The sequence below is a fragment of the Serinicoccus shuyuelongi genome, assembly GCF_045032955.1.
Lineage (GTDB): Bacteria > Actinomycetota > Actinomycetes > Actinomycetales > Dermatophilaceae > Ornithinicoccus.
Genome location: NZ_JBJFZU010000003.1, coordinates 228,160 through 405,712, shown reverse-complemented (window position 1 = coordinate 405,712; position 177,553 = coordinate 228,160). Strand labels below are relative to the sequence as shown.

160 protein-coding genes (1 of these 160 cut by a window edge) are annotated in these 177,553 nt (G+C 71.6%); 76 read left to right on the top strand and 84 right to left on the bottom strand.

The features are described 5' to 3' along the window. Nucleotides 1-419 precede the first annotated feature (419 nt). Nucleotides 420-1,781 carry a short-chain fatty acid transporter gene (locus ACI3EY_RS06275; protein WP_405039805.1) on the top strand — a complete coding sequence of 454 codons (1,362 nt, stop codon included), beginning with the start codon at nt 420-422 and terminating at the stop codon, nt 1,779-1,781. A 34-nt stretch (nt 1,782-1,815) separates the two neighbouring features. Here ACI3EY_RS06275 and nagB read toward each other — a convergent pair whose 3' ends face one another. From nagB to murQ, 3 genes are read right to left on the bottom strand one after another with little or no spacing between them, the layout of a single operon-like run. Then, on the bottom strand, nt 1,816-2,598 hold the full coding sequence (nagB, locus tag ACI3EY_RS06270) for a glucosamine-6-phosphate deaminase (RefSeq protein ID WP_405039804.1): 783 nt from the start codon (nt 2,596-2,598) through the stop codon (nt 1,816-1,818). After that, a complete protein-coding gene (locus ACI3EY_RS06265) occupies nt 2,598-3,806 on the bottom strand; it encodes an anhydro-N-acetylmuramic acid kinase (protein ID WP_405039803.1) in 1,209 nt (402 codons plus the stop codon). Before ACI3EY_RS06265 ends, nagB begins: the two co-directional genes overlap by 1 nt. Then, the gene (gene murQ / locus ACI3EY_RS06260; RefSeq protein ID WP_405039802.1) at nt 3,803-5,755 is read right to left on the bottom strand and encodes an N-acetylmuramic acid 6-phosphate etherase; all 1,953 of its coding nucleotides are present in this window, start codon (nt 5,753-5,755) and stop codon (nt 3,803-3,805) included. Before murQ ends, ACI3EY_RS06265 begins: the two co-directional genes overlap by 4 nt. A gap of 88 nt (nt 5,756-5,843) precedes the next feature. On the opposite strand from murQ, the gene ACI3EY_RS06255 reads away from it, so the two are divergent. The 9 genes from ACI3EY_RS06255 (at nt 5,844) to ctlX (ending at nt 15,741) form a co-directional block, all read left to right on the top strand. After that, nucleotides 5,844-7,499 (top strand): glycoside hydrolase family 10-like protein, encoded by a 1,656-nt coding sequence (locus tag ACI3EY_RS06255; RefSeq protein WP_405039801.1) that lies wholly within the window; start codon nt 5,844-5,846, stop codon nt 7,497-7,499. Then, nucleotides 7,496-8,278, top strand: coding sequence for a GntR family transcriptional regulator (locus tag ACI3EY_RS06250; protein WP_405039800.1), 783 nt, complete (start codon nt 7,496-7,498; stop codon nt 8,276-8,278). The genes ACI3EY_RS06255 and ACI3EY_RS06250 overlap by 4 nt, the downstream gene beginning before the upstream one ends. A gap of 16 nt (nt 8,279-8,294) precedes the next feature. After that, entirely contained in the window at nt 8,295-9,596 is a 1,302-nt protein-coding gene (locus ACI3EY_RS06245; protein WP_405038033.1) for a sugar ABC transporter substrate-binding protein, read from the top strand. Beyond that, nucleotides 9,593-10,498 (top strand): carbohydrate ABC transporter permease, encoded by a 906-nt coding sequence (locus ACI3EY_RS06240; RefSeq protein WP_405039799.1) that lies wholly within the window; start codon nt 9,593-9,595, stop codon nt 10,496-10,498. Before ACI3EY_RS06245 ends, ACI3EY_RS06240 begins: the two co-directional genes overlap by 4 nt. Before the next feature lie 8 nt (nt 10,499-10,506). Further along, nucleotides 10,507-11,316, top strand: a complete 810-nt coding sequence (locus tag ACI3EY_RS06235) for a carbohydrate ABC transporter permease (RefSeq protein ID WP_405038180.1) — start codon at nt 10,507-10,509, stop codon at nt 11,314-11,316. Between the two features lie 38 nt (nt 11,317-11,354). Further along, nucleotides 11,355-12,860 carry a glycoside hydrolase family 3 protein gene (locus ACI3EY_RS06230; protein ID WP_405039798.1) on the top strand — a complete coding sequence of 502 codons (1,506 nt, stop codon included), beginning with the start codon at nt 11,355-11,357 and terminating at the stop codon, nt 12,858-12,860. After that, nucleotides 12,857-13,999 carry an N-acetylglucosamine-6-phosphate deacetylase gene (locus ACI3EY_RS06225; protein ID WP_405039797.1) on the top strand — a complete coding sequence of 381 codons (1,143 nt, stop codon included), beginning with the start codon at nt 12,857-12,859 and terminating at the stop codon, nt 13,997-13,999. Before ACI3EY_RS06230 ends, ACI3EY_RS06225 begins: the two co-directional genes overlap by 4 nt. Before the next feature lie 10 nt (nt 14,000-14,009). Further along, on the top strand, nt 14,010-14,645 hold the full coding sequence (locus tag ACI3EY_RS06220) for an MSMEG_1061 family FMN-dependent PPOX-type flavoprotein (protein WP_405039796.1): 636 nt from the start codon (nt 14,010-14,012) through the stop codon (nt 14,643-14,645). Nucleotides 14,646-14,730: 85 nt separating this feature from the next. Next, nucleotides 14,731-15,741, top strand: coding sequence for a citrulline utilization hydrolase CtlX (gene ctlX, locus ACI3EY_RS06215; RefSeq protein WP_405039795.1), 1,011 nt, complete (start codon nt 14,731-14,733; stop codon nt 15,739-15,741). 42 nt (nt 15,742-15,783) lie between these two features. On the opposite strand, the gene ACI3EY_RS06210 is transcribed toward ctlX, so the two are convergent. From ACI3EY_RS06210 to ACI3EY_RS06160, 11 genes are all read right to left on the bottom strand, one after another. Continuing rightward, nucleotides 15,784-17,001, bottom strand: coding sequence for an amidohydrolase (locus ACI3EY_RS06210; RefSeq protein ID WP_405039794.1), 1,218 nt, complete (start codon nt 16,999-17,001; stop codon nt 15,784-15,786). A 59-nt stretch (nt 17,002-17,060) separates the two neighbouring features. After that, on the bottom strand, nt 17,061-17,885 hold the full coding sequence (locus ACI3EY_RS06205) for a hypothetical protein (protein WP_405039793.1): 825 nt from the start codon (nt 17,883-17,885) through the stop codon (nt 17,061-17,063). 21 nt (nt 17,886-17,906) lie between these two features. After that, nucleotides 17,907-19,220 (bottom strand): RNA polymerase sigma factor, encoded by a 1,314-nt coding sequence (locus ACI3EY_RS06200; RefSeq protein WP_405039792.1) that lies wholly within the window; start codon nt 19,218-19,220, stop codon nt 17,907-17,909. Nucleotides 19,221-19,223: 3 nt separating this feature from the next. Then, entirely contained in the window at nt 19,224-19,577 is a 354-nt protein-coding gene (locus tag ACI3EY_RS06195; RefSeq protein ID WP_405039791.1) for a YciI family protein, read from the bottom strand. Beyond that, nucleotides 19,574-20,674, bottom strand: coding sequence for an NAD-dependent epimerase/dehydratase family protein (locus ACI3EY_RS06190; RefSeq protein WP_405039790.1), 1,101 nt, complete (start codon nt 20,672-20,674; stop codon nt 19,574-19,576). The genes ACI3EY_RS06195 and ACI3EY_RS06190 overlap by 4 nt, the downstream gene beginning before the upstream one ends. A gap of 25 nt (nt 20,675-20,699) precedes the next feature. Beyond that, the gene (locus tag ACI3EY_RS06185; RefSeq protein WP_405039789.1) at nt 20,700-21,053 is read right to left on the bottom strand and encodes a 2-polyprenylphenol hydroxylase; all 354 of its coding nucleotides are present in this window, start codon (nt 21,051-21,053) and stop codon (nt 20,700-20,702) included. Continuing rightward, a complete protein-coding gene (locus ACI3EY_RS06180) occupies nt 21,050-22,021 on the bottom strand; it encodes a bile acid:sodium symporter family protein (RefSeq protein ID WP_405039788.1) in 972 nt (323 codons plus the stop codon). The genes ACI3EY_RS06185 and ACI3EY_RS06180 overlap by 4 nt, the downstream gene beginning before the upstream one ends. Continuing rightward, nucleotides 22,018-23,373, bottom strand: a complete 1,356-nt coding sequence (locus ACI3EY_RS06175; RefSeq protein WP_405039787.1) for a flavin-containing monooxygenase — start codon at nt 23,371-23,373, stop codon at nt 22,018-22,020. Before ACI3EY_RS06175 ends, ACI3EY_RS06180 begins: the two co-directional genes overlap by 4 nt. Beyond that, the gene (locus tag ACI3EY_RS06170) at nt 23,370-24,188 is read right to left on the bottom strand and encodes an SDR family NAD(P)-dependent oxidoreductase (protein ID WP_405039786.1); all 819 of its coding nucleotides are present in this window, start codon (nt 24,186-24,188) and stop codon (nt 23,370-23,372) included. Before ACI3EY_RS06170 ends, ACI3EY_RS06175 begins: the two co-directional genes overlap by 4 nt. A gap of 117 nt (nt 24,189-24,305) precedes the next feature. Further along, nucleotides 24,306-26,447: a DUF6351 family protein gene (locus ACI3EY_RS06165; RefSeq protein ID WP_405039785.1), complete on the bottom strand. Its 2,142-nt coding sequence runs from the start codon at nt 26,445-26,447 to the stop codon at nt 24,306-24,308. 101 nt (nt 26,448-26,548) lie between these two features. Next, nucleotides 26,549-26,992: a TY-Chap domain-containing protein gene (locus ACI3EY_RS06160; protein WP_405039784.1), complete on the bottom strand. Its 444-nt coding sequence runs from the start codon at nt 26,990-26,992 to the stop codon at nt 26,549-26,551. An 86-nt stretch (nt 26,993-27,078) separates the two neighbouring features. On the opposite strand from ACI3EY_RS06160, the gene ACI3EY_RS06155 reads away from it, so the two are divergent. Genes ACI3EY_RS06155 through ACI3EY_RS06130 form a run of 6 tightly spaced genes read left to right on the top strand, consistent with a single transcriptional unit; the run spans nt 27,079 to nt 30,896 of the window. Then, nucleotides 27,079-27,345: a hypothetical protein gene (locus ACI3EY_RS06155; RefSeq protein ID WP_405039783.1), complete on the top strand. Its 267-nt coding sequence runs from the start codon at nt 27,079-27,081 to the stop codon at nt 27,343-27,345. After that, complete coding sequence (locus ACI3EY_RS06150) at nt 27,345-28,703, top strand: hypothetical protein (RefSeq protein ID WP_405039782.1); 1,359 nt, start codon at nt 27,345-27,347, stop codon at nt 28,701-28,703. The genes ACI3EY_RS06155 and ACI3EY_RS06150 overlap by 1 nt, the downstream gene beginning before the upstream one ends. Nucleotides 28,704-28,721: 18 nt before the next feature. Further along, nucleotides 28,722-29,075 (top strand): hypothetical protein, encoded by a 354-nt coding sequence (locus tag ACI3EY_RS06145; RefSeq protein WP_405039781.1) that lies wholly within the window; start codon nt 28,722-28,724, stop codon nt 29,073-29,075. Further along, nucleotides 29,072-29,530, top strand: coding sequence for a DcrB/PsbP domain-containing protein (locus ACI3EY_RS06140; RefSeq protein ID WP_405039780.1), 459 nt, complete (start codon nt 29,072-29,074; stop codon nt 29,528-29,530). Before ACI3EY_RS06145 ends, ACI3EY_RS06140 begins: the two co-directional genes overlap by 4 nt. Next, nucleotides 29,527-30,300 (top strand): hypothetical protein, encoded by a 774-nt coding sequence (locus ACI3EY_RS06135; protein WP_405039779.1) that lies wholly within the window; start codon nt 29,527-29,529, stop codon nt 30,298-30,300. Before ACI3EY_RS06140 ends, ACI3EY_RS06135 begins: the two co-directional genes overlap by 4 nt. Nucleotides 30,301-30,335: 35 nt before the next feature. Beyond that, entirely contained in the window at nt 30,336-30,896 is a 561-nt protein-coding gene (locus tag ACI3EY_RS06130) for a hypothetical protein (protein ID WP_405039778.1), read from the top strand. A gap of 81 nt (nt 30,897-30,977) precedes the next feature. Here the strand turns inward: ACI3EY_RS06130 and ACI3EY_RS06125 are convergent, their stop codons facing one another. The 3 genes from ACI3EY_RS06125 to ACI3EY_RS06115 all read right to left on the bottom strand — a co-directional run bounded on the left by ACI3EY_RS06125 (nt 30,978) and on the right by ACI3EY_RS06115 (nt 32,905). Beyond that, nucleotides 30,978-31,436: an SRPBCC family protein gene (locus tag ACI3EY_RS06125; protein ID WP_405039777.1), complete on the bottom strand. Its 459-nt coding sequence runs from the start codon at nt 31,434-31,436 to the stop codon at nt 30,978-30,980. A 78-nt stretch (nt 31,437-31,514) separates the two neighbouring features. Next, entirely contained in the window at nt 31,515-31,856 is a 342-nt protein-coding gene (locus ACI3EY_RS06120; protein WP_405039776.1) for a DUF2200 domain-containing protein, read from the bottom strand. Further along, nucleotides 31,853-32,905 (bottom strand): LacI family DNA-binding transcriptional regulator, encoded by a 1,053-nt coding sequence (locus ACI3EY_RS06115; RefSeq protein ID WP_405039775.1) that lies wholly within the window; start codon nt 32,903-32,905, stop codon nt 31,853-31,855. Before ACI3EY_RS06115 ends, ACI3EY_RS06120 begins: the two co-directional genes overlap by 4 nt. Before the next feature lie 106 nt (nt 32,906-33,011). On the opposite strand from ACI3EY_RS06115, the gene ACI3EY_RS06110 reads away from it, so the two are divergent. Genes ACI3EY_RS06110 through ACI3EY_RS06075 form a run of 8 tightly spaced genes read left to right on the top strand, consistent with a single transcriptional unit; the run spans nt 33,012 to nt 40,994 of the window. Then, the gene (locus ACI3EY_RS06110; protein ID WP_405038007.1) at nt 33,012-34,259 is read left to right on the top strand and encodes an amino acid ABC transporter substrate-binding protein; all 1,248 of its coding nucleotides are present in this window, start codon (nt 33,012-33,014) and stop codon (nt 34,257-34,259) included. After that, on the top strand, nt 34,259-35,137 hold the full coding sequence (locus ACI3EY_RS06105; RefSeq protein ID WP_405038006.1) for a branched-chain amino acid ABC transporter permease: 879 nt from the start codon (nt 34,259-34,261) through the stop codon (nt 35,135-35,137). The genes ACI3EY_RS06110 and ACI3EY_RS06105 overlap by 1 nt, the downstream gene beginning before the upstream one ends. 16 nt (nt 35,138-35,153) lie before the next feature. Continuing rightward, entirely contained in the window at nt 35,154-36,245 is a 1,092-nt protein-coding gene (locus ACI3EY_RS06100) for a branched-chain amino acid ABC transporter permease (protein WP_405039774.1), read from the top strand. Nucleotides 36,246-36,247: 2 nt separating this feature from the next. After that, entirely contained in the window at nt 36,248-37,021 is a 774-nt protein-coding gene (locus ACI3EY_RS06095) for an ABC transporter ATP-binding protein (RefSeq protein ID WP_405038004.1), read from the top strand. Continuing rightward, entirely contained in the window at nt 37,011-37,835 is an 825-nt protein-coding gene (locus ACI3EY_RS06090) for an ABC transporter ATP-binding protein (protein WP_405039773.1), read from the top strand. Before ACI3EY_RS06095 ends, ACI3EY_RS06090 begins: the two co-directional genes overlap by 11 nt. Continuing rightward, on the top strand, nt 37,832-38,983 hold the full coding sequence (locus tag ACI3EY_RS06085) for a Gfo/Idh/MocA family protein (RefSeq protein WP_405038002.1): 1,152 nt from the start codon (nt 37,832-37,834) through the stop codon (nt 38,981-38,983). Before ACI3EY_RS06090 ends, ACI3EY_RS06085 begins: the two co-directional genes overlap by 4 nt. Continuing rightward, complete coding sequence (locus tag ACI3EY_RS06080; protein ID WP_405039772.1) at nt 38,980-40,137, top strand: dihydrodipicolinate synthase family protein; 1,158 nt, start codon at nt 38,980-38,982, stop codon at nt 40,135-40,137. The genes ACI3EY_RS06085 and ACI3EY_RS06080 overlap by 4 nt, the downstream gene beginning before the upstream one ends. Further along, on the top strand, nt 40,134-40,994 hold the full coding sequence (locus ACI3EY_RS06075; protein WP_405039771.1) for a sugar phosphate isomerase/epimerase family protein: 861 nt from the start codon (nt 40,134-40,136) through the stop codon (nt 40,992-40,994). The genes ACI3EY_RS06080 and ACI3EY_RS06075 overlap by 4 nt, the downstream gene beginning before the upstream one ends. A 106-nt stretch (nt 40,995-41,100) precedes the next feature. On the opposite strand, the gene ACI3EY_RS06070 is transcribed toward ACI3EY_RS06075, so the two are convergent. Beyond that, nucleotides 41,101-42,672 (bottom strand): FAD-binding oxidoreductase, encoded by a 1,572-nt coding sequence (locus ACI3EY_RS06070; RefSeq protein ID WP_405039770.1) that lies wholly within the window; start codon nt 42,670-42,672, stop codon nt 41,101-41,103. 249 nt (nt 42,673-42,921) lie between these two features. Here ACI3EY_RS06070 and ACI3EY_RS06065 point away from each other — a divergent pair, with 249 nt between their 5' ends. Then, nucleotides 42,922-43,122 carry a hypothetical protein gene (locus ACI3EY_RS06065; protein WP_405039769.1) on the top strand — a complete coding sequence of 67 codons (201 nt, stop codon included), beginning with the start codon at nt 42,922-42,924 and terminating at the stop codon, nt 43,120-43,122. Nucleotides 43,123-43,168: 46 nt separating this feature from the next. Here the strand turns inward: ACI3EY_RS06065 and ACI3EY_RS06060 are convergent, their stop codons facing one another. Continuing rightward, on the bottom strand, nt 43,169-43,801 hold the full coding sequence (locus tag ACI3EY_RS06060; protein WP_405039768.1) for a hypothetical protein: 633 nt from the start codon (nt 43,799-43,801) through the stop codon (nt 43,169-43,171). After that, a complete protein-coding gene (locus ACI3EY_RS06055) occupies nt 43,798-44,427 on the bottom strand; it encodes an SHOCT domain-containing protein (RefSeq protein ID WP_405039767.1) in 630 nt (209 codons plus the stop codon). The genes ACI3EY_RS06060 and ACI3EY_RS06055 overlap by 4 nt, the downstream gene beginning before the upstream one ends. A 59-nt stretch (nt 44,428-44,486) precedes the next feature. Here ACI3EY_RS06055 and ACI3EY_RS06050 point away from each other — a divergent pair, with 59 nt between their 5' ends. Then, nucleotides 44,487-45,221 carry a CDP-alcohol phosphatidyltransferase family protein gene (locus ACI3EY_RS06050; protein WP_405037995.1) on the top strand — a complete coding sequence of 245 codons (735 nt, stop codon included), beginning with the start codon at nt 44,487-44,489 and terminating at the stop codon, nt 45,219-45,221. A gap of 50 nt (nt 45,222-45,271) precedes the next feature. Here ACI3EY_RS06050 and ACI3EY_RS06045 read toward each other — a convergent pair whose 3' ends face one another. Then, nucleotides 45,272-46,651 (bottom strand): phage tail sheath family protein, encoded by a 1,380-nt coding sequence (locus tag ACI3EY_RS06045; protein WP_405039766.1) that lies wholly within the window; start codon nt 46,649-46,651, stop codon nt 45,272-45,274. Between the two features lie 68 nt (nt 46,652-46,719). Next, nucleotides 46,720-47,817, bottom strand: coding sequence for an alpha/beta fold hydrolase (locus tag ACI3EY_RS06040; RefSeq protein WP_405039765.1), 1,098 nt, complete (start codon nt 47,815-47,817; stop codon nt 46,720-46,722). A gap of 93 nt (nt 47,818-47,910) precedes the next feature. Between ACI3EY_RS06040 and ACI3EY_RS06035 the strand changes: the two genes are divergently transcribed. The 6 genes from ACI3EY_RS06035 to ACI3EY_RS06010 all read left to right on the top strand — a co-directional run bounded on the left by ACI3EY_RS06035 (nt 47,911) and on the right by ACI3EY_RS06010 (nt 52,101). Further along, nucleotides 47,911-48,444 (top strand): ArsR/SmtB family transcription factor, encoded by a 534-nt coding sequence (locus tag ACI3EY_RS06035; protein ID WP_405039764.1) that lies wholly within the window; start codon nt 47,911-47,913, stop codon nt 48,442-48,444. Continuing rightward, on the top strand, nt 48,441-49,307 hold the full coding sequence (locus tag ACI3EY_RS06030; RefSeq protein WP_405039763.1) for a M23 family metallopeptidase: 867 nt from the start codon (nt 48,441-48,443) through the stop codon (nt 49,305-49,307). Before ACI3EY_RS06035 ends, ACI3EY_RS06030 begins: the two co-directional genes overlap by 4 nt. A gap of 121 nt (nt 49,308-49,428) precedes the next feature. Then, nucleotides 49,429-49,668 carry a hypothetical protein gene (locus ACI3EY_RS06025; RefSeq protein ID WP_405039762.1) on the top strand — a complete coding sequence of 80 codons (240 nt, stop codon included), beginning with the start codon at nt 49,429-49,431 and terminating at the stop codon, nt 49,666-49,668. A 196-nt stretch (nt 49,669-49,864) separates the two neighbouring features. After that, nucleotides 49,865-50,845, top strand: coding sequence for a thermonuclease family protein (locus ACI3EY_RS06020; RefSeq protein ID WP_405039761.1), 981 nt, complete (start codon nt 49,865-49,867; stop codon nt 50,843-50,845). A gap of 355 nt (nt 50,846-51,200) precedes the next feature. Continuing rightward, a complete protein-coding gene (locus ACI3EY_RS06015; RefSeq protein ID WP_405039811.1) occupies nt 51,201-51,524 on the top strand; it encodes a Fic family protein in 324 nt (107 codons plus the stop codon). A gap of 151 nt (nt 51,525-51,675) precedes the next feature. Further along, complete coding sequence (locus ACI3EY_RS06010; RefSeq protein WP_405039760.1) at nt 51,676-52,101, top strand: hypothetical protein; 426 nt, start codon at nt 51,676-51,678, stop codon at nt 52,099-52,101. Here ACI3EY_RS06010 and ACI3EY_RS06005 read toward each other — a convergent pair. The 3 genes from ACI3EY_RS06005 to ACI3EY_RS05995 all read right to left on the bottom strand — a co-directional run bounded on the left by ACI3EY_RS06005 (nt 52,086) and on the right by ACI3EY_RS05995 (nt 54,222). After that, nucleotides 52,086-53,285: a N(5)-(carboxyethyl)ornithine synthase gene (locus ACI3EY_RS06005; protein WP_405039759.1), complete on the bottom strand. Its 1,200-nt coding sequence runs from the start codon at nt 53,283-53,285 to the stop codon at nt 52,086-52,088. The two genes, ACI3EY_RS06010 and ACI3EY_RS06005, sit on opposite strands and share 16 nt — an antisense overlap. 75 nt (nt 53,286-53,360) lie before the next feature. Continuing rightward, nucleotides 53,361-53,498 (bottom strand): hypothetical protein, encoded by a 138-nt coding sequence (locus ACI3EY_RS06000; RefSeq protein ID WP_405039758.1) that lies wholly within the window; start codon nt 53,496-53,498, stop codon nt 53,361-53,363. A 34-nt stretch (nt 53,499-53,532) separates the two neighbouring features. Then, nucleotides 53,533-54,222, bottom strand: coding sequence for a GntR family transcriptional regulator (locus tag ACI3EY_RS05995; RefSeq protein WP_405039757.1), 690 nt, complete (start codon nt 54,220-54,222; stop codon nt 53,533-53,535). A gap of 161 nt (nt 54,223-54,383) precedes the next feature. Here ACI3EY_RS05995 and ACI3EY_RS05990 point away from each other — a divergent pair, with 161 nt between their 5' ends. The 3 genes from ACI3EY_RS05990 to ACI3EY_RS05980 are packed head-to-tail and all read left to right on the top strand — an operon-like array spanning nt 54,384 to nt 57,114. Next, on the top strand, nt 54,384-55,337 hold the full coding sequence (locus ACI3EY_RS05990; RefSeq protein ID WP_405039756.1) for a VOC family protein: 954 nt from the start codon (nt 54,384-54,386) through the stop codon (nt 55,335-55,337). Then, nucleotides 55,334-56,017: an alpha/beta hydrolase gene (locus tag ACI3EY_RS05985; protein ID WP_405039755.1), complete on the top strand. Its 684-nt coding sequence runs from the start codon at nt 55,334-55,336 to the stop codon at nt 56,015-56,017. The genes ACI3EY_RS05990 and ACI3EY_RS05985 overlap by 4 nt, the downstream gene beginning before the upstream one ends. A gap of 35 nt (nt 56,018-56,052) precedes the next feature. Next, entirely contained in the window at nt 56,053-57,114 is a 1,062-nt protein-coding gene (locus tag ACI3EY_RS05980) for a maleylacetate reductase (RefSeq protein ID WP_405039754.1), read from the top strand. A 197-nt stretch (nt 57,115-57,311) separates the two neighbouring features. Here the strand turns inward: ACI3EY_RS05980 and ACI3EY_RS05975 are convergent, their stop codons facing one another. Further along, entirely contained in the window at nt 57,312-58,340 is a 1,029-nt protein-coding gene (locus tag ACI3EY_RS05975) for an LLM class flavin-dependent oxidoreductase (protein WP_405039753.1), read from the bottom strand. 635 nt (nt 58,341-58,975) lie between these two features. Between ACI3EY_RS05975 and ACI3EY_RS05970 the strand changes: the two genes are divergently transcribed. Then, nucleotides 58,976-62,557 carry an SIR2 family protein gene (locus tag ACI3EY_RS05970; protein ID WP_405039752.1) on the top strand — a complete coding sequence of 1,194 codons (3,582 nt, stop codon included), beginning with the start codon at nt 58,976-58,978 and terminating at the stop codon, nt 62,555-62,557. A gap of 41 nt (nt 62,558-62,598) precedes the next feature. Here ACI3EY_RS05970 and ACI3EY_RS05965 read toward each other — a convergent pair whose 3' ends face one another. The 4 genes from ACI3EY_RS05965 to ACI3EY_RS05950 form a co-directional block, all read right to left on the bottom strand. Further along, nucleotides 62,599-63,285 carry a hypothetical protein gene (locus ACI3EY_RS05965; RefSeq protein WP_405039751.1) on the bottom strand — a complete coding sequence of 229 codons (687 nt, stop codon included), beginning with the start codon at nt 63,283-63,285 and terminating at the stop codon, nt 62,599-62,601. A 418-nt stretch (nt 63,286-63,703) separates the two neighbouring features. Beyond that, the gene (locus tag ACI3EY_RS05960; protein WP_405039750.1) at nt 63,704-65,950 is read right to left on the bottom strand and encodes a hypothetical protein; all 2,247 of its coding nucleotides are present in this window, start codon (nt 65,948-65,950) and stop codon (nt 63,704-63,706) included. A gap of 168 nt (nt 65,951-66,118) precedes the next feature. Further along, nucleotides 66,119-67,981: a hypothetical protein gene (locus ACI3EY_RS05955; protein ID WP_405039749.1), complete on the bottom strand. Its 1,863-nt coding sequence runs from the start codon at nt 67,979-67,981 to the stop codon at nt 66,119-66,121. Between the two features lie 140 nt (nt 67,982-68,121). Next, complete coding sequence (locus ACI3EY_RS05950) at nt 68,122-69,348, bottom strand: hypothetical protein (protein WP_405039748.1); 1,227 nt, start codon at nt 69,346-69,348, stop codon at nt 68,122-68,124. Between the two features lie 405 nt (nt 69,349-69,753). Here ACI3EY_RS05950 and ACI3EY_RS05945 point away from each other — a divergent pair, with 405 nt between their 5' ends. From ACI3EY_RS05945 to ACI3EY_RS05930, 4 genes are all read left to right on the top strand, one after another. After that, the gene (locus ACI3EY_RS05945) at nt 69,754-71,628 is read left to right on the top strand and encodes a DNA/RNA helicase domain-containing protein (RefSeq protein WP_405039747.1); all 1,875 of its coding nucleotides are present in this window, start codon (nt 69,754-69,756) and stop codon (nt 71,626-71,628) included. Between the two features lie 218 nt (nt 71,629-71,846). Beyond that, nucleotides 71,847-74,543 carry a UvrD-helicase domain-containing protein gene (locus ACI3EY_RS05940; RefSeq protein ID WP_405039746.1) on the top strand — a complete coding sequence of 899 codons (2,697 nt, stop codon included), beginning with the start codon at nt 71,847-71,849 and terminating at the stop codon, nt 74,541-74,543. 12 nt (nt 74,544-74,555) lie between these two features. Then, nucleotides 74,556-75,482, top strand: a complete 927-nt coding sequence (locus tag ACI3EY_RS05935) for a nuclease-related domain-containing protein (protein WP_405039745.1) — start codon at nt 74,556-74,558, stop codon at nt 75,480-75,482. A gap of 78 nt (nt 75,483-75,560) precedes the next feature. Continuing rightward, nucleotides 75,561-76,886, top strand: a complete 1,326-nt coding sequence (locus ACI3EY_RS05930; protein ID WP_405039744.1) for an HNH endonuclease signature motif containing protein — start codon at nt 75,561-75,563, stop codon at nt 76,884-76,886. 136 nt (nt 76,887-77,022) lie between these two features. Here ACI3EY_RS05930 and ACI3EY_RS05925 read toward each other — a convergent pair whose 3' ends face one another. The 3 genes from ACI3EY_RS05925 to ACI3EY_RS05915 all read right to left on the bottom strand — a co-directional run bounded on the left by ACI3EY_RS05925 (nt 77,023) and on the right by ACI3EY_RS05915 (nt 79,221). Continuing rightward, the gene (locus ACI3EY_RS05925) at nt 77,023-77,349 is read right to left on the bottom strand and encodes a type II toxin-antitoxin system PemK/MazF family toxin (RefSeq protein WP_405039743.1); all 327 of its coding nucleotides are present in this window, start codon (nt 77,347-77,349) and stop codon (nt 77,023-77,025) included. A gap of 2 nt (nt 77,350-77,351) precedes the next feature. Continuing rightward, nucleotides 77,352-77,576 carry a type II toxin-antitoxin system VapB family antitoxin gene (locus ACI3EY_RS05920; protein WP_405039742.1) on the bottom strand — a complete coding sequence of 75 codons (225 nt, stop codon included), beginning with the start codon at nt 77,574-77,576 and terminating at the stop codon, nt 77,352-77,354. A 136-nt stretch (nt 77,577-77,712) separates the two neighbouring features. Beyond that, a complete protein-coding gene (locus ACI3EY_RS05915) occupies nt 77,713-79,221 on the bottom strand; it encodes a plasmid pRiA4b ORF-3 family protein (protein WP_405039741.1) in 1,509 nt (502 codons plus the stop codon). 94 nt (nt 79,222-79,315) lie between these two features. Here ACI3EY_RS05915 and ACI3EY_RS05910 point away from each other — a divergent pair, with 94 nt between their 5' ends. Together ACI3EY_RS05910 and ACI3EY_RS05905 are read left to right on the top strand one after the other, a co-directional pair. Beyond that, nucleotides 79,316-80,086: a cyclase family protein gene (locus ACI3EY_RS05910; protein WP_405037963.1), complete on the top strand. Its 771-nt coding sequence runs from the start codon at nt 79,316-79,318 to the stop codon at nt 80,084-80,086. A gap of 1 nt (nt 80,087) precedes the next feature. Next, entirely contained in the window at nt 80,088-81,728 is a 1,641-nt protein-coding gene (locus ACI3EY_RS05905) for a thiamine pyrophosphate-binding protein (RefSeq protein WP_405039740.1), read from the top strand. Between the two features lie 20 nt (nt 81,729-81,748). Here ACI3EY_RS05905 and ACI3EY_RS05900 read toward each other — a convergent pair whose 3' ends face one another. The 3 genes from ACI3EY_RS05900 to ACI3EY_RS05890 form a co-directional block, all read right to left on the bottom strand. Continuing rightward, nucleotides 81,749-82,825: a GNAT family N-acetyltransferase gene (locus ACI3EY_RS05900; protein ID WP_405039739.1), complete on the bottom strand. Its 1,077-nt coding sequence runs from the start codon at nt 82,823-82,825 to the stop codon at nt 81,749-81,751. Nucleotides 82,826-83,046: 221 nt separating this feature from the next. After that, nucleotides 83,047-83,526, bottom strand: a complete 480-nt coding sequence (locus ACI3EY_RS05895; protein ID WP_405037960.1) for an RDD family protein — start codon at nt 83,524-83,526, stop codon at nt 83,047-83,049. 352 nt (nt 83,527-83,878) lie between these two features. Then, nucleotides 83,879-84,343 carry an EVE domain-containing protein gene (locus ACI3EY_RS05890; protein ID WP_405039738.1) on the bottom strand — a complete coding sequence of 155 codons (465 nt, stop codon included), beginning with the start codon at nt 84,341-84,343 and terminating at the stop codon, nt 83,879-83,881. A gap of 247 nt (nt 84,344-84,590) precedes the next feature. On the opposite strand from ACI3EY_RS05890, the gene ACI3EY_RS05885 reads away from it, so the two are divergent. The 4 genes from ACI3EY_RS05885 (at nt 84,591) to ACI3EY_RS05870 (ending at nt 87,283) form a co-directional block, all read left to right on the top strand. Continuing rightward, entirely contained in the window at nt 84,591-85,538 is a 948-nt protein-coding gene (locus ACI3EY_RS05885; protein ID WP_405039737.1) for a hypothetical protein, read from the top strand. Then, the gene (locus ACI3EY_RS05880; RefSeq protein ID WP_405039736.1) at nt 85,535-85,996 is read left to right on the top strand and encodes a phage holin family protein; all 462 of its coding nucleotides are present in this window, start codon (nt 85,535-85,537) and stop codon (nt 85,994-85,996) included. The genes ACI3EY_RS05885 and ACI3EY_RS05880 overlap by 4 nt, the downstream gene beginning before the upstream one ends. Then, nucleotides 85,993-86,607, top strand: a complete 615-nt coding sequence (locus tag ACI3EY_RS05875; RefSeq protein WP_405039735.1) for a DUF3618 domain-containing protein — start codon at nt 85,993-85,995, stop codon at nt 86,605-86,607. Before ACI3EY_RS05880 ends, ACI3EY_RS05875 begins: the two co-directional genes overlap by 4 nt. Before the next feature lie 112 nt (nt 86,608-86,719). Beyond that, nucleotides 86,720-87,283 (top strand): DUF2231 domain-containing protein, encoded by a 564-nt coding sequence (locus ACI3EY_RS05870; protein WP_405037955.1) that lies wholly within the window; start codon nt 86,720-86,722, stop codon nt 87,281-87,283. Nucleotides 87,284-87,318: 35 nt separating this feature from the next. Here ACI3EY_RS05870 and ACI3EY_RS05865 read toward each other — a convergent pair whose 3' ends face one another. Beyond that, a complete protein-coding gene (locus ACI3EY_RS05865; protein ID WP_405039734.1) occupies nt 87,319-87,915 on the bottom strand; it encodes a dihydrofolate reductase family protein in 597 nt (198 codons plus the stop codon). A gap of 249 nt (nt 87,916-88,164) precedes the next feature. Between ACI3EY_RS05865 and ACI3EY_RS05860 the strand changes: the two genes are divergently transcribed. Then, nucleotides 88,165-89,211, top strand: a complete 1,047-nt coding sequence (locus ACI3EY_RS05860; protein ID WP_405037953.1) for a TerC/Alx family metal homeostasis membrane protein — start codon at nt 88,165-88,167, stop codon at nt 89,209-89,211. A gap of 174 nt (nt 89,212-89,385) precedes the next feature. Continuing rightward, nucleotides 89,386-90,387, top strand: a complete 1,002-nt coding sequence (locus ACI3EY_RS05855; RefSeq protein WP_405039733.1) for an SDR family NAD(P)-dependent oxidoreductase — start codon at nt 89,386-89,388, stop codon at nt 90,385-90,387. 36 nt (nt 90,388-90,423) lie between these two features. Here ACI3EY_RS05855 and ACI3EY_RS05850 read toward each other — a convergent pair whose 3' ends face one another. Then, nucleotides 90,424-91,605, bottom strand: coding sequence for a zinc-dependent alcohol dehydrogenase (locus ACI3EY_RS05850; RefSeq protein ID WP_405037951.1), 1,182 nt, complete (start codon nt 91,603-91,605; stop codon nt 90,424-90,426). A 169-nt stretch (nt 91,606-91,774) separates the two neighbouring features. Continuing rightward, entirely contained in the window at nt 91,775-92,173 is a 399-nt protein-coding gene (locus ACI3EY_RS05845) for a hypothetical protein (protein ID WP_405037950.1), read from the bottom strand. Nucleotides 92,174-92,263: 90 nt separating this feature from the next. Between ACI3EY_RS05845 and ACI3EY_RS05840 the strand changes: the two genes are divergently transcribed. Then, nucleotides 92,264-92,746 (top strand): SRPBCC family protein, encoded by a 483-nt coding sequence (locus ACI3EY_RS05840; protein WP_405037949.1) that lies wholly within the window; start codon nt 92,264-92,266, stop codon nt 92,744-92,746. A 40-nt stretch (nt 92,747-92,786) separates the two neighbouring features. Here the strand turns inward: ACI3EY_RS05840 and ACI3EY_RS05835 are convergent, their stop codons facing one another. Genes ACI3EY_RS05835 through ACI3EY_RS05815 form a run of 5 tightly spaced genes read right to left on the bottom strand, consistent with a single transcriptional unit; the run spans nt 92,787 to nt 98,155 of the window. Continuing rightward, complete coding sequence (locus ACI3EY_RS05835; protein ID WP_405037948.1) at nt 92,787-93,581, bottom strand: SDR family NAD(P)-dependent oxidoreductase; 795 nt, start codon at nt 93,579-93,581, stop codon at nt 92,787-92,789. Beyond that, nucleotides 93,578-94,513, bottom strand: coding sequence for a PCC domain-containing protein (locus ACI3EY_RS05830; RefSeq protein ID WP_405039732.1), 936 nt, complete (start codon nt 94,511-94,513; stop codon nt 93,578-93,580). Before ACI3EY_RS05830 ends, ACI3EY_RS05835 begins: the two co-directional genes overlap by 4 nt. After that, nucleotides 94,510-96,144, bottom strand: a complete 1,635-nt coding sequence (locus tag ACI3EY_RS05825) for an acyl-CoA synthetase (protein WP_405039731.1) — start codon at nt 96,142-96,144, stop codon at nt 94,510-94,512. Before ACI3EY_RS05825 ends, ACI3EY_RS05830 begins: the two co-directional genes overlap by 4 nt. Continuing rightward, nucleotides 96,141-97,313 carry an acetyl-CoA acetyltransferase gene (locus tag ACI3EY_RS05820; protein WP_405037945.1) on the bottom strand — a complete coding sequence of 391 codons (1,173 nt, stop codon included), beginning with the start codon at nt 97,311-97,313 and terminating at the stop codon, nt 96,141-96,143. Before ACI3EY_RS05820 ends, ACI3EY_RS05825 begins: the two co-directional genes overlap by 4 nt. Continuing rightward, nucleotides 97,310-98,155 carry an IclR family transcriptional regulator gene (locus tag ACI3EY_RS05815; RefSeq protein WP_405037944.1) on the bottom strand — a complete coding sequence of 282 codons (846 nt, stop codon included), beginning with the start codon at nt 98,153-98,155 and terminating at the stop codon, nt 97,310-97,312. Before ACI3EY_RS05815 ends, ACI3EY_RS05820 begins: the two co-directional genes overlap by 4 nt. A gap of 311 nt (nt 98,156-98,466) precedes the next feature. Between ACI3EY_RS05815 and ACI3EY_RS05810 the strand changes: the two genes are divergently transcribed. The 13 genes from ACI3EY_RS05810 (at nt 98,467) to ACI3EY_RS05750 (ending at nt 114,639) form a co-directional block, all read left to right on the top strand. Next, nucleotides 98,467-99,480 carry a DctP family TRAP transporter solute-binding subunit gene (locus tag ACI3EY_RS05810; protein WP_405039730.1) on the top strand — a complete coding sequence of 338 codons (1,014 nt, stop codon included), beginning with the start codon at nt 98,467-98,469 and terminating at the stop codon, nt 99,478-99,480. Between the two features lie 4 nt (nt 99,481-99,484). Further along, nucleotides 99,485-100,036 (top strand): TRAP transporter small permease, encoded by a 552-nt coding sequence (locus tag ACI3EY_RS05805; RefSeq protein WP_405039729.1) that lies wholly within the window; start codon nt 99,485-99,487, stop codon nt 100,034-100,036. Beyond that, complete coding sequence (locus ACI3EY_RS05800) at nt 100,033-101,493, top strand: TRAP transporter large permease (protein ID WP_405039728.1); 1,461 nt, start codon at nt 100,033-100,035, stop codon at nt 101,491-101,493. The genes ACI3EY_RS05805 and ACI3EY_RS05800 overlap by 4 nt, the downstream gene beginning before the upstream one ends. Nucleotide 101,494: 1 nt before the next feature. Beyond that, nucleotides 101,495-102,262 carry an SDR family NAD(P)-dependent oxidoreductase gene (locus ACI3EY_RS05795; protein ID WP_405037940.1) on the top strand — a complete coding sequence of 256 codons (768 nt, stop codon included), beginning with the start codon at nt 101,495-101,497 and terminating at the stop codon, nt 102,260-102,262. A 5-nt stretch (nt 102,263-102,267) separates the two neighbouring features. Then, on the top strand, nt 102,268-105,165 hold the full coding sequence (locus tag ACI3EY_RS05790) for an FAD-binding and (Fe-S)-binding domain-containing protein (protein WP_405039727.1): 2,898 nt from the start codon (nt 102,268-102,270) through the stop codon (nt 105,163-105,165). Next, nucleotides 105,162-106,133: a ribokinase gene (locus tag ACI3EY_RS05785; protein ID WP_405037938.1), complete on the top strand. Its 972-nt coding sequence runs from the start codon at nt 105,162-105,164 to the stop codon at nt 106,131-106,133. Before ACI3EY_RS05790 ends, ACI3EY_RS05785 begins: the two co-directional genes overlap by 4 nt. Nucleotides 106,134-106,345: 212 nt before the next feature. After that, nucleotides 106,346-107,311, top strand: a complete 966-nt coding sequence (locus tag ACI3EY_RS05780; protein WP_405039726.1) for a Bug family tripartite tricarboxylate transporter substrate binding protein — start codon at nt 106,346-106,348, stop codon at nt 107,309-107,311. A 2-nt stretch (nt 107,312-107,313) separates the two neighbouring features. Then, the gene (locus ACI3EY_RS05775) at nt 107,314-107,886 is read left to right on the top strand and encodes a tripartite tricarboxylate transporter TctB family protein (RefSeq protein WP_405039725.1); all 573 of its coding nucleotides are present in this window, start codon (nt 107,314-107,316) and stop codon (nt 107,884-107,886) included. Then, entirely contained in the window at nt 107,883-109,442 is a 1,560-nt protein-coding gene (locus ACI3EY_RS05770) for a tripartite tricarboxylate transporter permease (protein ID WP_405039724.1), read from the top strand. The genes ACI3EY_RS05775 and ACI3EY_RS05770 overlap by 4 nt, the downstream gene beginning before the upstream one ends. A gap of 1 nt (nt 109,443) precedes the next feature. Then, nucleotides 109,444-110,313, top strand: a complete 870-nt coding sequence (locus ACI3EY_RS05765; protein ID WP_405039723.1) for a dihydrodipicolinate synthase family protein — start codon at nt 109,444-109,446, stop codon at nt 110,311-110,313. Then, complete coding sequence (locus ACI3EY_RS05760; protein WP_405039722.1) at nt 110,313-111,311, top strand: LacI family DNA-binding transcriptional regulator; 999 nt, start codon at nt 110,313-110,315, stop codon at nt 111,309-111,311. The genes ACI3EY_RS05765 and ACI3EY_RS05760 overlap by 1 nt, the downstream gene beginning before the upstream one ends. Next, nucleotides 111,308-113,002 (top strand): FGGY-family carbohydrate kinase, encoded by a 1,695-nt coding sequence (locus ACI3EY_RS05755; protein WP_405039721.1) that lies wholly within the window; start codon nt 111,308-111,310, stop codon nt 113,000-113,002. Before ACI3EY_RS05760 ends, ACI3EY_RS05755 begins: the two co-directional genes overlap by 4 nt. Beyond that, on the top strand, nt 113,002-114,639 hold the full coding sequence (locus ACI3EY_RS05750; RefSeq protein WP_405039720.1) for a fucose isomerase: 1,638 nt from the start codon (nt 113,002-113,004) through the stop codon (nt 114,637-114,639). The genes ACI3EY_RS05755 and ACI3EY_RS05750 overlap by 1 nt, the downstream gene beginning before the upstream one ends. Before the next feature lie 52 nt (nt 114,640-114,691). Here ACI3EY_RS05750 and ACI3EY_RS05745 read toward each other — a convergent pair whose 3' ends face one another. The 12 genes from ACI3EY_RS05745 to ACI3EY_RS05690 form a co-directional block, all read right to left on the bottom strand. Further along, nucleotides 114,692-116,854 (bottom strand): hypothetical protein, encoded by a 2,163-nt coding sequence (locus ACI3EY_RS05745; protein ID WP_405039719.1) that lies wholly within the window; start codon nt 116,852-116,854, stop codon nt 114,692-114,694. A gap of 208 nt (nt 116,855-117,062) precedes the next feature. After that, a complete protein-coding gene (locus ACI3EY_RS05740; RefSeq protein ID WP_405039718.1) occupies nt 117,063-119,798 on the bottom strand; it encodes a DEAD/DEAH box helicase in 2,736 nt (911 codons plus the stop codon). Continuing rightward, on the bottom strand, nt 119,764-120,567 hold the full coding sequence (locus ACI3EY_RS05735) for a DeoR/GlpR family DNA-binding transcription regulator (protein WP_405039717.1): 804 nt from the start codon (nt 120,565-120,567) through the stop codon (nt 119,764-119,766). The genes ACI3EY_RS05740 and ACI3EY_RS05735 overlap by 35 nt, the downstream gene beginning before the upstream one ends. 11 nt (nt 120,568-120,578) lie before the next feature. Continuing rightward, nucleotides 120,579-121,628, bottom strand: a complete 1,050-nt coding sequence (pdxA, locus tag ACI3EY_RS05730) for a 4-hydroxythreonine-4-phosphate dehydrogenase PdxA (RefSeq protein ID WP_405037920.1) — start codon at nt 121,626-121,628, stop codon at nt 120,579-120,581. Nucleotides 121,629-121,731: 103 nt separating this feature from the next. After that, nucleotides 121,732-123,078, bottom strand: coding sequence for a four-carbon acid sugar kinase family protein (locus tag ACI3EY_RS05725; protein ID WP_405039716.1), 1,347 nt, complete (start codon nt 123,076-123,078; stop codon nt 121,732-121,734). Between the two features lie 4 nt (nt 123,079-123,082). Beyond that, nucleotides 123,083-124,597: a GntP family permease gene (locus ACI3EY_RS05720; RefSeq protein ID WP_405039810.1), complete on the bottom strand. Its 1,515-nt coding sequence runs from the start codon at nt 124,595-124,597 to the stop codon at nt 123,083-123,085. A 118-nt stretch (nt 124,598-124,715) separates the two neighbouring features. Next, the gene (locus ACI3EY_RS05715; RefSeq protein ID WP_405039715.1) at nt 124,716-126,146 is read right to left on the bottom strand and encodes a sulfatase family protein; all 1,431 of its coding nucleotides are present in this window, start codon (nt 126,144-126,146) and stop codon (nt 124,716-124,718) included. Nucleotides 126,147-126,171: 25 nt separating this feature from the next. Beyond that, nucleotides 126,172-127,683, bottom strand: a complete 1,512-nt coding sequence (locus ACI3EY_RS05710) for a sulfatase-like hydrolase/transferase (RefSeq protein WP_405039714.1) — start codon at nt 127,681-127,683, stop codon at nt 126,172-126,174. A gap of 6 nt (nt 127,684-127,689) precedes the next feature. After that, the gene (locus ACI3EY_RS05705; protein WP_405039713.1) at nt 127,690-128,724 is read right to left on the bottom strand and encodes an aliphatic sulfonate ABC transporter substrate-binding protein; all 1,035 of its coding nucleotides are present in this window, start codon (nt 128,722-128,724) and stop codon (nt 127,690-127,692) included. Between the two features lie 29 nt (nt 128,725-128,753). Then, on the bottom strand, nt 128,754-129,563 hold the full coding sequence (locus ACI3EY_RS05700) for an ABC transporter ATP-binding protein (RefSeq protein ID WP_405039712.1): 810 nt from the start codon (nt 129,561-129,563) through the stop codon (nt 128,754-128,756). Further along, nucleotides 129,560-130,402 (bottom strand): ABC transporter permease, encoded by an 843-nt coding sequence (locus ACI3EY_RS05695; RefSeq protein ID WP_405039711.1) that lies wholly within the window; start codon nt 130,400-130,402, stop codon nt 129,560-129,562. Before ACI3EY_RS05695 ends, ACI3EY_RS05700 begins: the two co-directional genes overlap by 4 nt. Beyond that, complete coding sequence (locus ACI3EY_RS05690; RefSeq protein WP_405039710.1) at nt 130,399-131,604, bottom strand: ROK family transcriptional regulator; 1,206 nt, start codon at nt 131,602-131,604, stop codon at nt 130,399-130,401. Before ACI3EY_RS05690 ends, ACI3EY_RS05695 begins: the two co-directional genes overlap by 4 nt. 164 nt (nt 131,605-131,768) lie before the next feature. Here ACI3EY_RS05690 and ACI3EY_RS05685 point away from each other — a divergent pair, with 164 nt between their 5' ends. After that, nucleotides 131,769-132,779, top strand: coding sequence for a formylglycine-generating enzyme family protein (locus tag ACI3EY_RS05685; protein ID WP_405039709.1), 1,011 nt, complete (start codon nt 131,769-131,771; stop codon nt 132,777-132,779). A 23-nt stretch (nt 132,780-132,802) separates the two neighbouring features. Then, a complete protein-coding gene (locus ACI3EY_RS05680; RefSeq protein WP_405039708.1) occupies nt 132,803-134,263 on the top strand; it encodes an SDR family NAD(P)-dependent oxidoreductase in 1,461 nt (486 codons plus the stop codon). 49 nt (nt 134,264-134,312) lie between these two features. Here the strand turns inward: ACI3EY_RS05680 and ACI3EY_RS05675 are convergent, their stop codons facing one another. Then, the gene (locus ACI3EY_RS05675) at nt 134,313-135,671 is read right to left on the bottom strand and encodes a tripartite tricarboxylate transporter permease (protein ID WP_405037909.1); all 1,359 of its coding nucleotides are present in this window, start codon (nt 135,669-135,671) and stop codon (nt 134,313-134,315) included. A 421-nt stretch (nt 135,672-136,092) separates the two neighbouring features. Between ACI3EY_RS05675 and ACI3EY_RS05670 the strand changes: the two genes are divergently transcribed. Next, nucleotides 136,093-137,871: a helix-turn-helix domain-containing protein gene (locus ACI3EY_RS05670; RefSeq protein WP_405039707.1), complete on the top strand. Its 1,779-nt coding sequence runs from the start codon at nt 136,093-136,095 to the stop codon at nt 137,869-137,871. 157 nt (nt 137,872-138,028) lie between these two features. Beyond that, nucleotides 138,029-139,300, top strand: a complete 1,272-nt coding sequence (locus ACI3EY_RS05665; RefSeq protein ID WP_405037906.1) for a hydroxymethylglutaryl-CoA reductase, degradative — start codon at nt 138,029-138,031, stop codon at nt 139,298-139,300. 13 nt (nt 139,301-139,313) lie between these two features. On the opposite strand, the gene ACI3EY_RS05660 is transcribed toward ACI3EY_RS05665, so the two are convergent. Continuing rightward, nucleotides 139,314-139,898: a TetR/AcrR family transcriptional regulator gene (locus ACI3EY_RS05660; protein WP_405039706.1), complete on the bottom strand. Its 585-nt coding sequence runs from the start codon at nt 139,896-139,898 to the stop codon at nt 139,314-139,316. Nucleotides 139,899-139,921: 23 nt separating this feature from the next. Here ACI3EY_RS05660 and ACI3EY_RS05655 point away from each other — a divergent pair, with 23 nt between their 5' ends. Then, nucleotides 139,922-141,007: an MFS transporter gene (locus ACI3EY_RS05655; protein WP_405039705.1), complete on the top strand. Its 1,086-nt coding sequence runs from the start codon at nt 139,922-139,924 to the stop codon at nt 141,005-141,007. Between the two features lie 6 nt (nt 141,008-141,013). Here ACI3EY_RS05655 and ACI3EY_RS05650 read toward each other — a convergent pair whose 3' ends face one another. The 17 genes from ACI3EY_RS05650 to ACI3EY_RS05570 form a co-directional block, all read right to left on the bottom strand. After that, complete coding sequence (locus tag ACI3EY_RS05650; RefSeq protein ID WP_405039704.1) at nt 141,014-141,700, bottom strand: HAD family hydrolase; 687 nt, start codon at nt 141,698-141,700, stop codon at nt 141,014-141,016. Next, nucleotides 141,697-142,959 carry an AGE family epimerase/isomerase gene (locus tag ACI3EY_RS05645; RefSeq protein WP_405039703.1) on the bottom strand — a complete coding sequence of 421 codons (1,263 nt, stop codon included), beginning with the start codon at nt 142,957-142,959 and terminating at the stop codon, nt 141,697-141,699. The genes ACI3EY_RS05650 and ACI3EY_RS05645 overlap by 4 nt, the downstream gene beginning before the upstream one ends. Further along, the gene (locus ACI3EY_RS05640) at nt 142,956-143,630 is read right to left on the bottom strand and encodes a nucleoside/nucleotide kinase family protein (protein WP_405039702.1); all 675 of its coding nucleotides are present in this window, start codon (nt 143,628-143,630) and stop codon (nt 142,956-142,958) included. The genes ACI3EY_RS05645 and ACI3EY_RS05640 overlap by 4 nt, the downstream gene beginning before the upstream one ends. Next, complete coding sequence (locus tag ACI3EY_RS05635; RefSeq protein WP_405039701.1) at nt 143,627-144,358, bottom strand: SDR family oxidoreductase; 732 nt, start codon at nt 144,356-144,358, stop codon at nt 143,627-143,629. The genes ACI3EY_RS05640 and ACI3EY_RS05635 overlap by 4 nt, the downstream gene beginning before the upstream one ends. After that, nucleotides 144,355-145,275, bottom strand: coding sequence for a hypothetical protein (locus tag ACI3EY_RS05630; protein WP_405037899.1), 921 nt, complete (start codon nt 145,273-145,275; stop codon nt 144,355-144,357). Before ACI3EY_RS05630 ends, ACI3EY_RS05635 begins: the two co-directional genes overlap by 4 nt. A gap of 58 nt (nt 145,276-145,333) precedes the next feature. Next, the gene (locus tag ACI3EY_RS05625; RefSeq protein WP_405039700.1) at nt 145,334-146,695 is read right to left on the bottom strand and encodes an FGGY family carbohydrate kinase; all 1,362 of its coding nucleotides are present in this window, start codon (nt 146,693-146,695) and stop codon (nt 145,334-145,336) included. Nucleotides 146,696-146,846: 151 nt separating this feature from the next. Further along, nucleotides 146,847-147,848 (bottom strand): ABC transporter substrate-binding protein, encoded by a 1,002-nt coding sequence (locus tag ACI3EY_RS05620; protein ID WP_405037897.1) that lies wholly within the window; start codon nt 147,846-147,848, stop codon nt 146,847-146,849. Continuing rightward, the gene (locus ACI3EY_RS05615) at nt 147,848-148,933 is read right to left on the bottom strand and encodes an ABC transporter permease (RefSeq protein WP_405039699.1); all 1,086 of its coding nucleotides are present in this window, start codon (nt 148,931-148,933) and stop codon (nt 147,848-147,850) included. The genes ACI3EY_RS05620 and ACI3EY_RS05615 overlap by 1 nt, the downstream gene beginning before the upstream one ends. Then, on the bottom strand, nt 148,930-149,697 hold the full coding sequence (locus ACI3EY_RS05610; RefSeq protein WP_405037895.1) for an ATP-binding cassette domain-containing protein: 768 nt from the start codon (nt 149,695-149,697) through the stop codon (nt 148,930-148,932). Before ACI3EY_RS05610 ends, ACI3EY_RS05615 begins: the two co-directional genes overlap by 4 nt. 73 nt (nt 149,698-149,770) lie before the next feature. Continuing rightward, nucleotides 149,771-150,829: a LacI family DNA-binding transcriptional regulator gene (locus ACI3EY_RS05605; protein ID WP_405039698.1), complete on the bottom strand. Its 1,059-nt coding sequence runs from the start codon at nt 150,827-150,829 to the stop codon at nt 149,771-149,773. Nucleotides 150,830-151,034: 205 nt separating this feature from the next. Beyond that, nucleotides 151,035-151,607, bottom strand: a complete 573-nt coding sequence (locus tag ACI3EY_RS05600; RefSeq protein WP_405037893.1) for a P-loop nucleotide/nucleoside kinase family protein — start codon at nt 151,605-151,607, stop codon at nt 151,035-151,037. 14 nt (nt 151,608-151,621) lie between these two features. Next, a complete protein-coding gene (locus ACI3EY_RS05595) occupies nt 151,622-153,469 on the bottom strand; it encodes a glycoside hydrolase family 2 protein (RefSeq protein ID WP_405039697.1) in 1,848 nt (615 codons plus the stop codon). Further along, nucleotides 153,466-154,398, bottom strand: coding sequence for a glycoside hydrolase family 43 protein (locus ACI3EY_RS05590; RefSeq protein WP_405039696.1), 933 nt, complete (start codon nt 154,396-154,398; stop codon nt 153,466-153,468). The genes ACI3EY_RS05595 and ACI3EY_RS05590 overlap by 4 nt, the downstream gene beginning before the upstream one ends. Nucleotides 154,399-154,520: 122 nt before the next feature. Beyond that, on the bottom strand, nt 154,521-156,794 hold the full coding sequence (locus ACI3EY_RS05585; RefSeq protein ID WP_405039695.1) for a glycoside hydrolase family 43 protein: 2,274 nt from the start codon (nt 156,792-156,794) through the stop codon (nt 154,521-154,523). 58 nt (nt 156,795-156,852) lie between these two features. After that, on the bottom strand, nt 156,853-157,680 hold the full coding sequence (locus ACI3EY_RS05580; RefSeq protein WP_405039694.1) for a carbohydrate ABC transporter permease: 828 nt from the start codon (nt 157,678-157,680) through the stop codon (nt 156,853-156,855). After that, nucleotides 157,677-158,696 carry a carbohydrate ABC transporter permease gene (locus tag ACI3EY_RS05575; protein WP_405039693.1) on the bottom strand — a complete coding sequence of 340 codons (1,020 nt, stop codon included), beginning with the start codon at nt 158,694-158,696 and terminating at the stop codon, nt 157,677-157,679. Before ACI3EY_RS05575 ends, ACI3EY_RS05580 begins: the two co-directional genes overlap by 4 nt. Then, nucleotides 158,696-160,048 (bottom strand): ABC transporter substrate-binding protein, encoded by a 1,353-nt coding sequence (locus ACI3EY_RS05570; RefSeq protein ID WP_405039692.1) that lies wholly within the window; start codon nt 160,046-160,048, stop codon nt 158,696-158,698. The genes ACI3EY_RS05575 and ACI3EY_RS05570 overlap by 1 nt, the downstream gene beginning before the upstream one ends. Before the next feature lie 181 nt (nt 160,049-160,229). On the opposite strand from ACI3EY_RS05570, the gene ACI3EY_RS05565 reads away from it, so the two are divergent. Beyond that, a complete protein-coding gene (locus ACI3EY_RS05565) occupies nt 160,230-161,243 on the top strand; it encodes a LacI family DNA-binding transcriptional regulator (protein ID WP_405039691.1) in 1,014 nt (337 codons plus the stop codon). A gap of 12 nt (nt 161,244-161,255) precedes the next feature. Here the strand turns inward: ACI3EY_RS05565 and ACI3EY_RS05560 are convergent, their stop codons facing one another. The 3 genes from ACI3EY_RS05560 to ACI3EY_RS05550 form a co-directional block, all read right to left on the bottom strand. Further along, a complete protein-coding gene (locus ACI3EY_RS05560; RefSeq protein WP_405039690.1) occupies nt 161,256-162,209 on the bottom strand; it encodes a diacylglycerol/lipid kinase family protein in 954 nt (317 codons plus the stop codon). An 85-nt stretch (nt 162,210-162,294) separates the two neighbouring features. Beyond that, the gene (locus ACI3EY_RS05555) at nt 162,295-162,939 is read right to left on the bottom strand and encodes a response regulator (RefSeq protein ID WP_405037884.1); all 645 of its coding nucleotides are present in this window, start codon (nt 162,937-162,939) and stop codon (nt 162,295-162,297) included. After that, entirely contained in the window at nt 162,936-164,039 is a 1,104-nt protein-coding gene (locus tag ACI3EY_RS05550; RefSeq protein WP_405039689.1) for a sensor histidine kinase, read from the bottom strand. The genes ACI3EY_RS05555 and ACI3EY_RS05550 overlap by 4 nt, the downstream gene beginning before the upstream one ends. 122 nt (nt 164,040-164,161) lie before the next feature. Here ACI3EY_RS05550 and ACI3EY_RS05545 point away from each other — a divergent pair, with 122 nt between their 5' ends. The 3 genes from ACI3EY_RS05545 to ACI3EY_RS05535 are packed head-to-tail and all read left to right on the top strand — an operon-like array spanning nt 164,162 to nt 166,294. After that, nucleotides 164,162-164,899 carry an ABC transporter ATP-binding protein gene (locus ACI3EY_RS05545; protein ID WP_405039688.1) on the top strand — a complete coding sequence of 246 codons (738 nt, stop codon included), beginning with the start codon at nt 164,162-164,164 and terminating at the stop codon, nt 164,897-164,899. Continuing rightward, on the top strand, nt 164,896-165,660 hold the full coding sequence (locus ACI3EY_RS05540) for an ABC transporter permease (RefSeq protein ID WP_405037881.1): 765 nt from the start codon (nt 164,896-164,898) through the stop codon (nt 165,658-165,660). Before ACI3EY_RS05545 ends, ACI3EY_RS05540 begins: the two co-directional genes overlap by 4 nt. Before the next feature lie 31 nt (nt 165,661-165,691). Beyond that, nucleotides 165,692-166,294: a DUF998 domain-containing protein gene (locus ACI3EY_RS05535; protein ID WP_405037880.1), complete on the top strand. Its 603-nt coding sequence runs from the start codon at nt 165,692-165,694 to the stop codon at nt 166,292-166,294. A gap of 157 nt (nt 166,295-166,451) precedes the next feature. On the opposite strand, the gene ACI3EY_RS05530 is transcribed toward ACI3EY_RS05535, so the two are convergent. After that, a complete protein-coding gene (locus ACI3EY_RS05530; RefSeq protein WP_405039687.1) occupies nt 166,452-167,579 on the bottom strand; it encodes a hypothetical protein in 1,128 nt (375 codons plus the stop codon). 826 nt (nt 167,580-168,405) lie between these two features. Here ACI3EY_RS05530 and ACI3EY_RS05525 point away from each other — a divergent pair. Both ACI3EY_RS05525 and ACI3EY_RS05520 read left to right on the top strand, forming a co-directional pair. Beyond that, on the top strand, nt 168,406-168,873 hold the full coding sequence (locus ACI3EY_RS05525; protein ID WP_405037876.1) for a PPOX class F420-dependent oxidoreductase: 468 nt from the start codon (nt 168,406-168,408) through the stop codon (nt 168,871-168,873). Next, nucleotides 168,873-170,099 (top strand): NAD(P)/FAD-dependent oxidoreductase, encoded by a 1,227-nt coding sequence (locus tag ACI3EY_RS05520; RefSeq protein ID WP_405039686.1) that lies wholly within the window; start codon nt 168,873-168,875, stop codon nt 170,097-170,099. Before ACI3EY_RS05525 ends, ACI3EY_RS05520 begins: the two co-directional genes overlap by 1 nt. A 9-nt stretch (nt 170,100-170,108) precedes the next feature. Here ACI3EY_RS05520 and ACI3EY_RS05515 read toward each other — a convergent pair whose 3' ends face one another. The 5 genes from ACI3EY_RS05515 to ACI3EY_RS05495 are packed head-to-tail and all read right to left on the bottom strand — an operon-like array spanning nt 170,109 to nt 174,608. Beyond that, the gene (locus tag ACI3EY_RS05515; RefSeq protein ID WP_405039685.1) at nt 170,109-170,387 is read right to left on the bottom strand and encodes a hypothetical protein; all 279 of its coding nucleotides are present in this window, start codon (nt 170,385-170,387) and stop codon (nt 170,109-170,111) included. Between the two features lie 9 nt (nt 170,388-170,396). Further along, nucleotides 170,397-171,710 carry a saccharopine dehydrogenase family protein gene (locus tag ACI3EY_RS05510; protein WP_405039684.1) on the bottom strand — a complete coding sequence of 438 codons (1,314 nt, stop codon included), beginning with the start codon at nt 171,708-171,710 and terminating at the stop codon, nt 170,397-170,399. Beyond that, nucleotides 171,707-173,206: a cryptochrome/photolyase family protein gene (locus ACI3EY_RS05505; RefSeq protein ID WP_405039683.1), complete on the bottom strand. Its 1,500-nt coding sequence runs from the start codon at nt 173,204-173,206 to the stop codon at nt 171,707-171,709. The genes ACI3EY_RS05510 and ACI3EY_RS05505 overlap by 4 nt, the downstream gene beginning before the upstream one ends. After that, on the bottom strand, nt 173,203-173,733 hold the full coding sequence (locus ACI3EY_RS05500; RefSeq protein WP_405039682.1) for a 2'-5' RNA ligase family protein: 531 nt from the start codon (nt 173,731-173,733) through the stop codon (nt 173,203-173,205). The genes ACI3EY_RS05505 and ACI3EY_RS05500 overlap by 4 nt, the downstream gene beginning before the upstream one ends. Then, nucleotides 173,730-174,608 carry an oxygenase MpaB family protein gene (locus ACI3EY_RS05495; RefSeq protein ID WP_405039681.1) on the bottom strand — a complete coding sequence of 293 codons (879 nt, stop codon included), beginning with the start codon at nt 174,606-174,608 and terminating at the stop codon, nt 173,730-173,732. The genes ACI3EY_RS05500 and ACI3EY_RS05495 overlap by 4 nt, the downstream gene beginning before the upstream one ends. Before the next feature lie 143 nt (nt 174,609-174,751). Here ACI3EY_RS05495 and ACI3EY_RS05490 point away from each other — a divergent pair, with 143 nt between their 5' ends. The 3 genes in view from ACI3EY_RS05490 to ACI3EY_RS05480 are tightly spaced (at most 22 nt apart) and all read left to right on the top strand, a layout consistent with a single transcriptional unit that may run on beyond the window. Further along, entirely contained in the window at nt 174,752-175,066 is a 315-nt protein-coding gene (locus ACI3EY_RS05490) for a hypothetical protein (RefSeq protein WP_405039680.1), read from the top strand. 13 nt (nt 175,067-175,079) lie between these two features. Next, complete coding sequence (locus ACI3EY_RS05485) at nt 175,080-177,035, top strand: hypothetical protein (RefSeq protein ID WP_405039679.1); 1,956 nt, start codon at nt 175,080-175,082, stop codon at nt 177,033-177,035. 22 nt (nt 177,036-177,057) lie between these two features. Then, nucleotides 177,058-177,553, top strand: partial view of a hypothetical protein gene (locus ACI3EY_RS05480; RefSeq protein WP_405039678.1) — the 5' portion only. Its footprint extends 44 nt past the window's final position; the window shows 496 of its 540 coding nt (coding positions 1-496); its start codon is at nt 177,058-177,060; its stop codon lies off the right edge, out of view.

The window sequence follows — 177,553 nt, the reverse complement described above, 5'->3', positions numbered from 1 at the left end:
ACGATCAACTACTGCACCTTGAATCAACTGCCGAGGCGGCGCCGAGCGTGCACATTCCCTTTGGTGCGCTGAACCAGGTTCCGGAAGCGACAGCGGAGTAACACACGCTCATCGGCGTGGGCGACCATCGAGAGCCTCTGCGACAACCGTCCTGTATTCGGCAGATCCGGTCTGTCACAACCTCGACGGACGCGCATGCTCGCGCCACCCTCCGAAGAGCACCCATCGAGCCCCCGGGGCCTCACGGGTCTCGACCTTGAGGTGCTGGTGAACCGTGCTGCCCGCAGACGCTCAGGCAATACCACCTCCAAGGGCTCACCCGGCCCCGCCCGACACCCCGACGGCATACCGGACGTCCGTCATCTTGACGGCTAGCGTCTGCTGGAGCCCCGCCACCCCCACGATTCGAGGTCGAGCCCATGAGTCAGCCCCAGACCCGCACCGGCGTCCAGCGAGCCATGGGCCCGTTGAACTCCGTCGTCGAGCGCTTCATCCCCTCGGCCCTGGTCTTCGCGATCGTGCTCACCGTGGTGGTGATGGCGGCCGCCCTGGCGTTGACTGACTCCGGGCCGGTCGACGTGGTGCAGGCCTGGGGTGACGGGCTGGCCGGCCTGCTGGCGTTCATGACGCAGATGGCGCTGATCCTGCTGCTCGGCTACATCCTCGCCAACACAGGACCGATCCGGGCCGGGTTGCGCCGGCTCGCGGCCATCCCCGGTGGCCGGGTGATGCCCTACGTCTTCGTCGCGCTCATCACCTGTGTCGCAGGCCTCTTCACCTGGGGCCTCGGCCTGGTCGTCGGGGCGCTGCTCGCCAAGGAGGTCGCGGCAGAGGGCCGCCGCCGCGGTGAGCCGCGGCACTTCCCCCTGCTGGTGGCCGCCGGCTACACCGGGATGGTCGTCTGGCACATGGGCTACTCGGGCTCGGCGCCGCTGGTCGCGGCCACCCCGGACAGCTTCGTCGGCGAGCAGCTCGGCCAGACCCTGCCGATCACCGAGACCACCTTCTCCACCTGGAACATGGTCACCACCGTGCTCGCGGTCGTCGTCGTCGCCGGCACGATCGCGCTGATGGCCCCGCGCAGCGGCGCCGGGATCGTCGAGATGCCCGAGCACAAGATGACCGACGACGAGATCCGCTACGACGTCACCACCCCCGCGGACCGGCTCGACGCCTCTCGGGTGATGACCCTGGTCCCCGGCCTGCTGCTGCTCGCCTACCTGGTCATCCACTTCAACGGCGGCGGCACCGTCACCCTGGACATCGTCAACTGGACCTTCCTGACCCTCTGCCTGCTGCTGGTGCGCAACCCGTTCGAGATCATCGAGCTCACCCAGCGGGCCGCCTCCAACGTCGGGGAGATCCTGCTGCAGTTCCCGCTGTATGCCGGGATCATGGGCATCATGGCCGGCACCGGCCTCATCGCGATCTTCTCCGAAGCGCTGGTCTCGATCTCCACGCCCGCGACGTTCGGGGTGCTGGCGTTCCTCTCCGCGGGCATCGTCAACTTCTTCGTGCCCTCCGGTGGCGGCCAGATCGCCGTCCAGGGGCCCGTCCTGCTGGAAGCTGCCCAGAGCTTGGGCGTCGACCCGGAGGTGGCGGTGATGGCGATCGCCTACGGCGACCAGTGGACCAACATGATCCAGCCGTTCTGGGCGCTGCCCCTGCTGGCCATCGCGGGCCTGAAGATCCGCGACATCCTCGGCTACACCACCGTCATCCTGCTCACCACCGGGGTGCTCTTCGCCGGCGCCCTGCTGGTGCTGGGCTCGGGCGTCTGACGCACCGGGCATCGCACCGGCCGCGTGGCCGACCTCAGAGGCCCTGCCACTCCGGCTTGTGCGCCCACGCCTCCCGGTAGTAGTCGGCCAGCTCGAGCCGGCTCGCCGCGGCCTCGTCCAGCAGCACGCTGACGTGCGGGTGCAGCTGCAGCACGGTCGCCGGCCACCGCGCCGAGACCGGCCCCTCGACCAGCTGCTGCACGGCCTCCGCCTTGCGCTCCCCCGCGGCCAGCAGCACCACGTGCCGGGCCCGGCCGATCGTGCCCAGGCCCTGGGTGAGGCAGTGCCGCGGCACCGCGTCAGGGTCGTCGTCGAAGAAGCGGGCGTTGTCGGTGCGGGTCACCGTGGTCAGCGTCTTGACCCGGGTCCGGCTGGTAAGGGAGGACCCGGGCTCGTTGAACGCGATGTGTCCGTCCGAGCCCAGCCCGAGCAGCTGCAGGTCCACTCCCCCGGCCGCCTCGATCGCCTCCTCGTAGGCGGCCGCGGCAGCGGGAAGGTCGCTCGCGCCGCCGTCCGGGCAGTGCACCTGCTCGGCCGGGATGCCGGCCGGGTCGGTCAGCACCCGGCGGATCTCGCTGCGGTAGCTGGCGGGGTGGTCGGCGGGCAGCCCCACGTACTCGTCCAGGGAGAACGTCCGGGTCCCGCTCAGGTCCAGCTCACCGGCACGTACCCGGGCGACCAGCTCGGCATACACCCCGCGGGGGCTGGAGCCGGTGGCGACGCCGAGCACGAACTCACGACCGGGCACGGCGGCGGCGATGGCGTCGGCGGCGAGCCGGGCCATCTCGTCCGGCCCGGGGCAGATGACGACCTCCATCAGCCGACCACCCGCATCGTCGTCGGCGCCGAGGTGGCCGGGTCGGGCATCCGCAGCGGCGTGTGACCGGGGGTGATCCGGCCCGCGGGCCTGCCTGCCACCGCCCCGGTCGCCGAGGGCGAGGTCCCGGGCAGCCCGTGCCAGGTGAGGAAGCCGAGCAGCGCGAACAGGCACGCCTCCTTGGCGTCCACCGGGATCCCGTGCTGCTCGCTGGTGCTGACGGTGGTGCCCGGCATCGCCCCCGCCAGCCCGCGCAGGAGGGTGCCGTTGCGGGCACCACCCCCGCTGGCCACCAGCTCGGTCGGCGCCGCGTCGGCCAGGGCGTCGGCGACGGTACGCACGGTCAGCTCGGTGAGCGTGGCGACCAGGTCGTCGTCGGCGACCGGGTGGTCGACCCGGGCGAGCGCCGCGTCGACGTAGCCGAGATGGAAGTGCTCCTTGCCGGTGGTCCGCGGCGGCGGCCGCCGGTAGTACGGGTCGTCCAGCAGGACCTCCAGCAGCTCCCGGTCCGGTATGCCGCGCGCCGCCCGCGCGCCGTCCGTGTCGTAGCGCTCAGCCCCGCCGCTGACCCGCGCCACCACGGCGTCGATCAGCGCGTTCGCCGGGCCGGTGTCGAAGGCGCTCAGCGAGCGCCACTCCTGCCCACCACCCCCCTGCCCCGAGGCCGGGCCGAGCACGCTGACGTTGGCGATCCCGCCCAGGTTGAGGGCGGCGACCGGACGCTCGTCCTGCACCCCGGCCAGCCACAGCCGGTCCCAGGTCCCGGCCAGCGGGGCACCCTGGCCCCCGGCGGCGACATCGGCGACCCGCAGGTCGGAGACCACCGGGGCGCCGGTCCGTTCGGCGATCCACGCCGGCTGGCCCAGCTGCAGGGTGCCCGCCACCCGCCCATCCACGACGTCGTGGAAGAGGGTCTGCCCGTGCGAGGAGACCAGGTCGGGGCGCCCACCCGCGAGCTCGGCCCCCACCCCGGCCACCGCGTCGGCGAAGGCCCGCCCGAGGCGGGTGTCCACCCGGCAGACCCGGGCGGCGTCCAGGGTGCCGCCCGCGATGACGGCGAGCACGTCGTCGCGCAGGTCATCGGCGAAGGGCACCTCGCCGCTGCCGAGCACCCGCACCGTCAGCTCCTCGCCGTGCAGGTCCATCTCCAGGGCTGCCAGGTCGATGCCGTCGACGCTGGTGCCGGAGCCGACCCCGACCACGATCATCGGGACACCTCCGTGGACGTGGCGGTGGTCAGCGCGCCGCGCACCGAGCCGTCACCCTGCTCCAGGGCGGCCCGGGCCTGCTCGGGTGAGGTGTCGGTGAGGACCATGACGATCGCCACCTTGGTGCTCCAGCCGGCGTCCTCGAGCGCCTGCTCCGCGTGGTCGGTCCCGCAGCCGGTGACCCGGGCCACCATCCGCACGGCCCGGTCCCGCAGCTTCACGTTGGAGGCCTGCATGTCGACCATGAACGGCCCGTGGGTCTTGCCGAGGCGCACCATCACCGCGGTGGACAGTGCCCCCAGCAGCAGCTTCTGCGCGGTGCCGGCCTTGAGCCTCGTGGAGCCACTGATCACCTCCGGGCCGGTGGGCACCTCGATGGCGTGGTCGACGCCTGCCGAGGCCTCGGCACCCGGGTTGTTGGACACGGCGACGGTCAGCGCACCCCGCGCACCCGCCTCCCGCAGGCCGGCGATGACGTAGGGGGTGCGGCCGGAGGCGCTGATCCCCACCACCGCGTCGTCCGGGCCGACCTGCTCGCGCTCGATCACCGCGGCACCGGAGTCCGCGTCGTCCTCGGCGCCCTCCCTGGCCAGCACCATCGCCTCGACCCCACCGGCCGGCAGGGCCTTCACCAGGTCGGCCGGGGTGCCGTAGGTGGGGGGCAGCTCGGAGGCGTCGACGAAGGCGAGCCGCCCGGGGGTGCCCGCACCCAGGTAGAACAACCGCCCACCGGCCCGTAGCCGTGCGGCGATGGCGTCGACGGCCGCCGCGACGTCGGGCGCCACCCGCAGCAGCGCCGGGGCGACGGTGGACTCGGCCTCCCACAGCTCGCGCAGCACCGCCTCGGTAGGCCGTTGGTCCAGGTCGAGCAGGTCCTCACGCACCCCCTCGGTCCCGAGCCGGCCGATCCCGGACGTCACGTCCGCGGCAGCCTCCGGTGCGGCATGCGAGCCGTCGACGGCACTGTGCGACGCGGCGACGGACGCGCGGGGAGCGCCGCGGACCACGGTCACGGTGTCCTCCCCCGCCAGCGCGGGCGGCAGCTCCCCGTCCCACGCGGCCCGTCCCAGCATCAGCGCCCCGGCCAACGAGTCCCCGGCCGGCGTCACCACCGTCCCTTCCCCGAGCGCGTCCGCGAAGGGCACGGTCAGCAGGTCCCCCACCGCGGCGAGCCCTCCGGCCAGGCACACCGGCAGCGACGGGTCGAGCGCGTCCCGGCAGGCCCGCCCGGTGGCGGCCAGGGTGACCCCGGCCTGCTGCCAGATGCCCATCGCCTCGACGTCCCCGCCGCGGGCCAGGTCGGCGACGTCGGGGGCGAAGGAGGCGATCAGCCTGGACGGGTGGTCGGCCGAGTGCACCACCGCGGGCAGCCCTGCCAGGTCGCCGAAGCGCCCCTGCGCGGCCTGTGCCAGCGCGGCCGAGCCGCCGCGTCCCTCCCGGTGCGCCAGGGCGGCGCGCAGACCGGCGCGGCCCACGGCATACCCGCTGCCGTCGTCGCCGAGCAGGAAGCCCCAGCCGTCGTGCACCGCGGTCCGTCCGTGCGCGTCGGCGGCCAGTGCCACCGCTCCGGTGCCGGCGGCGACCACCACACCCGGTCCCCCGCCGAAGGCCCCGGCGTGCGTGGTGGTGACGTCCCCGGCGAGCACCACCAGGTCCGCCCAGTCCTGCCGCAACCGTGCCGCGAGCTCCTCGCGGCGGGCGCTGGCGGCGTGGTAGCCGACCAGCCCGATCGAGAGCACGTCGACGCGCATCCCGGGAGTGAGCCCGGCGTCGTCGGCGGCGGCGCGCAGCGCGCGGCATACCTGCTCCACACCGTCGGCGGCGGCGAGACCGACCGCACCCGGCCCCTCCCCGTGCCGCTGCCCCTGGGCACTCGTCAGCAGCAGTCGGCACCCGGTCTTGCCCAGGTCCACCGCAAGGGTCGTCGTCGCGTCGTTCGGCCCGGTCATCGTTGACATCACCCGGGCAGTATGCCAATCTCTGGACCGTTGGTCTAGCACCGTTGGTCTACAAGCTCTGACAAGGACGTGAGAGAACGTGTCCCAGCCCCACCGCACCCGGTCCCGCACCCGCCGCCGCGCCTACGCGCTCGGTGCGCCGCTCGCCCTGGCCCTCGCCACCTCGACGCTGCTGCCCGCCGCGTCGGCGACCCCGGCCGTCACCGCCGGACCCGGCGGCGGACCGCACCAGGGCTGCGAGATCAGCACCGGCGCGCCGCTGCACGAGATGCGCGGCACCTGGATCGCCAGCGTCGCGAACATCGACTGGCCCTCCCGCCCCGGCCTCAGCCCGGAGGAGGCGCAGGCCGAGCTGCGCGACTGGTACGACTCCGCCGTCGACGACGGCCTGAACAGCGTCTTCGTGCAGGTCCGTCCCACCGCCGACACCTTCTGGCCCTCCGAGCTGGAGCCGAGCAGCCACTGGATCACCGGGGAGCAGGGCGCCGACTTCGGCGGCTGGGACCCGATGCAGTTCGCCGTCGAGGAGGCGCACTCCCGCGGCCTGGACTTCCACGCGTGGTTCAACCCCTACCGCGTGTCCCAGACCAGCACCGACCCCGCCACCCTCTCCCCCGAGCACCCGGCCCGGCTGAACCCGGACTGGGTCCTGCCCTACGGCGGCAAGCTCTACTACGACCCGGGCGTCCCCGCGGTCCGCGAGCACACCATCGCGGTGATGATGGAGGCGGTCGAGCGCTACGACATCGACGGCGTCCACTTCGACGACTACTTCTACCCCTACCCGGTGGCCGGCGAGGAGTTCCCCGACGACGAGAGCTTCGCCCGCTACGGCGGGGACTTCGAGGACCGCGGCGACTGGCGCCGGGACAACATCAACCTGCTCGTCGAGGAGTTCTCGGAGCAGATCGCCGAGGCCAAGCCGGAGGTCAGCTTCGGCGTCAGCCCGTTCGCGGTGTGGCGCAACGCCGGCACCGACCCCGAGGGCTCGGACACCACCGCCGGTGCGCAGACCTACGACGACCTCTACGCCGACACCCGGCTCTGGGTGCAGGAGGAGTGGATGGACTACGTCCTCCCCCAGGTGTACTGGTCCATCGGCTTCGAGCCGGCCGCCTACGAGGTACTGGTGCCGTGGTGGAGCGAGACCGTGGAGGGCACCGACGTCGCCCTGTGGATCGGCCAGGCCACCTACAAGGTCGGCACCTCCACCCAGTCCCCGGAGTGGGCCGACCCGCAGGAGATGGTCCGCCACCTCGATCTCAACGAGGAGTACCCGCAGGTCACCGGCGACGTCTGGTTCTCCGCCAAGGACGTGGTGGCCAACCGCCTCGGCCACTGGGACCTGCTGCAGGAGGCCCACTACGACACCCCCGCGCTGCCGCCCGCGCTGCAGGCCGGGGCCGGCGACCCGGTCCGCGCACCGCACGGGATCAGCACCCGCCCGACCGCCGAGGGCACCCAGGTCCGCTGGCACCAGAAGGGCGAGGACGCCGGGTATGCCGTCTACCGGGTGGAGGGCGAGCGCACCGGTCCCGGCAAGGGCAAGGGCAAGGGCCGACCGGTCGACCCCTGCGACGCCGTCTCCGCGGACAACCTCGTCGCCGTGCTCGGCACCGGCGCCACCAGCTGGACCGACCCCGAGCCCAGCGGCAAGGACGTCAGCTACGTGGTGACCACCCTGGCCGACGACAACACCCAGTCCCAGCCCTCCCGGCCGGTGCGTGGTCGATGACCATCGAGGAGGTCGCCCCGACCACGGCCCGCCCTGAGCCGCCGGCCATCCGGGCCGGCAAGCAGGAGCAGGTGCGGGAGCAGCTCGCGGACCTCATCTCGCCGATGAGCCCTGGCGAGCCGCTGCCCGCCGAGCGGGACCTGGCCGCCCACCTCGGGGTGGCCAGGATGACCCTGCGCCGGGCGGTGGAGGCGCTGGTGGCGGACCACCGGCTGATCCGCCGCCCGGGGGCCGGCACCTTCGTGGCGCCGGCCCGGGTGGACCAGCGCCTCTCGGCGACCTCCTTCTCCACCGACATGCGCTCCCGGGGCCTGGTCCCCGGGGCCCGCACCGTGCAGGCCCGTGCGCAGCCGGCCGGCATGGTGATGGCCTCGGTGCTCGGCATCGAGCCGATGGCCTCGGTGCTGCACGTGCGCCGGGTCCGCACCGCCGACGGGGAGCCGATGGCGCTGGAGGACCTGCACGTCCCGGCCGAGCTGGTCCCCGGCCTGTCCGGCGCGGACCTGCAGGACGCCTCCTTCTACGACCTGCTCGAGTCGCGCTACGCGCTGTCCATCACCGCGGCCACCCAGACCATCGAGCCGCACCAGGTCACCGCCGAGGAGGCCGAGCAGCTCGAGGCCGCCGAGGGCGACCTTGCCTTCCTCTTCGAACGCACCTCCCGGGTCGCCGACGGAAGAGTGGCCGAGTTCGTCCGCTCCGTCTACCGCGGCGACCGCTACCGCATCCTCGTCGACATCTTCCCGACCAGCACCGGCGACCGCCGGGCACCCCTCTGAAAGGACACCACCACCCATGCCACACGCATCCCGCACCACCCGTCTGCTGGCGCTGGCCACCCTCACCACGTTCACCCTGGCCGCCTGCGGCGGCGGTTCTGACGACTCCTCCTCCGGCGGTGGTGACGTCGACGCCTCTGGAGAGACCCTGAGCGTCTGGATCATGGAGGGCACCAACCCGGACGCCACCCCCTTCTTCGAGGACGTCAGCGCGGCCTTCGAGGAGGAGACCGGCGCCACGCTGGACATCCAGTTCATCCCGTGGGCCTCGGCGCACGACCAGTTCGTCAACTCGATCGCCGGCGGCACCGGCCCGGACGTCGCGGAGGTCGGCACCACCTGGACCCCCGAGTTCGGTGACGCCGGCGCACTGATGGACCTCAGCGGCCAGATGGAGGAGGCCGGCCTGAGCGACGCCTACGTGGACAGCGTGATGGAGTCCGGCACCTACGACGGCGCCGTCTACGGCGCCCCCTGGTATGCCGGTGTCCGGTCGCTGATCTACCGCGCCGACCTCTTCGAGGAGAACGGCATCGAGCCGCCCACCACCTGGGACGAGCTGGCGGACGCCGGTGACGCCCTCAAGGAGGCCGACCCGGACCTGATCCCCTTCCCGATCCCCAACTCCACGCACACCACCAGCCCGTTCATCTGGGGTGCCGGCGGCGAGATCGCGGTGCAGGAGGGCGACACCTGGACCTCCGGCCTGGACTCCCCCGAGTCGGTCGAGGGCCTGGCCTACCTGGAGTCCCTGGTGGAGGAGCACGAGCTGTCCACCCCGGCCGCGAGCACCTGGAACGAGGCCGACACCCGCGACGCCTTCGCCCGCGGCGAGGCCGGGATGATCATCAGCGGCTCCTGGACCCCGATGTCGATCGTCGAGGCCAACGCCGACCTCGAGGGCAAGCTCGGCGTGGTGCCGATCCCCGGTCAGGACGGCGGGATGGCGCCCTCCTTCGCGGGCGGCTCGCACCTGTCGGTCTTCGAGACCGCCGAGAACCAGGACCTGGCGTGGACCTTCGTGGAGATGATGACCACCGGTGACTTCGCCGCCCAGTGGGGTGAGCAGACCGGCTACTTCCCGGCCACCGAGGACCTGCTCACCCAGCTCGAGGAGGCCGACGACCCGCTGGTCGGTCCGTTCGCCACGCAGATGCGTGACGGCAGCGCCACCCTGCCGGTGACCCCGATGTGGGGCCAGGTCGAGGGCGCCCAGACCATCCCCGCGATGATGGAGTCCATCCTCGGCGGCGGGGCCGACGCGGAGGGCGCAGCCCAGACCGCGGCGGAGGAGATGAACGGCATCTTCGACTCGTGAGCTCACCAGCACTGGGGTCGGCGCGGAGGCCGTGGTGGCTTCTCGCGCCGACCCTGGCCGTCATCGGGATCCTCCTGCTGTGGCCGATGGTCCGCGTCGTCACCCTGTCCTTCCAGGACTTCGGGCTGCGCGAGCTCGTCCGCGGGGAGGCCGAGTTCGTCGGCCTCAGCAACTACACCTCCGTCCTGACCGACTCGCGCCTGTGGCTCGTGGCGCTGCCCAACACCGTCGTCTTCGCGCTCGCCTGCGTCGTGCTCACCGTCGTGGTGGGCACCCTGGTCGCGCTGCTGCTGCACCGGCTGCCCGCGGGCTGGCGGACCGTGGTGCTGATGTCGGTGATGGCCGCCTGGGCGGTGCCGGCCGTGACCGGCACCTACGTCTGGGTCTACCTCTTCGACGCCCGCGCCGGCTTCCTCACCGGGCTCCTCGCGCAGGCGGGGCTGGTGGACCTGGCCACCCAGAACCTGTTCACCGAGCGCGGCTGGTTCTACGCCATCGCCACCCTCAACGTGGTGCACCACGGCTTCCCGTTCGTGGCCGTCACCGTGCTGGCCGGGCTGATGACGATCCCCACCGAGCTCCCCGAGGCGGCGATGATCGACGGCGCCAACGCCTGGCAGCGGTTCCGGCACGTGACCGTGCCGCTGCTCAAGCCGGTCTTCGCGATCGTCACCATCCTGTCCACGATCTGGGACTTCAAGGTGTTCACCCAGATCTACCTGATGCCCGGCGGGGACGGCTCCAACCGTGACGTGCTCAACCTCGGGACCTGGTCCTACATCACCGCCATGTCGCAGAACCAGTTCGGGCTCGGTGCCGCGATCGCGGTGCTGCTGACCCTGCTGCTGCTGGGCATCACCGCCCTGTACCTGCGCACCCTGTTCAAGGAGGAGGAGCTGTGAGCCGCCTGATGAGCAGGTCCGGGTTGGTGGTCGCCTCGCTGGCCGTCGTCGTCTTCAGCCTGTTCCCGGTGTTCGTGATGCTCTCCACCGCGGTGGACGAGGACGCGAACGCGGGCGGTCGGGGGATCATCCCCGGCGGGCTGACGCTGGAGCACTTCACCCGGGTGCTGACCGAGACCCGGTTCCCCGACTACCTGGTGAACAGCCTCATCGTGGCGGGGGTGACGGTGGTCGCGAGCGGACTGCTGGCGCTGTTCGCCGCGGTCGCGGTGGCCCGCTTCAAGTTCTCCGGGCGCACCAAGATCCTGATGATGATCCTCATCGTGCAGATGGTGCCGATGGAGGCCCTGGTCATCCCGCTGTTCCTGCAGGCCAGGAACCTCGGGCTGCTCAACAGCCTGCTGGGCCTGTCGGTGATCTACATCGCCTTCAGCCTGTCGTTCGCGATCTGGACGTTGCGCGGCTTCGTGGCGGCGGTCCCCGTCGAGCTGGAGGAGGCGGCCTACCTGGACGGGTGCTCGTGGTGGCAGATGTTCTGGAAGGTGCTCTTCCCGCTGGTCGCACCAGGCCTGGTCGCGGTCAGCGTGTTCAGCTTCATCCTGGCCTGGAACGAGTTCATCTTCGCGCTCACGTTCATGGCCGACGACGACATGTACACCGCCGCCGTCGGGCTGCGGACGTTCTTCACCCGCTCCGGCACCGACTGGGGCGCGGTGATGGCGGCGAGCTCGATCATCACGGTCCCGGTGCTGATCTTCTTCGTGGCGGTCCAGTCGCGGCTCTCGCAGGGTCTGATGGCAGGGGCGACGAAGGGATGAGTGAGATGAACAGTGCGGATGTGACGGACGTGACGGGTGTGACGGAGGATGACGCCGACCTGCGGGCTGACGCCCTGGCGGTGCTCGCCCCCGGCTTCGTCGGGACGCAGGTGCCGGGCTGGGCGGGTGAGCTGCTGGAGCAGGGCCTGGGCGGGCTGTGGCTGTTCGGCCACAACGTCCAGGACGAGGCGCAGGTATGCGCCCTCACCGCCGCGGTGCACGCGGCCCGGCCCGAGGCGCTGGTCTGCGCCGACGAGGAGGGCGGGACCGTCACCCGGGTGCACCACCGGGACGGCTCCCCCTGGCCCGGCGCGTGGGCGCTCGGGGTGGTCGACGACGTCGGCACCACCCGGGCGGTGGCCCAGGGCCTGGGCGTGCAGCTGCACGCCGCGGGGGTGGACCTGGCAGCGGCGCCGGTGGCGGACGTCAACAGCGAGCCGGACAACCCGGTGATCGGGGCCCGCTCGTTCGGCGCCGACCCGGCCCTGGTGTCGCGGCACGTGCGGGCCACCGTCGAGGGGCTGCGTGAGGGCGGTGTGCTCTCCTGCGCCAAGCATTTCCCGGGGCACGGCTCGACCCGGGTCGACTCACACCTGGACCTGCCGGTGCTGGACGTGGACGCCGACCTGCTCGCCACCCGTGAGCTGGTGCCCTTCGCCGAGGCGGTCCGGGCCGGGGTCGACGTCGTCATGACCGGGCACCTGGTGGTGCCCGAGCACGGCGAGCTGCCCGCCACCCTCAACTCCTCGGTGCTGAACCTGCTGCGGGACGACCTCGGCTTCGACGGGGTGATCTGCACCGACGCGCTGGACATGGCGGCGGTGGCCCGCACCTACGGGCGTGAGCGCAGCGCGGTGCTGGCGCTGGCCGCCGGGGTGGACCTGCTGTGCGTGGGCAACCCCGCCTTCCCCGGTGACTACGACGCCGAGGAGGACACCCGCGGGCTCGTCGAGGCCGTGCTGGCTGCGGTCCGCGACGAGCAGCTGCCCCGGCAGCGGCTGCACCAGGCGGCGGAACGGGTGCGTGCGCTGGGGACACGGCAGGCCGCGAACCGGGCTGATCCGAGGAGTGGTGTCGGTGCCCGTGCCGGCTCCGGCGTCGGTGCCCGTGCCGAGGAGGCCGACGCGAGCCGGGTCGGCCGTGACGCCGCGGCGCTCGCGGTCACCGTGACCGGACCGGTGCCCACCCTCGACGCACCCGTGGTGGTCGCGCTCAGCCGCACCATGAACATCGCCAGCGGCGCCCGCGCCCAGGTGGTGGTGGACACCCTCGCCGCCCGGACCGGTGGCACGGTGGCCGAGCTGGGCGAGGTGGGCGGGCAGACCGGGTCGATGGACCCGCTGCTGCTCGTCAGCGACGACCAGAGCGACCTGCACGACCCGGATCTGCAGGCCCTGGTCCGCCGGTGCGCGGTGCTGGTGCACACCGGTGTGCGGGACCTGCCCGCGGACCTGCACCCGGCCTGCCTGGTCCGCACCTTCGGCGGAGGCCTGGCCAGCGCGCTGGCGGCGGCCGACGCCCTCACCGCACGACCGGTCACGTGAGCGGGCTGCTGGTCGCCGCGGATCGGGCACTGCTCGCGGACGGGTCGCTCTCCCCCGGCTGGGTGGAGGTCGCGGACGGGCTGGTGCTCGCCACCGGTCGTGGCAAGCCGCCCCGCACCCCGGACCGGCGGGTCGCCGTGATGACCCCGGGCCTGGTGGACATCCACTGCCACGGCGGGGGTGGGCATACCTTTGCCACCACCGACCCGCAGGAGGCGCGGGCCGCGGCCGACGCGCACCACCGGGCGGGCACCACCACGGTGCTCGCCTCCCTGGTCAGCGACACCCACGAGACGCTGCGCGAACAGGTGCGCACGCTCGCGCCGCTGGTCCGCGAGGGGGTGCTCGGCGGCATCCACCTGGAGGGCCCCTGGCTCAGCCCGCTGCACCACGGCGCGCACGACCCCGGGGTGCTCCGCGACCCGGACGCCGGTGAGCTGCAGGACCTGCTCGCCGCCGGTGACGGCACCGTCCGGATGGTGACGCTCGCGCCCGAACGGCCCGGCGGGCTGGACGCGGTGCGGCTGCTGGCCGAGGCCGGGGTGGTCGTCGCGGTCGGGCACACCGACGTGGACGGGGACCAGCTGCGGACGGCGGTCGACGCCGGCGCCCGGGTGGTGACCCACCTGTGCAACGCGATGCGCCCGATCCACCACCGACGCCCCGGCCCGGTGGTGACGGCGCTGGCCGACGAACGGCTGGCGGTCGAGCTCATCGTGGACGGGGTGCACGTGCACGACGAGGTGGTCGCCCTGATCGCCCGCAGCGCCCGCTCCCGGTTGCTGCTGGTGAGCGATGCGATGGCCGCCGCCTGCGCCCCGGACGGGCGCTACCAGCTCGGCGCGATGGCCGTCGACGTCGTCGACGGGGTGGCCCGGACCACCGACTCCGGTCGGATCGCCGGCAGCACCCTCACCCTGGACCGCGCGGTGCGCGGCACCACCGCCACCGGGGTCGACACGCTCGCCGCCCTCACCGCCGCCACCGCCTCCCCGGCCAGGACCCTGGGGCTGACCGCCGGGGTCCTGCGGCCGGGCGCCCCCGCGGACCTGGTCGGGCTGGACGCGGACCTGCACGTGCGGTGGGTGCTGCGGGGCGGGGTCGGGGCCGGACCTGGGACGACGTGCAGCACCTCCTAGGGTGAGACGCATGGACCTCGCCGCGCTGCCCACCATCGCCGACGAGAGCGAGCTGAGGGCGCTGATCGGTGAACCGCTGCCCGCCGTGCGGGACAAGGTGCAGCCCGGCCTGGAGGACGCCGACCGCGAGTTCCTGGCCGCCTCCACGCTGTGCTTCGTGGCGACCCGTGGTCCGGACGGCGGTGACGTCTCGCCCAAGGGCGACCCGCCCGGCTTCGCGGTCGTCCTGGACGAGCGGACCATCGCCCTCCCGGAGCGCTCCGGCAACAACCGCCTCGACGGGTTCCGCAACCTGCTGCACGACCCGCACGTGGCGCTGATCTTCCTCATCCCCGGGCTCGGGCACACCCTGCGCGTCAACGGACGGGCCAGGCTCGTCACCGACGGGCCCTTCTTCGACCGGATGGAGCACCGGGGGCACCGCCCGCTGCTCGCGATGGTGGTGGAGATCGACGAGGTCTTCAACCACTGCCCCAAGGCCTTCCTGCGCTCCGGGGCCTGGAAGCCGGCCCGCTGGGACACCACCGCGGTCCGCGACTACGCCGCGCTGGCGCAGACCAAGTGGCGCCGCGAGGACCCGCCCGAGCAGATCGCGGCGGAGTACGAGCCCGCGGAGTACGCCAAGGGCCTCTACCCCTCGACCTGAGGCTCTCCGGGCTCACCCGCAGGGGTGACCCGGTCGCGACCGGCACGTCTTGGGCCGTGCCCTCCGGATGCCCTACATTCGCTGCGTGAGTGCCCAAGCCCCGTCCGCCGTCATCCTGATCCGCGCCGAGAAGTTCGTGCCCAACCCGGCGACCGCCGCCGACAACGCCTTCCAGCACGACGCACCGCAGGGACAGACCGCGGAGGCCACCGCCGCCGCCGCGCTGGCGGAGATGGACGCGGTCGCGGCGGCGCTGCGGGCGGCCGGGGTGACGGTGCACGTCTTCGCCGACGAGGACCACACCCGACCGGACAGCGTCTTCCCCAACAACTGGCTGTCCACCCACCCCGGCGGCTACGTCGCCGTCTACCCGATGTATGCCTCCAACCGCCGGCACGAGCGGCGCGGCGACATCCTGGAGATGCTCAAGTCCACCTACCGGCTGCAGACCATCGTCGACTACTCCGGGCTGGAGCCGGACGGGATCTTCCTCGAGGGGACCGGGGCGATGGTCCTCGACCACGTCTCCCGGGTCGCCTACACCGCGGTCAGCCACCGCGCGGACACGCTGGTGCTGGAGCGCTTCTGCAGCGACTTCAACTACGAGCCGATGGCCTTCCACGCGGTCGACGCCGGCGGGGTGCCGGTCTACCACACCAACGTCATCGCCTGCATCGGCACCGAGGTCGCGCTGATCGCGCTCGACATGATCCCTGACGAGCAGCGCCGACGGGAGGTGCGCGAGCGGCTGGAGGTCACCGGCCGGGAGGTGGTGGCGCTCAGCGAGACGCAGGTGCGGGAGTTCGCGGGCAACGCCGTCGAGCTGTGCGGCCGCACCCCCGAGGGCCGCAAGCGCTACGTGATGGCGATGTCCGGCCGCGCCCGGCGCAGCCTCACCGGTCCGCAGATCACCACCATCGAGCGCTCCTGCGAGATCATCTCGGTCGACATCCCGACCATCGAGCTCGCCGGCGGGTCCGTCCGCTGCATGATCGCCGGGGTACACCTCGACCCCCGCAGCACCAGGGCACCGGAACCCACCGAGACCGCCGAGGCGATCGACGAGGCACCGGTCAGCGCCGACGGGCAGGTCTGAGCAGGAAGGCCCCTCGGCCACGGGCTCCGGGCGAGGAACCGCTCAGCGGCGCAGCCGGGCCAGCAGCACCTCGTAGGCCGCGGTCGTCCCGGTGCTGAGCGTCGGCTCCAGGACCGGCGCGAAGAACGGCGAGTGGTTGGTCGGCGTGGGGGTGTCCGCGTCGACAACCTCGGCGGGCATACCCCCGAAGAACCAGTAGACGCCGGGGACGCCGAGGGCGTCCGGCAGCGCACCGAAGTCCTCGCTGCCCATCACCGCCGGCTTGGTCACCACCTGGTCCTCGCCGAGCAGCCCGCGCAGCACGCCGGTGACCTGCTCGGTCTCCGCCGGGTCGTTGACCAGCAGCGGGAAGGTGTAGAGCTCCTCGATCTCCGGCTCCGGGGCACCGCTGGCCATCGCCTCCGCCAGGATCACCCGGCGCAGCGCGACGAGCAGGTCCTCGCGCACGTCGGGGTCGAGGTTGCGCATGTTGACGGTGAACTCCGCGGTCGGCGGGATGATGTTCTCCTTGAGACCGGCGTGGAAGGTCGCGACCGTGATCACCGCGGCCTGCTGCGGCGGCACCTCCCGGCTGATCAGGCTCTGCAGCCGGACCACCATGTGCGCGCCCAGCAGCACCGGGTCGATGGTGTTCTCCGGCTGTGAGCCGTGCCCACCGCGACCGTGCACGGTGACCTTCCAGGCGTCGGAGAAGGACATCGCGGTGCCGCTGGAGATGTCGATGGTGCCGGTGCGACCGGGCCACACGTGCTGGCCGTAGATCACCTCGGGGTGCGGGGCCCTGTCCCACAGCCCGTCCTCGAGCATCGCGGCGGCGCCCGCGGCCGTCTCCTCCCCCGGCTGGAAGAGGAAGACCACGGTGCCGGACCAGGCGTCGGTGTCCCGGGCGAGCAGCGTCGCGGCACCGATCGCGGCGGTGATGTGGGTGTCGTGGCCGCACGCGTGCATCACCGGCACCTCGGTGCCGTCGGGCAGCACCCCGCGAGCGGTGGAGGCGTAGTCCAGCCCGGTCGACTCCAGCAGCGGCAGCGCGTCCGTGTCCGCGCGGAAGCCGACCACCGGGCCGTCCCCGTTGCGCAGCACGGCCACCACGCCGCTGCCCCCGCAGCGGAACACGTCATACCCCAGATCGCCCATCCGCTCCTCGATGAGGGCGGCGGTGGCGTGCTCCTGCATGGAGAGCTCAGGGTGCTGGTGCAGGTGGCGGTAGAGGTCGTGCAAGGACGCCTGCAGGTCCGGGTGCTGGTCGAGGAGGCTCATCGCGTCAGCGTGCCACACGGGTGCCTGACCTGCACCGCGTCCCCTGTGGGCCCCGCACGTCACGGCCGGTCTCCTCCCCGGGGCCAGCCGTCATGCCCGTCGTCGTGCCCGCCGTCGTCGTAACCGTCGTCGTGGCCACCCTCGGGCGCGGGCGGCAGGTCCCGGCGCAGCGGCCCGGCGCCCTCGAGGTCCTCCAGCGTCATCCGTGCCCTGTCCAGCTCCTCGGTGTCGGCCCGGGCGGCCTCCAGCTCGGCCAGCGCCACCGCGATCCGCCGCTGCCGGTCGGAGCCCGCCTCGGCCAGGGTGCTCACCGTGGAGCCGGTCGCCGCCGCGAACTGCTGGGCCTGACCCAGCTGGTCCCCGGGCAGACCGAGCACGTGCTCCCACCCGCCGTCCGCGACGACGAGCCGGACCTGCCGCTCGTCCTCCGGCACCATCCGGGGGCGGTTCTCCTCGTCGAGCACGCTGCGCCAGCGGATCTCACCGACCACCTCCACCCTGGCCCGGGTGCCGTCGGTGAGCCAGTGCCGGCGGTCCCCGACGACGAGGGTGAGCCGTCCCAGCCGCCAGCCGGCGAGGGTCATCACCGGCAGGTCGAGCCCGGCCCCGTCGAACCGGTGCTCCGCCGCCCGCAGCGCCCGGGCGTGCGCCGCCTCGGCGTGCTGCAGCTCCTCCCTGGCCGCGGCCACCGCCTCGGTGTGCCGCCTGCTGGCGAAGGAGGCCGACGGCGGGATGTCCTGGGGCACGTCGGCCGATGGCTGCGGGCGCGGCAGCGACGGTGCGGCAGCACCACCGTCATCGGCACCGCGTGGAGGGCGTGCTGCTGCCCGTAGCGCCAGCAGCACACCGACGACGAGCAGGGCGAGCAGGATCACGCGCAGCATCGAGGCACCTCCACCGCGAGACTAGCCCCGGTCGAGCGCCGCACGCCGGGCCAGCAGGTGGTCGCGCTCGGCGTCGTTGCGGCAGAGGGCGATCGCCTCGTCGAAGGCGGCCCGTGCGGAGTCGTGCTCGCCGGCCCGGGCCAGCAGCTGGGCACGGACCGCCGCCGGCCGGTGGCTGCCCGGCAGCTCGATCCCCTGCAGCGCCGCCAGCCCCGCCCGGGGTCCGTGCGCCTCGGCCACCGCGACGGCCCGGGCCAGGGACGCGGCCGGCGAGGGGTCGACCTCGAGCAGCCGGTCGTAGTACGTCACCACCCGGTCCCACCGGGTGGAGCCCGGGTCGGCGGCGAGCGCGTGCTCCCGGGCGATGAACGCCTGCAGCAGGTAGGCCGCCGCCTGCCGTGGCACCGGCTCCTGCAGCGGGGCCGAGCCGAGCAGTGCCGTCGCCTCGTCGATCTCGTCGTGATGCCAGCGGGCCCGGTCCTGGTCGGGCAGCAGCACCAGTTCCCCGGCGGCGTCGGTGCGTGCGTCCCGGCGCGAGTGCTGCAGCAGCATCAGGGCGAGCAGCGCGGTCAACGTCGGGTCCTGCGGTCGCAGGCCGCGCACGGTCCGGGTCAGCCGCAGCGCTTCGCCCGCCAGCTCGACCCGGACCGGGTCCGGGCCGCTGCCCGGGGCATACCCGGCGGTGAACGCGAGGTAGGCGGTGACCGCCACCCCGGAGAGCCGCTCGGCCAGGGTGCTCGCGTCGGGGACGGTGAACGGGATGCCGGCGGTGACGACCTTCTTCTTGGCCCGGGTGATCCTGGCCGCCATGGTGGTCTCCGGCACCAGGAAGAGCCGGGCCACGTCGTGGGTGCTGACGCCGAGTACCAGCCGCAGGGTCAGCGCCGCGGCGGCCTCCGGCGCCAGGGCGGGGTGGGTGCACAGGAGGACGAGGCGGAGCAGATCATCCTCGACCAGGTCGCCGGGGTCCGCCATCGTGGGCCGGTGGGACCGGTCCAGGTCGGTGGCCAGCAGCTGGTGCCTGCGCCCGGCCATCGTCTCGGACCGCAGCCGGTCCAGCACCCGTCGCTGGGCCGCCCGGTGCAGCCACCCGGCGGGGTTGTCGGGGACCCCGTCGTGAGGCCAGGTCCGGGCCGCGGCCTCGACGGCGTCGCCGAGCGCGTCCTCGACGAGGTCCAGGCGGCGGAAGCGCGCGAGGAGCAGGGCGACCAGGCGTCCCCACTCCTCGCGCACCACCCGTGCCACCGCGGCGTCAGCGGGATGAGCGGCGTCGGCGGGGTGGTCGGCGTCAGTAGGTCCGCCGTCGGCGGGTCTGCCGTCGATCCGTCCCGGCACGGCTCAGGAGGGGTCGATCACCGGGGAGATCTGCAGGTCGTAGGCGGGCAGCAGGGTGGTCAGCTCCAGCACCACGTCCAGGTCGGGCGCCTCCAGCAGGTAGAACCCGCCGAGCTGCTCGACCGCCTCGGCGAAGGGACCGTCGGTGACCGTGCGCTCCCCTCCCCTCGTGCGGGTCGTGGTGGCCGTGTCGGCCGATCCCAGGGCCTCACCGGCCAGGATGGCGACCCCGTCCCGTTCCGCGCAGGCCGCACCGAACGCCTCGAACTGCCCGAACACGGACTCCTTCTGCTCGTCGGTGTGCTCCGACCACGCGGGCACCTCGCCGTCGGCCATCAGCAGGACCAGGTACTTCATCTCGTTCTCCTTCGTCTCGGCGACCCGCCGAATGCGGTCCGCTCACCCCTGTGACGAACGGGACCGGCCGGGATCGACACCTCGCCCGGGTCGTCCTGGCGCGTCCCGCCCGGGCGGGACGCGGCATACCGGTCCAGCACCTCCCGGGTCGGCGTCACGGTGACCCCGAGCGTGGCCAGCCGGGAGGCGTCCAGCACCGGCCGGTGCGCCAGGAACACCGTCTGCTCGGGACCGTACGGGGTGAGGCGGAGCCTCTTCCCGACCCGCAGCACCGCGCGCAGCACCGGCTCGGGCACCGCCAGGGTCCGCCGCCCGAGGGCCCGGGCGATCTCGGGGACGGTGACACTGCCCTCGCCGGCCACGTTGAAGACCCCGGTCACCGGGCTGCTCACCGCGGCCCGCACCACCCGCACCACGTCCTCGTCCCAGACCAGCACGAACGGCGAGTCGTGGCCGGCGATGCGCAGGATGAACCGGCCCTGCCACAGCCGGGTGATCTGGTTGTCGACCCGCTCCCCCAGGATGGTGCCGATCCGCAGCACCACCTGCTCCAGCGCCGGGGTGCGCTCGCGCTCCACGGCCAGCATCTCCTCCACCTGCCGCTTGTGGTCGGCGTACGCGAACTCGGGGTTGCCCCGCAGCGAGTGGTCTTCGGTCAGCGGGACCGGGTTGTCGGCGTGGTAGCCGTACGCGGCGCCGCTGGAGGACACCACGATGCGGCGCACCCCGTGCTCGCGGCAGGCGTCCAGGACGTGCCGGGTGCCGTCCACGTCGACGGCCCGCTCGAGCGCCCGGTCGGAGTCCTTGCCCGGGGTGACGACGGACGCGAGGTGCACCACCACGTCCGGTCGGTGCTCGGCCACGACCCGGGACACGGTATGCCGGTCCCGCACGTCCATCCGCACGTGCCGGACACTGCCGGTCGCCGTGCCCGTGCCGCTGGCGGCCGGCTCGCGAGACGCGGCCGGGGGCGCCGGGTCCCGCAGGTCGGCACTGATCACGTGGTGTCCCTCGGAAGCGAGCCCGGGCACCACCGAGCTGCCGAGGAAACCGGACCCGCCGGTGACCAGCACCGTCAGGGGCGTGCCGCTGCTCATGTCGGCACGATAGCCGTCGGCACCCTCAGGCACCTGGGTCCTTGCCGTCGCTGTCCTTGTCGTCGCTGTGCTCGTCGTCGCTGTCCTCGTCGAGCCGGTCCAACTCGGCGAGCGCCTCCTGCCAGCGGTGCTCTTTCGCCTCGGCGTCCTGCTCCCACCAGGGGGTGCCGCGCTCCCCCAGCCCGTGCTTGGCCAGCGAGACCCGGTGCCGCGCGGGCGCCGGGTCCTCCCCGTCCTTGCGCAGGGCGCGCACCGCCGAGCGGCCCCGGCCCAGGTGGGAGAGCAGCCGGGCGGCGGCCTCCTCGGGCAGGTCCGGGTCCTGGCGTCGCCAGCGTCGGCCGTTGACGACCAGCCAGCGCGCGTCCTCGTCCGCGCTCACCCGTCTGCCCCCGCCGGTCCCGCCGACCCCATCGCCCCCGTCGCCCCAGTCGTCGCCGGGGACGACGGTGCTCCCCTGGACCGGCGCCGCCACAGCGTCGCCACGAGCAGCCCGGCGACCATGTCCCAGATCCCCCACCAGGCCGCGACCAGGGCCATCCCGCCGAGGCCGTCGAAGAAGCTGAAGACCAGCAGCAGCCCCAGCCCGGCGTTGCGGATGCCCACCTCGAAGGTGCAGGCCTTGACCGACGCCGACGGCAGCCGCGCGGCCCGGCCGATGGCATACCCCAGCAGCAGGGCGAGCGCGTCGTGGACCAGGACGGCGACGACGACCAGGCCGATGTGCGCGGTGAAGATGGCCCAGTTGTTCGCGACCCCGACGACGATGATCGCGCCCAGGCCGAGGACGGCGACCGGCCCGACCACCCGTCGGGCCTTCGCGGCGATGCCCGGGAACCGGTGCGCGACCGCGATGCCGACGACGAACGGGATCCCGATCACCACCAGCACCTCCCCCAGCATCGACGCCGGGCTGAGCGAGATCTCCTGCAGCAGCGCTGAGCCGGTCGGGTGCAGGGACCCCCAGAAGGCCATGTTCAGTGGCATCAGCACGATCGCCAGCACGTTGCCGACCGCGGTCATCGACACCGACAGCGCCACGTCTCCCCCGGCCCGGTGGGTGAGGATGTTGGAGACGTTCCCCGGCGGGCAGCAGGCGACCAGGATCAGCCCGAGCGCCAGCGACCCGCGCAGGTCCAGCGCCAGGGTGAGCAGGAAGGTGATCCCGGGCAGCAGCAGGAACTGGGCGACGACGACCACCAGGATCGCCCACGGCCGGCGGACCGCCCGCGCGAAGTCGGAGACCCGGGTGTCCAGCGCCACCCCCAGCAGGATGAGCCCGAGGACGATCCGCAGCGTGGTCAGCGAGCCCTCGTCGAAGGCGATCCGGATGTCGTCGACGTCGGTCACGAGGCCCCTCCCAGCTCGGCGACCTGCGCGCGCACCGCGCGCCGGTAGGCGTCCTTGTTGACGTAGTAGGCCATCCGGTCCAGCCCGAGGTAGTCGTAGCCGCCGGTCAGGTCCGGCCAGGTGGACCGGTCCCGTGCCGCTGCCCGGAGGGTCGCCGCCCGCTGCGGGGCGCGCTCCCGCGCGGCGAGGTATGCCGCGACCAGCTCGGCCTGCTCGTAGCGTCCCTGCCAGCCGATCCCGGCGGCCTCCACCATGCCGACGACGAAGAGCCCCTCGACGTCCGGGCTGACGATCTGCAGGTACAGCTCGGGGGCTGCCCGCTCCGGGGGCCAGGCCAGCAGCGAGGAGTCCAGGAAGGGGTAGTGCAGCCGGTAGCCGGTGGCCAGGACGACCGTGTCGTACGCGTGCCGGCTGCCGTCCCGGAAGACGACCCCGTCACCGTCGAGGCGTTCCACGTCCGGGCGCACGGTGGCGTCCCCGTGGCCCAGGTGGTGCAGCACCAGCGAGTTGACGATCGGGTGCGACTCGTAGAGCTTGTGGTCCGGCTCCGGGAAGCCGAAGCGGGTGGGGTCGCCGGTGAACATCCGCAGCAGCCGCGAGTCCAGCGCCTGCTTGAGCCTGGCCGGCAGCGGGCGCCCCTGGTTGAGGGTGTCGGCCGGGCGGCCGAAGACGTACTTGGGCACGAAGTGGTATCCGCGCCGGACGCTGAGGTCGACGGCGGCGGCGTGGTGCACCGCGTCCACCACGATGTCGCAGCCGGAGTTGCCCGCACCCACCACCAGCACCCGCCGCCCGGCCAGCACCTCCGGGTGCTTGTAGTCCGCTGTGTGCAGGATCTCGCCGTCGAAGTGACCGGGCAGCCGGGGCCGGTTCGGCTCGGAGAGGGTGCCGTTGGCGACGACTACCCCGGCGTGCTCGGTCCGGGTGGTGGCGCCGTCGGGGCCGGTGGCGGTCACCAGCCAGCGCTGCTCGGTGCCGCCATCGCCGCCGCTGTTGCTGCCGCCCACCGGCTCCACCGCCACCACCTCGGTGCCGAAGCGGTAGTGCTCGCGCAGCCCGAAGCGGTCGGCGTAGGAGCGGAAGTAGGCCAGCAGGTGGGTGTGCGAGGGGTAGTCGGGGGTGCCCGGCGGCATCGGGTGCTCGGTGAACTCGGTGGTGGTGCGGGAGGAGATGAGGTGGGCGGAGGCATACACGGTGCTGCGCGGTCCGTCGATGTCCCACAGCCCCCCCACGTCGTGGCTGAGCTCGTAGCCGGTCCAGGGCAGTCCCTGGCGTTGCAGCGCCCTGGCCGTGGCCAGCCCGGAGGGGCCGGCGCCGATGACGGCGTGGGTGAGGTGGTCGGCGGGGCTCATGCGGGTGGTGTCTCCTGGGGGTGGGAGCTCGGGCGGGTGTTCGAACGAGTGCTCAGGCGGCGGGTCATCAGGCGGGCGTAGGTGCGGGGCGCGAGGCGGTGCGCGTGCCAGGCGAGGCGGGCGGTGCGCCCGACGAGGACCCGGTCGCGGCGGTGGGTGACCGAATCGACGACGGCCTCGGCCACCTGCCGGGGGCTGACCCGGGTGCCGGTGGTGGACCGGTCGCGGCTTCCTGCGGCGGTGGCCAGGGCGGTGGTGACGAAGGTCGGGTGGACCATTGCGACGTGCACGCCGTCGGCGGCGAGCTCGGGGCGCAGCGCCTCCATCAGCCCGGTGACCGCATGCTTGGCGGCGACGTAGGCGGGGCGGCCCACGACCGGCGCGAAGCCGGCGACCGAGCCGATCGTCACGACGGCGCCGGCGGCGGAGCGCAGGTGCGGCAGGGCGGCCAGGGTGACGGCGAGGGCACCGAGGTGGTTGACCTCGAGGACCTGACGGTGGGTGGCCAGGTCGTGGTCCTCGATGCTGCCGATGGCCGAGATCCCGGCGTTGTTGACGAGCACGTCCAGCCGGCCGTGGGTGGCGACCACCTGCTGCACCGTGGCCCGGACCTGGGCCTCGTCGGTGAGGTCGCAGGCGAGGATCCCGTCGGTGCCTGACCCGGCACCGCCCGTGTCCGGCAGGTCGAGGCCCACGACGGTGGCCCCGCGGGCCGCGAAGGCGGCGGTCGTGGCCGAGCCGATGCTGCCGCGGGCACCGGTGACCAGCACGACGGTGTCGCGCAGGTCAGCGGGGGTGCGTGTCGTCCTTGTCACGGTGCAGGCAGGGTAGCGCCATCCATGCGCGGACGGGCATACCCATCCCTGTGCAGGAACGGTGTGACACATCCGTCGTCAGGGCGACGGATGTGTCACACCGTTTCCGCACCAGCCTCAGAAGCGCAGCCAGGTCCCGGCCAGGTCCTGCTGCTCCACCCCGGGCACCGTGTAGTCGCAGACGCCCTCGGCGAAGACCTCGCCCAGACGCGTCCACTGGGCATCGCTCATCGCCGGGTAGTCCTCACGCCGCGGCTCGGTGGTCCGGCAGTCGATGACGTCCGCGCGCACCGACTCCCCGGCCACCTCGCGGGGGAAGCTGGCCGAGGGGTAGAGCTCCTCGCAGGTGCCCTCGGGGTCCCGGTCCAGCGTCTCGGCGACGAAGGTCGGGGATTCCTCCCGGGTCTGGCAGCCCTCGACCAGGGCCGCCGGGCGGGCCTGACCGATCTCGTCCAGCGTGGGTCGCTCGCCCTCGAGATCCAGCCCGCTGAGCCAGGCGTCCATCTGGGTGAAGCCGTGCTGCAGCAGCGGGCTGCCGGTGCTGAACAGGCCGTACCGGTCGTCCTCGAGCAGGCTGACGTGGTTGACCACCGAGCCGTTGGCCTCGCGCAGCCGCTCCCGCATCGAGTTGGTGTGGTAACGGACGTGGATGTCGCCGTTGGCGGCGTCGTCGAAGTACGCGCGGTAGTCGATGATCGGGGTGCTCGCCAGGCCACCGCCACCGTTGGTCAGCCGCCCCGTCCGGTATGCCGCCGCGACCGCGGGCAGGTCCGCCTCGCTCCGCGCCTCCTGGAAGCCGCCGTCCTGGTCGAAGCCACCGACGCCTTCGTTGAGGTCGAGGAACTGGTCGACGGTGATGGTGCCGTCCTGCAGCGCGCCCAACCCGTACTGGATGCCGCCGTTGTCCAGCGGCCGGAGTGCGAACCCGGTCTCCGGGTCCGTGCCGTAGACGTTGACCGTGTGGTCGTAGACGTCGCAGCGGGCACCCCCGGGGTTGGTGTCCGGGTCGTAGCGCAACTCCTCGGGGAGCACGGCGGGGCAGAACACCCGGGGGTCGATGCGCTGGGCGCCGCCGGCGACGTTGCTCATCGTGGCCAGCGTCTGGAACCCGGTGACCTGGCGCTGCTGCTCCTCGGTCCACCCCGTCGCACCGGAGAAGTAGTTGTCCAGCAGCCGGGCGTCGGTGATGAAGTTGACGGTGCCGAAGCCGACCTCGGGGAAGGAGCAGCCGACGACGATGCCGTCGAAGATGCCGGGGTAGTTGTCCGCGGCCTGGTGCGCCTGGTAGCTGCCGCCGGAGCAGCCGAAGCCGATGGTGAACTCGTCCGGACCGTAGGTCTGGATGAACGCCTCCTTCGTCATCTGGGCCGTCTCGGAGGTGAGCAGGTCCGAGCAGTTCTGCCCGAAGACGTTGAGGCTGGAGGAGGTGAGGGCATACCCCTGGCCGAGCATCCAGGCGTCGGTGACCCCGCCGGTGGTGTTGCCCTGCCGGAACCAGCCGCCGGCACAGCCGCCGCCCAGGGTGTAGACGACCTTGCCGTTCCACCCCTGGCCGCGCTGCGCCGGGGACGGCTCGGGCTCGGTCAGCGGGTCGTGCAGGGTCGTGTGCTGGTAGATGCCGCGGTTCGCGGTGCCGGTCTCCATCCGCACGATGAAGGGCACCTCGACCCCCTGGGTGGTGGTCGTCGTCGCCAGGTCCTCCGGATAGGCGGCGGCATCGGCCGGCCACGCCTGGTAGGTGTCCGCGGTGGTCCGGTAGAAGTAGTCGACCCGGTCCTGCGTCGAGCAGTTCTCGTCCAGCGGCTCACCGAGCGTGCCGCCGACCACCGGCAGGGTGAACAGGTCGGTCTCGCAGATGAAGGGCTCCTCGTGCGGCCCGGAGAACAGCGGCCCCTCGTCCGGGTGGTTGACCACGGTGAGCGAGTCGCCGGCGCGACCGTTGCCCGGGGGCCGGGCGGTGATGGTGTTCTCGCCGAGCTCCATCCCCTCCACCACACCGATCAGCACCCGTCGCTGCTCGTCCCAGGTGAAGGCGTCGCGCACGTCGGTGCCGTCGAGGTCGATCCGCACCCGGTGCTGAGGCACGTTGCGGGGCACCGACACCTCGACCAGCGCGTCCCCGGCGGTGACCAGGTCGGGGGCGCTGGAGACGGTGGACACCTCCAGCCCCGAGGGCTTGGGTGCGGGGGGTGCCGCGGTGGCCTGGGTCCCCATCATCAGCAGGGCCGCCAGGGCGGCGGAACCGGTCGCCAGCTTCATCGCTGTGTCCTTCCGTGGAGGGCTTTCCTGGCAACGTAACACCGGATCCGGGCCCTCGACGGGGTTCTGGGTCAAGATTTCGTAAGCGTTTACATCTGGGCTTACGCCACCCGGTCCCAGCGCCAGCGGGCGTCCGGGACACCCGTCCCCAGGGCCTGCAACGCCCCCACGAACATGTCCGCGCAGGAGCGCGGATCCTGCACCGAGCCCCAGTAGACGTGGTTCTCCGAGGAGGCGCCCTCCAGCTGCCGACCGGGGTCGGACCACCCCAGGGAGAGCAGCGCCGCGGTCCGTTCGGGCGAGACGTCCGCATACGCGGCGGAGACGCACTCGCACAGCAGGTCGGTCCCCAGCCGGGAGGCCTGGACGTAGCGCCCGACCGGTGAGGCGCCGGACCGGGCGGACCGGCCGAACCACCGGCGGCGGGCGGGCCGGCCGCTCGAGCGCGGCGGCGCGGACAGCACGAGCGACTGACCGTCGTCGAGCGCGGTGAGCTCGTCGACCAGGCGGGTGCGGACGTCGTCCCAACGGGCGGAGGTGCTCATACCGCCAGGGTGCCACGGCTTGGGTTCGGCGCGGCGGGCCACTATCCTCGACGACTGTTCGTCACGGGAGGGAGTGGGGAGAGGACATGGGCGGCTTCGTCGGAGGGGACCCGCAGGCGATGGGCGAGAGCGCCCGCGCGCTGCACCGCACCGGGGGCCGGGTCGAGGACATCGGTCGCGGGCTCACCGAGGTGCAGGGCTCGGCCGCGGGGTATGCCGACCTGTCCACCGCGATCCGCCGGCTGGGGGCCGCGGTCGGGACCGCGGTGGAGGACACCGGGACCCAGACCACGATCGCGGCCGGGCTGGCGGACGCCGCGGCGCAGGACATCGACTCGGCCGGGGGCAACTGATGGTCGCCGGGTTCTCGCTGCCGCAGGGCGACCCCGAGCTGCTGGGTGCCCTGGCCACCACCTTCGGCACGGCCTCCACCGACCTGACCACCGAGCAGGGCAACGTCGAGACCGGCGTGGCCGGCGCGCTCGAGACCTGGCAGGCCACCCGGTCCCAGGAGTTCGAGGACGCCGGGCGCGGCATCGCCGGGACCCTGGGTGGTGCCTCCGGGGTCGTCGACGCGGCGCAGGGGCAGCTCAGCGGGTATGCCCGTCGGCTGCAGACCGCCCGCGAGGACATCGAGGACCTGGAGATCCGTGCCCAGCAGGAGCTGGACCGGATGGACGGGGTCGACGCCGACGACGAGGACCACGACACCGTCCAGGGGCAGGTCGACACCGAGGTCGCCCGGTTGCGGCAGCAGGCGCAGGAGATCCGGGACGAGGTGGAGCGGGACGCGACCGCCACCGCGGGTGCGCTGGACGCGGGCTCCGAGATCCTGGTGCCCGGCGCCGGTGAGCTCACCCCGGACCAGGTCGCCCAGCGGGTGCACGGGAGCACGGGGGTGTCCGGCACCAGCACCCCGCTGGCCGAGGGGACGTTGAGCACCGAGAGCGCGTGGGAGGCGCTGGAGTCGGTGTCGCAGCCGGCGGAGAGCCTGACCGACAGCGCCCTGGACTCGTGGCTCGGCTTCCGGCCCCCGGTCGGCGAGGGGTCGGTCAGCATGACGCTGTTCACCCTGGGCCAGGTCCAGTTCGGCGCCTCGACGGTGGCCAGCTGGATGGCCGACCACCGCTACTCCCACTTCCGGCCGATCGACGCCGCCGGGCGGGTGGTCTCCCCGAACATGGGCTTCTGGCAGCGGCTGCGGCACGGGGCCGGCCGGTTTCCCACGGCCCAGGGCCTGAGCCCGTGGCAGCGGGTCCGCGGCTTCGACCCACGCGGCCACTTCAGCGCCCGCCCCTGGCACGGCGGCAACGCCTCGCGCTGGAGCACCGCCGGTCGGTGGCTGGGCCGCGGCGGCACCGTCTTCACGGCCGCCACCTCGGGATGGAACGAGTGGAACGAGAGCTCGAACTACCCGACCGACAAGCGGGTGGGCCGCACCGTCACCGTGTCCGCGGCGACGACCGGCGGGGCGATGCTCGGGGCCAAGGGCGGCGCCTGGGCCGGCGGCGCGATCGGGACCGCGATCATGCCCGGGGTGGGCACCGTCATCGGGGCCGGTCTGGGTGCGCTGATCGGCGGTTTCGTGGGCTCGCAGGCCGGCGCCTGGGTGGGCGACCAGCTCAAGGACATCGGCGGCGACATCGCCGACGGCGTCTCGGACGCCTGGGACAGCGCCGGGGACTTCGTCGACGACATCACCCCCTGGTGAGCCGTGGGGTCCACCGTGGTGAGCGTGATCGGTCTGGTGCTGGGCGTCGTGCTGCTCGGGCTGGCGCTCTGGGAGCGCCTCGGCCGTGGCGAGCAGGCTCGGGCCTGGCTGCGAGGCCCGAGCGAGGCGGGGGTCCGCGGTGCGCTCTTCGTGCTGCCGGGCCTGGGCATGCTGAGCCTGCTCGTCGGGCTGTCGCCGTGGATGGGCGACGTCCCGGCGCTGGGCTTCCTCGCCCTGGTGCTGGCACCGCTGGGGCTGTGGCTGGTCTTCGGCTGGGGGGCGCTGTCCCTCCCCTACCCCCGGTGGTCGGTGCCCCGCTGGTCACGCGAGAGCATCGCCCGACGGTTCGACAAGGAGAGGTGGATGCGGTGAAGGTGACCCACGAGGTGTCGGGAGCGACGTTCGAGGCGCCCGACGACTGGCAGGTGGAGGGCACCGGGCACGACGAGGTGCTGCTCGTGCTGGAGCCCGGGCCGGTCGAGGGCGGCGTCCGGGCGAACCTGGTGCTCACCGCGGTCGACACCGGCGGACGCTCGTTCCGGGACTGGCAGAACGTCACCGAGGCGCAGCTGCCGAGCGAGCTGGCGGACTACCTGGTGCTGGACCTGCACGCGTTCGAGATCGACGGTCGGCCCGGGGGCAGCCGGCTGGCGCACCATGTGGACGGCCAGGGTCGCGCCCTGGTGATGGAGCAGGTCTTCACCGAGGTCGACGGCCTCGGGCTGACCCTGACGGCGACCGTCGACGCGCTTCGCTACCCGGTGGTCGCCGACGAGATGGCGGCCTGCTGCGCCAGCCTGCGGGTGCCGGCGGGGGTCAGGCGATGACGCTGCGACGAGAGGGTGAGGCGCTGGTGGTGGACAGGGCCACCTGGGCCGCTCTGGCGGGGGCCGAGCAGGTCGACCCGCAGCTGACGGCGGTCGCTGCCGCGGTGCCCGGCGGCGAGCAGGCGCTGGAGGCCGGTCGGGACCCCCTGGTCGTCGTGCAGGTGCAGACGGCGACCCCCGGTGGGGTGTTCACCCACGAGGCGTGGGTGGACGAGGACGCCACCGCCGTGCTGCTCGACCTGGGGCGCGGCGAGGACCGCCGGCTGCTGGTGCTGCCGCCGGACCACCTGGCCGCGTCGCTGGCCCGGATGGTCGGCCTGGCGCCACGGGCGCACGCACCCGCCGACCGGGAGGCACGAGCGGTGCAGGAGTCCGAGCTGGAGGCGTGGTTCGGGGCAGCCTCCCCCGGTGGTGACGCACCGACCGGGCGGGCCGGTGCCGCGCTGGGTGCGGACCGGGCCTGGCGCCTGGTCGCCGCCGCGGTCGGCTCGGACGCGGCGCCCCTGATGCTGGCCGCCGTGGACGGCCGGGACAGCGGACTCTGGGTCGTGGATGTGGGCGAGGACGTGGACGGCGACGATGGCGCTACGCCGGGCTCCGCCGAGGCCACCGCTGCCGGCGGTCTGCGGCTGGTGCCCACCACCCCCACCCAGGTATGGCGTGAGCTCGCCGGGGTGCTGCCCGCCCTGGTCCCGCCGGAGGAGGCGGTCACGACCAAGGGCGCCAAGGACACCCTGGGTGGCTCGCCGCCGCGCGTGGACGGTAGCTGACGCCGAAGGCACCTACGCTCTGGCATGCTCGGCGCATGGGACACAGCGTGGGCATGGTGCACATCGACGACGTCCGGATGTCGCAACTGGGGGTCCTCGACCTCCATCCGTCGGGGGAGACGATCTCGGGCGACGAGGCGCTGTCGTCGGGAAACCCAGGCAGGGCGGCCCGCCAGACTCCTCGAGGACTGCTGATCCTGGACGCGACGATGGTGCTCGCCTCCGAGGACGAGTCCATCTCGGCGGCGCTGGACCGGCGCGTGGTGACGGTGCTGCTCAGCAGCACCGCCGACACCTTCTCGTTCGCCGTCTCAGCCCCCGGTGCCGCACGCCGGCACATCGTGGACAGTCAGGGTGAGCGAGTCGTCGAGGTGGGGACCACCCTGCCCGAGGAGGACGGCACCTCCCCGCTCGTCGAGGCCTCCACGCTGACCCTGCTGGAGCGGCTGACCGGGGTCGCCGTGGACGACGACCTGCTCTGGGGACGCTTCGACGTCCTCACCGACGCACCGGTGACGGGACCGGACGTGCCGCTGACGGGACCGGACGAGGGCAGGGCGCGCACAGGCTTCCTGGCTCGGCTGTTCGGACGCTGAGGGAGGGCGCAGCGCCCGCCCCCGCCGACGACGCAGCGCCCGCCCCCTGGCGGGGACGGGCGCTGCGACTGTCTCCGGGGATCAGTCGCGGGGGACGTCGCCCTCCCAGCCGCCGGTCGGCATACCGCGCGACTCGATGAACTCCTTGAAGCGGCGGGCGTCGCCCTTGACCCGGCGGTCGTCGACGCCGAGCAGCGCGCCGGCCTTCTCGGCGAGGCCCTCCGGCGCCCAGTCCATCTGGATCGTGACGCGGGTCGTGGTGTCGCTGAGCTTGTGGAAGGTGACGACGCCGGCCTGCTTCAGGTCACCGTCGACGGTCGTCCACGCCACCCGCTCCTCGGGGTGCTGCTCGCTGATCTCGGTGTCGAACTCACGCGTGACACCGCCGACCTCGACCTTCCAGTGGCTGCGGGTGTCGGTGACCTGCGTCACCGACTCCACGCCCTCCATGAACTCGGGGAACGACTCGAACTGGGTCCACTGGTCGTACGCCACCTTGATCGGGACGTCGACGTCGACGGACTCTGTCACCTGGCTCATGCCAAACCTCCTGCGGTTGTGGGGTCAGGCTCCACGGAACACCAGATCCGCCGCGTCCGCACGGTCAAGCGACGCCCCTCAGGAGCGGAGCACCTTCTCCATCGGCCTGCCCTTGGCCAGCTCGTCGACCAGCTTGTCCAAGTAGCGGATCCGGCGCATCAGCGGGTCCTCGACCTCCTGGACCTTCACCCCGCACACGGAGCCGGTGATCAGCGAGACGCCCGGGTTGAGGTCCGCCGCGGCGAAGAAGTCCTCGAAGGTGGTCCCGGCCTCCAGGTGCCGGGACAGCTCGGCCTCGTCGACGCCGGTCAGCCACTCGATCACCTGGTGCAGCTCGTCCTTGGTGCGCCCCTTGCGCTCCAGCTTGGTGACGTAGTGCGGGTAGACCGAGGCGACGCTGGCGGTGAAGATCCGGCTCATGCGGGTGAGCGTAGTGCGCCGCCAGCCCGCGGCGGAGCGGTCGAGTCCCGGACCACCAGCTCGTGCGCGGCCCGGCGCCGCCGCCGACGGGTGGCCGGCGGCGCCAGCGCGAGCTGCAGCGCCTGGCGCCCCATCTCGGCCATCGGCAGCCGGATCGTGGTCAGGCTGGGCGCCAGGTCGCCGGCGACCGCCACGTCGTCGAAGCCGGTGACCGAGATCTCGTCCGGGACGACGACCCCGCGGGCGCGCAGGACCGAGAGCGCACCGATCGCCATGTCGTCGTTCATCGCGATCACCGCGCTCAGGTCCGGCGCCTCCTCGAGCAGCCGGGCGATCGCCTCCTTGCCGCCCTCCCGGGTGAACGGGGCCTCGACCAGCGGCGTGGTCTCCAGCGACAACCCGGCCCGCTGCAGGGCCCTGCCGATCCCCACCAACCGGTCCGCCACCGTCGTCAGCTCGCGGGAGCCGGTGACCACGCCGATCCGCCGGTGCCCGAGGCCCAGCAGGTGGGCGGTGATGGTCTCCCCGCCCTCGATGTTGTCCGGCTGGACGGTGTCGGCCCGCAACGGGTGCCGGCCGATGACGGCCACCCGGCCGCCGTTCTCCTGGAAACGCTGCAGGGCCAGCGCCACCCCGGACTCCTGCGAGGGGTCCACGAAGCCGGAGCCGGCGACGATGATGGCGCCCACCCGGTTGGCCATCAGCATCTGGATCTGTGCCAGCTCGGCCTCGGGGTCGCGCCCGCTGTGGCAGATCTGCACGGTCAGCCCCCGGGCACCGGCCACGCTGAGCACCCCGCTGGCGATCTCGGAGAAGTAGGGGTCCCCGATCTCGTGCACCACCAGGCCCACCACCGAGCTCGGGCTGCCGGCCAGCGACCGGGCGTGCACGTTCGCGACATACCCGAGGTCGGTGGCGATCTGGCGCACCCGCTTCGCGAGCTGTGCGCTCACCCCGGGCGACCCGGACATCGCCCGTGAGGCGGTCGCGATCGAGATCCCGGCTTCCTGCGCCACGTCCTTGAGGCGCGGGCTGCGCGTGCTCACCATGAATTCTCCCCGCATCGTTGCTCGGCTCTTGCCTCATCCTAGGTCAGCACCTATTGTCTACGGAAGCGGTTACGCAAACGCTTACGTTCAACGAGGAGCGAGGGTCATGACAACAAGCATTCGCCGATGGGCGGTCGCCACGACCGCAGTCGTAGGTCTCACGGTCACGGGCTGTGGGATCGATGATCCGTCCGCGGGAGGTGACGGCTCAGGGGCCTCCGGCGAGGAGGAGGACGGACCCATCCAGATCGGCATCTCGCTGCCGCTGACCGGAGACTTCTCCGAGCCTGGCAAGGGCGTGCAGCGCGGCTACGAGGCCTGGGCCGCCTACGTGAACGAGAACGGCGGCCTGCTGGACCGCCAGGTCGAGCTGACCATCCTGGACGACCAGTCCAACGCGGACCGGGTCGCCTCCGACTACGAGAAGCTCATCAACCAGGACGGCGTGGACCTCGTCTTCGGTCCGTTCTCCACCCGTCTGGTGGTGCCCGCCGCGCAGGTCGCGCTGGACTACGGCTTCCTCTTCGTCGAGCCCGCGGGCGCGGCCGAGGAGGTCTTCACCCAGGGCTTCACCAACCTCTTCTACGCGGCCCCTGCGGTCGCCGAGGACCACTACAACTACCTGGCCGACTACATCGAGGCGATGCCCGAGGGCGAGCGCCCGGAGACGGCCGCCTTCGCGGCGATGGACGACCCCTTCGCCCAGGGCACGGCCTACGGCCTGAAGGCCCGGCTCGAGGAGATGGGCGTCGAGACCGTGGTGGACGAGGTCTACCCGCCGAACACCACCGACTTCTCCTCGATCGCCGCCAAGATCGCCTCCAGCGACGCGGACATCGTGGTCGGCGGCTCGCAGTACCAGGACGCGGTCAACCTGATCATCTCGCTGCAGCAGCTGGACTACCAGCCGGACATGGCGGCCTTCTCCACGGCGCCCACCAACCCCGAGTTCGCCGCCGCGATCGGTGACCAGACCGAGGGCATCATGGCCCCGACCGGGTTCACCCCCGAGGCGACGTACGAGACCACGCAGGAGTTCGTGGAGTACTTCACCGAGGAGAACGGCTCCGAGCCGAACGAGGACGAGGCCAACGCCTGGACCACCGGTCAGGTCGTCGCCGCCGCGGTCGAGGGTGTCGGCTGCGCCGACCCGAGCCCGGAGTGCCAGCAGCAGCTCATCGACTGGCTGCGCGACAACGAGGTGCAGACGGTCGTCGGTCCGCTGACCTGGGACGCGGAGGGCCGCCCGCAGGGTGCCCACCTGGTCCAGCAGTACGTCGACGGGGAGATCCAGATCGTGCTGCCCGAGGAGGCCGCCGAGGCTGACCTGATCTTCCCCAAGCCGGAGTGGTGATGGCGCTCCTCCTCCAGAGCCTCATCCTCGGCATCCTGCTCGGCGGGCTGTACGCGCTGCTCGCCTCCGGTCTCACCCTGTACTTCGGGGTCATGCGGGTGGTGATGATCGCCCACTCGGCGTTCCTCATCCTCGCCGCCTACCTGGCGTGGTGGTTCACCTCGACCACGGGCATCGACCCGCTGGTCTCGCTGATCGGCACCGTCCCGCTGTTCTTCGTGCTGGGCGTGCTGATGCAGCGGGTGCTGCTCTCCCGGTTGAAGCCGGCCACCCTGACGATGATGTCGGTGCTGCTCACCTTCGCGGTGGCGCTGACCATCGAGGGCACGATCGGCTTCGTCTTCACCGGCACCCAGCGGCGCATCCAGCTGCCCTACTCGGGCTCGAGCCTCGAGTTCTTCGGTGCCCAGATCGCGGTCGTCAAGCTGATCGCCTTCGTGCTCGCCGCGGTGTCGCTGACGGTCCTCTACCTGGTCCTCAAGAAGACCCGCTTCGGGCAGGCCCTGCGGGCCACGATCCAGAACAAGGAGGCCGCCGAGCTGGTCGGGATCGACACCCGCAAGGTCGCCGGCTACGGGTTCGGGGTCGGCCTGGCCACCGCCGCCATCGGCGGCACGGCACTGGCCCTGGACGCCACCATCTACCCCTCGCTGCACTGGCACTGGATCGGCCCGCTGATGGCCATCATCGTGGTCGGCGGCCTGGGCAGCATCCCGGGTGCCGCCGCCGCGGCGATGATCCTCGGCGTCAGCCAGTCGCTGCTGCAGATCCCGATGGGCACGACCTGGGCACAGACCATCTTCTACGTGGTGCTCTTCGCCACCCTCGTCTTCCGCCCGCACGGGTTCTTTGGAGGTCGCCTTGCGCAACGCTTCTGACACCATCATCCGGACCGTGCAGGTCGTCGCGGTGCTCGGCGCCGCGCTCGGGGTGATCCTCTTCCCGATGACCGGTCCCGGCCCCTTCATCCTGTCGGTCGGCGTGGTCATCCTCAGCTACGCCTGCATGGCCACCGGCTGGAACTTCGTCGGCGGGTTCACCGGCTACATGTCGCTGGGGCACGCCGCCTACACCGGCCTGGGCGGGTATGTCGTCGCGCTGCTCATCCTGCGCGCCGACGTCCCGTCGTGGCCGGCCCTGTTCCTGGGCGCCCTGCTCGTCGCGGCGTTCGCGGTGCCGATCGGGTTCGCCTCGCTGCGGGTCCGCGGTGCCTCCTTCGTCATCGTCTCCATCGCCCTGGTGCTGATCCTGCTGCTGGTCTTCCAGAGCTGGTCGGACGTCACCGGCGGCTCCAACGGGCTGCGGGTGCCCCGGCCGTTCGGCCCCGAGGTGCTCCGCCCCGAGCAGCACGAGCGGTTCTACTACCTGCACGTCGCGCTGCTGGTCGTCATGCTCCTCGCCTGGTGGGCCATCGACCGCTCCCGGTTCGGGGCCGGTCTGAAGGCCATCCGCGAGGACGAGGACAAGGCGCAGAGCCTGGGCGTCCCGACCTTCGGCTACAAGCTGGCGGTGTACGTCATCTCGGCGTTCTTCACCGCCCTCGCCGGTGGCATGTACGCCCTGTGGTTCGGCTTCCTGGACCCGATCTTCCAGTTCTCGATCCTCATCGGCTCCTACATGGTGCTGATGTCCCTGCTGGGCGGGATCCGGTCGCTGTTCGGGCCGGCGCTGGGCGCGTTCATCGTCGGCTACGCCCTGGAGTTCTTCAAGGCGGAGTTCGGCGACACCCAGTTCCACCTGGTCGCCCTGGGCCTGCTGCTCGGGATCGTGGTGCTCTTCATGCCCGAAGGCATCCTGCCCACCCTCGGCCAGCTGCTGAACCGGCTGCGTCCCGACGCGACCTCCATCCGGGAGCAGAGCGCCGAGGAGCTGGCCGACAAGAACAAGGCGGGCACCGGCATACCCGGGACGTCATCGGACGACGGGACGCACGATTCATCCGACGCCGAGGCGTCGCTCACCGGAACCTCCGGGAGGAAGGAATGAGCGTGGACACGAGCACGACGCGGGAGGGTTCCACCCCCGAGCACGAGATCGGCCTGTCGGTGCGCGGCCTGGCCAAGGCCTACGGCGGCGTGCAGGCTGTCGCCGGCGCCGACGTGGACTTCCACCACGGCCGGATCAACGCCCTGATCGGGCCGAACGGGTCCGGCAAGACGACGTTCTTCAACTGCGTCACCGGGATGATCAAGGCCGACTCCGGCACCGTCACCTACCGGGGCAAGGACGTCACCGGCAAGGCCTCCCACCAGATCGCGAGGGCCGGGATCGGCCGCAGCTTCCAGCTGTGCCGGATCTTCCCCCGGATGAGCGTGCTGGACAACGTGCTGGCCGGGGTGCGCCCCCGCGGCATCGGCCAGCTGCTGGGCTCGGGCCGCCGGCCGGAGGACGTCGAGAAGGCACGGGAGCTGATGGCCCGGGTCGGCATCGACCACCTGGAGCGCTCCGAGGCCCGGGACATCTCCTACGGCCAGCAGAAGCTGCTGGAGCTGGCCGGGGTGCTGATGACCGACCCCGAGACGATCATGCTGGACGAGCCCGCGGGCGGGGTGAACCCTTCGCTCATCGAGCGCATCAGCTCGCTGATCATCGAGCTGAACAAGGAGGGACGCACCTTCATCGTCGTCGAGCACAACATGGACCTGGTGATGCGGCTCAGCGACCACGTCATCGTCTTCGACCGCGGTGCGGCGATCGCCGCCGGACCACCCTCGCTCGTGCAGAGCGACCCTGCCGTCCTGGAGGCATACCTTGGCGTCTGAATTCCTTCTCGAGCTGAACGACGTCGAGGCCGGCTACGGCCGCGCCGCCCTGGTGCTGCGCGGGCTGACCGTGCAGGTGCCACCGGCGCAGATCGTCTGCCTGGTCGGCCCCAACGGCGCCGGCAAGTCCACCGTGCTCAAGGTGGCCAGCGGCATGCTGGCGCCCCGGGCCGGGAAGGTCGTCGTGGACGGCCAGGACGTCACCGGGCAGGGGCCCCAGCAGATGCTGCGGGCAGGTCTGTCGCACGTCCTGCAGGGGCACAGCGTCTTCCGTGAGATGACCGTCGGCGAGAACATCTCGCTCGGTGCGTTCACGGTCAAGGACCACTCCCGGACCCAGGAGCGGCTGGAGTTCGTCAAGTCGCTCTTCCCGCTGGTGGCCGACCGCTGGGACGCCCTCGCGGGGGCCCTCTCCGGTGGGCAGCAGAAGCAGGTCGAGTTCGCCCGCTCGCTGATGGTCGACCCCAAGGTGGTGCTGCTGGACGAGCCCTCGATGGGCCTGGACCCCAAGGCCACCGCGGTCGTCTTCGAGCAGGTCGTGCGGATGCGCGACGCCGGCACCGCGGTGCTCCTGGTGGAGCAGAACGCCCGCCGGGCGCTGGAGTCCGCGGACATCGGCCTCGTCCTCGACCTCGGTCGCGTGCACATCAAGGGCCCGGCCCGGCAGCTGCTGGACGACCCCAAGCTCGGCGAGCTCTACCTCGGCGGACGCCCGCAGGAGGCGGCGGCCACGGCCGCACCGGCCTCGACCGCACCCGCCTCCCCCACCTCGGGTGGCACCGCCTCCCCCACGACCGAAGGACACGCAGGATGACCACGCACACCGTCCGTATCTTGATGAACGGCGTCACCGGCCGGATGGGCTACCGCCAGCACCTGGTCCGGTCGATCCTGGCGATCCGCGACGACGGCGGCGTCCAGCTGCCCAACGGGGACCGGATCCAGGTGGAGCCGGTGCTGCTCGGGCGTAACCTCGAAAAGCTCGAGAAGTTGGCCCGTACGCACGACATCGCCGAGTACGGCACCGACCTCGACGCCGCGCTGGCCGACGAGAGCGCGACCGTCTACTTCGACGCCGCCACCACCCAGGCCCGCAAGGGCGCGATCCTGTCGGCGATCGCCGCCGGGAAGCACATCTACACCGAGAAGCCGATCGCGGAGTCCGTCGCGGACGGTATGGACCTGGTCCGGGCCGCGGAGGACGCGGGGGTGACCACCGGGGTCGTGCACGACAAGCTGTACCTGCCGGGGCTGCTGAAGCTGCGCTCGCTCATCGACTCCGGCTTCTTCGGGCGGATCCTGTCGGTGCGCGGCGAGTTCGGCTACTGGGTGTTCGAGGGCGACCTCACCCCCACCCAGCGGCCCAGCTGGAACTACCGCTCCGAGGACGGCGGCGGCATGGTGCTCGACATGTTCTGCCACTGGAACTACGTGATGGAGGGGCTGTTCGGTGCCGTCGAGGCGGTCACCGCCAAGGCCGTCACCCACATCCCGCAGCGCTGGGACGAGAACGGTGAGCCCTTCCAGGCGACCGCCGACGACGCGGCCTACGGCATCTTCGAGCTGGAGGGCGACATCATCGCCCAGGTCAACAGCTCGTGGGCGGTCCGGGTGGACCGCAAGGAGCTGGTGGAGTTCCAGGTGGACGGCACCCACGGGTCCGCCGTCGCCGGGCTCTTCGGCTGCCGGGTGCAGCCGCGGGTGGTCACCCCTCGCCCGGTCTGGAACCCCGACCTGCCCACCGACCAGGACTTCCGGTCGCAGTGGACCGAGGTGCCGGACACCGAGGAGCACGGCAACGGTTTCCGGGCGCAGTGGGAGCGTTTCCTCATCGACCTGCACGAGGGCCGCAAGCACCCCTACGACTTCGCGTCCGGAGTGCGCGGGCTGGAGCTGGTCGAGGCGGGCCTGCGCTCCTCCGCCGAGGGGCGGCGGGTGCCGATCACCGAGGTCCGCGCATGAGCACGGTCAGCCTGCCGCAGGCCGACGGTTCCTGGCGGGACGTCACCCTGCAGCCGGCCCGGGAGTGGGAGAAGCACCCCGGCGGGTTCTCCACCCGGATCGCCTTCGCCGCCGCGCACGTGGTGGCCGACCCGTGGCAGGAGAACGGGCCCGGGCAGCCGGCCGCCATCGACTGGGACTCCACCCTGGCGTTCCGTCAGCACCTCTTCGACTTCGGCTTCGGGGTCGCGGAGGCGATGGACACCGCGCAGCGCAACATGGGCCTGGACTGGCCGGCGATCCAGGAGCTGGTCAGCCGCAGCGCCACGCAGGCGCAGGCTGCCGGTGCCCGGATCGCCTCCGGTGCCGGCACCGACCACGTCGCCCGCTGCGCGGACCTGGAGGCCGTCACGGAGGCATACCTGGAGCAGGTCGCCTTCGTGGAGGGCACCGGGTCCCAGGTGATCGTGATGGCGAGCCGGCACCTGGCGGCGGTCGCGCGCAGCGCCGAGGACTATCTGCAGGTGTACGACCGGGTGCTCAGCCAGGTCAGCGCGCCGGTGGTCCTGCACTGGCTGGGTCCGATGTTCGACCAGCAGCTGCTCGGGTACTGGGGCAGCGAGGACATCCCCACCGCCACCGCGACGTTCCTCGAGCTGGTCGGGCGGCACGCCGACCGGATCGACGGGGTCAAGGTGTCGCTGCTGTCCGCCGAGCACGAGGTCTCGCTGCGGGCGGCCCTGCCCGAGGGGGTGCGCCTCTACACCGGGGACGACTACAACTACCCCGAGCTCATCCGCGGCGACGGCGAACGGCACAGCGACGCGCTGCTCGGCGCGTTCGCAGCGATCACCCCGGCGGCGTCCGCGGCGCTGGCCGCGCTGGACGCCGGTGACCTGGACGCCTACGAGGCGGAGATGGCGCCGACGGTACCGCTGTCGCGGCTGGTGTTCGCACCGCCGACCTGGTTCTACAAGACCGGGATCGCGTTCCTGTCCTGGTTGTCCGGGCACCAGAGCGGCTTCACCATGGTCGGCGGGCTGCAGTCCGCCCGCCCGGTGACCCACCTGGCGGAGGTGTTCGCCCTGGCCAACGAGGCGCGGCTGCTGCCCGACCCGGAGCTGGCGGCGTCCCGGATGGACCTGGTGCTGCGCGGGGCCGGGGTGTCCCGGTGAGCGCCGTATCGGTGGCCACCGACCTGCGGCTGGCGCGGCTGTCGCTGAACCAGCGCACCTGCGCCGAGTGGACCCTGCGCGAGGCGATCGACGGCTGCGTCAGCGCCGGGCTGAGCAGCCTCGGGGTCTGGCGGGAACCGGTCGCCGACGTCGGCCTCGAGACCGCCCGGCGGTGGGTCGAGGAGTCCGGTCTGCGGGTGTCCTCTGTGTGCCGCGGCGGGTTCCTCACGATGCCGGAGGGGTCTGCTCGGCAGGAGTCGTTGGACTCCAACCGGGCCGCGATCGAGGAGACCGCCACCCTGGGCGCACCGACCCTGGTGCTGGTCCCCGGCGGGCTGCCCGAGGGTGACCGGGACATCGACGCCGCGCGGGGCAGGTTCCTGGACGGGGTTGCGACCCTGGTGCCCGACGCGGAGGCCGCGGGGGTGGTGCTGGCGATCGAGCCGATGCACCCGATCTTCGCGGCGGACCGGGGCGTGGTTTCCACCCTGGAGCAGGCGCTGGACATGGCCGAGCAGTTCCCGGCGTCCGCGGTGGGTGTCGTGGTCGACACCTTCCACCTGTGGTGGGAGCCGGGCGTGGAGCAGCAGATCGCCCGCGCCGGCGACCGGATCGCCAGCTACCAGATCAGCGACTGGATCACTCCCCTGCCGCCGGACGCGCTGCTCAGCCGCGGCATGGTCGGCGACGGGCACATCGACTTCGAGGCGTTCACCCGCTGGGTGGCGAGGACCGGGTATGCCGGCGACGTCGAGGTGGAGATCTTCAACGCCGACGTCTGGGCGACGCCCGGGGCCGAGGTGGTGGCCACCATGTCGGAGCGCTACCTGGAGCGGGTCCAGCCCTGGCTCGGGTGATCGATGCCTGAGCGGGGCGTCCCTGCTCCGGGCATACCTGTGCAAGAACGGTGTGACACACCCGTCGCCACGGTGACGGATGTGTCGCACCGTTCTTGCACATCCGTCAGGCGAAGCGTGCTGAGAAGCTGTTCTGGAAGCGCATACCCGGGTCGTACCGTCGCTTGACGGCGAAGAACTCGTCCAGCCGCGGGTATGCCTGCGCCACCTGCTCCCGGGTGTAGTGCTGCTGGTAGGGCAGGTAGAAGGTGCCGCCCCGGGCCAGGGAGGCCGTCACCAGGGCTCTGGTCAGATCGGCCATGTCCGCGTTTCCCGCGTCGCTGACGCCCTGGCTCAGGTAGAGCACGACCGAGAACCTCTCCCCCTGGGCGTAGTCGAGCACGACGTCCTCGGCGTGGACCGACCGGACCGAGGCGCTCATCAGCCGGGCGTCGTGCCGGGCGAGCTCGTCGCGCAGGTCGTCGAGGAACGGGACGAGCTGGTCGTGCGGGAGGAAGTACTCGTGCAGGACGTCGGTGTACTGCGGCAGCCGGTTCTGAAGGAAGCCCAGGCTCTCGAACATGGCCTGGTTCCGCCCGACCATGCACGCCTCGGCCTCGCGCAGCGCCTCGTTGCGCGACTGCTGACAGCCGCGGACGTGCGGCAGCACGTCACGCTGTGCCCACCACTTCACCCGTTGCCCCGTGTCGCCGATCCGAGCCAGGTTGAAGACGAGACGGCTGGCCCGGTCCGAGGCACGCTCCCGCAGCGGAGGCACGGGCTCAGGCGACTCCACCCGCGCGTAGCTGTAGACGATCGCCTCCTGCAGCAGACTGCCGGGCGCGGTGGACAGGTGTGTGTAGGTCAGCCGGACGTCGTCGTCGCCTGCTACCCGCGAGGCGAAGACCTCCGGGAAGTCCTGGACGGTGACCACCTGTTGACGGAGCTCGAGCATCTCGCTGTCGACCAGCTCGAGCTCGACGTCCAGGATCACCCCGAACAGTCCGTAGCCGCCGACGACCGCCTGGAAGAGCTCTGGCCGCTCGTCCGGACCGACCCGGTGCACGGTGCCGTCGGCCAGCATCACCCGCATCGAACGGATGGTGGAGGAGAGGCTTCCGGCTCGGAAGTCGAGGCCGTGCGCGTTGGCGGAGACCGTCCCGCCGACGCTGAGCACGTCGATGCCGGGCATCGTCATCACCGACAGTCCGACCGGGTGGACCGCCTCCAGGACCTGGTGCCAGGTCGCGCCCGCCTGCACGGTCGCGGTCCGCGCATCCTCGTCGACCGTGATCCCGTCCAGACCGCGCATATCCACCACCAGACCTCCGGGGTGGGAGGCCTGACCCCCCATGGCGTGCTGGGTGCCGCCCACCGAGACCGACAGGTCCTGCTCCTGCGCGTAGGCCAGCGCGGTGCGGACGCCGGCCTCGTCCACCGGACGGACCACCCCGAAGACCTCCGTCCGGGTCAGGCAGCTCGCGTCGGAGACGACACCGCCCTCCTGGTCCAACCCCCCGGGGTATGCCGCGGCGTCCACACTGGCCAGTGCGGGCGAGGGCGTCGTCCCGGTCGCTGCTGGTGCGTGGGCAACGATGCACTCCTTGGCCTCCAGCGGCTCTCCCGACCATAGGACGAGCTGTGGCCCACCGACGACGAGCACCAGCAGAAGAGCGCCCCCGACATACAGCCGTTGCACCCGTCGAGTGCCACGTCGGCGGTGTGCTCCCGGTCGACGGCGAGAGGGTCGACGTCGAGAAGACCCTGTGTCCCGGGCCATCTAGCTGCTCGCCTTGACGGTCCTGGAGTGCATGCGCCATTGAAGCATCGCGGGCCCGGATCCCGGGAGCATCACGGGGGTCGCAGCCCTGCGGGTCGTTCGAGTTGCAGGCCGAGAGGGCCTCGATAGCGTCGAGCACACACGACCCATCCCGACGAAGGGCGCATCATGCAGATCGACAAGTCACAGATCATCGAGTTCCTGAAGTCCCGCGGCGACCAGGACAAGGCACGTCAGGCGGACAGCGAGATGCCCGAGCAGGTGGACACCGAGAAGGACGCCGGCCTGCTCGAGCAGTACGGCCTCGACCCGAAGGATCTGATGAACAACCTGGGCGGTGGGGGCGGCCTCGGTGGCGTCCTGAGCTAGGACGTCGGGGCGTCCGGCGCAGCAGGGCTCCGTGCCGGGTGCGCCGTCAGACCGGCTCTGCCCGGAACCGGGTGCGTGATCCGCGCACTCCGTCGAAGCGGTGACGGACGGCGGTGATCCGGTATGCCCGACCGTCCACCCAGGAGGCGACCCCGGCGAGGACGACCGTCCCGCCGACGGTCAGGCCGGGAACGGTGACGGCTTCGGCGGAGACTCCGTTGCCGAGGCCGGGTCGGGGCCCGCCTCCGGTGACAGCGCCGACCGCCTCGGTGCGCACGCCGGCGGCGATCAGCCCCTGGCCGAGCTGTAGGGGGATCGCGGTCGAGGACCGGTGCGCCGGGGGTGCGGGCTGCACCTCCCGCGCGTCGTGCGCCTCGAGGATCAGCATCGGTGGGCCGCCTTCCGGGCACAGCACGGAAACCGCGTCCACGGGTCCCTCGAACTCCCACCCGGCGGTGTCGGGCCCGGACGAGGTGGCGAGGGTGACGCGCAGGGACGAGCCGATGAATGCGTCTGCGCCGGACGGGTGGACGTGCCCCTCCGGGCTGTGTCTGAGCTCCACCCGCAGGCGGACCGGGCGTCCCCCTCGGTCGCGGACGACGACGCGAGTCAGGTCACGGGCGACCAGGGCCGGGTCGACACCGTCGACCGTGACGAGGGGGACGGTCGGGGGCGTCATGGCCACTCGGCGATCAGCTTCTGCTTGGCGGCGGCGAACTCGTCGTCGTCGAGCGCGCCACGCTCGTGCAGGTCTGCCAGAGCGCTGAGCTGGGCGACCAGCGGGTGCTGCGGCGGCACCCCGCCGGCCGGCGGGGTGAGAGGCAGGTGGCCCTGAGGCCCGTCCTGCACCGTCTCCACGCCCGGGCGCCGGGCGGACGGGGTGGGGATGAGCGGCATACCGGCGGAACCGTCCTGGGCAAGGATCTCCTCGAGCTTGTTGAAGGTCTCCTTGCCGTAGTCCAGGGTCCCGAGACCGACCGGCCCGTCCGGGGTGACGGCAACGACGGCACCGGTGGAGAACACCTTGTGCCGTTCGATGGTCACCTCGGTGACCTGGCTCCGGTCGAGGTCGTCGACCACGGGCATACCGACCGAGACGTCACCCAGGGTGAGCAGCCGCCGGTCGGTGACGACCAGGGCGGAGACGCTGCGGCGGATCCGGTAGGCGATGAACAGTCCCTGGACGGTCTCCCCCGGCAGCAGCTTGCGGCGCAGCGCGAGCCGGATGTCCTTGAGCATGCCCTTGCGGACCTTCGGGTCGCGGTAGGCCGACTCCTCCCCCGGCAGACCGACGATCTCCTTCATACGTTCCTCCCTGGATGTCCAACCGGGTTCACGGTACCCGGCCCACTAGGGTCGAGGTCATGAGTTCTTTGTCCGCCAGCGCGCCCCCACGCCTGGCGGCGGTGGCTGTCCACGTCTACACCGCCCTGGGCGCCGTGCTCGCGCTGCTCATGGTCCACTTCTCCTACGCCGGTGAGGTCGAGCTGGTCCTCTGGCTCTTCCTCGCCGCGATGGTCGTCGACGGCACCGACGGCTTCCTCGCCCGGCACTTCCGCGTCAAGGAGCTGGTGCCCGGCTTCGACGGGGCGCTGCTGGACAACATCATCGACTACATCACGTATGCCTTCGCGCCGATGGTGCTGCTGTGGAGCGCGGGCTTCCTGCCCGGAGGCTGGCTCGGCGGAGTCGTCGCCTCGGTCCCGCTGCTGGCGTCGTGCTACCAGTTCTGCCGCAGCGACGCCAAGACCGAGGACCACTTCTTCCTCGGCTTCCCGAGCTACTGGAACATCGCCGCTTTCTACCTGGTGGTGCTGAGCGCCGGGGTGGCGGTCACCACGACCGTGCTGCTGGTGCTCACGGTGATGGTCTTCGTCCCCATCAAGTACGTGTACCCGTCCCGCACCGAGATCGCCTGGTGGCCGACGATGACGCTGACGACGCTGTGGCTCGTCCTGTATGCCGTGATCCTGGCGCAGTACCCGTCGCCGAGCGTGTGGCTGATCGTCGTGTCCGGCGGGTATGTCGTCTACTACGCGGCCCTGAGCCTGCACCTGACGCTGACCCGCCGGCAGAGCACCGAGGTCGCATCTGCCTGAGGTGTGGCCTCCCGGGCAAGCCGTCGACGTCCGCTACGCCGCCGGACAGCTCAGCCCTGACCGTCGGAGGGCCAACGGCGCCACCGCACCGGAATCCCCCGCTCCTTCGCCATCCGCTCGACGAGCCGAGCGGTCTCCTGACCGGCATACCGGTCGTGCGTGTCACGCACCTCGGTGCGCTTCCCGAACACCGCATCCGCCTCGTCGAACTCGAGCACCAGCCCGCTCCCCTCGGCACGGTCGAACACTCGCGAGAGGTTCTTCTCGGTCTCGCCGATGTACCGCGAGACCACCTGGCCCAGGTCCACCGCGAGCACCGGTGTCGTGCCGGTCTTCGGCTGCGAGGACGGACGAGCCTGGAACCGCAGCGTGTGCGCGTCGTACTCGCCGGCCCGCACCGGAGCCACCCACAGGGACAGCACCACCTGCCCTGCGCGCACGTCGGCCTCGGTCATCGTCTCCCCCTGCCCGCACCGGACACCGTAGGCCTCCTCCACCCGCACGCCGGCGAGCGCCCCCTGCAGCCACAGCCGGTGCAGGAAGTCCTCGGTCAGCTGCCGGACCCGCGTCCACAGCACCTCCGCGCTCGGCTCGTCCCGCACGAACCCGAGCCCGACACTCACCGAGGTCAGCACGTGGTCGGTGAGCCGCCGCACCGACAGGTACCGCGCGGCGGGGTCACCGTTCTGTGCCCCGGCAACCAGGCGCGCGCCCCACACCAGACTCCCCCGGCCGGGGAACTCGCGCAGCACGTTGACCCCGGCCCCGGTCAGCTCCTCGGCACCGCGGGCGTCGATCGCCTCGGTGAGCGCGTCGACCCCGTGCAGCCCGACCCCGGCGGGCGCCTTCCAGACCCCGCGCTCGGCGTCGGTGCGGGCGATCACCCCGGCGACCGCCCCGCCCGGTGGCACGCTCACTCCGTCGACGACTATCCACGGGTGGTATGCCGCCGCCCGCTCCCGGTGCTCACCCACCCGCTCGACCGTGGCACGGACGTCCTGGGTCCAGGGCCCGGGCCGCAGGTCGAGCACCAGCACCGCCCGGTATGCCGCGCACCGCGCGAGCGCGACCCCCACCTGCTCGGCGTGGGCGGCGGTGACGCCGGGCAGCACCAGCACGGTGACGCCGGAGCCGTCCAGGGCGTGCACTCCACCAGGACCGTCGGCCGGCACCAGCTGCGCAGGGTCAGGTCCGGCGGCACGGACGACGACGGCCTGCCGACCCCCGTTGGCGAAGAACAGGTCGACGGAATGCCCGAGCGGGCGGTCCGCGTCGAGGCTGGGCCCGAAGGTCGCGTGGTAGGCGGCGGCGCTGGTGACCGTCACCGGGGTGTCGACCGGCCCTGTGTCCGCCGCACCGACGAAGCCGGTGACCGCGGTGGGGAGCGGCTCGATCGGGGCACCGGCGGCGCTGGGTGCGGGAGGGGGCATACCCCGGAGAGCGGGCACCGCCCGCCCAGATACGTCAGACCTCGCTGTACGTCAGACCACGGTGTACGTCAGACCTCCATGGCGAGCAGCTCCCTCAGGTGGCCGTCCAGCTCGGCGAGGTAGGACTCCTCGAACCCGAAGAGCCCGAAGTGGCCGGCGACCGAGTGCAGGGTGCGCAGCTCGCTGCCGGGCACGAGCTCCTGCTCGCGGGCGCAGTCGCGCGGCGGGAAGAACATGTCCTCGTCGATCGGCAGCACGAAGGTCTTCGCGGTGATCCGCCCGAGGGCGGCCGCGAGGTCACCGCCGGTGTGCCGGGCGACGTCGCCACGCTGCCACTTCCATCCCATGCTCAGCAGCGCGTTCGGGTCCATCGCGGCGAACGTGGGCCGCAGGAACCGGTCGCGGAACTCCTCGAAGGTGTCCCAGGTGACATCCGGCAGCTCGATCCCCCGCCAGAACTCGGAGCGCCAGAACTCGGTGGACAGCCCCATGACCGCCCAGATGTCGGCGTGCCGGCGCAGCCCCTCGCCGACGTCGGCCGGCGAGGCGTAGTCGCCGCCGTTCCAGCCGGGATCGGAGGTGATGGCGTCCATGAGCGTCTGGGTGAAGAGGACATCGTGCGGGGTGTTCTGCGCGGTGCCGGCGATCATCGCCGCCCGCTGCACCTTCTCCGGGAACCGGACCGCCCACTCCCAGGTCTGCTGGGCGCCCATCGAGCCGCCGACGACGAGGGCGAGCCGGTCGATGCCGAAGACCTCCCGCAGCAGCTGCTCCTGGGCGCGGACGTCGTCACCGATGCGCACGTGCGGGAAGGCCGCCATGGCGATGTCGCCGTCGGCGGTGTGCGGAGAGGTCGAGAGCCCGTTGCCGATCTGGTTGACGACGACGATGAAGAAGTGCGAGGGGTCCAGCGCCCGGCCCTCGCCGATGTACGTCAGCTCCCAGGTCTGGTGGGTGCCGGAGAACCAGGTCGGGATGAGGATCGCGTTGTCCTTGGCCTCGTTGAGCTCGCCGTAGGTGGCGACCGCCAGCTGGAGGTCCGGTATGACGCCGCCCTCCTCGAGCTCGAACCGGCCGAGGCCGTGGAGCTCGTAGGCGCCCTGCACCTCGGGTGTGTAGAAGGGGTTGTCGATCGGCATGGCGGACTCCTCGTCGAGTGCGGTCACGGTGGTCGTGAGCCTAGTGGCGCCGGGCCCTGCGTGGGAGGGCTCGCAGGGCGAGAGTTGTCTACGGTCTCACTATTCCGTAATATCGTGATCATGAACGATGACCGCATGGCCGCCCTGGAGGACAGGGTCGCTGCGCTCGAGCAGCGCCTCACCGGCCACGACGCCCCCGACACGGCAGCCGCCGCTGATCCCCCCGTGCCGTCGACCGGACCCACGCTCGATCCCGACGTGTTCTGGGCCCTGCTGGGCCTCGAGGCCCGGGTGCCTGCCCCCGGCGCGGTAATGATCGTCGGCTCGGTCGACACGCCAGCGGGCCAGAGTGCCCGCTGGCAGCTGGGCGCCGGCACCCAGGACCTGCTCGACGACGACTGGGGCGACATCGCGGATCGGCTGGCGGCCCTGGGCCACCCGGTCAGGCTCCGCCTCCTGCACCAGGTGCTGCACGGCACCAGCACCCCGCGGGAGCTCACCGAGGTGGAGGGCATCGGCTCCAGCGGACAGGTCTACCACCACCTGCGCCAGCTGACCGCAGCCGGCTGGCTGCGCAACCGGGGCAGCCACTACGAGGTACCCGTCGAGAGCGTCGTCCCCCTGCTCACCACCCTCCTGGGGGGTCGGCGATGAGACGCCGGCTCGCGGGCCTGATGACCTGGTGGGCCCGGCTGTTCATCGTCTCGCTCGTTGCGGTGATCGCGCTGGACCTGCCGGGGTGGTCCTTCGCGGTACCGCCCGTGTTCTACGCCCTGAGCCTGGTCCGCCCGCCGCGCCCGGAGAACCCGGAGCCGCGGTGGGTGGAGGCGCCCGTGCGGGGACGCTGGATCGCGGTGAACAGCCCCGCCGACAAGGTACCCAGCCACGGGATCCACGCCTACGGCCAGACCTATGCCATCGACATCCTCCACCCGGCGCCGACCGACGCCCACACCTCGCTCGGCTGGACGGGCGGGCTGCGGAACCCTTCCGGCTTCTCCTGCTTCGGTGAGCCGGTGTATGCCGTCGCCGCCGGCACCGTGGTCCGCGCGAGCGACGGCCTGCGGGACCAGCGCTCGCGCAGCAGCTGGCCGGCGGTCATCTGGATGCTCACCGTCGAGGGGTTGCTGCGGGAGCTGGCGGGGCCGCGGTTCATCCTCGGCAACCACCTGGTGCTCGACCACGGCGACGGGACCTTCAGCGCCTACGCCCACCTGCGCCGCGGCTCGATCGCGGTCACGCCCGGTGAGCGGGTCGAGGCCGGGCAGCAGGTGGCCGCGCTGGGCAACACCGGCAACACCTCGGAGCCGCACCTGCACGTGCAGCTGATGGACCGGGCCAGGGTGAATGCGGCCGCGGGGCTGCCGTTCCGGTGGCGGGACGTCCAGATCGAGCCTGCTGGGGTGGACAAGGCAGAGGGTGCAGATTCCGCCGGGGCGGGTGCCGTGGTGACCGAGGGGCTCCCCGGAAAGGGGCAGGTCTTCACTGCGGACCATGCCTGTGCAGGAACGGTGTGACACATCCGTCGCCAGGGCCACGGATGTGTCACACCGTTCCTGCACAAACGTCACGCGTGAGAGGGCGATCCCCAGGCTGGCGGACAATGCTGCTCCGGTCAGTCGTGGATACCGTGGGTCCATGGCCGATCAGGTGAAGGGGCGCTCCCCGGGGTCGGGATGGCTCTGGTGGCTCGGCGTGCTGCTGGTCGGCGGTGGCACGATCGCAGTGCTGGTGCTCGCCTCGACACGGGACCTGGGCGGGAGACCGGTGACGATCGCCGCCGCCGCAGTCATGGTCGCGATCGCACTGCGGGTCATCCGGCGGATGGTCTTCCAGCGACGTTCCGCGCAGCGGCGACGACCCGACCTCCGCCCGTAATGCGAGGGGTGAATCCGGGCGGCCCTTCACCGGCATTCACCGAGGACGAAAGAAATGATGTACGGTCCGCTCAGCACGCTGTTTGTTGAAGCGTTCACGACAAGAGTCGGAACCGTGCGTCGCCCTGCCGGAAAAATGGGCGTGAAGTCAGGGGAACTACATGCTCCGCAAAGCCGTCATCGGGCTGCTGGCTGTCGTGGGGGTGATCGTCGGCGGGTTCATCGTCCTCACGATCGCCGCAATCGCCTTCATCGGGATCGACGACTCCGAGCCCGTCGCGCAGGCAGCTCCGGCTGCGACGACAGCTGCACGCGAGCCGGCTGCTGAGCCGGTGCCCGATGACTCGTCGGAGACGTCGGCCGACGACATCGCTGCTGCCGAGGCGGAGCAGGCTCGGGCGGAGAAGGCCCAGGCCGACGAGGATGCGCGCGTCGCCGCGGAGAAGGCAGCGGAGGAAGCGGCTGCAGCCGAGGCTGCGGAGCGAGAGGCTGCCGCAAAGAAGGCTGCCGAGGAAGAGGCGGCGGCTAAAGCCGCCGAGGAGAAGGAAGCAGCAGAGAAGGCCGCGGCCGCTGCCGAGAAGGAAGCAGCGGAGAAGGCCGCGGCCGAGACCCTGACGGTCGTCTCCATCGTGGACGGAGACACCGTGGACGTGTCGAACGGGGCTCGCATCCGGATCGCCGGTATCGACACCCCGGAGCGGGGCGAGTGCGGGTATGACGAGGCAGGCGCCCGGATGATGGAGCTCGCCCGGGACCGCGAGGCGGTGCTCGTGAAGGCCGGCGCGGACAGCATCGACCGCTACGGGCGACTGATCCGCTACCTCGACGTCGACGGACGTGACGTGGGTCTGACGCTCATCCAGGAAGGTCTGGCGATCGCCCGGTACGACTCGCGCGACGGCTACGGCTGGCACGACCGCGAGGCGGAGTATGTGGCCGCCGACGCCGCGAGCCCGCAGGCATACTCCTGCGAGGCCCAGCCCGAGCCCGTGGCCCCCCAGCCCGTCGCACCTCAGCCCGTCACGCCTGAGCCCCCGGTCGACGCCGGCACCGACCCGCAGTTCGGCACCTGCAAGGAGGCCATCGCCAACGGCTACGGGCCCTACGTCGCGGGCGTGAACCCGGAGTACGACTGGTACCGCGACGCCGACAGCGACGGGGTCGTCTGCGAGAGGTGATCACCGGACGGGCACTTCTTACCACTTGTACCCATACGTGGTAAGACGATCCATGGATGTCTCGCCGTCCGGACGGAGCGGCAACCGTGGCACCCAGGGGCGGGTGCTGTCGGCCTGACCAGACGCGAGCGAGCGGCTGCGCTCAAGGGCAGGTATGACGACGCTGTCGTTCCTTCCGTCTCGCACCTGACCCCTGCCTTGTCTGCCGAAGTCGAGGACTCCGCTGCGGAGGTGGCGCGTTTCGACGCGACCATGGGCGCGGACGTCCTGCTGTTCGCGCCGCGGCGAGTCGATCGCCTCGTCCGACATCGAGCACATCACCGCATCGGCTCGCACCATCGCACTCGCCGAGGTGATGCAGGGCTACACCCGGCATCCTGGCGGAGTGCTGCGAGAGGAGCCGGTGTGGATCGGAGGCTTCGCCTCCACCCCCGTCGGTGCGCACCACGTGGCCCCGCACCACACGCACCTGATGCCGCTCCTTGATGATCTGACCGCCTTCGCCCGGCGGAGCGACCTCCCGCGCATGACGCAGATCGCGGTGACCCACGCCCAGTTCGAGACCATCCACCCGTTCACCGACGGCAACGGCCGCACCGGACGCGCCCTGGTCCACGTCATGGTGCGGGAGAACAGACTGGTCCAGCACGGGCTCCTACCGGTGTCGGCGGGAAACTGACCGACGCCGTCGACGACTTCGCGGTGCGAGCGGGTCGCCGGAGGTATTGACCACGAGCCACGCCGACGTCGACGTCACGTTGCCGTCCTGAAGGCCTTGCCAGGGTCTACTCTCAGCGCAGGTGAGGGACACCGGGGACAGGGGACACATCATGAGCATGACGACGTACCGCGGCGCGTGCCCGGAGTGCGGTCAGACGATGCCACTCACGGAGAGCCGACAGCTGTGCGACCACGTGGTCAAGGGCGCGGTCTGCCCGGGCAGCGGTGTCGTCGTCGAGGCCGTCGAGGGTTCCGGACCGTCCGACGGGGTCCCCGCGGCAGCTGTCCTGGTCAGCGTCGGCTTGGGTCTGTATCTCGGCTCATTCTTGGTGGCAGGACTGGCGCTGCCGTCCGACCCTGCGTTCTACGGTGAAGAGACTGGCCCCCCGTGGGCCGTCATCGGCCTGATGCTGCAGATCACCAGCATCATCATGCTGTCGTGCGGCGTCTACTCCTTGTGCAGGATCGCGGAGATGGCCATGCAGATCCGCCTCCGGACCCAGCCTCCGGTCCCCCAGGCCTACCCCACGGACTGACGAGGGTGCGGGTATGCATCCGCACGTCCCTGGAACGCCAGGATGGCGGGGTTGCGGATCACCCCGTCCTGGATCTCGATGGCCCGGTCGATCGTCGCTTCGGCCGCCCATGCCTCCGGACCCATCAGCACCGTGCGCAGGTGCGGGAGCAGCGCCGCGCTGACCTCCCAGGTCGCCGAGTTCCACAGGTGGGACGGCGTGTGGTCGACCGCGTAGTAGGTGATGTTGTCGCCCACGACGAAGGTGGGCTCGTCGAAGGTCGTCGGCTTCGCCCAGCTTAACCCCATGCCCTCGTCGCAGGACACGTCGACGACCAGGCTCCCCGGACGGAACAGCGCCAGGTCCTCCTCGGTGAGGAAGGTCCACGGTGCGTCGGTGTCCTGGAGCACGCAGTTGACGACGACGTCGTTGTCGGCGAGGTAGGGCGCCAGCGGCACCGGGCCCTCGGTAGTCACGACGGTCGTCAGGGCCGGGTCCTCGTCCTGGTCGAGGTGGACGATGTCGACCGAGTGGATGGGTGAGGCGACCGCGGCAACCTTGCGCTGGGTGAGGACCCGCACGTCGGTGACCCCCAGCGCGGTCAACCCCGTGACCGCGCCACGCGCTGTGGCACCGAAGCCGATGACCACCGCCCGACGCTTCGGGCCGTAGCTCCCGGTCGTGCCGATGAGCTCGAGGGCGTGCAGCACGGAGCAGTAGCCGGCCAGCTCGTTGTTCTTGTGGAAGACGTGCAGCAGGAAGCTGCCGCTGCGCGACCAGTGGTTCATCGCCTCGAAGGCGATCAGGGTCTGGTGCCGGTCGACGGCCTGCTGGGTGAGCTCAGTGTCCTGGACGCAGTGCGGCCACCCCCACACGATCTGCCCGTCCCGCAGCTCAGCGAGGTCCTCGGCCTGCACCTTGGGCAGGAGGATGACGTCGCACTCCGCGATCAGCTCGGCCCGGGACCGGACGCCCCCGACGTGGGTGGCGAGCTCCTCGTCGGACATCCCGAATCGGAGGCCGTATCCCTGCTCCATGAAGAGCCGCGCGCGCAGGTCGGCTTCGATCCGGTGCAGGTGCTCGGGGTGGATCGGTAGCCGGTGCTCGTTCTCCTTGCGGGAGTGCGCCATCACCCCCACGGAGAGGAGGTCCTCCGATCCTGCCGTTCGGTATGCCGGTGCGGTGGACGGAGACGGGTGCGGCATGACGTGCCCTTTGATGGCGAGACCTGAACGGTCCCGGTCCTTCGGAGGGTACGCCCCGGGCCTGCACCGACGAGTTCAGCGCGAGGACTGCCCGGGCCCGTCACGTCGGCGTCGCGCTGCTGCGACGGCTCGACGGGCCGCAAGCCAGCGCACGAGGAGGAACATGGGGATGGCCACGGCGACGACCAGCAGGAGCGTCCAGAGCTCGTCCACGGGTCCTCCTTCCTGGTGTACCGAATGTGCGACCTCAGTCGGGACGCGGCAGGGTGCGCAGCGTGGCCGCAGCTGCGAAGGCGATGTGCTCCCGCATCAGGGCGGCTGCGCGCGGACCGTCACACTCGATGATCGCCTGGGTCACCGCCCGCAGCTCGCGGACCGCCGTCGCGCCGCGACCGGACTCGGACAGGCTGGAAACGCACAGGACCCGCACCCGCGCCTGGACCGTCCCCAGCTCCTCGCGCAGCACGGTGCTCGCCGCACCGGCGAACAAGGCCTCGTAGAAGGCATCACGGACCCGCATCACCTCCGAGGCCGGAAGCCCGGCCTCGACCGCGCCCTCGAGCGCGTCCAGGGCCTCCTCCAGCTGCTGGACATCAGCGACGGCGGCGCGCTCGACGAAGCACTCGACGAGCAACCCCTCGATCGCGGCGCGCAACCGGTAGAGGTCCCTCGCCTCGTCACTGTCGATGGCCCGCACCACGGCTCCACGCCGCGGCTGGATCTGGACAAGCCCCTCGGCAGCGAGCTGGCGAAGCGTCTCGCGCACGGTCGCCCGCGACACCTCGAAGCGGTCGATGAGGTCACGCTCGATGAGGCGCTGCCCCGGCGCCAGCTGATGGTCGAGGATCTGCCGGCTCAGCTCCTGGTGGACCCGCTCCGACCGGGACGTCGGCGCGGCCTCGGTCGTGACCTCCCGGTGCGTGGTGGCTGCAGTCATGCGCGCGAGCCTAGCGCCCAACCCCGGACGACGTGGTCACAAACCGGACAAGAACGCCATACAGCCAAACTATTGTCCGACAAGACGGCGAGTGCTAGCGTCCGAAGACCGACGATCGGCTCGGTCACCGCTCTGGGTGCACATCAAAGGAGATTCGCCCCATGACGTACATCAACGGCTCCCACCACGTCACGCTCTCGGTCGCCGGCGCCCAGGAGGACGTCGACTTCCACACCAAGATTCTCGGCATGCGCTTCATCAAGAAGACCGTGCTGTACGACGGCTCGAAGCCCGTCTACCACCTCTACTACTCCAACGCGAACGGCGACCCGTCCTCGGTGATCACCACGTTCCCGTGGAAGCAGGCCAACCTGTACGGCAGCCGGGGCACCAACCAGGCCCGCGAGGTGCTGCTCGCCGTGCCCCACGGCTCGCTCGACTGGTGGGCGAAACGGCTCGCCGACCACGAGGTGGACAGCACCTCGGTCGAGGTCTTCGGCGCCCGTCGGCTCGAATTCGCGCATCCGTCCGGCATCGAGTATCAGCTCATCGAGAGTGACGACGACCCCCGCGTCGGCCACGAGGCCGCGGGGGTGACCCGCGAGCACGCGGTCCACGGCATCCACGGCATCGGCATCCACGTCTACGACCAAGACCGCTCGGTCGACTTCGGCCAGGAGGCGTTCTTCCTGGCCGGTGACGTTGAGGAGCAGGGTGACCTGGCCCGGTTCCGGGTCGGCGACGCCAAGCACGGCAACTGGGTCGAGCTGCGCGGCAACCGCACCGACGACCAGGGCACCTGGCGGTTCGGTGCGGGCACCTACCACCACTTCGCCTGGAACCTCGGCTCGCTGGAGAACCAGGAGCAGGTCAAGTTCGAGATCGAGGGCGCCGGGTACACCGACATCTCCGAGCTGAAGGACCGCACCTACTTCAAGTCCCACTACGTCCGGATGCCCGGTGGCGCCCTGTTCGAGCTGGCCGTCACCCACAACGAGGGCGGCTGGGACTGTGACGAGTCCCCCGAGGAGCTCGGCCAGGCCTTCATGCTGCCGCCCCAGTTCGAGTCCGAGCGCAGCAGCATCATGTCTCAGCTCGAACCGATCGAGGTGTGACCAGCCCCGCTACCCCAGCACGACCGCGCGCCGGGGAGAATCCTCACCTGGCAGCGGGCGCGGAGTGCTGGGGCGAGGAGGACGCGCCGGTCGCGGTGCTCGCGGTGCACGGACGCACCCAGTCCCCCGCCGACATGCGTGCCCTCGCGGAGCGCCTCGACGTCAACGGTCTTCGGTGGCTCGCGCCGGCCGCAGCCGGGCAGAGCTGGTACCCGTACGGCTTCATGGAAGAGCGACCGGACGACGACCCGTGGCTCGCCTGGTCGCTCGAGGCGGTCGACGCGCACCTCGGCCGCCTAGCGGCCGCGCGATACCCGCCAGACAAGGTGGTGCTGCTCGGGTTCTCCCAGGGGGCCTGCCTGCTGGCGCACTGGGCACTCCTGCACCCCGACAGGTATGCCGGCCTCGTCCTCCTCACCGGTGGGTACGTCGGGACCGAGCACGAGGAGGTCTCCTTCTCAGGTGATTTCGGTGGGACGCCAGCACTGCTGGCCGGGTGCGAGGCCGACCCCTGGGTGCCCCGCACCCGGATGGCGCAGACCGGGGACTGGCTGCGAGGTATGGGCGCTCAGCTCACCTCGCTCATCGAACCGGGCGCCGAGCACCAGATCACCACGACGGCGACGGAGCTCACCGCCCGGCTGCTGCGGCATACCGTCAGTGACACCGCACGCCCATGACCGCACCGCGGGTGCAGCCCGAGGGAGAAGATCGTATGGAGATCAGGTTCAACCACACCACCCTGGGTCAGCGGGTGCTCTTCGGCGCCGGAGCGGCCGCGACGAACATCGCCGCGGCCCTGCATGACCTGGGGTCTTCACGGCCGCTGCTCGTGGGAGGCGGTCACGCTGCTGAGGTCGTGGACCAGATCTGCGAGCAGTTCGCCGTCGTGGGCCGCATCCGTGAGGTCGTCCAGCACGTGCCGGCGGAGCGGGCCCGGGATGCGGTCGCCCTGGCCCAGGAGGTGGACGCGGACTCGGTCGTCGCCATCGGCGGCGGTTCGGCCACCGGGCTCGCCAAGATCATCGCCCGCGACACCGGGCTGCCGGTCGTCGCGGTGCCCACCACCTTCTCGGGGTCGGAGGCGACCGACATCTGGGGGATGACCGAGGACGAGCGCAAGACCACCGGGACCGACCCCCGGGTGCTGCCCAGAGTCGTGGTCTACGACGCAACCCTGACCCAGGGTCTGCCGACCGACCTCGCGGTCCACTCCGGCCTGAACGCCCTGGCCCACGCCGTGGACAGCCTGTGGGCCCCGCACGCCGACCCCATCAACCGGGCCATGGCCGGCGAGGGGATGCGCGCGCTGGTCCCGGGGCTGCGTGGCCTCCGGGCCGGCACGGAGGGCCTGGAGGCTCACGAGCGGGTGCTCTACGGCACCTACCTCTCGGGGGTCGCCCTGGCCTCGGCGGGGGCCGGGATGCACCACAAGATCTGCCACGTCCTGGGCGGGACGTTCAACCTGCCCCATGCCCCGACCCATGCGGTGGTGCTGCCCTACGTCGCTGCCTACAACAGCGAAGCGGACCCGGACTCCGAGGCCCGCATCGCCGAGGCCTTCGGGACCCCCCACGCTGCCTCGGGGTTGTGGGACCTCGCCCGAGAGGTGGGTGCGCCCGGCTCGCTCGGCGAGATCGGCCTCACCGAGGACGACGTGGATCTTGCCGCCGAGCTGGCGACAGCGGCGATTCCAGACTCCAACCCTCGGCCGGTGAGCCAGGAGAGCGTGGCGGCGCTCCTCCGGGCTGCGCTGCGGGGTGACGCCGTCCGGTGATGAAAAACGCCCCGACACGAGCACACAGCGTGGCGCCGGGGTGTGAGCGGCCTGCGTCACTTGCGGCGGAAGGACGCAGGTCCGGAGCGTGTGCGGTGTGCCTTGCCTTGCGGATGTGGCGTGCGCCAGATCGGATGACTGCTGACGTCGAGGTGGTGTGCGGGTTCAGCCACCCGGGGTAGGGCTCGGCCGGGTCGTCAGAGGCCGACGGCCCGCGGCGCGACCTCAGTGCCGAGCAACTCGATGCCGCGGAGCAGGTCGTCGTGGGCCAGGCGCGGGTTGGTCATCTGCAGCGAGACTCGATCAACGCCCCCGAGCTGGTCCGCGACGCGGCCGAGCTTGGTGACGATCTCATCTGGGTCGCCAAGGAAGAACGCACCGTCTGGTCCGCTGGTGGCGTCGAACTGCACCCGATTCGGCGGCGCGAAGCCACGCTCGCGGGAGGCCGAGGTAAACATCTCGTGCCAGCCCGGATAGATCGTGTCGGCGGCATGGCGGCGGCTCTCGCCGACATAGCCGAACACGTGGAGGCCGACCTGCAGGCTCTCGGGCGCGTGACCCGCCTGCGCGCCCGCCCGGCGATAGAGGTCGACGAGCGGGGCGAAGCGGCGCGGCTCGCCGCCGATGATCGCGACCATCAGTGGGAGGCCGAGCAGGCCGGCGCGCACGAACGACTCGGGCGTCCCACCAACCCCGATCCAGATCGGGAGCGGGTCCTGCACTGGTCGCGGGTAGACGCCTTGACCGGTGAGCGGGGCGCGGTGCTGCCCGGACCAGGTCACCTGCGGTGACTCCCGGATCCGCAGGAGCAGGTCGAGCTTTTCGGCGAACAGCGAATCATAGTCGGCCAGATCGAGACCGAAGAGCGGGAATGACTCGGTGAACGAGCCCCGGCCGACCACCAGGTCGATTCGGCCTCCGGAGATTAGGTCGAGTGTCGCGAACTGCTGAAACACCCGCACCGGGTCCGCGGCGCTGAGCACCGCCACCGCGCTGCCGAGTCGGATGGACGTCGTACGCGCGGCGGCTGCAGCGATGATCACCGGCGGTGCGGAGTCGTAGTACTCCTCCCGGTGGTGCTCGCCGATGCCGAAGGAGTAAAGCCCGGAACGGTCGGCGAGCTCGATCTCCTCGAGGAGGTGGGCCATCCTCTCCGCGGGGCCGACGACATGACCGGTGGAGGGGTCGGTGACCCGGGAGACGAAGCTGTCGACGCCGACCTGCACGAGAACCTCCGAGGCTGGGTGGTGGATGCCAGCGCAACGCCCCCCGCGCCCCAGCCATTCCGCCCTACGTCGACGCGGCACCCCACCAGACACAGCGGGGTCGGTGCTTGCACCCCAAGCGACCGCGGATACCAGGCACACGCGGCGAAATGACACACCACGCATCCGAGCAGGACCGCGTTCGTACGGACGGCTGTGTTGCTCGCGTGGAGGCACGTTCAGCCGAGCGACGCGCTTCTTTGGATCGAGACAGCTCGTGCCTTCTCGTCGGACAGTCCGTTGTCGCGGCTCGCGTCGCACTTTTGCGCGGGCGAGTGCATGCCCGGCGACCCAGCGCTGGTGCAGGAGGAAAGTCAGTTCGAGATGGCGGTTCAACCAAGACCGACCTCAGGCGCCTCGTCGTAGGTGCCGCCTACGGCTCGGAAGGCCAGCAGGGCTCCGAGGCAGGTCGCGGAACCACCGAGACTGAGGCGGCTGACGCAGACGAAACGATCACCTAGCGTCTCTTTTGCGGTGCAACGACGAACTGACTGCCAGGTCGCCCTGCATCCGGTCTGACAATGCCGTACTGCGGTTCCGAGAGGATCCAGGCCAAGGTCAGTCCATGGTCCTCGTCTTCTCGCTAGATTGCCCGCATGTGGTTTCGCGAAGTCGAGGTGCCGGACGAACTGGTCGAAGCAGCGACGGAGGGTAATCTCGTGCTCTTCGTTGGCGCCGGGGCATCCCTCGACGAGCCGTCAGGCCTTCCTGATTTCTCCAATCTGGTGCGCGACGTTGGGACGCGCGCCAACAGGGTGCCAACGGATCGTCACCTGGATCGCCCCGATGTGTTCTTGGGCGACCTCGCGGATCTCCAGATCGAAGTTCACGCACTCGTCGCGAGCGCGATCAACAAGCCCGGTAGCCAGTCGAACCGCCTCCATCAAGCCATTATCGACCTGGCCTGGGTACACCCCAACCCCCGAGTAGTCACCACCAACTACGACTTGCACCTCGAACGAGCCAGCCGCAGCAAGGGACTGGACGTCGACGTCTATCGCGCGCCCGCGCTACCGGTCGGCGACGACTTCACCGGCATCGTCCACCTGCACGGTGCACTGGACCAACCCTCTCGCAAACTGGTGGTTACCGACGAAGACTTCGGCCACGCCTACCTGCGCGAGGCATATGCAGCGCGATTCCTTGACCGCATGTTCTCAGCTTTCTCCGTAGCTTTCATCGGTTACAGCCATGGCGACATCGTCATGCAGTACCTGGCGCGCTCCCTTAGCCGCGAAGGACGACGATTCGTCTTCACGCATGAGGCCGACAGCCGCGAGTGGCGGCGACTCGGGCTTCTACCTGTCAGGTACCCGGTGGACGGCCCGTCCCACTTGGCGCTTGTCGACGGGCTCGAGCGTTGGGCCGAACTCACCGCATGGGGACGACTCGCTCATCGTCGCCGAATCGCCGAACTGGTCAGCAATGGCCCACCCACCATTCCCGAGGAGGTCTCGTATCTCGAGGATGCTCTCGGTCACCCGGAACGGGTCCTCTACTTCACTGAACGGGCTCGCGGGTCCGACTGGTTGCTGTGGGCTGCGAACCGCCCCGAGTTCAACCGGCTGTTCCACCCGGCAGCTTGCTCCGATGACGACCGGACGGTCTCGCAAGCGCTGACACGCTGGGTGGTCGACCACTACGCGATGGACGAGAGAGAATCACCTACCGCCCTTCGCCTCCTTCGCAACTGTCCGTGGAGTCCCAGCATGTGGGACACCCTGGCGCACCGGCTGTTCGCCCAAGAACAACGCGTACCGGACTGGCAGGTGCCCTGGCTCATCCTCGTCCTGCATCGCTCTCCCGCCGAGCACAGCAGTCTGCTCGACATGCTCCTCTGCAAAGCATCATGGCAGGAACGCCCCGAGCTCGCGCTCATGCTGCTGGAGCACCGCACGCGGCCATTTCCCCGGCCTGGTGTGGACGTCGGGCCGTCCGACGACGCGCCTCGGTTCGAGGTTGTATTCGCCGGCGACGACCATTGGCTCGATGAAGCATGGAAGAAGGTGTTCATCCCCCTGCTTCCCCAGCACGCGCCTGAACTGCTCGACCTGGCGGTCCGTCAACTGCGGGACGCCCACCGGCTTGGTGGGGCGCTCCAGCCCGGATTTGACGGGCTTACGTTCGGACGATCAGCAATCGAGCCCCATTCACAGGACGACTTCCGTGACGCAGCCGACGTGCTGATCGATATCGCACGCGACAGCCTCGAACACCTGCTCCACACCTCGCCCCGAGAGACTGCTGCGATGGTCGAACGGCTCGCTCGCGCGAAGGAGCCCCTGCTCCGCCGCCTCGCCGTGCACGCGTGGCGCCTGCGTGGAGACCGGACCCCCGACGACAAACTGCGATGGATCCTCGAGGAGGACTCGCTCTACGACCTCGACCTCCAACACGAGGTCTACATGCTATTGGAGGACTCCCTCGCATCTGCCTCGGACAACGTGGTGACCGCCGTGCTGGATCACGCGAAGGCGGGGCCGCAGGACAGCGCGGAACACTCGCCCTACGTCCCCTACAACCTGCTGGCCTGGCTCAACAGGGTTCTACCGGAGAGCGGCGCGATTGCCGAAGAATTCACCAAGTTGCAGGAGGAGAATCCTGAGTTTGCCCCTCGCGAGCATCCAGATCTGAACGTAACTATGACGTCGGGGTTCGTGGAGAACGCGGAACCGTTTACCCGCGACGAGCTTCATGAACTCATCGCGTCGAGCCCGGCCGAGGCGTACGCAGCCATCCGGTCCTACACCACGGCCGACGCGTTCCGGTTCACCGGCCCGACCTGGACTGGAACCCTGAACGCTCTAAGAGGATGCGTGACCCATTACCCAGGCGACGGCATACGGCTTGCAGACTTACTGGCGCCGGATGACAACGACGTCCGTGACACCCTCGTTCGTGCCTGGAGTTCGGCTAGCTTGTCAAGCACACCGGAGCAAGCGGACGGTGTGGAAGCGGGCGAGACGAAACGACTGCAGAGCCACGGCGTCACGCCGCTGGATGTACTCAAAGTTATCGGGTCGTGGCCGATGCATACAGCGAGGTCCGCGGTCGCCAACATGTTCGCGCGTGGCGGCACCGCGGACCAGCCGACAGCATGGCACACGCTGATACCGGCGCGCCGTCTCGCCTCTCACCTCTGGCCCACAACGGAGGTCAGCGGCAACGTCGTCGACAGCGAGGACCACTACCTAGAGGCAATCAATCATCCAGCAGGCAACCTTGCCCAGTTCTGGTTGAATGTGGTTGCCTACGACTGGCGCGACAACACCGACACCTGGCTGGGCATACCCGACGATCTCCAGGCCGAGCTCGACCGGATGGTCCACGATCAGTCCCGCAACGGATTACTGGCTCGTGTCCTGCTGACAACGAGACTTCGCTTCTTCAACGGGGCGGACCCTGCCTGGGCGACGTCCCGACTCTTTCCGCTGTTCACGTGGGACCGGGACACGACTGATCCCTCCGAGGTCCGCGGGATCTGGCGGTCGTTCGTGCAGTTCGGCCAGTACGACGACCAGATCCTCGCCGACGGCCTCTTGGACTCAATGTTGGCGACGATGCGCCGCGCGAACGACCTCGACAATGATGAAGCGATCGCTCAACTCGGGCGCCAACTCGCCACCATCGCCCTAAAGTCCTCGCTCGACCCGACAGGTTGGGTGTCGACGCTCACGACCGACGCGCCCAACGTCCTTAAACTGGCTTGGATCCGGTCAGTCGGCCAACAACTGCGCAAGATGGACCCGAAGGACGCCTCAGCCCAGTGGACACGCTGGATCAGGGAGTACTGGACCCGGCGGATCGACTCCCTACCCCGACCACTGAACAAAGCCGAAGCCTCTGCCATGGCTTTGTGGGTGCTGGGACTGCCCCACGAGCGTCTGGAGGCGGTCGAACTCCTGGAACGCACCGACGCCGGACTAGTGAAGGACGACCGGGTCCTGATGCACCTCACCGGCTCTCGCCACGAGCACCAAGATCTGACCTGCGACCCCACCACCTGGGCGCGCTACGTGGTTCACCTTCTCCGTGGGACCACTGATCCACCTTGGGCACTCGACCACTACCTACGCGAGATCGTCGGCGGTCTCCGGCCGGCGGTGCCTTCGCCGCTGTTCGCGGAACTTATCGATGAGGCCATGCGTTTGGGCTGCACCGACGCGGAAGAATGGTGAATAGCCCATTCTGGGCGGCGCTGACGCCATCGCCGGGGTACCTAGACGCCAGCGATGTAGGCGGTGAGGAAGTGGACGCCGTGGCGGTCGAGGTTGCCGCGGGCTCGGTCGTAGTGCTCGGTGGTTCTGGGGTCAGCGTGCCGGGCGAGGATCGGTGCGTCGCGAAGTGGTACGCCTGGCGTCCAGGGCGTTGGTGATGGCGGTGTGCCGTAGCGAGTGGGGGCTGATGTGCCGGGGGATCTGCGCGACCTTCGCGACGCGTCGCACCATCCGACAGACATCACGCCGGTCGATGGGTCGCCCGATAGCGGGCGCAGCAACAACGGGCCGGTGATGCGCTCACCGCGGCAGGCTTCCTGGACCCGCAGCACGGGAACGGTCAGCGGCATCGTGGCGGGCTTGTTGCCCTTGTCGACCAGGTGCAGCACCCGGTGGCCCCTCAGTACGTCGCTGTAGTCCTCAATCCCCACCGCTGCAGCCTCCGAGGCGCGGAGGGCGTTGATCCCGAGTAGGTTGGCCAACGCGCCGTGGTGAACGGTGCTCGACTGGGCTACCTGGAGGAAGCGGATCAACTCCAGCCGGTCCAGACCCTGAGTGCGGGACTCGTCCCAGTGGACTTTCGGGGCCGTCACCATCACGGCCGGGTCGGCTGTGATGGTGCCGTCGATGTGGGAGAACCGGAAGTATCCGCGGACGGCGTGCATCATCGTGTTGACCGAGGAGTCCATCAGGCCGGCGTCCCCGAGGTGGCGGATGTAGAGCTCGACGTGTGCTCGTTGTACCCGACTAGTGGGTCGAACCCGTTGGTCTCACACCAGGTGAACCAGCGGCCCAGTTGTGTCCGGCACAGGGCGTGAGTCGCTCCGGAGTACCGGGCCGGGAACGAGACCGCCGCAAGCTGTGCGGCGCCCATAGAGGACGGCCTGAACGGCAGTGCCACCGTAGTGGACATGGTCGCCTCCCGCGGCGACCTGGATCCGGGCCCAGTCGGTGCCCGCCGCCAGCGCGACGAGGCGCGACGAAGTTGTCGACGCCCACGACGCTACGCCGACCCCAGAACTCCGTCCGGTCGCGGCGGAATGACGTACCTCGCGGCCCACGGCCCGGTTTTTGCCCGGTGCCGACAACTGGCCTGTGCGTGGCGGGTCAGGGGTTGCCGGTGATCGGGGTCTTGCGGCGCGACCAGCTGCTGGGCACTGGCAGGTTGTCGTTGATGACGAGGGTCACGACGACGCTGGGGGAGCGCGGGTCGGCCATCCCGTGCTGCTGAGGGCCGAGGACGAACAGGTAGTTCTCCGGGGTGCCAATGGGCAGGACCTTCCGGCTCATGTCGAGGACCACGAGGATGGAGAGACGTGCGCCGTCGGCGGCGGCGTACTGCGTGGGCTGGCCGATGTACTTGGTGGCGGACTCAGGTGTCACGGGCTGGTCGCGGGCGACCTTCAGCTCGGCGGTGATGCCGTCGTGGCGGGTGTCGAGGTACCCGTGGCCGAGTGCGGTGCCGCGTTCGACTCGTCCCTCAAGGGTCGGGTCGGCAAGGAGGGCGGCGTGCAGGTCGTCGTGGAACTGGAGTTCTCTCACGTACTGGCCGCGGCGGTACTTCTTGTTCCAAGTAATGGCCAGCCCCGCGCGGGAGATGGCGTTGAGGAGCCGGGCGAAGGGCTGGAGCTGGTTGTGGGGGTAGCCGGCAGCGGCGAGGTTCTCGTAGATGCTGAGGAGGTGCTCGTCGAACACCTCGTACTGGGTGGTGGCATCCCGGGCCGCATCGTAGGGGCGGACACGGAACTCACGGTGGCCGGCGATGTCGAGCGGCTGGGCGTTCGGGTTTCCGTGCTCGTCGGTGCCGCGCCAGGTGAGGCGCACGAGTACCGGGGGTGCGTGCTGGGTGGTGGGGACGGCGTACCGCACGTGGAGGCTGCCAGTTCCTTCGTAGGTGTCCGGGTCGCCGGTGTGCTGGTGGCGCTGCCAGGTGAGCGCGGGCCGCTGGAGCTCGGTGTCGTTCAGTGTGCTGATGAGCTCGGCGTCCAGGCGCTCTACCCACGCTGGCCACGGGTCGGTCTGTACTTGCAGGGTCAGGGTGTGGGTGAGGGCGGGGTCGACGATGGCGGGTCCGGTGAGGAGCGTGTCGTCGATCGAGACCAGGGCGACCGCGACTGTCAGACTGTCTGGCTCGGGTTCGGCCAGCGGCGTCCATGGCCGGACACTGTGCTGTCGTTCGGGTGAGCGGATGAACAGCAACGGCGCCGGGAGGCCGGCTGCTGCGGTAAGAACCGTCCCCAGGTCGAGGGGTGCGGCCGGGTCGGGATCTGCCGCGAGGACGGCACGTAGATCTCGAACGCGGGGGAGGAGCGGGTCGTCGTCACGGTAGGTGGTCAGGTCGATGGCGGCGGCGGCGCGGCGTGCTGCTGCGGTTCGGTGCGCAGTGGCCCGGGTGATGTCGGCGTTCAGGTCGGCGGCTTCGGCGTCAAGGAAATGCGCGACAGCGTCGAGCAGGCGTGCGGTGATGACGAGGCCGTCATGGGTTGCGGTGCCGGTCGACTTGCCGCCACGTTCCAAGTCAGCGACGAGGTCACGCAGCCGCTGCGCGCGGGCCGTGGACCTCTCGGCCGGGTCGCTTAGTTCGGTCGACCGGTCCGCGGCCTCTTCGACGGGGGCGTGTGTCAAGCCCACGGTGATCTCGGTGGGGGTCGGAAGGTCGAGCAAGGTGCAGATGATGGCCGCTCGCACCGCGGCGGCCTTCGCGAAGGGCCGCAGCCACCGCAGTTGGTCCTCGGTGCAACCCAGGCAATTGCCGATGGCAGCGCCGACCTCATTTACGGCGGCGCGCACTTCCGCGTCATCCGGCACGTCCAATTCCAGGGTCACGTGGAGGCGCCCGACCGCGGCCGCGAGCGAGACGAGGGAACGTTGCGCGCTGCGGGACGGTTCGTCCGGGAGACGAGTCAGCGCGTCCTTAAGCAGCGCAACGACATCGGTCCGACGTTCGGCTCGGGCGAGGACCTCGGCGTACTCCATCGACCCGTAGTGCGACTCCGGTGAATGTCCCGCACCGACGTTAATGATGTCCGCCGCAGGCAGCCCGAGGAGGCCTGCGCCGCAGTCGAGGAGGCCGTTGAGCGCCACCTCGGCCTCGTCGCGCTGCCGGAGCCCGTAGGTGTTCCTGGGTGCGAGCGCCAGCCACAACGCCGCGAGTTCGGAGGTGACCCGTGCATCCGGCTGCCACGGCTGCTCGGTCACCTTGGTGGCCTGATGCCACTCGAGCTCCGGGATACGAGCCAGGGCCTTCTTCTCAAGTGCGGCGAGTGCGTCGAGGTCCGGCACGTGGTGCCGAAGCGCTGAGATCGAAGTCAGGAACGTCTCTAGGTGCTCGGAGACATTGATGTTCTCCATCACCGTCGCAGCGTGCATCGCCAACCGCAGTCGAGACTCCTCGTCCGGCCACGGGAGCCGGCACGCGGCCGCGAGGACCGCTTCGATCATGACGACGTACGCGTCCGAGACCAGCGCTGGGAGCAGACCGGCAACTGTTGACGGGAGCGCGTGGGTTCCACCGATGGTGGTCTAGGCCGTCAGCGCTGCGGACCGCGGGCCGGCTTCGGCATCGACCAGGTAGGTGTGCAAGGTCGGCAGGATGGACTGCAGCACCCTGGGCTGGTTTCCGTAACGGCGACCAACCTCGCCCAGCGTGGCCAGGAGCGGGCACACGACGTCGGCCCCCAGGTCGCTGTCGCGCTCGTTGGTGATGAGCGCCGTGATGGTTTGGCACACGGCCAACGGGTCGGTCGATGATGCGGACTCGACCGCGCTCGATAAGCGTCGGGCCGACTGGTACAGGCTGTTCTTGCGCGACCACGCCTCCATTCCCGCAAGCGGGTCCGGTGGTGCGGTCGAGGTGAGCACAGTCGGCTTGTCGGTGAGCCGGTGCCGGGTCAGCGTGACGAAGGCACCCAGGGTTGCGTCCAGGTGCGTGGCTAGGACGTCGCCGTGCCAGCGGCCCATCCGCTCAATGGACTCGGCTGCCGAGAACGTCGCCTCGTGGCCCCACGATTCATCGGTGCGGGCGAGGACGAACGCGAACGCCGCGTCGGTAACCGCTTTGGCTTCCTCGGGCGTGGTCACCGGATCGTGGGCCTGACGATGGACATGCTCGGTGTCGACCATGTCTAGGGCATACCGCACGGAACCGACGAGACCGTCCCGGGTCTCTTTCGACGCGTGCCGGCCTGCATTCTCCAGCAGTCGGGCGATCCGGACGGGTGCCGCAATGAACATCCGTGCGAGTGCCCGTTCCGCGGTGCCGACCGTGCCCGGGTCGTAGCTGTCCTCCGGTGGAACGCCGAGGGAGACGGCCAGGTTCGGCAACAGGTGGACGGCCAGCTCGAGGTGGGTGCTCGCAAGACGCTCAATCGCGCCAGCGGCGGCTCGCCGGTCGAAGTCGGAGACGCGTCGCGGCAGGTGCGCTGGGCTCACAATGATGCCCGTCACCGTGGGCCGCGGCAGCATCCCGCCCAGCCGTGCGACGAGCTTGTCCGGGCACAGGTCCGCGACGACCCGCAACGGTCCTGGGTCATTCGCCTGCACCACCGGCACCGGTCCGGAGAAGTGATGATCACTGAGTGTCTTCGACCCCGCCAATGCCACGACTGCCCAGACAACCGCACGATCGAGCCTCGCCGCGTCCACGAGTTCCGGGTGGTCGGTCAGGCAGCGCCCTGCTTCCAGTGACGGGAACCCCCGCAACGCTTCCAACGCAGCCGCCACCAGGCGCCCGGCGAGCTCGGGGCGCCGCGCTGTCAGGTGCCGCAACGGTTCCAACAGTTCCGCTAGACCGACGCTCTCGACCGCATCGAACAGTTCGTCGATGATCCGCTGATCGAATCGGTCCGCCGCACGACCAGCGACAGTCGTCAGGCGGCGCCGTGCCGCTGCAGTCGCGTCGGAAGCCGCTTCAACGGCCGGATCCGGATCGAGAACGTCAAGGTCGTCCAGGATGCCGGTGATGGCCGGGTCCGCGGTCGCCCGCAAACTCCGTCGGCGCTCCACCCGCCCGGCTCGCGCAAGACCCCGGACTCGCAGCTCCTCAGCCCGCTCTGCTTCCTCGGCCTGGGCCTGCTCTTGACGTTCCTGAGCCGCAGTCTCGAGGTTCGGCAGGCGGCCAGTCGGGTCGCGCATGTCGCAGCCTACGCAGTGCTCGCCGTAGAACCCGAACGCAACGTGGTCCAACTGCATACCGGATGTGTTCCCGATCGCGACTGGGCACTCCACCCGCCGCGAGTTCAACGGAAGCCCGGACATCTCCTCGAGCATCCCGCGGCCGCCGGACTGTACGAACCGCATATGCCGGCAGTGGTTCGCAGCGAGCCCCATGATGCGTGCGTTCTCGCGCCCCAGGTCGAACTGCCTGGCGAACTCTGCCTCGTCCAACCTTCCACCTTCGCTCGTTTGTCACCACCGACAAGAACAGTCTGACGCACCCCACCGACACGGTTGCGACCTGCGATCTCGCTGTCAGCCAGGGGCTGGTTGCTGGTGGAGCACCAGAGCGCCCGAACCCGTGCAACGGTCTAGTCGGGACTGGCTCTTTCGGATTGGGCTCGGGCCCCGTCGCTGCGAACTGCGGTGACCAGCTCGCTCAGCGTCGTAAAAACCGTCTGCGGACGTTTGAGCGCGCGCTGGGCGTCTCGGAGTTGTGTGCCGGTGTGTGTCTCAGCGCACACGTAGTTGGCGTACCCGGCGGCGGTAGACAGGTGGAACATGTCGAGCAGGTCGTTGCGGCCCCACTTGCTCATGTGGTCAATGAACCGGCGGATGAAGAGCTCGGACACTAGGCCAACCATGCGCGATTCAGCGAACAGGCGTGCCAACTCGCCGTCGCTGAACGTCGGGAAGTCTGCGGCGTTCGACAGACGCCGGTACGCCGCGGTGTAGTAGCCGATGTTCTCGTTCCAGTAGCGACGCCTGGCGAGCCGACGACGCTGCTCTTTCGGCAGGTGCTCCGCATGGATCTGCGCAGTGATGGCGGTGTGGTGGGTGACCCACTTCGTGAGTGGGTTCTTCGGCATCTGCTCCGGCTCGATGAGCACATCGAGGATGACGCTCGGCATGGTCAGCATCGCCATGAACTTGTCCAAATCCGAGGTCCCATCAGTGATGCCCAACGGGGTGTCCTTGCCGAAGAGGGCGCCGGGCTCGGTCACGATGGGGTGCAGGACGGGCGCGTTCTCCATCAGGCCTAGGTGCCGTCGGATGGACAGCTCGACCTCGTGCTGCCACAGGTCCAGCGGGTTCCGGATTTGCCACCCGCCAGCCAAATGAGCCATGGCTACGCCCACCTCGTAGCGTCGGTCGCCGTACAAACCAGCGGTCTCGAGAAGGTGTCCCGTTGATAGCGGCAGGACGATGCCGCCGTCGTTGGCGAGTCGGATGAGGTCTTGAGCTGCGCGGAGCTCGTCAGGATCTTTCACACGGGCCGGGTCGTGCAGAACGTCGGCAACGGTCCTCCACCGGTTCTGGTCGAGGTAGACAGACGGCCTGCCGTTGAGCGGGGGAGGGGAAGCGGGGTTGAACCCTTCGGTGAGGATGAGGTCGTTCCTGGTCGTGGTCGACCAGATCCACCACTTCTCCCAGTCAAACGTGGCCGTCGCTACCTGGGAATCCTGCCGCTGGTGTCTAGATTCGAGTTTGTCGTCGAGGATCTGTCCGTCCTGGCAAACGATTCGGATGGACCCGTTCTGGTAGTCGACGTGCCAGTACTTGTACAGGTCAGCGGAGATAACCAACGATTCGTCCATCAGCGCAGGCTAGCCGCGGTCAACCGACCGCTGCAGATGGGTCAGCTTGGCAGCGGGGGTCGTGCTCTAGAACAGCGATTCACTTTGTTGCTCCAGGCGCGTCAATCTGGGCGGAATGACGCCCGGCAGGAGCCCTCTCGGAGGCAATCTGGACATCGGCAGATGTCTTGATGTCACGACGATGCCCGTCTGCACCAGATCGGCCCGGGCAGATGGTCGCGTCGTGTTGCTCCTCCGGCGGCCGAGGTCGCAGCGATTGATCCTCCGTCGCGACGCGCGAGCCGACCTGCACACACGCGGGGCAGGGATCGCTCTACACTCGCAGCGTCATACGCGGCCCGACGGGCTTCCTCACGGACACGCCCCCACCCGCACGAGTTTCGTGCTGCCTGGGGAGTCCTGTCCGTGTTCCTGCTTCGATCGTCCGCGCAGGGACTGTCCGTCTCCGAGGCCCACCTCGCCCAGCACATCGCGGAACAGATGGCCATCACCACCGGCCGGTCGGCCTCACCCTCCGAGCGCCGCTCGTGGGAGCGCAGCCTCCCCCGGCTGCGCGCCGACCTCCTCGACGCCGGTCTCGGCGACGTCGAGATGCTCGTGGAGTATCAGCTACCGCTCACCAGCAAGCGCGCCGACGTCGTCCTCGCCGGGCAGCACCCGCAGACCGGGCGCGCGTCATACCTCGTGGTCGAGCTCAAGCAGTGGAGCGAGGCGGAGCGGTTCGAGGACAGCGACGTCCTCGTGCGGATCGACAGCTACGGCAACCACCCGGTGCTGCACCCGCTGGAGCAGGTGCGGGGCTACTGCGACTACCTCACCGACTTCGTCGTCGCGCTGTGCGAGGACGAGCACGAGCTCGCCGGCACGGCATACCTGCACAACGCGACCAACCTGGGCATCGCAGACCTGCGTGACATGGCCACCCCCGACGCCGGGCGTCCGGCACGGATGTTCAGCGGACAGGACCGCAGCCAGTTCCTCGACTACCTGAGGAGCCGGTTCGCGCCCGGGGTGGCGGGCGCCGAGTATGCCGACCGACTGCTGAACAGCCGCGTCGCGCCCTCCAAGCAGCTTCTTGCCCTGGCGGCCGACGAGGTGCAGCGGCGAGAGCAGTTCGTCCTGCTCGACGAGCAGCGCGACGCCTACGAACTGGTGCTGCACGCCATGGAGAAGGCGCGGCGCGGGACCACGAAAACAGCTGTCGTCGTCATCGGGGGGCCCGGTAGCGGCAAGAGCGTGATCGCACTGTCCCTGATGGGCGAGCTGTCCCGGCAGGGGCGCGGGGTCATGCACGCGACGGGGTCGCAGTCGTTCACCAAGACGCTGCGCAAGGTGGCCGGCGCGCGGGCACCGCGAGTGCGCAAACTGTTCGGCTACTTCAACGCCTTCATGGCGGCGGAGCCGAACGAGCTGGAGTGCCTGATCCTCGACGAGGCGCACCGCATCCGGGAGACGTCCGAGTCCCGTTTCACCCGCAAGGAGCACCGGACCGGGCGGCCGCAGCTCGACGAGCTGCTCAGCGCTGCGCGGGTGCCGGTCTTCCTGCTCGACCAGAACCAGGTGGTGCGGCCTGGCGAGATGGGCACAGTGGAAGCGATCACCGGGTATGCCGAGTCGCTCGGCATGGACGTCCACGAGATCGACCTCGACGGCCAGTTCCGCTGCGGCGGGTCGGCGTTGTACGTCGAGTGGGTCGAGCGGCTGCTCGGGCTGGCCCCCGGCGGGCCCTTCGCCTGGGAGGGTGACGGGAGCTTCGATCTGCACGTCGTGGACTCCCCCGACGAGCTCGAGCACGTGTTGGCCGTGCGTCAGGACGATGGCTACACCGCGCGGATGGCGGCGGGCTACTGCTGGCCGTGGTCGGACCCTGAGCCGGACGGGACGCTCGTGCCGGACGTGCGGATCGGTGACTGGTCGCGGCCGTGGAACCTCAAGGGTGATCGCTCGGTCGGCGGCGCGCCCGCTGCCGCGCTGTGGGCGACGGACCCGGCCGGCTTCGGGCAGGTGGGGTGCATCTACACCGCGCAGGGCTTCGAGTACGACCACGCCGGGATCATCATCGGGCCCGACCTCGTCTGGCGAGACGGTCACTGGCGCTCGGTGCGTGAAGGCAACCGGGACCCGGCCCTGCGCAACCGCACGAAGGTGTCGGACCACGACTTCGACCGGCTCGTGCGCAACGTGTACAAGGTGCTACTGACGCGCGGCATGCAGAGCGCCTGGGTCTACTCCCCCGACCGGCAGACCCGCGAATTCCTGCGGGGGCTCGTCCGGAGATAGCGGCGAACAGCCCGCAGAGGGAGTTGCTTGGCGCGGTATTGCCCCGCCAACAAACGCTTTCTTTGGGTGGCGGCACCATGGTGAGGCCCAAGGAAAAGAATTCTGCTAATGTCCCGGGCTGGGCCGACAAGGGCCGCAAGAATGTGCCCGTGCGGGTCGGCGGCACATAGGGGATAAGGGGCCGTGGGCACCCACCCTGGACAACGAGGGGGTGACCCGTGGCGGTACCCGTCATGTGGCGCGGCACCACGCCGCACGGCGAGGACTGGGTCCTCGCCCGTCGCGACGAAGGGTTCACCCTTCGGCACGGACCCGACGAGATCCACATCCCCGCCTCCGGGGCCGACCGCATCTCGGTGACCCGCCGATGGTGGCGGACCACCGTGAACATCGCCGGGGTGCCGGAGCGAGCCGGCGTCCTGCACGGCCTGTCCGGCGACGAGGGCCGACGCCTCGAGGAGGCCGTGCAGGAGGCACTGTCCGGATCCCTCGCTGCCTGGACCGAGAGGCTCTCGACCGCGATCGAGACGTCGCGTCGAGACCTCCGGTGGATCACCGAGGACGAGGTCACCGCACTGCTCTCCACCCGTCCAAGCATCGCCGACGGAGAGCCAGCCGTCGTCGGCCATGCGTCGGGAGCCGAGCCCCTCTGGCTGACCGAGGAGGGCACGCGTCGGTGGGTGCGGACGGTCAACGACGAGGTCGCCGTGGCGGTCATCCAGTCGCGTAGGTCGTTCTTCGACACGGTGGAGAGCAGCCCGCTGACCGACGAGCAGGCGCGCGCGGTCGTCACCTACGACAACCGTGTCAACGTCATCGCTGCTGCCGGATCGGGCAAGACCTCGGTCATGGTGGCCCGGGCCGCGTATGCCGTCTCCCGCGAGCTGGCGAAGCCCGAGGAGATCGTGCTCCTCGCCTTCAACAAGGACGCCGCCACCGAGCTGCAGACGCGCATCCAGCGCCGGTTCACGGCAGCCGGCCTTCCCGCCCAGGGGGTCGAAGCCACCACCTTCCACGCCTTCGGGCTCAAGATCATCGGCCAGGCCACCGGACGCAAGCCGACGGTGGCGCCGTGGCTGACGAACAACGACGAGCTCGGCATACTGTCGCAGATTGTGGCCGAGCTGAAGGCCGCTGATCCCCGGTTCAGACACGCCTGGGACTGGTTCCGGCTGCTGCTCTTCACCCGGCCGGAGGAGGACTTCGCCGAGCCATCTGCTCCCGACGCCTGGGACCCGGTTCGGCGCGCGGCGGGCTACCGCGCGATGGACGGAACCAGCGTCAAGAGCGAGGGAGAGCGCTGGGTCGCGAACTTCCTCTACCTTCACGGCGTCACCTACGAGTACGAACGCCCCTACCCGCACGACACCGCCGACGCAGAGCACCGGCAGTACCACCCCGACTTCTACTACCCCGACATCGACGTCTGGCACGAGCACTGGGGTCTCGACGCGAACGGGAACCCCCACCCCGGATGGACCGACTACCTCGAGGGTGTCGCGTGGAAGCGACAGCTGCATCGGGAGCACGGCACGACGCTGGTGGAGACCACGTGGGCCGAGGTGATGGAGGGCGACGGCCTGTCGCGTCTCGAGAAGGAACTGGTCGGGCACGGCATACGCCTGGACTGGGACCCCGACCGACCGCCGGTGCGAGGCGTCAAGGTCGTCACGGACGCGGACATGCTCCGCCTCGTGCGGACCTTCATGCTGCACGTCAAGGCGAACTCGTTGGACAGGCAGGAGGTGGAGCGACGCCTGGGTGCCGGCCGCGTGCGGAACCGGAGGCGAGCCAGCATCTTCCTGGACCTCTACTGGCCGATCCATGACACCTGGCAGGCCCGGTTGGCGGCCGGCGGCTTCGTGGACTTCGAGGACATGCTCGTGCAGGCCGCCGACCACCTCGAGTCGGGCAGGTATGTCAGCCCCTACCGGCTGGTCATGGTCGACGAGCTCCAGGACGCCAGCCAGGCCCGCGCCCGACTCACCCGGGCGCTCGTCGCGCAGCCCGGCCGCCACCTGCTGGCCGTCGGGGACGACTGGCAGTCCATCAACCGCTTCGCCGGCGCCGACCTGAGCGTGGTGACGGGTTTCCACGACCAGTTCGGTCCCGGCCCCACGGTCCACCTGACCAAGACCTTCCGGTGCCACCAGTCCATCACCGACACCGCGGCGCACTTCGTCAGGAAGAACCCCGATCAGGTGCGCAAGACCGTCGTGTCGGTGCACGACCGGCCGGTCGACCCGGCCGGCCACGAGGGGGTGCAGCTGCGCACGGTGCCGAGCGCCGCCGAGGTCCCCCGGGCGATCGGCGACTTCCTCACCCAGCTGCGCGACGCCATACGCGAGGGCGCCATCGCCGCCGACTCGGTGAGCGTCGACGTCCTCGGGCGCTACCACCAGGACCGCGGCCTCATGCCGCGGGTGGCCCCGCCGGGCATCCACTTGGCGTTCCGCACCATCCACTCCGCCAAGGGGCTCGAGGCCGACTACGTCGTCATCCCAAACCTGTCGGCGGGGTCCTACGCCTTCCCCAGCCGGATCGCGGACGACTCGGTCCTGGCGCTCGCCATGACCGGTGGCGATGCCTACCCGCACGCCGAGGAGCGCCGGCTCTTCTACGTGGCACTCACCAGGGCACGCCGCGGCGTGCTGCTCATCAGCCCCGAGCACAACCCCTCCCCCTTCGTGACCGAGCTGGTCCAGGACGGCCTCGTGCGAGACGTCGGCCCACGTCCGGTGGCCACCCCCTGCCCCGGATGCCGGGTCGGCGTGCTCCGTCCACGGTCCGGTCGGACCGGCCACTTCTGGGGCTGCAGCACCTTCCCGGCGTGCACGTACACGTGCAACACCGTGCCCCTCCCGGGGGAGCGACCGAGCAAGACCATGTCCACCGCCCGTCGGCCACCTTTCTGAAGGCGGAGCATCGTGACACAGACAGAGTCCCCCAGTGCCGGCCCTCGCGAGATGCGGCTGCGGTATGCCGGTCGGTGCCGCGAGTGCGCCACCGAGCTTCCACGTGGCTCGCGTGCGTCCTACGACCCGGGCACGAAGACGGTCTGCTGCCTGGGCTGCCCGGTCCCTGCCACCGCAGACCTAGCGCCGCCGGGCGACGACACAGCAGCCGGCGAGACGGTGCACGCGGAGACCGGGCATACGCCTGCACCGGCGCCGCCACCGGCAGAGGAGCCGATCGCAGACGAGAAGTCGCCGGGCGTCGCCGGCTCCTCCGCCCGTCGTGAGCACGAGCGCCGCGTCGCCAAGCGGGAGGAACGGATCCGGAGCAAGCACCCCAGGCTCGGTGGGCTCATCCTCGCTCTCTCCGACGACCCGCAGACCACCAAGGCCTGGGCGACCGGCGCGGTCGGTGAGGAGCGCCTGGGTCGCCGGCTCGACGCCGCGGCCGGTCCCCTGGTGCGGGTGCTGCACGACCGAGGCATACCGAGGAGCCGCGCCAACCTCGACCATCTGGTGGTGTGCGCCAGCGGGGTCTTCGTCGTGGACGCGAAGCGCTACCAGGGTCGGCCGCACCGCGTCGTCGAGGGTGGCCTCTTCACGCCCCGCACCGAGAAGCTGCTCGTCGGCCGCCGCGACTGCACCCGGCTCGTGGACGCCGGCCTGAAGCAGGCGGACCTCGTGCGGGGAGCACTGGCTGACGAGACCGTCGGGGTGCGCAGCGTGCTCTGCTTCGTCGAGGCCGACTGGCCTCTCTTCGGCGGTGATTTCGTGCTCCGCGACGTCACGGTGACCTGGCCGAAGAAGCTGGCGGCCACGATCGCGCGGCCTGGTCCCCTGACCGAGGAACGGATCACCGCCATCCATCAGAGACTGGCTGTCGCCTTCCCTCCGGCCTGACGGGCGCTCCAGCGACGTCCTGCGCGATGGCAGTCGGGGGCGGGGGGTCTGTCAGAGGCGGATCGTACACTTGTTCGCATGAAGGGACGTTGGGGGAACGAGGCGACGGGCGGTCATGCCGACGGCGCAGTGGCCGTCGTGACCGAGCTCGCAGACGCCCTGGGGCGGTCCGTGACGGCACTCGCCTCGCCAGCTCTGCTGCAGGAGCACCAGCTGGGTGACGTGCTGGGGGCGCTCGACCAGGTGGCTGCCCGAACGCACGCGTTGCTCGTCGCGGTGGCGCGGGAGGGCCTGGGCCGGGGGTTGCACCAGGAGGCCGGTTTCTCCGACGTCGACTGGGTCCGACTGGTATGCCCCGGGCTGGCCTCACGGACCGCGATCGAGATCGCGATGGTGGCGCGCGCCGCCCAGCAGCGGGTGCACGCGCCGTTGGCGGACGCCGTCCAGGACGGGTCCGTGCCGGTGCACCGCGCGGCGCAGGTCCTGCGGGCACTGACAAGGATCCGGTCCGGCCTGGGCGAGAGCGAGTATGCCCAGGCCACCGAGCTCCTGACCGTCGCCGCGGCGCGGGTGGAGTTCGACGACAAGGACCTGACGAGGATCACCGCCAAGCTCGTGGCGACCTGCCTGTCCGAGAAGGAGCAGGTAGCCCGGGCCGAGGCCAGGCACGAGCTGCGCGACGTGCACGAGTCGTCCTTGGCGGACGGTTCGCTGCGCCGGTTCGTCCTGACCGTGGGCAGCGAGGTCGACTACGAGGCGATCCGGGCCGTGCTCATGTCGCCGTTGGCCGCGCCGGCACCGCGGGATGACGGCGTCCAGGGCGGGGCCTCGGATGGCGGTGCCTGGAGAGAGGGCACCCGGGACGACGGTCTGACTGTTGCCGAGCTGGACATGCGCACGGCGGGCCAGCGCCGGTACGACGCCTTCATGACGGTCTTCCGCCGCGGTGTCGCGGGCACAGAGGGGCAGCCCACGACCCCGAAGGCGCAGGTCATGGTGACCATCGGGCTCGAGGAGCTACGCGGTGCCCTCGGAGGTGCTGGACACACAGTGCACGACGGCACGGTGCCGGCCCACCAGGTGCGCCAGCTGGCCTGCGAGGCCGACATCATCCCGGCGGTGCTGGGAGAGTCGGGTGAGATCCTGGACCTCGGGCGCGCCAAGAGGCTCGTCACCCCGGGTCAGCGGCGCGCGCTGGCGCACCGCGACGGCGGGTGCACCTTCCCCGGCTGCCACGTGCCCGCCACCTGGTGCGACGCGCACCACGTGGTGCACTGGGCCCGCGGCGGCCGTTCCCACCTCGGCAACTACGCGCTGCTGTGCTCCCGGCACCACACCTGGGTGCACCAGCACGACGCCAGCGCCGAGGTCGAGGCGACCGGGGTGCGATGGAGACTGCGATGATCCCGCCCCGGACCCGGCCCTGCGCGGGCCGGGCCGCTGGCCTGCGCCCCGTCGGAGACACCGGACGCCGACGGGCTCCACGTGCGTCACGGCGAGTTCGTCTCTGCCGATCTCGCCATGCGTCGCGACCCGAATGTCAGGATGAGCAGTCGGCCGCGACGCCGAGCGCAGCGCATACCCGCCGCATCGCTGCGTCGCTGAGGCGTCCGAGCCGACGGGTCAGCACCGCGACCGGGAGATCCGTCAGCGCGTCGAGCTGCGCTGCGCAGAAGAGATGGACCGGTTCCTCATCCGGCTCCAGCAGCACCTCACTCGGGAGTCCCCGGATGACCGTGCTGCAGGGTGCCACGAGCGCCCGCCGACGGCCAGCGATTGCGGCGTCCCGGCCGACGACCACGACGGGCCTGGCTCCGGCATCGTCGAGGTCCGCCCACCACAGCTCGCCCCTGGTCGGCAGTTCCATGGTCAGCGTCTCGTCGCCGCGTCGAGGAAGGTCGTGAGGTCGCCCCACTCATCCGGCGCCTCCACCGGGGTCTCGCGGTAGGCCCGCGCGTAGGCTTCGTCGACCTCGGCAGCGCGATGGTTCCGGAGCAGCGCCTGTAGCGCCTCCTCCACCAAGGAGGCGTCCGTGCCGCCCGAACGGATTTCACGTGCACGCGCCAGCAGTTCCGCATCCACCGTCGTGCTCACTCTTACCCTCGCCATGCCACAAGAGTGCCACAATAGTGGCACGTTTGTGGGACGCCTGTGGCACGGCACATGATTCTGTGCGGTACTCGAGCGTGCATTCACGCCGGCCAACCGCTACGCGACCGGTCCCCAGTGGTCAGACCGCCGGCCAGAGCGCGGCACGCGCCAGCGCGACCGCCCGATAGTCGTGTCTGCCTGCAGTCCGGCCCAAGGACCGTTCCCCCGCTGCCAGCCGCAGGGCAAACCGGACGGGCCGCACCCACTCCTGGCAGTGCCGGCTGTCGACCCCATGGGGGCCAGTCCGAAGTCCGCAGGAGGTCATGATGCCGGCGATCCGCTCCAGGTGCTCCCAGTCAGGCCGCCCGGTAGCGGCGGTGAATAAGGCGAACAGCACCATGGAGGCCTCCACGAAAGTGTCACGGTGGTGCAGCAGCCGCGCGGTGATCACCCCGACATACTCCTCGTCGCTGCTCAGGCCACGGGCGAGTCGTGTCCTCACCAGGTTCCCCTTGTGCTTGCGCAACAGGCCGAGCTCCTGACACGTCGCCCGCAACTGCGCAACCGGTGGGGTCAGGTCCTCCCGGTTGCCTTTGCCGATCCAGCCGTCGTCCATCCCCAGGTCGCGGAAGGTGCCTTCGACGTAGGCCGGCTTCATCCAGCCTGCTGCGGTGAGCGGGATCCCCTCGTCCCCAGCGAGGCCGACCAGGTAGCGGTAGGGGCGGGCGATCGCCGCGAGGTCTTCCGAGGTCAACTGGGCCGTGATGTCGGTGCGCGCCTGTGTGGACAGCTCGGCGAGCTCGGACACCACTGCCGGTGTCGCAAGGTCCAGCAGCGACTCCAACGCCTCAGGTAGACCCACCTTGCTCGGGTCTGCTGCGGGCAACATGCTGAGCAGCTCGTCGCCGGACAGCCCGACCAAGGACAACCGGGCCGCCACGTCGTCGAGGTCGAGGTCCTTCGGGTCCCAGTCCGGGGGCAACCAGGCACGCTGGTCCTCGTCCAGACCTGCCAGTCGCGGGTCGGTGAGGTAGGCCTCGACGAGTTCGTTGTGCCCGTCGGGGCCGCCGCAGTCCTCCAGTGGCCCCGCCATCCGCCCACCGACGCACACAGCCGGAGCGGAGTCCGGATCCAACCGGGCGGTGGATTCCAGCCGCAAGGTATGGGTCCAGCCATCGCCGAAGTCGTAGGTGTAGAACAGCCGGTCCCCCGGTGAGCGCAGCACCTGATCCAGCCGCACCTCGGACTCCAGCACGCCTTCCTCCCCCTCCTGGATGTCCATCTCGGTGACGAAGTGGGGGCCACGCCAGATCTGCTTGGTCGGCCCGGGCCAGAAACGGTGCAGGTGATAGTCCTGCCAACCGAAGGCCGCTTGGAGGTTCGCGTGCACCTCGTCGAGCATGAGGTCACTGTGCAGGACCAGGCGTCGCCACGCTGCCGGTCGGGTGCCGTCGATATCCACGCGGACGGTCAGCGCTACCGGTTCAGGCAGCGGCTCCGGCACCGCAGGGGGAGCAGGTGTCGGCGGGTTCGGCACGGCCCTACCCAGCCCACCGCCGAGAATGCCCGTCAGCATTCCTTGAAGCTCCGCGGGAGAAAGCCCCGCAGCCCACTGTCGGATCTCGTTCAGCTGATCGTCGTCAGTCACCGAAGGAGGGTATGCCGGGCGTCGCCGGCCTCGCCAGATCGCGACACGCCCCTCCCCTAGGCTGGAACTCCGCCCGCACCCTCCCGGAGGCCCCATGTCCATCCTCGCCCAGCTCGCGGACGCGCTCCGCGACGGCAGCATCGAGGTCGTCGACCTCACCGCCCCGCTGACCTCGCAGACCCCGCTCCTGGAGCTCCCGCCGCAGTTCGGGCAGACTGCGCCGTTCCAGCTCGAGGAGATCAGCCGCTACGACGACCGCGGTCCGGGCTGGTACTGGAACAACTTCCGTACCGGCGAGCACACCGGCACCCACTTCGACGCGCCACTGCACTGGGTCACCGGCCGGGACCTGGACGACATCTCCTCGGTGCCGGTGGGGATGTTCGTGCGTCCCGCGGCGGTCCTCGACGTCACCGCTCAGGTGGAGGCGGACCCCGACTTCCTCATCGAGCGCGAGCACGTCGACGCCTGGGTCGCCGAGCACGGTGAGCTGCCCTCCGGCGGCTGGCTGTTGTGCCGCACCGGCTGGTCGACCCGCACCACCCAGCAGGACATGATCAACAACACCGACACCGGGCCGACCAGCCCGGGCATGTCGGTCGAGTGCGCCCGGTGGATCGCCGAGGAGACCGACCTCATCGGGATCGGCGTGGAGACCGTCGGCACCGACGCCGGCGCCGCGCACTCCTTCGACCCGGCCTTCCCCTGCCACTCGCTGCTGCTCGGCGCGAACAAGTACGGCCTCGCCCAGCTGCAGAACCTGGACAAGCTTCCGCCCACCGGTGCCATGGTGGTCGCTCCGCCGCTGAAGATCGTCGACGGCTCCGGCTCCCCGGTGCGCGTGCTGGCCCTGGTCGAGCGCTGACGTGCTCGTAGCCGAGGCCGTCGGCCGGGCCCTGGTCGCCTGCGGCGTCGACCACGTCTTCGGGGTCGTCGGCTCGGGCAACTTCCACGTCACCACCGCGATGGTCGACGCGGGAGCACGCTTCGTCGCGACCCGGCACGAGGGCGGGGGCGCCACCGCCGCGGACGGGTATGCCCGCACCGCCGGTCGTCCGGCCGCGCTCACCGTGCACCAGGGGTGCGGTTTCACCAACGCCCTGACCGGCATCACCGAGGCGGCGAAGAGCCGCACCCCACTGGTCGTGGTGGCCGCTGAGGCGCGAGAGCCGCGGTCCAACTTCTTCGTGGACCAGGAGTCGATCGCCCGGTCGATCGGGGCGGTGCCGCACCGGGTCACCTCCGCCGCCGAGGCCGTCGCCCAGACCGTCGCGGCCGTCGTTGAGGCGGTCCACGGCCGACGCACCGTCGTCCTCAACCTGCCGCTGCCCGTGCAGGCCGAGGAGGTCGCCGACGACGCGCTCGACGGCGTCACGCTCCCACCGGCACCCGCTCCCCCGACGCCGTCCGGAGACGACGTGGACCGGCTCGCCGCCGCCCTCTCGGCCGCCGAAAGACCGGTCTTCGTGGTCGGCCGTGGCGGCCGGTCCGCCGAGGCCCGGGACGCCGTCCGGGTCCTGGCCGAGCGCTCCGGTGCGCTGCTGGCCACCTCGGCCGTGGCCAAGGGCCTCTTCGCCGGCGACCCGTGGCAGCTGGACGTCTCCGGCGGCTTCTCCCCCCCGCTCACCGCCGAGCTGGTGCAGGACGCCGACCTCATCGTCGGGTGGGGGTGCGCCCTCAACATGTGGACGATGCGCCACGGCCGGCTCATCGGCGAGAGCACCACCGTCGTCCAGGTCGACGACACCGCCGATGCCCTCGGTGCCCACCGCGAGCTCACGCTCGGGGTTCTCGGCGACGTGGCGCTGACCGCACGCGCGGTGACCGAGACGCTCGGGGCGCCGCGGACGGCATACCGGACCCCGGAGGTGCGGGACAGGCTCGAGCGGGAGCTGCGCTGGCGCGACGTGCCGTTCGACGACGACAGCGCCGACGGTCGCATCGACCCGCGGACGCTGAGCATCGCGCTGGACGACCTGCTCCCGGAGCAACGGGTGCTGGCCGTCGACTCCGGCAACTTCATGGGCTACCCGAGCATGTTCCTGCAGGTCCCCGACGAGCAGGGCTTCTGCTTCACCCAGGCCTTCCAGTCCGTCGGGCTGGGCCTCGCGACCGCGATCGGCGCGGCCCTCGCCCGCCCGGACAGGCTGCCGGTGGCCGCCCTGGGTGACGGCGGCGCCCTGATGGGCGCCAGCGAGCTCGAGACGGTCGTCCGCCTGGGGCTGCCGATGCTCGTCGTGGTCTACGACGACGAGGGCTACGGCGCCGAGGTGCACCACTTCGGGCCGGGCGGGCACGACCTGTCGACCGTGCGCTTCCCGGCCACCGACATCGCCGCCATCGGACGCGGCTACGGGATGGAGGCGGTCACCGTCACCTCACCCGAGGACCTGCAGCCCGTCCGGGACTGGGTCGCGTCCGGGCCGACCGGACCGATGCTGGTGCACGCCAGGGTGACCGGCGACGAGCCGTCCTGGTGGCTCGAGGAGGCGTTCCGCGGGCACTGACCGGCTGCCGTCGCCTGCGCTCACCCTCCGGTGACCCGCGCGATCTCTGCCGGCGCCAGGGCGCTGTGCGGAAGGGCCAGTCCCACTCCCCAGCGCACGGGCGGCAGGGCTGCGACGAAGCGGAGCTCCGTGGGGTCGCTGTCGAACAGGGCGCGCTTGACGCCGTTGACGGTGGGCCCGAGGTGCACCGTCCGGCACCCGAGGTCGCGGGCGAGGGTCATCGACTCCAGGAGGACGTTCTCGTAGGCGTGGACGGTGCCACCCGTGGGCCGGGTGAACGCCCCGGATAGCAACGAGAGGGTATGCCCGCTGTGCCACCACGAGTGGTAGCCGACGGGCACGCCGTCCATCTCGGCCACGACGTGCCAGGCGGCCGGGGAGTCGAGGGCGCTGTGGGCGCGGACCATCTGCGGGTACAGCTCCACGAACGGAGGGTTGAGGGGCCGCGGCACGTCGTACGCCGGGAGCAGCTCCTCACGGAGATCGTCGGGCAGGGCTCCCTGGATGAGGCGCAGCGTCCCGCCACGGTTGCTGAACCTCCGCACCTTGCGGGCCAGGTTCCGGTGCTGCTCCAGCAGCGGCGCCTGGCCTGACCCCTGGAGGGACACCAGGGACACCGTGCTGACCCCGAGCCCGCGCGTGCTGCGCGAAGAGCGTGGTGGCCGTTCGGTCCGGGACTCGACCACGACACCCAGCAGCTGGTGGCCACGCAACCAGCGCAGGGCCTGGTCACGGAACTCGCCCCGATCCACCCCGTGGACCACCAGCCCGGGACTGGCGTGGCCGTCGGTGCCGAGGGACGTGCGTTCCCAGTACCAGATCGAGGGCAACCGGCGCACGGCCGACCGGGCGAGACGGGGCATACCGAAACTCGGTCCGGCGTCGCGGCAGAGGAAGACGACCGCGGCCCCGCGCAGGTCACCGTCGGCGCTGAACCCGCGCAGCACCATCGGTCGGGTCCACCGACTGCTCACCCCGACCGTCGCCGAGAGGACGTCCAGGAGCGAGGGGTCGGACCCCTGTCGCACGAGGTCCTCGGCCAGCAGCTCGCGTTCCGGCTGGGTGAAGGGCGTCGGGGTCAGCGTGAAGTCCCACATCGACGTCGTCCTTTCGCTCCCTGCCGTGGCAGGCGCAGGCGCTTGACGTTCTTCGGCGACTCGGGTGGGAAATGCCTCACGTTGAGTCGACTGGACACCGACCGGCTCGACCCGTGCTCACGACGCAGGGTCCACCCGACAATCTAGCGCCACGCACTGCCCCTCCGCAGGGTTCTCGGCGCCGAAGCGTGCACCTCCGGCTGCCCGCTCTCGCCATCCCGTCAGGGCTGGAAGATGCCCTTGCCGAGCTTGGCCTTGGGATGACCGGCGATGACCGATGCACTGACGATCTTGTCGTGCAGGGCCTGGTTCTTCTGACCCCAGAGCGGCCAGAGAACCGACAGCACGAGGAAGAGGCCACCCGTCATGGTGCCCAGCACGCCGAGGACGAGCGCACGCACCACTCCCACCGGACCGCCCAGCGTCGAGCCGTCGACGTCGCGGACGAGCTTGAGCCCCATCAACGCCTTCCCCGGGGACTGGCCCTTGCTGCCGTTCAGCCACGCGATGTAGCCGATCAGGCCGAGCCAGACGAACCCACCGAACGTGCTCAAGGTGTCCGAGAATCCGGTGAGCGTGCTGACCGTCAGCAGCGCGGCCAGGGCGATGCCCCAGTCGACCATGCCGGCTCCGACGCGCTCGCCCCAGTCGGCATATCGGAAGCGTGCCGGCGGCGGGGTCGGAGGCAGCAGGTCCGGCATACGGTCTTCCGGCTGGCCCCACTGGCCCTGCTGCGGGGGCGCATAGGCCGGCAGCGGTGGTGGCGTGTGGAAGGGCGCCGGGTCGACCGGTCCACCGGCGTGGGGGTGCCAGGCCGGCCCTGGTGCGGAGCCCGACGCACCATACGGCCGCTCAGGTGATGTGGTCATCGTGATGTCCTTCAGTCGCGTCAGGTCGTGAAGCCTTCAACGACTCCCCAGAATCAAAGTATAGGGGAAAGGGATGCTTCTGAGAAGGGCGAGGAATCGTTTTCTCGATCTCTACACGCCAATTCGGGATCGGCACGAATGCCATCCCTCCAGCAGGGCACTCTTCTGCCGTCGCCCGTCACGGTCACTGCCGCAGGTCGGCGAGCCGCTGCGTCCAGCCGGCTCGCTCCAGGTCCTCCGGCGCCAGGTATGCCGCGAGCGCCAGCGTCTCGATCGGCGTGAGGTGCAGCGGGTTGGCTGCCCTTCCGAGCCGGATCAGCTCGCACCCGAGCAGGTCCGGGTCGTCCTTGAGCACCTGCCGGGCGACCGGCTGCTGCAGGGGCACCGCGGCGTAGCGCACCACCGGCTTGTCGACACCGGGTGCGGGTTCGACCGGGTGGGTGACCCGACCCAGCTCGACGACGCCAGGGGTCTTCTGGCCACCGAGGTAGCGGACGATCAGGTCATCGGGCTCGATCAGGTCCTTGCGGTAGGTGCGCGCCAGGCACCACTCCTGGGGTCGCGCCTCGGACGGCACGGACGTCGACGCCGCCGACCCGGCGTTGCCCCGGACGACCCAGCACCCGACGTCCTGGCGTGTGATCGGCATACACCCTCCTGCGTTCCTGGGACCAGCTGTCCGCGCAGGCTATCCGGACAGACGGGCCCCTCTCCGCCCCGTGGCCTCACCCCTAGGGGGTGTCGTTACCGCTTGCGGCACCTACCCAGGCGTGATTACGTCGTAAACAGCACGCTTCCCGTCGTCCGTCCACCTCCACCCCCGTCCGGTCGACCAGCGCGTGACGTCGGCTGGCTCAGTGCTCGCGGAGGGACGACACCATCGAGAGGATGTCCCCATGACCAACCCCTACACCCCGCCCGAGCGCGACACGGAGCCGTTGCGCGACTCGCACCCGTCGCTCGACCCGGTCCCGGACACCCGCTCCGAGGACGAGGTCTTCGACCAGACCCTGCCCCCCGCCCACGAGGAAGACGACCTGATCCTGGGCGCACCCGCGGACGACCACCTCGCTGACGACCACCTCGCTGGCGACCACCTCGCGGACGACGACCGGTCCAGCCGCAGCGAGCAGGCCACCCAGGAGGCCGGCAAGGTCGCCGGCGACGCGAAGGAGGGTGGCCAGCGGGTCGCCCACTCCGTCACGGAGGAGGTGGGCCACGTCGCCTCCACCATGGGTGACCAGGCCCGCAGCCTCCTCGACCAGACCCGTTCGGAGCTGAGCAGCCAGGCCGGCACCCAGCAGCAGAAGGTCACCGAGGGCATCCGCACGCTCGGCGACGACCTGCAGTCCCTGGCCGACGGGTCCCCGCAGGAGGGGATGGCCCTCGACCTGGCGCGTCAGGCCGCGGAGCGCACCCAGGGCGTCGCGTCCTGGCTGGAGAGCCGCGAGCCGGCCGACCTGCTCACCGAGGTCCAGGGCTTCGCCCGCCGCCGCCCCGGCACCTTCATCGCCATCGCGGCCGGCGTCGGTCTGCTGGCCGGGCGGTTCACCCGCGGCCTGACGCAGGACAAGGACAGCTCCTCCCCCACCTCACCCGCGCAGGGTGCCACCGGTGGCCAGGGCTTCGCCGACTCCCAGGACGTCACCGGCGGTCACGGTCTGGCCGGTGGCACGACCCCCGACGCCGGCTACGCCCGGCCGGTGGCAACGGCACCGGTCGCCTCCACGCCGGCGGCCGCGCCTGATCCTGAGCCGTATGCCGACACCACCGGCCACGACAGCATCCCCGTGGCGGGTCGCGACCCGTTCCTGCCCGGGACCACCGGACCGGGGCAGCGATGACCCACCCCCTCGACCACCCGGCGGCCCCGCCCCCCGGTGGCACACCGGCAGGGCAGCACGAGGAGCCCAGGGGACACTCGCTGTCGACCCTCGGGGAGACCATCGGCCACATCAGCCAGGACCTGTCCGACCTCATCCGGCAGGAGACCATGCTCGCCAAGGCGGAGCTGTCCGCCTCTGCCAAGCGGGGCGGCAAGGGTGCGGGTCTGCTGGGCGGGGCCGGGGTGGCGGGGCACTTCGTGCTTCTCTTCCTCTCCCTGGCCCTCTGGTGGGGTCTGGGCGACCTGATCGGTCTGGGCTGGTCCGCGCTCGTGGTGGCCGTCCTCTGGGCGGTCGTCGCGGCCGTGCTGGCCGTGCTCGGACGCAAGGAGCTGAAAGACATCCAGGGGATGCCTCAGACGGTGGACACCGTCCAGGAGATCCCGGACGCACTCAAGGGAAACGAGGACCACCGATGAGCACCCAGGACCCGGACCAGATCCGCGCCGAGATCGAGCAGACCAGGCGCAGCCTGAGCCACCACGTGAACGACCTGGGCGAGACCGTCTCGCCCGGCAACGTGGCACAACGACAGAAGGACAAGGTCGCCGCCAAGGCGTCCCACCTCAAGGACCGCGTGATGGGGTCCGTCACCGACGCGAAGGACTCCGCCATGGACACCGCCCACTCCCTCGGTTCCTCCGGACAGGGCGCCGCCGGCCAGGCGGGCACCGCCGTGCAGGACCTGCCCGGCCGGGCCCGCCAGCAGACCAGGGGCAACCCCCTGGCCGTCGGCCTGATCGCGCTCGGCGCCGGCTGGCTGGTCGGTTCCTTGATGCCCGCCACCGAGCAGGAGCAGGACGCCGCCCAGCACCTCAAGGACCGCGCCCAGCCCCTGGTCGACAAGGCCAAGGAGGCCGGTCAGGACGTCGCCGAGCAGCTCAAGGAGCCGGCGCAGCACGCGGCCCAGGAGGTCAAGGACAGCGCACAGCACTCTGCCGAGACCGTCAAGAACGAGGCGCAGGGCACCGCCCAGGAGGTCAAGGACAGCGCACAGCAGTCCCAGGACGAGCTGCGCACCTCCGGCTGAGCATCTGACCCATGCCCCACAGGCGGCCCGGTCCCGCCTCGGCGGTGCCGGGCCGTCCGCATGGTGGCCGGTTCGACATGACGTCCGGGCCGGACAGGACGACGATGGGGCGATGAGCCCCACGCACCGGCCGCCCGCCCCCGTCCGTTGGACCCTGCGCCTGGAGGACACCGCCAGCCTCGACGGCCCGGTCCAGGCGATCGAGCCCAAGATCACCGAGCTCTTCGGCACCGGACTGCGCGGCGCAGCCCTGCGCGGCGAGTGGCTGGGCCACGCGCTGCACCCGCTGCTCACCGACGTCACCATGGGGTCCTGGACCTCCGCCACCGTCCTCGACCTCGTCGGCGGCGCCGGCACCCAGAAGGCCGCCCAGCGCCTGGTCGCCACCGGGCTCCTCACCGCCGGCCCCACCGCCTGGACCGGCTGGGCCGAGTGGTCGGCCACCGGTCCTCGGGAGAAGCGGGTCGGGCTGGTGCACGCCGCCAGCAACGGGGTCGCGGTCGGCGCGTATGCCGCGTCCTGGATCGCTCGGCGCCAGGGTCACCACCGCCTCGGTGCGGTGCTCGCCCTCGGCGGCGCAGGAGCCTCCGGCGTCGGGGCATACCTGGGCGGCCATCTGGCCACCGCCCGCGACGTCGGTAGCCACCACCCGGCCTTCGACGACGCGACGGTCTAGGCACCGGCACCGCCACCCTCGGGGCCCGGCTGCTCTCAGCGGCGCACCGGGAAGCTCAGGTGCAGCACCCGCTCGCCCTGGATGACCACGTCGGGGTCCTCGAGCAGGTGCCGGGAGTCCACCGACCCGAAGAAGCGCCTCCCGGACCCGAAGACCACCGGCACCACGTCCATCGCCACCCGGTCCACCAGGCCGAAGGTGAGCGCCTGGCCGCCGACCTCCCCGGCACAGACCGCGACCACCCGGTCCCCGGCCCGCCGCCTCGCTTCGTCGACGGCGGCGCCGACGTCGGTGAAGAACGGCACGTCCGCCTCCGGGTGCCACCCCCGCGGCTTGGGGCGGTGGGCGACCACGAGCAGGTGCTCCCCGGCCGGCGGTTCCGCCTCCCACCCGTTCGTCAGGTCGAACAGGCGTCGTCCCTGGATCGTCGCCGCGGTCCGCTCCCACACCCCGCGGACGTAGTCGGCAGAGCGGCGGCCCACCCGGAAGCGGGCGTGCCGCTGCTCCCCCTCCTCCCCCACCAGGGGCGTGTCGCCGTTGAAGTACCAGTCGAAGAGCGGGCCGACGTCGTCGCGCTCGTCAGCGATGAAGCCGTCCAGGGACACCACTGCATGCATGATCACGGTTGCCATGAGGGGACCGACCTCGCTGCCGCCCCGAACTCATCGGCAGCCTCACCGGCCGCGCGCACGAGTCGCTGACCAGGCGCCGTCCCCGCTTGACCGACCGCCCACCCCTCCTTACCCTGAACCTCACGAGGGGAGTACTTCCCAAAGTCGTTGCCGGTCACTACGCGCGGTCCTATACCGCGCTCGGCACGCGCCCCACCCGGGGTGAAGGAGACCTCGCACCCCCGAAGGCTGCGAGGTCCCATCGTGCCCGTGCTGTCCCAATCCGTCCCCGACCCGTCCGAGCTGCACACGATCGCCGATCTCAACCTCTGGCTGATCACCGTCGGTGGCATCCTTGCCCTGCTGGCGCTGGACTTCCTCATCACCCGCCGTCCGCACGCCGTCTCCATGAAGGAGGCGCTGGGCTGGTCCGCGTTCTACATCGCGCTGCCGCTCACCTTCGGCCTCTACGTGTGGAACGTGCACGGCCACCAGATCGGGCTGGAGTACTACACCGGGTACCTGGTCGAGAAGTCCCTCTCGGTCGACAACCTCTTCATCTTCATCCTCATCCTGACGACCTTCGCCGTCCCGCGTGAGCTGCAGCAGCGGGTGCTGCTCTTCGGCATCATCGGCGCGCTGGTCCTGCGCACCATCTTCATCGCGCTCGGCGCCGTGCTCATCTCCCAGTTCGCCGCGATCTTCCTGGTCTTCGGCGCGATCCTGCTCTTCACCGCCTGGGGCGTGCTCAAGGATGCCCGCAGCGACACGCACACCGACGTGAACGAGCTCAAGGCCGTCAAGATCGTCCGCCGCTTCTGGCCGATCACCGACGACTACCAGGGCACCAAGCTCAGCGTCCGCGAGCAGGGCAAGCGCGCGCTGACCCCGCTGGGCCTGGTGATGCTGGCGATCCTGGGCACCGACGTGGTCTTCGCCGTCGACTCGGTCCCGGCCGTCTACGGCATCACCGGCGACCCCTACCTGGTCTTCGTCACCAACGCCTTCGCGCTGCTGGGTCTGCGCGCGCTCTACTTCGTGCTCGAGGGGGCACTCGGCAAGCTGCGCTACCTCGGCTACGGGCTGGCGCTCATCCTGGCCTTCATCGGCGTCAAGCTGGTCCTGCACTGGGCGCACGGCGTCTGGGAGGGCGTGCCCACGGTCCCGACCCTGGTCTCCCTGGTCGTCATCGTCGTGGTGCTCGTCGTCACCGCGGTCGCGAGCATCGTCGCCGAGAAGCGCGACCCGACCACCGAGGACCCCGAGGACACCGACGCGATCAACCAGACCACGGTCAGCCCCACCGACGATCGGTAGGGCTCTCCGGGTCGGGTCCCGGTCATCCCACCGGCACCACGCGTCACGCACTGACCGGAAAGTCCGGATCTGCGCAAGACATATCTTGCGCGGATCCGGACTTGTCGCGCAGATGGCGGGCAGGGCCCGTCGTTCCCGGTCGCGGGGCAGGGGGTGTGTGCATACCGTCGAGAGATGGACACCACCGATCGCCCCGTCGCCCTGGTCGCCGGCGCCTCCCGCGGGCTGGGCCTGCTCATCGCCACCGACCTTGCCGCCCGCGGCCACGACGTGGCGATCTGCGCGCGCGACCTGGAGGAGACGCAGCAGGGCGCCGAACTGGCCCGGCAGCGGGCCCGGGCCACCACCGGGCCCCGGGCCGGTCGGGTGCTGGCGCTGCGCTGCGACGTGTCCGACCGGGACGCCGTCGCGGGCATGGTCGAGCAGGTCGAGCAGGAGCTGGGCCCGATCGAGGTGCTGCTGCACGTCGCCGGCGTCATCCAGGTCGGGCCTGCCGAGGCGATGGCCTTCGAGCACTTCGACGAGGCGATCGGCACCATGCTCACCGGTGCGGTCAACACCGTCTGGTCGGTGCTGCCCGGTATGCGCGAGCGTGACCGCGGCAGGATCGGCGTGGTCACCAGCATCGGCGGCGTCGTCGCCCCGCCTCACCTGCTCCCCTACGCCACCGCCAAGTTCGGCGCGGTCGGCTTCACCCAGGGCCTGGCCGCCGAGCTGGCCGGCACCGGGGTGAGCGCCACCTGCATCGTCCCGGGGCTGATGCGCACCGGGTCCCACGAGAACGCCATGTTCACCGGGGACCGGGCCGCCGAGTATGCCTGGTTCGCCCCGGCGGCGTCCCTGCCGCTGCTGTCCATGGACGCGCGGCGCGCGGCCCGGAAGATGGTCGACGGCGTCCTCGCCGGCAGGCCGATGGTCACCCTCACCCCCCTCGCCGCCGTCGGCTCCCGGGTGCACGGACTGATGCCGGCCACCACCATCCGGGTGATGGGCCTGACCACCCGCCTGCTGCCGGGCACCCCCGCCTCCGGGGACACGACGACTTCGGTGCGGGGCAGCGCCGCCGCCGACCGGCTCGGTTCCGCGGCCTCCGCCGTCGTCGACCGGCTCACCGTGCTGGGCAGCCGGGCCGCGGCCCGGCTGAACCAGCGCGACCCCGGCGCGACGCTCCGCTGAGCGCCAGCCGGGGCCGCGAGGGGGACGTGCTCGCACTCAGGGGGTCATGACCACCTTGAGGCAGCCGTCGGCCTTGTCGTTGAAGGTCTTGTACATCTCCGGAGCCTCATCCAGCGACACCCGGTGGGTGGCCAGGCCCTCGAGGTCCAGCACGTCGGCCTCCTGGGAGACCAGCGCGTTCAGCTCGTCGGTCCAGCGGCGCACGTGGCACTGGCCCATCCGCAGCTGGACGCCCTTGTCGAAGAGCTCCATCATCGGCATCGGGTCGGCCATCCCGCCGTAGACGCCGCTGATCGAGACGGTGCCGCCGCGGCGCACCGCGTCGATCGAACCGTGCAGCGCCGCGAGCCGGTCGACACCCGCGGTCTCGATCGCCTTGCGGGCGATCGGGCCGGGCAGCCGCTTCGCGACGGAGACCGCGGCCCCCAGCACCGGGCTGCCGTGCGCCTCCATGCCCACCGCGTCCAGCACGCCGTCGGCGCCGCGGCCGTCGGTGACGTCCCGGACCGCCTGGCCGACGTCCTTCATCTCGGTGAGGTCGACGATCTCGGCGCCGTGGCGGCGGGCCGCCTCGAGGCGCTCGGGCACCAGGTCGACCCCGATCACGCGCAGACCCTTGTGCTTGGCCACCCGCACCGCGAGCTGGCCGACCGGGCCCAGACCCATCACGGCGAGCGTCCCGCCGTCCGGCACGGCGGCATACTCCACGCCCTGCCAGGCGGTGGGCAGGATGTCGGAGAGGTAGAGCACCCGCTCGTCGGCGAGGCCGTGGTCCACCTTGACCGGGCCGAAGTCGGCGTGCGGGACGCGCACCATCTCGGCCTGCCCGCCGGGGACCGCGCCGTAGAGGCTGCTGAACCCGAAGAGGCTCGCCCCGGTGCCCTGGTCCACGTTCTGGGTGGTCTCGCACTGGGCGAAGAGGCCGCGGCTGCACATCCAGCAGTGCCCGCAGCTGATGTTGAAGGGGACGACGACGCGGTCGCCGACGGCGAGGTTCTGGACGCCGCTGCCGACCTGCTCGACGATGCCCATGAACTCGTGGCCGAGGACGTCGCCCTGGGTCATGTACGCCCCGAGGACGTTGTAGAGGTGGAGGTCGGAGCCGCAGATGGCGGTCGAGGTGACCCGCACGACCGCGTCGGTGGGGTCCTGCAGGACGGGGTCGGGGACCTCGGTCACGGCGACGTCGGTCAGGCCTTGCCAGGTAAGTGCACGCATTCCTTCACGCTAGGTGCCACGTGCCCGGTATGCAGGGTGAGCAGCCGCACCGCGGTGGGTGACCGCGGTGGGTAGAGGTTGCCTGACGACCGCTAGCCACCGCGGTGCGTGCATTCACCGCGGTGACAAGAGGTTGCCCTGGCGACCGTTAGCCACCGCGGTGGCGGGCTCAGTGGGCCAGCACCCCGGCCGGCAGAGCGTCGGCGAAGTCACGTACTGAGCCGCCCAGGGCGTCCAGCTCCTCGGCGCTGAGCAGCAGCACGTCCCGGCCGTCGGCATACCGGCCCAGGACCAGCGGCAGGGTGAGCCCGACCAGGGCTTCGGCCTCCGCGTCGCTCAGCTCGTTGCGGTGCACCACCCGGATCGGCACCCGGGCCCGCTCCAGCAGCGCGTCCCAGGACTCCTTGCGGCGCACCGGCGAGTGGGTGACGTCGCACAGGCCGCAGTGCGCCCGGCCCAGCACCTTGCCGACCACGTAGGCCGCCTCGCCGCGCCAGCCTCCGTCCGCGTTGTAGACACCCAGCACCTCGACGAGCTCACCGCCGACCGACCCACCGCCACCAGCCATGGGCCCAGTGTGGCGCACCCGGCGCGCTCCCCGACGGACCGACACCGCACAGGTCGTTTCGGCCCTCTCGCCGTCTGCGACGATCGAGGTATGAGCTCTCTCACGCACGCCGAGTCGGTCACCGTCCACGCCACCCCGGAGGCCCTGTACGACCTGGTCTCCGACGTGACCCGGACCGGCGAGTGGAGCCCCATCTGCACCGGCTGCTGGTGGGACGAGGGCGCCACCGGCCAGGTCGGCGACTGGTTCACCGGCCGCAACGAGGTCCCCGGGCGCACCTGGGAGACCCGCAGCGAGGTGGTGGTGGCCGAGCGTGGCACAGAGTTCGCCTTCGTCGTCGGCGGCTCCTACGTCCGCTGGGGGTATGCCCTCGCCCCGGTCGAGGGCGGCACCCGGCTCACCGAGTCGTGGGAGTTCCTGCCCGCCGGACTCGCGATGTTCCGGGAGAAGTACGGCGACGACGCGGACCGGGAGATCGAGGCCCGGACCCGCGCCGCGCACGAGGGCATCCCCGCCACGCTGGCCGCGATCACCCGCATCGCCGAGCGGGACGGCGACGTAACGGACGCCTGACCGAGCGACCGCCCGCGCGCCTGACCAGACCAACCCCTGGTCAGACCGCGCGCATCGTCAGTCCGCCGTCCACCGGCAGGCACACGCCGTTGACGTAGGCCGCGTCGTCGGACGCCAGGAAGAGCGCCGCGTTGGCCACGTCCCAGGGTGTGCCCATCCGGCCCGGCGGGCAGGCGGCGTGCCGCACCGCGAGCAGCTCCTCGATGGTGTCCGCCTGCGAGGACAGCTGCGCCCGCACCAGCGGGGTGTCGATCAGCCCGGGCGCCACCGAGTTCGCCCGCACCCCGTGCGCCGCGTTCTGCAGCGCGATCGAGACGGTCAGCTGGTTCACCGCGGCCTTGGCCGCCATGTACGCCGGGTAGTCGTAGCCGACGTCGCGCAGCGCGGCCACCGAGGAGATGTTGACGATCGACCCGCCGCCGCGCTCGATCATCGAGGGCAGCACGTGCTTGGCGCTCAGCAGCACCGACTCCACGTTCACCGCGAACGCCGTCCGCCACCGCTCCAGGGTGATCTCGGTGGGCCCGCCGAGGAAGGTGACGCCCACGTTGTTGTGCAGCACGTCCACCGGGCCCAGGGTCGCCACCGTCTCCTCGGTGGCGGCCACGATCTGCGCCTCGTCGGTGACGTCGGCCCGTAGCGCCACCGCCCGGCCGCCCTCGTCGGCGATCATCGCCGCGGTGACCTTCGCCGCCTCCAGCGAGATGTCGACGCACGCCACCGCGCCGCCCTCCCGGGCATACGTGATCGCGGCGGCCTGTCCGTTGCTGACCCCCTCCCCCACCGACCCGGCCCCGAAGACCAGCACCACCTTGTCCTGCACCCGACCGGTCATCGGAGCACCTCCTCGACGTAGAGCTCGAAGGTCACGGCCACCGGGTTCTCGCCCCGGCGGATGACCCCGTTGTGCACCTCTCCGTGGATGTCCACGAGGGTGCCCTGCAACGTGATGCGCGGCTCGTCACCGGTGCCGTCCAGGCCGCCGATGAGCTGGGTGAACTCCACCGCCGGCCAGTCGACCTCGACGATGTCGCCGTCCTCCCCGACCAGCCGCGCCCCGACCGTGCTGCCGAGGCTGGCGCGCACCCGGGCCCGGGTGAAGCCGGCCTCCGCGCACACCTGCGCCACCGCGTCGTCCAGGTGGATCCCGGGCAGCACCCGCGAGATGACGGCCCGCGGGGCGCCCTCCGGCACCGGCGCCGTCACCGGGTCCACCGGGCGCGGCGCAAAGGCCGGCATCCCCGTCTCCGGGTCGTCGGCGCTGAGCTGCTCGGCCCCGGGCAGCGCCCGCAGCACCACCTCGATCGGCACGTCCCCGACCCGGGCCCCGGGCAGCAGGTGGCCGCCGCGCAGGTTGCCCCGCTGGTCCAGCCAGGTGGCATGGGTATGCGTGTACCGCTCGCCGTACCGGTACCCGACGGTCGCGGAGCCGCTGAGCACCATGGCCGGACCGGCGGCGACCTGAGGCTCGCTGAACGAGACCGGGTCACCCTCCTGGGCGCCGAGCGCCGGGAAGACGTAGGGCAGGTGGGAGAACGTCCCGGTGCCCAGCTCCACGCTCGCCGCGAGCGCCCCGGTGGGCTCCAGCAGCGCCCACAGCGCGTCGGTGATCAACTCACCGGACGCCAGCTCCTCGCGCACCACGACCACCGGGCTGGGCACCGAGATGATCCGTTCGCTGCCCGCCGGCCCCCGGTGGACCAGCTGCTCGCCGGCCCGTCCGCGGGCGGTCTGCTCGTTCTGCCCCAGGGTGTCCGCGGCGTTCACGACGACGTGCCCCCGTCGCGGGTGACCAGCAGGTCCCGGATGGCCCGCTTGACGATCTTGCCGTAGCCGGACTTCGGCATCTCCTCCCACACCACGAACCGCTTGGGCACCTTGTAGCGCGCCATCATCGGCTCCAGGTAGGCCCGCAGCTCGGCCTCGTCCACCCTGCCCCCGTTGGCGGGGACGCAGACGGCGACACCGACCTCGCCCCACCTGGCGTCCGGCATACCGAGGACCGCGCACTCGCCCACCGAGGGGTGGGTGAGCAGCTTCTCCTCGATCTCCCGGGGGTAGATGTTGGACCCGCCGCTGATGAACATGTCGGATGCCCGGCCGGTGACGTAGAGGAAGCCCTCGCCGTCCACCATGCCCAGGTCACCGGTGCGGAACCAGCCGTCCCGGAAGGCCTCGGCGTTCGCGGTGTCGTTGTTGAGGTATCCGGCGAAGACCGCCGGGCCGGCCACGCAGATCTCGCCCTGCTCACCGGTGGGCAGGGCCCGACCCTGCTCGTCCTGGATGCTGACCTCCATCCCGGTGCGCGGATAGCCGCAGGTGCCGAACTCGACGCCCTCCGGCGAGGGCCGCCCGTGCAGGTGCGGGGGCAGCACGGTGATGTTGCCGGTCACCTCGCCGAGCCCGTAGTACTGCACCAGCACCTCGCCCAACGCCTGCCGGGCACGGTCCCGGTCGGCCATGTACATCGGGGCCCCGGCGTAGATGACGTAGCGCAGCGAGGAGTGGTCGTAGCGGTCCACCTCGGGCGCCTCGGCGAGCGCCTTGAGGATGGTGGGGACGGTGAACATGTTGGTCACCCGCTCCCGCTCCACCAGCGACCACAGCTCGTCGGTGTCCATGCTGGCCGAGACCGGCAGCACCGTCTTCGCGGCGCGCGCCACCTGGGTGGCGTGGTGGATCCCGGCACCGTGCGACAGCGGGGCCACCACCAGGTGCGCGTCCTCCTCGGTGGTCCCTGGCATCAGGTCGCACAGGTGGTTGGTGACCACGAAACCCATCTGGTCGTGGGTCAGCACCGCGGCCTTGGGCCGACCGCTGGTGCCGGAGGTGAAGAAGTACCACGCGTGGTCCCCGGGCAGCAGGTGCACCGGCTCGGGCGTGGTCGAGGTCGCGTCCCCGCCACCGCCGGCCGAGGGTATGCCGCTGATCGCGCCCTCCTGCCCGTCCGGCGCCCCGATCCACCAGGTCCCGCAGGTCAGCGACCCCTCACCGGCGATGGCGGCCGCGTGCTCGGGGTAGTCGACGTGGCAGACCAGGGCGGTCGGTCGGCACAGGTCCGCCAGCCCGGCGACCTCGTGCGCGGTGAGCCGGTAGTTGGTCGGCGCGAAGACCGCACCGATCCGCCAGGTGGCGTACATGACCTGGATCAGCTCGACGTGGTTCGGCGAGTGCACCATCACCACGTCGCCGCGGCCGACGCCCCGGCGGTGCAGGTCGGCGCACAGGTCGTCGACCAGCGCGTCCAGCTGCGCCCAGGTGATCCGCCGCTCCCCCTGGACGACCGCGTCCCGGTCGGCGAACCGGACGGCGTTGTGCCGCAGCGGCTGCGCCAGGCTGACGGCCCGGGTCCGGGGGCTCAGGGCCGGGGTGGGGCTGAGCGTGTCGAACCCGCTCACCTGACCCGCTCCAGCACCGAGAAGTAGTTGGCTACGGCGGCGCCGCCCATGTTGAACACCCCGGCCACGTCGGCACCCTCGACCTGCATGTCCCCGGCGTCGCCGGTGAGCTGCATCGCGGCCATGATGTGCTGGCTGACGCCGGTGGCCCCGATCGGGTGCCCCTTGGACTTCAGCCCGCCCGAGGGGTTGACCGGCAGGTCGCCGCCGCGGGCGACCCGGCCGCTCTCGATCGCGGTCGCGCCCTTGCCCGGCTCGGCGAGGCCGAAGGCCTCGTACTCCAGCAGCTCGGCGATGGTGAAGCAGTCGTGCGTCTCCAGCAGCGCCAGGTCCTCCAGGGTGGTGCCGGCCTCGGCCATCGCGGCGGTGAAGGCGGCCCGGGCCCCGGCGAACTCCAGCACGTCACCACGTCGGCTCAGCGGCAGGTGATCGTTGGCGTGCGAGCGCCCGCGGAAGCCGACGGCGCGGGGCGCGGCCCCGGCCAGGTCGGCGGCGGTGATCACCATCGCGGCGGCCCCGTCGGAGACCATCGAGCAGTCGGTGCGCCGTAGCGGCCCGGCGACCTGCGGGTTCTTCTCCGAGACGGTGTTGCAGAAGTCGAAGCCGAGGTCGCGGCGCATGTGCGCGTAGGGGTTGTGCACCCCGTTGGCGTGGTTCTTCGCGGCGATCCGGGCCAGGGTGTCGCTGTGGTCGCCGTAGCGCTCCATGTACTGCCCGGCGATCTGGCCGAAGATGGCGGCGAAGCTGCCGGCGGACTCCTCCTCCACCCGGTAGGAGGCGTGCAGCAGCGCGTCGTTGACGATCTGCGGGCTGCTGGCGGTCATCTTCTCCGCGCCCGCGACCAGCGCCACCTTCCCGCGGCCGGACTGGACGAAGTCGAGCGCGGCATACAGCGCGGCGGAGCCGGTGGCGCAGGCGTTCTCCAGCCGGACGGCGGGCACGCGGCCCAGCCCGGGCTGGCCCACGCCGACCAGGCCGGCCTCGAAGCCCTGGGTCGAGAAGCCGGCGTTGAAGACGCCGACGAAGACGCCGTCCAGGTCCGAGCTGTCGACCTGGGCGTGCTCCAGGGCCGCGGACGAGACGCTGGCCAGCAGCGACTCGACGTCGGGCTCCTGGGACTTGCCGAACGGGGTGTGGGCCCATCCGGTGATCACCGGTGATGCGGTCACGTGGTCCTCCTAGGGGTCTGACGCGAGGGCAGGCCTGTGCTGTCCTCGTCGTCGCTATGGGTGAGTGCGGCCTCGATGAGCGAGGCCTCCTTCTTCATGACCGTCACGAGCTCGTCGCGACGGTCGCCGGTCAGTCGTGCCTCGATGCTGGCGATCGAGAGGGCGGCCACCGGTCCCCGGCCGGGCACCTGCAGCACCACGCCGATGGCCCAGGAGCCGGGGGCGACGAGCCCCTCGTTGAGGGCATACCCCTGCTCCCGGCTGCGCTGCAGCACCGAGCGCAGCAGCTCCGGGGAGATCCGCGGGTAGCGGCGGGTCATGATCTCCTCGTTGACCTCGACGACGTGCGCGACCTCTGCGTCGTCCAGGGCCGCGAGGATGGCCAGGCTGCCGGCACCGACCCCGAGCGGGTGCCGGTCCCCGACGGCCAGGGCGTTGTTGCGGATCTCCCCGTAGCCCTCCTCGCGGCGGGCGCAGATCGAGAACGACCCCTGCCGGACCGTGAGGAAGGTGGTGTCCTCGGAGAGCTCGGCGAGGCGCAGCATGCTCGGCACCGCGGTCCGGATGAGGGGGTCGGTCCGCTCCCCGGCGAGCTCGCCGAGGATCTGGGACTGCAGCCCCAGCCGGTACCGGCCGGAGGGCTCGAGCCGCTCGACGTAGCCCATCTGGGTCAGCGTCGCGACGACCCGGTGGACGCTGGCCTTGGGCCGGCGGCTGGTGTGCGCGAGCTCGGCCAGGGTGACCCCGTCCGGGCGGTCGCGGGCCATCACGCCGAGCAGGTTCAGCAGGGTCAGCGCGCGGTGGATGCTCTGCGTCCCCGACCCGGCGGGGGACTCCTCCATAGCCTGAGCGACGTTCCAGGTTGCGGAACGTCTCAACATCTGGCCCCGGTCCCGGATCCGATCCAACGGATCGTCGATCGCATCATTGCGCATAACGGCAGTATGCAGACGTGACCAGCGGAGGTAAAGTCGCGTCTCGCATCGTGGAACGGCAATGTCGATGATCACGTGATGGAACGTTGACACAGCGTCCACCGAGCACGCACGATCGATCCCAGGACACGACGGTGTGCCCCTGAAGCGTCTCCGTCGGTGCCGACCCCATGGCGCGGGTGCAACGACCGCGCCCCGACCCTGTAGGAGACCGCATCGTGAAGCAGACCAAGACCTACGCCCTGTCGCTGGCGCTCAGCGCCGGACTCGTCCTGACCGCGTGCGGTGGAGGCGGCGGCGCGAGCGCCGACGGCGACACCTACGACTGGGACTTCACCATCACCACCGGCAACACCTCGACCTGGAACGATGGCGCCGAGCTGTTCGCCGAGCAGGTCGAGGAGGGCTCGGACGGACGCATCTCCGTCAACATCTTCCCCAACGAGCAGCTCTCCAACGGCGACACCGTCGCCGGCCTGGAGCAGCTGATGAGCGGCGAGAAGGACCTGTCCTTCAACTCCACCATCATCTACGCCAGCATCGACCCGAAGTTCGGCGCGGTGAACGCGCCCTTCCTCTACACCGACCTGGAGCAGGCGCGGGCCACCCTGGAGGACACCGGGATCGACGCCTACACCGAGGCCGCCGCCGAGCGCGGCGTGCAGCTGCTGGCGATGGGCGAGAGCGGCTTCCGCCAGCTCACCAACTCGACCCGCCCGGTGCGCACCCCCGACGACCTGAACGGTCTCAAGGTCCGGATCCCGGGCATCGGCCTCTTCGACGACATCTACCAGGAGATGGGTGCGAACCCGACCACGATGAGCTTCTCGGAGGTCTTCACCTCCCTGCAGCAGGGCACCATCGACGGCCAGGAGAACCCGATCGACATCATCTACACCTCCGGCCTCGAAGAGGTGCAGGACAACCTGACGATGTGGAACTACGTCTACGACCCGCTGATCCTGGGCATGAACAAGGAGGTCTTCGACTCCCTGTCCGAGGAGGACCAGGAGCTGGTGACCGCCGCGGCGCAGGAGGCCGCCGAGCTGCAGATCGCCAACAACCGGGAGAACGAGGCCGGCCAGCTCGAGGAGCTCAAGGGCGAGATGGACGTGGTCGAGCTCACCGAGGAGGAGTCCACCGCCTTCCGCGACCAGATGACCCCGGTCTACGACGACTACCAGGACGTCTGGGGCGAGGACCTCGTCGAGGCCGTCACCCCAGACGAGTGAGCCGATGACCACCCTCGACAAGGTGCTGAGCACCGTGGAGAACGGGCTGGCCGCAGCCGCGTTCGCGGTGATCACGGTGGTCGCGTTCATCAACGTGGTCAGCCGCTACTTCCTCAACGCGTCGTTGGCCTTCACCACCGAGATCACCGTCAACGTCGCGGTCTGGATGACGTTGATCGGTGCGGCCATCGGGGTCCGTGAGGGTGCCCACCTCGGCTTCTCGCTGCTGCACGACCGGATGCGGGGCCGGGGTCGGCAGGTGCTGACCGTGCTGATCGGGGTGGCGATGGTGGTCTTCTTCCTCATCCTCGGCTGGTACGGCTGGGACCAGACCTCCTCGCAGCTGTCCAGCGGTCGTACGACGCCGGCCATGCAGATCCCGCAGTGGCTGTTCAGCCTGGCGCTGCCGGTCGGCTCGGCGCTGGGCATCGTCCGCACCGTGCACGTGACCGTGCGCGACCTGCGCGACCCGAACCCCACCGACCCGGCCGGCGACCGGACCGTCGACGGCAGCCGCCGCACCGACGGCACCCGTGAGACGGAGGCCCCCGCATGATCGAGCTCATCCTCTTCGGCTCGTTCTTCCTGCTGCTCTTCATCGGGGTGCCGGTGGCCTTCTCCCTCGGCCTGGCCGCGATCACCACCCTGGTCTACACCGCCGGCATCGGCCAGCTCTCGGTGATCCCGAGCGTCATCTACGCCTCGCTGTCGTCCGAGACGCTGCTGGCCATCCCGTTCTTCATCCTGGCCGGCGCGATCATGGAGTATGCCGGGATCAGTGCCCGGCTCATCGACTTCGCCGACGCCTGCGTGGGCCGGTTCAAGAACGGCCTGGCGATGGTCGTGGTGATCTCCGCGTTCTTCTTCTCGGCCATCTCCGGCTCCGGGCCGGCGACGGTCGCGGCCATCGGCAGCATCCTCATCCCGGCGCTGATCCGCCGCGGGTACGCCAAGCGGCACGCGGCCTCGATGGTCGCCGCCGCCGGCTCGATGGGCATCGTGGTGCCGCCGAGCATCGCCTTCATCGTCTTCGCGGTGGTCGTCTCCGACTTCCAGCGGGTGTCGATCGGGCGGCTGTTCATCGCCGGCATCGTGCCCGGTCTGATGATGGCCGTCGCGCTCATCGTCGCGGCGTCGCTGGTGCCCCGGATGATGCCGGCCGCGGGCCGCGAACCGGCCCTCGCCGGTGCCGCCGGTGCCACCGGGACACGCGCCGCGGACGACGCGGCGACCGTGTCCTCCGGCAGCGGCCCCGGCCACGGCAGCTCGGCCCACCTGGCCCCGGCCGCCGACCACCGCTCCGAGGTCGAGCAGGAGGTCGGCGAGCACGTCGGCGACGGGCGAGCCGGCACCCACTGGTTCCGCTCCTTCCTGCACGCCGTGCCGGGCCTGCTGGTGCCGGTCATCATCCTGGGCGGCATCTACGGCGGCATCTTCACCCCGACCGAGTCGGCCGTGGTCGCCTCGACGTACGCGCTCTTCGTCGGGCTGGTCGTCTACCGCGAGATCAGCATCCTCAAGCTGCCGACCGTCTTCACCGTCGCCGCCGTGCAGTCCTCGGTGGTCATGCTCATCGTCGGCTCGGCCTCGGTCTTCGCCTACGTGATCACCGCCAACCAGGTCGCCTCCACGGTCGCCGACGCCCTGCTCTCGATCACCGAGAACAGGTTCCTCATCCTGCTCATCGTGCTGCTCATGCTGCTGGTGGTCGGGATGTTCATCGACGCGGTGTCCGCGCTCTACCTCTTCGTGCCGCTGCTCGCCCCGGTCCTGCTCGAGGTCGGGGTGGACGTCACCACGATCGGCGTGCTGATGGTCGTCAACCTGGCGGTCGGCATGATCACCCCGCCGGTCGGGGTCAACCTGTTCGTCGCGGCCGGGATCGCCAAGACCTCCTTGGGCGACGTGATCCGCGGGTCGGTGCCGTTCCTGGTCGCGGTGATGATCGTGCTGTTCCTGGTGACCTACCTGCCGATCCTGTCCAACTGGCTTCCCGACCTCCTGGGGGTATGACATGACCGATCTCTTCGACCTCACCGGCGCGGTGGCGCTGGTCACCGGCGCCGCACGCGGCATCGGTGCCGCGATCTGCGAGCAGCTGGCCGCCCGCGGCGCGCACGTGGTCGCCGTCGACGTGGCCGATCCGGCGGACACGGTCGCGGCGCTGCGCGCGGCATACCCGGACAGCACCGTGCAGGGGCTGAGCGTGGACGTGCGCGAGCGCACCCAGGTGGAGGGTGCCGTGGCGCAGGTGCTGGAGCGTTTCGGCCGGCTCGACGTGCTGGTCAACAACGCCGGCACCGCCAGCCGCAGCGGACTGCCCGGGATCACCGACGAGGAGTGGTTCCGCGACATCGACACCAACCTGCGCGGCACCTTCCTCTTCTGCCAGAGCGCGCAGCCGGCGATGCAGGCGCAGGGCTCGGGACGGATGATCAACATCAGCTCGATCAGCGGGATCATGGGCGGTCCGTCCTCCGGCGGCGAGGACGAGGGCCGCTCCGGCCCTGCCTACGCGGCCTCCAAGGGCGGCATCATCGCCCTGACGAAGTGGCTCGCCAAGGAGCTGGGGACCCAGGGCATCACCGTGAACTCGGTCGCCCCCGGGCCGATCGCCACCCCGCTCACGGAGACCGTCAGCTACGACTTCAGCCAGCAGGTGCTGCCCCGGATGGGACGCCCCGAGGAGATCGGTGCAGCGGTGGCCTACCTGGCCTCCCCCGGTGCCGGCTACGTGACCGGGCAGGTGCTGCGGGTCTGCGGCGGCGCCGCACTAGGCTGACCGGCGTGCCGCGGACGACCCTGGAGATCCCCTGGAGCCGGCTGGAGGGCTCCCTCGCCACGGAGCTGGGGGCGGGCACCGTCAGCCGGCGCCCGCTGGACCTGCACGCGCTGGCGCACGACGCCTCGCACTACCTGCTGACCCCGGAGCTGCTGGTCCGCCCCACCTCGACCGACCAGGTGGCCGCGGTGATGGCCGCCTGCGACCGGGTCGGCGCGCCGATCACCTTCCGCTCCGGCGGCACCAGCCTGTCCGGGCAGGCGATCACCGACGCGGTGCTGGTCGACACCCGCCGCCACTTCACCGACGTGCAGGTCCTGGACGGCGGGGCGCGGGTCCTGGTCCAGCCGGGGGTGACGGTGCGCGCGGTGAACGCCCGGCTCGCGCCCTACCACCGCAAGCTCGGGCCGGACCCGGCCAGCGAGGGCGCCTGCACGCTCGGCGGCGTCATCGCCAACAACTCCAGCGGTATGCACTGCGGCACCGAGCTCAACACCTACGCCACCCTGGAGTCGATGACCTTCGTGCTGCCCTCGGGCACCGTCATCGACTCGGGCGCCCCGGACGCCGAGGCCGAGCTGGCGGCCCGGGAGCCGGAGCTGGTGGCCGGGCTGCTGGCGCTGCGCCGCCGGGTGCTCGCCGACCCGGCCTCGGTGGCCACCATCGAGCGGCTGTTCTCGATGAAGAACACCATGGGTTACGGGATCAACGCGCTCCTCGACTTCGAGCGGCCGCTGGACATGCTGGTGCACCTGATGGTCGGCAGCGAGGGCACCCTCGGGTTCGTCGCCTCCGCCGTGCTGGCGACCGTCCCGGTGCACCCGGAGGTCGCCACCGGGCTGCTCGTCTTCGACACCATCGGCGAGGCCACCGGCTCGGTGCCCGCGCTGGCCGGCACCGACGTCGCGACCGCCGAGCTGCTCGACGCTGCCTCGCTGCGGGTGGCCCAGCAGGACCCTCGGTGCCCACCGCAGATCGCGGCGCTCGGCGTGGACGAGCACGCCGCGCTGCTGGTCGAGTGGCAGGGCGGCACCGGCGACGAGCTGGACGCCGCGCTGGCGGCGGCGGCCCCCACCCTGGACATGCTGCCGCTGACCGCCCCGGCCCGGCTCACCCGGGACACCGGTCAGCGGGCCGGGCTGTGGAAGGTCCGCAAGGGCCTCTTCTCGGCGGTGGCCGGTGCGCGGCCGGCGGGCACCAACGCCCTGCTGGAGGACGTCGTCGTCGGCGTCGACGTGCTCGGCGAGACCTGCGTGGCGCTCACCGAGCTGTTCGCCGCGCACGACTACCAGGACTCGGTGATCTTCGGGCACGCCCGCGACGGCAACGTCCACTTCATGCTCAACGAGCGCTTCGACGACCCGGCCTCGATGCGCCGCTACGAGGCCTTCACCGAGGACATGGTCGACCTGGTCCTGGGCCGCGGCGGTTCGCTCAAGGCCGAGCACGGCACCGGCCGGATCATGGCCCCCTTCGTGCGCCGGCAGTACGGGGACGAGCTCTACGCCGTCATGTGGGATGTGAAGCGGCTCATCGACCCGCGCGGGCTGCTCAACCCGGCGGCGGTCCTCTCGGACGAGCCGACGTCATACCTGCAGGACCTCAAACCCTCCCCCCGGGTCGAGGAGGAGGTCGACCGGTGCGTGGAGTGCGGCTACTGCGAGCCGGTCTGCCCGTCGAAGGACCTGACCCTCACCCCGCGGCAGCGGATCGTGGTGCGCCGCGACATCCAGACCGCGCGGGAGGCCGGCGACCACGCCCTCGCCGACTCCCTGGAACGGGACTACGACTACGACGGCAACCAGACCTGCGCCGTGGACGGCATGTGCCAGAGCGCCTGCCCGGTCCTCATCGACACCGGCGACCTGACCCGCCGGCTGCGCCGCGAGTCCGCGGGGCGGGTCGTGGACGCCGCCTGGGCCGGGGCGGCCCGGGCCTGGGGCACCGTCGGCCCGCTCGGCGGGCTGGCGCTGAGCACCGCGAAGCTGCTGCCCTCGGGTCTCCCGGTCGCCGCCACCCGGGTGGTGCGGGCAGTGGCCGGCACCGACACCGTGCCGCTCTACGACGGCCGGCTGCCCGGGGGCGGCACCCGGCGCCAGGAGCTGGACCCGGACTCCCCCGCGGCGGTGCTCTTCAGCACCTGCATCGGCGAGATGTTCGGCACCGAGCCCGGCGGGCACACCGGTGACCTCGGCTCCGGGGCCGCCGGCGCCCTGGTGGACCTGTGCGTGCGCGCGGACGTGCCGCTGCGCACCCCCGAGGGGCTCGGTGGCCTGTGCTGCGGGACCCCGTGGAAGTCCAAGGGCATGAGCACCGGGTATGCCGTGATGGCGACCCGCGTGGTCCGTGCCCTGCGCCGGGCCACCGAGGGGGGCAGGCTGCCGGTCGTGGTGGAGGCCTCCTCGTGCGTCGAGGGCCTGGTGGTGATGCTCGCCGAGCGGGCACCGGAGCTGCGGGTGGTGGACGCCGTCGACTTCGTCCGGGAGACTGTGCTGCCGCGGCTCACCGTGCGGCGCAGCGACCGCACCCTGGTGGTGCACCCGACCTGCTCCTCGGAGCGCGCTGGGAGCACCGAGGCCCTGGTGGCGCTCGCCCGGGCGGTGTCCAGCGACGTGGTGGTGCCGGTGTCCTGGGGCTGCTGCGCGTTCGCCGGTGACCGCGGGCTGCTGCACCCCGAGCTCACCGCCTCGGCCACCGCGGCGGAGGCGGCGGAGGTCGCGGGTATCGTCGCCCGGGTGACGCCTCCCCGTGCTGAGACCGCTTCCCCGCGCACCGCCGAGAACCGCACAGACGAACCCGGCTTCGTGTCCTCCAACCGCACCTGCGAGATCGGGATGACCCGGGCTACCGGCCAGCCGTACCGGCACGTGCTGGAGCTGCTCGCGGAGGCGAGCCGGGCATGACCGGCCGGCTGCTGGTCGTCGGGTCCACCAACGTCGACCTCTTCGCGCACGTCGAGCGCCACCCCGCCCCGGGCGAGACGCTGCTCGGCACCGGCGGGGAACGCTCCCCCGGTGGCAAGGGCGCGAACCAGGCGCTCGCCGCCGCGCTCCAGGGGGCGCACGTGAGCTTCGTCGGGGCCGTCGGCGAGGACCCCGACGCCGACGTGGCGCTGGCGTCGTTGCGGGCTGCCGGGGTGGACCTGACGCAGGTGGGCGCGCTGCCGCAGGTGCGCACCGGGCTGGCCGTCATCACCGTCAGTGCGGACGGGGAGAACACCATCGTCGTCATCCCCGGCGCCAACGCCGAGGTGGGGCCGGAACAGGTCCGGGACGCGGTCGCCGCGATGGCGGCCGAGGACCTGCTGCTGCTCCAGGGCGAGCTGCGCCGAGAGACCACCGAGGCGGCCGTACGGGCGGCTGCCGAGCGGGGCATACGGACGATCTTCAACGTCGCCCCCTGGTCCAGCGTCGACGTCGACGTGCTCACCCTGGCCGACCCGGTGGTGGTGAACGAGCACGAGGCCGCGCTGGCCGCCGGGGAGCTGGGGCTGGGCCCGGAGGTCGCCGCCGGGCCGCCCGGTGCGCTCGCCACCGCACTGCTCGGGGCCGGGATGCGCTCGGTGGTCATCACCCTCGGCGGGGCCGGTGCGGTGGTGGCCCGCCGTGCGGGAGCGACCTCGAGCGGGGCCGCTGGGGCGGCAGAGGCGGCCGACGACCTCCCGCGACCGACCTCGCACCCGAGCCCGCAGGTGTCCGTGGTCGACACCACCGGCGCCGGTGACGCCTTCACCGGGGCCCTCGCGGCGCGGCTGCTGCAGGGTGACGACCTGCCGGAGGCGGTCAGCCATGCGGTGCGGGTCGGCGCCTACGCCGTGCAGCACCATGGCGCCCAGCCGTCCTACCCCGACCAGGGCGCCGTCCTCCCCTGACCCGGGCCTCCCCATACTCGACCGAGCGTCGCCTGTGGTTGCTGCAGGGCCCACGCGCTGCGCCCGGTGGGGCGCTGTTGACAGACCGGGCAAGGTCGGCATACCGTGACGTGCAATCGATTACATCGCTTCGGTGACCCCGTGTTCACTTGCATGTAATCGATTGCACTCGATCCCGGACATCCCGCCCGGTCTCACAAAGGAGTCTGACCATGTCCCTTTCCCGTATGCCCCGCACCCTCGGGGTCGGCGCCGCCCTCATCGCGCTCACCGCTGCCGGGTGCACCCCGGCCGACGACGGCGAGGGCGACGCGGCCGACTACCCCACCGACGACATCCGGCTGATCATCCAGGCCGACCCGGGCGGTGGCTCGGACCTGTCCAGCCGCGCGCTGGCCACCGAGCTCGAGGACATCCTCGGCGTCAGCGTGATCCCGGAGAACATGCCCGGCGCCTCCGGCGCCATCGCCATGGAGTACGTCGCCGACCAGGAGGCCGACGGCACCGTCATCGGCTTCGGCCCGGTGGAGATCGCCATGCTCAACACCACCCAGGGCGCCGACGTGATGCCCGAGAACTACACCTTCGTCGGTCAGATCATGCTGGCCCCCGGGGTCATCAGCGTCGCGGCCGACTCCGAGTACGAGACGCTGCAGGACCTGGTCGACGCCGCCACCGCCGGCGAGGTCAGCGTCGCCAACTCCGGCGCCGGCTCGATCTGGGAGGCGGCCACCCTCGGGATGAACGACGCCGTCGGCACCCAGTTCGCCCCGGTCGCCTACGACGGCGGGGCCACCGCCGTCTCGGCCGCCGCCTCCGGCGAGGTCGAGGCCGCGGTCTCCGGTGCCGGTGAGGCGCTCGCCCAGGGCGACGCCGTCCGGGTCCTCGGCGTCATGCACGACGAGCGGCACCGCGACCTGCCCGACGTGCCCACCGTCGAGGAGGAGGTCGGCACCGCCGTCGAGTTCGGCGGCTGGGGCGGCATCTACACCCAGGGCGAGGTGGACGAGGAGATCGCCGCCACCCTCGAGGAGGCCGTCGCCGAGGCCGTCGAGACCGAGTCCTACCAGGACTTCCAGGAGAACGCCGGCAACCTCGTCGTCTACCGCGACTCCGAGGAGTTCGGCTCGTTCGTCAACGACGAGTTCGACACCTTCCAGGGCCTGCTGGGCGACTGAGCATGAGCAGCGAGCACGTCGCCGTGGACGCGAGGGCGGTGGACGGCACAGAGATGGTCGGGGAACAGCCCGGACCGGACGACACCCCGCCGGCGCCCTCGCGCGCCATGGAGATCGCCGTGGCGGTCGCCGGGGCGGTCCTCATGGGCACGGCGCTCGTGCTCGCCCAGCAGATCGAGCTCCGGCGGGAGGCGGGGCCCGGGCAGATCGACGCCCGGTTCTGGCCCACCCTCCTCGCCGGAGCCGGTCTGGCCGCCGCCCTCGGACGCCTCGTCATCGTCCTGCTCCGGGCCGCCGACCCGCGGGACGACCTGGAGCGGATCCGCTCGGGGGGCCCGCTGCAGCTGGGCCTGACGCTGGTGCTGACGATCGCCTTCATCGCGGTGTGGGAGCTGCGCGAGGTGGTGCTGCTCGGCTACGAGCTGCGCGTCTTCCCGTATGCCAGTGCCCTGCTGCTCGCGGCCCTCGCCTGGCTCTACGGGGCCAGGACCTGGCAGTCGCTGCTGCTCTTCCCGGTGCTCACCGCCGCCCTGACCTACGGCCTGTTCGGGGTCCTGCTGAGGATCCCCCTGTGAACGCCGTCGCCGAGGGGCTCACCGCGCTGCTCAGCCTCGAGGTCGCCACCTCGATGCTCATCGGCCTCTTCCTGGGCCTGCTGGTCGGCGCCTTCCCCGGGGTCACCGCCACCATGGCGGTCGCGCTCGCGGCCGGCTTCACGCTGACCATGGACCCGGTGCCCGGGCTGGCGGTGCTGCTCACCATCTACGTCGCCGCCAACTTCGGCGACCGGATCCCCGCCATCCTCATCAACACCCCGGGCACCCCGGCCTCCATCGCCACCACCTTCGACGGCTACCCGATGGCCAAGAAGGGAGAGGCGGGGCTGGCCCTGACGATGTCCGCGCTGGTCTCGGCGCTGGCGATCCTGGTCAGCATGGTGCTCTTCGTCGTCGCCGCCATCCCGGTGGCGACGGTGGCCCGCAACTACTTCCGCTCCCCCGAGCTGTTCGCGCTGGTCATCTTCGGCCTCACCGTGATGATCGGGGTGTCCAGCCGGTCCATGCTCAAGGGCGTCCTGGCCGGTGCCTTCGGGCTGCTGCTCGGCACCGTAGGGCTCTACAGCGCGACCGGTGACAGCCGCTTCACCTTCGGCAACATCAACCTCGCTCAGGACGGCTTCAGCTTCATCGCGGTCATCATCGGCCTCTTCGGCGTCGCCGAGCTCTTCGACCAGATGCTCACCGCGCACGAGCACAAGGTGAAGCCGATCTCGTCGCTGGGCCGCTGGTGGCCCAACAGGGCCGAGATCCGCCGTTCGGCCAAGCCGTTCGGGATCGGTGCCGGGGTCGGCACCGCGGTCGGCCTGGTGCCCGCCGCGGGCGGCGACATCGCCGGGCTGATCGGCTGGGACCGCGCCCGCCGCGCGTCCACGACAGGCGACACCTTCGGCAAGGGCAACATCGAGGGCGTGGTCGCCTCGGACACCGCCTCCAGCGCGACCCTCGGCGGTTCGCTGACCACCACCATGGCGCTCGGCATCCCGGGTGACTCGGTGATGGCCGTGATGATCGGCTCGATGCTGATATGGGGCCTGCAGCCCGGTCCGCGACTGTTCACCGAGCAGCCCGACCTGTTGGTCAGCATCGCGGCGATCATGGTGCTGGCCACCCTGATCTCGCTGGTCGCGAGCCTGGCCCGGCTGCGCGGCATGGTCAAGCTGCTGGACACGCCCAACCACATCCTGTGGCCGACCATCCTCATCTTCTGCGTGGTCGGCACCTTCGCCACCAGCAACAACGTCTTCACCGTCGGCACCATGCTGCTGTTCGGGCTGATCGGGCTGGTGTTCAAGCGGGTCGGCATCCCCGCCGGACCGGTCGTCCTCGGCCTGATCCTGGGCCCGATCGCCGAGGAGAACCTGGCCCGCACCCTGGTGCTGTCCGGGAACCGCTCGTTCTTCGAGGTGTGGAGCCCGATCTCGCTCGGCCTGCTGCTGATGGCCGTGCTCTCCCTGCTCTGGCCGGTGCTGCGCTCGCTGCTCGCCCGGCGCCGCGGACGGACCTCACCCGTCGATGCGACCTCACCCACGGATCACACCTCCTCTTCCGACGCCCCGTCCCGAAAGGACTGACATGACGCGCCCCAGCATCATCACCGCCACCCCGACCGCCTTCCACCCCGACGGGTCGCTGGACCTCGAGGGCTCGCGCGCCATCCTCGAGCACATCGGTCGCTCCGGGAACGAGGGCGCCTTCATCCTGGGCACCACGGGCGAGTTCGCGGCGCTCACCGTCGCCGAGCGCGGCCAGGTCGTGGAGGCCGCGATGGAGATCCTCGCCGACCGGATGCGCGTCATCGTGCACGTCGGCGCGCCCAGTGTCTTCGAGGTGCTGCAGCTGGTCGAGCAGGCCCGGGCCGCCGGGGCCACCGAGATCGCCCTGCTCACCCCGTACTACCTGCCCGCCACCGACGCCGCGATGCTCGACTTCTTCAGCACCGTGGACGCGGCCTCGGAGGGCCTGGACATCTTCGTGTATGCCTACGCCCGGCGCAGCGGCAACAGCGTCTCCACCGAGCTGATGGCCCGGTTGGCGCAGCTCCCGAACGTGGTCGGCGCGAAGGTGAGCGAGGAGCCGCTGGAGCAGCTCCAGGCATACCGGGGCGCGGTGCCGGACGACTTCCAGATCTACACCGGCGCGGACCGGGACATCCTGGCCGTCGCCGGGGTCGGCGCCCAGGGCGTCGTGTCCGGGGTCTCCTCGGTGCTGCCCAAGCCGTTCCGGGCGGCAGCCGCCGCGGCCGACGGTGACGACGCCGACGCGCGGGCGCGGGCCCAGGCGGACGTCGACGAGGCCTGCGACGTCATCGCCGGCGACATCGCCCGGATGAAGGAGGCCTACCGGGTGCTCGGCGTCACCGACACCTCCACCCGGATGGCGATCGAGGCACCGGACGCCGCGACCCGCCAGCTGATCGAGGATGCCGTCCGACGGCTCGGCTGATGGCCACGATGGCCCAGGTGGCGACCCTGGCCGGGGTCTCGACCGCCACCGTCTCCCGCGCGCTGAGCGGCAAACCGGTCTCCGAGGAGGTGGCCGAGGCGGTCCGGCTCGCCGCTGCCGAGCTCGACTACACGATGGACCGGACGGCACGCTCGCTGCGCCGCCGCTACAGCGACGTGCTGGCCCTGGTGGTCCCGGACGTGGAGAACCCGTTCTTCACCGCGGTGGCCCGGGGGGTGGAGGACGTCACCCGGGAGGCCGGGCTGTCGCTGGTGCTGTGCAACAGCGACGACGACCCCGCCAAGGAGGCGCGCTACGTCGAGGTCGCCTCGCAGGAGCAGATGGCCGGGCTCATCCTGGCACCAGCCGGGCCGGAGCCGCGGCTGGATCCGCTGCTGCGCAAGGGCCGCACGATCGTGGTCATCGACCGCCTGGTGGACGCCCCGCTGGACCACGTGGTGCTCGACAACCACGCGCTGGGCCGGATCGCGACCGAGCACCTGCTCGCCCAGGGTCACCGCCGGGTCGCCTGCATCACCGGCCCGCACGAGACCAGCACCGCGCGGGACCGCGCCGACGGCTGGGCCCACGCCCTGAGCGCGGCCGGCTGCACGCCGGACCCGGAGCTGCTGCGCTACGCCACCTACCGGGTCGACGGGGGGCGGACCGCGATGCTCGAGCTGCTGGACCTGCCCGAGCCGCCGGACGCCGTGGTGGCCACCAACAACATGGTCGGGGTAGGGCTGCTGCGAGCACTGTCCGCAGGAGCCGGACGGGGCGCGCCGCAGGTCTCCGTGATCGGTGACCTGCCGTTCATCACCTCGGACGTCCCCGGCGCGGTGACGATGTCGCTGCGCCCCCGGGAGATGGGGGTCCGGGCCGCGCAGATGTTCGTCGAGCGCCTGCAGGGCATGACGGGCGAGCCCCGCCGGGTGGTGCTGGACCCGACGACGCCCGAACCGTTGACCCGCCTGCTGACCGGAGGAGACGCCCGATGACCGCAGGAGACATCCCGACGGACGACACGGCGACGGGGGTTCCCTGCTACCTCGGGGTGGACATCGGCACCTCGAGCAGCAAGGGGGTGCTCGTCTCCCCCGACGGCGAGGTGCTGCGCAGCGCGGTACGCGAGCACCGGGTCTCGCGACCCGCACCGGGCCAGGTGGAGATGGACGGGGAGCTCTGGTGGGAGGAGTTCCGGCAGATCGCCGAGGAGCTCACCGGGGACGCGCCGCAGGGGCCCGGGTATGCCCGGGGGGACGCCCCGACCGCCGGGTCGTCGACGCCGGGTGACCTCGTCGTGCTGGGGGTGGGGGTCAGCGGGATGGGCCCGTGCGTGCTGCTCACCGACGAGGACGACGTACCGGTGCGCCCGGCGATCCTCTACGGCGTCGACACCCGGGCCGGTGAGCAGATCATCTCGCTGCACGAGCAGCTGGGCGGGCCGGAGGTCGTGATGGAGGGCTCGGGCAGCGTCCTGACCACCCAGGCGGTGGGCCCGAAGCTGCGCTGGGTCGCCGAGCACGAGCCGGAGGCCTGGGCCCGGGCGCGGCGGCTGTTCATGCCCGCGTCCTGGTTGGCCTACCGGCTGACCGGCGAGTACGTGCTGGACCGGCACTCGGCGAGCCAGTGCACCCCGCTGCTGGACCGGCATACCCAGGAGTGGCACGCGGACTGGGCGCCCCTGGTCGCCGAGCACCTGGAGCTGCCGCCGCTGCGCTGGCCCGCCGAGCAGGTCGGCACCATGAGGGAGCCGGTGGCGGGGATCCCGGCGGGGACACCCGTGGTCGCCGGCACCATCGACGCCTGGACCGAGGCGCTGAGCGTCGGCGCCCAGCAGCCGGGCGACCTGATGCTGATGTACGGGACCACCCTCTTCCTCATCGCCACCGGCACCGCGCCGGTGGCCTCACCGGTGATGTGGGGCACCACCGGCGCGCTGCCCGGGACCTTCAACCTGGCCGGCGGGATGGCCACCTCGGGGGCGCTGACCGCCTGGGTGCGCGAGCTCGCCGGGGACGTGCCCTACGAGACGCTGCTGGCCGAGGCCGCGCTCTCCCCTGCCGGTGCGCACGGGCTGCTGGCGCTGCCTTACTTCGCCGGTGAACGCACCCCTGTGCAGGACCCGGACGCCCGGGGCGTGCTGGCCGGGCTGACCCTGTCGCACACCCGCGGCGACCTCTACCGGGCGATGCTGGAGGCCACCGCCTTCGGGGTCCGGCACAACGTCGAGGCGCTGCGCGAGGCCGGGGTCCCGATCGACCGGGTGGTCGCCGTCGGCGGCGGCACCCAGGGCGGGCTGTGGACCCAGATCGTCAGCGACGTCACCGGGTTGGAGCAGGTCGTGCGCCGCACCAGCATCGGCGCCAGCTACGGCGCCGCCTGGTTGGCCGCGACCGCGGTGGCTAGCGGCAGCGGCAGCGGCAGCGGCAGCGGTGACAGTGACGGCGACGGCGACGACAGCGGCGGCGCACCCGACATCACCGCGTGGAACCCCACCGAGGTCGTCGTCCGGCACGACCCGAGCACGCGGGAGACCTACGACCGGCTCTACGCCGCCTACCGGGACCTCTACCCCGCGACCCGCGAGATCGCGCACACCCTCGCCGACCTGCAGCGCAGCACCCCCCTTCCCAGCAGCGATCCGAACTCCACCCCCCTTCCGAGCACCACCGACAGGAGACCTTGATGAGCACCTACCTGATGCCGACGCCGGCGACCGTTCCCACCGCTCCCGAGCGGACGGCATACCTCGTGGCCAGCGGCGACCTGCGCGAGTCCGCGAACGTCGCCGGCTGGCCGACCCAGGTGCAGCTCGAGCAGTACCTGGCCGACGCGCTCACCGAGCAGGGCTGGACCGTGCAGCGCGCTCACCCGGTGGATCCTGGGACCGGGCACGGCTTCATCTCCAGCCAGCGGATGGGTCTGGAAGTCTTCGCCGGGATCCCGCGGACCGCGCCGTTGATCGTGGCCGAGGCCATCTGGCAGTACAGCCACCACGTGCTGGCCGGGCTGCGCACGCACGAGGGGCCGATCCTGACGGTGGCGAACTTCGCCGGTCAGTGGCCGGGACTGGTGGGGCTGCTGGGGCTGAACGCCGGGCTGACGAAGATGGGCAAGGACTACTCGACGATCTGGACGGTCGACGGGACCGACGCGTGGTTCCGGGACGGGGTGGCCATCTGGCTGCGCACCGGGACGATCGAGCACGACGCCAGCCACGTTCGCGACCTGCCCGAGCTGCCCGCCTCCGCCGAGCGTGACCTCGGGGTGGCCCTGGCCGAGCAGCTGCTGCACGAGAAGGCGATCATCGGCGTCTTCGACGAGGGCTGCATGGGGATGTACAACGGGATCATCGACGACGAGATCCTCAACCCGATCGGGATCTACAAGGAGCGGCTCAGCCAGAGCGCCCTGTGGGCGGAGATGAACAGGGTTCCCGAGGAGGAGGCGGCCGCGGTGGGAAGCTGGCTGACCGAGGCGGGGATGACCTTCCGGACCGGCACCGACCCGGACACCGAGCTCACCGAGGAGCAGCTGACCTGGCAGTACAAGATGTATGTCGCGGCGCTGCGGATCAGCGACGACTTCGGGCTGGACGCCGTGGGCATCCAGTACCAGCAGGGGCTCAAGGACCTCTCGCCCGCGTCCGACCTGGCTGAGGGCATCCTCAACAACGTGGCGCGGCCGCCGGTCACCAGCCGTGACGGCTCGCGGGTGCTCTACGAGGGTGCGCCGCTGCCGCACTTCAACGAGGTCGACGAGGGTGCCGCCATCGACGCGCTGGTGACGAACCGGGTGTGGACCGCGATGGGCCTGGACCCGGCGACCACGCTGCACGACGTGCGCTGGGGACAGGAGTGGGAGGACCAGTTCGTCTGGGTCTACGAGATCTCCGGCTCGGTCCCCCCCTCGCACTTCGCCGACGGGTATGCCGGTGCCGAGGGCTGGCGCCAGGGCAACGTCTTCTTCCCCGCCGGTGGCGCGACGATCAACGGGGTCAGCAAGCCGGGCGAGCTGGTCTGGTCGCGGGTCTACCTGGTGGCGGGTGAGCTGCACGTGGACATCGGCCGGGCCTCCGTGGTCGAGCTGCCGGAGGAGGAGACGCAGCGCCGCAAGGACGCGACGAACCCGGAGTGGCCGATCGCGCACGTCGTGCACCACGGCGTGGACCGCGACCAGTTCATGGCCCGGCACAAGGCCAACCACGTCCAGATCGCGTATGCCGATGGCGCCGAGAGCGCGGACCGCGCCCTGGTCGCCAAGGCGGCGCTGTTCGAGCGGCTGGGACTGGCCGTGCACCTGTGCGGAGAGGTTGCCGTCTGAGGCACGGGTGACGAGCGGCGGCCCCGGGACGCCCGGGGCCGCCGGACCAGTGTCAGAAGGGTGGGGGTTCGTCGCGCCAGGCCTGGTGTCGAGTGTCGTCGGCGCTGCCGGTGGTGTCTCGTCCGGTGAAGGGGTCGGTCCAGTGCTCGGCTCCGAGGATGGTCTCGGGGGTGTGCTGGACGAAGTGTTCGGGGGTGGGGGTGCCGGGGTGGGCTCCCGTGGTGCGGCGGCGGTCGCGGGTGTGGGTATGGCGCAGCTGGATGGACCTGTGGGCGTCGGTGATGGGGCCGATGAGGTCGGTGTCGCTGTCGGGGTCGTCGTCGCGTGCCTCGAGGGGCGCGCCCCGTTGGCGGGCGGCGAGAGCGGCGTAGACGAGCAGGGAGGCGAGGTGTCGTCGGGCATCCGCGCTGAGGGGGCGCCCGGGGCGTGGTCTGGTGTCTTTTTCGACCTGCGGATCCTCGTGCAGGTCGACACTCTCGGTGTCGCCGTCCACGGTGTGGGTGGTGCCTGTGGTGAGGTATTGGGTGTAGTCGTGGGCGCGGGTGCGGTAGGTGCGGTCGAAGAAGGAGGTCCAGGTCACGTGCCGGGTGGTATCGATCTGGGCGTGCCAGAACTTCTGCGTCTTCATCGCGTGGAACACGGTGTCCAGGCCTTGCAGGTTCGCTTCGGTGGTGGCCCCGCCGAGCAGGTATTCGTGGACGTGGTCGAGCTGGCCGTCTCTGACGGGCAGGGTTTGGCCGGGGGCTCGGGAGAGCAGGTCCGCTGCGGCGACCTGGGTGCGCATCGCCGTGTCGGGGGTGTACCGGGCGATGCTTCGTTCCAGGCAGCGCCCGTCGGCGGGGTCGGTGAGCACCCGGTGCAACGTGGTCCCCGGCGCCAGCACCATCTGTCTCATCTGCCCGGTGGTGAAGAACCTCGGGAACCTGCCCACTAACCGACCGACCCCCGGGATGACGTCTGCGCCCGGATCGGGTGGTGTGGGTGGATCTGATGGCAAGGGTGAAGTCGACCGGCGCTGCTGGAGCGGATCGAATGCCATGGTGCTCGGATGTACCGCTTCATCGGCTATGGCTGGGACGGCGAGTCCTGTTCGGCCTGTGCAGCGACAGCAAGGCACCGACACGGCTGCGGTGTTGGTCGTGGCATCCCAGGGGATGACGACCTGTAGGTCGTAGGTCGGGGTGCCGGAGATGATCTGGGCCAGGGACGCGATCTCCTCCGGTGTGATGAGCCCGCTCAGGTCATCGTCCGTATCCAGCCCATAGTCGTCGCCGAGGTCACCGTGCGAGCCGTCGCCGTGAGGGCGCGGATGGTGGGCGAGGTCGGGCAGGGGCAGGGTGCCGTGCAGGAGCAGGGCACGGGCGATGTCGGAGCGTAGCTGTGACTCGGTGCGCCCGTCCCCGGCCAGGCGTGCCCGACGGGCCAGGACATGAAGGCGGTCCACGCACGCGGCGGTCGAGGCGGCGTCGCCGGTGATGATGACCTGGCCGGTGCCGTCATCATCGATGACCCCGTACGCGCACCTCGCCTGATGCACCTGCGCCCGGTGGGCGGCGTCTGCGGCGGGGTCGCGTCCCTGGGCGCGGGTCACCTCTCGTTCGAGGGCTTCGACGTACACCTTGGCCGGCCACGGCTGCCTGCTGATCCCACCACCACCAGCACCGTCTGCGGTGTCGTCCGGGCTGGTGGTGGTGAGGCGTTCGACGGCGACCTTGTCCGCCGTGGTGTCGGTCGCGAACAACGCTGTCGCGACGTCCGCGGCGTGCTCGTGCGGCAGTGACCCGGCGCGGCGCCAGAAGTGCTCGACCTGCCCCCACGTGACGACGCCCGCGACCAGACCTTCCCGCACCGGGCCGGACACGGCTTTCGGTGCCAGCGCGACCGCGACGAGTTGGCGGGCACGCCACCTGCCCATCCCCGTCAACGCCGCGACCTCGGTCGCCGCCACCGACTTGCACCTCGCCCGCCACCGCTCCCTGCCCGTGGGCGACAGCTCCCCCGGCTCACCGACCCCAGCCCGGGCCAGCAGGTCCTCACCCGTGCGCGCCGCGAGCTGCGCGATCACGTCCACCCGCACCGCGTCCACCACCCCACCCAACCGGTGCAACGCCTCCAACACCTCCAGGCACTCACCGGCGCCCATCCCCCGCACCCCCGACTGCAGGGTGCCCACCCGCTCCAGAAGCGTTGCCAGGTCGCCATGGTCCTGACCCACCCCAGCACCAGGCCCGTGACCTCCGGGCCTGCCCGGCCCTTCCTCGATCGGCTGCGTCGCCATCGCATGTCACCCCCCTGGGCTTCTCGATACCATCATTCTAGTACATGTGTTCGAACCCCGCGTCGGCGACACGCCGCCTGTGGACAACCGCCCGCACCCTCACCGCGCCGCGGCACTCAGCACTCGACGTGCTCCGCCCGACCGCTCAGGGAGCGCCGAGCAGCCGCTCCTGCTCGGCCGCCAGCACACGCCGGACCAGGTCCGCCTCGCTGAGGTCGTAGGCCTCCGGCGCGTTCTGCGCGGTCTCGCTGACCCTCGCGAAGCTGTCGAAGGTCCGGCTCTTCCCGGACAGCAGCTCGACGAGCCGCTCGTCGACGCTGTCCTCGGCCAGCAGCCGGTGCACCTGCACCGACTCCAGCTGGCCCATCCTGCGCGCCCGGGCGATCGCCTGCCACTCGGTGGTCGGCTTCAGCTGCGGCTCGCAGAGGACCACCACCGAGGCGGCCTGGATGTTGAGTCCCACCCCCACCGCCTGAATCTGGGCGACGAGCACCGAGCCGCCGCCGTCCGCCGTGCGCGAGAACTCGTCGACGACGCGCTGCCTCTCGTCCGGCGCCACCGACCCGGTGAGCGGGCCGAAGACCCTCCCCGGGAGCATGGCGGCGACCTGCTCGAGCACGTCACGGAAGTACGAGAACACCAGCACCCGGCGGCCGTTCTCCTCGGCCTCCTCGACGATCTCGATCAGCCGTTCCCCCTTCGCCGAGGCGGCTCCGGCCCGGAACGCGGCCTGGCGCATCGCCATGAACCGCCCCTGCTCCACCGCCTCCCGGTAGGCGGCCCGGTCCACGTCGGTGAACTCCAGCCACTCCTGCACCTCAACCAGGTCCGGCAGCTCCACCAGGACGTCCTCGGTGTTGCGTCGCAGGTATACCGGCGCCACCCGGGCCCGGAACTCGACCGGTCCGAGGTGGTCCCGGAGTCCGTCGCCGTCGCCGCCGTCGCCGTCGCGGCCGCCACCCCCGAGCAGGTCCGGACGCAGGTACCCCACGAGCGTCGCGAACTCGGACACCCTGTTCTCCATCGGCGTCCCGGTGAGCAGCATCACGTGCTCGGTGCGCCGGACCAGGGCGGCGACCCGCCGCGAGCGCCCCGCCCCGGGGTTCTTGACGTAGTGGGCCTCGTCGACGACCAGCGCGTCGACCTCGAAGCCGTCCAGCTCGTCCCACAGGCCGGCCAGCGTGCTGTAGCTGGTGACCGCCACACCACCCTCCGCACGCCAGCGCCCGAGCTCCTCCTCCCGGTCCGCGCCGTGCAGCCGCCGCGGGGCCAGCGCGGTCTTGTCCGCGATCTCCCGCACCCAGCTGCTGATCACCGCCGCCGGACAGACGACCAGGAACCACCTGCCCCCGTCGCTCACCCGGTGCGCCAGCACGGCGAGCGCCTCGACGGTCTTGCCCAGCCCCATCTCGTCGCCGATGATCACCTTGCGCTGGACCAGCGCGAACCGGGCCGCGAACGCCTGGTAGCCGCGCAGCGAGACGCGCAGGTGGGTGGCGTCCAGCTCCTGCTCGCGCACCGCCTCGACCACGTCGTCCGGGACGTCGCCGTAGGTGCCGGTCTCCTCGATCAGCCCCAGCTCGGACAGCAACGAGAAGTAGACGGCGGGCCGGTCGAGGAAGTCCGCCCACGGGTCGGTCCCGGTGGCCCCCTCCATCTCCGCCGCGAGCTGGTCCGCCGCACCGAGCACCTCGTCGCGCAACCGGAGCAGCTCGGGCGCGGTCGCCTCCGGTGTGTCGCCGACGACCGCCAGGTGGGTGGTCCGGGTGGCCCCGGTGCGCACCGCAGCAGCGACGGCCTCCAGCGCCTGGGCACGGGCGACGACGTCGCCCGCACGCGCCGCCTGTCTCAGCACCTCCCAGGTATGCAGCGCCCTCAGCAGGGCGGCGACCTCCGGGAAGCGCCGGTGCGGGTCGGGCCGGACGACCGCGTCCTGCAGCGCGAGCGTCCGGAGCGCCTGTGCGGCACCGAGCATCCGGCGGGCGGTGACCGCCCCGACCCCGGGCAGGCCCGTCAGGTCCCCGGACCGGTCAAGGACCTGCCCCACCGTGGTGATCCCGGCCTCCCGCAGCGCACCGATCCGCAGCCGCTCCCCGGTGGCCTCCCGGAGCCGGTCCACGGGCATACCGGAGAGGAGCAGGTCCGCGGCGGCGCCGCGCACCGCGTCACCGGCCCCGACCGCCGCGTCCCTCGCCTGCTGCGCCCGGATGATGACGGTGCCGACCGCCCGGACCTTGGCCAGGTCACCGGCCGCGCCGTCGGGCAGGGCCACGACCCGTTCGTGCGCGACGGTGCGGTGCGGGTGGTCGCGGGTAGCCCCCGTGAGCAGCGGGCGCAGCCCGACCGCCGGGTCCAGGGCGGAGGTCAGGGCGAGCGGCAGCGCGGGCTCCCTCCCCTGCGCGTCGAGGCGCTCCAGCCACGCGTCCGTCGCCGGGGACGCCCATTCCCGCTCGTCCCGCAGCAGGAGGTCGGCCGCGGCCCGGGCCTCGTCCCGGCGGGCGGGGAGGGTGAGGAACCGGCGCACGCCCAGCAGGGCCCGCGCACGCCGCAGCAGACCCGGGACCTCCTCGTCCAGGAAACTCAGCAGCTCCTCACCCTCGGTCGTGACCGGGGTCAGCGCCCGGTCGGCGGCCAGCTCCCCCAGCGGCACGGCGTCGTCGTCGCCGAGCGCCAGCACCTGCCAGCCGGGCTCACCGGGCGGCCGCACCCGAACAACCCGCCGACCCAGCGCGTCCGCCGCCCGTCGTGCCTGCCCCCGGGTGGCCGCCCGGTGCGCCCGTACCCGTGCGGCCACCGGGGCGAGCCGCTCCCCCGCCGCCGCGGCTGCCCGGAGCCGCTCCCGCGCCTCACGGTCCATCGAGGAGTCGATCCTGGTCGGCACCCGCCGGGAGCACCTCGACCCCGGCCTGCCGGTAGGGGTCGAGCCGCTCAGGCCCGGTCTCGTCGGTCACCAGGGTCCATCCGGTGGTCAGTGCACCCCAGGCGGGCACCGTGGAGGCACCGAGCTTGTCCGCGTGGGCGAGCACCACCGTGCGCCGGGCCTGGCGGGCGACGGCCTCCTTGGTCGCCGCCTCCTCCAGGGTGGGCTCGCCCACCCCCCGGGTCGGATGGACGGCGTCGCAGCCCAGGAAGGCGACGTCCACCGCGAGCCGTTCCATCACGAACAGGGCGATGGACCCGCTCGTGCCGTGGCTGCCGGCGGAGACCCGACCGCCCACCACGACCGTCTCGATGTCGAGCTCGGCCAACCGCAGTGCGATCTCCAGCCCACGGGTGACGACCGTGAGCCCCTGGTGCTCCCGGAGCCGTTCCACGAGCTGCGCGCAGGTGGACCCGGCGTCCACGAAGACCGTCGCGCCGTCCCGCACCAGGGCCGCGGCGGCCGCGCCGATCCGTGCCTTGGCAGCCACCTCCTGGGTCATCCGCTCGGCGAGGGCGACCTCCCGGAAGGGGGCCGCCGGCCGCGCACCCCCGTAGGTGCGCGCGACCAGCCCCTCGTCCTCGAGGCGTGCCAGGTCACGGCGCACCGTCGACTCCGACACCTCCGTGCGGGCGGCGAGGTCCTCGACCCGCACCACCCCGGCCCGGAGCAGGTGCAGCAACTGCTCGTGACGCTGGTGGGTGCTCACCCACCGTGCCGGCTCCGCCATCCGGTCCCCCTTCAGCCGGGGAGGTACTCGGCCCGGATCCCGGCGACGAACGGGGCATACTCCACCGCCGCGAGATAGGCCGAACGCATCGTGCCATGGTCGGCCTGGCCACTCCCCGCGATGTCGAAGGCGGTGCCGTGGTCCACCGAGGTGCGCAGGATCGGCAACCCCACGGTCACCGAGATGGTGCCGTCGAAGTCGTAGGTCTTGGCGGCGATGTGGCCCTGGTCGTGGTACTGCGAGAGCACCCCGTCGTAGCGGCCGATGAGGCCGTGGTGGAAGACCGAGTCGGCCGGGATGGGGCCGCTGACGGACATCCCGGCGGCGTTGACCTGCTCCACGGCGGGCCGCAGGATCTCGATCTCCTCGTCGCCGAAGGCGCCGTTCTCGCCGCCGTGCGGGTTGATCGCGGCGGTCGCCAGCCGGGGCTCGTCCACCCCGAAGACCTGCAGCGCGCGGTGCGCCCTGCGGATGGACTCGACCTGGGTCTCGACGGTGATCGCGTCCAGCGCCTTGCGCAGCGACATGTGCCGGGTGGCGAAGAAGACCCGCAGGTGGTGGCCGCCGTGCTCGTCGTTGCGGACGACGAACATGGTGTCCTGCTTCGTGACGCCGGTGAGCTCGCCGAGCATCTCGGTATGCCCGAGGTGCTCGCTGCCCGCGGCCCAGACCGCCTCCTTGTTGATGGGTCCGGTGACGATGCCCGCGACCTGCTGCTCGAGGGCCGCCCTGGTGGCCACCTCGATCGCGGTCACCGCGGCGCGGCCGGCGCGCTCGTCGACAGCGCCCCACTCGACGGGTCGGTCGCCGAGCACCCCCGTGTCGAGGACGTCGATCACGCCGGCACCGGCGGACGGGGTGTCCCAGCCGGTCACGGTGCGCACCTCGACGTCGAGACCGAGGGCCTGCACCGCCCGGTCCAGCGCGACGCGGTCGCCGACGGCGATCCCGTGGTGGTCGTCGGACCCGGCGAACTCGGCGAGGGTGGCGGCGGTGATCTCGGGGCCGATGCCCGCGGGGTCACCGAGGGTCAGGGCCAGTACGGGGGCGGGAGCGGTCATCTCGGTCATCTCCTTCCGGCCCAGGGGCCGGCTCGGTGGGTGTGCGGGTATGTCTGTGCGTCGGGGGATGTCTGGGCGTTCGGGTATGCGTGGTCAAGGCTTCTCACAGCGGCTCCCGGGAGGCGGCGCTGCGGACCGAGCGGGCGCGGGCCCGGGCGAGGACGTCCAGCCGGTCCAGGCACGCGATGGTGGTGCGGTCGTCACCGATGAGACCACCCTTGGTGACCACCGGCATACCCGCCCAGGGTCCGGAGACGACCTCGCCGGCGACCGCCAGCGGGACCACCTCGCCCTCCACCTCGATGCCCTGGCCGTCGAGCTCGCGCAGCACCGCGGCGGTCACGTCGCCGCCGGTGGTGAAGAGGCCGTCGACGCTCACCTCCTGCAGCACCCGCCGGGTGCACCGCCCCAGCGCGGCGGGCAGCTCCGCCTCCTCGCCGTCCTGCAGCGTCCGCAGGTCGGTGTCGTCCAGCACGGTGGCCAGCACGACGATCTCGTCGGGTCCGGCGGCCTGCACAGCCTCGACGACCCGCGGCACGGTGGCGTCGACGTCGGGCACCGCAGAGTCCGGACGCAGCACCGGCGCGACCGTGCGGCAGGGGCGTTCGGCGACCAGCCGGGCCAGCTGTCGACGGGTCAGCTCGGTGGCGGACCCGGAGACCACCAGCCGCGGCTGGGTGGGCGCCGAGGACCCCAGGCCGAGGGCCCTGGCCAGTGCCAGGGCGCCCGGGCCCGCGTCCACCGAGATCCACCGCACGGAGACGCCCTCCGACCTCCCCTCGCCGGCACCGGTCGCCTGGAGCGCGGCCGCCGCGACCCGGTCCAGATGCTCCTCGGTGAGCGCGTCCGCGACCACGACGTCCACGCCGTCGCGGACCAGCCGGGCGATCTCGGCGACCAGGTCCTCTGTGGCGCCGGTGACCAGGCGCAGCGGGACGGAGCCCACCACCAGGTCGCTCCCCCGGCGCAGCACCTGCGCGACGTCCGAGGTGTCCACCGGCGCGCGCGGGTCGTGGGCAAGCTCGGTGTGCTCGAGGAGCTCCCCGCGCAGGAGCTGGTGCCCGTCGACGGTCACCCGCTCGGCGGCCGGGTGCGCGACCTGGCACAGGGCGACGACCGGTCCCTCGGCCAGCTCCCGCGCCTGGACCAGCATGGCCTCGGTCGCCGGTCCCAGGTTGCCCCGCAGGGTGGTGTCGACACGGGTGCTGAGCAGCTCCACCGGCCACCCGGCCCGGACCGCCCTGCGCACCCTCTCCCGGACCGTGTCCGGGGGTAGGTGGCGGGAGTCGGTGGTCACCACGATCGTGTCGAAGCGGGGGTGGAACTCGGCGATCGTGCCCCACTGCGCGTGCTGGCCCAGGGTGACCGCCCGCAGGCCCTCCCGGGCGAAGCCGGCCGCGCAGGCGTTGGCCCCGGTGAGGTCGTCCGCGACGACGAGGACGCGCGCCACGGCCTCAGCCCATGATCAGGTTGAGGATGACCAGCAGCGGGATCGAGGCCGCCCAGACGGCCGTCGTGATGCCGGACCAGCCCTTCAGCGCCGCGGTGCCCTCGAGCCCGGTGAAGCGGGTGACGACCCAGAAGTAGGAGTCGTTGAAGTAGCTCAGCACCATCGACCCGGCGGTGCAGGCCAGGACGGCGACGACCGGATCGATGCCGAGGGTGCCCACGATCGGCGCGGTCACCGAGGCGGCCGTGATCATCGCGACGGTGCCGGACCCCTGGGCGATCCGGACCACCGTGGCGATGACGAAGGGCACCAGGAAGGCCGGGAGCGCGGTCGCGGCGACGGCCTCGGCGAGCGCGTCGCCGACCCCGGAGTCCCGCAGCACCTGACCGAAGGCCCCGCCGGCGCCGGTGATCAGCAGGATCAGGCCGGCGGAGGCGGCCGCGTCGGCGAACCAGCCCTGGACCTTGGTGCGCGGCGTCCACCGGGGCAGCAGCACGTAGACCGCGAGGATGGTGCCGACCAGCAGGGCGACCACCGGGTTGCCGACGAAGGCGAAGGGGACGGCCCAGTCGCTGGGGGTGTAGTCACCGGCCAGGGCGCCCTGGTTCTGCCGGTCGACGGCCGCGGTGACGGTGTTGAGGATGATCAGCACCAGCGGGACCAGCAGCGGCAGCGAGCCGAGCAGGGCACCGACCCGGTGCGGCTTCGCGCCCGCCGGGGGCTCGCCCAGGTCGTATGCCGACGCGGCGTCGGTCTCGACCTCGCCATCGGTGTCGGTGTCGGTGTCGGTGTCGGTGCCTGTGTGGCTGTCGGCACCGGCGCTGCCTGCGCCACCCGAGGAGTGCGGCACGGCGGCCCGACGACCGTCCGGGTAGACCAGGTCACGCACCGCTGGGACGATCTCGTCCTCGAGCTTCGGCCCGATCCAGCGCGCGTAGACCACGACGACGGGTAGCAGCAGGACGGTGAACGCGAGTCCGGTGACGATGACGAGGCCGAGGTCGGCGCCGAGCAGGCCGGTCGCGGCCAGCGGTCCTGGCGTCGGCGGGACGAGGTGGTGGGTGAGCGTCATACCGCAGCCCAGGGCCAGGGCCAGGGTGACGTAGCCACCCCGCTTGACCCTCGCGATGGAGCGGGCGAGCGGGTTCATGATGACGTAGCCGGAGTCGCAGAAGACGGGCACCGAGACCAGGGCCCCGACGCTGCCCATCGCCCAGTCCTCACGGCCCTTGCCGAAGGCGCCCAGGAAGGCCCGGGCCAGGGCGTCGGCGGCACCGGAGACCTCGAGGATCTTGCCGATCGCGACACCGAGGCCGATGACGATCCCGATGCTGCCCAGGGTCGAGCCGAACCCGTTGGTGATCGAGGTGACGATCCCGTTCAGGGGCTGCCCGGCGACGACGCCGGTGACCAGGCCCGCCAGCAGCAGGCCGACGAAGGCGTCCAGCCGGGTGCGCAGCACCACGACGACGATGACCGCGATCCCCAGGAAGAGCGCCAGGAGGAGCTGTAGGTCCATGTGCATGTTCCTCACCGTGACGACCGGGCGTCGTTGCCCGGCACCCCGGCAGTCTGTCAGCAGAGACTGCGCAGATCAAGCATGAGTTGCGTGTTTCAGTCACCACCTGCTGGTGTGGTCACGAGGAGGCTTCCGACGGGTGCGGCACGTCGCCGAGCCTCTCCTGCTCGGCCCGCATCCGCTCGGCCAGGTCCGCGCGAACCGCGGCATACCGCGGGTCGTGAGCCACGTTGTTCAGCTCTGCGGGGTCCTCCAGCAGGTCGTAGAGCTCCCACTCGCCGGGATAGGTGAACGCGCCCGTGCCCGGTAGCCCGAGACCGTCGTTGTAGTAGTAGATGAGCTTGTGACGCTCGGTCCGGTAGCCGTAGTGGGCTGGAGCCTGGTGGAAGGCGTCGTCGTGCTCCCAGTACCGGTAGTACATCCCCGTCGCGGGCGGCTCCTCCGGTTCCCCGTCGGTCAGATCGGCCCAGAAGCTCCTGCCCTGCATCCGTGCAGGACTCGGGACCCCGGCGGCCTCCAGCAGGCTCTGGGCGACGTCCACGTTGGTGACGATCCCCTCGTGCACCGTTCCCGGCGCGATGCGACGCGGATAGCTCAGCACCATCGGCATACGCAGCGACTCCTCGAACATGAACCGCTTGTCGAACCACCCGTGCTCACCGAGGAAGAAGCCCTGGTCGGAGGCATACATCAGCAGGGTGTCGTCGACGTCACCGCGCTCCGTGAGCCAGTCGATCACCCGACCCACGTTCTCGTCCACGGCCTCGACGCAGCGCAGGTAGTCCTCCATGAAGCGCTGGTACTTCCACAGCGCCGACTCCTCGTAGCCGAGGCCCTCGGGTGGGGACTCCTTCAGGTCGTCGAGGTTGAGGTTGTCGGCCAGGCGCAGCCGTGCCCGTCGCACCGACGAGGACCGGGTCGCGTAGTCGTCGGTGAACGTCTCGGGCACCGGGACGGCACCCGAGTAGAGACCGGCGTGCCGAGGGTGCGGCTGCCACGGGCGGTGCGGCGCCTTGTGCCAGATCAGCACGCACCACGGCTCCTCACCCTCCTGGGCATCCGCCCACTGCATCGCCATCTCGGTGATCCGGTCCGTGGCATACCCCTCGACCACGTGCTCACCCTCGGCGGAGAGGAACAGCGGGTCCCAGTACTCACCCTGCCCACCGCTGCCGATCAGGATGTCCCAGTAGTCGAAACCCTGGGGGATGCTGCGCTCCCCTTCGCCCATGTGCCACTTGCCCACCATCGCGGTGCGGTAACCGGCCGCCTTGAGCTCGGAGATGAACGTCGGCTGGCCGGCATCGAGCGGGGTGACCAGCGTGGTCACCCCGTTGATGTGGCTGTAGGTCCCGGTCAGGATCGATGCCCGCGAGGGTGAGCACAGCGCGTTGGTCGCGAAACAGCTCTCGAAGCGCACCCCGCGTTCAGCGATCTCATCGATCCGTGGCGTCCTGTTCACCAGCGATCCGTACGTGCTGATCGCCTGCGACGCGTGGTCGTCGGTCAGGATGATGACGATGTTCGGTCTGCGGGGGGCCTCACTCATGGCTGCACCTCCTGGATCGGCACCTTCACACGGATGACCCCTCGCCGCGATAGCTCGTCTCGTCCAACCCTGACTGGGTGGGGTCGTAGTCGACCTCACCGACGTCGTACATCGTCGTCATCCAGTGGTAGAAGTTGTCCCCCCGCTCACGCAGCAGTCCGTACAACCGCTGCAGCATCTGTCGACGCACCACGTCCATCTCGGCGGACTCGTAGAGGTTGACCATCTCGTCCGGATCCTCGAGCAGGTCGTAGAGCTCGTTCACCGAGTCCGGGTTGACGACGAGCTTGTGCCGGTCGTTGCGGAGCATCCGTTGCGGGTAGGGGAAATGATGCCCGTGGAACTCGCACACGATGTCCTCCGCCCACTCCGGCTGCTCCTCGCCCCGGACCATCGGGAGAAGGCTGCGTGAGTCCACGGCCTGGCTCTGGTCGATGCCTGCCAGGTCGAGGATGGTCGCGGTGGCGTCCAGCAGGCTGACGAACTCCGTCCGCACCTGGCCCCGGGGAGCACCCGGCACCCGGATGATGCCCGGGGTCCGATAGATGTCCTCGTACATCGCCGGGCCCTTGTCGTGCAGCCGGTGCGAGCCGGTGAACTCGCCGTGGTCACAGGTGAAGAACACGGCCGTCTCGTCGCTGAGGCCCAGCCGCTCCATCGCCTCCATCACCCGGCCGATCTGCTCGTCGATCAGGGTGACGTAGCCCCAGTAGACGGCGATCAGCTTGCGGGTGACCTCGATCGGCATCGTGTCGAACGTCCAGTGCGCGCTGTAGTTGCGTTGCACGGGCGGCTTGCCCTCGAACGTCTCCGAGATCGACGCCGGCAGCTCGACCAGCTCCGGGTCGAACATGTCGAAGTACGCGTCGGGCACGATGTACGGCAGGTGCGGTCCGAAGAAGCTCAGCTCGAGGAAGAAGGGCGTGCCGTCCTGCTCGCCCTCGAGCGCATACCTCTCCAGCAGCTCGATGGCGCGGGTGGCGAGGTAGTACTCGAAGGTCGCCTCCACCGGCTGGTGCAGCCGGGCGGCCAGCAGGTTGCCCGGTCCGCCGTTGGGCAGGGTGCCACGGACGCGGTCGCTGATCTCGTACGGCGGGAGGTCCCGTTCGCGCAGGAACGCGAGGTAGTCCTCGTTGTCCACGGGGTTGTGCCACCCCGGCAGGTCGGGCCCGTCGAACCCGAAGTCGGCGGCCTTCCGCTCCGTGCCCGCGTGCCACTTGCCCACCAGGCCGGTGTTGTAGCCCTGCTCCCGCAGCGCCTCGACGAAGGTGAACGTCCCCTCGGCAAGATCCTCGAGGTACCCCACGTTCCGCTCGTGGTTGGCGAGCACCCGGTGACGGAAGGGAGCCTGACCGGTCAGCAGGCTGGCCCGCGCCGGGGTGCAGATCGCCGTCGGTGTGTACCAGCGGTCGAAACGGGTGCCGGTGCGGGCCAGCTCGTCCAGCACCGGCGTGGAGGCCACCTCGTTGCCGTAGGCACCGAGGGTGTCCGCCCGGTGCTGGTCGGTCATCAGGAAGAGGATGTTCCTCGGCGTCATGGGTGCCTACTCACCGGCCCCGACGAAGAGGTCACCGGTGTAGAAGTCAGCGGGGTCCGCCTCGGTCTCCAGCATGCCTGCACCCACGAAGTAGTCGCTCATCCCCGTGAGCCAGGTGTCGACCGTCCCGTCCTCGGTGAGCGTGTCGAGCTCCTCCAACGAGAGGATCTGGACGTTCCCGGCATCCGCCTCGACCTGCGCGGCATCGATCGTCAGGAAGTCGGCGGTGAGCTGGATCGCCTCGTCGGTGCTCTCGGCACGGAACTCGATGGCTTCGCGGATCACCTTGAGCACCCTGTCGACCTTCTCCTCCTCGTCCTCGACCACGGCGTTGCCGGCGACGAACGCCGTGGGGAAGGCGACGGTGGCCTCGAAGTCGCTGTTCTCGGCAAGGGTCACCAGGTCAGGGACCTGCTCCTCGACCGTCGACAGGGCCGGGTACCAGAAGCCTGCACCGTCGACCTGCTGGGACGAGAGCGCCGCGACGATGGAGGAAGGCTCCATCGGGACGGCTTCGATGTCGTCCTTGGTCATGCCCGCCTCCTCCAGGGCAAGGGTCAGGATCATGTCACCGGACGTGCCCTCCGGGAAGGCCACGGTCTTGCCCCGGAGGTCCTCGACCGAGGTGATGCCCGGCTGGGCCACGACGCGGTCGGCCTGACCGAGGGTGTTGATGGCGATCACCTTGGCCTGCCCCGAGGCGGGCAGCCACATGGCTCCCGGGCCGATGTAGCCGAAGTCGAGGTCCCCGGTGCCGAGGGCCTGGATCTGCAGGGGCCCGTTCGTGAACGACGTCGTGGTCACCTCGATGCCGTACTTGGCCCACAACCCCTGGTCCTCGGCGATGGCGAGCAGGCTGGTGCCGTTGAAGTCGGGGATGTACCCGAAGTTGACGTCGATCACCTCTTCGTATCCCTCCTCGGCCGCACCTGCACCATCGGCCGAGTCGTCGCCGCCCCCGGAACAGCCCGCGGCCAGCAAGGCGACGGCGACTCCCGCGGCGACGGTGCGTAGGCGCTGTGTGGTCTTCGTCGATCCCATGCGCGTTCCTCTTTCCTTGATCCGGCGCCTCATGACGCCGGGCCGGCGACGGTGCCGGGCTTCTGGTGGTACACGGAGTGCCATACGCGGTTGCGCAGCTCCCCGAACTCCGGGCTGAGCCGCACGTCCTCTGCGCGTGGATACGGGATGTCGACGTCGATCACGTCGTAGATCCGCCCTGGCCGGGCGGCCATGACGACCACCCGGTTGGCGAGGAACACGGCTTCGTCGACGTCGTGGGTGATGAACATCACCGTGCGCTTCTCGGTGTTCCAGGTCTCCAGCAGCTGTTCCTGGAGCTTGACGCGGGTGAGCGCGTCCAGGGCACCGAAGGGCTCGTCCATCAGCAGGATGGAGGGGTCGACCGCGTAGGCGCGGGCGATCGCGCACCGCTGCTTCATGCCTCCGGAGAGCATCTTGGGCAGGGCGTCGGCGAACTGCTCGAGTCCGACCATCCGGATGAAGTAGTCGACCCTCTCCCGCCGTTCCGGGTTGGGGACGCCTGCCACCTTCAGACCGAACTCGACGTTCTTGCGCACGGTCAGCCACGGGAACAGGGCGTACTGCTGGAAGATCACGCCGCGATCCGGGCCGGGGCCCGAGACCTCCTTCCCGTTCACCAGGGCGTGCCCGGACGTCGGGGTCTCGAGTCCGGCCAGGATGTTCATCAGGGTGGACTTGCCGCAGCCCGAGGGGCCGACGACCGTCACGAACTCGTTGTCCGCGATGTCGAGGGACACCTTCTCCAGCGCGACGAACTCCTCGTTCTTGAGCTGGAACGTCTTGCGGACGTCCTGGACCGAGATCTTCGCGGTCGTGGTGGAGGGTGTGGTGGTCATCGTCGCTCCTGCCATCCGGTGAGTTTCGACTCGGCGAGCAGGAGCAGTCGGTCCATGACCAGACCCAGGATCCCGATCATCGCGATGCCGACGAAGATGGTGGAGATGTCGTAGTACAGCTGCGCCTGCTGCATGCGGTACCCGAGTCCGGCCTGGGCCGCGAGGAGCTCGGCCGCGACGAGCGTGGCCCACGAGGACCCGAGGCCGACCCGCATCCCCACCAGGATGAACGGGGTCGAGGCCGGCACGACGACCTTGGGGAAGATCGTCCTGTCCTTGGCCCCCAGCACGCGTGCGGCGTTGATCAGCGTCCGGTCCACGCTCACCACCCCCTGGTAGGTGGAGATCACGCAGGCGAGGAAGGCAGCCAGGAAGATCACGAAGATCTTGGGGACCTCGCCGATCCCGAGGAGCACCAGGACCAGGGGCAGCAGCGCCAACGGCGGGATCGTCCGGAAGAACTGGATCCACGGCTCGAGCAGACCCCTGGCCACGGTGTACCAGCCCATCAGGAACCCGACCGGGATGGCGGCGAGCGAGCCGAGGACGAAGCCGGTCAGCACCCGGCCCAGGCTCGCCAGGATGTCCTCCTGAAGGGTGCCGGCCTGCCACAGGGCGATCGCCGTCTCGGCGACCTCCGGCGGTGTCGGGAACTGGAATCCGTACAACGCCAGCAGCCACCAGATCCCGATCCCGCCCACGATCGAGACGAGGGTGAGGACGCGGAGCAGATGATGCTGGGCAAGGCGTTTGCGGCGGCGCTGCGGGCGCGGACCTTCGGTGGTCGCCTCGGGCGTCTCGACCGCGGGGAGGCCACCTGATGCTGGTGGTGCCGTCACTGCACACTCCTTCGTCGCGACGGGTCTGCACGCTCTGCCGGGGGCAGATCCGGGTATCCGGCCAGGAGCGGGGACTGGTGGAAGACGGCGGCGACAGCGCCGAAGGCACCGTCGCTGTCACGCAGCTGGGCGGCGCGCACGACCTGGGGCTGGTCCGAGGGGACGGAGTAGAGCTCGTAGCGCAGGGTCGCCGCAGCCTGGTCGACGATCACCGGGGCGACGTGAGCGATGTCGCCACCGATGACCACCTCCTCAGGGTTGAGCACCATGGCCGCTGCTCCCAGGGCCCGGCCTATCGCGGCACCCACCTCGCGCAGCACCGCATCCACGGCGGGCTCACCCCTCTGCACGGCACGGGCCAGGTCGTCGAGATCATCGACGTGCGACCCGGCATCTCGGCACGCCTGGAAGATGGCCGGCACGCAGGCGATGGTCTCCAGGCAGCCGCGTTTGCCGCAGCGGCACAGGGACCCGGACGGGTCGGCGGTGACATGACCGATCTCGCCGGCGAACCCGCGCGAGCCGGTGACGAGTCTCCCGGAGACCACGAGTCCCCCACCGACGCCATCGGAGAGTCGCAGGTAGAGGAGGTCCTCGACGACGTCGGGCCGGGCGAGCGCCTCGGCGAGCGCCGCCAGCCGGGTGTTGTTGTCGATCACCACCGGGGCGCCGAAGCGCTCGGTGAAGGCGCTCTCCACCCCCTCGGGAGCGAGACGGTGCATCCAGCTCGCGGCCGGTATACCGGGTGAGTCCGCCAGGTAGGGCCCGGGGACGCCGATCCCGATGCCCTGGAGGGCACCGAAGTGCACTCCGGTCTCCTGGCTGAGGGTGTCGATCCGGTCCATGGCCAGCCGGATCCGCTCACTCCACGCGGTGCCGTCCGGGTACCGGACGGACCCCTCCGCGAACACCGTGTGCGATGCGTCGGCGACGGCGATGTACACCCGACGGTGTCCGAAGTCGACCCCCAGGAACTGCCCCGAGTCGGGGTCGAGGACCAGCCTCTCCGCGGGCCGACCGCTGCCCTCGCGGGTGGCCGCGTCGGTGTCCGCGACGACGATCGCGCCTCGCTGCAGCAGCGCGGCGGTGATCTCGGACATGGTCGTCCGGGACAGGCCCACACGGGTCGCGAGATCGCCGCGGCTCAGCGCCCCATAGGCCCTGAGCGCGCTCAGCACCCGCTCCTCGTGGGTCGCCCTCACGAGAGCGTGGACCCCGTCGGTCCGACCGTCACCATCGACATGTCGGTGAACCTAACGAGGGCGAATTTTTCCGTCAACCTTCCGACAGAAAAGATCGTGAGATATGTCCGACCTCGGGAGAAAAAGTGGGCGTGCCGGCCTCACCGCCGCGTACCGTGGCCCGCATGGTCGACCCCGACGCGGAACCCGGCGCAGGTGCCTCCCCTGCAGGCAGCGCCTGCGCGTGCGCCCCTCCAGGGCGTGACCACCTGGCCGGCACGGGACCGGCCGCGGACCCCCGAGAGCCCTCCGCGCCCGGCCGAGCGGCACGGCCAGGTCATCATCCGGTCGAGCAGGCACTGATCCCGGGCGGACGTTTCCTGATGGGTGACTCGTCGGGCGATCACAACCCTGGTGACGGCGAGGTGCCTCGTCACGAGGTGGTCCTCGACGGCTTCTCCATCGACACCACACCGGTCACGAACGCCGATTTCGCGCGCTTCGTCGAGTCGACCGGCTACCGCACCGAGGCTGAGGTCTTCGAGTTCTCGGCCGTGTTCCACCTGGCTGTCGCCGCCGAGCGCGGGGACATCCTGGGGCGACCGCCGGAGGCTCCCTGGTGGTACGGGGTGCGGAGTGCGGACTGGCGTCACCCCGGAGGGACCAGGTCCTCCATCGACGACCTGTCGGACCATCCGGTCGTGCACGTCTCCTGGAACGACGCGGTGGCCTACTGCGCCTGGGCGGGCCGCCGCCTTCCGACCGAGGCGGAGTGGGAGTATGCCGCCCGCGGCGGCCTGGACGCCAAGAAGTACCCGTGGGGCGATGCCGAGGTCGATGCGGGCGGGTGGCGCGCGAACATCTGGCAGGGCGACTTCCCTCGCACCAACACGCAGGCGGACGGCTACCTCACCACCGCACCGGTGCGCACCTTCTCCCCGAACGGGTACGGGCTGTGGCAACCGGTCGGCAACGTCTGGGAATGGTGCGCCGACTGGTTCGACCCGAACTCCTACCGCACCTCCGAACGGGACGGCCCGGCCGGACCCCCGACCGGCGAGGCACGGGTCCTTCGCGGCGGGAGCTACCTCTGCCACATCTCCTACTGCAACCGGTACCGCAACTCGGCCAGGTCGCAGAACACCCCGGACTCCTCGGTGGGGAACACCGGCTTCCGCACCGTCGGCGCACCCTGAACGCCGACTACCATGGGTCCGCCATGCCAGCCGATCGCGACCGCCCCGCACCCGATGATGCCGCCATCGACGAGACAGAGCTGGCGACGGCGCTGAGGGTCCTGAACCAGGCCCGGCACCTCGGTGAGGACGACGAGGCCTACGTGGCGTTGCGCCGGGCCTGCGGCTCGTTCTTCAAGGACGTCAAGCGTCAGCACCGGTTGGCCAAGCGCGAGCGGATCGCCGCTGCCGACCGAGCCGTGGTCGAGTCCACCGCGACCGGCTCGGCCAGCCGCATCGACGACGAGACCGCGGGCATCGCGCTGATCTCCACGACGCAGGGGGCGTCCGCAGGCACCCTGCACGTGGCCCGGCCCTGCTACGTCTGCAAGACCAAGTTCACCGTCGTCGACGCCTTCTACCACCAGCTGTGCCCGGCCTGCGCCGCGGAGCACCACGCCAGACGCACCGCCCGCACCGACCTGAGCGGCCGGCGCGCCCTGCTGACCGGTGGTCGCGCCAAGATCGGGATGTACATCGCGCTGCGGCTCCTGCGCGACGGCGCGCACACCACCATCACCACCCGGTTCCCGCACGACGCGGTGCGGCGGTTCCGCGCCGTGCCCGACTGCGCCGACTGGTTCCACCGGCTACGGATCGTCGGGATCGACCTGCGGGACCCCGCCCAGGTCATCGGGCTGGCCGATGCCGTTGCCGACGCCGGTCCGCTCGACATCCTGATCAACAACGCCGCCCAGACCGTGCGCCGGTCCCCCGGTGCCTACGCCCCGCTGGCCGAGGCCGAGCTGGTCCCGCTGCCCGACGGGCCGACACCGGAGCTGCTCACCTTCGGGCATACCAGCGACCTGCATCCGGCTGCCCTGGTCGGCTCCGTCGAGGCCCACCCGGTGCTGGCCGGCGACTCCACCTCGGCCGAGCAGCTCACCGAGCTGGCGATGAGCGCCGGCTCGGCCGACGTCAGCCGGATCGACGCCGGCGGGTTGGTGCCGGACGAGGTCACCGTCAACAGCTGGACCCAGCACCTGGGGCAGGTCGACGCCCTCGAGCTGCTCGAGGTGCAGCTGTGCAACCAGACCGCGCCGTTCATCCTGATCAGCCGGCTGCGCCCGGCGCTGGCGGCCTCCGCGGCCCGGCGCAGCTACGTGGTGAACGTCTCGGCCATGGAGGGACAGTTCTCCCGCCAGTACAAGGGCCCGGGGCACCCGCACACCAACATGAGCAAGGCCGCGCTCAACATGCTCACGCTGACGAGCGCCGCCGAGATGCTCAGCACCGACGGCATCCTGATGACCGCGGTCGACACCGGGTGGATCACCGACGAGCGGCCGCACGCGACGAAGGTGCGGCTCGCCGCCGAGGGGTTCAAGGCGCCCCTGGACCTGGTCGACGGTGCCGCCCGGGTCTACGACCCGATCGTGCGCGGGGAGGCCGGCGAGGACCTGCACGGGGTCTTCCTCAAGGACTACCGGCCCGGCGCCTGGTGAGGCGGGGCCGTCGCGGGTCCGTGGGTCCGGGTCGGCCGGTGACGACGGCTCAGCCGATGACGAGGTGCATGACCAGCCAGGGCGCGGCATACAGCGTCATGAACATCACCCCGTAGTTGACGCCCCAGCGGTGCAGCCGGCCGGCGAGCAACGAGATCATCAGCACTCCGGCGATGCCCAGCACACCCGCGTCCATGAAGGCGAGCAGCACCACCAGCGCCACGAAGAGCGCCAGCAGCGCCTCGTGCGGGATCCGCCGGAAGACGAACTCACCGATCTGACCGGCATAGCGCACGGTGACCTGGTAGGTGAGCAGCAGCGCCGTCGCCGCACCGATGACGGTCGCGACGGCGATCTCCGGCGTGGTGAGCAGGTGGTGCATGTTCTGCTCGAGCGTCAGCACCGGGGGTGCGTTGAAGAGCGCGTTGGCCGGGCCGATGGCCATCGGGCTGATCGGCAGACCGAGCGCGACCAGCGGCACCAGCACCCCGGAGACGTAGGCCGCGTTGGTCAGGCTGTCCATCGTCGAGATCGCCCGGGAGGCGCGGGCCACCGTGTCCTTGACCCGGGCCGCCAGCGCCTCACCGATGAGGATGGTCATCCCGACCGGGGTCAGGAAGAAGGTCAGCGTCCCCGCGACCGCACCGAGTCCGGCCGAGGCCTGCTCCTTGCGGTCCAGGATGCGGAACGGGTTGGCCAGGCCCCTGATCGGTTCGGTCCGGTGCAGCGTGATCTCCATCGGGGAGTCCCGGTGCAGCTGACGCCGCTTCGCGCCGACCAGCAGCTCGAACAGGCTGTAGACGAGCGGGCCGATCGTGATGCCCAGGAAGAGGGAGACGAAGACCGTCGTCCCCTCCGGCACGGCCCCGGCACTCTGGTAGAGGCTGCGCAGCCCCTGGATCGCGACCGCGAACGGCACGATGGCGGCGAGCGCGACCCACCGGTGCCTGGACATCAGGGCCAGCACCACCGCGCCCACGAAGAAGATGATGCTCGCGTAGTCCGCGATCACGTCGGCCAGCGGCGTCAGCGCCCAGGCGAGGAGCAGGCTGGCGGGGACGGCGACCAGGGTGCCGATCACCGAACCGGAGGCCATCTTGCGGATGCTGGTGCTGGCCCGGCCGTTGGCCTTGAGCACCATCGCGTGCTCCACCATCGGCGCGGCCATCACACCACCGGGTATGCCGGCCACCGCTACCGGGATCGAGTCGGTCAGCTTCTTCGCCACGATCGCGCTCATGAAGAAGGCCAGCACCACCTGCAGGGGCACCCCGGCCAGCACCAGCGCCAAGGTGACCGGGGCGAGCACGGCCGTCTCGTCGGTGCCCGGGGCCACCCCGATCGCGGTGTAGAGCAGCGCCGCCGCGACGCTGGCCAGGACCATCCAGAGGATCATCGAGGGGTCCATCAGCGCCGCACCCCGTGCCCGTTCCGGTCCCGCCGTCGGTGTCGGCGTCGGCGTCGAGATCCTCGTCGGCCGCGGCGAGCACCCGCTTGGTCGGGATCAGGAACGAGCTGAGGACGAAGCCGAGCACCGCGCCGCCGAGCCCGGCCACCAGCGGCACCGGCGCCTCCCCCGGCACCAGGAGGTAGGCGGCCATGGTCAGCCCGACGGTGAGGACCACCGCCTTCACCAGGTCCCCGATGGAGGCCGTGTCGCCCCACACCTCGTAGTACTCGACATCTCCGTGCGCCACGGGTGTGCCCCTTCCAGGTGCGTCGTTGCTCGCTGTGGACGAGGACCAAGGGAACCAGCGAGCGTGCATCGGGAGTATGGTCCAAGTGGACACTGTTGGACCCATCGAGGTGTCCTGTGGACGAGGAGGCCCATGCCCGAGCACCATCCGGTCGGGACGTCGGAGGACGAGCTGACCCGACTCCGCCGCCGGGACCGCGAGCTGTCCGGTCTGCTCAACAGCTCACGGGCGCTGGTCCAGGTCGCCGATGTCGACCGGTTGCTGCAGGAGCTGGTCGACCGGGCCGCCGAGCTGATGGGGGCCGACATGACCTACCTGTCGGTCTACGACGAGGACACCGGGGACCTGTGGGTGCGCGCCAGCCACGGCGTCGTCTCACCGGAGCTGAAGACGCTGCGGGTCCCCTCGGGCGCCGGCCTGGCCAGCCAGGTCGTGGCCTCCAAGACCGCCCAGTGGACCTCGGACTACGAGCATGCCGAGCTGCTGTCCCACCCCACCGTGTCCGCAGCGGTACGGACCGAGGGCATCCAGTGCCTGCTCGGGGCGCCGATGCTCGCGGAGGGCCAGATCCTCGGAGCCCTCTTCGCGGCCGACCGCTACCGGCACGACTTCACCACCGACCAGGTGGCGCTGCTGACGGCCTTCGCCGACCACGCCGCGCTGGTCGTGCACCGCGCCCGGTTGTTCTCCGCCGTCGAGCAGCAGGCCAGGGAGGCCGCAGCGGCGCGGGCCGTGGCCGAGGAACGGGCCGCCCAGTCGGAGCGGGCCGCCCAGCTGCACGAGCACCTCACCCAGCTCACCCTCGGGGGGCACGACACGAGCACCATCTGCGAGGCGCTGGCCACCGCCCTCGGCCATCGGGTCTGCGCCGCGCGGTCCACCGGCGAGCTGCTCACCACCCCGTGGGAGGGGCTGTGGACCCCGCAGGGACGGCCGGAACCCGGACTGCAGGAGGCGCTGGGCCGCAGCGCCTCCGCCGGCGGCACCGTGACCGCACGGTGCGCCGGACAGGACATCGGGGTCACCACCACCGTCGCCGCAGGGATACCCCTGGTCAGCCTGGTGGTCGACCGTCCGCACGACCTGTCCGGGTTGGACCGTCGCACCCTGGAACGCACCGCCCAACTGCTGTCCCTGCTGCTCATGCAGCAGGACGCCCGGAGCCGCGCCGAGGAGCTGGTCCGGGGGGAGCTGGCGGCCGACCTGGTCAACGGCAGCACGAGCCAGGAGACGCTGCAGCACCGGGCCCTGGCCCAGGGCATCCACCTCGAGCAGGCCTACACCCCGGTGGTGGTCCCGCTCGAGCCCGGTGTCCGGGGAGCGATCCGCCAGCACCTGCTCGCCACCACCCCGGAGGCACTGGTGGACGACGGCCCGGGAGGGTTGACCGTGCTGCTCCCGGGGTCCGCGCCCCGGACCCGGGTGCAGGCGCTACGCCGCGCCATGGGTCCCCGCCTGGGCGAGCGGGACCTGGTCGTGCACGGCCGTCCCGGCACGGTGGCCGAGCTGCCGGACACCGTGGCGCTCACCCGACGCCTCACCCGGATGCTGCCACGCATCGGGGTCACCACGGGCACCGTCGACCTGCTCGACCTGGCGCCCTACCTGACCCTCTTCGGTGACAACGCCGACCTGGCGCAGGACTTCGTCCGGCGCACGCTCGGCGATCTGCTCGCCTGGGACGCCGGGCACGACAGCCACCTCGTCGGCACCCTCGCCGCGCACCTGGACCACAACGGCAACCTGCGCCGGACCGCCGAGCAGCTGTACGTCCACGTGAACACGGTCAAGCAGCGGATGGCCCGGATCTCCACCCTCCTCGGGGAGGACTGGCGCGAACCCGAGCGACAGTTCCAGCTCCGGGTCGCGGTACGGCTGCACCGGGCCGGGACCGACCCGCTGCCGGACTGAGCGCCGAGCCCCGCTCAGGACCTACAGGCGAGGACATACCCGCGGGCGCAGCGGTGGCCGATCCGGACATGGACCAGGCGGAATGACTCTGGTTCCCTCGTCCTGCACCACCTCCACCTCGACCCCGGCCCGTCCGACGGGCCCTCGGAAGGACCGCATGAGCAGCAGGATTCCCGGGTTCCGCCACCTCGACGTGGGCGAGCGGCGCCGGGCCGTCGCCGAGCAGGCGGGGACGGACCTGGCCACGCTGGACGGCCTCGGCGCGGACGCCTTCGGCACCGAGCAGGCCGCGGCGATGATCGAGAACGCCATCGGCGTCTTCCCGGTGCCCGTCGGCGTCGCCACGAATGTGGTCGTCGACGGTCGGGAGGTGCTGGTGCCGATGGCTACCGAGGAGGCCTCGGTGGTGGCCGCCGCCAGCAACGGGGCCCGGATGACCCGTGCGCTCGGAGGCTTCACCACCTCAGCCACCGCACCGGTCATGCAGGTGCAGATCCAGCTGGTCGACGTGCCCGACCCCCGGGCCGCCCGGCTGCGGCTGCTGGAGCACGCCGACGAGCTGGTGGCGCTGGCCGACGAGCAGGACCCCCGCCTGGTCCAGGTGGGCGGTGGGGTCCGCGGCCTGCAGGTGCGCCTGGTCGACGGCGCGCACCAGACCTACGTGGTCCTGCACCTGGCCGTCGACGTGCGCGACGCGATGGGCGCGAACGCCGTCAACACCATGGCCGAGGCGCTGGCCGGCCGGGTCGCGCAGATCGGCGGAGGACGGGTGGTGCTGCGCATCCTGACCAACCTGGCGGACCAGCGGCTGGTGCGCGCCCGCGCGGTGCTCCGCGCGGAGGACGTCGGCGGGGAGCAGGTGGTCGAGGACATGCTGCACGGCTACGAGCTGGCCCGGGTCGACCCCTACCGCGCCGCCACCCACAACAAGGGGATCATGAACGGCATCTCCGCGGTCGTGCTCGCCACCGGCAACGACACCCGGGCCGTGGAGGCAGGGGCGCACGCCTACGCGGCCGTCGCCCACCCGCCCTACGGCTCGCTGTCGACCTACGAGCGCGACGGCGACGGCCACCTGGTCGCCACCCTCGAGGTGCCGATGCCCGTGGGCCTGGTCGGCGGCGCGACCCGGGTGCACCCGAGCGCCCGCGCCGCACTCTCGGTGCTGGGCGTCAGCTCGGCCGCCGAGCTGGGCGCGATCATCACCGCCGTAGGCCTGGCGCAGAACATCGCGGCCGTCCGAGCGTTGGCGGCCGACGGCATCCAGCGTGGACACATGTCGCTGCACGCGAAGAACATCGCGGCCTCGGCGGGCGCCACCGGTGACGAGGTCGCCGCGGTGGTCGACCGTCTCGTGGCCGAGGGCGCCTTCCGGCAGGACCGGGCCGAGGAGATCCTGGCGGACCTGCGCGCGGGCAGCACCGGCTGACCCGAACCCTCCCCTAGCCCGTCGGCCCGTCCCAGCCGAGTGCGGCCCGGGCCACCTCACGGGCCGTGTCGGCGGGGTCGGCGGGGTGACCGCGCAGCAGGCTGGCCAGGGCACCGTTGTAGAGCAGCAGCACGGTGTCGACGATCTCGTCGATCCGGCTCGGGTCCGCCTCGACGGCGAGCTCGCGCAGCCGCTCGACCAGCCCGGTCGTGTCGGCCGCCACCAGGTCGGCGGCCCGATCGCTGCCACCCGCCGGCGACGCCGACCGCTCCGAGGCGGTCGCCAGGAAGGCGCACCACTGCGCGGCGGAGGACCGGCCACGGTATGCCGTCAGCGCGGGGAAGACGGCCAGCACCCGCGCGCGGGGGTCGGCCACCGCGTCGACCTGCTCCTGCCACACCGCCTGCCAGCCGTCCAGCCGTCGCTGCAGCACCTCCGCGAGCAGGCCGTCCTTGCTGCCCATGTGCGCGTACAGGGTGACCACCGACACCCCGGCCACCTCCGCCACCCGGTCCACCCCGGTGATCGCGATCCCGTCGGTGAAGAACAGGGACTCGGCGGCATCCAGGATCCGGGCCCGGGTCTGCTCCACTGCCATGGCAAGAGTGTAACGTTCGCTTCATGCTGAAACGCTCGTTACATTTTCCTGACACCTCGAGGACCCGCTCACCGGTGGCGCTGGTGGTGGCCGGCGTGGTGCTGATCGCCGCCACCTACGGGATGGCCCGCTTCGGCGTCGGCCTGCTGCACCCGCAGATGGCCGCCGTACGCCCCGGGCTGGACGGGGCCCTCAGTCCGGCGGGCACCGCCCAGTTCAGCTCCTACTGCCTCGCCGTGCTGGTGGCCGGACGGCTGGTGAGGACCCGGGCGCGCGCGGTGGTCCTCGCCGCCGGGCTGTCCGCCGGCGTCGGGGCGCTCGGGCTGATGCTGGCGCACACGCCCCTCACCTTCACCGCGGCAGCCTTCGTGGCCGGCGCGGGGGCCGGGCTGGCCTCACCTGCCCTGGTCCCGGTGCTGGACCGCGCCGTGCCCGCCCGTCGCTCCGGCCTGACCCAGGCCGCCGTCAACTCCGGGACCGCCGTGGGGCTGATCGCCGTGGGGGCGGTGGTGCTGATCACCCGCGCGGTCGCCACCCCGTGGCTGCTGGTCGCCCTGGTCTGCGTCGGGGCCGGGCTGGCCGTCCACGCCCTGGCCCCCCGCGAGCCCGCCTCGGACGCCTCGCCCGCCGCGGCCGGTCCCCCACCCGGCACACCTCGCACCTCCCGGCTCCCGATGACCCTCCCCTGGCTGCTGGCGGCGGCCACGGGTGTCGTCTCCGCCTACGTCTGGACCTACGGGCCCTCGGTCGTCGTCCAGGACACCGGGCTCGACACCGGCCGGATCGGCTGGCTCTGGGTCACCGTCGGGGTCGGCGGTCTGCTCGGGGTCCTCACCAGCCGGTTGGTGGAGCTGACCAGCCCGGCCCGCGCGTTCCTGCTCTGCGCCGTCGGCCTGCTGCTGGCGACCGCGGCGGTGGCGCTGACGGCCCAGCTGTGGGTCGCGGTCCTCGGGCTGGCCCTCTTCGGCGCCGCGTACATGGCGCTCAGCGGGACCCTCATCCTGTGGGGACGGGTGCTCCGGCCCGAGGACGGTGGGCAGGCCACGGCCTGGCTGTTCCTGGCGCTGGCGGTCGGCCAGGCGCTGGGGGCGGCCCTGCTCAGCCCCTGATCCCGCTCACCGGCGCAGCGACACCCGCACGCCCCCGGCTCCCACGGTGAAGCGCACCGCGGACAGGTCCGGGACCACCAGGTCCGCCTCCCCCAACCGGTCCGCCGGGGTGGTGGTCAGCAGGGCCAGGGTGGCGGCGCCGGCGTCCCGGCCGGAGCGGACACCGGCGACCGAGTCCTCCACCACCAGGCAGCGGGCCGCGTCCACGCCGAGCCGGGCCGCTCCCTCGAGGTAGGGGCCGGGGTCCGGCTTGCCGAGGGCCACGTCGTCCGCACTGACCAGCACCGCCGGCGCCGGGAGCCCGGCGGCCCGCAGCCTGGCCCCGGCCAGCTCGCGACCGGCGGAGGTGACCACCGCCGTCCGGGCGCCGAGCACCTCCAGCGCCTCGAGCGCTCCCGGCAGGGCCACCACCCCCTCCAGGTCGTCCAGCTCGAGGGCGTCGAAGGTCGCTCCCGCCGCGTCCAGGTCGAGCCCCAGCCCCAGCTCCCGGTCGATGCGCGCGATGCTCCGGCGGCTCGGCATACCGTGCGTGTCACCGAGCCGCTCCACCGGGACCCGGTAGCGGCGGGCCCACCCCGCCCAGCTGCGCTCCACCGCCGCCCCGGAGTCGACCAGGGTGCTGTCGCTGTCGAGCAGGACCGCCGCGAAGGTCTCCTCGGTCACGTCCCGTCGGTGCGTCGTCGGCAGCCTCATCCCGCCCACGATGCCACGCCGCGGGCGAACGAGGCCGCACCGGGGACGTCGGCGACCAGGGCGGCCTGGTAGGCGTGGTAGGCGTCCGGGCGGCCCGGCCAGGTGCGGGCGCTGGGGGTGTTGTCCTGGTCCAGCTCGTGCCGCCAGGACAGGCCCTGAGGGTCGACCAGGTAGCGGTCGGCGTAGGCCCACCAGCGTTCCAGGTCGACGGCATGAGCGGCCCGCCCGGTGACCTGGTGCAGCACGGTCGAGGTGGCGATCGCCTCGGTGAGCACCCAGTGCATCCGCTCGCGGACCACCGGCGTGCCCTCCCAGTCGGTGGTGTAGACGAAGCCGTCCTGGCCGTCCGCCGCCCAGCCGTCGGTCACCGCCCGGTCGGCCAGCCGGATGCCGGCCTCCAGCAGGTCGGCGTCCACCTGGTCGCCGGTGGTGGCCAGCGTGACCAGCAGCCGGGACCACTCCAGCCCGTGCCCCACGGTGGCGCCGTAGGGCCGGAACGGGTCCGCCGGGCGGTCCTTGTTGTGCTCCGGCAGCGGGGTCCAGTCGGTGTCGAAGTGCTCCGGGATGCGCCATGATCGTTCCGCGGCCCAGTCGACGACCCGGGCGGCGATCCGCAGCGCCCGCTCCCGCCACCGCGGCCCGGCACCGGCGGCCCAGGCCGCGAGGTACGCCTCGACGGTGTGCATGGCGGAGTTGATGCCGCGGTAGGGGTCCAGGTCGGTCCAGGACGCGTCCCACTCCTCCACCACCATGCCCTGCTGCTCGTCCCAGAAGCGGCTCTCCTGGACGGCCAGCGCCGCCTCCAGCAGCTCGTCGGCGCGCGGGATGCCGGCGGTGCGGGCGGTGCTGGCGGCCAGCACCACGAAGGCGTGCGCGTAGGCCTGCTTGGTGGCGACGTCGACGGCGCCGTCGCGCACCGAGGCGAACCAGCCGCCGTGCTCGACGTCGCGCAGCGGTCCGTCCAGCAGCGCGGACACGCCGTGCGCGGCGAGCCCGGTCAGCTCGCTCTCCGTCGGCCCGCCGGGCACCGGCTCCTCGCCGGCCATCAGGCCCAGCCCGAAGACGTGCGTCATCCGGCAGGTGACGTAGAGCTCCACCGGGCGGCCCGGGTCCACCTCGCCGGCGTCGTCGAGGTAGCCGAAGCCCTCGTCCACCCGGGCGCCCTGCGCGAAACGCAGCAGCTCCACCCGGCGCCGTCGCCGGTACGCCTGACCGCCGGGGTATGCCGCCGCCTCCCGGGCGCTCCCGACGACGTTCATCGACGGACCCCGCGGGCCCGCGAGGGCAGGCACAGCCTCAGGTCGGCCCGCTCCGCGCCGGCCAGCACCAGCTCGGCATTCACCTGGTCCACCCCACGCACCCAGGCCTGCGCCTGCTCGGGCGCCTCGCCGTCCAGGGTGCGCCGCCCCACCAGCCGCCGGACCCGCTCCTGCTCGGGCACCTCCAGGAACCACACCTGGTCCAGCAGCGGACGGACCTGCTCCCAGCCACCGTGGTCGTGCAGCAGGTAGTTGCCCTCGGTGAGCACCAGGCTCGCCTCCGCGGGCACCGGGAGCGCCGCGGCGACCGCGGTCTCCACCGAGCGGTCGAAGGTCGGGGCGTACACCACCGCGTCCGCGTCCGGCATCTGCCGCACCCGCTGCAGCAGCGCGGCGTACCCGTCCACGTCGAAGGTGTCCCAGGCGCCCTTGCGCCCACGCCGGCCGAGCCGTTCCAGCACCCCGTTGTCCAGGTGGAAGCCGTCCATCGGCACCCATGCCGCCCGGGAGCCCAGGTCGGCGAGGACGGCCTCGACCACCGTCGACTTGCCGGCGCCCGGCGCCCCGGTGATGCCCAGCACGGTGCGGGTGCCGGACTCGGCGAGCCCGCGGGCCCGCGCCACCAGCTCGGCGAGGGACAGGGTGAGCACGTCGGTGCGGGTACCGCTCATCGGCACGTGTACCCCCCGTCGATGGGCAGGTGCACCCCGGTGATCATCGACGCACCCTCGCCGAGCAGGAAGACCACGGGAGCGGCCACCTCGGCCTGGGTGGCCCAGCGGCCCAGCGGCATCTGCTCCAGGAACGGCGGGCCGACGTCCGCACGCCCCCAGTAGAACTCCGACATCTCGGTCATCACGACCGTCGGGTGCACGCTGTTGACCCGGATCCCGTGCCGGCCCAGCTCCAGGGCGCTGACCCGGGTGATGTTGTCCAGGGCCGCCTTGGACGAGCCGTAGGAGATGTGGTTGGGCAGCGCCACCAGCGAGGCCTGGCTGGAGACGTTGACGATCGAGCCACCCTGCCCCAGCCGGATCATGCTGCGCGCGGCGTGCTTGATCACCAGCAGCGCACCCCGGGCGTTGACCGACATCACCTGGTCGAAGACCGAGATGTCGGTCTCGGTCGGCGAGGCGATCTCCCCGCCGAAGCCGCCGCAGTTGACCACGCCCCACAGGTCGAGGTCGCCCACCGCCGCGGCGATCTGCTCCTCGGAGGTGAGGTCGAAGAGCACGGTCCGCACCCCGGTCTCCGCGACCAGGTCGGTCAGGCCCTCCTCGCTGCGCCCGGAGGCGACCACGTCGGCACCGGCCGCCACCAGGTGACGCACGATCTCCGCACCGATCCCCCCGGAGGCCCCGGTGACCAGGACGGTCCTGCCGTCGAGCCCGCCGCTCACGCGGTGGCCCCCACGGTGTCGGCAGCGGCCGGCACGGCACCGTCGATGGTGGCCGACAGCTCGGCCAGCCGCGGCCGGGCCCGGGTGCTCAGCAGCTCCTCGCGCTCCCCGGCGGTCATCGCCAGGCTGTCCTTCCACAGCGAGCGACCGGCCATCGCGCCGGCGGCACCGTTCTCGACGGCCAGGCGCACCTGCCCGATGAACGTGGCGTGGTCCACCCCCGCGGAGAGGACGGCCCAGGGCACGTCGCCGGCGGCGGCGGTCACCTCGGCGCAGGCCTGCGCCGAGCCCGGATAGGCCAGCTTCAGCACCTTGGCGCCACGCTCCACCGAGATCCGCGCGGAGTCCACGACCAGGGAGCCGAAGCGAGCGGCATACTCCTCCTCGGTCTCGTCCTCGAGGCGGTAGGTGAGGATCTCCACGATGAGCAGCAGCCCGGCCCGGGCGCAGTCGGCGACCAGCGCCTCGATCTCGGCGCCCACCCGCTCGACCGACGCGGGCTGGTCCGGGCGCAGGTACCAGAGCATCTTGGCGGCGTCGCCGCCCAGCTCGCGCACCGTCTCGGCGCTGACCCCGGGGACGTAGCGGGTGTACCGCAGGCCGTCCACGGTCTCGAATCCGGAGGCGTCCATGCCGACCACCAGTGCGGTGTCCGCGGAGAGGGTGCCCTCGTCGACGATCCTGGGCAGCGCGACCTCGGGGTCGAGCAGGATCGCCGGCGCGTGGTTGCCCAGGTGGGCCACCAGGTCGGACTTGGCCTCGGCGAGCTCGTCGACCGAGATGGCGTCCGGACCGTCGGGACCGTTCATCACGGCCTTCATCCCGTTGCGCTGGTCCGCGGCGACGACCAGCATCCGGCCGGCGGGGGTGGTGAGCCGGGAGAAGGCGCGGCGCTCGAGCGTGGACAGGGTGTTCATGTGGTTCGCTCCTCGTGGGTTGCGTGGGTGGTGCGGTTCGGGGGTGGGTCGGGGAAGGTCAGTGGTGCGCGTGGCGCAGGGAGAGGGCCGAGAGCGCTGCGCCGTAGGCGGTGTCCTGGGACCGGTGGGAGACCTCGAGCCGGGGCAGCACCCGGCCACGGGCCTCGCGGACCGAGGCCCAGGAGGTCCAGCCGCCGGTGAGCAGGGCGGAGGTGGCCGGCGGCAGCTCGGCGTCCATCGCCTCCACCAGCCGGGCGATCTCGTCGTTGCCGTGCTCCAGCACGGCGCGCATCAGCAGGGCGGGCGAGACGTCGTCGGTGCCGATCCGCAGGGACAGCTCGCCGTCGTCGTTGCGGGCCCCGGCGACGCTCACGCCCCGGGTGGACGCGGCGGACCCGCCCTCCTCGGCGAGCGCCAGCACCGCGGAGTCCAGGGACCGTCGGGCCTCCTCGTCGCCCATCCCGAGCAGCGCCAGCGTCCGGCGCATCAGCAGCCCGGTCTTGACGCCGGCGACGACGACCCAGCGGCCGGGGACGACGTGTGGGACGCAGTTGATCAGGTATGCCCCGAGCCGGGTGCGCGCGTCGAAGGTCAGCGGGGTGTCGATCACCCGGAGCAGCACCTCGGCGGTCCCGAGCGAGACGTGGTAGCGCGCCTCCTGCGAGGTGTCACCATCGCTGCCGGTCAGGCTGGAGACGAGGTGGTCGTGCCCGGCGATGCTCAGCCGGGACCCGGCGAACGCCGCGGGCACCCGTGCCGGGTCGGCGCGCCCGACCGGGGTGCCGGCGTCGACCAGCTCGGGAACGATCTGCGGGCCGACGCCCAGGTGGGCCAGCAGCTCCGGCCAGACCCGGCCGTCCTCGACCTGCAGCAGCCCGGTACGGGCGGCCAGCGAGCGTTCGGCGACGACCGGTCCGCCGAGGGCGTGCACCACGAACTCGGGCAGGCTCAGCCACCTGGCGGCGGCCACCGGGGTGCCGAGGTCGCGCAGGTGGGCGATCTTGGCCGCCGAGACCTGGACGCCCCAGGGCAGCCCGGTCCGGCCGGCGAACTCCTCGCGCAGGTCCTGCGGCAGGGCGTCGACCGCATACTGGCCGGAGAGGTCGAACCAGGCGAAGGCGGGGGCGAGCACCCGGTCGTCCGGGCCCAGCAGGAAGCCGGACTCCCCCATCCCGGTGACGGAGAGCACCTCGACCGGGTCGGCGTCGGGGTGGCGGGCGGCCAGCTGCCGCGCCGCGTCCGCGAGCACCTCGTGCACGGCGGCGAGCAGGGCCTCCTCGGGCAGCACGATGGACCCGGTCGGGTCCTCCTGCCACGGGGTGTCGATCCGGCTCAGCACGACCTCGTGCCCCTGGTCGTCGAGGACCAGCAGCTTGATGCCGGTGCTGCCCAGGTCCAGCCCGGCTACCAGTGTCTGCACGTCGGTCCTGCTCCTCGTCGCTGTCATCGGGGTGGGTGTCATCAGGTGGGTGCCATCGGGGACGTCATGGTGCGGGTGGTGCGTCGTCCGGGGGTCGTGGTGCCCCGCCACAGGGTCGGGGCACCACGACGTCTCGGGCGTCAGCGCCGGGTCAGCACTCGGAGGCGTAGAGGGCCGCCTGGCCCTCCTCGGACTCCAGGGTGTCGGCGGTGACGATGGTGAAGCCGGTCTGGATCTCGGCCTCGGTCTCCTCGCCCTCCAGCGCCATCAGGGCCTGCTCCACGCCCTGGTAGCCGATGTCGTAGGGCTGCTGGGCGATGATCGCCTGCAGGGTGCCGTCCTGGAGCGCCTCGACCTGGGCGGGGCCGGCGTCGAAGCCGATCACCTGCACCTCGCCCGAGACGCCCGCCTGCTCGATGCCGGTGGCCGCACCCTCGGCGCTGAAGATGTTGGTCGCGAAGATCGCCTTCAGGTCGGGGTAGCGCTGCAGCGTGGAGGTCACGATGGAGGCGGCCCGCGCCGGCTGGTTCTGGGCGTACTCCACGCCGACGTACTCGAAGGAGTCGTCCTGCGCGGCGGCCTCCTCGAAGCCCTGGACGCGGTCGTCCGAGGTCGAGATGCCGGGCTGGTTGTCGATGACCAGCACCTGGCCGCCGTCGGGCACCAGCTCCTGGATGGCCTCGAAGGCCGCCGCGCCGCCACCGATGTTGTCGGAGGCGATCGCGGACGCGGCGAAGGAGGGGTCCTCCACCGTGGTGTCCACCAGCACGACCTCGCTGTTCTCGGCGGCGTCCTCCAGCGGGCGCTGCAGGGCGGTCACGTCGTTGGGCGCGATGAGGATGGCGTCCGGGTCGTTGGCCGCGACCGAGGTCACGATCGGCTGCTGCAGCGCCGGGTCCCAGCGCTGCGGGCCCTGCACGGAGACCTCGGCACCGAGCTCCTCGGCGGCGGCACGGACCCCGCACTCCATCGAGATGTAGAAGTTGTCGCCGATGACGCCCTGGATGAAGGCGACCTGCGGCGTGCCGGAGCCGCCGCCTGCCTGGGTGCCCTCGGAGTCGTCGCCGGTGTCGGCGTCACCGCCCCCGCAGGCCGCCAGGCCGGTGGTGGCGAGCGCGGCGACGAGGATCGTCATTGATCGGTTGAGTCGCATCAGATGTCCTTTCGGTGGTGGGTGAAGATGCGTGAGAAGAAGGTGCTGCTGGGTTTGCCCCGCGTCGCAGAGGCCCGGCGGACCTGGTCGAAGTAGACGGCGCCGATCAGGAAGGCGCCGACGACGACCTGCTGCCAGTACGGCGCGACCCCGAGGATGACGAAGCCGTTGCGCAGCGTGGCCGGGATGAGCAGGCCGATCACGGTCCCGAAGACGGTGCCGATGCCCCCGAAGAGGCTGGTCCCTCCGATGACGACGCCCGCGATCACGTCCAGGTTGGTGAGGCTGTGACCGGCGATGGTGGTGGAGCGGAAGAAGGTCAGGTTGAGGATCCCGGCCATCCCGGCGAGCAGGCCGGCGAAGGCATACACCTTGATCAGCTGCCGGTCGACCTTGATCCCGACCCGGCGGCACGCCTCCGGGTTGGAGCCGACCGCGCTGGTGTGCAGCCCGAACTTGGTGCGGCGCAGCAGCACGATCCCGATCGCGACCACGACGGCCGCGATGATGACCAGGATCGGGATCCCGAGCACCTCACCGAAGCCGACCGAGTTGACCAGCACGTCCGGCACCGCACGGCGGTCGATGCCGTCGGTGAGCACCTGGGCCAGGCCGAGCGCGGCGCCGAAGGTGCCCAGCGTGACGATCATCGGAGGCACCTTCGCCTTGGCCACGAAGAAGCCGTTGATCAGCCCCCACATCAGCCCGGAGGCCAGGGCCACCAGGATCCCGACCAGCGCGACCAACCATCCCTCGCCGTCGCCGACCCGTTCCATCGCCATCGAGGACACCACCCCGCTGAAGACCAGGATGGAGCCCATCGACAGGTCGATGCCGCCGGTGACGATGATGAAGGTGGTGCCCACGCCCAGCACGGCCAGGATGGCCACGCTCACCGCGATGTTGCGGAAGTTGTTCACGTCCAGGAACGCGGTGGTGGCCAGGGTGCTGAAGATGGCGCAGATCACCAGCCAGACGAGCACGATCTGCAGGGCCTGCGCCTGCACACGGCGGCGCAGGTTCTCCCCGATCGAGGCCCGCGGGGCGGCGGCCATGTCGTCCTTGGTGTGCGTCGCGTTGCTCATGATGCCTCCTTGGTCTCGAGCGCCCCGGTCATCGCGCCGACGAGCTCCTCGACGCTGGAGGACTTCGCGTCGTAGACCGCGACGCGCCGGCCCTGACGCATGACGTGCACCCGGTCCGAGACCTCCAGGACCTCGGGCATCGAGTGGCTGATGTAGACGACGCCCAGGCCCTGGTCCCGGATCCGGCGGATCAGGTCGAGCACGCCCTTGGTCTGCACCACGCCCAGCGCCGCGGTGGGCTCGTCGAGGAAGATCACCTTGTCCGCCCAGGTCGCGGCCCGGGCCACGGCGATCGCCTGGCGCTGGCCGCCGGACATCCCGCTCACCGCGCCCTCGTAGTCGCGCACGGTGGCGCCCAGGCTGTCGAAGGCCGCCGCACCGCGCCGACGCATCTCGGCACGCTGCATGAAACCGAGCCGGCCGAGCAGCCCGGGACGCATGAGCTCACGGCCCAGGTACATGTTCTGGATGGGGTCGAGGTGGTTGGCCAGGGCCAGGTCCTGGAAGACCGTCTCCACGCCGAGGTCACGTGCCTGGTTGGGGGTGGTGAGCGTGAGCTCCTTGCCCTCGAAGGACAGGGTGCCGCCGTCCGGGACGTCGGCACCGGCCAGGATCCGCACCAGGGTGGACTTCCCGGCACCGTTGTCGCCGATCAGCGCGGAGACCTCGCCCGGGCGGACGTCGAAGTCCGCACCGTCGAGCGCCTGCACGGCGCCGAACCTGCGGACGATGCCGCGTGCCTCGTAGATCGCGTCGGTGCTCATCGGACGTGGCCCTTCCTACGGTCGTTCCCAGGGCTGTCGCACCCCGTCGTTGCGGTGAACATGTGCCTCCTTCTCAGGCTTGGACGATCTGCTGACGCGTGGGCCGCACGGCGATCTCGCCGGTCCCACGAGGTATGAGTCGGGCCGGCACCTCGATGACGCCGGTCGGCCCCTGGGCGGGGTCGTGCGGCGGCAGGTGCGCGAGCAGGGCCTCCGCCGCCGCGTGCGCCATCCGCACGGCGGAGTGGTCGACCACGGTGACCGCCGGCTGCACGCTGTCCGCCATGGTGAAGTCGCCGAAGGAGACCAGCGCCACGTCGGTGCGGCCGAACTGGTGCAGGGCGGGGACCACGCCGAGGGACAGCCGGGAGCTGCAGGAGAAGATCGCGGTGGCCGGGTCGTCGAGGTCCAGCACCCGGCGCACCTCGCGCATCGCAGAGCTCTCGTCGTCGCACTCCATCCGCATCAGCTCGGGGGCCACCTCGACCCCGGCCTCGGCCAGCGCCCGGCGGTAGCCGTCCTGGCGGCCGCGGGTGGTGGGCAGGTCCAGGGAGTCGCTGAGCAGCGCCACCCGGCGGTGCCCGCGCGCCAGCAGGTGGCGGGTCGCCTCGAAGGCCATGCCCGGGTCGTCGGAGACCACCGAGACCGCGCCCTCCACGTGCCCGACACGGTCCACGAAGACGACCGGGGTGCCCGCCAGGTCGGCGGCGGAGATCGAGTCCGGGGAGGTCGGGGCCACGATCACCCCGGCGCAGCGGCGCCGCACCAGGCTGCGGACGATGTCCCGCTCCCTGGCCACCTCACGGTTGCTCGAGGCGAGCAGGCAGCGGTAGCCCGCGGTGTCCAGCGCCGACTCCAGCGTCGCGGCCAGCTCGGAGAAGAAGATGTCGCCGATGCTGTCGACCACGACGCCCACGGTGCGGTCGTGGCCGGCGCGCAGCGAGCGGGCCGCGGGGTCCGGCTCGTAGGCCAGCGACTCCATCGCCTGCTGGACCGCCTGGCGGGTGGCGCCGGCGACGTTGGGGCCGTCGTTGAGCACCCGGGAGGCCGTCTTGAGGCTGACCCCGGCCAGTGCGGCGACGTCCTTGAGGGTCGGGCCGGACACCCGGCGACGAGGGGTGACGGAGGACATCACGTCCCCCGCACCGGACCGGGTGCACCAGCACGCGTCAGCGTGTGCGCTCGCTCCGCCATGGAGGCCTCCGGTCGTCGTTGTCCATCGTTGTCATGTGTGACTGGATCGAGTGTGCCGCGCGGATGACACCGTTGTCAACCGGTCGCGCACAAATTCTTCCGGAGGTGTCGGGGACTGCCGCTTCCGCCGCTCCCGGCCGCCGCTACGGCAGCCGCTCGAGCAGACTCCGGGCTTGCTCGGCCGGCGCCCGGGCGGCGTCCACCGCGAGGTGCGGCACCACCGGCGGGGCCAGGTCGACCGAGGCCAGGTAGGCCCCCAGGTCCGCGAGCTTGGCCCGGTCCCGCTCCGCCTGCCGCGCCCGCAGCCGCTCCCCCAGCTGGTCCACACCGATCCGCAGCCAGGCCAGGTGCGGGTCCCCACCCGCCGCGGCCAGCTGCTGGGCCAGCGCCGCCCAGGCGGTGGGGTCCGAGCGCTCCGCGGTGAACGGTGCCACCAGCACCACCGGTGTCCCGGTCCGCAGGCAGTCCTGCGCGGCCCCGACCAGGCACGCGTAGCGCGCCGTGCGCAGCCGCGCGGCGACAGGGACGTCGGGGTCGTCGTACCCGCCGCTGTTGCCGTTGCTGCCGAGCGCCTCGACGAGCAGGTCCAGGAGCGGGTTGGTCAGCGTGTCCAGGTCCAGCAGCGCGGCACCGAGCGACCGGGCCAGCTCCTGCGCCGTCGAGGTCTTGCCCGCCCCGGGCGCCCCGGTGACCGCCACTGCCAGCTGTTCGCGCACGCCGACCAGCCTAGTCAGCCCTCTCGCTCGTAGGCCGCGTCGGCGCCGAAGATGGCCCGGACCCGGTCCACGTCGAGCTTGGCGGACCGGTCGAAGGCGTAGATCCCGTTCTTCTCCTGGAAGACGTCGGTGAGCTGGGTGTAGCAGTACCCGAACATCAACGGGTCCTGGTCCAGCACCCGGGTCAGGCCCTCGGCCCGGGCGTAGAACTCCTCCTCGTCCCGGACCCGGTCCCCGTAGCCCCAGGACTCCTGCGCGTCGTTGGCCGCGTCGGCCTGCGAGCGCTGGTGCTCGGGCACCCACCAGATGCCGCCGTACTCGCTGCAGAAGTAGGGCTGACCGGCGTACGGCAGCGAGTAGTCCGGGGCGCCCTGCGCGCAGGCACCGGTGTTCTCGCCGGTGTTGGTGTGCGGACGCCCCTGCGCCAGGCCGCCCATCCGCTCCGCGAACTCGGCCGGGTCCTGGGTGTAGTCGTGGCTGTCCCAGACGTCGGTCGCCGCGACCCGGTGGCTGTAGCCGGAGGCGTCGACGACCGGGCGGGTCCGGTCCATCCCCTTGGTCGCCCAGTACATCGCCTGGGTGACGTCGTCGAGCGTGGTGAACCGGTCGTGCAGGAACTGATGGGTCTCGTTCAGCGGGCACCAGCCGACGATCGCCGGGTGCGAGTAGTCGCGCTCCACCGCCTCGACCCACTGCGCCACGAAGGTCGGCCCGTGCCCCTGGTTGTGGCCTGCCGGGCCGGCCCCGGAGACGCCCCAGTCGGGGAACTCGCCCCACACCAGGTAGCCGAGCCGGTCGCAGTGGTGCAGGAAGCGCTCCTCGGCGATCTTCTGGTGGATGCGGGCACCGTTGAAGCCGGCCGCCAGGGCGAGCTCGATGTCGGCGACCAGCGCCTCCTCGCTCGGTGCGGTCATCAGCGACTCCGGCCAGTACCCCTGGTCCAGGACCAGGCGCTGGAAGACGGGCTCACCGTTGAGCAGGATGCGGTGCCCGTCGATCGCGAGGGTGCGCAGCCCGGCGTAGGACTCCAGCTCGTCCAGCACCTGTCCCCCGGCGTCCAGCAGCTCCAGGTGCAGCCGGTAGAGGTGCGGGTCGGCAGGACCCCACCAGCGGCGCCGTTCGGCAGGGACCTCGAGGCGCAACCGCGGCACCAGCTGGCGGCCGACCGCCGCCTCCGCGGTGGCGACCTCCCCGGCGTCGTCGCCGAGGGTGGCGCGCACCCGCTGCCCCGGTATGCCTCCGGTCACCGGCAGCTCCACGTCGAAGGCCCCGGCCGCGTCCGGGGTGATCCGGGCCCGGCCCAGGAAGCTCGTCGGCACCGACTCCAGCCAGACCGGCTGCCAGATGCCGGTGGTGCGCGGGTACTGGGCGTGCGTGCCGTGGAACCAGGTCGCCTGCTTGCCCCGGGGCAGCAGCTCGTGCCGCGGGTCCCGGGCCCGGATCACCAGGGTCGCCACCCGTCGGCCGGCGAGCGCCGCGGTGAGGTCCAGGGTGAAGCTGGTGTGCCCGCCGCGGTGCCGGCCGACCTCGGTGCCGTCCACCCAGACGGTGGCGTCGTGGTCGATCGCCTGGCAGTGCAGCAGCACCCGGTCGCGGGACGGCCAGTCCGCCGGCAGCTCCAGGGTGCGGCGGTACCAGACCGCCTCGTGCCAGTCGGGGTCGTCGACCCCGGACAGCGCGGACTCCGGGGCGAACGGCACCAGGATGGCGGACCCCAGCTCCCGGTCCAGCAGCCCGCGCTCCAACCCGGAGTCGCCGGGGTCGCGCTCGAACTGCCAGGTGCCGTTGAGGCTGAGCCAGCGCCCGTCGGGGCGGACGAACTGGGGGCGGGGATGCTCCGGGCGGGGGACGTCCGCGCTCATCGGCCGGCCTCCGGTGCCGCCGGGTGGTCGACGGTGGGCGGCTCCACCTCGACGCCGCCGTCCTGCGTGAAGGTCACCCGGGACAGCCACATCTGGCGCCCGACGGCCTCGTCACCGACCGAGCCGGGGACCCAGGCGTGGTAGACCATCCACAGCTGCCCCTCGACCTCGACGAGCGAGTTGTGACCGGGCCCGGCGGCCACCTCGTTGCTGACCAGCACCGGGTCCGGGTCCTTGGTGAAGGGGCCGGTGGGGCTGTCCGAGACGGCGTGGCCGACGGCATACTGATCGGTCCAGAAGCCGTTGCCGGAGTAGAACAGGTGGAAGCGCCCCTCGTGCTCCCAGACCGAGGGTCCCTCGACGAGCATGTCCTCCCACGGCTGGTCCTGCTGGAGGACGTCGACGGTCTCCCCCTCCATGCTCATCCCGTCCTCGGAGAGCTGGGCCACCCGGATGAAGGTGTCGACACCGACGTGGTTGCCGTCGTTCTTCCAGTAGAGGTAGGCGGTGCCGTCGGAGGCGATGAACGGGCTGGTGTCGATCGAGCCGCCCTCGTCGATCTCGCACAGCAGCGGCTCGTCCGACTCGTCGACGTACGGCCCGGCGGCCTGGTCGGCGACCGCCACCGAGATGCACTGGCGGTCCTCGCCGGACAGCGCGGTCGTGTAGTACATCCGGTAGCTGCCGTCGGCCCACCGGATGGTCTCCGGCGCCCAGACCTTGCCCGGGGTGGACCAGCCCGGCAGCGCGGGCAGCGCGTCGCTGCCCTGCGACCAGTCGACCATGTCCTCGCTGACCGCGGTCTGCACGTTCATCGCGTTGCCGTTGGTGGCGAAGGCGATGTAGCCGCCGTCGTCGTCGGCCAGGATGTGCGGGTCCGGGAAGTTGGTGGCATGGACAGGGTTGGTGAACCCGGTGGAATCAGTCACGGCGGCGTCCTCCGTCGATGTCGACGTCGTTGTCGTTGGGGCGTCGGCCCCTGCCCCTCCCCCGCCGGAGCAGCCGGCGAGGAGGAGCAGGGCCAGGGGCAGGCAGGTCAGCGGGCGGGCCCTCACGGGGCCAGCTCGGAGACGGTCACGTCGTGGAAGCGGGCCTCGGTCGCCGGGGTGTCGCCACCACCGGCATACAACCCGAGGCGGGGCGTGGTGTCCGCGGGGAACGTCCACGCCGCACCCCAGACCCAGGACTCGCCGTCACGGCTGATCCCGGCGCGGTAGACGTGCTCGCCCTCGTCATTCGTGGTGTGCGCGACCCGCATCCCCATCGTCGCGGCGGGGGCCCCGATGATGGCGCCGGCGAAGATCGTCTCGTCGCCGCCCGCGACCGCGGCGAGCTCGCGCCCGAACTCCACGGTCCGGGTCTCCCAGATCGCCACCGTGCCGAGCCGGGCGAAGTCGTCGTCGTCGGCGTGCACGATCAGACCGGCCTGCTGGTAGTTGCGGACCGAGCGCTCGCCCAGGTCCAGCGTCAGCTCGGTCTCGGCGACCCAGTCGCCCTCCGGCATGTCCCGTAGCAGCAGGGCGCCGGTGTTGCCCCCGCCGACCAGGTCGACCGAGCGGACCGGCCAGACGAGGTCACCGTCCTCGGTGCGGATGTCCGCCTGCGGGCGCACCCACTCCCAGGAGGGGTCCACCCCCTCGTCGAAGGTGTCGCGGAACAGGACGTCACCGGGCTCGGGGTCCGGCACCGCCTCGGTGACGGGCACGGCCGGGGTCTGCACCCCGACGTTGTCGACCCGGGCCCCGTCCCCGGCCAGCTGCACCGGGGCCGCGGCGAGGGAGAACCCGGGGAAGGAGGCGTCGGCCACCGCCATCGGGTCGTTGAGGTCGGCCGCGGACACCTGTGCGGTGGCGCTGCGGGCGCCGGCCTCGACGGTGAGCGTGCGCCAGCCCTGCCCGGTGGGCAGCGGGGTGACGGACTCGTCGACGACCTTCTTCGCGCCCATCACGACGGCGGTCCGCAGCTCACCGGCCTCGCCGTCGTAGGTGACCCGGACCCTCTTCGGGTGCGCACCCAGGGTGAGGGTGACGGTGTCCTCGGCGCGGACGTCCAGGCGCACCCGGGCCGCGGCGCCCGGCGCGCTCGCACGGCTCGTCGCGGTGCCCTCGAGCACCCCGGTGTCGCCGCCCTGCGGGTCCTGCCCGGCACGCATCCCGGTGAAGGCGGTGGCCGGCGCGGCCGGGTCCCCGGTCAGCAGGGAGTCGGTCACCGGCAGCGGCTGCGGGCCCTCGGAGGGGCCGGCGCCGGCGTTGGTGCGCGGCCAGCCGTCGATCCAGTCGAGCCGGTCGATGAGCATCGGGCGGCGGTTGATGCCGAAGGGGTCGGTCAGCCAGGGCTCGTCCTTGTCGATCGCGTGGTAGACGATGAAGTCCTGCCCGGACGCGTCGGTGAGGACGGCGTGGTGGCCGGCACCGACCCAGCTGTTGCCGTTCTGGGTGAGCACGGTCGTGCCGCCGGTCACCGAGGCGTTCAGGTCCAGCCCGTCGGCGTCCAGGAACGGTCCGCGCGGGTCCTTCGAACGGCCGGCGAAGACCGAGTAGCCGGTGGCCGGGCCTGCGCAGCAGTTGGCCGAGGAGCCCATCAGGTAGTACCAGCCGTCGTGCTCGACGACGTAGGCGCCCTCGTAGCGGTCCCCGATCGCGACCTGGGTGGGCTCACCGACGGGCGTGAGGCCGTCCGCGCTGACCTCGGTGACCTGCAGCCCGCCGAAGTAGGAGCCGTAGTACAGCCACTGACGACCGTCGGTGCTGGTGAAGCCCGCCGGGTCGAAGGTCCACAGGAAGCGACCGTCGTCCAGCGCCCGCGGCGCCACGATGGGCTCGTCGGCCGGCACCCAGGGGCCCGCCGGGTCGGCGGAGGTGGCCACCCCGATCGCAGAGTCCTCGCCGGGGTTGAGGGTGGTGTCGGTGACCGTGAAGTAGAGGACGTACTGCCCGTCCACGTAGCGGATGTCGGGGGCCCAGAGGCCCGCCGTCTCCTCCGCCCAGGAGGGGCGGTTGGTGTCGTCGAAGATGGTGCCGACGTACTCCCAGCTCGACCAGTCCCGGGTGCGGGAGATGTGCCCGATGCCCGGCTCCTGCCCGGCGTAGAGCGGGTCGGCGGTGGCGTAGGCATACCACCAGCCGTCCTTGCCCTGGATCACCGCCGGGTCGGCGTAGGTGTCGGAGAAGGCGTCGCTGACCGCGTTGGTGTACGTCGGCCGGTCGGGGGCGGCGGGGTCGGGTGCGGGGCCGGCGGGCGCGGCGAGACCGGGTCCGGCCAGCGTCGCGCTCAGCGCGAGGGCGGTCCCGGCGGCGAGCAGAGCGCGTCGTGGGTGGGAGGTCATGGGCATCTCCTTCGATGCGGGGCGGGCGTGGCGGGGTGGGGCGAGGACGGTGCGGGTCTCAGCCCTTGACCCCCGAGGTGGCCACGCCGTCGATGACGTAGCGCTGGACGAAGACGTAGAGCAGCAGCACCGGGAGCGAGGCGATGACGGCGCCGGCCATGATGACCGGGTAGTCGATCGTGTACGCGCCCTGGAGCTTGGACAGCCCGATGGGCAGGGTCAGCCGCGCGTCGTTGAAGAGCACGTAGAGCGGCCAGATGAAGTCGTTCCAGTTCGCCAGGAAGCTCAGCACCAGCAGGGTCACCAGCGCCGGGGTGGCGTTCGGCAGCATGATCCGGAAGAACGTGGTGAACGGCCCGGCGCCGTCGATCCGGGCACTCTCCTCGAACTCCTTGGGCAGCGAGAGGAAGAACTGCCGCATGAAGAACACCCCGAAGGCACCGGCCGCGCCGGGCACGACGATCGCCGCGAGGGTGTCCAACCAGCCGAGCCGGTCGAGGGTGAGGAAGTTCGGCATCAGGAAGATGAACCCGGGCACGAACATCGTGGAGATGATCATCCCGAACATGACGTTCTTGCCCTTGAAGTCCATCCGCGCCAGGGCGTACCCGGCCAGCGACGCGGTCAGCACGACCAGCAGCGCGTGCGCGGTGGCCGCCAGCATCGAGTTCATGAACCAGCGCAGCACCGGGTTGTCCGCCGAGGTGAAGAGCACCTCGTAGGCACGGAAGGTGATCTCGCTCGGCAGCAGGTCCGGGTCGGCCGACTGCGCCTCCGCGGTCGGCTTCAGCGAGGTCAGCAGCATGGCCGCGATCGGCCCGACGAAGACCACCGAGAGCAGCGTCAGCAGGATCCACAGCAGCGGGTTCCGGGCGGTGCGTCTCATCGGACCGTCCCCAGGCTCGCGGGGGTGGCCGGGACCTGCGGGTCCGACAGCGGGGTATGCCCGTCGCCGCCTCCCCCGCCGCGTCGCCGCTGCGCACGCAGGGCCTTGGCCTGCACCGCGGCGTCCTTGTCCCGCATCAGCCAGAAGTTCGCGATCGAGACGACGGCCAGGAAGAGGGCGAGCAGGTAGCTCTGCGCCGCCGCCGCACCCATCTGGTAGCGGCTCAGCCCCAGCTCGGTGATGACCATGATCGCCGTCTGGGTCGACTGCGAGGGCCCGCCCTGGGTGATCAGGTAGGACTGGCCGAACATGTTGGCGCTGGCCAGCACGGTGATCACCACCACGAAGATCATCACCGGACGCAGGCCGGGCAGGGTGACGTGCACGAAGCTCGCCCACCACCCGGCGCCGTCCAGGGCGGCCGCCTCGTAGTGCTCGGTGGGGATGTCACCCAGGCCGGCCAGGAAGATGACGGCGTTGAAGCCCAGCGTCCACCAGACGGTGACGCCGACCAGGCTGACCCAGGCCCACGGCTGCGAGGTGGTCCACGAGATGTCGGTGCCGAGGAAGGCGTTGACCAGCCCGAAGTTGCCGTCCAGCAGGTAGCGCCACATGAGGCCGATGACCGCGACGCCCAAGACGTAGGGGGCGAAGAACATGGCCCGGAAGAACGTCCGACCCGGGAACTTCTGCTGCAGCAGCAGGGCCAGCAGCAGCGGCAGCACGAGCAGGAAGGGCACGCTGATCACCGTGAACAGCAGGGTGTTGCGCATGCCGTTCCAGAAGTCCCGGAAGACGACCGAGTCGGGGTCGAGCAGGTTGGCGTAGTTCTGCAGGCCGAGGAAGCGCTGCGAGGCCATCATGTAGTCCCAGTCGTGCAGGCTGATCCACAGCCCGTAGACGGCGGGGAAGGCCACGAAGGCGACGAACAGGGCCAGGTAGGGCGCGAGGAACAGGTAGGGCGTCAGGGGTGAGCCGTTGCGCCCACCCACCCCTGACGTGGCGCGCTTCGCCATCAGCCGCTGTAGCGCGAGGCGTTCTCGTCCAGGATCGTCTGGGCGCGGGACGCGGTGTCGGCGAGGATGGCCTCCGGCTCGGCGCCGCTGAGGACGGCCTCGTTGAGCGCACGGTCGAACTCGGCCATGCAGTCGGCGATGCCCGGGACGGTGGGGATGAAGCGGAGGTCGTCGAGCTGCTCGGCCAGGGCCGCCTGCTCGGGCAGCGCCTCGAACTCGGGGGTCTCGCGGGCCGAGTTGCGGGCCGGCACCTGCCCGGCCTCGGCCCACGCCTGCGACTGCTCGGAGACCCAGCTGAGGAAGACCCGCGAGGCCTGCGCCTTGTTCGCGTCCTCGCTGCGCTGACGCGGCAGCACGAACTGGTGGGAGCCCGCCCAGACGCCGCCGGAGCCGCCGATGTCGGGCAGCGGGGCGACGCCCCAGCTGATGTCCGACTGCTTGAGGTCGTTGATCTGCCAGATGCCGTTCCAGTTGAACGCGGTGGTGCCGTTCTTGAGCGCGACGTAGTCGGCGTCCTGGTCGACGTTGGCCGGGGAGTGGCCGTTCTTGGCCAGGTCCACCCACCAGGTGAGGGCCTCCACGCCGGGGGCCTCGCCCCAGGTGACCTGGGTGCCCTCCTCGTTGAAGAGGCTGCCGCCGAACTGGTAGATCAGCGCCTGCAGGGTCAGCCCACCGGTGAACGGGAACGGGCTGGCCCAGTGCCCCTCGATCCCGGCCGCCTTGAGGTCCTCCAGCGCCGCCATGTAGCTGTCGTTGTCGGTCGGCGGGGCCTCCGGGTCGAGGCCGGCCTCCTCCATGACGTCCTTGTTGTAGTAGAAGCCCAGCGGGTGCACGTCCAGCGGGATGGCGAAGCGCTGGCCGTCGTAGATCCCGGCCTGCCAGGGCACCGTGGCGAAGTCGGCCTCGGCCAGCTCCAGCGCGGAGGCCACGTCGTCCAGCGGCTGGATGACGTTGCGGGCGGCGTTGGTGGCGACCGAGTCGAGGTGCATGATGCCGATGTCCGGACCGTTGCCGGAGGTGACCGCGGAGGGCAGCCGGGAGTAGTAGTCCGCCCACTGCATGGTGGTCATCGTCACCGCGATGTTGCCGTGCTCGGAGTTGAAGGTGTCGACCAGCGCCTTCATCGTCGGGCCGTCACCACCGGTGAAGCCGTTCCAGAAGGCCAGGTCGACCGCGGGACCGTCGTAGCCCCCGGCGCCGCCGTCGCCGGTGGCGGCCACCGGGTCGGCGCCGTCACGCGGCGAGGTGCCGCCGCCACAGGCGGCGAGGGTCGCGCTCATCCCACCGGCTGCGGCGAGGGAGAGGAACAGGCGACGGTTGAAGGGGGTACGGGTGCTCTGCGGGAGGCTCATCAGACGTCCTTGTCCTGGGCTGCGGGTTCCGGGGCGGGATGGCGAGGGCCACCCTGCCCGGTCCTGGTTTACAACGGATAACCGCCATCGGCTGGTTCGAGTATGCCCTGAGGCTTGCAACGTTGTAAAGACCCGGCGGGGGACACGCGTGTCGCGTCGCGCCGGGCATACGATGTGCCCCATGCCGGTCAGACTCAAGGACGTAGCGCAGCACGCCGGCGTCTCGGTCAAGACCGTGTCCAACGTCGTCAACGAGCACCCCAACGTCAGCGCGGGGATGCGCGAGAAGGTGCGCGCGGCACTGCTGGAGCTGGGCTACCGGCCCAACCTGGCCGCGCGCCAGCTCAAGCACGGGCGGGGCGGCTTCATCACCCTGGCGGTGCCCGAGCTCGACTCCCCCTACTTCGCCGAGCTGGCGGCGCGGCTCTCCGCCGAGGCCACCCGCCGGGGCTACCTGTTCCTGCTCGACATCACCGACGCGGACCCGGCGCAGGAACGGCTGGTGCTCTCCGGGATGCGGGCGCACATGGTGGACGGGGTGATCTTCAGCCCGCTGGCCACCTCGGCGGAGGAGATCGCGGAGCGGACCGACGACATCCCCCTGGTGCTGCTCGGCGAGCGCCGGGCACCGACCCAGTTCGACCACGTGGCGGTGGACTCGGTGGCGGCGTCCCGGGCGATGGGTGAGCACTTCCTCGAGCAAGGGCGCCGGCGGTTGGCCGCGATCGGGCGCGAGGTCCGCGAGGGCACCGCGTCGGTGCGGCTGCAAGGATTCTCCGAGGCGATCGCCGCGGCCGGGCTGGATCTGCCCCCCGAACGGGTGGTGACGGTGGCCGGCTTCGGCCGCGAGGAGGGCTACCGGGGGATGCAGGAGCTGCTGGCGCTGCCGGCCGACCTGCGCCCGGACGCCGTCTTCGCGTTCAACGACCTGATGGCGATCGGGGCGTTGCGCGCGTGCCACGACGCCGGCGTGCAGGTGCCGCAGGACATCGCGGTGGGCGGCTTCGACGACGTCCGCGAGGGCCGCTTCCACGTGCCGTCACTCACCACCGTCGCCCCCGACCTGGGGACGCTGACCACCGCGGTGCTGGACCTGCTCATCGCGCGGATCGACGGGTCGACCGCGCCGCCGGCGCACCCGCTGGTGCCGTGGTCGCTGACCGTCCGGGAGTCGAGCGCCGCGCCGAGCGGGTGAGCCCGCTGCGGGTCACCCTTCCTGCTGCGGCCCCCGCAGCGTCCACCCCTGGTCGAGCATCCGCCAGCTCCGCGCGAGGGTGCGCTCCGGGGCGACCTCGCCGTCGGTGTTGACCCGGAAGGCGTCGTCCTCGGCGACCGCCTCGATGCGCACGCTGCGCCCGGAGGTCAGGCTGACGTCCTCCCGCTCGACGTGCCGGCCGCTGCGCAGGTCCGCGGCCAGCCCGACCCGGGCCAGCGGGGACACCCCGTGCGCGACCAGCACCTCGACCACCCCGTCCCCCGGGCGGGCGTCGGGCGCGACCGGCGTGCCGCCGCCGACCGAGGGACCCAGGGCCAGGGTGACCAGCAGCACCGGGTCGGTGCCGTCGGCGACGACCTCGTCGTCCACCACCACCCGCAGGTTCCACCCACGGGAGGTGAGCCCGGCCTGCAGCGCCCCCACCCCGTAGGCCATCGCCCCGAGCACGCCCTTGACCTCACCGGCCTGCGCGGTGGCCTCGGCGCCGACCCCGGCGTGCACCGCGTTGACCGTGATCACACCCTCGTCGTCCAGCACCAGCTCGCGGTGCACGGGCGAACCGGTGGCCGCGACCACCGCCGCCTCCTCGGGGTCGAGGGGCAGGTCCGCACCACGGGCCAGGTCGTTGCCGGTGCCCATCGGCACCACCCCGATCGCGCCGACCCGGCCCAGCAGGTCCTGGTCGTGCAGCGCCTGCAGCAGCCGGTGCACCGAGCCGTCGCCGCCGAGGACGACCACGTCCCGGCCCACCGCCGTGGCCACCACCTCGGCATACTCCTGGTCCGGACCCGGCCGGCACACCTGCACCCCGGACGGGCTGTGCTGCCGGAGGACCCGGCACACCCGCTCGACGACGTCCTCCTCCGAGGACCCCGCCCCCGGGTTGCTCAGCACCAGGACCCTGGGGTCCGCCGGCTCGGGCGCGGACATCTCGTGCGCGGACATGGCGCTCCTTGCTCTGGGGGACTCCGTCGCGATCAGGACTCACGCTACGCCCGTGCGCCTGGTGCTCCCTCTCCGTCGGCGCGGTTCACCCCAGGATGCCGTCGTGCAGCGCCCGCAGCACGGCGTTCGTCCGGTCCCGCGCGCCGAGCTTGGCCAGGATCGTGGAGAGGTGGTTCTTCACGGTGCCCTCGGCCAGGTGGAGCGCCACCGCCACCTGGCGGTTGCTGAACCCGCCGGCCACCAGGTGCAGCACCTCGAGCTCACGGGCAGTGAGCTCGGGGCTCGGGGGCAACGCCGGGTCGGTGTGCCGTGGACCGGTACGGATGGCCCGGAGCAGGCGGTCGGTGATCGCGGGGGCGATGAGCGTCCCGCCCGCCGCGAGGCTGGTGACCGCGTGCGTGAGCTGGTCCAGCGTCACGTCCTTCAACAGGTAGCCACGTGCCCCTGCGCGCAACGCCCGGAGCACGAGCTCGTCGTCGTCGAAGGTGGTCAGCACCAGCACGGGGACCTCCAGGCCCTCCGCGTGCAGCGTCTCCAAGGCCCAGATGCCGTCATGGCGCGGCATCCTGAGGTCCATCAGCACCACGTCCGGCTCGACCTCCCTGATCATCTCGACACCGCGCAGGCCGTCGTCGGCCTCCCCCACCACGTCGATCCCCGCCACCACGAGCAGCCCACGGATCCCCTGCCGCACCAGCGTCTGGTCGTCGACGACCACGACCCGGGTCATGGGACAGGGACCGAGGCGGTGAGCCGGAAGCCGTCGCGACCGTCCAGGGTGACCTCCCCACCGAGCGTGGAGAGGCGTTCGCGCAGACCGAGCAGGCCGTTGCCGAGCACCAGGTCGCGGTCCCCGTAGCCGTCGTCCTGCGCCACCAGCACCACGTGCGCGTCCCGCAGGCCGACCTCGATCCGCAGCTGCTGCGCCTGGGCGTGCCGGATGGTGTTGGTGACCGCCTCCTGGGCGGCCCGCACCAGGGCGGTGCTGAGCGGCTCCTCCAGCCGCACCCCCGGGTCCACCTCCACCGACACCTGCAGGCCCGGCAGCCCGCGCGTCATCTCCTGCAACGAGCTCTCCAGGTCAGGGGCCTGCGTGCGCAGCAGGCCGACCGTCGAACGGACGTCTCGCAGCAGCTCGCGGGCGACCCGGTCCGCGTGCTCGAGGTGCTCCCTCGCCGCGGCCTCGTCCACGTGCCGCGCCGTCTCCAGCCGCAGGGTCAGCACCGTGAGCTGGTGGCCGATCTGGTCGTGCAGCTCCCGGGAGATCCGCAGCCGCTCGGCCGTGCGGGTCGCGTCCGAGAGCAGGACCCCGGCCGCCTGCAGCTCCACGTTGGCGGCGGTGATCTCCAGTCGCATCTGACGCTCCCTCAGCAGGGTCGCCGAGCTCAGCATCGAGGCCAGCTGGATCATCAGGTAGAAGCCGACCGTGACGACGCTCTCGGGGGCGTTCTCGCCCAGCGGCCGGACGACGGCGACGACCACCACGGTATTGAGGCCCACCACGAGCAGTGAGCCCCACAGGGGCAGCAGGTAGACGCTGCAGGCCGCGGTGAGCACCAGCAGGATCAGCACCAGACCCATCTGCGGCAGGGTCAGGACCACCACCCAGGCGAGCACCACCGAGCTCGCGTAGGCCGCATACCGGATCCGGAGCCGCGGGGTCTCCGAGAGCGACAGCAGCAGCGTGCCGAGGAAGACGGCGAAGGTGACGACCCACCAGCCGCGCGGGACCGTGGGATCGGCGATCCCCGTGACGACGGGCACTGCCACGGCACCGGAGAGCACGAGCATCACCAACCCCGCCCATACCTCGGTGCCGGGTCGCTGCATGCGTCTCAGCCTACGACCGGGCACCGACCGGGCACCCGTGCCGAACGTCATGGCTGCGACGCCCAGAAGTCGTGACTTCCGGGACGGGCCCCGGGAGTCCGCCAGCTCGTAGCGTCGCAGCCATGAGACGCGACGAACCGGCCGTCCTCGCCGAGGGACTGGCCAAGAGCTACGGCGGGACCGCGGCGGTGGTTGACTTCAGCCTCCGGGTCGAGGTGGGCGAGACGGTCGGGGTGCTCGGCACGAACGGCGCCGGGAAGACGACCTCCGTGGAGATGGTCGCCGGCCTGCGCGCGCCGGACCGGGGCACCGTCCGGGTCCTCGGCCTGGAGCCGCGGACCGACCGGGCCAGGGTCCGGCAGGTGCTCGGGGTCCAGCTGCAGGAGTCGCACCTGCACGGTTCCCTGCGCGTGTCCGAGCTGGTCGACCTGTACCGCACCTTCTACCCCGACCCCCGACCCGCCGACGAGCTGCTCGACCTCGTCCAGCTCACCGAGCAGCGCCGGACCCGGTTCGAGCGGCTCTCCGGTGGTCAGCAGCAACGGCTCTCCGTGGCACTGGCCCTGGTCGGGCGACCCAGGGTGGTGATCCTGGACGAGCTCACGACCGGGTTGGACCCGAAGGCGCGCCGACGGATGTGGGGCACGGTGCAGACCTTGCAGGCCGAGGGCGTGAGCGTGCTCCTGGTGAGCCACGCGATGGAGGAGGTGGAGCGGCTCTGCCACCGGATCGTCCTGGTGGACGCCGGTCGCGTCGCCTACCTGGGCACCGCGGCGGGTCTGCGGGAGCGCTTCGGGGGCACCTCCCTGGAGGAGGCCTTCGTCCGGGTCACGGGCACCGAGCCGGAGGAGGCGGGATGAGCACCGACGTCAGGGCATACCGGCCGGGGTGGCGGTCGATGACGACGCTGGTGGGGTGCGAGGCGCGGATGGTGATCCGGGACACCGCGGGGCTGATCGTCCCGTTCGCGCTCCCGCTGATGATCCTGCTCACCAGCGGCTCGGCCGGTGGAACCGTGATCCGGCACGGCAGGACGGCCTTCGACCTCTACGTGCTGCCGCTCGTGCTGGTCATCATCCTGTCGCTGATCGGCATCCTGAACATGCCCAGCTTCCTCGCCTACTACCGGCGCTCCGGCATCCTGCGCCGGATGGCCGTCACCCCCGCGTCCCCGGCCATGGTCCTGGGGGCGCAGGTGGTGGTGAGCATCATCCAGGCCGCCCTGGGCATCGGGTTCGCCCTGGCGGTCGCCTTCCTCCTGATGGGCGCCAACCCACCGGTCCACGTCGCGACCGCGCTCGGCGTCACGGTGCTCGCGGCCCTGGCGATGTACGGCGTGGGCATGGTCGTCGCCGCGGTCGCCCCCACACCCAACTCCGCCGTGGCGATCTCGCTCCTGGTCTTCTTCACGCTGGCCGCGCTCGGCGGGATGTTCGGGGGGATGCAGGCGCTCCCCGACCCGGTGGCGCAGATCGGTGCGCTGCTGCCCTTCGGTGCCGCCGTCGAGGCCATCGCCGCGGCATGGGCCGGCACTCCGGTGCAGCTGTCGCACTGGGTGACGCTGTCGGTGACGACGGTGCTCGGGGCCGTGGTCGCCGGAGTGCTGTTCCGGTGGGAGTAGGACCAGGGATGGCCCGGGGAGGCACGGAGCGATGACCGTCCTGCTGCGGCTCGGTGCGCTCGGGCTGATCGCGTTCGTGGTCACCTTCCTGGTCGACGGCGCAACCCGACCGGGGTATGCCCCGATGCGGCATCCGGTGAGCGCGCTCGCCCTCGGCCCGAGGGGTCGGCTGCAGACCGCGAACTTCCTGGTCTGCGGCACCACGGTGTCCGCGAGCGCCGTACCCCTGGCCCACGGTTCGGGCAGCCTGCTGCTGGCCGTGCTCGTCGCTGCGTTCGGCCTGTCGTTGGTGGCGTCGGGGCTGCTCCCGATGGACCCCATGCGCGGCTACCCACCGGGCGCTGCCGACGGCACCCCGACGCAGACCTCTGCTCGGCACCGGGCCCACGACGCGGCGGGGGCGCTCGTCTTCACCGCACTGCCCGCCGCCGCGCTCGTCGCGGCGTTCGTCCTGCCCTCGCCCGGGTGGCGGGGGGTGTCCGTGATCGTGGCCGTGCTGCTCGCCCTCGGTGTCGTGGCGTTCGGGGAAGCCTGGGAGAAGGACTCACCGCGTGCCGGGCTCCTGCAACGGGCGGTGATCATCCTCGGGTGGTCCTGGCTCGCGGCAGTGCTCCTGATGGTCTCGGTCCCCTGACCGCCCACCGTCCCACCCCGGTATGTCGTACGCCTGTTCTACGCTGGACCCAGTGAAGGTCGCTCCCGGATCTGCGGGAGGGAAGCACGACCCAGGGCGGGGGCCAGCACGGAAGCTGGCCGGAGGGGGTGAGGACATGTCGCACCAGGAGTTCGCGTCACCGGTGGAGCAGGTGCTGCGCTGGTATGCCGCTGCGGCGTCGGCGGTCGACGTCGAGAGGCCTCGCCACCTGGTGCTCGTGGGGCTGTCCGCTGTCGCTGAGCCCGCACCCGAACCCGAACCCGAACAGAAGGTCCTCGACCGCATCACAGGTCTGGCGGCGGCCCGGTCCGCGATCGAGGCCGACCTGCTCGTGTCGACCCGCGCGCTGGTGGCGACCGTCGGGGACGAGCTGCTGCGGGACAAGGGCTTCAGTGACGTCGAGGAGCTGACCGCCGGGCAACGGCGCAGGTGGCGGGCCGAGGCCAAGCGGTTGACGTGCGCGGAGCTGGAGGTCGCTCTCGGCGTCGGGGTGAAGGAGGCCCGGCAGCTCGTCGGAGTCGCCTGCTCCCCCGTGCCGGTGCGGGACCAGGTCGAGGGCGCGCTGCGGCGCGGCACCATCACCTGGGGTCACGTCCAGGGCTTCTGGGACCGTTGCGGGCGGCTCCCCGCCGACGAGGCCGGCCAGGTCGCCGAGGGGTTGTTCGGCACCGACGCCGCCACCGTGGTCGCCGAACGGCTCGGGCCGGACGGCACCGTGCGCGACCACCCCTGGTCGTCCGCCCACTACTGGGCGGCTCTGGAGCGGGAGGCGGTCAGGGTGGAGGGCACGGATGTCGTGGCCGAGCGCGAACGACGTCGCCTCGCCCGCGAGCGGCGGAGCGCCTCCCTCCGGGTGGATGACGGCTCCACCGCGACCCTCTTCGTCAACGGCCCGGTGACTTCGCTGGCAGCCATCTCCACCAGGCTGGACCGGTGCGCCCGGACGCTGCGCAAGGGTGGGGACCCTCGCACACTGCCCCAGCTGCGCAGCGACGTGGCCCAGACCCTGCTGCTGCACGGACGACTCCCTCTGCCCGACCTGGGCGAGGACGACCTGGTCACCCCCGCCGACGCCGCGACGATCGCCCAGGTCGTCACCGCCCAGCCTGCGGCGCACCTCCAGGTGGTCGTCCCCTGGGACGCCGTCGCCGGTACGCCGTCCTGCCACCGCTGCCGGGACGGCACCGCGGCGGACCCGCGCCTCGTCGTGGGCGGCACCGCCGAGGTCCTGGGGGCCGTCCCGACGTTCCTCACGCCGGGTCACGCGCGAGAGCTGGCCCTGACACCGGGGACGACCCTGTCGCGGATCCTCGTCGACCCGGCCGACGGGCGCCTGGTCGAACGATCGATCGCCGGCTACCGGCCCGACGCGGCGATGCGGCGTCAGATCGTCGCCGCCGACGTGCACTCCCGAGCCCCGGGACGACGGACGAGCCTGCCCGCTGCGAGATCGACCACGAGACGGCATGGGGTGCGGGTGGGCCGACCAGCGAGCGGAACCTGTCGCTCAAGGACGTCGCCCACCATCAGTTCAAGACCGAGGGATGGTGGTCCAGCGAGCTCGCCCCGAACCGGGACGTCACCTGGGAGACCCTGCTCGGCCAGGTCACCAGCACGCGGTGCCACGACTACCGCCAGTACCTCCGTCGAGCGGTCGCCACCGCCTCCACCACCGATTCCACCACCGATTCCACCCCCGATTCCACCCCCACATCCACCGCCGACGCCGAGCTCGACCTCGCCTGCCGGACCCTCTACGCGGCACTGGCCCACCGGGGCCCACACGGCCTGCTCACCGATTCCGACGACCTGCACGGTGCCACCGACCACGACGAGGCGTGCACCGGATGGATCAGGCTGTCGCACCGGAGCCGTGACGGGCAGGTGCTCCCGGGCCCGCGGGACGACCAGGCCTCCCCTGCGCGCCTCCTCGGCCTCCTCCGGCTACCCGAGGGAGAGATTCCCGACCCGGACCCGGACCCGGATCGGGACCCGGCGCCGGAGCCCCGTCCCGACGTCGACGACCCGCCACCGTTCTGAGCGAGACCTCTCGGCACGAGATCCACGTGCCGAACCGGCAGACTGTCCTCATGGCACGCACCGTCGCAACCACCACGACCGTCGACACCGAGGAGCTCCTCGAGTTCGTCCGTCCCCGGCACGACATGGTCCTCATCACCCTCCGTCAGGACGGGCTCCCCCAGGCCTCACCGGTGACCGGTGGGGTCGACCAGGACGGTCGGCTGGTGATCTCCACCTACCCGGAGCGGGCCAAGACCCACAACGCCCGGCGGGACGCCCGCGTCAGCGTGCTGGTCCTCTCCGACCGGTTCAACGACGCCTGGGTCCAGGTCGACGGCACCTGCGAGGTGCTGGACGGCGAGGACGCGGTCGAGCCGCTGGTCGACTACTTCCGCTGCATCTCCGGCGAGCACCCGGACTGGGACGAGTACCGGGACGCCATGCGCAGCCAGGGCAAGTCGCTGCTGCGGGTCACCCCGACGCGCTGGTCCCCCGTCGCGACCGGCGGCTTCCCGCCGCGGCTGGCCGAGGGCTGATGCCGGAGCGGGCGGACGCCTCGCACGACGTGACCTCCCGCGGCGTGGTCTCCCACGACGTCCTCGTCGTCGGGGGCGGGAACGGGGGTGTCTCGGCCGCCGGCCGGGTGCGCCGCCTCGGGTGTCGCGACGTGGCCGTCCTGGAGCCGCGCTCGATGCACCGCTACCGACCGCTCCTCAACTACGTCGGCGGTGGGCAGGCGAGGCGGGACGAGCTCACCCTCACCATGTCCCAGGCCCTCTCCACCGGTGTCACCCACCACCTCGGCGCCGCCGTCGCGGTGGATCCCGGCGCGCGCATCGTGACGACCGACACCGGCCGCCGATTGGGCTACCGGGACCTGGTGCTCGCGCCCGGGCTGCGGCCCGACCTCGCGGCCACCCCGGGGCTGGAGGCCGCCCTGCACGCCGGGTGGGCCACGCATACCTTCACCCCCGACACCGCGACCCGCCTGTGGCCGCTGGTGCGGGCGACCCGCTCCGGCACCGTCGTCTTCACCGTCCCCCCGGAGCCGGCTCCCTGCGGCGGGTCCGCCCTCAAGCCGCTCTTCCTCGCCTGCGACCACTGGCGCCGCGAGGGTGTCCTGGACGCGATCCGGGTGGTGCTGGCCGTCCCCACGCCGACCGTCCTCGGCCTGCCCTTCGTGGACCGTCGTCTGCAGCCGTACCTGGACCGCTACGGCGTCGAGCTGCACACCTCCAGCACGCTGGCCGAGGTCGACACCGCCACCCGCTCGGTGACCCTCGCCGGCCCCACCGGCAGCACCCGCATCGACGACGTCACGATGGCGCACCTGGTCCCCGTACACCGTCCCGACCCGTGGCTCGCCGAGAGCGGGCTCGCGCAGCCCGGAACCGGCCTGGTCGACGTGGACCCGGGCACCCTGCGGCACCGCCGCTTCGACGACGTCTGGGGCATCGGGGACGCCGCCGCCCTGCAGACCCGGCCCTCCGGCGGGGCGCTGCGCACGCAGGTCAAGGTGCTCGGCGACAACATCGTGGCGGCCAGGCTGGGTCGCCCCTTGGGTGCGTACGACGGCTACACGGTGGTGCCGGTCACCGTCGAGGCACGGTCGGCGCTGATCGCCGAGTTCGACCGGGCGGGCCGTCCGACCGGCTCCCTGCCGCTGGTCGACCTCACCCGCCCCAACCCCTTCGTCTGGTTCTTCGACCGCTACCTCGAGCCGCAGGTCTACCGCCACCGGCTCCTCAAGGGCTTCGTCTAGCCCCCGAGGTCAGCGTCCGGGTTCGGTCGTCCCGTCCGCGTCCGGGTTCTGCACGTTGAGGTCCTGGTCGTCCTCGATGTCGTCGTTGACGTCCGGCGTCTCGGGCACGGCGTCCGCGCCGCCGAGCGCGGTGTCGGCGTTCAGCGCCGAGGACCCTCCCTCGGACACGGTGCCCCCGGACGACTCCTGCTCGTGCTGGCGGTCCTGCTCGTGCTGGTGGTCATGCCCGTCCTGATGGTCGTGGTCGTGCCCGGCGTCCTGCACGTGATCCTGCGTGTCCTTGCTCATGTCCTCAACCTAGGCGCCCTGCGCACCGGCGTCGCCCCCAGCCGACCCGCCGCCGTCGACCCGACCGACCGTCAGGGTGAATCCCTGCGCCCGCAGCCGCTCGACCAGCACGTCGCCCATCGCGACCGCCGGGGTGAGGATGCCACCGTCCGCGCACAGCCGGCCACCGTCGCACGCCAGCGCGAGCCCGGCCTGACCCAGCATCACCGACGTCGCGGCATACCCAGGATCGCCCTGCGCGGCGACCACCGCGGCATACCGGCTGCCGTCCTCGGCGAGGGTGACGGTCCGCACCTCGAAGAACCCTGCCGCGCGCCGCTCCGGCGAGGGGCCGGTGCCGGGGGTCGGCAGCAGCCGGTCCACCAGCGACCGCAGCCCTGGGGTGGACATCGCCGCCACCAGACCGCCCAGCGCGGCGGTGACCGCGGTCGCCCGCACCCGGCCACGTACGCCCCGACCGGTGGGGACCACCTCCCGGTAGCGGAACCCGCGGCCGTAGGCCCTGTCGCGCAACGCGTTCGAGCGGCGCACCACCCGGGTGTTGTACGTCGCCATCACGAACGGCGCCACCCATCCACCGGTCCCCTGCTCGACGAAGGGCGTCCAGACGTCGCGCTGCCCCGGTGCCCCCGGTATGCCCCCGCTCAGCGCCTCGGGGTCGCTCAGCACCCGCCGCAAGGACGGGTCGGCCCGCACCTGGTCCAGCTGCTGGCGCAGCGAGTCGACCGTGCCGCCGCTGACGCCACCGCGCACCCTGCCCACCCGCAGCGTGGTGTCGGTGAGCCCGCCCGCCCCGTCCTGCTGCACCTGCCGGTGCAGCAGGTGCACGGCCAGGTCGGAGGGCACCGAGTCGAAGCCGCCCGAGACCACGATCCGCGCGCCGCTCCCGCGGGCCGCCTCGTGGAACCGGTCGACCAGCTGCCGGACGAAGAGCACCTCCCCGGTGAGGTCGACGTAGTCCGTCCCGGCCGCGACGCACGCCTCCACCAGCGGTATGCCGTGCCGCAGGTAGGGCCCGACCGTGCTCACCACCACCCGGGCGCGGCCGGCGAGCGCCGCCAGGGACGCCGCGTCACCGGAGTCCGCGACCACGAGCTCCCACCCGGAGGCCCGCTCCGGCAGGGCGGCCCGGATCTGCTCGAGGCGCCTCCGCGAGCGGCCCGCGAGGCCGATCCGCAGCGGTGGGGAGGTGTGCGCCTCCTGCTCGACCAGGTGCTCGGCGACCAGACGGCCGACGAAGCCGGTGGCCCCGAAGAGCACCAGGTCGAGGTCGACGTCGGGAGAGCTGTCCGGGAGTGCCGCGGACCGAGGGGAGGTCGTCATCGCCCCAGCCAGGGCCCGGCCGCGTCCCGATGGGCCCGCTGCTTCTCCGGGTCCATCCCGTCCCAGCTGCGCACCGCCATCCCGGACCGGGGGTTGGCCTCGAAGACGTCGCGGTGGTCCTCGACGAAGGTCCAGTACAGGCCGTCCCAGGCGGTGCACCAGTCCCCTCTCGGCAGGTCCGACATCTTCCGCAGGTAGTTGCTCCCGGACACGTAGGGCTTGGTGGTGATCGCCGCGCCGGCCGCGAACTGGCTCATCGCGTACACGTTCGGCACCATCACCCAGTCGTAGGCGTCCACGAACAGGCTCATGAACCACCGGTACACCTCGTCCGGGTGCACCCGCAGCAGGCACAGCGCGTTGCCCAGCACCATGAGCCGCTCGATGTGGTGGGCGTAACCACGCTCCAGCACCCGGCGGATCACCAGGTCCACCGGGTCCAGCCCGGTCGTCCCGGTCCACCATGACTCGGGCATCGCGGCACCGTGCTCCAGCACGTTGCTGGTCCGCATCTGCCGCCCCCACACCAGGTAGGTGGCGCGCATGTACTCCCGCCAGCCGATCAGCTGCCGGACGAAGCCTTCGAGGCTCGGCAGGTCGACGTCGTGCTCGTCAGCGGCCTCGAGGGCCCGGGTGAGCACCTGGTCGGGGTCGATGAGCCCGCAGTTCAGGGCCGGGGTGAGTGCCGCGTGGAAGAGCACCGGGTGCTCGCGGCTGATCGCGTCCTCGTACGGCCCGAACTGGGTGAACCGCTCGTCCAGGAACCGGCGCAGCGACGCGTCGGCCTCCCCCGGGGAGGTCGGCCAGCCGAACGCCGCCGGGTCCCCCGGTGCGTCCGGGAAGTGCTCGGCCACCCAGTCGACGGCCTCGACGACCCGCGGGTGCCGACGGCTGGGTGCCAGCCGCGGCTCCGGGACGGGGTGCCCGCGCGGGAGCTTGCGACGGTTCTCCTCGTCGAAGGACCACCGGCCACCGACCGGCTGGTCGCCCTCCATCAGGACGTCCAGCCGGCGCCGCTGCCAGGCGTAGAAGTGCTGCATCCGGGCCGGCCCGCCGGTGATCTGCTCGCACGCCTCACGCCGCCCGGTGAGGAAGGCCGGGGTGTCCAGGATGTCCTCGCGCCGCAGGTCGTAGCCGCCCTCGTGCAGCTGGGCGCGGCAGTCCCGGCCCAGCCAGTCGTCGGTGACGTCGAGGACGCTCACCCGGTCCGGTCGCAGCCGCTGCACCAGGGCGACGAGCGCCTGCCCCGAGGTGCGGTCCGGGTCGGACTCCACCACGTCCACGTCCAGCCCCTGCTCCCGGGCCCGGTCGGCGAAGCGCATCACGGCGGCCCGGTGCAGCACCAGGGAGTGCGCGTGGAAGGGCAGCTGCCGGTAGAGCAGGTCGTCCTCGACGACCACGAGCCGGGTGCCGGCCGGGACCTGCAGCTGGCTGGCGTGCAGCTGGTGCGGGTAGACCAGCCGCACCTCCCGGCGGTGGCTCGTCGCCGCGCTCACCGCTCCCCCGCCAGCACAGTGACCTGCTCGGCCTCGGGGTCCCACCAGCGCAGCCCGCACAGGGTGCGGGTGCTCAGCAGGGAGGCACCCGCACCGGCCCCGGTCAGCGCCTGGACGGCCTCCCCCACCTGGCCGGGCGCCAGCCCGGTGGCCAGGCTCAGGTGCGGCACCCACGGTCGGTCGTCGGCGTCCGCCCAGCGGCGGACCAGCTCGGCCTGGGCCCGGCGGGTGTCCGGGTCGGGCGAGAGCAGCTCGGCCACGGTGACCCGGCGCCCGCCGAGCAGGGTCAGCGCGCTGACCGGGACGGTGACCGGGAGCAGCGTCCCCCACCGTTCACCCGCGTCGGACAGCAGGTCCTCGTCGGGGCGTCGGGGCGAGGCCGCCAGGGTGACGTGCGGCCGGTGGGTCGCCCCCCGGTGCCGCGCCAGGGAGGGCACGTCGGCGTCTTCCAGGGCCTGCCACCGGTCCCGGACCGCGGTGTCGTCCTCCGGAGCGAGCACCAGCTCGAGGGCATGGGCGCGGCTCACGAGGCCTCCCGGTCGACCCCTGCCATGGCCCAGCGCACGGTGCCGGCGCTGGCCCGGCCCAGCGGCCGCAGCACCGACCTGGCCAGCAGCGGCGAGCGCGGCAGCCGCAGCATCTCCCGGCCCCAGGGCTCGAGCAGCGACACCCCGCCCGCGGCGATCGCCCAGTACCCGGGCCGGGCGGACACCGGCAGCGGCGGCTCGGCCAGCAGGAACCTGGCCGCCTCGCGCGCCTCGGGGGTGGCCTGCAGCTCCGGACGGTATGCCGCCAGCACCGCCTCCAGCCCGGTCACCGAGGTGGGTGGGTCGAGGACGCCCAGCAGCCCGGCCGCGACGCCCGCCTGGGCGACGTAGGTGTCCGCCTCCGCAGGGGTCAGCGGGCTCCCGGAGAACGCCTGGTAGGCCCGCAGGAAGGAGGCGATCTCGGCGACGTGCACCCACATCAGCAGGTGCGGGTCGGAGGCGTGGTAGGGCCGGCCCAGGGCGTCCTTGCCGCGGACCCGCTCGTGGATGCCGCGCACGTGCGCGATCGTCTCCTCGGCGTGCTCGACCGTGCCGAAGGTGGTCGCGGCGAGGTAGCTGCTGGTGCGCTGCAGCCGGCCCCACGGGTCCCCCTTGTAACCGGAGTGACCGGCGACACCGGCCATCGCCATCGGGTGCAGCATCTGCAGCAGCAGAGCGCACACGCCCCCGGGGAACATGGCCGCGTCGGCGTGCACCCGCCAGACCGGGTCCTGCGGGGTGAACCACCGTCGGCCCGGGCTGTCCCAGATGACCGCGGCCCGTTGCTGGGCGTCGTCCCCGGCCACCCGGGCGCGCAGCGCCGCACCGAGGGCCGTCTGGACCCGAGCCACCGCGGAGGTCACGAACCCACCCACCTCAACCTTCTACATACCCTGGACATGCCGTCCCGCCACTATGGCACGGGCCCTGTCGGGCCGCCATTCGCAGCGGGACGCCCCACGGATGGCTATTCTCGGATCAGCGGGGTCATCATCAGATCGGGCATCGGGGAGGTCACATGAGCGGGGACGACGACGTCGTCATGGTCGACAACACCTACCGCATCTCGCTGGAGTCGGCGCGCGCGACCTGCGTGGGCCCGGCCGGACGGTTGGAGACGGCGCTGGACGCGGCGCGCACGGCGATGAGCAGCGGCGCCTGGGGAGGCCCCAGGGGAGAGGACTTCTCCGGCGAGCTGGACCGCTACCGGCGGCAGCTGAACGACGCGGGCCCGGAGGCGATCGACGCCCTCGACCGGGCGATCGACGCCCAGCCGCACCGGGTGCCCTCCACCGCCTGGCAGGTCCGCTGGCACCAGATGGCTCCCCGATGAACGGGGCCCGCCGATGACCATGGTCAGCATCGACATCGGCGCGATGGAGTCGCTGGTCACGGACATGACCCGCGTCCACGACCACCGGCCGGCGGACGTGAGCACCATCCGGGGCCGGCTCGACCATGTCCTGCTCGGCACCGGACCCGTCTCCCAGGTCGAGAGCGGCACCGAGATCTGGACCTGGATGGGTGACCGGATCCGCGATCTTAACCGGCGGCTGACCCTGGCCCGGCTGATCGCCGGCAGCACCCCCGGCATCCCTGGGGTCGGTGTGGTCGAGATCGACGAGGACTACGTGTCCGAGCTGTCGCAGAGCGCGGTGGACGACCTCGCCGACGAAGCGGCCGAGCTGATGGAGACCGACGAGTTCGGCGGCGACATCGTGGACGTCGACAGCCGGCTGCTGGAGCTGCTCAGCGAGCACGGTCACGACCCGTACTTCGCGCAGGCCATCGCCGAGCGGGTTTCCCCGCAGGAGCTGGACAGCTTCCTGTTGGCCGTCAACCGGCACCGCGAGTTCGGGGCGATGACGCAGGAGGAGGCGGTCGAGTTCGACCCGCGCTACGACTCCCTGCTCAACGGGCTCGGGATGACCTTCGGACTGGCCTCCCAGGGTGAGGGTCCCCTGGAGGTGCCGGGGATGGCGGACGCGTGGGCCGACCACGTGGGCGACGCACCGGCGTGGAGCGGGGCAGCCCAGCGGCTGACCCTGGTGACCAGCCGGGGCGCCTTCTCCACCGACCTGCTGCTGACCCTGCACGAGCGGATGATCGAGCTGGAGGGCGACCGCGGTCCGGAGCACTGGACCTCGATGGACCTCGTCTACGACCCGGACCTGGAGCGCTCCCCCGGCTCGAACCTGGTCTTCGACCCGCTCGCCACGCTCTACCAGGGCATGGGCCACAACCCCGACGCGCTGCGCCAGGTCTTCGCCGAGGGTGAGACCACGATGGTCGAGACCGACGACGGCGCGGTCGAGGTCAACGCCCACCTCTGGGAGGTGATGCGCTTCCGCGGGATGGACGAGTATGCCGTCGAGCAGCTCGTCACCGGGCTGCAGTCCGGTCTGCTCTCACCGCCGGTGGAGGGTCAGGACGCCTGGCAGCCCGGGCTCGGCGAGGACCTGCAGGCGATCGCCGGCGCGATCGAGCGAGAGGCCAGGATCGCCGAGGAGAACAAGCCCCCCTGGTGGTCCTCGGCCGGGCACTTCGTGCTCGACATCCTCGGCATGGTCCCGCTGGTCGGCGAGGCCGCCGACGGGCTGAACGGTCTCTGGTACACCGCCGAGGGCGACCACCTGAACGCCGGTCTCTCCTACGCCGGGATGGTGCCCTTCGTCGGCTGGTTCTCGGTCGGCGGCAAGTGGGTCAAGCGGGCGCTGAGCGCGGAGGAGATGGCCACCATCGGCCGGCTCGCCGACAGCGGCGTGGACGTCGGTCGGATGCTGCCCAACGGCACCATCGGCGACCTCACGGACCCGGCGACGTTCCGTCCGGACACCTTCCTCAGCCCGGGCGAGATGCAGCGCTTCTCCGACCGGCCGTGGCTGCAGAACATGATCGCCGGGAACCGTTTCGACGACTACATGGCGCCGAACTACCGGCACAACGAGCTCTACCTCGACGCCCCCGGCGGCAGCGGCTACGTCCGCCTGGACAGCTACGTGCCCGGCGAGGACATCATCTCCCGCAAGCTCACCCAGCTCGGGGACGTGCAGCCGAGCACCGCCTTCTCCTACATCGACGAGCTGGTGGCCAAGTATCCTCCGGGCAGCACCGTCGCGGACGTGCCCAGCACCCGGCTCTCGGGACTGTCCGGGCAGACCCTGGAGGGACGGCTCGTCCTGCAGATCCCTCCCCAGAACGGGGTGACCATCCCCGACGAGGTTGCGGAGTACGCCTTCGAGAACGGCGTCCGTATCATCGACATCAACGGCTTCGACTACACCGCCCACCTCTACCCGTGACACAGAGCAAAGGACCTCGTTGATGCCCTACCGCTACGGTCGTGACTGGCACGGCGTCCTGCGCAAGCCGATCCAGGAGATCACCGAGGCCCAGGCACGGAAGCGCTTCGCCGCGGGCCCCTCCTTCTCCGTCAGCAAGGTGTCGACGGCGGACGCCAAGGTCGTTCCCGAGTTCACGCTGCAGATCAACCCCGACGGGTTCTACCTGGGCGTGGCGTTCTACGACGAGTTCGGCTCCGAGGTGCGGGCCTACCACTTCGCCGAGCAGCCGGAGCGTCCCGAGGAGCTGTTCCTGACCGGGGTCACGGTCCGCGTCTACCCGGACGGTCAGGACCGTTGGCTCGACCTGCACCAGGCGGCGGCGCACACGACCTTCACCTTCCGACCGAACGGGTGGGCCCGCTCCCGACTCGTGGTCCAGGGACAGGACGAGGCACGGGTGCAGGAGTTCACCGGGGTCGACGTCAGCGCCCACTGGGTCGACCGACCGGAGTTCGGTGACTGGGACAGGTTCGGCG

Bases quoted from the DNA above. Each gene is read 5' to 3' on its own strand.
- ACI3EY_RS05735 (WP_405039717.1), bottom strand. From the start codon at position 120,567: ATGGCGGAGCCGGCACGGTGGGTGAGCACCCACCAGCGTCACGAGCAG.
- ACI3EY_RS05865 (WP_405039734.1), bottom strand. From the start codon at position 87,915: ATGGCAACCGTGATCATGCATGCAGTGGTGTCCCTGGACGGCTTCATC.
- ACI3EY_RS05870 (WP_405037955.1), top strand. From the start codon at position 86,720: ATGAGCCCCACGCACCGGCCGCCCGCCCCCGTCCGTTGGACCCTGCGC.
- ACI3EY_RS05675 (WP_405037909.1), bottom strand. From the start codon at position 135,671: ATGGACCCCTCGATGATCCTCTGGATGGTCCTGGCCAGCGTCGCGGCG.
- ACI3EY_RS06105 (WP_405038006.1), top strand. From the start codon at position 34,259: ATGGCGCTCCTCCTCCAGAGCCTCATCCTCGGCATCCTGCTCGGCGGG.
- ACI3EY_RS05550 (WP_405039689.1), bottom strand. From the start codon at position 164,039: ATGCAGCGACCCGGCACCGAGGTATGGGCGGGGTTGGTGATGCTCGTG.
- ACI3EY_RS05580 (WP_405039694.1), bottom strand. From the start codon at position 157,680: ATGAGACGCACCGCCCGGAACCCGCTGCTGTGGATCCTGCTGACGCTG.
- ACI3EY_RS05995 (WP_405039757.1), bottom strand. From the start codon at position 54,222: ATGACTGCAGCCACCACGCACCGGGAGGTCACGACCGAGGCCGCGCCG.
- ACI3EY_RS06235 (WP_405038180.1), top strand. From the start codon at position 10,507: ATGAGCAGGTCCGGGTTGGTGGTCGCCTCGCTGGCCGTCGTCGTCTTC.
- ACI3EY_RS05785 (WP_405037938.1), top strand. From the start codon at position 105,162: ATGACCGGCCGGCTGCTGGTCGTCGGGTCCACCAACGTCGACCTCTTC.
- ACI3EY_RS05565 (WP_405039691.1), top strand. From the start codon at position 160,230: ATGCCGGTCAGACTCAAGGACGTAGCGCAGCACGCCGGCGTCTCGGTC.
- ACI3EY_RS05710 (WP_405039714.1), bottom strand. From the start codon at position 127,683: ATGACGCCGAGGAACATCCTCTTCCTGATGACCGACCAGCACCGGGCG.
- ACI3EY_RS05560 (WP_405039690.1), bottom strand. From the start codon at position 162,209: ATGTCCGCGCACGAGATGTCCGCGCCCGAGCCGGCGGACCCCAGGGTC.
- ACI3EY_RS06025 (WP_405039762.1), top strand. From the start codon at position 49,429: ATGGCCGATCAGGTGAAGGGGCGCTCCCCGGGGTCGGGATGGCTCTGG.
- ACI3EY_RS05555 (WP_405037884.1), bottom strand. From the start codon at position 162,939: ATGACCCGGGTCGTGGTCGTCGACGACCAGACGCTGGTGCGGCAGGGG.
- ACI3EY_RS06030 (WP_405039763.1), top strand. From the start codon at position 48,441: ATGAGACGCCGGCTCGCGGGCCTGATGACCTGGTGGGCCCGGCTGTTC.
- nagB (WP_405039804.1), bottom strand. From the start codon at position 2,598: ATGGAGGTCGTCATCTGCCCCGGGCCGGACGAGATGGCCCGGCTCGCC.
- ACI3EY_RS05680 (WP_405039708.1), top strand. From the start codon at position 132,803: ATGCCAGCCGATCGCGACCGCCCCGCACCCGATGATGCCGCCATCGAC.
- ACI3EY_RS05950 (WP_405039748.1), bottom strand. From the start codon at position 69,348: ATGGACGAATCGTTGGTTATCTCCGCTGACCTGTACAAGTACTGGCAC.
- ACI3EY_RS06265 (WP_405039803.1), bottom strand. From the start codon at position 3,806: ATGATCGTGGTCGGGGTCGGCTCCGGCACCAGCGTCGACGGCATCGAC.
- ACI3EY_RS05510 (WP_405039684.1), bottom strand. From the start codon at position 171,710: ATGACGACCTCCCCTCGGTCCGCGGCACTCCCGGACAGCTCTCCCGAC.
- ACI3EY_RS06245 (WP_405038033.1), top strand. From the start codon at position 8,295: ATGCCACACGCATCCCGCACCACCCGTCTGCTGGCGCTGGCCACCCTC.
- ACI3EY_RS05570 (WP_405039692.1), bottom strand. From the start codon at position 160,048: ATGAGCCTCCCGCAGAGCACCCGTACCCCCTTCAACCGTCGCCTGTTC.
- ACI3EY_RS05840 (WP_405037949.1), top strand. From the start codon at position 92,264: ATGAGCTCTCTCACGCACGCCGAGTCGGTCACCGTCCACGCCACCCCG.
- ACI3EY_RS05800 (WP_405039728.1), top strand. From the start codon at position 100,033: ATGATCGAGCTCATCCTCTTCGGCTCGTTCTTCCTGCTGCTCTTCATC.
- ACI3EY_RS05720 (WP_405039810.1), bottom strand. From the start codon at position 124,597: ATGGACCTACAGCTCCTCCTGGCGCTCTTCCTGGGGATCGCGGTCATC.
- ACI3EY_RS05515 (WP_405039685.1), bottom strand. From the start codon at position 170,387: ATGAGCAAGGACACGCAGGATCACGTGCAGGACGCCGGGCACGACCAC.
- ACI3EY_RS05610 (WP_405037895.1), bottom strand. From the start codon at position 149,697: ATGAGCACCGACGCGATCTACGAGGCACGCGGCATCGTCCGCAGGTTC.
- ACI3EY_RS05660 (WP_405039706.1), bottom strand. From the start codon at position 139,898: ATGGCAGTGGAGCAGACCCGGGCCCGGATCCTGGATGCCGCCGAGTCC.
- ACI3EY_RS06250 (WP_405039800.1), top strand. From the start codon at position 7,496: ATGACCATCGAGGAGGTCGCCCCGACCACGGCCCGCCCTGAGCCGCCG.
- ACI3EY_RS05925 (WP_405039743.1), bottom strand. From the start codon at position 77,349: ATGGAACTGCCGACCAGGGGCGAGCTGTGGTGGGCGGACCTCGACGAT.
- ACI3EY_RS05755 (WP_405039721.1), top strand. From the start codon at position 111,308: ATGACCGCAGGAGACATCCCGACGGACGACACGGCGACGGGGGTTCCC.
- ACI3EY_RS05605 (WP_405039698.1), bottom strand. From the start codon at position 150,829: ATGTCCTCCGTCACCCCTCGTCGCCGGGTGTCCGGCCCGACCCTCAAG.
- ACI3EY_RS06005 (WP_405039759.1), bottom strand. From the start codon at position 53,285: ATGCCGCACCCGTCTCCGTCCACCGCACCGGCATACCGAACGGCAGGA.
- ACI3EY_RS05930 (WP_405039744.1), top strand. From the start codon at position 75,561: ATGAAGGGACGTTGGGGGAACGAGGCGACGGGCGGTCATGCCGACGGC.
- ACI3EY_RS05645 (WP_405039703.1), bottom strand. From the start codon at position 142,959: ATGAACGTCGTCGGGAGCGCCCGGGAGGCGGCGGCATACCCCGGCGGT.
- ACI3EY_RS05875 (WP_405039735.1), top strand. From the start codon at position 85,993: ATGAGCACCCAGGACCCGGACCAGATCCGCGCCGAGATCGAGCAGACC.
- ACI3EY_RS06165 (WP_405039785.1), bottom strand. From the start codon at position 26,447: ATGAAGCTGGCGACCGGTTCCGCCGCCCTGGCGGCCCTGCTGATGATG.
- ACI3EY_RS06210 (WP_405039794.1), bottom strand. From the start codon at position 17,001: ATGAGCCTCCTCGACCAGCACCCGGACCTGCAGGCGTCCTTGCACGAC.
- ACI3EY_RS05850 (WP_405037951.1), bottom strand. From the start codon at position 91,605: ATGCGTGCACTTACCTGGCAAGGCCTGACCGACGTCGCCGTGACCGAG.
- ACI3EY_RS06275 (WP_405039805.1), top strand. From the start codon at position 420: ATGAGTCAGCCCCAGACCCGCACCGGCGTCCAGCGAGCCATGGGCCCG.
- ACI3EY_RS06085 (WP_405038002.1), top strand. From the start codon at position 37,832: ATGACCACGCACACCGTCCGTATCTTGATGAACGGCGTCACCGGCCGG.
- ACI3EY_RS06130 (WP_405039778.1), top strand. From the start codon at position 30,336: ATGGGACACAGCGTGGGCATGGTGCACATCGACGACGTCCGGATGTCG.
- ACI3EY_RS05575 (WP_405039693.1), bottom strand. From the start codon at position 158,696: ATGGCGAAGCGCGCCACGTCAGGGGTGGGTGGGCGCAACGGCTCACCC.
- ACI3EY_RS06150 (WP_405039782.1), top strand. From the start codon at position 27,345: ATGGTCGCCGGGTTCTCGCTGCCGCAGGGCGACCCCGAGCTGCTGGGT.
- ACI3EY_RS05750 (WP_405039720.1), top strand. From the start codon at position 113,002: ATGAGCACCTACCTGATGCCGACGCCGGCGACCGTTCCCACCGCTCCC.
- ACI3EY_RS06125 (WP_405039777.1), bottom strand. From the start codon at position 31,436: ATGAGCCAGGTGACAGAGTCCGTCGACGTCGACGTCCCGATCAAGGTG.
- ACI3EY_RS05670 (WP_405039707.1), top strand. From the start codon at position 136,093: ATGCCCGAGCACCATCCGGTCGGGACGTCGGAGGACGAGCTGACCCGA.
- ACI3EY_RS05970 (WP_405039752.1), top strand. From the start codon at position 58,976: ATGTGGTTTCGCGAAGTCGAGGTGCCGGACGAACTGGTCGAAGCAGCG.
- ACI3EY_RS06205 (WP_405039793.1), bottom strand. From the start codon at position 17,885: ATGCTGCGCGTGATCCTGCTCGCCCTGCTCGTCGTCGGTGTGCTGCTG.
- ACI3EY_RS05535 (WP_405037880.1), top strand. From the start codon at position 165,692: ATGACCGTCCTGCTGCGGCTCGGTGCGCTCGGGCTGATCGCGTTCGTG.
- ACI3EY_RS06120 (WP_405039776.1), bottom strand. From the start codon at position 31,856: ATGAGCCGGATCTTCACCGCCAGCGTCGCCTCGGTCTACCCGCACTAC.
- ACI3EY_RS05650 (WP_405039704.1), bottom strand. From the start codon at position 141,700: ATGAGGCTGCCGACGACGCACCGACGGGACGTGACCGAGGAGACCTTC.
- ACI3EY_RS05990 (WP_405039756.1), top strand. From the start codon at position 54,384: ATGACGTACATCAACGGCTCCCACCACGTCACGCTCTCGGTCGCCGGC.
- ACI3EY_RS05615 (WP_405039699.1), bottom strand. From the start codon at position 148,933: ATGAGCAACGCGACGCACACCAAGGACGACATGGCCGCCGCCCCGCGG.
- ACI3EY_RS06155 (WP_405039783.1), top strand. From the start codon at position 27,079: ATGGGCGGCTTCGTCGGAGGGGACCCGCAGGCGATGGGCGAGAGCGCC.
- ACI3EY_RS05780 (WP_405039726.1), top strand. From the start codon at position 106,346: ATGTCCCTTTCCCGTATGCCCCGCACCCTCGGGGTCGGCGCCGCCCTC.
- ACI3EY_RS05835 (WP_405037948.1), bottom strand. From the start codon at position 93,581: ATGACCGGTCGGGTGCAGGACAAGGTGGTGCTGGTCTTCGGGGCCGGG.
- ACI3EY_RS05525 (WP_405037876.1), top strand. From the start codon at position 168,406: ATGGCACGCACCGTCGCAACCACCACGACCGTCGACACCGAGGAGCTC.
- ACI3EY_RS06035 (WP_405039764.1), top strand. From the start codon at position 47,911: ATGAACGATGACCGCATGGCCGCCCTGGAGGACAGGGTCGCTGCGCTC.
- ACI3EY_RS05880 (WP_405039736.1), top strand. From the start codon at position 85,535: ATGACCCACCCCCTCGACCACCCGGCGGCCCCGCCCCCCGGTGGCACA.
- ACI3EY_RS05855 (WP_405039733.1), top strand. From the start codon at position 89,386: ATGGACACCACCGATCGCCCCGTCGCCCTGGTCGCCGGCGCCTCCCGC.
- ACI3EY_RS05885 (WP_405039737.1), top strand. From the start codon at position 84,591: ATGACCAACCCCTACACCCCGCCCGAGCGCGACACGGAGCCGTTGCGC.
- ACI3EY_RS05910 (WP_405037963.1), top strand. From the start codon at position 79,316: ATGTCCATCCTCGCCCAGCTCGCGGACGCGCTCCGCGACGGCAGCATC.
- ACI3EY_RS05620 (WP_405037897.1), bottom strand. From the start codon at position 147,848: ATGCGACTCAACCGATCAATGACGATCCTCGTCGCCGCGCTCGCCACC.
- ACI3EY_RS05815 (WP_405037944.1), bottom strand. From the start codon at position 98,155: ATGGAGGAGTCCCCCGCCGGGTCGGGGACGCAGAGCATCCACCGCGCG.
- ACI3EY_RS05540 (WP_405037881.1), top strand. From the start codon at position 164,896: ATGAGCACCGACGTCAGGGCATACCGGCCGGGGTGGCGGTCGATGACG.
- ACI3EY_RS06175 (WP_405039787.1), bottom strand. From the start codon at position 23,373: ATGAGCCCCGCCGACCACCTCACCCACGCCGTCATCGGCGCCGGCCCC.
- ACI3EY_RS06195 (WP_405039791.1), bottom strand. From the start codon at position 19,577: ATGAAGTACCTGGTCCTGCTGATGGCCGACGGCGAGGTGCCCGCGTGG.
- ACI3EY_RS05520 (WP_405039686.1), top strand. From the start codon at position 168,873: ATGCCGGAGCGGGCGGACGCCTCGCACGACGTGACCTCCCGCGGCGTG.
- ACI3EY_RS05760 (WP_405039722.1), top strand. From the start codon at position 110,313: ATGGCCACGATGGCCCAGGTGGCGACCCTGGCCGGGGTCTCGACCGCC.
- murQ (WP_405039802.1), bottom strand. From the start codon at position 5,755: ATGACCGGGCCGAACGACGCGACGACGACCCTTGCGGTGGACCTGGGC.
- ACI3EY_RS05630 (WP_405037899.1), bottom strand. From the start codon at position 145,275: ATGAACACCCTGTCCACGCTCGAGCGCCGCGCCTTCTCCCGGCTCACC.
- pdxA (WP_405037920.1), bottom strand. From the start codon at position 121,628: ATGACCGCTCCCGCCCCCGTACTGGCCCTGACCCTCGGTGACCCCGCG.
- ACI3EY_RS05765 (WP_405039723.1), top strand. From the start codon at position 109,444: ATGACGCGCCCCAGCATCATCACCGCCACCCCGACCGCCTTCCACCCC.
- ACI3EY_RS05700 (WP_405039712.1), bottom strand. From the start codon at position 129,563: ATGACCACCACACCCTCCACCACGACCGCGAAGATCTCGGTCCAGGAC.
- ACI3EY_RS05795 (WP_405037940.1), top strand. From the start codon at position 101,495: ATGACCGATCTCTTCGACCTCACCGGCGCGGTGGCGCTGGTCACCGGC.
- ACI3EY_RS06135 (WP_405039779.1), top strand. From the start codon at position 29,527: ATGACGCTGCGACGAGAGGGTGAGGCGCTGGTGGTGGACAGGGCCACC.
- ACI3EY_RS06010 (WP_405039760.1), top strand. From the start codon at position 51,676: ATGAGCATGACGACGTACCGCGGCGCGTGCCCGGAGTGCGGTCAGACG.
- ACI3EY_RS05895 (WP_405037960.1), bottom strand. From the start codon at position 83,526: ATGCCGGACCTGCTGCCTCCGACCCCGCCGCCGGCACGCTTCCGATAT.
- ACI3EY_RS05705 (WP_405039713.1), bottom strand. From the start codon at position 128,724: ATGGGATCGACGAAGACCACACAGCGCCTACGCACCGTCGCCGCGGGA.
- ACI3EY_RS05900 (WP_405039739.1), bottom strand. From the start codon at position 82,825: ATGTGGGACTTCACGCTGACCCCGACGCCCTTCACCCAGCCGGAACGC.
- ACI3EY_RS05805 (WP_405039729.1), top strand. From the start codon at position 99,485: ATGACCACCCTCGACAAGGTGCTGAGCACCGTGGAGAACGGGCTGGCC.
- ACI3EY_RS05640 (WP_405039702.1), bottom strand. From the start codon at position 143,630: ATGAGCGGTACCCGCACCGACGTGCTCACCCTGTCCCTCGCCGAGCTG.
- ACI3EY_RS05595 (WP_405039697.1), bottom strand. From the start codon at position 153,469: ATGAGCGCGGACGTCCCCCGCCCGGAGCATCCCCGCCCCCAGTTCGTC.
- ACI3EY_RS06190 (WP_405039790.1), bottom strand. From the start codon at position 20,674: ATGAGCAGCGGCACGCCCCTGACGGTGCTGGTCACCGGCGGGTCCGGT.
- ACI3EY_RS05685 (WP_405039709.1), top strand. From the start codon at position 131,769: ATGGTCGACCCCGACGCGGAACCCGGCGCAGGTGCCTCCCCTGCAGGC.
- ACI3EY_RS05775 (WP_405039725.1), top strand. From the start codon at position 107,314: ATGAGCAGCGAGCACGTCGCCGTGGACGCGAGGGCGGTGGACGGCACA.
- ACI3EY_RS06110 (WP_405038007.1), top strand. From the start codon at position 33,012: ATGACAACAAGCATTCGCCGATGGGCGGTCGCCACGACCGCAGTCGTA.
- ACI3EY_RS05890 (WP_405039738.1), bottom strand. From the start codon at position 84,343: ATGCCGATCACACGCCAGGACGTCGGGTGCTGGGTCGTCCGGGGCAAC.
- ACI3EY_RS05655 (WP_405039705.1), top strand. From the start codon at position 139,922: ATGCTGAAACGCTCGTTACATTTTCCTGACACCTCGAGGACCCGCTCA.
- ACI3EY_RS05665 (WP_405037906.1), top strand. From the start codon at position 138,029: ATGAGCAGCAGGATTCCCGGGTTCCGCCACCTCGACGTGGGCGAGCGG.
- ACI3EY_RS05485 (WP_405039679.1), top strand. From the start codon at position 175,080: ATGACCATGGTCAGCATCGACATCGGCGCGATGGAGTCGCTGGTCACG.
- ACI3EY_RS05545 (WP_405039688.1), top strand. From the start codon at position 164,162: ATGAGACGCGACGAACCGGCCGTCCTCGCCGAGGGACTGGCCAAGAGC.
- ACI3EY_RS06015 (WP_405039811.1), top strand. From the start codon at position 51,201: ATGCAGGGCTACACCCGGCATCCTGGCGGAGTGCTGCGAGAGGAGCCG.
- ACI3EY_RS06080 (WP_405039772.1), top strand. From the start codon at position 38,980: ATGAGCACGGTCAGCCTGCCGCAGGCCGACGGTTCCTGGCGGGACGTC.
- ACI3EY_RS06160 (WP_405039784.1), bottom strand. From the start codon at position 26,992: ATGAGCACCTCCGCCCGTTGGGACGACGTCCGCACCCGCCTGGTCGAC.
- ACI3EY_RS06220 (WP_405039796.1), top strand. From the start codon at position 14,010: ATGGACCTCGCCGCGCTGCCCACCATCGCCGACGAGAGCGAGCTGAGG.
- ACI3EY_RS06050 (WP_405037995.1), top strand. From the start codon at position 44,487: ATGAGTTCTTTGTCCGCCAGCGCGCCCCCACGCCTGGCGGCGGTGGCT.
- ACI3EY_RS05980 (WP_405039754.1), top strand. From the start codon at position 56,053: ATGGAGATCAGGTTCAACCACACCACCCTGGGTCAGCGGGTGCTCTTC.
- ACI3EY_RS05845 (WP_405037950.1), bottom strand. From the start codon at position 92,173: ATGGCTGGTGGCGGTGGGTCGGTCGGCGGTGAGCTCGTCGAGGTGCTG.
- ACI3EY_RS06065 (WP_405039769.1), top strand. From the start codon at position 42,922: ATGCAGATCGACAAGTCACAGATCATCGAGTTCCTGAAGTCCCGCGGC.
- ACI3EY_RS06045 (WP_405039766.1), bottom strand. From the start codon at position 46,651: ATGCCCCCTCCCGCACCCAGCGCCGCCGGTGCCCCGATCGAGCCGCTC.
- ACI3EY_RS06060 (WP_405039768.1), bottom strand. From the start codon at position 43,801: ATGACGCCCCCGACCGTCCCCCTCGTCACGGTCGACGGTGTCGACCCG.
- ACI3EY_RS06115 (WP_405039775.1), bottom strand. From the start codon at position 32,905: ATGGTGAGCACGCGCAGCCCGCGCCTCAAGGACGTGGCGCAGGAAGCC.
- ACI3EY_RS05585 (WP_405039695.1), bottom strand. From the start codon at position 156,794: ATGACCTCCCACCCACGACGCGCTCTGCTCGCCGCCGGGACCGCCCTC.
- ACI3EY_RS05715 (WP_405039715.1), bottom strand. From the start codon at position 126,146: ATGAGTGAGGCCCCCCGCAGACCGAACATCGTCATCATCCTGACCGAC.
- ACI3EY_RS06055 (WP_405039767.1), bottom strand. From the start codon at position 44,427: ATGAAGGAGATCGTCGGTCTGCCGGGGGAGGAGTCGGCCTACCGCGAC.
- ACI3EY_RS05490 (WP_405039680.1), top strand. From the start codon at position 174,752: ATGAGCGGGGACGACGACGTCGTCATGGTCGACAACACCTACCGCATC.
- ACI3EY_RS05965 (WP_405039751.1), bottom strand. From the start codon at position 63,285: ATGGACTCCTCGGTCAACACGATGATGCACGCCGTCCGCGGATACTTC.